The 226,032-nt window shown below is 66.6% G+C and carries 209 protein-coding genes, 2 tRNA genes and 2 pseudogenes (2 of these 213 running past the window's edge); 93 read left to right on the top strand and 120 right to left on the bottom strand.

Annotated features, from left to right (window positions below; genetic code table 11):
• Window positions 1-477: the 5' portion of a cysteine hydrolase family protein gene (locus IP92_RS03235; RefSeq protein WP_145873053.1), read on the bottom strand. It extends 390 nt beyond the left edge of the window; only the first 477 of its 867 coding nucleotides appear in the window; its start codon is at window positions 475-477; the stop codon falls past the left edge of the window.
• Window positions 478-561: 84 nt separating this feature from the next.
• The gene (locus IP92_RS03230; protein ID WP_145873052.1) at window positions 562-1,176 is read right to left on the bottom strand and encodes an FMN-dependent NADH-azoreductase; all 615 of its coding nucleotides are present in this window, start codon (window positions 1,174-1,176) and stop codon (window positions 562-564) included.
• Window positions 1,177-1,276: 100 nt separating this feature from the next.
• Here IP92_RS03230 and IP92_RS03225 point away from each other — a divergent pair, with 100 nt between their 5' ends.
• Together IP92_RS03225 and IP92_RS03220 are read left to right on the top strand one after the other, a co-directional pair.
• Entirely contained in the window at window positions 1,277-2,194 is a 918-nt protein-coding gene (locus IP92_RS03225; RefSeq protein ID WP_145873051.1) for a LysR family transcriptional regulator, read from the top strand.
• 148 nt (window positions 2,195-2,342) lie between these two features.
• A complete protein-coding gene (locus IP92_RS03220) occupies window positions 2,343-3,614 on the top strand; it encodes a hypothetical protein (RefSeq protein WP_145873050.1) in 1,272 nt (423 codons plus the stop codon).
• 178 nt (window positions 3,615-3,792) lie between these two features.
• Here IP92_RS03220 and IP92_RS03215 read toward each other — a convergent pair whose 3' ends face one another.
• From IP92_RS03215 to IP92_RS03205, 3 genes are read right to left on the bottom strand one after another with little or no spacing between them, the layout of a single operon-like run.
• The gene (locus IP92_RS03215) at window positions 3,793-4,101 is read right to left on the bottom strand and encodes a chaperone modulator CbpM (RefSeq protein WP_145873049.1); all 309 of its coding nucleotides are present in this window, start codon (window positions 4,099-4,101) and stop codon (window positions 3,793-3,795) included.
• A 13-nt stretch (window positions 4,102-4,114) separates the two neighbouring features.
• On the bottom strand, window positions 4,115-5,041 hold the full coding sequence (locus IP92_RS03210; protein WP_145873048.1) for a DnaJ C-terminal domain-containing protein: 927 nt from the start codon (window positions 5,039-5,041) through the stop codon (window positions 4,115-4,117).
• 57 nt (window positions 5,042-5,098) lie between these two features.
• A complete protein-coding gene (locus IP92_RS03205) occupies window positions 5,099-5,779 on the bottom strand; it encodes a beta/gamma crystallin family protein (protein ID WP_229418596.1) in 681 nt (226 codons plus the stop codon).
• 160 nt (window positions 5,780-5,939) lie between these two features.
• Here IP92_RS03205 and IP92_RS03200 point away from each other — a divergent pair, with 160 nt between their 5' ends.
• Both IP92_RS03200 and IP92_RS03195 read left to right on the top strand, forming a co-directional pair.
• Entirely contained in the window at window positions 5,940-7,322 is a 1,383-nt protein-coding gene (locus IP92_RS03200) for an MATE family efflux transporter (protein WP_145873046.1), read from the top strand.
• Window positions 7,323-7,461: 139 nt separating this feature from the next.
• Window positions 7,462-9,675: a S9 family peptidase gene (locus tag IP92_RS03195; protein WP_145873045.1), complete on the top strand. Its 2,214-nt coding sequence runs from the start codon at window positions 7,462-7,464 to the stop codon at window positions 9,673-9,675.
• A gap of 290 nt (window positions 9,676-9,965) precedes the next feature.
• Here IP92_RS03195 and IP92_RS03190 read toward each other — a convergent pair whose 3' ends face one another.
• Together IP92_RS03190 and IP92_RS03185 are read right to left on the bottom strand one after the other, a co-directional pair.
• Window positions 9,966-10,184: a CsbD family protein gene (locus IP92_RS03190; RefSeq protein WP_145873044.1), complete on the bottom strand. Its 219-nt coding sequence runs from the start codon at window positions 10,182-10,184 to the stop codon at window positions 9,966-9,968.
• 161 nt (window positions 10,185-10,345) lie between these two features.
• On the bottom strand, window positions 10,346-12,397 hold the full coding sequence (locus tag IP92_RS03185; RefSeq protein WP_145873043.1) for a M13 family metallopeptidase: 2,052 nt from the start codon (window positions 12,395-12,397) through the stop codon (window positions 10,346-10,348).
• A 240-nt stretch (window positions 12,398-12,637) separates the two neighbouring features.
• On the opposite strand from IP92_RS03185, the gene IP92_RS03180 reads away from it, so the two are divergent.
• On the top strand, window positions 12,638-13,465 hold the full coding sequence (locus IP92_RS03180; protein WP_145873042.1) for an HDOD domain-containing protein: 828 nt from the start codon (window positions 12,638-12,640) through the stop codon (window positions 13,463-13,465).
• 174 nt (window positions 13,466-13,639) lie between these two features.
• On the top strand, window positions 13,640-13,906 hold the full coding sequence (locus tag IP92_RS03175) for a flagellar protein FliT (RefSeq protein WP_145873041.1): 267 nt from the start codon (window positions 13,640-13,642) through the stop codon (window positions 13,904-13,906).
• Between the two features lie 101 nt (window positions 13,907-14,007).
• Here IP92_RS03175 and IP92_RS03170 read toward each other — a convergent pair whose 3' ends face one another.
• Entirely contained in the window at window positions 14,008-15,669 is a 1,662-nt protein-coding gene (locus IP92_RS03170; protein ID WP_145873040.1) for a FimV/HubP-related protein, read from the bottom strand.
• Between the two features lie 132 nt (window positions 15,670-15,801).
• Between IP92_RS03170 and fumC the strand changes: the two genes are divergently transcribed.
• From fumC to IP92_RS03155, 3 genes are all read left to right on the top strand, one after another.
• Window positions 15,802-17,199 carry a class II fumarate hydratase gene (fumC, locus tag IP92_RS03165; protein WP_145873039.1) on the top strand — a complete coding sequence of 466 codons (1,398 nt, stop codon included), beginning with the start codon at window positions 15,802-15,804 and terminating at the stop codon, window positions 17,197-17,199.
• Window positions 17,200-17,294: 95 nt separating this feature from the next.
• Window positions 17,295-17,531, top strand: a complete 237-nt coding sequence (locus IP92_RS03160; RefSeq protein ID WP_145873038.1) for an RNA-binding S4 domain-containing protein — start codon at window positions 17,295-17,297, stop codon at window positions 17,529-17,531.
• Window positions 17,532-17,597: 66 nt separating this feature from the next.
• The gene (locus IP92_RS03155) at window positions 17,598-17,927 is read left to right on the top strand and encodes a DUF883 domain-containing protein (RefSeq protein WP_229418595.1); all 330 of its coding nucleotides are present in this window, start codon (window positions 17,598-17,600) and stop codon (window positions 17,925-17,927) included.
• Window positions 17,928-17,943: 16 nt separating this feature from the next.
• Here IP92_RS03155 and bufB read toward each other — a convergent pair whose 3' ends face one another.
• The 4 genes from bufB to mobB all read right to left on the bottom strand — a co-directional run bounded on the left by bufB (window position 17,944) and on the right by mobB (window position 21,006).
• Entirely contained in the window at window positions 17,944-19,575 is a 1,632-nt protein-coding gene (gene bufB / locus IP92_RS03150; RefSeq protein ID WP_229418594.1) for an MNIO family bufferin maturase, read from the bottom strand.
• A 33-nt stretch (window positions 19,576-19,608) separates the two neighbouring features.
• Window positions 19,609-19,869 carry a BufA1 family periplasmic bufferin-type metallophore gene (locus tag IP92_RS03145; RefSeq protein ID WP_145873037.1) on the bottom strand — a complete coding sequence of 87 codons (261 nt, stop codon included), beginning with the start codon at window positions 19,867-19,869 and terminating at the stop codon, window positions 19,609-19,611.
• A 337-nt stretch (window positions 19,870-20,206) separates the two neighbouring features.
• Window positions 20,207-20,404, bottom strand: coding sequence for a YjfB family protein (locus IP92_RS03140; protein WP_145873036.1), 198 nt, complete (start codon window positions 20,402-20,404; stop codon window positions 20,207-20,209).
• A gap of 41 nt (window positions 20,405-20,445) precedes the next feature.
• Window positions 20,446-21,006 (bottom strand): molybdopterin-guanine dinucleotide biosynthesis protein B, encoded by a 561-nt coding sequence (mobB, locus tag IP92_RS03135; RefSeq protein ID WP_145873035.1) that lies wholly within the window; start codon window positions 21,004-21,006, stop codon window positions 20,446-20,448.
• Between the two features lie 129 nt (window positions 21,007-21,135).
• Here mobB and curA point away from each other — a divergent pair, with 129 nt between their 5' ends.
• Window positions 21,136-22,170 carry an NADPH-dependent curcumin/dihydrocurcumin reductase gene (curA, locus tag IP92_RS03130; protein WP_145873034.1) on the top strand — a complete coding sequence of 345 codons (1,035 nt, stop codon included), beginning with the start codon at window positions 21,136-21,138 and terminating at the stop codon, window positions 22,168-22,170.
• A gap of 3 nt (window positions 22,171-22,173) precedes the next feature.
• Here the strand turns inward: curA and IP92_RS03125 are convergent, their stop codons facing one another.
• The 5 genes from IP92_RS03125 to IP92_RS03105 all read right to left on the bottom strand — a co-directional run bounded on the left by IP92_RS03125 (window position 22,174) and on the right by IP92_RS03105 (window position 25,396).
• Complete coding sequence (locus tag IP92_RS03125; RefSeq protein WP_145873033.1) at window positions 22,174-22,359, bottom strand: hypothetical protein; 186 nt, start codon at window positions 22,357-22,359, stop codon at window positions 22,174-22,176.
• An 83-nt stretch (window positions 22,360-22,442) separates the two neighbouring features.
• The gene (locus IP92_RS03120; protein ID WP_145873032.1) at window positions 22,443-23,141 is read right to left on the bottom strand and encodes a general secretion pathway protein GspB; all 699 of its coding nucleotides are present in this window, start codon (window positions 23,139-23,141) and stop codon (window positions 22,443-22,445) included.
• A gap of 1 nt (window position 23,142) precedes the next feature.
• Window positions 23,143-24,696, bottom strand: coding sequence for an ExeA family protein (locus IP92_RS03115; RefSeq protein WP_145873031.1), 1,554 nt, complete (start codon window positions 24,694-24,696; stop codon window positions 23,143-23,145).
• Between the two features lie 17 nt (window positions 24,697-24,713).
• Window positions 24,714-25,229, bottom strand: a complete 516-nt coding sequence (locus IP92_RS03110) for a hypothetical protein (RefSeq protein WP_145873030.1) — start codon at window positions 25,227-25,229, stop codon at window positions 24,714-24,716.
• A complete protein-coding gene (locus IP92_RS03105) occupies window positions 25,211-25,396 on the bottom strand; it encodes a hypothetical protein (RefSeq protein WP_145873029.1) in 186 nt (61 codons plus the stop codon). Before IP92_RS03105 ends, IP92_RS03110 begins: the two co-directional genes overlap by 19 nt.
• A 235-nt stretch (window positions 25,397-25,631) precedes the next feature.
• Here IP92_RS03105 and IP92_RS03100 point away from each other — a divergent pair, with 235 nt between their 5' ends.
• From IP92_RS03100 to IP92_RS03045, 12 genes are all read left to right on the top strand, one after another.
• Window positions 25,632-26,735, top strand: coding sequence for a head GIN domain-containing protein (locus tag IP92_RS03100; protein WP_145873028.1), 1,104 nt, complete (start codon window positions 25,632-25,634; stop codon window positions 26,733-26,735).
• A gap of 345 nt (window positions 26,736-27,080) precedes the next feature.
• The gene (locus tag IP92_RS03095; protein ID WP_145873027.1) at window positions 27,081-27,968 is read left to right on the top strand and encodes a glucosamine kinase nucleotide-binding domain-containing protein; all 888 of its coding nucleotides are present in this window, start codon (window positions 27,081-27,083) and stop codon (window positions 27,966-27,968) included.
• Between the two features lie 68 nt (window positions 27,969-28,036).
• Entirely contained in the window at window positions 28,037-28,714 is a 678-nt protein-coding gene (locus tag IP92_RS03090) for a GntR family transcriptional regulator (RefSeq protein WP_145873304.1), read from the top strand.
• The gene (gene nagA, locus IP92_RS03085) at window positions 28,711-29,838 is read left to right on the top strand and encodes an N-acetylglucosamine-6-phosphate deacetylase (RefSeq protein ID WP_145873026.1); all 1,128 of its coding nucleotides are present in this window, start codon (window positions 28,711-28,713) and stop codon (window positions 29,836-29,838) included. The genes IP92_RS03090 and nagA overlap by 4 nt, the downstream gene beginning before the upstream one ends.
• On the top strand, window positions 29,828-30,841 hold the full coding sequence (locus tag IP92_RS03080; protein ID WP_145873025.1) for an SIS domain-containing protein: 1,014 nt from the start codon (window positions 29,828-29,830) through the stop codon (window positions 30,839-30,841). The genes nagA and IP92_RS03080 overlap by 11 nt, the downstream gene beginning before the upstream one ends.
• A gap of 6 nt (window positions 30,842-30,847) precedes the next feature.
• Window positions 30,848-32,221, top strand: coding sequence for an ABC transporter substrate-binding protein (locus tag IP92_RS03075; protein WP_145873024.1), 1,374 nt, complete (start codon window positions 30,848-30,850; stop codon window positions 32,219-32,221).
• A complete protein-coding gene (locus IP92_RS03070; protein ID WP_145873023.1) occupies window positions 32,218-33,075 on the top strand; it encodes a carbohydrate ABC transporter permease in 858 nt (285 codons plus the stop codon). Before IP92_RS03075 ends, IP92_RS03070 begins: the two co-directional genes overlap by 4 nt.
• 11 nt (window positions 33,076-33,086) lie before the next feature.
• Window positions 33,087-33,890 (top strand): carbohydrate ABC transporter permease, encoded by an 804-nt coding sequence (locus IP92_RS03065; protein WP_145873022.1) that lies wholly within the window; start codon window positions 33,087-33,089, stop codon window positions 33,888-33,890.
• A gap of 19 nt (window positions 33,891-33,909) precedes the next feature.
• Window positions 33,910-35,223 carry an MFS transporter gene (locus IP92_RS03060; RefSeq protein WP_145873021.1) on the top strand — a complete coding sequence of 438 codons (1,314 nt, stop codon included), beginning with the start codon at window positions 33,910-33,912 and terminating at the stop codon, window positions 35,221-35,223.
• Window positions 35,223-36,242 (top strand): ABC transporter ATP-binding protein, encoded by a 1,020-nt coding sequence (locus tag IP92_RS03055; RefSeq protein WP_145873020.1) that lies wholly within the window; start codon window positions 35,223-35,225, stop codon window positions 36,240-36,242. Before IP92_RS03060 ends, IP92_RS03055 begins: the two co-directional genes overlap by 1 nt.
• 113 nt (window positions 36,243-36,355) lie before the next feature.
• Complete coding sequence (locus IP92_RS03050) at window positions 36,356-37,660, top strand: tetratricopeptide repeat protein (RefSeq protein WP_145873019.1); 1,305 nt, start codon at window positions 36,356-36,358, stop codon at window positions 37,658-37,660.
• Between the two features lie 76 nt (window positions 37,661-37,736).
• Window positions 37,737-38,912 carry a DUF5009 domain-containing protein gene (locus IP92_RS03045; protein ID WP_145873018.1) on the top strand — a complete coding sequence of 392 codons (1,176 nt, stop codon included), beginning with the start codon at window positions 37,737-37,739 and terminating at the stop codon, window positions 38,910-38,912.
• Here the strand turns inward: IP92_RS03045 and IP92_RS03040 are convergent.
• The 4 genes from IP92_RS03040 to IP92_RS03025 all read right to left on the bottom strand — a co-directional run bounded on the left by IP92_RS03040 (window position 38,909) and on the right by IP92_RS03025 (window position 44,070).
• The gene (locus IP92_RS03040; RefSeq protein ID WP_145873017.1) at window positions 38,909-39,121 is read right to left on the bottom strand and encodes a hypothetical protein; all 213 of its coding nucleotides are present in this window, start codon (window positions 39,119-39,121) and stop codon (window positions 38,909-38,911) included. The two genes, IP92_RS03045 and IP92_RS03040, sit on opposite strands and share 4 nt — an antisense overlap.
• 89 nt (window positions 39,122-39,210) lie before the next feature.
• Window positions 39,211-40,404 (bottom strand): acyltransferase family protein, encoded by a 1,194-nt coding sequence (locus IP92_RS03035; protein WP_145873016.1) that lies wholly within the window; start codon window positions 40,402-40,404, stop codon window positions 39,211-39,213.
• The gene (locus IP92_RS03030; RefSeq protein WP_145873015.1) at window positions 40,335-41,336 is read right to left on the bottom strand and encodes a glycoside hydrolase family 18 protein; all 1,002 of its coding nucleotides are present in this window, start codon (window positions 41,334-41,336) and stop codon (window positions 40,335-40,337) included. The genes IP92_RS03035 and IP92_RS03030 overlap by 70 nt, the downstream gene beginning before the upstream one ends.
• Before the next feature lie 76 nt (window positions 41,337-41,412).
• On the bottom strand, window positions 41,413-44,070 hold the full coding sequence (locus IP92_RS03025; protein WP_145873014.1) for a TonB-dependent receptor: 2,658 nt from the start codon (window positions 44,068-44,070) through the stop codon (window positions 41,413-41,415).
• Between the two features lie 368 nt (window positions 44,071-44,438).
• Between IP92_RS03025 and IP92_RS03020 the strand changes: the two genes are divergently transcribed.
• Window positions 44,439-45,155, top strand: a complete 717-nt coding sequence (locus IP92_RS03020; protein WP_371860881.1) for a GntR family transcriptional regulator — start codon at window positions 44,439-44,441, stop codon at window positions 45,153-45,155.
• 110 nt (window positions 45,156-45,265) lie between these two features.
• Here the strand turns inward: IP92_RS03020 and IP92_RS03015 are convergent, their stop codons facing one another.
• The 8 genes from IP92_RS03015 to rpsP all read right to left on the bottom strand — a co-directional run bounded on the left by IP92_RS03015 (window position 45,266) and on the right by rpsP (window position 52,460).
• Window positions 45,266-47,986, bottom strand: coding sequence for a M16 family metallopeptidase (locus IP92_RS03015; RefSeq protein ID WP_145873012.1), 2,721 nt, complete (start codon window positions 47,984-47,986; stop codon window positions 45,266-45,268).
• Between the two features lie 96 nt (window positions 47,987-48,082).
• Window positions 48,083-48,394, bottom strand: coding sequence for a DUF3579 domain-containing protein (locus tag IP92_RS03010; protein WP_145873011.1), 312 nt, complete (start codon window positions 48,392-48,394; stop codon window positions 48,083-48,085).
• 232 nt (window positions 48,395-48,626) lie between these two features.
• A complete protein-coding gene (locus IP92_RS03005; protein ID WP_145873010.1) occupies window positions 48,627-49,586 on the bottom strand; it encodes a CobD/CbiB family protein in 960 nt (319 codons plus the stop codon).
• Between the two features lie 35 nt (window positions 49,587-49,621).
• A complete protein-coding gene (locus IP92_RS03000; protein ID WP_145873009.1) occupies window positions 49,622-50,281 on the bottom strand; it encodes a CoA pyrophosphatase in 660 nt (219 codons plus the stop codon).
• A 112-nt stretch (window positions 50,282-50,393) separates the two neighbouring features.
• On the bottom strand, window positions 50,394-50,777 hold the full coding sequence (gene rplS, locus IP92_RS02995) for a 50S ribosomal protein L19 (RefSeq protein ID WP_145873008.1): 384 nt from the start codon (window positions 50,775-50,777) through the stop codon (window positions 50,394-50,396).
• A gap of 102 nt (window positions 50,778-50,879) precedes the next feature.
• On the bottom strand, window positions 50,880-51,641 hold the full coding sequence (gene trmD / locus IP92_RS02990) for a tRNA (guanosine(37)-N1)-methyltransferase TrmD (protein ID WP_145873007.1): 762 nt from the start codon (window positions 51,639-51,641) through the stop codon (window positions 50,880-50,882).
• A 7-nt stretch (window positions 51,642-51,648) separates the two neighbouring features.
• On the bottom strand, window positions 51,649-52,170 hold the full coding sequence (rimM, locus tag IP92_RS02985; RefSeq protein ID WP_199272008.1) for a ribosome maturation factor RimM: 522 nt from the start codon (window positions 52,168-52,170) through the stop codon (window positions 51,649-51,651).
• A 44-nt stretch (window positions 52,171-52,214) separates the two neighbouring features.
• Window positions 52,215-52,460: a 30S ribosomal protein S16 gene (gene rpsP, locus IP92_RS02980; RefSeq protein ID WP_145873005.1), complete on the bottom strand. Its 246-nt coding sequence runs from the start codon at window positions 52,458-52,460 to the stop codon at window positions 52,215-52,217.
• 216 nt (window positions 52,461-52,676) lie between these two features.
• On the opposite strand from rpsP, the gene IP92_RS02975 reads away from it, so the two are divergent.
• Window positions 52,677-53,096, top strand: coding sequence for a TM2 domain-containing protein (locus tag IP92_RS02975; RefSeq protein WP_145873004.1), 420 nt, complete (start codon window positions 52,677-52,679; stop codon window positions 53,094-53,096).
• A gap of 215 nt (window positions 53,097-53,311) precedes the next feature.
• Entirely contained in the window at window positions 53,312-53,731 is a 420-nt protein-coding gene (locus IP92_RS02970; protein ID WP_145873003.1) for a glycine zipper 2TM domain-containing protein, read from the top strand.
• A gap of 3 nt (window positions 53,732-53,734) precedes the next feature.
• Here IP92_RS02970 and IP92_RS02965 read toward each other — a convergent pair whose 3' ends face one another.
• From IP92_RS02965 to soxR, 5 genes and pseudogenes are all read right to left on the bottom strand, one after another.
• Window positions 53,735-55,105, bottom strand: a complete 1,371-nt coding sequence (locus IP92_RS02965) for a methyl-accepting chemotaxis protein (RefSeq protein ID WP_145873002.1) — start codon at window positions 55,103-55,105, stop codon at window positions 53,735-53,737.
• 14 nt (window positions 55,106-55,119) lie between these two features.
• Complete coding sequence (locus IP92_RS02960; RefSeq protein WP_145873001.1) at window positions 55,120-55,344, bottom strand: MCP four helix bundle domain-containing protein; 225 nt, start codon at window positions 55,342-55,344, stop codon at window positions 55,120-55,122.
• 239 nt (window positions 55,345-55,583) lie between these two features.
• Window positions 55,584-56,207: pseudogene (locus tag IP92_RS02955) on the bottom strand (LysE family translocator).
• 109 nt (window positions 56,208-56,316) lie between these two features.
• Entirely contained in the window at window positions 56,317-59,760 is a 3,444-nt protein-coding gene (locus IP92_RS02950; RefSeq protein WP_145873000.1) for a PKD domain-containing protein, read from the bottom strand.
• Window positions 59,761-59,941: 181 nt separating this feature from the next.
• Window positions 59,942-60,394 carry a redox-sensitive transcriptional activator SoxR gene (gene soxR / locus IP92_RS02945; RefSeq protein ID WP_145873303.1) on the bottom strand — a complete coding sequence of 151 codons (453 nt, stop codon included), beginning with the start codon at window positions 60,392-60,394 and terminating at the stop codon, window positions 59,942-59,944.
• Window positions 60,395-60,467: 73 nt separating this feature from the next.
• Here soxR and IP92_RS02940 point away from each other — a divergent pair, with 73 nt between their 5' ends.
• Complete coding sequence (locus IP92_RS02940; RefSeq protein ID WP_145872999.1) at window positions 60,468-60,902, top strand: ester cyclase; 435 nt, start codon at window positions 60,468-60,470, stop codon at window positions 60,900-60,902.
• A 138-nt stretch (window positions 60,903-61,040) separates the two neighbouring features.
• On the opposite strand, the gene IP92_RS02935 is transcribed toward IP92_RS02940, so the two are convergent.
• From IP92_RS02935 to ugpQ, 6 genes are all read right to left on the bottom strand, one after another.
• Window positions 61,041-62,831 carry an acyl-CoA dehydrogenase gene (locus IP92_RS02935; RefSeq protein ID WP_145872998.1) on the bottom strand — a complete coding sequence of 597 codons (1,791 nt, stop codon included), beginning with the start codon at window positions 62,829-62,831 and terminating at the stop codon, window positions 61,041-61,043.
• 82 nt (window positions 62,832-62,913) lie between these two features.
• Window positions 62,914-63,846 carry an electron transfer flavoprotein subunit alpha/FixB family protein gene (locus tag IP92_RS02930; protein ID WP_145872997.1) on the bottom strand — a complete coding sequence of 311 codons (933 nt, stop codon included), beginning with the start codon at window positions 63,844-63,846 and terminating at the stop codon, window positions 62,914-62,916.
• Window positions 63,847-63,962: 116 nt separating this feature from the next.
• The gene (locus tag IP92_RS02925) at window positions 63,963-64,712 is read right to left on the bottom strand and encodes an electron transfer flavoprotein subunit beta/FixA family protein (protein ID WP_145872996.1); all 750 of its coding nucleotides are present in this window, start codon (window positions 64,710-64,712) and stop codon (window positions 63,963-63,965) included.
• 252 nt (window positions 64,713-64,964) lie between these two features.
• Window positions 64,965-65,192 (bottom strand): sulfurtransferase TusA family protein, encoded by a 228-nt coding sequence (locus tag IP92_RS02920; RefSeq protein WP_130190229.1) that lies wholly within the window; start codon window positions 65,190-65,192, stop codon window positions 64,965-64,967.
• 388 nt (window positions 65,193-65,580) lie between these two features.
• Complete coding sequence (gene alaS / locus IP92_RS02915; RefSeq protein ID WP_145872995.1) at window positions 65,581-68,190, bottom strand: alanine--tRNA ligase; 2,610 nt, start codon at window positions 68,188-68,190, stop codon at window positions 65,581-65,583.
• Between the two features lie 89 nt (window positions 68,191-68,279).
• Window positions 68,280-69,023: a glycerophosphodiester phosphodiesterase gene (gene ugpQ / locus IP92_RS02910; RefSeq protein WP_145872994.1), complete on the bottom strand. Its 744-nt coding sequence runs from the start codon at window positions 69,021-69,023 to the stop codon at window positions 68,280-68,282.
• 75 nt (window positions 69,024-69,098) lie between these two features.
• On the opposite strand from ugpQ, the gene IP92_RS02905 reads away from it, so the two are divergent.
• The gene (locus IP92_RS02905; RefSeq protein WP_145872993.1) at window positions 69,099-70,328 is read left to right on the top strand and encodes a CaiB/BaiF CoA transferase family protein; all 1,230 of its coding nucleotides are present in this window, start codon (window positions 69,099-69,101) and stop codon (window positions 70,326-70,328) included.
• A gap of 125 nt (window positions 70,329-70,453) precedes the next feature.
• Here IP92_RS02905 and IP92_RS02900 read toward each other — a convergent pair whose 3' ends face one another.
• Window positions 70,454-70,777: a hypothetical protein gene (locus IP92_RS02900; protein WP_229418592.1), complete on the bottom strand. Its 324-nt coding sequence runs from the start codon at window positions 70,775-70,777 to the stop codon at window positions 70,454-70,456.
• A gap of 118 nt (window positions 70,778-70,895) precedes the next feature.
• The gene (locus IP92_RS02895) at window positions 70,896-72,107 is read right to left on the bottom strand and encodes an MFS transporter (RefSeq protein ID WP_145872992.1); all 1,212 of its coding nucleotides are present in this window, start codon (window positions 72,105-72,107) and stop codon (window positions 70,896-70,898) included.
• A 95-nt stretch (window positions 72,108-72,202) separates the two neighbouring features.
• Here IP92_RS02895 and IP92_RS02890 point away from each other — a divergent pair, with 95 nt between their 5' ends.
• The gene (locus IP92_RS02890) at window positions 72,203-73,099 is read left to right on the top strand and encodes a LysR substrate-binding domain-containing protein (RefSeq protein ID WP_145872991.1); all 897 of its coding nucleotides are present in this window, start codon (window positions 72,203-72,205) and stop codon (window positions 73,097-73,099) included.
• A 55-nt stretch (window positions 73,100-73,154) separates the two neighbouring features.
• Here IP92_RS02890 and IP92_RS02885 read toward each other — a convergent pair whose 3' ends face one another.
• The 5 genes from IP92_RS02885 to IP92_RS02865 form a co-directional block, all read right to left on the bottom strand.
• Window positions 73,155-74,135 (bottom strand): IS1595 family transposase, encoded by a 981-nt coding sequence (locus IP92_RS02885; RefSeq protein WP_145872990.1) that lies wholly within the window; start codon window positions 74,133-74,135, stop codon window positions 73,155-73,157.
• Between the two features lie 153 nt (window positions 74,136-74,288).
• Entirely contained in the window at window positions 74,289-75,161 is an 873-nt protein-coding gene (locus IP92_RS02880; RefSeq protein WP_145872989.1) for a hypothetical protein, read from the bottom strand.
• Window positions 75,161-75,949 (bottom strand): hypothetical protein, encoded by a 789-nt coding sequence (locus IP92_RS02875; protein WP_145872988.1) that lies wholly within the window; start codon window positions 75,947-75,949, stop codon window positions 75,161-75,163. Before IP92_RS02875 ends, IP92_RS02880 begins: the two co-directional genes overlap by 1 nt.
• A 2-nt stretch (window positions 75,950-75,951) precedes the next feature.
• On the bottom strand, window positions 75,952-76,458 hold the full coding sequence (locus IP92_RS02870) for a hypothetical protein (protein WP_145872987.1): 507 nt from the start codon (window positions 76,456-76,458) through the stop codon (window positions 75,952-75,954).
• A gap of 20 nt (window positions 76,459-76,478) precedes the next feature.
• The gene (locus IP92_RS02865) at window positions 76,479-76,772 is read right to left on the bottom strand and encodes a DnaJ domain-containing protein (protein WP_145872986.1); all 294 of its coding nucleotides are present in this window, start codon (window positions 76,770-76,772) and stop codon (window positions 76,479-76,481) included.
• A 124-nt stretch (window positions 76,773-76,896) separates the two neighbouring features.
• On the opposite strand from IP92_RS02865, the gene IP92_RS02860 reads away from it, so the two are divergent.
• The 4 genes from IP92_RS02860 to IP92_RS02845 all read left to right on the top strand — a co-directional run bounded on the left by IP92_RS02860 (window position 76,897) and on the right by IP92_RS02845 (window position 82,460).
• Window positions 76,897-78,663, top strand: a complete 1,767-nt coding sequence (locus IP92_RS02860; RefSeq protein ID WP_145872985.1) for a glutamine--tRNA ligase/YqeY domain fusion protein — start codon at window positions 76,897-76,899, stop codon at window positions 78,661-78,663.
• A 159-nt stretch (window positions 78,664-78,822) separates the two neighbouring features.
• On the top strand, window positions 78,823-80,634 hold the full coding sequence (locus IP92_RS02855) for a sensor histidine kinase (protein WP_229418591.1): 1,812 nt from the start codon (window positions 78,823-78,825) through the stop codon (window positions 80,632-80,634).
• Between the two features lie 106 nt (window positions 80,635-80,740).
• Window positions 80,741-81,451 (top strand): glycine-rich domain-containing protein, encoded by a 711-nt coding sequence (locus IP92_RS02850; RefSeq protein ID WP_145872984.1) that lies wholly within the window; start codon window positions 80,741-80,743, stop codon window positions 81,449-81,451.
• A gap of 199 nt (window positions 81,452-81,650) precedes the next feature.
• Window positions 81,651-82,460 (top strand): glycine-rich domain-containing protein, encoded by an 810-nt coding sequence (locus IP92_RS02845; RefSeq protein WP_145872983.1) that lies wholly within the window; start codon window positions 81,651-81,653, stop codon window positions 82,458-82,460.
• A gap of 77 nt (window positions 82,461-82,537) precedes the next feature.
• On the opposite strand, the gene IP92_RS02840 is transcribed toward IP92_RS02845, so the two are convergent.
• From IP92_RS02840 to IP92_RS02830, 3 genes are all read right to left on the bottom strand, one after another.
• Complete coding sequence (locus tag IP92_RS02840) at window positions 82,538-82,777, bottom strand: hypothetical protein (RefSeq protein WP_145872982.1); 240 nt, start codon at window positions 82,775-82,777, stop codon at window positions 82,538-82,540.
• Between the two features lie 188 nt (window positions 82,778-82,965).
• Window positions 82,966-83,226 carry a hypothetical protein gene (locus IP92_RS02835; RefSeq protein ID WP_145872981.1) on the bottom strand — a complete coding sequence of 87 codons (261 nt, stop codon included), beginning with the start codon at window positions 83,224-83,226 and terminating at the stop codon, window positions 82,966-82,968.
• A 62-nt stretch (window positions 83,227-83,288) separates the two neighbouring features.
• Window positions 83,289-84,197 carry an SDR family oxidoreductase gene (locus IP92_RS02830; RefSeq protein ID WP_229418590.1) on the bottom strand — a complete coding sequence of 303 codons (909 nt, stop codon included), beginning with the start codon at window positions 84,195-84,197 and terminating at the stop codon, window positions 83,289-83,291.
• Between the two features lie 12 nt (window positions 84,198-84,209).
• On the opposite strand from IP92_RS02830, the gene IP92_RS02825 reads away from it, so the two are divergent.
• The 3 genes from IP92_RS02825 to IP92_RS02815 all read left to right on the top strand — a co-directional run bounded on the left by IP92_RS02825 (window position 84,210) and on the right by IP92_RS02815 (window position 87,121).
• A complete protein-coding gene (locus IP92_RS02825) occupies window positions 84,210-85,235 on the top strand; it encodes a CDP-6-deoxy-delta-3,4-glucoseen reductase (RefSeq protein WP_229418589.1) in 1,026 nt (341 codons plus the stop codon).
• A gap of 69 nt (window positions 85,236-85,304) precedes the next feature.
• Entirely contained in the window at window positions 85,305-86,570 is a 1,266-nt protein-coding gene (locus IP92_RS02820; protein ID WP_145872978.1) for an MFS transporter, read from the top strand.
• Window positions 86,571-86,761: 191 nt separating this feature from the next.
• On the top strand, window positions 86,762-87,121 hold the full coding sequence (locus tag IP92_RS02815) for an HPF/RaiA family ribosome-associated protein (RefSeq protein WP_145872977.1): 360 nt from the start codon (window positions 86,762-86,764) through the stop codon (window positions 87,119-87,121).
• Here IP92_RS02815 and IP92_RS02810 read toward each other — a convergent pair whose 3' ends face one another.
• A complete protein-coding gene (locus IP92_RS02810; protein WP_145872976.1) occupies window positions 87,122-87,901 on the bottom strand; it encodes a helical backbone metal receptor in 780 nt (259 codons plus the stop codon).
• A 117-nt stretch (window positions 87,902-88,018) separates the two neighbouring features.
• Between IP92_RS02810 and IP92_RS02805 the strand changes: the two genes are divergently transcribed.
• Window positions 88,019-88,969 carry a GGDEF domain-containing protein gene (locus IP92_RS02805; RefSeq protein ID WP_145872975.1) on the top strand — a complete coding sequence of 317 codons (951 nt, stop codon included), beginning with the start codon at window positions 88,019-88,021 and terminating at the stop codon, window positions 88,967-88,969.
• Here the strand turns inward: IP92_RS02805 and IP92_RS02800 are convergent.
• A complete protein-coding gene (locus tag IP92_RS02800) occupies window positions 88,966-89,520 on the bottom strand; it encodes a DUF5610 domain-containing protein (protein WP_145872974.1) in 555 nt (184 codons plus the stop codon). The genes IP92_RS02805 and IP92_RS02800 overlap by 4 nt on opposite strands.
• 33 nt (window positions 89,521-89,553) lie before the next feature.
• On the opposite strand from IP92_RS02800, the gene sbcB reads away from it, so the two are divergent.
• Window positions 89,554-90,999, top strand: a complete 1,446-nt coding sequence (gene sbcB / locus IP92_RS02795) for an exodeoxyribonuclease I (protein ID WP_145872973.1) — start codon at window positions 89,554-89,556, stop codon at window positions 90,997-90,999.
• On the opposite strand, the gene pyrF is transcribed toward sbcB, so the two are convergent.
• A complete protein-coding gene (pyrF, locus tag IP92_RS02790; RefSeq protein WP_145872972.1) occupies window positions 91,000-91,818 on the bottom strand; it encodes an orotidine-5'-phosphate decarboxylase in 819 nt (272 codons plus the stop codon).
• Between the two features lie 161 nt (window positions 91,819-91,979).
• On the opposite strand from pyrF, the gene IP92_RS02785 reads away from it, so the two are divergent.
• The 5 genes from IP92_RS02785 (at window position 91,980) to IP92_RS02765 (ending at window position 95,843) form a co-directional block, all read left to right on the top strand.
• Entirely contained in the window at window positions 91,980-92,582 is a 603-nt protein-coding gene (locus tag IP92_RS02785) for a LemA family protein (protein ID WP_145872971.1), read from the top strand.
• A 42-nt stretch (window positions 92,583-92,624) separates the two neighbouring features.
• Complete coding sequence (locus IP92_RS02780; RefSeq protein WP_145872970.1) at window positions 92,625-93,641, top strand: TPM domain-containing protein; 1,017 nt, start codon at window positions 92,625-92,627, stop codon at window positions 93,639-93,641.
• Complete coding sequence (locus IP92_RS02775; RefSeq protein ID WP_145872969.1) at window positions 93,641-94,153, top strand: TPM domain-containing protein; 513 nt, start codon at window positions 93,641-93,643, stop codon at window positions 94,151-94,153. Before IP92_RS02780 ends, IP92_RS02775 begins: the two co-directional genes overlap by 1 nt.
• Before the next feature lie 38 nt (window positions 94,154-94,191).
• Entirely contained in the window at window positions 94,192-94,956 is a 765-nt protein-coding gene (locus IP92_RS02770) for an SDR family NAD(P)-dependent oxidoreductase (protein WP_145872968.1), read from the top strand.
• Between the two features lie 491 nt (window positions 94,957-95,447).
• Window positions 95,448-95,843: a VanZ family protein gene (locus IP92_RS02765; protein WP_229418588.1), complete on the top strand. Its 396-nt coding sequence runs from the start codon at window positions 95,448-95,450 to the stop codon at window positions 95,841-95,843.
• Here IP92_RS02765 and IP92_RS02760 read toward each other — a convergent pair.
• Window positions 95,840-96,193 carry a hypothetical protein gene (locus IP92_RS02760; protein WP_145872967.1) on the bottom strand — a complete coding sequence of 118 codons (354 nt, stop codon included), beginning with the start codon at window positions 96,191-96,193 and terminating at the stop codon, window positions 95,840-95,842. The two genes, IP92_RS02765 and IP92_RS02760, sit on opposite strands and share 4 nt — an antisense overlap.
• 236 nt (window positions 96,194-96,429) lie before the next feature.
• On the opposite strand from IP92_RS02760, the gene IP92_RS02755 reads away from it, so the two are divergent.
• Entirely contained in the window at window positions 96,430-96,918 is a 489-nt protein-coding gene (locus tag IP92_RS02755) for a hypothetical protein (RefSeq protein ID WP_145872966.1), read from the top strand.
• A 111-nt stretch (window positions 96,919-97,029) separates the two neighbouring features.
• Here IP92_RS02755 and IP92_RS02750 read toward each other — a convergent pair whose 3' ends face one another.
• Window positions 97,030-97,905, bottom strand: a complete 876-nt coding sequence (locus IP92_RS02750; RefSeq protein WP_229418587.1) for a TraB/GumN family protein — start codon at window positions 97,903-97,905, stop codon at window positions 97,030-97,032.
• Window positions 97,906-98,271: 366 nt separating this feature from the next.
• Window positions 98,272-99,768, bottom strand: coding sequence for a dipeptidase (locus tag IP92_RS02745; protein WP_145872964.1), 1,497 nt, complete (start codon window positions 99,766-99,768; stop codon window positions 98,272-98,274).
• Window positions 99,769-99,965: 197 nt separating this feature from the next.
• Between IP92_RS02745 and IP92_RS02740 the strand changes: the two genes are divergently transcribed.
• The 3 genes from IP92_RS02740 (at window position 99,966) to IP92_RS02730 (ending at window position 104,579) form a co-directional block, all read left to right on the top strand.
• Complete coding sequence (locus tag IP92_RS02740) at window positions 99,966-102,221, top strand: hybrid sensor histidine kinase/response regulator (protein WP_158206811.1); 2,256 nt, start codon at window positions 99,966-99,968, stop codon at window positions 102,219-102,221.
• Window positions 102,222-102,310: 89 nt separating this feature from the next.
• Window positions 102,311-103,297 (top strand): LLM class flavin-dependent oxidoreductase, encoded by a 987-nt coding sequence (locus IP92_RS02735; protein ID WP_145873299.1) that lies wholly within the window; start codon window positions 102,311-102,313, stop codon window positions 103,295-103,297.
• 130 nt (window positions 103,298-103,427) lie between these two features.
• Window positions 103,428-104,579, top strand: coding sequence for an MFS transporter (locus tag IP92_RS02730; protein WP_145873298.1), 1,152 nt, complete (start codon window positions 103,428-103,430; stop codon window positions 104,577-104,579).
• 18 nt (window positions 104,580-104,597) lie between these two features.
• On the opposite strand, the gene IP92_RS02725 is transcribed toward IP92_RS02730, so the two are convergent.
• The 4 genes from IP92_RS02725 to IP92_RS02710 form a co-directional block, all read right to left on the bottom strand.
• Complete coding sequence (locus IP92_RS02725; RefSeq protein ID WP_145872962.1) at window positions 104,598-105,059, bottom strand: hypothetical protein; 462 nt, start codon at window positions 105,057-105,059, stop codon at window positions 104,598-104,600.
• The gene (locus tag IP92_RS02720) at window positions 105,056-105,904 is read right to left on the bottom strand and encodes a hypothetical protein (RefSeq protein WP_229418586.1); all 849 of its coding nucleotides are present in this window, start codon (window positions 105,902-105,904) and stop codon (window positions 105,056-105,058) included. The genes IP92_RS02725 and IP92_RS02720 overlap by 4 nt, the downstream gene beginning before the upstream one ends.
• Window positions 105,905-105,915: 11 nt before the next feature.
• Complete coding sequence (locus tag IP92_RS02715) at window positions 105,916-106,725, bottom strand: hypothetical protein (RefSeq protein WP_145872960.1); 810 nt, start codon at window positions 106,723-106,725, stop codon at window positions 105,916-105,918.
• A 210-nt stretch (window positions 106,726-106,935) separates the two neighbouring features.
• Window positions 106,936-107,451: a DUF6160 family protein gene (locus IP92_RS02710; protein ID WP_145872959.1), complete on the bottom strand. Its 516-nt coding sequence runs from the start codon at window positions 107,449-107,451 to the stop codon at window positions 106,936-106,938.
• Between the two features lie 529 nt (window positions 107,452-107,980).
• Here IP92_RS02710 and IP92_RS02705 point away from each other — a divergent pair.
• Genes IP92_RS02705 through IP92_RS02675 form a run of 7 tightly spaced genes read left to right on the top strand, consistent with a single transcriptional unit; the run spans window position 107,981 to window position 114,232 of the window.
• Complete coding sequence (locus IP92_RS02705) at window positions 107,981-108,748, top strand: C39 family peptidase (RefSeq protein WP_145872958.1); 768 nt, start codon at window positions 107,981-107,983, stop codon at window positions 108,746-108,748.
• Window positions 108,749-108,777: 29 nt separating this feature from the next.
• On the top strand, window positions 108,778-109,770 hold the full coding sequence (locus IP92_RS02700; protein ID WP_145872957.1) for a transporter: 993 nt from the start codon (window positions 108,778-108,780) through the stop codon (window positions 109,768-109,770).
• A gap of 1 nt (window position 109,771) precedes the next feature.
• Complete coding sequence (locus tag IP92_RS02695; RefSeq protein ID WP_145872956.1) at window positions 109,772-111,367, top strand: OmpP1/FadL family transporter; 1,596 nt, start codon at window positions 109,772-109,774, stop codon at window positions 111,365-111,367.
• 8 nt (window positions 111,368-111,375) lie between these two features.
• A complete protein-coding gene (locus IP92_RS02690; RefSeq protein ID WP_229418585.1) occupies window positions 111,376-111,918 on the top strand; it encodes a DUF2059 domain-containing protein in 543 nt (180 codons plus the stop codon).
• 13 nt (window positions 111,919-111,931) lie between these two features.
• Window positions 111,932-112,888: an AraC family transcriptional regulator gene (locus IP92_RS02685; protein ID WP_145872955.1), complete on the top strand. Its 957-nt coding sequence runs from the start codon at window positions 111,932-111,934 to the stop codon at window positions 112,886-112,888.
• On the top strand, window positions 112,885-113,478 hold the full coding sequence (locus IP92_RS02680; RefSeq protein WP_145872954.1) for an SRPBCC family protein: 594 nt from the start codon (window positions 112,885-112,887) through the stop codon (window positions 113,476-113,478). The genes IP92_RS02685 and IP92_RS02680 overlap by 4 nt, the downstream gene beginning before the upstream one ends.
• Before the next feature lie 49 nt (window positions 113,479-113,527).
• Window positions 113,528-114,232: an FCD domain-containing protein gene (locus IP92_RS02675; protein WP_145872953.1), complete on the top strand. Its 705-nt coding sequence runs from the start codon at window positions 113,528-113,530 to the stop codon at window positions 114,230-114,232.
• A 5-nt stretch (window positions 114,233-114,237) separates the two neighbouring features.
• Here the strand turns inward: IP92_RS02675 and IP92_RS02670 are convergent.
• Window positions 114,238-115,793, bottom strand: a pseudogene (locus IP92_RS02670) (M28 family peptidase).
• Between the two features lie 127 nt (window positions 115,794-115,920).
• Between IP92_RS02670 and gluQRS the strand changes: the two are divergent.
• The 6 genes from gluQRS to IP92_RS02640 all read left to right on the top strand — a co-directional run bounded on the left by gluQRS (window position 115,921) and on the right by IP92_RS02640 (window position 120,783).
• Window positions 115,921-116,820 carry a tRNA glutamyl-Q(34) synthetase GluQRS gene (gene gluQRS, locus IP92_RS02665; protein WP_145872952.1) on the top strand — a complete coding sequence of 300 codons (900 nt, stop codon included), beginning with the start codon at window positions 115,921-115,923 and terminating at the stop codon, window positions 116,818-116,820.
• Between the two features lie 59 nt (window positions 116,821-116,879).
• Window positions 116,880-117,650: an OBAP family protein gene (locus tag IP92_RS02660; protein ID WP_145872951.1), complete on the top strand. Its 771-nt coding sequence runs from the start codon at window positions 116,880-116,882 to the stop codon at window positions 117,648-117,650.
• Between the two features lie 106 nt (window positions 117,651-117,756).
• The gene (locus IP92_RS02655) at window positions 117,757-118,164 is read left to right on the top strand and encodes a DUF4124 domain-containing protein (protein ID WP_145872950.1); all 408 of its coding nucleotides are present in this window, start codon (window positions 117,757-117,759) and stop codon (window positions 118,162-118,164) included.
• Window positions 118,165-118,460: 296 nt separating this feature from the next.
• Window positions 118,461-119,207 carry a PEP-CTERM sorting domain-containing protein gene (locus IP92_RS02650; RefSeq protein WP_145872949.1) on the top strand — a complete coding sequence of 249 codons (747 nt, stop codon included), beginning with the start codon at window positions 118,461-118,463 and terminating at the stop codon, window positions 119,205-119,207.
• Window positions 119,208-119,298: 91 nt separating this feature from the next.
• Entirely contained in the window at window positions 119,299-120,078 is a 780-nt protein-coding gene (locus IP92_RS02645) for an alpha/beta fold hydrolase (protein WP_145872948.1), read from the top strand.
• Window positions 120,079-120,102: 24 nt separating this feature from the next.
• Complete coding sequence (locus tag IP92_RS02640) at window positions 120,103-120,783, top strand: hypothetical protein (RefSeq protein ID WP_145872947.1); 681 nt, start codon at window positions 120,103-120,105, stop codon at window positions 120,781-120,783.
• Here the strand turns inward: IP92_RS02640 and IP92_RS02635 are convergent.
• Window positions 120,767-122,743 (bottom strand): methyl-accepting chemotaxis protein, encoded by a 1,977-nt coding sequence (locus IP92_RS02635; protein ID WP_145872946.1) that lies wholly within the window; start codon window positions 122,741-122,743, stop codon window positions 120,767-120,769. The genes IP92_RS02640 and IP92_RS02635 overlap by 17 nt on opposite strands.
• A gap of 182 nt (window positions 122,744-122,925) precedes the next feature.
• Between IP92_RS02635 and IP92_RS02630 the strand changes: the two genes are divergently transcribed.
• Window positions 122,926-123,405, top strand: coding sequence for a Rhs element Vgr protein (locus tag IP92_RS02630; RefSeq protein ID WP_229418584.1), 480 nt, complete (start codon window positions 122,926-122,928; stop codon window positions 123,403-123,405).
• Window positions 123,406-123,437: 32 nt separating this feature from the next.
• On the opposite strand, the gene IP92_RS02625 is transcribed toward IP92_RS02630, so the two are convergent.
• The 3 genes from IP92_RS02625 to IP92_RS02615 form a co-directional block, all read right to left on the bottom strand.
• A complete protein-coding gene (locus IP92_RS02625; protein ID WP_145872945.1) occupies window positions 123,438-123,647 on the bottom strand; it encodes a hypothetical protein in 210 nt (69 codons plus the stop codon).
• A gap of 104 nt (window positions 123,648-123,751) precedes the next feature.
• The gene (locus tag IP92_RS02620; RefSeq protein ID WP_229418583.1) at window positions 123,752-126,310 is read right to left on the bottom strand and encodes a sensor domain-containing protein; all 2,559 of its coding nucleotides are present in this window, start codon (window positions 126,308-126,310) and stop codon (window positions 123,752-123,754) included.
• Window positions 126,307-126,690 carry a phosphonate transporter gene (locus tag IP92_RS02615; protein ID WP_145872944.1) on the bottom strand — a complete coding sequence of 128 codons (384 nt, stop codon included), beginning with the start codon at window positions 126,688-126,690 and terminating at the stop codon, window positions 126,307-126,309. The genes IP92_RS02620 and IP92_RS02615 overlap by 4 nt, the downstream gene beginning before the upstream one ends.
• Window positions 126,691-126,895: 205 nt before the next feature.
• Here IP92_RS02615 and IP92_RS02610 point away from each other — a divergent pair, with 205 nt between their 5' ends.
• Window positions 126,896-127,180 carry a hypothetical protein gene (locus IP92_RS02610; protein WP_145872943.1) on the top strand — a complete coding sequence of 95 codons (285 nt, stop codon included), beginning with the start codon at window positions 126,896-126,898 and terminating at the stop codon, window positions 127,178-127,180.
• A gap of 340 nt (window positions 127,181-127,520) precedes the next feature.
• Complete coding sequence (locus IP92_RS02605) at window positions 127,521-130,418, top strand: TonB-dependent receptor domain-containing protein (protein WP_145872942.1); 2,898 nt, start codon at window positions 127,521-127,523, stop codon at window positions 130,416-130,418.
• A gap of 21 nt (window positions 130,419-130,439) precedes the next feature.
• Here IP92_RS02605 and IP92_RS02600 read toward each other — a convergent pair whose 3' ends face one another.
• From IP92_RS02600 to IP92_RS29830, 3 genes are all read right to left on the bottom strand, one after another.
• Entirely contained in the window at window positions 130,440-130,859 is a 420-nt protein-coding gene (locus IP92_RS02600; protein WP_145872941.1) for a hypothetical protein, read from the bottom strand.
• Window positions 130,860-130,977: 118 nt separating this feature from the next.
• Window positions 130,978-134,745 (bottom strand): DUF4214 domain-containing protein, encoded by a 3,768-nt coding sequence (locus IP92_RS02595; RefSeq protein ID WP_145872940.1) that lies wholly within the window; start codon window positions 134,743-134,745, stop codon window positions 130,978-130,980.
• Between the two features lie 65 nt (window positions 134,746-134,810).
• Window positions 134,811-135,272: a GNAT family N-acetyltransferase gene (locus IP92_RS29830; protein WP_158206810.1), complete on the bottom strand. Its 462-nt coding sequence runs from the start codon at window positions 135,270-135,272 to the stop codon at window positions 134,811-134,813.
• A 141-nt stretch (window positions 135,273-135,413) separates the two neighbouring features.
• Here IP92_RS29830 and IP92_RS02585 point away from each other — a divergent pair, with 141 nt between their 5' ends.
• Entirely contained in the window at window positions 135,414-136,268 is an 855-nt protein-coding gene (locus IP92_RS02585; protein WP_145872938.1) for a CAP domain-containing protein, read from the top strand.
• On the opposite strand, the gene IP92_RS02580 is transcribed toward IP92_RS02585, so the two are convergent.
• The 12 genes from IP92_RS02580 to IP92_RS02530 form a co-directional block, all read right to left on the bottom strand.
• Window positions 136,213-136,908 (bottom strand): glycoside hydrolase family 19 protein, encoded by a 696-nt coding sequence (locus IP92_RS02580; RefSeq protein WP_199271813.1) that lies wholly within the window; start codon window positions 136,906-136,908, stop codon window positions 136,213-136,215. The genes IP92_RS02585 and IP92_RS02580 overlap by 56 nt on opposite strands.
• On the bottom strand, window positions 136,905-137,333 hold the full coding sequence (locus IP92_RS02575) for a hypothetical protein (protein ID WP_145872937.1): 429 nt from the start codon (window positions 137,331-137,333) through the stop codon (window positions 136,905-136,907). Before IP92_RS02575 ends, IP92_RS02580 begins: the two co-directional genes overlap by 4 nt.
• 14 nt (window positions 137,334-137,347) lie before the next feature.
• Window positions 137,348-137,791, bottom strand: a complete 444-nt coding sequence (locus IP92_RS02570) for a hypothetical protein (protein ID WP_145872936.1) — start codon at window positions 137,789-137,791, stop codon at window positions 137,348-137,350.
• Window positions 137,788-138,060, bottom strand: a complete 273-nt coding sequence (locus IP92_RS02565) for a hypothetical protein (protein ID WP_145872935.1) — start codon at window positions 138,058-138,060, stop codon at window positions 137,788-137,790. The genes IP92_RS02570 and IP92_RS02565 overlap by 4 nt, the downstream gene beginning before the upstream one ends.
• A gap of 10 nt (window positions 138,061-138,070) precedes the next feature.
• Entirely contained in the window at window positions 138,071-140,395 is a 2,325-nt protein-coding gene (locus IP92_RS02560; RefSeq protein WP_145872934.1) for a hypothetical protein, read from the bottom strand.
• Window positions 140,395-141,327, bottom strand: coding sequence for a hypothetical protein (locus IP92_RS02555; RefSeq protein WP_145872933.1), 933 nt, complete (start codon window positions 141,325-141,327; stop codon window positions 140,395-140,397). Before IP92_RS02555 ends, IP92_RS02560 begins: the two co-directional genes overlap by 1 nt.
• Entirely contained in the window at window positions 141,324-146,546 is a 5,223-nt protein-coding gene (locus IP92_RS02550) for a tape measure protein (RefSeq protein ID WP_158206809.1), read from the bottom strand. The genes IP92_RS02555 and IP92_RS02550 overlap by 4 nt, the downstream gene beginning before the upstream one ends.
• 49 nt (window positions 146,547-146,595) lie before the next feature.
• Window positions 146,596-147,000: a hypothetical protein gene (locus IP92_RS29825; protein ID WP_158206808.1), complete on the bottom strand. Its 405-nt coding sequence runs from the start codon at window positions 146,998-147,000 to the stop codon at window positions 146,596-146,598.
• 8 nt (window positions 147,001-147,008) lie between these two features.
• Window positions 147,009-147,437, bottom strand: coding sequence for a hypothetical protein (locus IP92_RS02545; RefSeq protein WP_145872931.1), 429 nt, complete (start codon window positions 147,435-147,437; stop codon window positions 147,009-147,011).
• Between the two features lie 77 nt (window positions 147,438-147,514).
• Window positions 147,515-147,970 (bottom strand): hypothetical protein, encoded by a 456-nt coding sequence (locus IP92_RS02540; protein WP_145872930.1) that lies wholly within the window; start codon window positions 147,968-147,970, stop codon window positions 147,515-147,517.
• Window positions 147,971-148,512: 542 nt separating this feature from the next.
• Entirely contained in the window at window positions 148,513-148,992 is a 480-nt protein-coding gene (locus IP92_RS02535) for a hypothetical protein (protein ID WP_145872929.1), read from the bottom strand.
• A gap of 24 nt (window positions 148,993-149,016) precedes the next feature.
• On the bottom strand, window positions 149,017-149,439 hold the full coding sequence (locus tag IP92_RS02530) for a hypothetical protein (RefSeq protein ID WP_145872928.1): 423 nt from the start codon (window positions 149,437-149,439) through the stop codon (window positions 149,017-149,019).
• Between the two features lie 307 nt (window positions 149,440-149,746).
• Here IP92_RS02530 and IP92_RS02525 point away from each other — a divergent pair, with 307 nt between their 5' ends.
• Together IP92_RS02525 and IP92_RS02520 are read left to right on the top strand one after the other, a co-directional pair.
• Entirely contained in the window at window positions 149,747-150,460 is a 714-nt protein-coding gene (locus IP92_RS02525) for a S24 family peptidase (RefSeq protein ID WP_229418582.1), read from the top strand.
• Entirely contained in the window at window positions 150,460-150,864 is a 405-nt protein-coding gene (locus IP92_RS02520; RefSeq protein WP_145872927.1) for a hypothetical protein, read from the top strand. Before IP92_RS02525 ends, IP92_RS02520 begins: the two co-directional genes overlap by 1 nt.
• Window positions 150,865-150,868: 4 nt before the next feature.
• Here IP92_RS02520 and IP92_RS02515 read toward each other — a convergent pair whose 3' ends face one another.
• Both IP92_RS02515 and IP92_RS02510 read right to left on the bottom strand, forming a co-directional pair.
• Window positions 150,869-151,891, bottom strand: coding sequence for an acyltransferase family protein (locus tag IP92_RS02515; protein ID WP_158206807.1), 1,023 nt, complete (start codon window positions 151,889-151,891; stop codon window positions 150,869-150,871).
• Between the two features lie 8 nt (window positions 151,892-151,899).
• The gene (locus IP92_RS02510; RefSeq protein ID WP_145872925.1) at window positions 151,900-152,907 is read right to left on the bottom strand and encodes an acyltransferase family protein; all 1,008 of its coding nucleotides are present in this window, start codon (window positions 152,905-152,907) and stop codon (window positions 151,900-151,902) included.
• A gap of 122 nt (window positions 152,908-153,029) precedes the next feature.
• On the opposite strand from IP92_RS02510, the gene IP92_RS02505 reads away from it, so the two are divergent.
• Window positions 153,030-153,953: a polysaccharide deacetylase family protein gene (locus IP92_RS02505; protein WP_145872924.1), complete on the top strand. Its 924-nt coding sequence runs from the start codon at window positions 153,030-153,032 to the stop codon at window positions 153,951-153,953.
• 6 nt (window positions 153,954-153,959) lie between these two features.
• On the opposite strand, the gene IP92_RS02500 is transcribed toward IP92_RS02505, so the two are convergent.
• On the bottom strand, window positions 153,960-154,751 hold the full coding sequence (locus tag IP92_RS02500) for an alpha/beta fold hydrolase (RefSeq protein ID WP_145872923.1): 792 nt from the start codon (window positions 154,749-154,751) through the stop codon (window positions 153,960-153,962).
• Window positions 154,752-154,848: 97 nt separating this feature from the next.
• On the opposite strand from IP92_RS02500, the gene IP92_RS02495 reads away from it, so the two are divergent.
• Complete coding sequence (locus IP92_RS02495) at window positions 154,849-155,760, top strand: LysR family transcriptional regulator (protein WP_145872922.1); 912 nt, start codon at window positions 154,849-154,851, stop codon at window positions 155,758-155,760.
• Between the two features lie 78 nt (window positions 155,761-155,838).
• Window positions 155,839-159,093, top strand: a complete 3,255-nt coding sequence (locus tag IP92_RS02490) for a DUF4450 domain-containing protein (protein ID WP_145872921.1) — start codon at window positions 155,839-155,841, stop codon at window positions 159,091-159,093.
• Window positions 159,094-159,097: 4 nt separating this feature from the next.
• Here IP92_RS02490 and IP92_RS02485 read toward each other — a convergent pair whose 3' ends face one another.
• From IP92_RS02485 to IP92_RS02450, 8 genes are all read right to left on the bottom strand, one after another.
• Window positions 159,098-159,844, bottom strand: coding sequence for an ABC transporter ATP-binding protein (locus tag IP92_RS02485; protein ID WP_145872920.1), 747 nt, complete (start codon window positions 159,842-159,844; stop codon window positions 159,098-159,100).
• Entirely contained in the window at window positions 159,834-160,592 is a 759-nt protein-coding gene (locus IP92_RS02480) for an ABC transporter permease (protein WP_145872919.1), read from the bottom strand. Before IP92_RS02480 ends, IP92_RS02485 begins: the two co-directional genes overlap by 11 nt.
• A gap of 17 nt (window positions 160,593-160,609) precedes the next feature.
• Window positions 160,610-161,041 carry a cupredoxin domain-containing protein gene (locus tag IP92_RS02475; RefSeq protein WP_229418581.1) on the bottom strand — a complete coding sequence of 144 codons (432 nt, stop codon included), beginning with the start codon at window positions 161,039-161,041 and terminating at the stop codon, window positions 160,610-160,612.
• Window positions 161,042-161,044: 3 nt separating this feature from the next.
• A complete protein-coding gene (locus tag IP92_RS02470; protein WP_229418580.1) occupies window positions 161,045-161,527 on the bottom strand; it encodes an SCO family protein in 483 nt (160 codons plus the stop codon).
• Window positions 161,528-161,610: 83 nt separating this feature from the next.
• Complete coding sequence (locus IP92_RS02465) at window positions 161,611-162,633, bottom strand: ABC transporter substrate-binding protein (RefSeq protein WP_145872917.1); 1,023 nt, start codon at window positions 162,631-162,633, stop codon at window positions 161,611-161,613.
• A gap of 66 nt (window positions 162,634-162,699) precedes the next feature.
• A complete protein-coding gene (locus IP92_RS02460) occupies window positions 162,700-163,875 on the bottom strand; it encodes an MFS transporter (protein WP_145872916.1) in 1,176 nt (391 codons plus the stop codon).
• A 111-nt stretch (window positions 163,876-163,986) separates the two neighbouring features.
• On the bottom strand, window positions 163,987-164,517 hold the full coding sequence (locus IP92_RS02455) for a DNA-binding protein (RefSeq protein ID WP_145872915.1): 531 nt from the start codon (window positions 164,515-164,517) through the stop codon (window positions 163,987-163,989).
• Between the two features lie 9 nt (window positions 164,518-164,526).
• The gene (locus IP92_RS02450) at window positions 164,527-165,735 is read right to left on the bottom strand and encodes a cation:proton antiporter (protein ID WP_145872914.1); all 1,209 of its coding nucleotides are present in this window, start codon (window positions 165,733-165,735) and stop codon (window positions 164,527-164,529) included.
• A 215-nt stretch (window positions 165,736-165,950) separates the two neighbouring features.
• Between IP92_RS02450 and IP92_RS02445 the strand changes: the two genes are divergently transcribed.
• Both IP92_RS02445 and IP92_RS30365 read left to right on the top strand, forming a co-directional pair.
• Window positions 165,951-166,211, top strand: a complete 261-nt coding sequence (locus tag IP92_RS02445) for a PAAR domain-containing protein (protein ID WP_307724837.1) — start codon at window positions 165,951-165,953, stop codon at window positions 166,209-166,211.
• Window positions 166,212-166,273: 62 nt separating this feature from the next.
• A complete protein-coding gene (locus IP92_RS30365; protein ID WP_229418579.1) occupies window positions 166,274-167,173 on the top strand; it encodes a hypothetical protein in 900 nt (299 codons plus the stop codon).
• Between the two features lie 484 nt (window positions 167,174-167,657).
• Here the strand turns inward: IP92_RS30365 and IP92_RS02440 are convergent, their stop codons facing one another.
• The 9 genes from IP92_RS02440 to IP92_RS02400 form a co-directional block, all read right to left on the bottom strand.
• Window positions 167,658-168,734 carry a DUF5694 domain-containing protein gene (locus IP92_RS02440; RefSeq protein WP_145872913.1) on the bottom strand — a complete coding sequence of 359 codons (1,077 nt, stop codon included), beginning with the start codon at window positions 168,732-168,734 and terminating at the stop codon, window positions 167,658-167,660.
• A 208-nt stretch (window positions 168,735-168,942) separates the two neighbouring features.
• On the bottom strand, window positions 168,943-170,409 hold the full coding sequence (zwf, locus tag IP92_RS02435) for a glucose-6-phosphate dehydrogenase (protein ID WP_145872912.1): 1,467 nt from the start codon (window positions 170,407-170,409) through the stop codon (window positions 168,943-168,945).
• Between the two features lie 91 nt (window positions 170,410-170,500).
• Window positions 170,501-172,135: a glycoside hydrolase family 43 protein gene (locus IP92_RS02430; RefSeq protein ID WP_145872911.1), complete on the bottom strand. Its 1,635-nt coding sequence runs from the start codon at window positions 172,133-172,135 to the stop codon at window positions 170,501-170,503.
• A complete protein-coding gene (locus IP92_RS02425; RefSeq protein WP_307724836.1) occupies window positions 172,132-173,358 on the bottom strand; it encodes an MFS transporter in 1,227 nt (408 codons plus the stop codon). The genes IP92_RS02430 and IP92_RS02425 overlap by 4 nt, the downstream gene beginning before the upstream one ends.
• A 147-nt stretch (window positions 173,359-173,505) precedes the next feature.
• The gene (locus tag IP92_RS02420; protein ID WP_145872909.1) at window positions 173,506-173,985 is read right to left on the bottom strand and encodes a VOC family protein; all 480 of its coding nucleotides are present in this window, start codon (window positions 173,983-173,985) and stop codon (window positions 173,506-173,508) included.
• 24 nt (window positions 173,986-174,009) lie between these two features.
• Window positions 174,010-174,438 (bottom strand): VOC family protein, encoded by a 429-nt coding sequence (locus IP92_RS02415; RefSeq protein WP_229418578.1) that lies wholly within the window; start codon window positions 174,436-174,438, stop codon window positions 174,010-174,012.
• A 403-nt stretch (window positions 174,439-174,841) separates the two neighbouring features.
• On the bottom strand, window positions 174,842-175,921 hold the full coding sequence (locus tag IP92_RS02410) for a type VI immunity family protein (protein WP_145872907.1): 1,080 nt from the start codon (window positions 175,919-175,921) through the stop codon (window positions 174,842-174,844).
• Window positions 175,922-175,925: 4 nt separating this feature from the next.
• On the bottom strand, window positions 175,926-176,462 hold the full coding sequence (locus IP92_RS02405; RefSeq protein WP_229418577.1) for a VRR-NUC domain-containing protein: 537 nt from the start codon (window positions 176,460-176,462) through the stop codon (window positions 175,926-175,928).
• Between the two features lie 188 nt (window positions 176,463-176,650).
• Window positions 176,651-177,226, bottom strand: coding sequence for a PAAR domain-containing protein (locus IP92_RS02400; RefSeq protein WP_145872906.1), 576 nt, complete (start codon window positions 177,224-177,226; stop codon window positions 176,651-176,653).
• Between the two features lie 240 nt (window positions 177,227-177,466).
• Between IP92_RS02400 and IP92_RS02395 the strand changes: the two genes are divergently transcribed.
• Entirely contained in the window at window positions 177,467-178,876 is a 1,410-nt protein-coding gene (locus tag IP92_RS02395) for an HNH endonuclease (RefSeq protein ID WP_199271811.1), read from the top strand.
• 218 nt (window positions 178,877-179,094) lie between these two features.
• Here the strand turns inward: IP92_RS02395 and IP92_RS02390 are convergent.
• From IP92_RS02390 to IP92_RS02380, 3 genes are all read right to left on the bottom strand, one after another.
• Window positions 179,095-179,185: transfer RNA gene (locus tag IP92_RS02390), tRNA-Ser, on the bottom strand.
• Window positions 179,186-179,372: 187 nt separating this feature from the next.
• On the bottom strand, window positions 179,373-181,388 hold the full coding sequence (gene acs / locus IP92_RS02385; protein WP_145872905.1) for an acetate--CoA ligase: 2,016 nt from the start codon (window positions 181,386-181,388) through the stop codon (window positions 179,373-179,375).
• Window positions 181,389-181,546: 158 nt separating this feature from the next.
• Entirely contained in the window at window positions 181,547-183,106 is a 1,560-nt protein-coding gene (locus IP92_RS02380) for a methyl-accepting chemotaxis protein (RefSeq protein WP_145872904.1), read from the bottom strand.
• Between the two features lie 310 nt (window positions 183,107-183,416).
• On the opposite strand from IP92_RS02380, the gene IP92_RS02375 reads away from it, so the two are divergent.
• From IP92_RS02375 to IP92_RS29820, 8 genes are all read left to right on the top strand, one after another.
• Complete coding sequence (locus tag IP92_RS02375) at window positions 183,417-184,019, top strand: TIGR00645 family protein (RefSeq protein WP_145872903.1); 603 nt, start codon at window positions 183,417-183,419, stop codon at window positions 184,017-184,019.
• A gap of 24 nt (window positions 184,020-184,043) precedes the next feature.
• Complete coding sequence (locus tag IP92_RS02370; RefSeq protein ID WP_145872902.1) at window positions 184,044-185,573, top strand: fumarate hydratase; 1,530 nt, start codon at window positions 184,044-184,046, stop codon at window positions 185,571-185,573.
• 16 nt (window positions 185,574-185,589) lie between these two features.
• On the top strand, window positions 185,590-186,426 hold the full coding sequence (murI, locus tag IP92_RS02365; protein ID WP_145872901.1) for a glutamate racemase: 837 nt from the start codon (window positions 185,590-185,592) through the stop codon (window positions 186,424-186,426).
• Between the two features lie 116 nt (window positions 186,427-186,542).
• Window positions 186,543-186,618: transfer RNA gene (locus IP92_RS02360), tRNA-His, on the top strand.
• Window positions 186,619-186,688: 70 nt separating this feature from the next.
• Window positions 186,689-186,919, top strand: a complete 231-nt coding sequence (locus tag IP92_RS02355) for a hypothetical protein (protein ID WP_145872900.1) — start codon at window positions 186,689-186,691, stop codon at window positions 186,917-186,919.
• Window positions 186,920-187,044: 125 nt separating this feature from the next.
• A complete protein-coding gene (locus IP92_RS02350) occupies window positions 187,045-187,734 on the top strand; it encodes an NIPSNAP family protein (RefSeq protein WP_145872899.1) in 690 nt (229 codons plus the stop codon).
• A 100-nt stretch (window positions 187,735-187,834) separates the two neighbouring features.
• Entirely contained in the window at window positions 187,835-188,281 is a 447-nt protein-coding gene (locus IP92_RS02345) for a hypothetical protein (RefSeq protein ID WP_145872898.1), read from the top strand.
• Between the two features lie 118 nt (window positions 188,282-188,399).
• Window positions 188,400-188,546, top strand: coding sequence for a hypothetical protein (locus IP92_RS29820; protein ID WP_158206806.1), 147 nt, complete (start codon window positions 188,400-188,402; stop codon window positions 188,544-188,546).
• Here IP92_RS29820 and IP92_RS02340 read toward each other — a convergent pair whose 3' ends face one another.
• From IP92_RS02340 to dusA, 7 genes are all read right to left on the bottom strand, one after another.
• Complete coding sequence (locus IP92_RS02340; protein WP_145872897.1) at window positions 188,547-188,900, bottom strand: hypothetical protein; 354 nt, start codon at window positions 188,898-188,900, stop codon at window positions 188,547-188,549.
• A gap of 152 nt (window positions 188,901-189,052) precedes the next feature.
• Window positions 189,053-189,226 (bottom strand): hypothetical protein, encoded by a 174-nt coding sequence (locus IP92_RS30080; protein WP_199271810.1) that lies wholly within the window; start codon window positions 189,224-189,226, stop codon window positions 189,053-189,055.
• A 43-nt stretch (window positions 189,227-189,269) separates the two neighbouring features.
• Window positions 189,270-189,845: a hypothetical protein gene (locus IP92_RS02335; RefSeq protein ID WP_145872896.1), complete on the bottom strand. Its 576-nt coding sequence runs from the start codon at window positions 189,843-189,845 to the stop codon at window positions 189,270-189,272.
• 192 nt (window positions 189,846-190,037) lie between these two features.
• The gene (locus IP92_RS02330) at window positions 190,038-190,379 is read right to left on the bottom strand and encodes an energy transducer TonB (RefSeq protein WP_145872895.1); all 342 of its coding nucleotides are present in this window, start codon (window positions 190,377-190,379) and stop codon (window positions 190,038-190,040) included.
• Window positions 190,380-190,412: 33 nt separating this feature from the next.
• On the bottom strand, window positions 190,413-190,745 hold the full coding sequence (locus IP92_RS02325; RefSeq protein WP_145872894.1) for an energy transducer TonB: 333 nt from the start codon (window positions 190,743-190,745) through the stop codon (window positions 190,413-190,415).
• Window positions 190,746-190,780: 35 nt separating this feature from the next.
• Window positions 190,781-192,529, bottom strand: a complete 1,749-nt coding sequence (locus IP92_RS02320) for a methyl-accepting chemotaxis protein (protein WP_229418576.1) — start codon at window positions 192,527-192,529, stop codon at window positions 190,781-190,783.
• A 602-nt stretch (window positions 192,530-193,131) separates the two neighbouring features.
• Window positions 193,132-194,133, bottom strand: a complete 1,002-nt coding sequence (dusA, locus tag IP92_RS02315) for a tRNA dihydrouridine(20/20a) synthase DusA (RefSeq protein ID WP_145873290.1) — start codon at window positions 194,131-194,133, stop codon at window positions 193,132-193,134.
• Between the two features lie 192 nt (window positions 194,134-194,325).
• Between dusA and IP92_RS02310 the strand changes: the two genes are divergently transcribed.
• The 4 genes from IP92_RS02310 (at window position 194,326) to IP92_RS02295 (ending at window position 200,560) form a co-directional block, all read left to right on the top strand.
• Window positions 194,326-195,597 carry a rhamnogalacturonan acetylesterase gene (locus IP92_RS02310; RefSeq protein WP_229418575.1) on the top strand — a complete coding sequence of 424 codons (1,272 nt, stop codon included), beginning with the start codon at window positions 194,326-194,328 and terminating at the stop codon, window positions 195,595-195,597.
• Window positions 195,597-196,556 carry a glycoside hydrolase family 43 protein gene (locus IP92_RS02305; RefSeq protein ID WP_145872893.1) on the top strand — a complete coding sequence of 320 codons (960 nt, stop codon included), beginning with the start codon at window positions 195,597-195,599 and terminating at the stop codon, window positions 196,554-196,556. The genes IP92_RS02310 and IP92_RS02305 overlap by 1 nt, the downstream gene beginning before the upstream one ends.
• Window positions 196,557-196,684: 128 nt before the next feature.
• The gene (locus IP92_RS02300) at window positions 196,685-198,976 is read left to right on the top strand and encodes an outer membrane beta-barrel family protein (RefSeq protein WP_145872892.1); all 2,292 of its coding nucleotides are present in this window, start codon (window positions 196,685-196,687) and stop codon (window positions 198,974-198,976) included.
• Window positions 198,977-199,132: 156 nt separating this feature from the next.
• On the top strand, window positions 199,133-200,560 hold the full coding sequence (locus IP92_RS02295) for a glycoside hydrolase family 88/105 protein (protein WP_229418574.1): 1,428 nt from the start codon (window positions 199,133-199,135) through the stop codon (window positions 200,558-200,560).
• 305 nt (window positions 200,561-200,865) lie between these two features.
• Here IP92_RS02295 and IP92_RS02290 read toward each other — a convergent pair whose 3' ends face one another.
• Window positions 200,866-202,545: a rhamnogalacturonan acetylesterase gene (locus IP92_RS02290; RefSeq protein ID WP_145872891.1), complete on the bottom strand. Its 1,680-nt coding sequence runs from the start codon at window positions 202,543-202,545 to the stop codon at window positions 200,866-200,868.
• 122 nt (window positions 202,546-202,667) lie between these two features.
• On the opposite strand from IP92_RS02290, the gene IP92_RS02285 reads away from it, so the two are divergent.
• Window positions 202,668-204,011: a TolB-like translocation protein gene (locus IP92_RS02285; protein ID WP_229418573.1), complete on the top strand. Its 1,344-nt coding sequence runs from the start codon at window positions 202,668-202,670 to the stop codon at window positions 204,009-204,011.
• A gap of 59 nt (window positions 204,012-204,070) precedes the next feature.
• Here the strand turns inward: IP92_RS02285 and IP92_RS02280 are convergent, their stop codons facing one another.
• Window positions 204,071-204,694, bottom strand: coding sequence for a 3-keto-disaccharide hydrolase (locus IP92_RS02280; protein WP_158206805.1), 624 nt, complete (start codon window positions 204,692-204,694; stop codon window positions 204,071-204,073).
• Between the two features lie 18 nt (window positions 204,695-204,712).
• On the opposite strand from IP92_RS02280, the gene IP92_RS02275 reads away from it, so the two are divergent.
• The 3 genes from IP92_RS02275 to IP92_RS29815 all read left to right on the top strand — a co-directional run bounded on the left by IP92_RS02275 (window position 204,713) and on the right by IP92_RS29815 (window position 206,511).
• Window positions 204,713-205,636, top strand: coding sequence for an alpha/beta hydrolase (locus IP92_RS02275; RefSeq protein ID WP_145872889.1), 924 nt, complete (start codon window positions 204,713-204,715; stop codon window positions 205,634-205,636).
• Window positions 205,637-205,771: 135 nt separating this feature from the next.
• Window positions 205,772-206,377: a hypothetical protein gene (locus IP92_RS02270; protein ID WP_145872888.1), complete on the top strand. Its 606-nt coding sequence runs from the start codon at window positions 205,772-205,774 to the stop codon at window positions 206,375-206,377.
• Window positions 206,374-206,511 (top strand): hypothetical protein, encoded by a 138-nt coding sequence (locus tag IP92_RS29815; RefSeq protein WP_158206804.1) that lies wholly within the window; start codon window positions 206,374-206,376, stop codon window positions 206,509-206,511. Before IP92_RS02270 ends, IP92_RS29815 begins: the two co-directional genes overlap by 4 nt.
• A 46-nt stretch (window positions 206,512-206,557) precedes the next feature.
• On the opposite strand, the gene IP92_RS02265 is transcribed toward IP92_RS29815, so the two are convergent.
• From IP92_RS02265 to IP92_RS02240, 6 genes are read right to left on the bottom strand one after another with little or no spacing between them, the layout of a single operon-like run.
• Entirely contained in the window at window positions 206,558-206,896 is a 339-nt protein-coding gene (locus IP92_RS02265; RefSeq protein ID WP_199271809.1) for an L-rhamnose mutarotase, read from the bottom strand.
• Entirely contained in the window at window positions 206,893-208,080 is a 1,188-nt protein-coding gene (locus IP92_RS02260; RefSeq protein ID WP_145872887.1) for a glycoside hydrolase family 88/105 protein, read from the bottom strand. The genes IP92_RS02265 and IP92_RS02260 overlap by 4 nt, the downstream gene beginning before the upstream one ends.
• Window positions 208,077-209,501 (bottom strand): glycoside hydrolase family 28 protein, encoded by a 1,425-nt coding sequence (locus tag IP92_RS02255; protein ID WP_229418572.1) that lies wholly within the window; start codon window positions 209,499-209,501, stop codon window positions 208,077-208,079. The genes IP92_RS02260 and IP92_RS02255 overlap by 4 nt, the downstream gene beginning before the upstream one ends.
• A gap of 11 nt (window positions 209,502-209,512) precedes the next feature.
• Window positions 209,513-212,248 (bottom strand): glycosyl hydrolase, encoded by a 2,736-nt coding sequence (locus IP92_RS02250; RefSeq protein WP_145872885.1) that lies wholly within the window; start codon window positions 212,246-212,248, stop codon window positions 209,513-209,515.
• A 4-nt stretch (window positions 212,249-212,252) separates the two neighbouring features.
• The gene (gene rhaI / locus IP92_RS02245; protein ID WP_145872884.1) at window positions 212,253-213,569 is read right to left on the bottom strand and encodes an L-rhamnose catabolism isomerase; all 1,317 of its coding nucleotides are present in this window, start codon (window positions 213,567-213,569) and stop codon (window positions 212,253-212,255) included.
• 59 nt (window positions 213,570-213,628) lie between these two features.
• On the bottom strand, window positions 213,629-215,728 hold the full coding sequence (locus IP92_RS02240; RefSeq protein WP_145872883.1) for a bifunctional rhamnulose-1-phosphate aldolase/short-chain dehydrogenase: 2,100 nt from the start codon (window positions 215,726-215,728) through the stop codon (window positions 213,629-213,631).
• A 291-nt stretch (window positions 215,729-216,019) separates the two neighbouring features.
• On the opposite strand from IP92_RS02240, the gene IP92_RS02235 reads away from it, so the two are divergent.
• From IP92_RS02235 to IP92_RS02210, 6 genes are read left to right on the top strand one after another with little or no spacing between them, the layout of a single operon-like run.
• Window positions 216,020-216,886, top strand: coding sequence for a DeoR/GlpR family DNA-binding transcription regulator (locus tag IP92_RS02235; protein WP_145872882.1), 867 nt, complete (start codon window positions 216,020-216,022; stop codon window positions 216,884-216,886).
• A gap of 56 nt (window positions 216,887-216,942) precedes the next feature.
• Window positions 216,943-217,911, top strand: a complete 969-nt coding sequence (gene rhaS / locus IP92_RS02230) for a rhamnose ABC transporter substrate-binding protein (RefSeq protein ID WP_145873285.1) — start codon at window positions 216,943-216,945, stop codon at window positions 217,909-217,911.
• Window positions 217,912-217,916: 5 nt separating this feature from the next.
• A complete protein-coding gene (locus tag IP92_RS02225) occupies window positions 217,917-219,467 on the top strand; it encodes a sugar ABC transporter ATP-binding protein (protein WP_145872881.1) in 1,551 nt (516 codons plus the stop codon).
• Window positions 219,464-220,465, top strand: coding sequence for an ABC transporter permease (locus IP92_RS02220; protein WP_145872880.1), 1,002 nt, complete (start codon window positions 219,464-219,466; stop codon window positions 220,463-220,465). Before IP92_RS02225 ends, IP92_RS02220 begins: the two co-directional genes overlap by 4 nt.
• A gap of 5 nt (window positions 220,466-220,470) precedes the next feature.
• Window positions 220,471-221,502 (top strand): ABC transporter permease, encoded by a 1,032-nt coding sequence (locus IP92_RS02215; RefSeq protein ID WP_229418622.1) that lies wholly within the window; start codon window positions 220,471-220,473, stop codon window positions 221,500-221,502.
• A complete protein-coding gene (locus IP92_RS02210) occupies window positions 221,499-222,902 on the top strand; it encodes an FGGY-family carbohydrate kinase (protein ID WP_145872879.1) in 1,404 nt (467 codons plus the stop codon). Before IP92_RS02215 ends, IP92_RS02210 begins: the two co-directional genes overlap by 4 nt.
• Window positions 222,903-223,144: 242 nt before the next feature.
• On the opposite strand, the gene IP92_RS02205 is transcribed toward IP92_RS02210, so the two are convergent.
• Entirely contained in the window at window positions 223,145-224,164 is a 1,020-nt protein-coding gene (locus IP92_RS02205; RefSeq protein ID WP_145872878.1) for a glycoside hydrolase family 43 protein, read from the bottom strand.
• A gap of 1 nt (window position 224,165) precedes the next feature.
• On the bottom strand, window positions 224,166-226,032 hold the 3' portion of the coding sequence (locus IP92_RS02200; RefSeq protein WP_145872877.1) for a TonB-dependent receptor. Its footprint extends 1,322 nt past the window's final position; the window shows 1,867 of its 3,189 coding nt (coding positions 1,323-3,189); its start codon lies off the right edge, out of view; its stop codon occupies window positions 224,166-224,168.

Here is a 226,032-nt window from a genome sequence, read left to right as displayed (position 1 = left end):
CCAGCGGTTGTAGGCGGTGCGCACGTCGTCGTGCACGTTGTGGCCCCACGTGCCGATCTCGCAGTGCACGGGCCAGACCATCAGGCGGTAGCGCCCGGCCGTCTCCAGCGCGTCGAGATAGGCCAGCGCGCGGGTGCGGGCATCGGGGTCGCGCGGCAGGAAGCGCGCGGCGCGCACGTCGGCGGCGGTGATTTCGGTGAACGGTGCGACGGGGCCGCCGTCGGCGGCAACCCAGAACGTCGGGTGCGCGATGTGGTAGCGGTGGTGCGAGTCGAGCGTGACCGTGATCGCCGTCAGGCCATGCCGGCCCCGCTCGATCAGCTGCGCCAGGCGGCGCATGTCGTCATGGGCGCCGGCCACCGGCAGCGCGGGCGCGCGCGGTGCGTCGCCGGCGGGATCGATCGGCAGGTATTCGGACGGCAGGTCGCAGAAGTCGTTCTGCGGATCGATGACGAGCAGGTGCAGGCGGTCTTTCATTCGAGGCTTTCGGAACAGGGATGGCACGATGATACCGCAGCCATCCCGCCTCCGTTGCCCGGCGCCCTGCCCGGCTTCGATCGCTTACACGCCAGCCAGCGTATCGATCGACTGCCGGCTCTTCTCCAGCGTGGCGGCCAGCGCCGCGTCGCCCAGCGCCACGCCTTCGGCGCGGATGAAGCTGATGTCCGTGATGCCGAGGAAGCCCAGCACGGCCTTCAGGTACGTGGCCAGGAAGTCGTAGCCGGCCGCCGGGCCTTCGCTGTAGACGCCGCCGCTGGCGGTGAACACGTACACCTTCTTGCCTTCGATGAGGCCGACGGGGCCCTTGTCCGTGTACTTGAACGTGCGGCCGGCGCGGGCGATGTGGTCGATGTAGGCTTTCAGGCCGGACGGCACGGAGAAGTTGTACATCGGTGCGCCGATGACGATGACGTCGGCGGCCAGCACTTCGTCCACGAGGTCGTCGGACAGCTTGACCGTCTGCGCCTGCGCGGCCGTGCGCTGGTCCGGCGCCGTGAAGAACGCGCCCAGCATTTCCTCGGTCAGGTGCGGCACCGGGTTGGCTGCCAGGTCGCGTTCGACGATCGTGTCGGTTGGGTGATTCGCCTGCCACTTCCCGATGAACTCGGCCGACAGCTGGCGGGACAGCGAGCCGGAAGAACGCACACTGCTGTTGATGTACAGGACGTTTGCCATGATGAACTCCTCAAGTAAGTGGTGATTGCAGCCATCATAGATCGGCTTTACTATCGAGGAAATCCACTTAATTTCAATCGAAACTATCGATTTTCACGATATGCGCGACCCCGGCCTCCCCACCCTCGATCAGCTCCGCGTGTTTGCCGCCGTCATCGACCACGGCGGCTTCGCCCACGCGGCCCGTGCGCTGCACCGCACCCAGTCCGTCATCAGCTACACGATCGCCAACCTGGAGGAGCAGCTGAACATCGCCCTGCTCGACCGCAGCAAGCGCAAGGTGACGCTGACGGAGGCCGGCCGCGCGCTGCTGGCGGATGCGCGGGCCGTCGCGGCGCGGGTCGACAGCATGCGCGCGCGCGCCAAGGCGCTCGGTGCGGGGCTGGAGGCGGAGGTGTGCCTCGTCGTCGACATCATGTTCCCGATGTGCAGGCTGGTGGCGCTGCTGGAATCGTTCCAGCGCGAGCACCCGACCGTGTCGCTGCGGCTGCACACGGAAGCGCTGGGCGCGGTGGCGCAGATGGTCATCGACGGCCGCTGCCAGCTGGGCATCAGCGGCATGCCGGTGCTGTTGCCCGACAGTGTCGAGCGCCAGCTCGCCGGCCACGTGATGATGATGCCGGTGTGCGCGCCGACGCATCCGCTGGCGGCCATCGACGGCGTCGTGCCGACGGCCGTGCTGCGCGAACACCTGCAGCTCGTCGTCACGGACCGCAGCCCGCTGACGGTGGGCCAGGACTTTGGCGTGCTGGGCCTGCGCGACTGGCGCCTGGGCGACCTGCACTCGAAGCATGCGCTGCTGCGCGGGGGCCTGGGCTGGGGCAGCATGCCGGAAGCGATGATCGCGGAAGACCTCGCGAACGGGCGGCTGGTGCGGCTGCGCGTGCAGGACGGCGATGCGCTGCAATACCCGCTGTACACGATCCACCGCACCGACGACCAGCTGGGCCCCGCGGGCCGCTGGCTGAAGCAGCAGATCCTCGACCTCGACTATTCGACGCCGCACGGCGCGTATTGAACAGCCCTGGCCCGGCCGTGCACAGGGCTGCAGGCCGGGATACATAAGCGTTCCTACAGTGGCGCGGCGTGTGCGCTGACACCCTCTCCGGCCCCATCGTCCTACGATGAGCGCCTACCTTGCAAAACCATTGCAGAAGGAGAGCGACATGAGCAGAGAAAAGGACCAGCTCAGGAACACGCAGGACGCGGGCTACATGACGCAGAGCGGCAACCACGCCGCCGGCGGCCCGCTCAACGACACCACGCAAGTCAACAAGGCACCCAATATCGAAGCGAACCGGCAGAGCAGCGCGGCCGGCAGCGAAGGAGGCGACATGACGGATCAATCGATCGGCGGTTCGGGCACGCTGGACGGCATTCGCGGCACCCCGTCCGGCACGCAGGGCGGCCAGAGCGGCCAGGGCATCGACCAGGGCGGCCAGAGCCAGCAAAGTGCACAGGGCCACTCGGACCACATGGGCGGTGCGCCGTCCACCCACGGTGGCGCGGGCAACCAGCAGAAAGTGCAGCTCGACCCGCAGGAAGAGAACCGCGACCAGTACGGCCGCCAGCAGACCGGTGCCACGTCCGGTGAAGTCGGCGAGAGCGGCATGCGCGGCAACCAGCAATCGGATACGCGCGGCGCGGGCAGCGGGCGGACGGCCGATGCAGGTGTTCGGCCAGCGCACCAGGAAGACGGCTCGACCCCCGGCGCGGGCACGGCACAGCGCGGATCGGGCCGCAGCCAGCAGCTGGGCGGCCAGCAATCGAGTTCGCCCGGCGGATCTGGCGACATGGCCACGAACCTGCAGGGCGGCCCCGGCGGCAGCCAGCAATCCGGCGGCGCCAAGGGTGGCCCCGGCCAGAACGGCCTGGCGCAGATGAAGGAAGAGCGGAAACAGGGTGGCCCGGGCAATGAACAGTCGCAACCGCGCGCCGGCTCGGGCCACGGTCACGGCGGCCAGCACTCGGGCGGCATGGGCGGCGAACGGGGTGGCGCGCTGCACGACGTGGGCGCGCAAAGCGGCCAGACGGGCCGCGGCGGCCTGGGTGGCAACAACGTCGACATGCAGGGCTCCAGCAAGGGCAACCAGCAATCGGGCCCGAACCTGATCGGCCAGCAGACGCAGGGCAGCGGCGGCAGCACGTCCGCCGACCGCGACAGCCTGGACTCGCTGCCGATGGAAGCGATGGGCGGCGAGCGCGTGGGCATGGGCAGCCACGGCAACAGCCAGCAGTCCGACAAGGCCGGCAATGCGCAGGCCGACACGTGGAGCAACCAGTCCCGTCCCAACAACCGCACCGACAACGAGCAGGCCGACCGCCAGCTCGGCATGCAGGGCTCGCCGGGCGAGCGGGGGCATGATATCGACGACCTGGGCAGCAAGCAGTCTGGCGGGGGCGGCTCGCGGGGTGGCGGGTCGGAAGACCAGCGGTGAGTGATTCAAGCTAACGCGCCTGCGGCTCGAAACGAAAACCCAACGGCAGAATCCGGGGTCAGACCCGACGGGTCTGACCCCAGGGTTTGCATTGGGGTTTCGTTCCGCGCTGCGGGCACGCCAGCTTTGTCCCCGGCTTCTGCCGTTGGTTTCAAGACAAGCCGCGGGCCCGCAGGCGTCAATAAATTCCCACCGCACGCAGGCGTCTCTTCAGCCGCCTGATCTCCTCGGTCAAATCCACGACCAGCGCCGCCACTTCCTCGTTCGCATCGAAATCGCGCTCGATCCGCAGCAGGCTGCGGGCGCGCACCAGGTCCACGCTCGTGAAGCGCCATGCTTCCGGCGCGTCCGCGCTGCCGCCCAGCAGGATGCCGGTGCGTACGCGGTGCACCACCCAGTTGGGATCGACGGCGCAGGCACGTGCCAGCTCGTCCAGCGTCAGGGCCGCGTCGTCCACCGGCACGGCACGAATCGGTTGTTCGCTCATCGTTCGCCCTCCCTCATGCATCCAGCGTTGCGCGCGGATTGAAACGCAGCTCGCGCGCCATCTGTTCGTACAGCGCCTTGGCCTGCGGCGTGTCCGCCGGCGGCAGCGCGATATCCAGCAGCAGGTACAGGTCGCCGGCCGGCGCCGCACCGCTGGCCGGAATGCCGCGGCCCTTCAGGCGCAGCTTGCGGCCGCCCTGCGAACGGGCCGGCACCGTGACGGTGACGCGGCCGGACGGCGTCGGCACGTCGATCTCGGCGCCCAGCGCCGCTTCCCACGGCGCCACCGGCACCTTCTCGTACACGTCGCGCCCTTCCACCGAATAGCGCGGATCGGGCTCGAACTGGATTTCCAGGTACAGGTCGCCCGCCTCGGCGCCGCCGATGCCCGGCTGGCCCTGCCCGGCCAGGCGCAATTGCTGGCCTTCCGTGACACCCTTCGGGATCGTGACGTTCAGCGTGCGCTCGCGCGTGACGACGCGGCCTTGCGCGTCGACCTGCGGCACGCGCAGCGCGATGGTGCGGCTGGCGCCCTGGTACGCGTCCCGCAGCGCGATGCGGATGGCGGCGTGGCTGTCCTCGCCGCGCATCTGGAAACCGCCGCCGCGCCGGCGCCCGCCCACGTGGGCGAACAGGTCCTTGAAGAATTCGCTGTCGTCGCCACCGTACGATTCGTAGTCCGAACCCCAGTCCGGCGGCGGACGGAATTGCTCGCCCTGGCGGTAGGGGGCGCTGCCCAGTTCATCGTAGGCCGCCCGCTTTTCCGGGTCGCCCAGCACGCCGTAGGCTTCGTTCAACTCCTTCGTCTTCGCATCCGCATCGGCTTCCTTGCTGACGTCCGGATGGTACTTGCGTACGAGCTTGCGGTAGGCCTTCTTGATCTCGTCCCCGGTCGCCGTCTTCGGCACACCGAGCGTCGCGTAGTAGTCCTTGTATTCCACGATATGCTCTCCAGGTCGTAGTCCTGCAGAGCATTAGGTTACAACATTTCGTTTTTTTCAGCGCAGCCGGCGGGCCGACGATACCTCGTTGTTCAGGTCACCGAGGAACGGGTAGCTGCCCGGGCCGAACACGGCGCAGCGGCCGCGGTAGTCGGCATGTTCGCAGACTTCCCACTCGCCCTCGCGCACGATCAGGGAGCCGGCGCGGTCGTTGAAGCCCATCGAACGCAGGGTGCGCGTATCTCCCGTCAGGCCGACACTCTCGCCGCCGAAACGGGGGGCCGCGAACAGTTCGATGCCGGGGCCGCCGTGCCAGCCGCGGCGCTCCTCACGCCGCTCTTCCCGGCCCTCGCGCCACGCTTCCCGGCCGTCCCGGCCATCGCCGCGCCAGCCGCCGCGATCGTCGTCCCAGCGGCCGTCGCCGCGGTCGCGCCAGCGTTCCACTTCGCGGGCCGACGAGATCGCGTTGTTGAAGCGGCGCAGGTCCGCATACTCGCCCGGCCGCAGCACGGCGCAATAGCCGCCGAAGTTCTTGTGCTCGCACACTTCCCACGACCCCGAGTGCACGACGATCGACGATGCCCGGTCGTTGAAGCCGAAGTCGCGGAAGTTCGGCGCAGCGTCGCGCACCGTCACCTCGCTGCCGCGAAAGTCCGGCTGCGAGTACAGCGACATCTCGCCGGCGAAGACGGGTTGCAGGGATGCCAGCAGGGCTGCGGCGGCGAACAGGCGTTTCATGTTGTGCTCCATCGTTGCGCCGCGCGCGACGTGCGCGCGGCCTCCCAACCATAACGCGACAGCATCGCTCCGCGCGGACGGCGCCTTGTAACAAATTCCTACTGCGGGCGAGTCCGCTTCATGGGTAAAATCGCAAGTTCCTTCGCTTTCACCGCTGCCGATGCCCTACTCGTTCACACTGCCCAACATCCGCAAAGAAGCCGCCGCGCTGTGGCACCTCGCCTGGCCCGTGCTGATCGGCCAGCTGGCGACGGTGGGCATGGGCGTCGCGGACGTGGCGATGACGGGCCACACGAGCGCCGCCGAACTGGCCGCCGTGTCGCTGGGCGCATCGGTATGGTCGATCATCCTCGTCACCGTCAACGGCACGATGATGGCGATTAACACCGTCGTCGCGCACGAAGTCGGGGCCGGCGCGTTCGACCGCATTCCCCATTCGGTGCGGCAGGCGCTGTGGAAGAGCGTCGGCATCGGCATCCTGGCCGCGCTGGCGGCCAATCTCGCCACGCTGCTGTTCGACCACCTGCACCTCGAGCCAGCCGTGAACGAGCGCGCGTCGATGTTCGTTCACATCGTCAGCATCGGCCTGCTGCCGTTCGCCGCCTACCGCGCGCTGTACGGCTACAGCGCCAGCATCAACCAGACCAAGCCCGTGATGGTCATCGCCATCGTCGGCCTCGTCGTCAACATCCTCGTCAACTGGGTGCTCGTGTTCGGCAACCTGGGCTTCCCGCGCATGGGCGCGCTGGGCTGCGCCGTGGCGACGGGCACCGTCGTGTGGCTCGACCTGCTCCTGATCGTGCTGTGGATCCGCATCGCGCCGGCATACCGGGCGTCGTACCCGTTCGACCGCTGGGAGTGGCCGCACTGGCCGGAGATCTGGAACATGCTGAAGCTGGGCGTGCCGATCGGCGTCACGTACTTCGCCGAGGTCAGCGTGTTCGGCGCCGTCAGCCTGCTGGTGGCGCGCTTCGGCGTCGTCACGGTGTCGGCGCACCAGATCGCGCTGAACTTCTCGTCGCTGACGTTCATGGTGCCGCTGTCGTTCGGCATCGGCATGATCACCCGCGTGGGCCAGGCGCTGGGCGAAGGCAATCCGCAGCGGGCCCGCTTCGCCTCGCTGGTCGGCCTCGGCATGTCGACCGGGTTCGCGGTGCTGTCGGCGCTCGTCATCGCGATTTTCCGCCACCAGATCGCGGCCGCCTACACGTCCGATCCCGACGTGCAGGCGATGTGCGCACACCTGCTGCTGTTTGCCGCGCTGTTCCAGCTGTCCGATGCGACGCAGGTCGCGGCATCGTGCGCGATCCGCGGCTACAAGGTCACGCGCGGGCCGATGATCATCCAGCTGATCGCGTTCTGGGGTGTGGCGCTGCCGCTCGGTTGCCTGCTCGGGCTGGCGCCGCAATGGCTGCCGTTCGCACCAAGCGAGCCGATGTCCGCGACGGGCTTCTGGATCGGCCTCGTGCTCGGGTTGACGGTGGCTGCGGTGCTGCTGACCGGTTACCTGAACCGACTGTCGCGCCAGCGCGCGCTGGCTTGAGAGGCCAGGGTCGGCCCGAACCTCGGGCCGAACGAAAGTCGGCCCGGGCATCCGTATTCCGAACGATCGCGCCTCGCCAGTGGCGTGCCAGTCTGGTATCGTTCCGCGTTTCGTGCTCGACCATAACTTCGGGAGTTCCATGCGCTTCATCCTCAGCTTCCTGGCCCTGCTGGCCGCCGGGTCGGCCTCGGCCGACCGCCTGACCCTCGACCGCATCTATGACGATCCCGCCCTCGCCGGCCCCGGCGTGCGTGCGCTGAAGGTGGCGCCGGACGGCCAGCGCGTGACGTTCCTGCGCGGCCGCGCCGACAACGAGTTCCAGCTGGACCTGTGGGAGTTCAACATGAAGGACCGGTCGACCCGCCGCCTGGTCGACTCGAAGGTGCTGGTGGCCGACGAGCAGCTGTCCGATGCCGAGAAGGCGCGGCGCGAGCGCGAACGCACGGCGAGCCTGAAGGGCATCCTCAGCTACAGCTGGTCGCCGGACGGCAAGCGCCTGCTGGTGCCGATCGCCGGCAACCTGTACCTGATCGACGTGGCCAGGCCGGATGCGGCGCGCCTCGTCGCCTCGGGCAACGTGACCGATGCGAAGATTTCGCCGAAGGGCAAATACGTGTCGTTCGTGCGCGACCAGAACCTGTACGTGATCGACCTGGCCACCGGCCAGGAGAAGGCGCTGACGACGGACGGCAAGGGCACGCTGCACAACGGCGAGGCGGAGTTCGTCGCGCAGGAAGAAATGCACCAGTTTACCGGCTACTACTGGGCGCCCGACGATTCGGCGATCGCGTATCGCCGCTACGACGAAGCGCAGGTGCCGGTGGCGCGCCGCTTCGAGATCTACGCGGAGCGCACCGACGTCGTCGAGCAGCGCTACCCGGCGGCGGGCGACCCGAACGTCGTGATCGAACTGCGCATCGTGAACCCGGCGACGGGCGCGACGAAGAGCGTGGACCTGGGCCAGGACAAGGACATCTACCTGGTGCGCGCGGACTGGAACGCCGATGCGAGCAAGCTGCTGTTCCAGCGCCAGGCGCGCAACCAGAAGAAGCTCGAGCTGATCGCCGTCGACGTGGCGACCCTGGCGCAGAAGGTGCTCGTCACCGAGACGGCGAAGACGTGGGTCGAAGTCAACGACGACCTGCGCTTCCTGGCGAACGGCCGCGGCTTCATCTGGTCGTCCGAGCGCAGCGGCTGGAACCACCTGTACCTGTACGACATGGACGGCACGCTGAAGCACCCGCTGACGCAGGGCGAGTGGAACATCGACGGCCTGCTGGCCGTGGATGAAAAGGCGGGCAAGGTGTACTTCTCGTCGAACAAGGACGCGGTGATCGACAAGCAGACGTACGTTGTCGCGCTGGACGGCCGCGATGCGGCGAAGCCGCGCCGCGTGACGCAGGCCGACGGCTGGCACGACACGACGTTCTCGCGCAACGGCGAGCTGTTCGTCGACACGTTCTCCGATCCGGCCACGCCGCCACAAGTGGCGATCCGCAAGCCCGACGGCGCCGTCGTCGCCTGGCTGGAAAAGAACGAAGTCAACGCGAACCACCCGTACTTTCAGTACAAATCGGACCACCTGCCCGTCGAATACGGCACGCTGAAGGCGAAGGATGGCCAGACGCTGTACTGGTCGATGATCAAGCCGTGGCACTTCAACCCGGCGAAGAAGTATCCGGTGTACCTGTCCACGTACGGCGGCCCGACCGCGCAGCACGTGACGCGCAAGTGGGGCGACCTGTTCGAGCAGTACATGGCGCAGCAGGGCTACGTCGTGTTCCGCCTCGATAACCGCGGCTCGGGCCGGCGCGAGCGCGCGTTCTCCGACGCGATCTACCGCAACCTGGGCAAGGCCGAAGTGGAAGACCAGCTGGCCGGCATCGACTTCCTGGGCAAGCAGCCGTTCGTCGACGCCAAGCGCATCGGCGTGTATGGCTGGAGCTATGGCGGCTTCATGACGCTGCGGCTGCTGTCGCAAGGCTCGGACAAGATCGCGGCCGGCGTCTCCGGCGCACCGGTGACGGACTGGCGGCTGTACGACACGCACTACACGGAGCGCTTCATGGACAAGCCGTCCGAGAACCCGGAAGGCTACAAGGACAGCACCGTGTTCGCCCACGTGGACGGGCTGAAGTCGCACCTGTTGCTGATCCACGGCATGGCCGACGACAACGTGCTGTTCACGAACACGACGAAGATGATCGACGCCCTCGTCAACCGCGGCGTGCAGTTCGAACTGATGACGTACCCGGGCGCGAAGCACGGCGTCTCGAACCGCGTGCAACGCCGCCACGTGCAGACGTACATCGACGCGTTCTTCCGCAAGCATTTGAAACCGGAAAGCAACTGACGAAATAGTTGCCAAAATTCGGGGACTGTCCCTCGATTCTGGAAATATTTCCAAAATCGAGGGACAGTCCCCTGTTGTTTTGCGACCAGCTCAACAGCAAGGGCAAACGTTGTCAGCTTATAAGCGCCCGGTTGGCATACGCCAAGCATACGTAAACGCGTTTGGGGACTGTCCCTCGTTTCAGGAAATATTTCCAAAAACGAGGGACAGTCCCCTGTTGTTTAGCGACCAGCTCAGCAGACGAAAAAACAGCCGCCCGCAGGCGGCTGTCTTGTTTGGCGGGCTGGGAGTTACAGGCCCTGGCGGTTGCCGCGGTCGATCGTGGTGTCGTCGTCCAGCGCGTCTTCGACGGCTTCGCGGGCGTCACCCACTTTCTTTTGCACTTTGCCTTCGACCTGGTTCTTCAGGCCCTTGGCTTGCTGCTTCGAGCTGCCGACCAGTTCGCCAGCTTCTTCCTGGATCTTGCCGCCCACTTCCTTGGCGCGGCCCTTGATTTGATCGCTGTTCATGATGCACTCCTTTTTGCTTGGTGGACGGTGGGCCGGAATGGCCCGCAGCCTTGCGCACATGCGTCATCGCGTGTGGTCAGGAACATCATACGTCCGGCAATTTTTCCTCTCCGTACGTTCCCTAACATTGCGCCGCAATCGCCTGTCCCGCTCACCCAGCCTTACCAGACGCGCACGCGCTGCTCGGGCGGCAGGTACAGCTTCTGGCCCGGCTGGACGTCGAACGCCTTGTACCATTCGTCCACATTGCGCACCGTGTACACGCGCCACTGGTCAGGCGCGTGGCCATCCGTGGCGATACGGGTGCGCAGCGTCGCTTCGCGGAACTTGTTGCGCCACGACTGGGCGTAGCCAAGGAAGAACTGACGGTCCGCATCCAGCGTCGCCTTGCCGCCCAGCGTGACGTGGTAGGCATCCAGCGCCGCCGCGAGGCCGGCCAGATCGGCCAGGTTCTCGGACAACGTCAGCTGGCCGTTGAGCTTCAGGTCGGGGAACGCCTGATAGGCCGAGTACTGCGCCACCAGCGCGGCGGATGCCTGCTGGAAGTGCTCCAAGTCGGCCTTCGTCCACCAGTCGCGCAGCCGGCCCTTCGAGTCGAACTGGGCGCCCTGGTCGTCGAAGCTGTGGCTGATCTCATGGCCGATCACGGCGCCGATGCCGCCATAGTTGGCCGCGTCGGTCCCGTGCGGGTCGAAGAACGGCGGCTGCAGGATCGCGGCCGGGAAGTTCAGCGCGTTCTGCATCGGCATGTTGACGGCATTGACGAGCTGTGGCGGCATGCACCACTCTTTCGGGTCCACTTTCGTACCCAGCTTGGCCAGCTGGCGCTGGTAACGGAACTGGCTGGCCCGCCATGCATTGCCGAACGCATCATCCGGCCGGATCTCCAGGCCGTCATACGACGCCCATTTCTCCGGATAGCCCACGCCCACGTACAGCACCTTCAGCTTCGCATGGGCTTCCGCCTTCGTGGCCGGCGCCATCCAGTCGAGCCGGTCGATGCGGTGGTGGAATGCGTCGACGATGTTGGCCACCATCTTCTGCACCCGCGCCTTCGCTTCCGGCGGGAAGTAGCGCTCGACGTACATCTTGCCCACCGCCTCCGGCAGCGCCTCGTTCACCGAGGACAGCCCGCGTTTCCAGCGTGGCGACAGGGCCGGCGTGCCGGCCAGCGTGCGCCCGTAGAACTCGAAGCGCTGCTCGACGAATGCCTTCGGCAGCACGCCGCTGTACTGGTTCACCGCATGGAACGCCAGCCAGTCCTTCCACGCCTGCAGCGGCATCTCGGCCGCCAGCGCGGCCGCGCCCGCCACAGCGCCGGGGTGGTAGACGATGAACTTGCGCTGCTTCGACAGCCCGGCGGCCGCGAAGAACGCCGGCCAGTCGAGGCCCGGCGCCTTCGCGGCGAAGTCCTTGTCGGTCCAGGCGTTGTTGGCCTTCTGGATATCCGCCGAGTCTTCGCGCGTCGCATGGGCCTGCGCCAGCTTGCGCTCCAGCTCGAACACGCGGGCGGCGCGCGCTTCCGGCTCGGTACAGCCGGCCAGCTTCAGCATCGCCGCGACGTGGGCCTGGTAGGCCGTGCGCAGGCGGCTCATCCGCTCGTTCTCGTCCAGGTAGTACGCCCGGTCAGGCAAGCCCAGGCCCCCTTGCAGCAGGTACGGCGTGTAATGCGCGGGGTCCGTCAGCCCTTGCGCGATCCACACGCCGAACAGGTTCTCGGTCTGGAAGTCCGTGTTGTTCAGCGGATCGACGTCGGCCCGCACGCTGGCGCCCAGCGCCTGCGCCAGCGACTTCCTGTCGCGGATCGCCTCGATCTTCTTCAGCACGGGCGCCAGCGGCGCGGCGCCTTTGGCCTCGATGCCCGCCTCGTTCATGAAGGCTTGGTAATGGTCGGCCACCCGCTTCACGTCGGCGCCGCCCGGCTGCCGCGCCGCCGCCTCGATCAATTGGCGGATGCGCTCGCTGGTCTGCTCGGCCACGACATAGCCTGCGCCCCAGCTGCCGCGGTCGGCGGGAATCTCGGTGGCCGCGAGCCACTCGCCGTTCGCATAGGCATAGAAATCGTCGCCCGGCAGCACCGCTGCCGGCTGTTGCGGGGTGGGTACGGATGCCGGCTGTTGTGCCTGTACGGCAGGCAACGCCAGGGCGACACACAGCGCCGCGGCGACGGTAGCCGCCCGCGGCGGGCGCCGCAATACTCGGAATGCTTGCATAAAGTTCCTTGTTATCCTCAATGTATGAACGATGATGGCGTAATACGCCAGTTTGCACTGTGCCGCAAGCGCGCTCCGCCGGCGAGCGATGTGCGACAGACTGCAGGAATCCGCGACGGCCTGCACGCCGGGAACGAATTTTATGTGCCCCAATCGCCACGCGAACGCGCGAAAGCCCTTCTGTAGGCCCGCGAATCCCGCTATAGTTCACCTACGGCAACAAGATTTAAGGAGAGCACCATGACCCTGGAGGATTTATTCGATAACCCCACCGCGTTGCCTACCGCGCCGAAGGTCGTCCAGGAGCTGATCGCCAGCTTCGACAAGGCGTCCGTGTCGACCGAGGATATTGCGAAAAAGGTGTCGCTCGACCCGGTGCTCAGCGCGAAATTGCTGCGCCTGGCCAATTCCGCCTACTACAACGTGTCGCGCAGTATCGGTACCGTCGAGGACGCCGTGCTGATGCTGGGCTTTGTTGCCGTCCGCACGCTCGTCATCAGTTCGGGCCTCGTCAACGGCTTCAAGTCGGTGACCGGACTGGACCTGACGGACTTCTGGCGCTATAGCATGCGCACCGGCGTGGCCGCCAAATGGATCGCGAAGAAGACCCGCGACAACCAGGAACTGGCGTTCACGATCGGCATGATGCACGCGATCGGCGAACTGGTGATCCACTCGGCCATTCCGGCCAAGGCCGCGGAACTGGATGGCATCGTGCCGGCGCTGGACGAACGCCGCCTGGCCGTCGAGAAGGAAACGCTGGGCTTCTGCTACGCGGACGCGGGTGCCGAGCTGGCTCGCCGCTGGCAGTTCCCCGCCGCGTTCTCCGATGCGATCGCGGCCTTCCCTGCCCCGCTGGAACGGGGCGCCGTGGACCGGCTGGCCGCCATCGTGCACATCGCCGCCTGGCGTGCCCGCCCGCAGCAAGCGGATTTATCCTCGGAAGAGCTGGCCGCCCGCTTCCCCACGGCCGTCGCCGAGGTGCTGGGGCTGGATGCCGAGACCGTCATCGACGACATGCCGCCGCTGGACGAACTGGCCGCCGGCCTCGACGAGATGATGAAGTAAGCAACACAAGTAACACGATCCGCCAACTAAATCGCCGCCTCCGCGGCGATTTTGCTTTCCAGGCAATGCCGGGAACTATTTTCAAATTTTTTTTCAAAAAGGCCTAAAGTTTCCGCCGCCCGTGACGTAAATCCTGACAAGCAGTACTCCATTCACGATTTTACCGGGCGCGTCATGACCTCCACCGAAGTCCTCTCGATGTACGAAAACATTGCCGGCTTGACCAGCAAAATGGTGGTGGCCGCCCAGATGAGCGATTGGAACGGCCTGGACAACCTGGAAAACCAGTGCGCCGCACAGGCGGTGCCGGCCCTTGGCGGCGTGCCTGCGCTGCAAGGCAACGCCCGCCAGCGCAAGATCGACCTGCTCAAGCAGATCCTCGCCAACGACCGCGCGATCCGCGACGTGACGGAACCGTGGATGGGCCGCCTGAACGGCTGATCCTCCCTTCCGCGGAGAACAAAACAAAAGCGCCCTTGCCGGGCGCTTTGTGTTTTTGGGCTTCGTTTTCCTGCCCGTGGTTTCTGCGTCACTCCTCTGCTTCACTCCTGCTTCGCCTCCGGTTCCGCGGCCGTCGGCTCCTTGCGGGCCAGCGCGTCATCGTCGTCGTCACGCCGCCAGCTCTGCCGCACGACCGGGCTGCGTTTCATCTTTGCCTTCCGCACGAAGTGGACGACGGTGCCGAACACGAGCAGCAGCACGAGACTCCCGGCGAACAGGAACGTCAGGATCTTTGGCCGCGAGATCTTGATCTCCTTCTTTTCGGCCGGCGGCGGCTCGACGGGCGGCACCGGCTCCTTCGGCTTTGCTTCGTCGACGGTGGCCACGGCGGCCGCGCTGGTCGGCTGCGCGCTGGCGGCGACGTGCTTGCTCTCGGCAGCCGGAAGCTCATCCTGCGCGGCGACGTGCTTGTCGGATTCGGGTTCGGCGGAATGCGGTGCCGCCGCCAGCTGCGGGGCCGGCTCGGCCGGCGGTGCGACCGGCTTGGACGGTGCCGGGTCAGGCTTGGCGGGTGCCGGTGCCGGCTTGGCCGCTGCCGCGATGGCAGGGGCGGCGGCCGGGGCGACAGGCTGTGCGGGCGCGGGCGCGGCGTGCGCCGCCGCCGGCTGGGCGGCAACCGGCTGAGCGGCGGCCGGCCGGGCCACGGCGGGCGCGCTGCTTGCCACCTGCGCCTGCAACGACTTCAACTTGCTTTCCAGCTCGGCCAGCTTCTTCATCATCGCCGGGTCCGTCTGGGCGGGCGCCGCCTTGGCGGGCGCTTCAGGGACCGGGGCTTTCACGGGCGCCGGCTCGGCCTGCGCCACCTTGCTCGCCTTGGCCGGCGCGGCCGGCGTGGCGTGCGCAGGCGTCGCGTGCGCAGGCGTCGCATGCGACGCCTCCTCGATGCCGGCCCGCGTGGCCCGTGCCGCTTCCGCCAGGTCGGCCTTCGACGCCAGCGGCAGCCGCGGCGCGCTCTTGGCTTCCTTTTTTTCCTCCGGCGCCGGGGCCGACTTTGCGCCGCGCTTGAAGTCGTCCGCCGTGGACGCGTACTTCAGCGCCTCGCGCCGTACTTCGGCAGCGGACGGCGCCGGCTTGGCCGGTTGCGCAGGCGGCGGCGGGGCCTTCGGCGCCCGCGCGGCAAAGGCACGCTCGACGGCACCCAGCAGCTCGCGCTCACCCTTGGTTGCTTCCTTGCCGGCGGCCGCCATCGCCACCAGTTGCGGGCCGCCATCGGCGGGCCGGCGCGCCGTGGGCTTGTCGGCGCGCTCGGCAGCCGGAGCAGTAGCCGGGGCGACGACCGGAGCGGCCGGAGCAGTCGCGACGCGGGCCGGCGGCGCCGGATCCTGCGTCAGCCACAACGACACGCCGCGCACGCGGTCCCTGCCCCCGGCCGACAGCTGGAAGAACAGGTGCAGCACTTCCGCCTGCACGGGGCCGTTCGTCGTCACGTGCAGCACGCGGCGCTGGTCCTTGCGCACCACCGAGATATTGGCGCCGGCCAGGGCCGGGTGCATCGTCACGTTCGCGCCCTGGAACACGTCCGGCCGCGCCAGGCGGGCTTGCAATTCCGCCAGGTCCTGCGGGGACAGGTCCGTCAGCTCGATATCGGCCGACAGCGGCTGGCCGATGTACGAGCGGACGGTCGCCTCGCCCAGCTCGGCGGCTTCTACGCCGGCGGCGGCCAGGGCCAGCGCCAGCACGAAAGGTCGGGAAGTGAACGGCATGATTGCGGCGGTCGGTAAACAGGAATTTCCGGGACGTAAGTCTTTAACGGCGGAAATTCCGGGCGCTGAAGTGCCCAAACGGAATTTCGTCGCTGGGTTACACTAAAAACATCACATTCACAAAGGAAGCCCATGAACACCAGAACCGAGCGTGACAGTTTTGGCCCGATCGACGTGCCGGCGGACCAGCTGTGGGGCGCCCAGACGCAGCGCTCGCTGCACCACTTCCACATCTCCACCGAGAAGATGGCGCCGGAACTGATCGCCGCGCTGGCGAACGTGAAGCGCGCCGCCGCGCGGGTCAACGTCGACCTGGGCGTGCTCGATCCGACCAAGGCCGACGCGATCGTGCGCGCCGCGGACGAGGTGCTGGCAGGCCGCCATGCCGGAGAATTCCCGCTGTCCGTATGGCAGACCGGCTCCGGCACGCAATCGAACATGAACATGAACGAGGTGCTCGCGAACCGCGGCTCCGAACTGCTGGGCGGCGTGCGCGGCGAGGAGCGCAAGCTGCACCCGAACGACGACGTCAACAAGGGCCAGTCGTCGAACGACATCTTCCCGACGGCGATGCACGTGGCGGCCGGCGTTGCGCTGGCGACGGACGTGGTGCCGGCGCTGCGCCAGCTGCGCGCCACGCTGTCGGCGAAGGCACAGGCGTTTGCCGACATCGTCAAGATCGGCCGCACCCACCTGCAGGACGCCACGCCGCTGACCTTGGGCCAGGAATTCTCCGGCTATGTCGCGCAACTGGACCACGCACAGCGGGCGCTCGAACACGCGCTGCCCGCCGTGCTGGAACTGGCGGCCGGCGGCACGGCCGTCGGCACGGGCCTGAACTCCCACCCGGAATACGCCACGCGCATCGCGGCCGAACTGGCGCAGCGGCTGCAGCTGCCGTTCAGGAGCGCGGACAACAAGTTCGCCGCGCTGGCCGGCCACGAGGCGCTGGTAGCGGCGCATGGCGCGCTGAAGACGCTGGCGGCGGGCCTGTTCAAGATCGCCAACGACGTGCGCTGGATGGCGTCCGGCCCCCGCTCGGGCCTGGGCGAGATCACGATTCCCGAAAACGAACCGGGCAGCTCGATCATGCCGGGCAAGGTCAATCCTACCCAGTGCGAGGCGCTGACGATGCTGTGCTGCCAGGTGTTCGGCAACGACGTGGCGATCACGATGGGTGGCGCGTCCGGCAACTTCGAGCTGAACGTCTACAAGCCGCTGATCGCCCACAACTTCCTGCAAAGCGCGCGCCTGCTGGCGGACGGCATGCGCAGCTTCGACGAGCACTGCGCCCGCGGCATCGAGCCGAACCGGGAACGCATCGGCGAATTGATGGAGCGCTCGCTGATGCTGGTGACGGCGCTGGCACCCCACATCGGGTATGATCGCGCCGCGCAAATCGCGAAGAAGGCCCAGCACGAAGGCAGCACGCTGAAGGAAGCGGCGCTGGCGCTGGGCTACGTGACGGCCGAGCAGTTCGACCAGTGGATCGTGCCGCTGGCCATGACCCGCCCCGGCGCGAAAGGCTGATTCCCGAGCCCGCGGGGCCGCGTGACGCGAATTAGCAACCAGTCAATTGGTAACTCAACAATAAAGTGCGCGGCCCTGATCGGAACGAGGATAAAATGGAAAAAGTGGAATTTGAACTGACGTCGGAATTCATCGAGCTGAACCAGCTGCTGAAGCTTGTCGGCCTGTGCGACAGCGGCGGCGCCGGCAAGCAGATCGTCGCCAGCGGCGATGTGCGGGTGGACGGCAAGCAGGAGTTGCGCAAGACCGCCAAGATTCGCGCTGGCCAGCAGGTCACGGTGGGCGACGTGCGCATCGTCGTGCTGGGCCAGGGTGATGCCGACGGGGCTTAATCTGTCGCAAATCCTGCGTCACTTACGTGTCTATAGTGGGCAGGATCCCTTACCCGGAGCATGCGCATGGACCATCTTGATCCAACTCAACAACCGCCGCAACAACCCCGGCAACCCGGCGCGCAACCGGCGCTGCCGACGCAACAACGGCTGATCGGCGACCTGCGGCAAGTCATTGAAAACGCCGAAGACCTGCTGAACAGCACCGACCGCTTCCGTACGGGCTCGTACCAGTCCGCCCGCGACAAGCTGGCGCAGGCACTGGCGGTCGCCAACGAGGAACTGGAGCGCTTCGAAGAAGCGCAGCTGGCGCGGATGATCGCCGCCACCCACGAAGCGAACGTGCGCTGCAACGACAGCACCGGCGAAGCGAAGGTGCTGCGCGCCTTCCACTGACGCCTTCCAACTACCTTCATCCGGCCGGGGTGCGCAGCCCCGCGAAGGCGCCGCACGCCAGCCACTGCGCGAGGCTTGCTGCCACGTCGAACGCCGGCCCGGCATTCTCTCCTGCATACTGATCCACATCCAGGGCCGCATCCAGCGCCTGTCCCATCGTCCCGCCCTGCTCCAGCAGCGCCAGCGCGCGGTAATTCGCCGCATCCAGCGCCAGCACGTCCGGCCGCCAGCCGGCGCGGTGGACGAGGGCGGCGGACGCCTGCGCGATCTCGGCGGGGAACGGCACGCCCCGCTCCGGCTGGTGCGCCAGCCACAGCGGCACGACGGCCCAGCGCGACGCAAACACGACCGCGGCCGGGTTAAACGTCACGGCCGATGCCGCGAACGCTTCCGGGCTCAGATGCGCCAGGTCGCCCGGCGCCAGCGAGCGGGCATCGGCCGCGTAATAGGCCCGGTGCAGCAGCCATTCCAGCCGCGCCACGTCGGGCAGATACGGCAGCTCGGCCACGTGCGGGAAGCCGTCGAGGAACGCGGCGAAGCGAGCGCCGAATGCGTTCAGGTCCGGGTCGTCCGTCGGATGGCCGCGGCCATACTCCGCCGCCAGCGCGGCGAAGAAATCGTCGCCGACCAGTTCCGCGACGACGGGGAACGCGGCGCGCAGTGCCTTCGTCCAGCCGCCCGTCAGGTTGCCCCGGTAGATCGCCAGCCGCTGCGGCGGCAAGCCGGCGGGTGCGGCGCCGGACAGCAATGCGGCCGCGAACTCCGCCTGCCCGGCCGCCAGCGTCTCGGCCACCGGTGCGGGGCCGGCTTGCGGCGCCGGCAGGTCTGCCTTCATGGCGGGCGCGTGACGCTGCATCAGCGCGGCGGCGCGGTCCGCTTCGGCCAGCAGCACGTCCAACGGCGGCACGTCGGTATCCCATTCGATCAATGTCGGCACGGCGCCAAAGCGCGCCAGCGCCGCTTCGTACAGCGCCCATACGGGTGCCGCGATCGCCGCGCCATGGTGGTCGATGACGGCCGCCGGCGTGACGAGGTGCCCGCCGAGGTGGATCTCGCCGACGATGCCGGGCGGGAGGGCCGCCAGCGCGGCCAGCGCGTCCTCGCCATGGTTGCACTGGTTGACGTACAGGTTGTTCACGTCCAGCAGCACGCCGCAGCCGGTGCGGCGCGCCAGCGCGGCGAGGAACCCGGCTTCGCTCATCGCGTCGCCCGGCCAGCGCACATAGGTCGACACGTTCTCGATGAGGATGCGGCGCCCCAGCGCCTCCTGCACCTGCTGGACGCGGGATGCGACGAGATCGAGCGCGGCGTCGTCCAGCACGAGCGGCAGCAGGTCGTGCAGCTGGCGGCCGCGGATCGCGCCCCAGCACAGGTGTTCGGAAACGAGGAAAGGGTCGATGTCGGCCACCAACGCGCGCACGCGCTCCAGGTGCGCCGGGGCGAAGCCGTGCGCGGAGCCCAGGCCCAGCCCCACGCCATGCAGGCTGACGGGATAATCGCGGCGCAGGCGGCGCAGCAGGTGCGCGTCGCGCCCGCCCGGTGCGAGGTAGTTCTCGGTATGGACCTCGAGCCACCCGGCGCGGGGCCGGCCGTCGAGGAAATCGCGGTAGTGCGGGGCCCGCAGGCCGACGCCGACCGGCGCGCTCACCGCCTTCTCCACCGGATCAACCGCAGATGCGGCTTACTTGGCCGGGGGCGTCGTCTTGCCGCCCAGTTTTTCGCAGCTGCCTTTCGCGACCCACTTCCACTCGGCCGGCGCGTTGTCCGTCTTGGCCATTGCCGCGCAGCCGTGCGCGCCGTCCGCCGCCGCGCAATCGTTCTGGCCGGCCTTGGCGACGCCGTAGCATTTTTCCTTGTCGGCGGTGCCGCCCATGTCGGCGCTGGCGGTGCCGGCCGCGCAAACGGTCGCCAGTGCGGCGGCGATCATCGCGTGCTTGTTCATCGTGGTCTCCTGGTTATGGGGCGCGGCCCATTGCCGCGCAACAAGGAGATTCTAGCGAAATCCGCCGCGCCCTGACGAAAAAGGTGCTGTTCGCGCAAAGTGGGGGAACTTCTTCTGCTCAACTATTCCAGTTGGCAGCGTGTGCTCGACGACGGCAAGGCCACGGCGGCGGCAGATTGGCTCAAGCTGGCGGTAACGCCGGAGGAGCGCTGGAAGTGACCGCATCCTCAGCAAAAAGTTCCGTTCCAATCGTCAAGCCGACTTAATGCGAACAGCGCCACGAAAAAAAACCCGCGGTGCCTCGCGGCCCCACGGGTGTGCGCGCTCGGGGGCACGCTCAAGCGGTCGTGTTGACGTGGTTGCCCAGGTGCGGCGGCAGGTTCGTCGACTGTACCGGCGGCAAAGCGTCGATCAGCGCAGCGGCGGACGATGCCTGCGCATCCATCGCCTTCTTCAGGACAGCCATGCTGACTTCTTCCCGGGTACCCGTTTCGGCGATCGTTGTCGACAACCGGGCAATACTCATCGCGTCCATACATCCTCCGTTCCACAGCCTCGCACGGAGGCATAGCTTGTTTACGGCCGGGCTGGCGCCGAACTTGAGGCCGGAGCCAACATTTTCTGCGTCAGCCACGCCAGCACGGCGTCGCGGTCGTCCAGGTCCAGCCATGCCACGCCGGGCGCCACGTCGTCCGGCCGGGGCAATGTGGACGCCACGGCCACGATGTGCGGATCGAGCCGGTACAGCGGGCCCTTGTCGCCGACGCCCCGGTGGATTTCCAGCTTGTCGATCGGCCAGGCCTTGAAGCCTTCCACCAGCGTCAGGTCGGCGGGCGCCAGCCGGGCGATCTGCTCGTCCAGCCCCGGCTCCGGCGCGCCGCGCAGCTCGTGCACGATGGCAAAACGATACGGCGACGCCACCATCACCTCGGCGGCACCGGCACGGCGCAGGCGCGCGCTGTCCTTGCCGGGCGGCTCCAGTTCCAGGTCGTGGTGGCTGTGCTTGATCACATTGACCTTGTAGCCCTGCTCGGCCAGCCGGCCGACGAGATATTCCAGCAACGTCGTCTTGCCGCTGCCGGACCGTCCGACGATGCCGATCACCCGTCCAGGGTGCGTAAGTGTGCCTGTCTGCATATCTTCATTATACCCGCGCCTGCCGCGCTGCCGGGGCCAAAGGCATTACAAGACGACCGGTCTAATCGATGTTATATTGGCAGTTCGCCACCGGTCGCCCGACCGGTGCATTCATCGAAGGAGCCGACCATGCCGCAACAAAACGATGTGAACCGCCGCATTCTCCTTGCCGCCCACCCGCGCGGCCTGCCCACGCCAGCCGACTTCCGCCTCGAGGAGACTGCCGTGCCCGTGCCGGGCGACGGGCAGGTGCTGCTGCGCACGCTGTACCTGTCGCTGGACCCGTACATGCGCAACCTGATGGAAGAGATCGGCCCCGGCTATGCGCCGCCCGTGCCGCTGGGTGCCCCGATGGTCGGCGGCACCGTCAGCCGGGTCGTGCAATCTCACCGCGAGGGCTTGCGCACCGGCGACCTCGTGCTGGCCAACGCCGGCTGGCAGGACTACGCGCTGTCGGACGGCAGCGACCTGACGCCGCTGGGCGACATGCCGCAGCCGTCGCGCGCGCTGGGCGGCCTCGGGATGCCCGCGTTCACGGCGTACGTCGGCCTGCTCGACATCGGCCAGCCGCGCGCAGGCGAGACGGTGGTCGTCGCCGCGGCGACAGGTGCCGTAGGCTCCGTCGTGGGCCAGATCGCGCGGCTGAAGGGTGCACGTGTCGTCGGCATTGCCGGCGGCGCCGACAAGTGCCGCCACGCGGTCGAGGTGCTGGGCTTCGACGCCTGCATCGACCGCAACGATCCGGCCTTCGCGCAGCTCCTCGCCGATGCGTGCCGGGACGGCATCGACGTCTACTTCGAGAACGTGGGCGGCGCCGTGTTCGACGCCGTGCTGCCGCTGCTGAACGTGGGCGCGCGCGTGCCCGTGTGCGGCTTCATCGCCCACTACAACGATGCCGACGTGCCGGCCGGCCCGGACCGGCTGCCGCGCGTGACGGCCGCCATCCTGCAGAAGCGCATCTGCATGCAGGGGTTCATCATCCTCGATCATTACGCCACCCGCTACGACGCATTCCGGCGCGACATGGCAGCCTGGCTGGCCGCCGGCCAGGTCACGCTCAGGGAGGATGTCGTCGATGGACTCGAGAACGCCCCCGCAGCCTTCATCGGACTGCTGCAGGGGCGTAACTTCGGCAAGCTGGTCGTGCTCGTGGCCGACCGGTGATGCTTACGGCTCCGGGCGGAACGGACCGTCGTCGCCACCGCCGCCGGCCACGAGGCACAGCAGGCCGACGCAGGCCAGCACGATGACGAGTGCGCCCGGCTCGGCGGAGCCCGCGTCGGACATGTAGGCCGCGCGCACCGGCGCGGCAGCGGCCAGCAGGGGCAACGCGTGCAGAATGGAGAGCTTCATGGGGTCATCCTGTATGGTTGTCGATATGCTAAGCATGACGATTTTATATGACCAGACGATGACCGCGCAATCGTGCGCGCCGTTCAGTACGGAATGCGGTAGCGGTAGCCGCGGAACATGAACACGGCGCCCTTCGGCTCCAGCCGCACGAGGACGAGGCCGGGCGCCACTTCGTCGCCTTCGTGACGCAGTACCTTGTCGATCAGGATCAGCCGGTCCGCCGGATTCGACGAATACATGTAGCCGCTCATCGCGATCGGCGGGATGGCCCGCTGGATCGGCTCGGGCAGGTCGCGCAGGGCCTGCACCGGTTCTTCGCCGGCGGGTTCGGGGCGCTTGCGTTCCGGCGCTGGCGCGGGGGCTGGTGCGGAGACCGGTGCCGCGGCAACCGGCGGTGCGGCGACCGGTGCCACCGGCTCCGGTGCGGGTTTGGGCACAACCGGCGCTGGCGCCGGCACGACCGCGGTGCGCGGTGCGGCCACGGGTGTCGGGACGGTTGCGACGGGCGGTGCGGCAGCAGGCATGGTGGAAGTCGCGGCAGCAGGTGCGGGTGCTGGTGCGGGTGCTGGTGCGGCCGGACTTTGCGTCATCTGCCGCCACAGCAAACCGGCAAGGCCCACGCTGACGATGCCCAGCGCAACCAGCGCGGCAACGAACGGCTTCTTCAACGGCGTACCGCCCTGGGCCGCCTGGGTGTCGAGGGCCGGCGCATGGATCGTCGGCGTCTCGCCCAATTGCCGCTCGGCCTGCGCTTTCTTCAACGCTTCGAGGATGTAGGACATATCAGTTTTCCTTGCCGAGGCGGGGCTCGCGCACGCCGCCCAGGCGGCTCAGCCGGATGAACGTTTTCGGGCCGGCCACGCCGTCCGCCTTCAGTTGCTGGGCGGCCTGGAACTCGCGCAAGCGCGCCAGGGTGGCACCGGCCAGCGGCTCGTTGTCGGCCGGGCGCGCGGCGCCGCGCCATTGCGCGAGCCGGCCCGCCAGCCAATCCACTTCCGGTCCGCGGTCGCCCGCCGACACCTGCTCGCGCCAGTCCGGCGGGGCGCGCCAGAACGTCGTGAAGCTGCCGTCGTAGCGGTTGTGCAGCGCCGTCAGCGCGATTGTCTCGCGCTTGCCGCCCACGTCCAGCGTCGCGCCCTTGTCGTCGAGCGCCGTCAGCACGGCGTACGTGGGCACGGCCGGATCGTCGCGCAGCTTCAGCACGGCCGGGCGGTCCAGCAGCCGCAGCTCGTCTAGCGTGCCCCGCGCGGCCAGGCAGCGCAGGTTGTGGCGCGCCGCAGCGGCGCACGCGTCGCCCTGCTCCGGCGTCACGCCCCACTGCGCAGCCAGGCGGCGCACGGCCGCATCGGCATTCGTGTTGTCCCAGCCTTTCGCGGCGGCCTGCGGACGTGCCGGCACACTGGCTGCCGCGGGTGCCGCGGCGGGAGCGTGCGGTGCCAGCTGCCATGCGGCGGCGGCCGTCAGCACGGCGCCGGCCAGCACGCCGCCCGCGACGAGCGGCCAGCGCGCAGCCATCGCCGGGCGCGCAGTGCCGAACACCTCGGCGGCGGCGCGGCGCACGATGCGGCGCGTGACCTGGGCACGGTTCTCGACATAGGCGCCCAGCAGCGCGCGGTCGCACAACAGGTTGATCCGGCGCGGCACGCCGTGCGTCAGCGCGTGGATCGTGCCGACCACCGCGTCAGGGAACGGCGACGGCCCCGTCAACCCCGCCACCGCGAGGCGGTGGGCGATGTATTGCGCCGTTTCCGGTGCCGTCAGCGAGCCGAGGTGGTAACGGGCGATCACGCGCTGCGCCAGCTGCTCGAGTTCCGGCTGCGCCAGCATCCCGCGCAGCTCCGGCTGGCCGATCAGGATGATCTGCAGCAGCTTGCGCTCGCTCGTCTCCAGGTTCGTCAGCAAGCGCAGTTGCTCCAGCACGGCGGCGGACAGGTTCTGCGCCTCGTCGATGACGAGCACATTGTTCTCGCCGCGCGCATGGCTCTCCAGCAGGTGGCGATTGAGCGCATCGACATAGCCCTTCACGGACACGGCGCCCTCCGGCAGCGCGATGCGGAACTCGTCGCACACGGCCTGCAGCAGCTCTTCCACGGAGAGCTTCGGATTGAAGATGTAGGCCAGCCGGCAGCCGGCGGGAATCTGTTCGATGAAGCAGCGGCAGACGGTGGTCTTGCCGGCGCCGATCTCGCCCGTCAGCAGCACGAAGCCACCGCCGCCGCCCACGCCATACAGCAGGTGGGCCAACGCCTCGCGATGGCGTTCGCTCATGAACAGGTAGCGCGGGTCGGGCGCGATGGAGAACGGGCTGTGTGTGAGGTTGAAGAATCGCGTGTACATGAACACCTAAGGGCCGGTCAGCGCAACGCGGGCGGCAGCGGCTTGAATTTGCCGCAGTAGATCTTGCTGCGGCGATCCGCATACACGATCCGTGTGCCCGTCGGCGCTTCCCTAACTGGAAACGCCGAGCCCGTGATTTTCGCATAGCGCAGCCCATCGCGCTGCGTGATGGCCGCCGCCAGCTTTTCCGGCGTCGTGTTGGTGACGGCGCCGACGAAGCGGTGCGGGAACGTTTCGTCGCTGACGATCACCTCGACGACGTCGAAGCCCCACAGTTTCGCCTGCGGCGTGCGGAACCACCAGGCCCCGCCCTCGCGCTTGTAGGGCTGGCCGAACCAGCGCACCATGTAGTCGTAATAGTAGCGGTTCGTCGTCTGGTCGCGGCACAGCAGGCCGTTGCCCATCACGTCGCCGAAATGCGTGGGCACGGCCGCGGCGGCCGTCCCGCTCACCGCGCCGAGCGCGCTCAGTGCGGTAAGGCATGCTCCGAAGAGCAGTGCGACGATCGGTGTTCCTACAGCTTTTGCAGCCATTTGCGGTTCGCGAGGATGCGGGCCTTGGCCGACTCCGGCAACGCTTCGTAACAGCCGGGGTACTGCTTCAGCGCGCTCTCGCGCACCTGCTTCTCCTGCCCGTTGATGAGGAAAACATAGAGCATTCCGCCTTGGTCGGTTTTCCTGGTCCCTATGTATTTGATCATTTCCCACACTCCTCCGGCAGGCATTATGACAGCTCCCGCAAGATGCCGAAACCTTGGCGTCTGATTTGCGCAAATCGTTAGCAATCAATCAGTTATCACGCGATTACGGGCTGCGTGCAGTTCATCCGGCAAGGTTGCGGCCTGCACCCCGGATTCGACACTCCATCCCGCCGCGGTGGCGCACGGGAGAACGTTGCCCTATTGTCGAGACTTCAACCAACGAGACTATCCAACCATGCAACGAACCGCCCTGCCCTCCCTGTCCCTGCTGGCATTGCTGGCGCTGCCCGTCCACGCCGCCGCGCCCGAACGCGCCACCGAAACACGCAACGTCGCGGCCTTCACCGCACTCGAACTGGCCGGCCCGTTCGACGTGCAGGTCGATGCCGACGCGCCGCGCGCGCTGCGCCTGTCCGGGCCCGCCAGCGCGCTGGCCAATATCGAGACCTTCGTCGAACGCGACACGCTCGTCGTGCGCCAGAAGCAGCGCAACGGCTGGCACTTCAGCTTCGGCAAGCGCAGCGAGCCGGTCAAGGTGACGATCGGCGCGCCGCTGTTGAAAAGCGTGACGAGCAGCGGCCCCGGCGACGTCAGCGTCGAGCGGGTCCACGGCGACGCGCTGCAGCTGACGGTCAGCGGTCCGGGCGACGTGCGCGTGAACGGCAACGTGCGCGAGCTCGCGCTGCGCTCCAGCGGCCCGGGCGACGTTGACGTGCGCGGCGTGCACGCGGCCACGCTGCGCGTGCGCATGAGCGGCCCCGGCGACGTCGACGCGGCCGGCATCACCCAGGAGCTGACCGCCGAGGTATCGGGATCTGGCGACCTGGAGGTGAAGGACCTGCATGCCGAGAAGGTCAGCGCCACGCTGTCCGGCCCCGGCGGGGTCGAGCTGCAGGGACGCAGCCGCGAGCTGCGCGCCCAGGTGTCCGGCTCGGGCAACCTGGAGGCGTGCGAACTGAACGTCGAAAGCGCCAGCGCCACGCTGACCGGTCCCGGCAACGGCTGCATCGCCGGCACGATCCGGAAGTTCGAGGCGCAGGTGCGCGGCTCGGGCGACCTGGAAGCGCGCGGCCTGCAGACGAAGAGCGTCCGCGTGGAACTGTCCGGCCCCGGCGACATGCAGCTGAGCGGCACGACGGGCATGCTGGAGGCATCGATCAACGGTTCCGGCAGCATCGACGGCCGCGAGCTCGAGGCGGACAACGCGAACGTCTCGGTACGGGGACCGGGCACCGCCACCGTCAACGTGCGCGGCAAGGCCGGCGCGCAAGGCCGGGCCGACGCGACCCAGGCGCGGCTAGTCACGATCGACCGGCGCGGTACGCGGGAGGCCCAGTAAGGCCGCCAAGCAGGCGGCCTCCACATGGTTGAGCTTGTGTCTGCCGGGGCATGCCCCGGCTGCCAGGCACCGGTGACACAAGCTCAGCGGTAACGCGCACTTCCAAAAAACCGGCCCTCGGCCGGTTTTGTGCTTTCTGGTATTACCCGGACCGGTACGATCGCATACCAAACACCATACCATTCCAAAACCCATCTTTCCCGTTTTATTTCAATGATTTAAATGCACATAAGCCGTGATCCAATCAGCTGAAATGAAAACCTAGACAATACCAGTTAAATACCTGTTGACAAGCTGGTTTGCTCTCCCCTATAGTGGCCCACGGCTCCACACTGACCTCCTCATATGATCGAATATCACATCGGTGTCGACGGCGGCGGCACCGGCACCCGGGTGCGCTTCGCACGTTCCGACGGCACGCCGCTCGGCGAAGGCGGCGCCGGCCCTTCCGGCCTGATGCACGGCATCGCCAATGCGTGGGCCGCCGTCGACCAGGCGATCGCGCAAGCATGCGGCAATGCAGGGATCGGCGTCCCGCCACGTGACCGGTGCGCGATCGGCCTCGGGCTCGCCGGAGTGCACAACAAGGAGTGGGCCGCGCAATTCGTCGCCGCCAATCCCGGCTACGCGGCCGTGGCGCTGGAGACCGATGCGTCCACCACGCTGCTCGGCGCGCATGAAGGCCGGCCCGGCGCGATCATCGCGCTCGGCACCGGCAGCGTCGGCGAAATCATGTACGCAGACGGCACGCGCCGCGAAGTGGGCGGCTGGGGCTTCCCTGCCGGCGACGAAGCGGGCGGCGCATGGATCGGCCTTGCCGCCGTCAACCACGTGCAGCACGTGATCGACGGCCGCGCGCGCGGCAGCGCGTTCGCCGATGCCGTCATCAAGGCGTGCGGCGGCAGCGGTGTGACGGACCGCGACAGCGTGCAGTCCTGGCTGGCCGGCGCCACGCAGACCAAGTTCGCGCAGATCGCCCGCCAGGTGCTGGCCCATGCGGAAACCGACGACAAGGCGCGCGCGATCATGCTGGACGCGGGCCGTCACGTGGCATTGATCGCGGACGCGCTGGACCCGACCGGCATGCTGCCGATCGCGCTGTGCGGCGGGCTCGGCGAAGTGATGCCCCCGTATCTGCCGGCTGCGCTGCGCGAGCGCATCCTGGCGCCGCGCGGCGACTCCGCCAGCGGCGCGCTGCGGCTGATCCGGCAGCATCTGGCCCACCAACCGTGAAGGAGCAAGCCGTGCTCGCCCAACTGCGCGATTTTCATCCGGATGCATCGAGCGACACGCCGCTGTACATGCAGCTGGCGAACCGGCTGTCGGACGGGATCGCGAGCGGCGACTGGCGTGCCAACGAGGCGCTGCCGTCCGAGCGCGTGCTGTCGGACATGCTGCGCATCTCGCGCGTCACGGCGCGCAAGGCGATCGACCTCTTGTGCGACCGCGGCATGCTGACGCGCCGGCGCGGCTCCGGCACCTACATCACGCCGAAGCTGGAGCAGCCGCTGTCGCGCCTGACCAGCTTTTCGGAAGAGCTGCGCCAGCGCGGCTTCACGGCCGGCTCGCGCTGGCTGCAGCGCGAGATCGGCATCGCCGCGCCGCTGGAGCTGCTGTCGCTGGGCCTGTCGCCGAACGTGCCGGTCGCGCGCCTGAAACGCCTGCGCACGGCGGACGACGTGGTGATGGCGATCGAGACGTCGACGATCCCGGCCACCTTCATTCCCGACCCGCAGCGCGTCACCGATTCGCTGTACGGTTACCTGGAAGCGCACGGCACGGTGCCGATGCGCGCCCTGCAGCACATCCGGGCGATCAACGCCGATGCCGAACAGGCCAGGCTGGCCAATATCGCGCCCGGCACGGCCATGCTGCACATCACGCGCGTGAGCTATCTGGACAGCGGTGCCGCGGTGGAACTGACCCACTCGTGGTGCCGCAGTGATTATTACGAATTTGTAGCGGAGTCGCGTCGATGAACGATGCCAGCAAGGCCCATCAAATCCAGGGCAACATCCTGACACCCGCCGGCTGGATCGCCGGCACCATCGCGTTCGACGAACGCATCGCCGCCATCGACGGCGCCGCCGCCAGGCCCGAGGACAACGGCGAGGACTACATCCTGCCCGGCTTCATCGACCTGCACGTGCACGGCGGCGCGGGCCGCGACGTGATGGAAGGCGGCGATGCCGTGCACCGGATCGCCGCCGTCCATGCGCGCCATGGCACGACGAGCATCCTGGCCACGACGATGACGGCGCCGCCGGAAGACATCGACAAGGCGCTGGCCGCGATCGGCGGCGCCGTGCGCCACCGCGGCAAGAACGAAGCGCGCGTGCTGGGTGCGCACCTGGAAGGCCCGTACATCAATTCCGGCAAGCTGGGGGCGCAGCCGAACTACGCGCGCGCCGCCACGCTCGCCGAAGTCCAGCGGCTGGAAGCTCTCGCACCGCTGCGCGTCATCACGGTGGCGCCGGAAATCGCCGGCCACCTGAGCCTCGTGCGGGCGCTGGCCGACGAAGGCATGCGCGTACAGATCGGCCACACGCTGGGCTCCTACGAGGACGGCGTGACGGCACTCGAACACGGCGCGGCCGGCTTCACGCACCTGTTCAACGCGATGAGCGGCCTGCACCACCGCGAGCCCGGCATGGTCGGCGCCGCGCTGGCCCACGCCGAATTCGCGGAGCTGATCCCGGACCTGCTGCACGTGCATCCCGGCGCCATCAAGGCGGCGCTGCGCGCGATTCCGCGGCTGTACTGCGTGACCGATTCCACGTCCGCCACCGGCATGCCGGACGGCGAGTACATGCTGGGCCGGCACACGGTGCAGAAGTGCATGGGCGGCGTGCGGCTGCCGGACGGCACGCTGGCCGGCAGCACACTGACCCTGGACCAGGCGCTGCGCAACCTCGTCGGGCTGGGGCTGGACCTGGCCGATGCATCCGCCCGCGTGTCCACGCACGCCGCCGATTACCTGGGCCTGGACGACCGCGGCCGCCTGCGCACCGGTGCGTGGGCCGACCTCGTCGTGCTGGACCGCGACCTGAACCTGAAAGCCGTCTACATCGAAGGAGAACGCTGTGACCTCAATGATGCTTAACGAAGCCCTGTCCGCCCCGGACTGCGTGGCGCAGCAGCTGGCGCACGACGCCGACCGCTACGCGGAACTGGGCCGCAAGCTCGCGAGCACGCCGTTCTCCACCGCGCTGACCGTGGCACGCGGCAGCTCGGACCATGCGTCGAACTACATCGCCTACCTGATCATGGCCCGGCTGGGGCGCGTCGTCGCATCGCTGCCGATGTCGCTCGTTACGCTGCACAAGTCGCCATTGATCACGCGCGACACGCTGACGATCGCCGTATCGCAATCGGGCCAGAGCCCGGACGTGGTCGAGCCGATCCGCTACTTCCGCGACGGCGGCGCCACCACCGTGGCTCTCGTCAACGACATCGACTCGCCGCTCGCGCAGGCCGCCGAATGGGCGATGCCGCTGCGCGCCGGCAAGGAGCAGAGCGTGGCGGCGACGAAGAGCTTCATCACGTCGCTCGTCGCCGGCGCGCGGATGGTCGCGCACTGGCAGAACGACCCGGAACTGAAGGCCGGCCTGGAAGCGTTGCCCGATGCGCTGCGCACCGCCACGCAGGCCGACTGGTCGCAGGCGATCGACGTGCTGGCACCGGCCCGCAACATCATGGTCGTCGGCCGCGGCATCAGCTTCCCCGTCGCGCTGGAAGCGTCGCTGAAGTTCAAGGAAACGTCGGCACTGCAGGCCGAGGCCTTCTCCGGCGCCGAGATCAAGCACGGCCCGATGGCGCTGATCGACGAAGGCTATCCGCTGCTGATCTTCGCCACGCGCGGTCCCACGCAAGCGGGCCTCTTGGCACTGGCGGACGAGATGCGTGGCCGCGGCGCGCGCGTGCTGCTGGCCGCGCCCGACGACGTGGCGCAGCGCGACCTGACGCTGCCGGTGGCAAGCACGCCGGACCTGGACCCGATCGCCGCGATCCAGGCGTTCTACGTGATGGCCGCGCAGCTGTCGGCCGCGCGCGGGCTGGACCCGGACAAGCCGCGGCACCTGTCGAAGGTCACGAAGACCAACTGACGCCTGATGAAACTCGCGCGCCTGCTGCCCGCTCTCGCCTTTGTCATGGCCGGCTGTGCCGCGGCGGCGGCGCCAGTCAAGCTCGAGTTCTGGACCTTCAGCATGAAGCCGAAGTTCACGCCGTATTTCGACGGCGTGGTGCGGCGCTACGAAGCCGCCAACCCGGGCGTGCGGGTCGAGTGGATCGATTTCCCGTGGGACGTGATCCAGACGAAGCTCGTCACGCGCATCGTCGCCGGCACGCCGCCGGCGCTCGTCAACCTGAACGTGCCGTGGGCCGACGAATTCGCCCGTGACGGCCTGTTGCAACCGGTCGACGCGCTGCTGGGCGCCGACCGTCCCCGCTACCTGGACAGCGCGCTGGCCGACCTGACGTTCGGCGGCAAGACGTACGGCTTCCCCCTGTACAGCAACGTGGCCGTCATCGCCTACAACAAGGACATCTTCAAGGCCGCCGGCATCCCCCATGCGCCGCGCAGCCTGGACGAGCAGCTGGCGTTCGCGCGGCAGATCGCCCAGCGCACCGGCAAGGCGGGCCTGTGCCCCGCGCTGGCGAAGATCGACGGCCTGATGATGCAGCAGGGCCTGCCCGTGATCCGCAATGGCCGCGCCGTGTTCAACTCCCCTGCCCACGTGGCGCTGATCCGCAAGCTGGCCGATACGTACAAGGCGGGCGGCCTGCTGAAGGACAGCCTGTTCGCCGAGGATAACTTCCCCGCCGCGATCGACGCGTACAAGGGCGGGCGCCTGGGCATGCTGCTGGCACCGCCAACGGCCGTGAAGCGCATCGAGCTCGATGCCAAGGATGTGTATGCCGTCACCGACGTCGCGCCCGCGCCGCTGGGGCCGACGAAGATCGCCGACGGTGGCTGGCTGATCCACTTCGGCGTGCCGGCCGGCGTGCCGAAGGCGCTGCTGCCCGAGGTGGGCAAGTTCGCCCGCTTCCTGACGAACGACGCGAACCAGCTGGCGTTCGCGAAACAGGCCAGCGTCTACCCCGCCGCCGCCCAAGCGTCGCGCGACCCGTTCTTCCTCGCGGTACCGCCGGGCGCCGGCGCCGCCGAAAAAGCCGTCGCGGCGGGCGCCGTATCGATGCCGTACTCGCGCACGATGTACGTGGCCGGCGTGACCGACTACGACGAACTGCGCCGGTCGCTGGTGAAGGCCGTCGAGGCGGGTGTGACGGGGCGGCAGGACATCCAGCAAGCGCTGGACGCCGCTGTCGCGATCTGGAACCGCAAGCTGGCGAAGCAATTCCCTGCGGAGGCGCCGCAGACATCCGCAAAAACCAACGGCAAAGAGCCGGGGTCAGACCCGTCGGGTCTGACCCCAAGTTTTGGCCTTGGGTTGAAAAATGAGCTAACTGCCCTTCAACAATGAAGCTCCGCCCGCTCACCCCTTGGCTATTCCTCGCCCCCGCCCTCGTGCTGCTGGCCGTGTTCTCGTTCTGGCCCGTCGGCTATGGCTCGTACCTGGCGTTCACCGACTACAGCCTGATTCGCGAGACGCACTGGGTCGGGCTCGACAACTTCCGCTACATCCTCGACAACGAGATGTTCGTCACCGGCCTCGCCAACTCCGTGCTGTTCCTGCTGATGGTGCCGGCCGTGCAGGTCGGCGCGTTGACGCTTGCGGTGCTTGTCAACAATCGCCTGCCCGGCATCCGCCTGTTCCGCGCGGCCTACTATGTGCCGGTGGTGACGACCGTCTCCGTCGTCGGCATCATGTGGGGCTTCATGTTCCACGAACAGGGCACCCTCAATTACGCGTTGACGGTGCTGCGCCTCGTCGATGCGCCAGTCGGCTGGCTGTCGGACGAGCGCATCGCGCTGTTCGCGATCATGTTCGTCACGATGTGGCGGGGCCTTGGCTGGTACATGGTGATGTACCTGGCGGCGCTGCAGGCCGTACCGGCGGACATGCAGGAAGCGGCGATCCTCGACGGCGCCAACCGCTGGCAGCGCTTCTGGAAGATCACCGTGCCGGCGCTGCGACCGACGATCGCCGTCTGCTCGATCCTGTCCGTGCTGGCGGCGCTGAAGGCTTACCAGGAGGTCGACGTGCTGACGCAGGGCGGCCCGATGAATTCCACGTTCACGGCACTGTACTACGCGTACGACCAGGGCCTGAAGCACCTGAAGCTGCCGCGCGCGCTGGCCGCCAGCTTCATCGTGTCGCTGCTGTGCATCGGCATCGCGCTGGCCTGCCTGCGCTACCTGCGCCCCCGCCGTTGAGACCAGCACCGATGAAAAAGCTCGGCCACTACCTGCTGCTCGGCGCCATCGCCCTTCTCTGCGTGTTCCCGTTCTGGTGGACGCTCGTCACGGCGCTGTCCACGCAGGGCAATGTGTTCGCGTTCCCGCCCACGTTCTGGCCGAAGGAACCGTCGCTGGCGAACTTCGCGGAAGTGGTGCGCGTGATCCCGCTGTGGGACTTCTTCAGGAATTCCGTCGTCATCGCCGCCTGCACGGTGCTGTGGAAGCTCGTCCTCTGTTCGCTGGCCGCGTACCCGCTGGCACGCATGCATTTCAGGGGCCGCAAGCTGGTGTTCGGCATCATCCTCGCCACGCTCGTGCTGCCGTCCGAAGTGAACTTCCTCGTCAATTTCATCACCGTGACGAAGCTGTCGTTGGTCGATACGTACACGGGCGTGATCCTGCCGAACGTCGTCACGGCCGTCGCGATCCTGCTGCTCAAACAGGCGTTCGAGGAAGTGCCGCAGGACCTGATCGATGCCGCGCGCGTCGACGGGGCCTCCGACTGGACGATCTTCACGCGCATCATGCTGCCGCTGATCGCGCCTTGGCTTGCCACCGTCGGCATCCTCACGTTTGTCGAGGCATGGAACGAATACATCTGGCCGTCGATCGTGATGAGCAAACCGGACGAGTTTCCGCTGTCCGTCGGCGTGCTGTACCTGCGCGGCACGTTCGGCAGCAGCACCCGCGTGATCGCCGCCGGCACGATCATCACGATCGTGCCGACGTTGGCGGCCTTCCTCTTTGCCCAGCGCTACTTCATGCGCGGCATGGACGGCGCGGTGAAATAATCAAAAAACAGGAGAGACGATGGACAACGCCACGCAAGGAAAGAGCCCGCCGTTCTGGGTGCCCACGCTGTACCTGGCCCAGGGCCTGCCGTATTTCGCGGTGGCGCTGATCGCCGGGCTGATGTTCAAGAGCCTGGGCGTGGCGAACGAGGACATCGCCCACTGGACCGCCTACATCGGCGCGGCCTGGGTCTTCAAGCCGCTGTGGAGCCCCTTCCTGGAACTGGCGCCCAGCAAGAAGGCCGTCGTCGTCACGTTCCAGCTGCTGGGCGGCGCCTGCCTCGGCCTCGTCGCGCTGGCGCTGCACCTTCCCTCCTGGCTGGCCGCCAGCGTCGCGATGCTGGGGCTCGTGGCGATCAGCTCCGCAACCCACGACATCGCCTGCGACGGCCTGTACATCGCCAGCCTGTCGAAGAAGCAGCAGGCCCAGTATGCCGGCTGGACGGGCACGTTCTTCAACGCCGGCCGCTTCATCTCGCTGGGCGGCCTCGTGATCCTGGCCGGCCAGCTGGAAAAGAGCTACGGCGTCACCACCGCATGGACCGTCATCTTCGGCATCCTGGCCGCGACGATGATCTCGCTGGGCCTGTACCACGGCTGGACGCTGCCGCCCGCCCGCAACGCCGGCGGCGCGGACCACACGGCCGCCGGCATCGCCCGCACTCTGAAGGAAGTGATCATCGATTACGTCAACAAGCCGGGCATCTGGGTGTCGATCCTGTTCATCATCCTGTTCCGCGCCGGCGAGGCGCAGGTGCAGACGATCGGCCCGCTGTTCCTGCGCGACTCGCTCGAACAGGGCGGCCTGGGGCTGACGACGGACCAGGTGGGCATCGTCTACGGCACCTCCGGCACGGTTGCCTTCATCGTCGGCTCGATCGCCGGCGGCTACTTCACGTCCTGGCTGGGGCTGCGCCGGGCGATCCTGCCGCTGATCCTCGCGGTGAACCTGCCGAACCTCGTGTTCTGGTTCCTGTCCACGTGGCACCCGCACGACCTGTTGATCATCGGCGCGGCGCTGTCGACGGAGATGTTCGGCTACGGCTTCGGCTTCGTCGGCATCATCCTGTACATGATGCAGGTGGTGGCGCCGGGCCGCTACACGACGGCGCACTACGCCTTCTCGACCGGCATCATGCAACTGGGCTTCGTGCTGTTCAAATGGCTCAGCGGCGATATCCAGAAGGCGCTGGGCTACCAGCACTTCTTCCTGTGGGTGCTGCTGGCGGCAATCCCCGTCGCCGTGCTGTCGCAATTCATCCCGATGGATTCGCGCGTGGCCGAAGACAAGGAAGCGCCGGCGGCCGAACCGCAGCAGGCGGCGGCGCACTGATGGCGGCCGTCAGCCTGAAGAACGTCGTCAAGCGCTACGACACCCGCCACACCGTCATCCACGGCATCGACCTCGATATCCGCGACGGCGAATTCGTCGTCTTCGTCGGCCCTTCCGGCTGCGGCAAGTCGACGCTCCTGCGGATGATCGCCGGCCTGGAAGACATCAGCGCCGGCGAGCTGCACCTGGACGGCAAGCTGGCCAACGCCATCCCGCCGGCTCAGCGCCAGCTGGCGATGGTGTTCCAATCGTATGCGCTGTACCCGCACATGACGGTGTACGAGAACATGGCGTTCGCGTTGAAGCTGGCCGGGCACAAGGCGGCCGAGATCCGCGCCGCCGTCGAGCGCGCGGCGGACGTGCTGCAGATACGCCCCTTGCTGGAGCGCCGGCCGAAGGAGCTGTCCGGCGGCCAGCGCCAGCGCGTGGCGATCGGCCGCGCGATCGTGCGCAAGCCGAAGCTGTTCCTGTTCGACGAGCCGCTGTCGAACCTGGACGCGGGGCTGCGCGGCCAGATGCGCCTGGAAATCGCCCGCCTGCACCAGGAACTGAAGACGACGATGATCTACGTGACGCACGACCAGGTCGAGGCGATGACCCTGGGCGAACGGATTGTCGTATTCAACGGCGGGCGGATCGAGCAGGTCGGCACGCCGCGCCAGTTGTATGACGATCCGGCCAACCTGTTCGTCGCGGGCTTCCTCGGCGCGCCGAAAATGAACCTCCTGCCGGCCGAAGTGGCCGGCCTGCGCGACCGCGAACCGGGCGTCACGCTCGGCATCCGCCCCGAGTACGTGCGGCTTGCAACGGCAGGCGAAAGTGGCGGCGTGGCGGCCACCGTCAGCCACGTCGAATACCTGGGCGACCAGACGATCGTCCATGCCAGCGTGGCGGGGACCCAGGTGGCCTTCAAACAGGCGGCGGAAGCGCCGCCGCTGCAGGCCGGCGCCGCCGTCACGCTGCACCTGCCGCCGGAGCGCTGCCTGCTGTTTGCCCAGGACGGAATACGGTTGCAATAATATCTATGCCGTCGTACATGACTAGACGGTACAATTGCATAGGTTGAAACCCGCTCCCCATAAATTTTGTGGGACAATCATCGTTTGTCCCTTGATTGAAGGATTTTTTCATCATGTCCCAGTTCCGTCTCGCCCGCATCAGCCTCCTGCTGGCTGCCATCGGCCTGAACGCCGCTACCGCGCTGACCGGCGCGGCATACGCTCAAGACAAGCCCGCTGCCCAGGCCGAGGCACCCAAGGACGTCGTGCGTCCTGAGATCTTCAAGCTGGTCGATCCGGCCCAGATCAAGCCGCTGATGGACGCCAAGAACTACGCCGAAGTGAAGAGCCGCCTGGCCCAGGCGGATGCACTGCCGAACAAGACCCCGTACGAAGAGTTCGTGCTGAACCGCATGCGCATCGCCGTCGCTTCCGCGACGAACGACAACGCCACGATGACCACCGCGCTGGAAGCCGTGATCAATTCGGGCAAGCTGCAGCCGAACGAACAGCGCGACTTCATCCAGGCGCTGGCCAACCAGTACTACAACAACAAGGACTACGCCAAGGCGATCACCTGGTTCAACCGCTACCAGACGGAGACGGGCGACACCAAGGTACGCCAGTACATCATCCGCGCCTACTACTTCAGCAACGACTTCGCCACCGCGAAGACCGAGCTGCTGAAGGACCTGGAAGCGGCGCAGAAGGCCGGCACCACGCCGAAGCTGGAAGAGCTGCAACTGCTCGCCAACACGGGCGCGAAGACGAAGGACCAGGCCACCTACCTGATGGCGCTGGAAAACCTGGTGCGCTACTACCCGAACGACGACTACTGGCTGGACCTGCTCTCCCGCACCCAGGGCAAGTCCACGTACTCGAACCGCTTCGCACTGGACGTGCTGCGGCTGGAAAAGGTGGCCGTGTCGAAGATGTCGGCTGAAGAGTACACGGCACTGGCCGAACTGGCGCTGCTGGCCGGCCAGCCGATCGAAGCGAAGCAGGCGCTGGACGCCGGCTTCTCGAACGGCGTGCTGGGCACCGGCACGAAAGCGGGCGAGCACAAGAAGCTGCGCGCGCAGGCCGACAAGCAGGCCGCCGACGACATGAAGAACATCGGCAGCGGCGAAGCTTCGGCACGCAAGTCGAAGAACGGCACGGGCCTGATCAACCTGGGCTACGCGTACGTCACGCTGGGCCAGTACGACAAGGGCATCACCCTGATCCAGGAAGGCATCAGCAAGGGCGGCCTGCAGAACACGGAAGACGCGAAGCTGCGCCTGGGCTACTCGCTGGCGCTGGCCGGCCGCAAGGACGAAGCGGTCAAGACGCTGCAAACCGTGACCGGCAGCGACGGCCGCGGCGACCTGGCACGTTACTGGATCATGTGGATCAACCGTCCGGCCGGCGGCAGCGCCCCGGCGCAGGCCGCGCAGTAACACCGTCCGCAGTGATGCGCACGAAAGCGGGAACGGCCGGCGGCCTTCCCGCTTTTTTCATGTCTGAAAAATCCGCATGACCGAACGCCTGCTGAGCCTTGACGCTTTCCGCGGCCTTGTCATCGCCGCGATGATCTGGGTGAACTACATCGCCGGCATGCCGGCCATTCCGTACTGGCTCGAACACACCGGCCCGCACGCGGACGGCCTCACCTTCCCGGACATCGTCTTCCCCGCATTCCTCTTCATCGTCGGCGTGGCCATCCCTCTGTCGCTGCACCGCGCCGTCGGCAAGGTCGACTTGCCCCTCGTGCTGCGCATGCTGTGGCGCACGGCGGGCCTGCTGGTCGCCGGCGTCGTGCTGGCCAACGCCTACCGCTACGACGAAGCCGCGGCGCCGCTGCCGCGCGCCTGGTTCTTCCTGCTGTTCTACGTCGCCGTGATCCTGCTGTGGCGGCAGGCGGCGCGGCGCGGCTGGCCGTTCTACCTCGGCGCGGTACTGATGGTGGCCTTGCTGGCATCGTTCCGCGGCACCGTCAACGCGGAGTTCGACAGCGTGCTGCTGCAGCACACGTGGTGGGGCATCCTCGGCATGATCGGCTGGAGCTACCTGCTGTGCGCGGCGATCTACCTGGCCGTGCACGGCGAGCGGGCCGCACTGATGGCGGCGTTGGGCGGCCTCGTCGCACTGTACCTGGGCGGCAGCGCCGGTGCGCTGGACTGGTTGCCGGCCGCGCTGCGCGGGTTCGTCAACATCCCCCAGTTGCTGGGCTCCACGGCCGCGAACGTGATGGCCGGTGCCGTCGTCGGCACGCTGTTCGTGCCCGGCACCCCAGTGACGGCGCGCGGCCGGATCCGTTTCATGGCATGGTTTGCCGTGTTCCAGTTCGCCTGCGGCCTGCTGCTGCGGCCCTACCACGGCATCAACAAGATCCAGGCGACGGCGTCCTACACGCTCGTGTGCGCGGCGCTGGCGCTCGCGCTGTTCCTGCTGTGCTTTGTGATGGTGGACGTGCTGCGGGTGCGCCGCTGGACCGCGGCAGTGCTGCCGGCCGGCGCGAACGCCGTGTTCGCGTATATCGCACCGGACCTGTGGGAGAACCTGGCCGCCGTGCTGCACCTGCCCCGCTTCTGGTGGCCGTACTGGCAGGCGGGCGGCGCGGCCGGCCTGGTGAACGCCGTCGCGATGACGGCCGCGATGCTGGTTGTGACGGCGCTCGTCACGCGTGCCGGCTTGCGGCTGAGGTTCTAGTCGGAGCCGGGCGGCTTGCGCGCCATCCGCACGCTGGCGAAGATCAGCGCGCACGTCGCGACCAACAGCAGCAGCGACGTGGTCACCTGCACGTCGTCCGCCGACAGTACCGACGTCTCGCGCAGGAACGTGGCCCCCGCGTACAGCCCGGCCGCCACCGTGCCGATGCCAAGTATGAGTGCAGCGCACAGCAGACCGAACTTCTTCATGTTCTCTCCGGGGCCGTCGTCGGCGAAGCGGCGATTGTAGCAGCGCACCGGGGCCGCAAATCTCGCAGAAAATCACCGCGGCCCGGGAGTCACACGCGGATGTAGATGCGTTTGCGGTCGAGAATCCAGCCGGCCAGCCAGCACGCGAACATGAACACGAGGGCGAACAGCAGCGACGCCACGCGGGCCGGCGCCAGCGGCAGGAACACGGTGGCATACAGCCAGTCATAGGTCGTATGGCCGCCGACCCACGTCTTCACCAGCACGATCACGGCCAGCTCGGAAAGCAGGTAGATGAACAGCGTGTTCTTGCCGAACACTTCGAAGAAGTAAGTCCAGCCGCGCACGGCGCGCACCTCGATCACGTAAAGCAGCAGCGCCAGCACGAACAGGTCCAGGCCGATCGTCAGCAGCACGTAGGAGCCCGTCCACAGCTTCTTGTTGACCGGCAGGACCGTGCTCCAGCAAAGCGCGACGACGGTGCAAACGGCGCCCACCGCCACCAGCCGCGCCAGCGCACCGCGCGCGCCCAGCTTCAGCACGACCTGCCCCGCCAGGTAGCCGGCAATGACGTTGACGGTGGCGGGCAACGTGCCCAGCATCCCTTCCGGATCGAACGGCAGGCCCTCGCCCTGGTACAGGTGGCGCGGCCCCAGCAGCCACAGGTCCACCTTGCCGGCGGCATTGCCCTGCAATGTGTAGTCGCCATACAGCGCCAGCACAAGCCAGTGCCCGGCCAGCGCCAGCAGCGCGAACGCGAGCGCGCCGCGCGTGCCGGCGAAGTGCAACACGAGCGCGGCCAGCGCGAAGCACAGGCCGATCCGCTGCAGCACGCCGGGTATCCGCGTATCGGCGGGCGGCAGCAGGTGGAAGCCGCCGGCGCCATCGGGCGCGAAGAACGGGAACCAGTACAGCAGGTAACCGAGCAGGAAGATCAGTGCGCCGCGCCGCAGCACCTTCGCCACCACGGCGGCATCGCCCTGCGCCGCGTACTTCGGCAGCGCGAACGCCAGCGCGTTACCGACCGCGAACAGGAACGTGGGGAATACCCAGTCGGTCGGCGTGAAACCGTGCCACTGCGCGTGCAGCAGCGGCGCAAAGACGTGGTTCCAGTCGCCCGGCGTATTCACGACGATCATCAGCGCGACCGTCAGGCCGCGCAGCACGTCCAGCGACAGGTAGCGGGACAAATTCCGCGACAGGTCCGGCGCGCTCAACGTGCGGCCGCCTTGCCCATCGCCCGGCCGAACGCGCCCGCCGGCACGCCCGGCATCGTGTGGCATTGCGCATCGGCGCCCGTCACGGGCCGCGTGCACGGCGTGTCGCGGTCGACGGACCACCAGTGCAGGCCCGCCATGCCCTGCTCGCGGACGGCCCGCGCCAGCGCTTCCCCATCGGCCGGCGTGAACACATTCTCGACCACGTCGTTAATGCCGATCATCGGCGTCAGCTCGATCTGCGCGTACGGCACGCCGTACTTCTCGTGCACGTTGCGGGCGGCCTGCAGCGCGGACGCCGCCATGTCGCAATGCCCCTCCTTGACGACGCAGACGCCCGGCGCGGTAGGGCCGTAATCCATCACCATCAGGTTCAGCAGGTAGTCGCGCACGTTCGACGCGCGCAGCGCCTGCAGCACCGCCTCGCCGGTCGTGTTCAGGCTGCGCCGGCTGCCGTCGCTGGCCGCGTGCGTGGCGATCGTGAACGAGAAGCGCAGGCGCGGGTATTTCTTCTGCACGGCTGCCACGCGCCGGGCCAGCGATGCGATCTGCGCCGGGGTCTGGTTTTCCTCGATGTCGAAGTCGAAGCCCAGCAGCTGCGGCGACAGGTAGCGCTGCACGAAGCGCTCCATGCCGGCATCCGACGCACAGGTGAACACGCCGCCCTGCCCGCCCGTCGACACGATGTAGCCGGCGCCCGCTTTGGCGAAAGCGGCGACGTTCGCATCGGCCACGGCCTGGCCCGGCCGGCCATCCCACAGCTCGTCGCCGCACTCGCCGTTGGCGAACGCCCACGTCAGCGCCGCGGTGCGGCCGGGCAGCGCCAGCCACGGCATCGGCTTGCCCTCCGGGTTGACGGTGATGACGTTGCCGGCTTCGGGCCGGTGCTGGGTCAGGTGCTTGTACGGGCTGGCCACGAAGGGTGCAGCGGCGGGGGTGGCGGCGAATGCGGCAGTGGCCAACGAGGCCGCCAGCGTGGCGGCGATGAATCGGCGCATGGAGTCTCCCAATAAAAAAAGGCAGGGCCTTGCAGCCCCGCCATCATGGTACGGATTATCTTACGTCAAAGGGCAATCACATCTTGCCGCGGATGCCGAAGAAGATCTGCTTGCCGTTCTTGTAGAAGGCGCGCGGCTGGTCCTTCGACGTCGCGTACGACTTGAGCAGCGGATCGTTCAGGTCCTTGCCTTCCAGCGACAGGGTCAGGTTCTCCGTCAGGTTGTAGTTGACGGCGGCCGACACCGTGCCCACGTCGTCCTGGTAGATCGCGCTGTTGCGGTCCAGGCCATTCAGGAACGCGGAACGGAAGCTGTAGTTCAGGCGGGCGCTGAACTTGTCGTTCTCGTAGAACACGCTGGCGTTGTACGAGTTCTTCGACGTGCCGATCATGTGGCAGTCGCCCAGGTCCGCGCAGGCCGACTTCGGCGCCTTGCCCTTTTCCTCGCCGTCGGCGTACGTGTAGTTCACCGTGAGACCGAAGCCGTTCGACAGATCCTGCTGATACTGCAGCTCGACACCGCGCACGCGCGCCTTCGTGTTCAACGCGGAGCTCATGTTATACGTCGTCACGCGCTTGACGGACTGGTTGTAGAACTCCGCCGTCGTCGCCCCGAACGTCACGTACGAACCGATGTTCATGTTGTACACGTTCACGCCCAGCAGCGACTTCGGCATGAAGTACCACTCGGCGCCCACGTTGACGTTGTTCGAGTAGATCGGCTTCAGGTTCGGGTTGCCGCCGGTGGCCGAGAACGTCAGGTCGTTCAGGCTCAGCGAACCGAGCGAGCCGAAGTCCGGCCGCGCCATCGTGCGGCTGGCGGCCGCGCGCAGCACGACGTCCGCGCCCACATTCGTCTTCAGGTTCAGGCTGGGCAGGAAGTCGTTGTACGTGTGCGACGTGCGCACCGGGTTCCACACATCGTTCGGCGAGGCGTTGGCCACGTCGATCTCCGTGCGCACATAACGCACGCCCACGTTGCCGGAGACGGCGCCGAATTCCAGGTCGCCCATCGCATAGGCCGCCGTGGCTTTTTCGCGGATCTGGAACTCGTTCTGGTACGCGTGCGAATTGAATGCCACGTACTGGTCGCCCCATGCCTTCATCGAGTCGCCGGTGAACGTCCACGGTTTGTTCAGCACGTTTTCCAGCGGGCTGTCCGGATAGGTCGTCAGGCCGGTCGGGCGGTTCGCCAGCGCGCTGCCGGCCGCCGACACGGTGCCCTGCAACCACGTCAGGTCGCGGTCATGCTTGGCGGCGCGCACGCCGAAGTACACGTTCGGCACCACTTCCCACGGTGCCTTCCACGTGCCGTCCACCTGGCCGTAGGTTTCCTTGTCCTTCGCCTTCGTATCCGATGCCCAGCCGCCGAAGAAGTCGGCGCCGGTGCGCGGGTTGAAGCTGCCGGCATTGTCGACGACCACCGTGGCCGGCGCATCGAGGCCGTGCATCGTCAGGCTGTTGCCGGCATAGGCCAGCCATGCCTCGTAGCCGTAGTCACGCGCATAACCGGTGCCGCGCGTGGTACCGACCTGGCCCTTGAACGACATGTTCGGGCCGGCGCGCCATTGCCAGTCGAGGTTCAGGAACTTCGAATCGGAGTAGGAACCCGGGCGGGCGATGATGTCCTGCACCGACGGGCCCATCTTCGAGCAGTCAAGGCCTGCCGGGCAGGCGCTCGGGAACGTGATCGACGTGATCTGGTTGCCCGTGATCGTGTAGCTGGACGGGACCACGCCGCCGACGCCGGACCAGTTGTTCGACAGCGGCTGGTACGGTGCCAGCATGAAGTTGGCGTTGACGTTGTCCGCATCGAGGCGCGTGTAGAAGCCGTTGATGTCGAACGAGAAGTCGTTGTTGACCTTGAACTGCACGTCGATCATGCCGCCCTTGCGTTCGCGCTTCTGCTGGAACAGCGACGAACCGGTGAGCAGCGACAGCCACTTGCCTTCCACTTCCGGATGGGCGCGGATCCAGTCAGGCGCGGTGCCCGTCGTGACCTTGTCCCACCACAGGAATTCCTGGCCCATGCGGCGCAGCGTGCGCTTCTCGTCGAACACCTGCACCAGCACGCCCAGGTTGTTGGCGTCGTTCTTCCAGTTCGCCAGCGCGGAGAACTGTGGATCGGTCTTGCTGGCGCCCTCGCTGTACACGCCCTCGACGGAACCCATGATCGTGAACGGCTTCTTGAACGACAGGGGCTTGCGGGTCTCGATGTCGACGTTGCCGGCGGCGCCGCCCTCGATCAGGTTAGCCTGCGAGCTCTTGTGGACGGTCACGCGGCCGATCAGTTCGGACGGGAACATCGAGTAGCTGACGGAGCGGCCGCCGCTGGTGATGTTCGAGATGTACCAGTCGCCGGAGGAGACCGTGTGGCCGTTCAGCGTGGTCAGGGTCAGGTTCGAGGGAGTGCCTTTCAGGCTGACGCGGTCGTTCTCGCCGAAGCCGCCCTCGGCACCGCCGGCGGTGGCCACGGAGACGCCCGGCACGCGCTGCAGCGAGTCGGCCACGCTCTTGTCCGGCATCTTGCCCACGTCTTCGGCGGTGATCACTTCCACCGTCGAATCGGCGTTGCGCTTCTGGTTCAGTGACTGCGCCATCGCGGCGCGCACCCCGGTCACGGTCACGACGGCCGGCTCCGTGCTTGCCTCGGTCACGGTCTGAGCCCGCGCGATGCCGGTGCCGGTGATCAGGATGGCGACTGCGGTCGCGATCGGTGTCAAATTGCGCTTCATTTACTCCCCCTAGTCATGGGCCCGCGAGGCAGGACCCGGTCCGTTTCTAGCACTGCGTTACAAAACCATTACAAAACCAATTGAGCGCCAATATACCGCCAATCAATACCACAACACTACCAATTTCCGTATTTTTTTCGCATGTTGTATTGAAAATACATACCACTTCAGCGGGGCAGCCACTGCGATAGCGCTATCTACCTAGTAGGATTGAGGCAGGGCAATGCGGACCGCTTGCCGTATGGTCTTTTTTTGGTATTATCAACGCCGCGTATTTCCACCCCGTTCCACCGCATTTCCACACCAGCGAGCGCGCCATGGACACGTTCGCGCACCGGGAGAAGACCTTGAGTTCGCTTGTAGAGATCATGCGCGGCCTGGAGCAGACCAGTTTGCCGCTGTACCAGCAATTGCAGCGGGCGCTGCGCGAAGCGATCGACAAGCGGATCTTCGGCCCGGACGAGGCACTGCCCGCCGAGCGCCAGCTGGCGGCGGACCTGTCGATCTCCCGCATCACGGTGCGCAAGGCCATCGACGGCCTCGTCGACGAAGGCCTGCTGGTGCGCCGGCCCGGCTCGGGCAATTTCATCAATACCCGCATCGAAAAGAACTTCGCGAAACTAACCTCGTTCTCCGAGGACATCCGCGCGCGCGGCCGCACGCCGAAAAGCGTCTGGCTGAAGCGGTCGGAAGGCACGGTGACGCCGGAAGAAGCGCTGCGGCTGCGGCTGTCGCCGGGCGCACCCGTCTACCGCTTCAACCGCATCCGCTTTGCCGACGACATCCCGATGTGCATCGAATACGCGACGATCGTCGCCGGCGCGCTGCCGTCGCTGGAGGCGGTGGACGTGTCGATGTATGAAGCGCTGGAAAAGACAGGCCACCGCCCGGTGCGCGCCCTGCAGCGGCTGTCGGCGCTGCTGCTGAACGCCGAGCAGGCGCAGCTGCTGCAAACAAAGGAAGGCGACGCCGGCCTGGCCGTCGAACGCCTGGGCTTCGTGCGCGACGGCCGCGCAGTGGAATTCTGCCGCTCGATCTTCCGCGGCGATATGTACGACTTTGTGGCGGAGCTCAGCACGCCTTAAGAAAGCGGGCCGTTGGCTCGAGCAGCAACCCCAACCGCAACCCCTGGGGTCAGACCCGTCGGGTCTGACCCCGGCTTCCGCCGTTGGGTTCAATAGTCCTGGCGACGCGCTTACTTCGCCTTCGATTCATCCCCCGCCACGACTACCGCCAACTTGGCCGGATCGACGTACTTGCGGAACGCTGCGTTGACCTGCTCCACCGTCAGCGCCTTCAGCCTGTCCTCGTGCTGCTTGCTCCACATGAAGTCGCGGTCCAGGTACAGGAAGTTCGTCCACGCGCTGGCGACGACGCCGTCCTTCGAGCGGTTCTGCAGGCGCTGTTGCAGCAGGCCGGATTTGGCGCCCGCCACTTCGGCCGGTGTGAAGCCTTCCTTCACCGCGCGTGCCAGCTCGTCGCGGATTGCCGCTTCCAGTTTTTTGAGGTTCTGCGGCGCGGCAATCGCGCTGATCGTGAAGTGCGACGCGCGGTCGATGTCCGAGGCGTACACGCCCGAGCCGCCGCCGTACGACAGGCCGTCCTTCTGGCGGATGCGGTCCATCAGCCGGGACTTCAGGCCGCCGTCTCCGAAGATGTAGTTGGCCAGCTCCAGCGCCGGGTAGTCCGGGTCATCGCTCTTCAGGTCCAGGTTCACGCGCGCGCTGTAGAAGCCGTTCTCCTTGTCGGGCGTGTCGATCGCCTTGCGCATCGCCTTGCGTTCGCCGTTCGCATCGAGGATGCGGGCGTACGATGCCTTGCTGTCCCAGTTACCCAGCGTGGCCGCCACCGTCTTCGCGGCCGCTTCCTTGTCGAAGTCGCCGACGATCGACAGCTCGCCATGCGACGCGCCGTAGAACTCGCGGTGGTAAGCCTTCACGTCGTCCAGCTTCATCGCCTTCAGTTCGGCCAGCTGCTCGTCGAGCGTCATCTCGGCGCGCGGGTCGCCCTTCGGCCAGTTGTCGAAATACTGGTCGAGCGCCTGCCCCGCCAGCACCTGCGGCTCGTTGCGGCTCGACTCGATGCCGACGATCCATTGCTGGCGCAGCTGCTCGAATTCGGCCTCGGGGAAGCTCGGCTCCTTCAGCACGTGGGCCATCAGCTTCAGTGCCTCGTCGAGGTGCTCGCGCGTCGTGTCGAAGTGGTAGACGCTGTTGCCGCTCATCTTCAGCTTCGACATCGCGTCCGCCAGCTGCGCGCGCGTGTACTTGCTGGTGCCGCGCGTGAGCATCTCGTTCGTCACGGCCGACACCATCGCCTTGCCGAACTGGTTCTTCTCGTCGCCCCAGTGCAGGCGCAGGTCCACGGACACCGTCTCGCCGCGGTTCTTCTTCGGCAGCAGCGCCGCCTTCAGGCCGCCGATCGTGCGGACCTCCGTGCGCGCCATGATGTTTTCCTGGCTCGGGTCGAAGTTCTCGGACGTCAGCGCGCTTTCCTTCGCCTTGTACTCCTTCAGCACCTCGGCCGCCGTCGGCGCCGGGCCGATCGTCGCACGCTGCGGCGCATCTTCCGGCAGGAACAGGCCCACCGTGCGGTTGTCGCGCTTGAAGTAGCGGGCGGCCGCGTCGGCGACCTGCTTGGCGGTGATCGTCGGCAGGTTGTCGCGGCCCTGGAACAGCAGGCGCCAGTCGCCCAGCGCGATCTGCTCGGACAACGCCACGCCCACCTGCTGCGGATCGTTCAGCGCCTTCTCGATGCCGTTGCTGAAGTTGCGGCGGGTGCGCTCCATCTCTTCTTCCGTCGGCGGCGTCTTCGCGAAGCTTTCGACCGCCTCGACCAGCGCATCGCGCACCGGCTCGACCGGCTGGCCTGCCTTGACGACGGCACCGAACATCTGCAGGCTTGGCGCGTAGCCGTTCTGGCCGAAGCTGAACACCTGCGCCGCCTTGCCCGTCTCGACGAGCAGCTTGTGCAGGCGGCCGTTCGGCGTGTCGCCTTCGATCTGGCTCATGAACTGGAGCGGGTCCGCATCCGGGTGCAGGCCGGCAGGCACCTTGTACGCGACCAGCACGATCTGCACGTCGCCCTTGCGGCGCACGGTGAACTGGCGGTCGCCATCCTGCGTCGGCTCGACGGTCCAGAACGGCGGCAGCTTGCGCTTCGGCTTCGGGATCACGCCGAACGACTTGGTGATCCACGACAGCGTCTTGCTTGGTTCGAACTTGCCGGCGACGAGCAGCACCGCGTTGTCCGGCTGGTAGTAGGTGCGGTAGAACGCCTGCAGATTCTCGATCTTGACGTTCTCGATGTCGCTGCGGTTGCCGATCGTCGAGCGGCCGTAGCTGTGCCAGTCGTAGGCGACGCTCTCCATCCGCTTCATCAGCACGCCGAACGGGCTGTTCTCGCCGGACTCGTACTCGTTGCGCACGACGGTCATCTCGGAGTCCAGGTCCTTCCGCGCGATGAACGACTTCGTCATGCGGTCCGCTTCCATCTCCAGCGCCCACTTCAGGTTCGCATCGCTGGCGGCGAACACCTCGAAGTAGTTGGTGCGGTCCTGCGACGTGGTGCCGTTGAAGTCCATGCCCCGCTCGGCGAACTGCTGCGGGATGTTGCGGTTCTTCGGCGCGCCCTTGAACATCAGGTGCTCGAGCAGGTGCGCCATGCCCGTCTCGCCGTAGTTCTCATGGCGCGAACCGACCAGGTACGTGACGTTCACGGTGACGGTGGGCTTGGAAGCATCCGGGAACAGCAGCACCTTCAGGCCGTTGGGCAGGCGGTACTCGGTGATGCCTTCGACGGAAGGCCCTTTGACGACGCCGGGCGGCAGCGCCTGGCCATGGACGACGGGGGGAACGAAGCTGAGGGCAAAACAGGACAGCAGGGCTGTCTTCAGAACGGCATGGCGGAGGGTCATGTGGTCTCGCTACTCGCGTTGGCAAAACCCTATCCTACGCCGCCAACGGCCCTTCGTGAAGAGAGGAGACGACTGCTTCGCGCCGAAGAGCGGCGGCTACTTCTTCTCGCCGGGCAGCGGCACGAGGCAGGCATCGACGACCTGCAGCTTGTTGTCGAGCGCGAACTGCTTGACGAAGTGATAGGCCATCGGCTCGATGTCCTTCAGCGTCTCGTTGACGACGACGGCCTTGACGCCGTTGATCATCTCCGGCCGCACCAGCGGCGAGTACTGCAGGTGGGCATTGCGGCCGCCCGTGCCCGCGGGCCGGAAGCACGACATCACACCGCACAGGCGATCGGCCCAGTCGCTGGGACGAAATTGCTTGCCGTCGGTGGTAAGCCCAAGAATGAAGAACTCGCTGGCCATAGGCTGGAAACTGGATGTGGAGGAACCGCTAGGTATTATATCTTATAGAAGACCTGAACGCCCGAGTACCCGACCGGCGCGAGAAGGAATTGGCCGCGGCGCCCGTTGCACGCCACCGGTCGACTCCCGCCACGCAAGCCGCAGCCGGCATTGTAAGCCCGTTCACGGCACGGCGTTTTTCCGCAGGCCAGGCACAAGACGCAAGACGGGCCGCTCGCGGCGGCCCGTCTGATCAGCCCAACGCCATCGCGCCGGACATCAACAGCAGCAACAGCATCCACAGCAGCAGCGCACGCCACACGAGGCCCACGGTGCTCTGCAGTGCGCGCACGCTCGGCTCGTCGCCGGGCAGCGTCTCCACTTCGACGTCGCTGATGTCCACGGTGGCCGCATCGGACGGCACCACCTTCGCCGCGTTTTCCTGCGGCGTGCCGAGGCGCACGCCCATCGCACCGCCGCCGGCGGCGAGGATGATGCCGATCGCCTCGTCCTTCCAGCGGTAGGCGAAGTTGCGCCAGGCGTAGATCGCGTCCTCGAAATTGCCGACGACGGCAAATGCCACGGCCGTCAGCCGCGCCGGGATCCAGTCGATCCAGTAGAACGCCCGCGCGGCGAACTGGCCGAACGCTTCGTTCTTCATGTGCTCAGGCTCGTTCCACGCGCGCGCCAGGTATTCGGACACGCGGTACATCACGGCCGCCGCGGGCCCCAGCGGCAGCAGGAACCAGAAGAACACGCCGAACACGTTGCGGTGCGTGGTGATCAGCGCCTTCTCGACGGCGATGCGGGCGATCTCGTTCACTTCCATGCCCACCGTGTCCTGCTTCGTCCATTCGGCCAGCAGCGCCCGCGCGGCCGCCTCGTCGCCCGCGTTCAGCGCCAGCTGGATCGACGTGAAGTAATGGCTGTAGTGGCGAAAGCCCAGCGTGAGGTAGACGATCAGCACGTTCCACGCGAACGCGGCCAGGATCAGGTTATAGCGCAGCAGCACCCAGTAGACCAGCGCCGTGGGCACCATCAGCGCCGCCATCATCAGGAACCAGCCCATTTTCCCGTGGCTGGCCTGGCCGGCGTTGAACCAGGTCTCCATGCGCACGGCGAACAGCTTGATGTTGGCGTAGATCGGGTTATCCGCGCGCAGCGGCTTCATCTGCTCGAGCAGCAGCGCGCAGAGAATCGAAAGAAAAGTCATCTAAATCCTTTGACAAGCAATGGCGCTACGATAGCTTAAGCGCGCAAGAAATGAAACAGATTGCGCAGCATCCCGGCCGTGGCGCCCCAGATGAAATAGCCCTCGTACGGCATCGCGTAGAACGAGCGCCGCCCGCTCGGCAGCGCGGCGGACAGGCGCTGGTGGTTGGCCCCGTCCATCAGGAAGGCGAGCGGCACTTCGAAGATGTCGGCCACCTCGAACGGGTCCGCCTTCAGCTCGAACGGCGGGTGCACCAGGCCCACGACCGGCGTCACGCTGTAGCCGGTGCCCGTGTAGTACAGCGGCAGCGCGCCCAGCACCTCGATGTGGCGGCGGTGCAGGCCGATCTCCTCCTCCGTCTCGCGCAGCGCCGTGTCGGCGGTGTCGGCGTCGAAATGTTCGGCGCGCCCGCCCGGGAAGGCCACCTGGCCAGCATGGTCGTTCAGGTGCGCGGTGCGCTGCGTCAGCAGCACCGTCAAGCCCTGCTCGCGCCGCACCAGCGGCACCAGCACGGAGGCCGGCGTGGGCTCGGCCTTGCGCTGCAGCGATTCGTCCGCGGTCTCGGGCAACCAATCCGGCGGTTGCGCGAAGCGTGCGCGCAGCCAGTCGGCGGCAAGGCGCTCGCGCGGCACGGCAGGTTCGCCGGCGATCGCGTCGATGGGCAGCGAGGTGGGGTCGAACAGGGGCTTGGCCAAGATGGGTCTCCGGGGTGGCGATACCTGCACGTATGGTCAGGCGGGACAAAAAAAAGAGGCGCCACGAAGGCGCCCCTTTTCAAGTGAATAACCGAGCGGCAAACCGCGCAGATTACTCGCCTTGCGCCGCGGTTGCGCGACGGTTCGGCAGTTTTTCCTTGATACGTGCGGACTTGCCCGAACGCTCGCGCAGGTAGTACAGCTTGGCGCGACGGACGTCACCACGACGCTTCACTTCGATCGAAGCGATCAGCGGGGAATACAGCTGGAAGGTACGCTCGACGCCTTCGCCGGACGAGATCTTGCGAACGATGAAGTTCGAGTTCAGGCCACGGTTACGGCGGGCGATCACGACGCCTTCGTAAGCCTGGGCGCGCTTGCGCGTGCCTTCGACCACGTTCACGTTCACGACCACGGTGTCGCCAGGTGCGAACTCAGGGATGTTCTTGCCCAGGCGCGCGATTTCTTCCTGCTCGAGTTGCTGAATCAGATCCATTTTATGACTCCTATGACCATCGTGCCGGCGCTCGGAAAAGTATTCGCCCGGTAGAGGATGGGGTTAAACATGCGGACCGTTACCGGCCCGCGCTTTTACTGCTTACTGCACAGGTTTTGCTAAACCTGCCAAAAACTTTTCGTCCTGCTTCGTCAGCAGGCCAGCGGTACGGGCCTCCGCGAGCAGGTCGGGGCGCTTGTTCGCGGTCGCTTCCAGCATCCGCTCGCGGCGCCACTTCGCAATCTCCGCATGGTTCCCGCCCAACAGCACGGGGGGCACCGCGACACCTTCGTACACTTCCGGCCGCGTATAGTGCGGCGCATCGAGCAGGCCGTTGACGAAACTGTCCTCGACCGCCGACGCATCCGTGTTCAGCACACCGGGCAGCTGCCGCACCACGGCATCCATCAGCGCCATCGCCGGCAGCTCGCCGCCGGACAGCACGAAGTCGCCGAGGCTGATTTCCTCGTCGACGCAGCGGTCCAGCAGGCGCTGGTCCACGGCTTCGTAGCGGCCGCACAGGATCACGAGACCCGGCTCGCTTTTCAGCTGCATGACCTTCTCGTGCGTCAGCTGCCGGCCTTGCGGCGACATGTACACGACGCGCGGCGCCGGCAACCCGGCCACGACCTGGCGCTGTTTCGCGCACGCGATCGCCGCCTCGAGCGGCCTGGCCAGCATCACCATGCCCGGCCCGCCGCCATACGGCCGGTCGTCCACGGTGCGGTGGTTGTCGGTCGTGAAATCGCGTGGATTCCACATCGACAGGCCCCACCTGCCCTGCTCGTGCGCCCGCCGCGTGATGCCGGACTGCGTGAGCGCGGCAAACATCTCGGGGAACAGCGTAATGACGTCGAACTGCATGGAACCCTCAGTAATCGAGGCCCCAGTCCACGACGATCTTCCGCGCGTCCTTGTCCACCTTGATCACGTACTGGTCGACGAACGGGATCAGGCGCTCATCAAGCTCCGGCGTGGACGGATCGTTCACGCGCAGGATCGATTGCGGCCCGTTGCTCATCATGTCGTGCACCACGCCCAGGCGTTCGCCTTGCAGGTTCTCGACTTCCAGCCCGATCAGGTCGGCCCAGTAAAACTCGTCTTCATCGTCCAGTTGCGGGAACTGGCTGCGCGGGATGAATACCGCGGCGCCTTTCAGCGCTTCCGCCATATCGCGGTCGGTGACACCTTCCAGGCTTGCGGTCACGTCGCCGGAATGCATGCGGGCCCGCTTGACGGCGACGTCACGCAGGCCCGGCTTGTCCAGCCACCAGGTGGCCGCATGCAGCAAGGCGTCGGCATCGGCCGAGAAGGGGCGGACACGCACACCTCCCACCACGCCATAGGCACCGGCAATGAAGCCTACCTGTACCAGATCACCGGGGACGGGCAGTGCCTCGTCGGCCCCGGATTCACGCTTGCCGCTCAAGAGAAAACTTAGGCAGCTTTGTTCGAGTTGACCAGACGCTCGACAGCCGGGGACAGCTGTGCGCCAACGCCTTGCCAGTAAGCCAGACGGTCTTGCGCAACGCGGAAGCCGACTTCCTGGCCGGATGCCATCGGGTTGTAGAAGCCAATGCGCTCGACGAAGCGGCCGTCACGACGATTGCGGGAATCGGTTGCAACGATGTTGTAGAAAGGGCGCTTCTTGGCGCCACCACGAGCTAAACGAATAACGACCATAATATTTCCAAAAAGTGTGCTGAGTCGGAAAAAGCCGCCGATTATAGCGTGCCTTCCCTGCTGCCAGCAAGAATTAATGATAACGGTGAGAGTTGGGGCAATCCATGATTATCGCTTGTTTACGGCCACCCGGCAATCGCAAATTGCGCGGCAATACGCGACAAGCGGGCGATTATCCACGATACTGTGAGCTCTACGGCAACTTTGCAATCCTCCATGGCGCAACCGTCGCATAAAAACAAAACGCTGACCGCGCTGCTGGCCTTCGCGCTTGGCGGGCTCGGCATCCACCGCTTCTACCTGAAGGGCCTGTCCGACCGCTGGGGCTGGCTGCACGCCGCGTCATTGCCCGCCTGCGGCATCGCGATGTCGCTCGCGCCGCACGCCGACTGGTATTTCTGGTACCTGCCGCTGACCGTGTCGATGCTGGCCGGCTTCATCGAGGCGCTGGTGCTGGGCTTGACCCCGGACGAGCGCTGGGATGCGGCCTACAATGCCCACTCGGGCCGGCACACGGCATCGCGCTGGCCGCTGGCCGTGATCGTTGTCGCCACGCTGATGGTCGGTGCGGGCGTGCTGATCGCCACGCTGGCCCGCCTGTCGGACCTGCTGTACACGGGCGGCGCCTACGGTTGAATGCGCTGCTCCTACTGCCGCGCTCGTGTCCATTTCCAGGGTTGACCCCAAGGTGGACACGGGCTCGGCAGTAAACAGCGGGCGGGCCGCCGAAAACGCGCCGCCCGCCCGCCGGTTGACAACAAATTGCTCTTTTACAAGAGATTACAATTTGCTCATCCGCAGCATTCCCGGCCGCGCCTATACTGCGGCCATCGACTTTATCGGAGCACATCATGAAACCACGCACCACCCTGATCGCCCTTGCCCTGACCTCGATGATGGCGGGCGCCCACGCCGACCCGCACCACCGCCGCAACGTGTGCGACGACTGCGGCAGGGTCACCGGCGTGCGCATCACGGAGCAGGACGGCAAGGGCGGCGCCACCGGCGTGATCGTCGGCGGCCTGGCCGGCGGCCTGCTGGGTAACCAGGTCGGCAGCGGCACGGGCCGCCAGCTAGCCACCGTGGCCGGTGCCGTCGGCGGCGCCTACGCGGGCAAGCACATCGAAGGCAAGATGAACAAGGTGAAGACGTGGACCGTCACCGTGCGTTACGAGAACGGCCGCACGGGCACGTTCCACTTCCGCGACGACCCACATATGCGCAAGGGCGACCGCGTGCACCGCGAAGGCCCGAGCATCGTGCGCGGCTGATCGTCAGGCCGCCAGCAGTACCGGCGCACGCTGTGCGTGTGCCGTGCCTTCCCCTTCGCCGGGCAGCTTGAACACGCCGACCACGGCGGCCAGTTCCCCGGCCTGGCTTTGCAGCGAAGCCGCCGCCGCGGCGGCTTCCTCCACCAGCGCGGCATTCTGCTGCGTCACGCCATCCATCTCGATGACGGCCTGGTTGACCTGATGGATGCCCGCCTCCTGCTCGCCGGTCGCGCCGCTGATCTCGCCGATGATGCGCGTCACGCGCTGCACGCTGTCCACCACTTCCCGCATCGTGGCGCCGGCCTTGCCGACGAGTGTGGCGCCCTGCTCCACCTGGCCCACCGAATCCGTGATCAATGCCTTCACCTCGCGCGCCGCGCTGGCCGAGCGCTGCGCCAGGTTGCGCACCTCGGCCGCGACGACGGCGAAGCCGCGCCCTTGTTCACCGGCCCGCGCCGCCTCGACCGCCGCGTTCAGCGCCAGGATATTGGTCTGGAACGCGATGCCGTCGATGACGGCGATGATGTCGACGATCTTCTTGGCCGACGCATCGATCGCTTCCATCGTCCGCACCACTTCGCCGACGGCGGCACCGCCGCGCGCCGCGACATCGCATGCCGCGACGGCCATCTCGTTGGCCTGCCGGGCGCTGTCGGCATTGTGGGTGACGGCCGCCGCCAGCTCTTCCATCGACGACGCCGTCTCTTCCAGGGAACCCGCCTGCTGCTCGGTGCGCGACGACAGATCCAGGTTGCCGCTGGCGATCTCGCTGGATGCGGTGGCGATCGTGTCGGTGCCCTGCCGTACCCGCGTGACGATGCCCGCCAGACTGTCGCTCATCGTGCCGAGCGCCGCCAGCAGCTGACCCGTCTCGTCGGTGCTGCGCACATCGATGCGGGAGCGCAGGTCGCCCGCCGCCACCGTCTGCGCGATGCCGACGGCCTGCGCCAGCGGCCGCGTGATCGAGCGCGCCGTGAACCAGGCGATCGCGAAGCTGGCCGCGAAGGCGGCCAGCGCCAGCCCGATCACGAGCGCCACCGCCGACTCGTAGGACTGCTCGGCCTTCAGCCGCTTGTCCTCATTGAGCTTTTCCTCCATTGCCACGAGGCCGGTCAGTGCGTCCGCCCATTTGCGTTGCACGTGCCGCACCTCGCCCACCAGGGCAGCGGTGGCACCGGCAGTATCGTTGGCCAGGCCGAGCCGGATCGCCTTCTCCATCAGCGGTGCGATTTCCTGCGCGGCGGCGTGCGCCTCGTCGAACAGCGCGCGCTCCTCGGCGGATGCGCCGTAGCGCTTGAACAGCTCGGCCAACCGGCCAGCCGCCTCCGCGTAGCGGCTGGCATCGCCCTCGATCCGCTTCACTTCCGCGGCCATGGCTTCCGGCTCGGTCAGCAGGCCACGTTGCGCAGCGCGATCATGCGGTCGTCCACCATCGTGCGCATCGTGCTGGCCTCGCGGATCTCCGCGTTGTTGACGCCAGTGATCTCGCGCAGCCGCGACTGCAGGCCGCCCATGCTGCCGATGCCGAGCGCAGCGACCGCCACGAGCAACGCCAATACCGCGCCGAACCCTGCCAACATGCGCGTGCCGATTTTCCAATTTCCGAGCTTCATATCCATCCCCGTTGATTTGACCAGGCCATTCGACGGAAATCACTGGCAGCCAGCAATTTGACGAATTTGAGCCCCTCGGAATGGATACTGCCGTTTGAATTTCTCCAGGTCAACGATTATTGATCAAATTCATCAAATTGATGAGTCAAACCAACAGTTTTCGTGCAGATAACGTAGCTTTTAATCAAATTTGGGATGGCGGGATGGAACGCGGCCCCACTGCCGCCTGCCACGGCGCGCTACGACGCGCGCCGGGCCAGCAGCAGCCCGAGGCCCGCGCCGGACAGCAGCCCCGCGCACGTACGGTTGAAGATCCGCTTGCCGCGCGGCGCGGCGAACCAGCGCCGCAGCTTCGTGCCGATCGCCGCATACACGGCCCCGGCAACCATCTCGAACACGAGGAACAGCACGCCCAGCAACGCGAACTGCGGCGCCATCGGCCGCCCCGGATCGACGAATTGCGGCAGGAAGGCCGTGAAGATCAGGATCGCCTTCGGATTGCCGGCGGCGACGAAGAACTCCTACCGCGCCAGGCGCCAGAAGCCGCCCGCCGATGCCGTGCCCTCCTCCTCGGGCGCGGGCGCGGCGTGCCACAACTGCCACGCAAGCCAGAACAGGTAGCACGCGCCGGCGATCTTGATCGCGTAGAACAGCGTCTCCGACGCGTGCAGCACAACGGCCAGGCCGCTGGCGGCCAGCGCGATCATGCCGGCAAACGCCAGCAGGCGACCCAGCGCCGCGCTGCACGACGCGCGAAAACCGTAGCGCGTGGCATTGCTGACCGAGAGCAGGTTATTGGGCCCTGGCGCGAGATTGAGCGCGAAGCAGGCCGGGACGAACAGCAGCAGTGTCGAGAGTTCCATCGCATTCTCCTGGCGGTGATCGCGCCATTCTATCAACGAAAAAAAGCCCCGCCGGCTTGCGCAGGCGGGGCCAAGGCAATGAAGGAGCCCGGCACAGGAGTACCCAGGCTTACTTCAGGAACGCTCCCTTCACCGCATTCATCAGCGGATTCGTGCGGCCGTCGGCGCTGCCGTAGTTGATCGTCCAGATGATCGCGCCGCCGGCCCCCGTGGCGCGCACCCAGCTGCCCTTCGCGGCGATGCTGTTCTCGTCCTCGTAGGTCAGCATGCCGGAGATCTCGCGGTTGTACTGGGCCGTGCCCTGGTAGCCGCCCGGGTAGACGCGGTAGCCCATCTTCGCCGTGTCGTCCCAGTGATAGGTGCCGTGACTGAGGAAGCCGCCGTTGACGAGGTTCGCCCAGCTCCATGCCGTATCGCTCGACGACAGTGCCGTCACCGGCTGGTCCAGCCCCGTGACGGGCGGCGCATAGCTCATGCCGTAGAAGCCGATGCCGATGCCCAGCTTCCTGCGGTCGATGCCGGCGTTCTGGTAAGCCTGCAGGCTCGACGCCAGGTCCATCGGATGGCTTGCCGTATGGCCTTCGATGGGGCTGAAGGTCGTCGTGCTCCAGCCGTCCGCCGCGAAGCCCAGCGCATAGCTCATCAGGTTGAACTGGTCGACGAGCGACGCGATCGTCACCTTCCACGCCGGCACCGTCTCGTAGTTCATGTTCATCGCGTAGTTCGGGAACGTGATCAGGAACGAGCCGTCCTGCCAGCGCGTGCGCAGTTTTGCTCCGGCACGCAGGTCGGCGATCAGCGCCGTCAGCCGGAAGTGTGCCTGCTCCGTATCGAGCACGTCTTCCCAATCGACGTCGATGCCGTCGTAGTCGTGCGCCTCCAGGTAATCGAGCACGTTCTTCACGAACGCCGGGCGCACGCTGGGCGCCGTCGAACGCAGGAAGCCCTGGCCGTCGCCCATCCCGCCGATCATCAACAGCGCCTTCCTGCCGGCCACGTGGGCCTTCTCGACGAGGTAGTCCTCGACGCTCTTCGGGCTCACCGTGCCGAGCGTGCCGGCATCGTGCGCCGTGCCGCCGCCTTTGACGACGTCGCCCGGCTGTCCGCCCAGCGTGCCGCCGCCCGGCGCGACGCGGCCGAACACATAGTGCGTCAGCGCGCTCATGTCGACGTACTGCGGCGCGTAGTCCGGCCAGAACCAGCCGGCATAGTAGGCAGTGACCCACGGCAGCGCGCCGTTCGCGGCGGGCACGGGTTCCAGCGGCGGCAACGTGTCCGGCGGCGGCGGGAAGTCGGCGCGCACGGATGCCGCCGTGGATGCGCTGACGCCGGCCGCATCGGTCACCGTCAGCGTCACCAGGTAGTCGCCCGGCTGCGCATACGTGTGGCCAACGGTCGCCCCGGCGGCGCTGGCGCCGTCGCCGAAGTTCCATGCGTAGCCGGTTACCGGTTGGTCGTTGACGTCGCGCGACGCGCTGCCGTCGAAGTCGATGCGCAGCACGCTGGCGGACGGCATCGCCGACGTCATGCGGGCGAACGGTTGCACGCTGTCCGCTCCCAGCAGGAAGGACTGCTTCACCGCGTTCAGCAACGGGTTGTTCAAGCCGTCAGGGCTGCCGTAGTTGATGGTCCACAGCACGGTGCCGCCCAGCCCCTTGCCGCGCACCCACTTGCCCTTGGCGGCGATGCTGGCCGGGTCTTCGTAGCTGAGGAAGCCGGAGGTGCCCCAGTTGTACTGCGCATGGCCCGTGAAGCCGCCCGGATAGGAGCGGTAGCCCATCTGCGCGACGTCGTCCCACACGTACGTGCCGGCCGCCAGGAAGCCGCCGTTGACGAGGTTCGCGTAGCTCCACGTGGCGTCGTTCGATTCCTGCAGCGTGACGACCTGGTTCGGGCCCGTTGCCGGCGGCGTGTAGCTGAGGCCATAGAAGCCGATGCCGATGCCGATCTTCGCGGGCAGGATGCCGGCATCGACGTAGGCCTGCACGGTGCTCGAGATGTCGCTCGGGTGCGTGCCGGACTGTCCGCCGATGGGCGCGAAGTGCCACGTCGTCCAGCCGCCGTGGCCGAACGCCATCTCGTAGGTCATGATGTTGAACTGGTCCACCAGCTGGGCAACCTGCACCTTCCACGGCGGGACCACGTCGTAGTTCATGTTCAGGATGCTGGTCGGCCACGTGACGAGCAGCGGCCGGTCGCGGTAGCGCGCATGGAACGCGGCCGCCGCCTTCAGCTCCGTGATCAGCGCAATCAGCTGCTGCTGGTCGGCGGCCGTCTCGAGCCGGTCCTCCCAGTCGACGTCGACGCCGTCGTAGTCGTGCGCTGCCAGGTAGTTCAGCAGGTTCGCGATGAAGGTCTGGCGCATCGCGGCCGTCGTCGACGCGGCGAAGCCGGCACCATCGTCGTTCCCGCCCAACATCAGGAGCGCCTTGATGCCGGCCCCGTGGGCGCGCTGCACCAGGTAGTCCTCGACGCTCTTCGTGCTGACGTTCGCGGGCAGGTGGCCCGGCTCGTGGGCCGTGCCCGCGCCGCGCATGATCTCGCCGGGTTTGCCGCCCAACGTGCCGCCGCCCGGTGCGACGCGGCCGAACACGACGTGCGTCATCGCGCTCATGTCGATGTGCTGCGGCTGGTAGTCGTTCCAGAACCAGCCGGCGTAGTAACCCGTCACCCACGGCGTGTTGGCGATCGTGGCGCCGGTGACGTCGACGGGCAGCGCGAGGCTGGCCGTCTTGCCCAGGTTGTCCGTGACGGTCAGCGTGGCCGTGTAGTGGCCGGCCTGCGCATACGTGTGGGAGGCGTAGACGCCGGTGCCGCTGGTGCCGTCGCCGAAGTTCCATACGTAGCGGGCGATGCTGCCGTCGCTGTCGGTGGACGCGGCGGCGTCGAACTCGATCGCCAGCTTGCCCGACACGGGCCGCGTGGATGCCGCCGCGACGGGCGCCAGGTTGCCGACTACGGTGACGGGCACGTTCAGCTTCGCGATGCCGCCGCGGTCATCGGTAACGGTCAGCGTGGCCGCATACGTGCCGGCGGCCTTGTAAGCGTGGGCGAGCTTCGCGCCCTTCGCTTGCGTGCCGTCGCCGAAGGCCCACAGGTACGTGACGATGCGCCCGTCCGGGTCGCGCGATGCACTGGCGTCGAAGTTCGCCGTCAACGTGGCGGGAACGGCGCTGGCCGTGCCGGCCGCTTCGGGCAGCATGTTCGGTTTCGGCTGCACGGTGACGGCGAACGTCTTGCTGGCACTCGCGCCCTGGTCGTCCTGCACCGTCAGCGTGGCCTGGTAGCTGCCGGCCTTGGCATACATGTGCGCCGCGTCCGGGCCGCTGCCCGTCTGGCCGTCGCCGAACTTCCAGGTCCACGCGATCACGTGGCCGTCGGGGTCCGTGGAGTCGCCGCCACCGAACACGATGATGGGCTCCCCGGGGAACTGCTCCCAGCGCGGTACGGGCACGGGCGCCGCGTTCGTGGCGGCTGCGGCGCTGCCGGCGAGGCATCCGGCCAGCGCGGCCAGTGTCACCAGCAACGAGGTCTTCCTGACAGGCTGTTTCATGACTGATCTCGAGCATTTGGCGGCCGCGCCGGGCCGCGTGAGCGGGACGCCCCTTGCTGCGGGGCAACGTCAGAAAGCGTACAGGAAGCCCTGCCGTGGTTGAAGCGGCATGACAAAACACCTCAACTCGTTCGACAGTTTGATGACAGATCCGTTGCACGCGCGTCGCACGGCCGCGCGGCTACAACAGCTGGGCGCCGCTGCCCTGCTCCGACAGCTCGTCGAGCGGATTACGCAGCCGGCACGCCTCGATCGACAGGCAGCCGCAGCCGATGCAATCGTCCAGCTGGTCACGCAACTTCGTCAGCTGGGCGATACGCTCGTCGAGGTCCGCCCGCCAGGCGGTGGACAGGCGCGTCCAGTCCGCGACCGTCGGCGCATGGCCTTCCGGCAGCTCGGCAAGCGCGGCGCTGATCGTCGTCAGCGAAATGCCGATCCGCTGCGCGGCCTTGATGACGGCAACCCGGCGCAGCACGTCGCGCCCATAGCGGCGCTGCCCGCCGGCGCTGCGCACGCTGCGAATCAGGCCACGGCTCTCGTAAAAATGCAGCGCGGAGACGGCCACGCCGCTGCGCCGCGCGACCTCGCCGACGGAGAGCGGCTTGCCGACGTCTTCGGGATTTACCTTTCCCATCATTTTCTCCTTGACCTTAACTTAGCTTGAGGTTTTACACTCGTCGGCAATCTTGGTCAAATGGAGAAGACGGATGAACACGGTCGAGCAGAACAAGGAAGTGGTCCGCACGCTGTACGAGGATTGCATCAACGCGGGAAGGCTGGACATGCTGGAGCGGCTGATCGCGCCGGACTTCACGGGCCCGAAAGGCGAGCGCGGCCCGCACGAATACCGCGCCACGATCGACGCGGTACGCACCGGTTTTCCCGGCGTGCGTTTCCATCTGGAGGATTTGTTTGGCGAAGGCGACCGCGTCGCGGCCCGCTGGACGTTTCACGCATTGCACGGCGGCCCGTTCGTCGGCCTGCCACCGAGCGGCGCCCGGGTAACGCAGACCGGCAACGTGATCTTCCAGCTGCGCGACGGCCAGATCATCCGCACGTGGCTGCAGGCGGACCGGCTGGGCGTGCTGCAGCAGATCGGCGCAGTCCCCCGCGCGTTCGCCAGCCCGAGCAAGCCGTTGTAACTACGGCTGAGCCCGTGTCCACTTCTTCACTTCTGGGGTCTGACCCGGACAGGACACAGCCTCAGCCGTAATAGCAGCCCAGTCCGTGTCCTGTCCGGGTCTGACCCCAGCAGGACACGGGCTGGGCTGTAACGCTGCTTAGAACATCTCTTCCGGCAGCGCCAGCACGCCGGCGTGGCCGTCGACGATCGAGGCGCGCAGCGCCGTCGATTGGGCCAGGATGTGGTCGGCGAAGAAGCGCGCCGTGGCGATCTTCGCCTGGAAGAACGCCTGGTCGCCGTCGCCGCCAGCGAGCTTCTGCTGCGCGATCACGGCGGCGCGGCCCATCTGCCAGCCGCCCAGCACGACGCCGGCCAGCTTCAGGTAAGGCACGCTGCCCGCGAAAACGGCTTTGACGTCGCTCTTGGCGTTCGCCAGCACGAAGTCGACGACCGCTTCCAGGTCGGCCGCGCCCTGCTCGAGCCGTCCCTGGATGGCCGCGAAATCGGCGCCATCCAGTTCGCCCAGCTGCGTGGCCGTCGCGCGCACTTGCGCGATCAGGTGCTTGGCCACTTTACCGCCGTCGCGCAGCGTCTTGCGGCCCACGAGGTCGTTGGCCTGGATCGCCGTCGTGCCTTCGTAGATCGTCAGGATCTTCGCGTCGCGATAGTGTTGCGCGGCGCCCGTCTCTTCGATGAAGCCCATGCCGCCGTGCACCTGCACGCCGTCGCGGGCGACGTTCTCGCTCATCTCCGTCGACCAGCCCTTGATGACGGGTACCAGGTACTCGTAGATCGCCTGGTTCGCCGCGCGCGTCTCTTCATCCGCGTGGTGATGGGCGATGTCGTGGATGCCTGCGCCCACGTAGGCCAGCGCCCGCGCGGCTTCCGTCTGCGCGCGCATCGACATCAGCATCCGGCGCACGTCTGGGTGGTGGATGATCGTCACCGGGCCGGCGGATCCCGCCAGGTCGCGCGACTGCACGCGCTCCTTCGCGAACGCGACGGCCTTCTGGTACGCGTTCTCCGCCAGGCCGATGCCCTGCATGCCGACGCCGAAGCGGGCCGCGTTCATCATGATGAACATGTATTCGAGGCCGCGGTTCTCTTCGCCCACCAGCGTGCCGATCGCACCGCCATGGTCGCCGAACTGCAGCACCGCCGTCGGGCTGGCCTTGATGCCCAGCTTGTGCTCGATCGACACGCAATGCACGTCGTTGCGCGCACCCAGCGTGCCGTCCGCATTGACCATGAACTTCGGCACGATGAACAGCGAGATGCCTTTCACGCCCGGCGGCGCATCCGGCGTGCGGGCCAGCACGAGGTGGACGATGTTCTCGGCCATGTCGTGTTCGCCGTACGTGATGAAGATCTTCGTGCCGAAGATCTTGTACGTGCCGTCACCCTGCGGCTCGGCGCGGGTGCGCACGGCGGCCAGGTCGGAGCCGGCCTGCGGCTCCGTCAGGTTCATCGTGCCCGTCCACTTGCCCGTGACGAGCGGCTCGAGGAACGTGGCCTTCTGCTCATCGCTGCCGGCCGTCATCAGCGCTTCGATCGCGCCGTCCGACAGCAGCGCCACCAGCGCGAACGACAGGTTCGCACCGTGCAGCATCTCGACGCACGGCGTGCCGATCAGCTTCGGCAAGCCCTGGCCGCCGAAGTCCTGCGGGTGCTGCAAGCCTTGCCAGCCGGCGTCCGCGAACTGGCGGAACGCTTCCTTGAAGCCCTTCGTCGTCGTAACCTGGCCGTCGTGCCAGAAGCTCGGTTCCTTGTCGCCGGCGTGGTTCAGCGGCGCGATGACGCCGCTGACGAATTTCGCGTTTTCTTCCAGCACGGCTTCGGCCGTTTCACGCGTCGCGTCCTCGCAGCCGGGCAGCGCGCTGACGGCATCGATGTTCGCCAGTTCGTTCATCACGAACAGCATGTCCTTGATCGGGGCGTTGTAGCTCATTATGTCTCTCCAAGAAAAAAGCCACGGTGGCAAGGCTCAATGGGCCTGGCCAGCGTGGCTCGGTAGGTATCCTTTGTCGGGATCAGCCCAGTTCTTTGACCAGTGCCGGCACGACTTCGAACAGGTCGCCCACGATGCCGTAGTCGGCCACCGAGAAGATCGGCGCTTCCGGATCCTTGTTGATCGCGACGATCGTCTTCGAATCCTTCATGCCGGCCAAGTGCTGGATCGCGCCGGAGATACCGACGGCGATGTACAGCGAAGGCGCGACGATCTTGCCGGTCTGGCCCACCTGCCAGTCGTTCGGCACGAAGCCCGCATCGACGGCGGCGCGCGAGGCGCCCATTGCGGCGTTCAGCTTGTCCGCCAGCGGTTCCAGGACCTTGAAGTTCTCGGCCGAGCCGATGCCGCGGCCGCCGGACACGATGATCTTCGCGGCGGTCAGTTCCGGACGGTCGGACTTGGCCACTTCGCGGCCAACGAACGACGATTTACCCGAGTCGGCAACGGCCGTCACGTTTTCGACGGCGGCCGAGCCGCCCGTGGAGGCAGCGGAATCGAAGCCCGTGGTACGGACGGTGATGACCTTGACCTTGTCCGACGATTGCACGGTGGCGATCGCGTTACCGGCGTAGATCGGGCGCTCGAACGTGTCCGGCGAATCGACCTTGGTGATCTCGGAGATCTGGGCGACGTCCAGCTTGGCGGCGACGCGCGGCAGGATGTTCTTGCCGTACGCGGTGGCCGGGGCCAGGATGTGCGAATAGCTGCCGGCAACTGCCAGGATCTGTTCGGCGACGTTCTCGGCCAGGCCGTCGGCGAAGTGCGGCGCGTCGGCCAGCAGCACCTTCGTGACGCCGGCGATCTGCGCGGCTTGCTGTGCGGCGGCGGCAGCGTTCGAGCCGGCGACCAGCACGTGGACTTCGCCGCCCGCTTGCGCAGCGGCGGTGACGGTGTGGTGGGTGCTGCCTTTCAGGCTGGCGTTGTCGTGTTCTGCGATGACGAGTGCGACCATGATGTATTCCTTGTCTGTTTTTTTACCCCAGAGGCAGAAGCCGGGGTCAGACCCGTCGGGTCTGACCCCAGGTTTTGGGTCTGGGGTAGATGTAAGCGTTACGGGCTCGCCGTTGTTTAGATAACCTTGGCTTCGGTGCGCAGCTTCGACACCAGCGTGGCGACGTCCGGGACCTTGATGCCGGCCGAGCGCTTCGGCGGCTCGGTGACCTTGATCGTCTTCAGGCGCGGCGTCACGTCGACACCCAAGTCTTCCGGCTTCACGGTTTCCAGCGGCTTCTTCTTCGCCTTCATGATGTTCGGCAGCGTCACGTAGCGCGGCTCGTTCAGGCGCAGGTCGGTCGTCACAATCGCCGGCAGGGTCAGGGCCACGGTTTCCAGGCCGCCGTCCACTTCACGGGTCACGGTGACCTTGCCGTCTTCCAGCACCACTTTCGACGCGAACGTCGCTTGCGGCCAGCCCAGCAGCGCTGCCAGCATCTGGCCCGTCTGGTTCGAATCGTCGTCGATGGCCTGCTTGCCCAGGATGATCAGTTGCGGCTGTTCCTTGTCGGCCAGGGCTTTCAGCAGCTTGGCGACGGCCAGCGGCTCCAGCTCGGCGGAGGTTTCGATCAGCACGCCGCGGTCGGCACCGATGGCCATGCCGGTACGCAGCGTTTCCTGGCACTGCGCCACACCGGCGGACACCGCCACGATCTCGGTCACCTTGCCCGCTTCCTTCAGGCGCGTGGCTTCTTCCAGGGCGATCTCGTCGAACGGGTTCATCGACATTTTGACGTTGGCGATATCGACGCCAGTGCCGTCGGACTTCACGCGCACCTTGACGTTGTAGTCGACCACGCGTTTGACAGGTACCAGGACTTTCATGGGATGCCTTTGGGAAAAGTGATAGTGAAATGGGCTAGATTATAGAGAGTTTTCCACGCCGCGACAGAATTAAAGCACGATCGTGCGTTTTCCGGTTAGTGGGTGTCCTCTAAAAAGAATTTTGTTTGCTCGACAACGTCGCCAACCGGCAGAGATTAGGGATTGCGCCCAACAGCAACAAGGGGACAGTCCTGCTTCCAGGAAACTGTCCCCTGTCCGCCTGTGAGGGCGAGGTTTATGGATGTCGCAGGCTCACTTACGCTGCATCAGGAAAGTGAACTCAGCGCCCTGCTGGACATGCGACAACAAAGGATTGCCGGTCTGCTTGGCGAACGCCTGGAAGTCGCGCACGGAACCGGGGTCGGTTGCCACGATGCGCAACACCTGACCGCTCTCCAGTTCGGCCAGCGCCTTCTTCGCCTTCAGGATCGGCAGCGGGCAGTTCAAGCCCCGCGCGTCGATTTCCTTATGAAATTCCATGATTTCGGTGTCGAGTAAAGTATCGCTCATCAAAGATTCTCACCAATTATTGTGCTGAGTCGCGACAGTCTACTCCAAAAAGTGCCCCTTGACGCGGTGCACCAAAAGAGATCGTACCTCGTTGCACTTTTGCAACGTCAGATACAAGAAAGGAAAGACGTGCTGGAGCCAGCGACTGAAAACGCGAGTATATGCGAAAAAAAGAGTTTTCTGCACTGCGTCATGATGGGGCGCGACGTGCACCGTGACAGTGAGCGCCAGCGTGAGCGGAACTGATATAGCGCGACCTCGGGCACGCCGTGGCTGGCGGCTTGCTATCGTGAGGTTCGGCGCTGTCCACACGTAAAAAGGGCGGCACGCGGCCGCCCTTTCCCGTTCACACAGCCGCTCAGAGGCGCTGTTCGACCCAGCCCTTGACGCCTTCCAGCGCGGCCGGCAGGCCGGCCGGGTTCGTGCCGCCCGCCTGGGCCATGTCAGGACGGCCGCCGCCCTTGCCGCCCACCTGCTGGGCAACGAAGTTCACCAGTTCGCCGGCCTTGACCTTGCCGATGGAGTCCGCCGTGACGCCGGCGATCAGGCTGACCTTGTCGCCGGAGACCGATGCCAGCACGATCGCGGCCGTTTTCAGCTTGTCCTTCAGCTTGTCCATCGTTTCGCGCAGCGCGGCCACGTCGGCGCCGTCCAGCGTTGCCGCCAGCACCTTGATGCCCTTCACGTCGACGGCCTGCGTCGCCAGTTCGTCGCCCTGGCCGGATGCCAGCTTCGACTTCAGCGCGTTCAGTTCCTTCTCCAGCGTCTTGACCTGGTCCTGCACCTGAGCGATCCGGCCAGTCAGCTCTTCGGGCGTCGACTTCAATGCCGCCGCGGCTTCGTTCAGGCGGCGCGCCATCGACTGCACCAGCGCCAGCGCGCCCTCGCCCGTCACGGCTTCGACGCGGCGGATACCGGCCGCGACGCCGCCTTCGGAAACGATCTTGAAGAGGCCGATGTCACCCGTGCGCGTCACGTGCACGCCGCCGCACAGCTCTTTCGACGAGCCGATGTCCAGCACGCGCACTTCGTCGCCGTACTTCTCGCCGAACAGCGCCATCGCGCCATGCTTGACGGCGTCGTCGAACGACATGTGCTGCGCCTTGGTCGGGTGGTTTTCCAGGATCTCGGCGTTGACGAGCGCTTCCACTTTCGCGATTTGTTCAGGCGTCAGCGGCGCGTTGTGGCTGAAGTCGAAACGGGTCTTGTCCGGATCGACCAGCGAGCCTTTCTGCTGCACGTGGCCGCCCAGCACTTCGCGCAGCGCCTTGTGCATCAGGTGCGTTGCCGAGTGGTTGCGGATCGTGCGGGCGCGCTTGACGGTGTCCACTTGCGCGGACACCTTGTCGCCCACTTTCAGCGTGCCCGTCTCCAGCACCCCGTGCTGGCCGAACACGTCGGCCTGGATCTTCAGCGTGTCTTCCACGGTGAATTTCGCGGACGTGCTCTGGATGATGCCCTGGTCGCCCACCTGGCCGCCGGATTCGGCGTAGAACGGCGTCGTGTCCAGCACGACGATGCCCGGCTCGCCCGCCTTCAGTTCCTGCACCGGCGTGCCGTTCGCATACAGCGCGATCACGGTCGAATCGAATGCCAGCTGCTCGTAGCCGACGAACGTCGTCTTCGCGCCGCTGTACTCGACGTTGGCGGCCATCTTGAACTTGCCGGCCGCGCGTGCCGTCTTCTTCTGGTTTTCCATCGCCGCGTCGAAGCCCGCTTCGTCCAGGGTCACGCCGCGCTCGCGGCAGATGTCGGCCGTCAGGTCCAGCGGGAAGCCGTACGTGTCGTACAGCGTGAAGGCGGTGGCGCCGTCGAGGTTCTTCGGATCCTTCGCCAGCTGGGCTTCCAGGATCTTCATGCCGTTTTCCAGCGTTTCGCCGAAGCGCTCTTCTTCCGTCTTCAGCACCTGCTGCACGTAGGCCAGCTTCTCCGTCAGTTCCGGATACGCGGCGCCCATTTCCTTGTCCAGGTCCGCGGCCAGCTTGTAGAAGAACGGCTTGGTCTGGCCCAGCTTGTGGCCGTGGCGCAGCGCGCGGCGGATGATGCGGCGCAGGACGTAGCCGTGGCCTTCCGAGCTCGGGATGATGCCGTCGACGATCAGGAACGACGCGGCTCGGATGTGGTCGGCGATCACGCGCAGCGACTTGCTTTCCAGGTCTTCCGTATGCGTTTCACGCGCGGCAGCGCGGATCAGGTTCTGGAACAGGTCGATCTCGTAGTTGCTGTGCACGTGCTGCAGCACGGCGGCCAGGCGCTCCATGCCCATGCCCGTGTCCACGCACGGCTTCGGCAGCTTCGTCATGTTGCCCGCTTCGTCGCGGTTGAACTGCATGAACACGAGGTTCCAGATCTCAATGAAGCGGTCGCCGTCTTCCTCGGCCGAACCCGGGGGGCCGCCCCAGATTTCCGCGCCGTGGTCGTAGAAGATCTCGGTGCACGGGCCGCAAGGGCCGGTGTCGGCCATCTGCCAGAAGTTGTCCGACGCGTAGCGGGCGCCCTTGTTGTCGCCGATGCGGATGATGCGCTCTTTCGGCACGCCGATCTCATTGGCCCAGATGTCGTAGGCTTCGTCGTCTTCCTGGTAGACGGTGACGGTCAGCTTCTCGGCCGGCAGCATGTACACCTTGGTCAGCAGTTCCCACGCGTAGGCGATCGCATCGCGCTTGAAGTAGTCGCCGAAGCTGAAGTTACCCAGCATCTCGAAGAACGTGTGGTGGCGCGCCGTGTAACCCACGTTTTCCAGGTCGTTGTGCTTGCCGCCGGCGCGCACGCAGCGCTGCACCGTCGTCGCGCGCGAGTACGGCCGGGTGTCCAGGCCCAGGAACACGTCCTTGAACTGCACCATGCCGGAGTTCGTCAGCAACATGGTCGGGTCGTTGCCCGGCACCAGCGGGCTGGAACGGACGATCGTATGGCCCTTCGACTCAAAGAATTTGAGGAACTTCTCGCGGATTTCGGATGATTTCATGTTGGTTGGCTAGGTACTTGGACACCGCGCGCGCGTGCCCTGGCTGAATGTGCAAAACGCCGATTATACGTGACTGCCAACGAATTTCGTCAGTTGAAGTCCGCCGGCAGCAGGTCGATCCGGTCGGTGCAGATGGCGTCCACGCCCCATGACAGCAGAGCGCGGGCGCGCTCCGGATCGTTGACGGTGTAGCAAAACAGCCCGAACCCGGCCGCCTTGACGGCTTGCGCCAGCGCGGGCGTCAGGTGGGCGTGATCGACGTGCACGGACAGCACGCCCAGTTCGCGCGCCTGCCCTTCCCAGTCGTCCGGCAGCGCGCCAAAGGCCAGCGCGCGCGGCAGGTCCGGCGCGGCGGCGCGGGCGGCGGCCAGCGCCGTGGCGCTGAACGACGACAGCAGCGGCAGCTTCGTCGCATCGCTCTCGAGCGGGAACAGCTGCTTGACGGTCGCGGCCACGTAGCGGCCCGTCGCCTCGTCATGGCCCGGCGCGGGCTTGATCTCGATGTTCATCCAGATGCCGTGGCCCTTGCAGAACTCGGCGAACGGCACGAACAGCGGCACGCGCTCGCCCGCGTAATCGGGGCCGAACCAGCTGCCGGCGTCCAGTTGCGCGATGTCGGTTGCGTCGGTGGCGGCCACGCTGCCGGAGCCCGGAACGGTACGGCCGAAGTCCGGGTCGTGCATAACGACGCCGATGCCGTCGCGCGACAGCATCACGTCGAACTCCACGGCGTGATAGCCGTGCCGCAGGCCGGCGGCCAGCGCGGCCAGCGTGTTTTCCGGCGCGGTCGTGCCGCCGCCCCGGTGAGCGATCATCGTTGGATAGGGCCACATGCCGAAACACTACCACGGGCGGATGCGTTAAGCTACGCTCCTTTGAAATGATGAAATGACAACGACATGGAGACGATGAACCGAACCGGCGCGCTGGCTCACCTGCGCGTGCTGGACCTGTCCCGCGTGCTGGCGGGCCCGTGGTGCTCGCAGAACCTGGCGGACCTGGGCGCGGACGTGATCAAGATCGAGCGCCCCGGCGCCGGCGACGATACCCGCGCCTGGGGCCCGCCGTACGCGAAGGATGCCGACGGCCGCGACACGAAGGAAGCCGCCTACTACCTCTCGGCCAACCGCAACAAGCGCTCCGTCACGCTGGACATCTCGACGCCGGAAGGCCAGCAGATCGTGCGCGAGCTGGCAAGCCAGTCCGACGTGGTGCTGGAGAACTACAAGGTAGGCCAGCTGAAGCGCTATGGGCTCGACTACGAGTCGTTGCGCGAAGTGAAGCCGGACCTCGTCTACTGTTCCGTGACGGGCTTCGGCCAGGACGGGCCGTACGCCCACCGCGCCGGCTACGACTTCCTGATCCAGGGCATGGGCGGCTTGATGTCGGTGACGGGCGAGCGCGACGACCTGCCCGGCGGCGGGCCGCAAAAGGCCGGCGTGGCGCTCACGGACCTGATGACGGGCATGTACGCGACGATCGCGATCCTGGCCGCCCTCGCCCACCGCGACCGCACCGGCGAAGGCCAGTACATCGACATGGCGCTGCTGGACGTGCAGGTGGCGATGCTGGCGAACCAGGGCAGCAACTACCTCAACAGCGGCAAGCCGCCGAAGCGCTGGGGCAATGCGCATCCGAACATCGTGCCCTACCAGACGTTTGCCTGCGCGGACGGCCACATCATCGTCGCCACCGGCAACGACGGCCAGTACCAGAAATTCGTCGAGGCGGGCGGGCGCCCCGAACTGGCAGGCGATCCCCGCTTCGCCACCAATCCGCTGCGCGTGCAGAACCGCGACGTGCTCGTGCCGCTGCTGGCCGCGATGGTGCTGGAAAGGACGCGTGACGAGTGGATCGCGCTGCTGGAAGGCGTCGGCGTGCCGTGCGGCCCGATCAACGACCTGCACGACGTGTTCGCGAACCCGCAGGTGCAGGCACGCGAGATGGTCGTCGACGTGCCCCATCCGACCGCCGGCAGCACGAAGCTCGTGAGGAGCCCGATGCGCTTGTCCGGCACGCCGGCCGACGTGCGCACCGCGCCGCCGACGCTGGGGCAGCATACGGAGGACGTGCTGTGCGGCCTGCTGGGCCGCAGCCTTGAAGACGTGGCGGCATTGCGGGCACGCGGCGTGCTGTAAATCCGCGGCAAAAAAAACCGCCCCTCCGATAACGAGGGGCGGCCCGAAAAGGCGCCGCTGCCGGGACGGCACGGGGTAAGCCGTGCGGCAGGCCGCATCCTGCGGCCGCGGCGCCGCCCCCAAACTCAGTGCAGGTGCTGCTTGAATGCGACCAGTTCGTCGTGCATGCGGCTGACGGCCGACTTCATCTGGCCGGACAGCGGCAACCCGCTGCTGCAGACGCGGCATGCCCGCGCGCCCAGCAACTCCATGTCTTGAACCAGCTTCACGATGCGTGCCTGGTCGCGCAGCGCCAGGATCTCGGTAATACGATCGGACTGACGATCCAGCTTCTGGATGTAGTCGCGCAATTCGCCGGGCAGGTGGCGCTCGGCGGACAATGCCTGCGCGGCCTGGCCGACGGCAAACTGAATACTACTGAGGCGGCTGCGGATTTCCTGTTCTCCCATGATCCCCTCCTGAGATGATCCGTCAATAAGCGCGGCAGCAAGGTGCCACTGTATGCTTGGAGAGGGAGAACGGCGGAAGGTTGCCTGAGCCCGCCCAACCATTGAGCGGGCTCAACGTTCATGCGGTACGGGCGGACAGCGCCGCTTCGACGGGCGCCAGGTTGCGCAGGCGCAGCGCGACCAGCAGGCCGCCGCCCAGGCACACGGCCTGCAGCGTGACCACCGCGCCCCAGCCGCCGCGTGCCCACAGCACGCCGCACAGCCAGCCGACGGCGCTCGAGCCCAGGTAGTAGAAGAACAGGTACAGCGCCGAGGCCAGCGCCTGCGGCGCGCGGGCACGGCGGCCCACCCAGCTGCTCGTCATCGAGTGCGACGCGAAGAACGAGAACGTGAACAGCGCCATGCCGGCGACGATCGCGAGCAGGTTGTCCGCCAACGTCAGCAGCAGGCCGGCCAGCATCGCCGACATCGTGGCCCACAGCACTTTGCGCCGGCCCAGGCGGTCCGCCAGGCGCCCGGCCCACACGGAACTGAAGATCCCCAGCAGGTACAGGAACGAGATGCCGCCGACGAGGCCCTGGCGCAGCGAAAACGGCGCACCGAGCAGCCGGAAGCCGATGAAGTTGTAGGCGCTGACGAAGCAGCCCATCAGCAGGAAAGCCAGCAGGAACAGCCACGGCAGGCCGTCGTCGGCGAAGTGGCGGCGCAGGCCGGCCGCCATGTCGGCCCAGCCACCCTGCGTCGGCTTGAAGTGGCGCGACGGCGGCAGGCTGCGCCAGAACTCGAATGCGGCATAGATGCCCGCCACACCGATCGCGCCCAGCGCCACGCGCCACGAGAAGAAGTCGGACAACGTCGACGTCACGACCCTCCCCAGCATGCCGCCGAATGCGCTGCCGCTGATGTACAACCCCATCGACAGGCCCAGCGACTGCGGCTCGATTTCCTCGCTGAGGTAGGCCATCGCAATCGCCGGCATGCCGCCCAGCGCGATGCCCAACAGGGCGCGCGCCGCCAGCAGTTGCGGATAGTCGCGGGCGATCGCGCACAGCAGCGTCATCAGCGCCGCAACGAACAGCGCCGCCGTCATCAGGCCCTTGCGGCCGATGCGGTCCGACACGATCGATGAGCCCAGCAGCGACACGGCCAGCGCGCCCGTCGAGACGGACAGCGACAGGCTGCTTTGCGCCGGACTCAAGCCGAAGCGGTGCGCCAGCAGCGGCATCAGCGGCTGCACCGAGTACAGCAGCGCGAAGCAGGAAAAGCCGCCGAAAAACAGCGCCCGGTTGGTGCGGCGGAAGGCGGGGCTGGCTTGGGAGATGCGGTCCATGACGTGCTTTCAGAGTCGATGGGCGCATGGTAGGATCGGCCGTAATTACTGTCCAATATATATTTCAGGCGTCATTAATACTTCAAAACGATAAGATGGAACTGCGACACCTGCGCTATTTCGTAGCCGTCGCCGAGGAGCTGAGCTTCACGCGGGCGGCCGAGCGGCTGCACATCGGCCAGCCGCCGCTGTCCCAGCAGATCCAGGCGCTGGAGCTGGACATGGGCGCCCGGCTGTTCGAACGCACCAAGCGCAGCGTGCGGCTGACGGAAGCGGGCAAGCTGTTCCTGGTCGATGCGCGCCGCGTGCTGGCACTGGCGGAGCAGGCGAAGGAGACGGCGCGGCGCGCGCAGCTGGGCGAGGCGGGCGAACTGCGGGTGGGCTTCACGTTCTCGACGCCGTTCACGCCGCTGTTCGCGAAGGTCGTGCGGCGCTACCGCCAGCAATATCCGGGCGTGCTGCTGACCTTCCACGAACTGGCCACCCTGCCCCAGCTGGCGAAGCTGGAAGCGCGCGAGCTGGACCTGGGCTTCGTGCGCTCGGTCAGCGTGGCGATTCCCGACACCGTCACGTTGACGGAGCTGCGCCACGACCCGCTGCGCCTCGTGCTGCCGGCCGACTCGCCGCTGGCGAAAAAGAAGAAGGTGGCCGTGAAGGACCTGGAAGGCTTGCCGTTCGTCGTGTTCCCGCAAGGCGCCGGCACCGGCATCTACCCGCAGATCTTCCGCTTGTGCCGCGCCGCCGGCTTCACGCCGCAGATCGCGATGGAAGCGGGCGAAGCATCGACGATCATCGGCCTCGTCGCCGCCGGCTGCGGCATCTCGGTGCTGCCCAGTTCATTCGAGGGGATCCACATGGAAGGCGTCGTGTACCGGCCACTGGCCGATCCGGCAGCGACCACCTCCTTACTGCTGGCCCGGCGCAGCGACGACGGCGGGCCGCTGGTCGACGCGTTCGTCGCGCTGGCGGAAGCCGCCGCGGCGGAGGAATAAAAAGGCTCTGTCACCCGAACTTGTAGAACAGCCTGCTTCGACTGAAAAAAATTGTTCACGGCGGGACGGCCGGCACCGTCCTGATGCCCAGCGCCGCGGCCAGCAACGCGGCGGGCGTGGCGATGCGGCCGCCATCGAGCGCGTAGCGCCAGCCGAGGTAGTTGACCAGGTAGCGGCTGGCCACGCCCCGGAAGGTCCGTAGCCACTGGTGCAGCCGGCTGTGGTAGGCATTGACCCCCTGCACATGATAGATACCACGCACCCGGATGCCGGCCCGCACATTGACCGCCTCGTGGCGGATCCCAGTGACGGTGGCGAAGCTGTGATACGCCGCCGCACCATCGGAGACCAGTACAGCCGACGACGCCAGCACCGGCCACAACCAGCGCCGTAATGTCGTTGTCGTGATCTGGCCGCGCCCGGCCACCCAGTCGCAAGTGCCGCCGCCGCGCTGGCGCGCCACGAGTAGGCAGTCGTGTTCGTTCGTAATGCCGCGCGAGTGCGCCACGCCGCCCCGTCGGCGTGCCGGCCGGGTCAGATGGCGCGATCCTTTCTGCGATTCGAGCAGGTAAGTCTCGTCGGCCTCGACGATGTGTTTCAGCTCCTCGGGCCTGTCATTGCGCGCCTCGGTCAGGAACCGGTGGCGCCAGCGAAAACTCGTGTTGCGGTGGATGCCCGTGCCGGTGGCGGCAGCGCGCACCGTGCGCGAGTCGAGCATGCTTTGCAGATATGGCAGCCACGCGTCGCGCCGGCGCAGGTACGTCAGCGACGTGTTGGTCAGCGCGTTGAAGCTGCGCTGGCACTCGCGGCAGCGGTAACGTTGCAGCCCGCCGACGATGCCGTGCCGGTACAACCGCGCATCCCCGCAGTGCGGGCAACACGTGACAGGCCGCAGCTGTGCGATCAGTTGCAGGCATTGCGCCAGCGCCGCGCTGTTGTCGAGCAATGCCCGCAAGCCCGCGCGTTGCGCATTGGTTAGTTCGGCCAGCCAGCCGCGTACCTGTGCGCAGGCCTTTGCATAGCGTTTGGTCTCCATCGCTCCTCCCGTTGTCTGTTGGTATGACAACGGATGAGCCGGATGGTTCCATCAGCTCGGGTGACAGCGCCATAAAAAAACCGGTGACTGGCACCGGTTTCGAGGAAAGATTGCCCGAAAAATGGTGACAGACCCCATTTTCCCGGCAACTTTTCAGTCGTAGTCCGCGTCCAGCTCCGAGCCGGCGTAGTTTTCCAGCTCGGCAAACAGCGTCTTCATCGCCGTGCGGCCGGGGATGTGCTGCAGCACCGTGCAGTTGGTGCGGTAGACGTCGATCCGGTTCAGCAGCACCGGGTGGTGCTGCGCCGGCACGGCGGCCACCAGGTCGGCCCAGCCGGCTTCATAGTCGGGCTTGTTCTTGCGCACCGCCTTCACGAAGCGCTCGAACTCCTTCTGGCCCGTGCGTGCGACGATCCGCCCGCCCCCTTCGACGGCAAAGATGATCGCCAGCGCGATCACGCCTTCCGCGTTCAGGTCCACGTCCTTGACGGGGCCTTCCGTGTTGTGGCGCCGTAGCCAGTTCGCCAGCCGCACGACGGCCTGCGCTTCCAGGCGCTGCTTGAGCTGCTCCTGGTAACGCGCCGGGCCGTCCCAGTTCGCGTTCGGGTCCGTCAGGCAGATGTCGAAGAAGATGTCGCGCAGGCGCCGCTGGGCGTACACCGGGTCCTGGTCGTATTCGCCCACCAGCGTGTCCTCGGGCATTGCCGCCAGGTCCTTCAGCTGCCGGAAACCCGCCTGGAACGCCGCTTCGGCGCCGTTATCGACGAGGAAGTCCAGCGCGGCCGCATCGCTGTCCACCGACAGCAGCTGCTCGAGGCCCAGCGACACGCCGCCCACCGTCAGGTTGACGGCCTTCTGGATGCCCTCCGACGTGCGGTTGTTGGTGAACTTCTCGGCGACCATCGCCGTGATGCCGGACAGCTCGTCGGCCAGGATCACCGCCGCGTCCGGGCGGGTATCGCCCGGCAGCAGCTTGATCGCGCGCGTCAGTCTCGGCAGGTTTTCGCGTACGAGTGCCGGCAGCATCAGCTGAAGATCCCCGTGCCGATGCTGCGGCGGGGGCCGCGTGCCGTCGTGCTGCGGGTGCTCGGCACCTGCTTGCGCAGGCGGTACAGCAGTTCCTTCGTGGAGCGCTGCAGTACGGCCGGTTCCTCTTCGTCCGGATCGTCGGAATACTCGGCGTCGGCCAGGTCCGCGCTGTGGCGGAACTCGGGGAACAGCTCGAACAGCGCGCGGTCCCAGCCATCCTCGCTGGCCTGCGCCAATGCCACCGCCAGCGGCACGATGTCGCTGTCGGACGACGACTGGGCCGTGATGTACGAACCCTTCGAGATCACTTCGCCAGCCACTTCCAGCATCTCCTTCGGTGCCAGCGAGAACACGATCGCGAATGCCGTCGCGCCATGATCCGTGGCCGAAGCTTCCTGCAGCAGCTCGCGGCGGCGCTCCTCGTCCTCGGTGCCGAACACCACGCCGTGGATGTGCGTGAACAGCGATTCGGCGATGCGCTCGGGATCGTCCTCGATCATGTCCTCGTTCCACGTGGCGGCGATGTAGGCCAGGCTCTCGGCCCAGGCCTTCGGCGGCACCAGCAATGTCGCCAGCGACAGCTTGCCGCCGTCGAAGCCGGCCATGTGCAGCGCGGTGACGTGCGGCGGAATGTTCTGCAGGACCTCGGCCACGGCCAGGTCGCCATGCTGCTCGGCCGCCTCGGCGAACGCCTGCTCGGCGTGGGAAATCGACCCTGCCAGCACCAGCTCCGTCACCTGCTTGCTGATCGCCGGCAGGTTCTTGTCGGACGCATTGTCAGCCATCGTTACTGCTCTCCTTCCTGATCGAATATCCGCGTGAATTCCTCCGTCGCGGTGTTTTCCTCGTCGTCCACGTCGTCGCCTTCGTCGCCCTGCGCCAGCTGGTCGAGCGACGTATCGTCGTCGTCCCACATGCGCGGGTGCTTGTGCAGGAACGCCGTGATGATGGCCTGGCGGCCCAGGTCCGGATGGTTTTCCTCGATCGCCTCGAGCATCTTCTTCGCCTCGGCGCCGGCGCACGATGCCGCGCCGAACACGCGGGCCGGGTCGCCGAACTCGAAGTCCTCGGCGTCCGCCAGCAGCGCCTTCGGATCGTGGAACTCGATCACGTCGACCAGCGCGAATGCCATCATGTTCAGGTCCTCGATGCCGCCGCCCTTGGCGTATTCGGACACCAGCGCCTGCGTCATCGCGGCGTAGTTCTTGCGATCGGGCGGATCGCCCAGCACGCCCTCGATCTGTTCGGCCAGTTCGCGCGCCTGGTAGGCGAACTCCGGATGTACTCTTCTCATATTCACTCTCGATTGATTGCTTATTCGGCCGGCAGCGTCACGCCGTGCAGGCCGAAGACGGAGCGCCACAGCTGGTACGCTTCGGCTTCCGGATCGATGATGATCCGGTGGTTCAGGCTCTGGTTGTACTCTTCCCGCTTGGCGGGATCGGACAGCACCTCGTAGGCCTTGACGATCGCCTTGAAGCGCGCGTCGGCGCCCGGTTCCGGGTTGCGGTCGGGGTGGAAACGCATCGCCAGCGAACGGTAGACCTTCTTGATCTCGTCGTCCGTCGCATTGGGCGCCACGCCGAGTACGTTGTACAAATTGTCCATAAAGAAACTCAGTTCGCAAAGACGTAAGGGCGAATTATCCTACAGAAAACGGGGCGCCGTCCCGCCGGGACTAGCGGCGTACGGTAAAATGGCCGCCATACGACTCTAATTCTTGCCCTTTTACATGAGCAACGACAAAAACTCCGCCACTGCGGCACCTGCACCGAATTTTCTGCGTAACATCGTCGAACACGATCTGGCCACCGGCGCGCACCAGCGCGAGGGGCTGCCTCCCGTCATCACGCGCTTCCCGCCCGAGCCGAACGGCTACCTGCACATCGGCCATGCGAAGTCGATCTGCCTGAACTTCGGCCTGGCGCGCGACTACGGCGGCCGCTGCCACCTGCGCTTCGACGACACCAATCCGGCCAAGGAAGAACAGGAATACGTCGACTCGATCATCGACAGCGTCAAATGGCTGGGCTTCGACTGGGAGCACAAGGGCCCGGTCGGTGCCGGCCACCACCTGTACTACGCCAGCGATTACTTCGACAAGCTGTACGAGATGGCCGAGTACCTGATCAAGGCCGGCTACGCCTATGTGGACAGCCAGAGCGCCGACGAAATGGCGGCCAACCGGGGTAATTTCAATACGCCGGGCGTCAACTCGCCGTTCCGCAACCGCCCCGCGGAGGAATCGCTGCAGCTGTTCCGCGACATGAAGGAAGGCAAATACCCGGACGGCGCCCACATCCTGCGCGCGAAGATCTCGGAAGACGCGATGAGCTCGCCGAACATGAACATGCGCGACCCGGCGCTGTACCGCATCCGCCATGCCCACCACCACCGCACCGGCGACAAGTGGAACATCTACCCGATGTACGACTACACGCACCCGATCTCGGATGCGCTGGAGAACATCACGCACTCGATCTGCACGCTGGAGTTCCAGGATCACCGCCCGTTCTACGACTGGCTGCTGGAAACGCTGGCAAAAGGCGGCTTCTTCAAGGAACCGCTGCCGAAACAGTATGAATTCGCCCGCCTGAACCTGACCTACATCGTCACCAGCAAGCGCAAGCTGCGCCAGATGGTCGAGGAAGGCATCGTCGACGGCTGGGACGACCCGCGCCTGCCCACGCTGGTCGGCATGCGCCGCCGCGGCTTCACGCCGGAAGGCATACAGCTGATGGCCGAGCGCACCGGCGTGACGAAGTCGGACGGCTGGATCGACTACGGCGTGCTGGAAGGCGCCGTGCGCGAAGACCTCGATCCGAAAGCGCCCCGCGCGATCGCGGTGCTGAAGCCCCTGAAACTCATCGTCGACAACTTCGACGCGAACGACAGCGTCGAGTGCAGCTCGCCCGTCCACCCGCACCACCCGGAATGGGGCAACCGCACGTTCCCGTTCACGCGCGAGCTGTGGATCGAGGAAGAAGACTTCATGGAAGTGCCGACCAAGGGCTACTTCCGCTTCTACCCGCCGATCGGCGACCAGCCGGGCGCGCGCGTGCGCCTGAAGTACGGCTTCGTGGTGGAATGCACGGGCTACGACAAGGACGAGAACGGCAAAGTGACGGCGGTGCACGTCAACTACTTCCCGGACAGTAAATCGGGCACGGACGGCGCCAACAACTACAAGGTGAAAGGCACGATCCACTGGGTCAGCGCGGCTGCCGCGCTGGAAGCGGAGGTGCGCCTGTACGACCGCCTGTTCACGGACGCGATGCCGGACTCCGGCGGCAAGGACTTCAAGGAATTCCTGAATCCGAAAGCCAAGGAAGTCGTCACGGCCTACCTGGAGCCTGGCCTGAAGGAAGCAGTAGCGGAGCAGCGCTTCCAGTTCGAGCGGCACGGCTACTTCGTTGCCGACCGCGTCGACTCGGCGCCGGGCAAACCCGTGTTCAACCGCATTGTCACGCTGAAAGACAGCTGGGGCAGCGCGAAGTAAGCGCCAGAAGGAAGCCGCCGCGAGGCGGCTTTTTTTTTGTCCACGGCAAAATTTGCTGAGGCCGCCGCAACGCTTGCAGTTCGGTAGTTAGTTTGAACCTTGACGCACCTCATACTAGGTGCCTATATTTTCATCACGACCAGCCGCGCAGACGCTCCCATGACCCATACTCTTTCGGGCAAGCCCGATGCCAAGCCCTCCTGGTGGAGCGGCGTCCTGCTGTCGATGCTGGTCGGGGCCGGGTTCTATGCCTGGATGGCCAATTCGCTCGAAAGCGAGGCGCTGGAGCGGTTCCGCAACCAGGCGCGCAGCATCCAGTACAACATCGCGGGCGGCATCAAGGCTTGCACGGACGTGCTGCGCGGTACCGCCAGCCACTTCCAGGCCAGCGACACCATCTCGCCCGAGAGCTTCCACCGCTACGTGCAGGGGCTCGACATCCCGCACAACTTCCCGGCCATCGCGACGATCAACTTTGCCCAATACGTGCCGGACGAGCGCCGCGCCGCCTTCGAAGAGCAGATGCGCGGCGCCAACGTGCGCCAGCTGGGCTACCCCGAGTTCCGCATCACGCCGCCAGGCCGGCGCCCCTATTACACGGTGATCACCTTGCTCGAGCCGCGCTATGGCGCGAAGGTGAAGTTCGGGTTCGACCTGTCGGCCCGCGCCGCCGGCGCGCAGGCGCTGGCCGATGCGCGCGACACGGGTGCGCTGACGAGTTCCGGCGTTCCCGTCCAGCTGCCGGAAGCGCCGACGCAATTCGGCATGCCGCTGCGCCTGCCCGTGTACCGCGCCGACATGCCATTGACCACCGTGGCCGACCGCCGCGCCGCCTATGTCGGCTCGGTCGGCATCGGCTTTTCCGTACCGCGCCTCGTCGAGGCGGCGATGGTCGACACGCCGGTGCGTGAAATCCGCGTGCGCCTGTACAGCGTGCCGGGCGACGCGCCGGCGCCGCTGGACCAGCCCGGCGGCCACCTGCTGTTCGACAGCATCGAATCGGCCGCCGGCCGCGCCCCGCCGGCGGGCCACGTCCAGCTGAACCTGCCGCTGAACTTCAACGGCCGCCTGTGGCAGGCGTATTTCGACGCGCCCCGCTCCGCGCTGTTCTCCAGCTTCGACGCCTACCTGCCGTGGCTGGCCGCGCTGGTCGGCTTCGTCAGCACGCTGCTGATGTATGCGCTGTTCCATGCCCAGGTCAGTTCGCGGCGGCGCGCGTTGCAGATGGCGCGCGACATGACGCGCGAGCTGCGCGACAGCCAGGCCAAGCTGCAGCTGTCGCACCAGCGCCTGCGCCGGCTGGCCGCTCATGCCGAGCAGATCAAGGAAGAGGAGCGCAAGCGCATCGCCCGCGAGATCCACGACGACCTGGGCCAGAACCTGCTGGCGCTGCGCATCGAGGCCGACCTGCTGGCCAACCGCACGTCGCAGCGCCACCCGCGCTTGTACGCCCGCGCCAGCGCCACGCTGAAGCAGATCGACGACACGATCCGCAGCGTGCGCAACATCATCAACGACCTGCGGCCGAACGTGCTGGACCTGGGCCTGTCCGCCGCCGTCGAGTGGCAGGTCACGCAGTTCCGCAAGCGCTCCGGCATCGAATGCGAGGTCAGCGACCCGGATGGCGGCGCCGACGTCGACGACCGCTGCGCCGTCGCGCTGTTCCGCGTGCTGCAGGAGTCGCTCAGCAATATCGTCCAGCATGCCCGTGCCACGCACGTGCGCGTGGAGCTGCGCCGGCTCGGCGGCACGCTGCGGATGACGATCTCTGACAACGGCATCGGCCTGCACGACGGCAGCCGCAACAAGACGGGCTCGTTCGGCCTCGTCGGCATCGAGGAAAGGGTCAGCCTGCTGGGCGGCGATTGCTCGATCGTCAGCCGGCCACACGGCGGCACCACCGTGACGGTGACGATTCCGGTAGCCTGGCGTACCAGTTCAACTCATCTAGGAGAATTCGTCAACCAATAGGAATTTCCTTAAAGCTTGAGATAGGTCAATAGGAAGCTGCAAGCAGGGACAACAATACTGCCTGTAGTTCGTCTTTTTTTACCTACTCGCATGAAAGGGAATCACAATGGATCAGCACGAATTCAACGCTATCGAAGAACTGGACCTCGAACCGATCAAAGTCAAGCTGATGCACGAGGAATCGGGCGAAGGCTGGAGCCTGGAGCGGGCCAACGCGGTGGAGAAGGAATACCGCCGCTTCCTGTACCTGATGAAAAAATATCCCGACGAGCAAGCCGCTCCGCTGCAGGACGTCGACACTTTCTGGCACTACCACATTCTGGACACGATGAAATACGGGGTCGATTGCGAGCGCGTGTTCGGTTACTTCCTGCATCACTTCCCGTATGTCGGCCTGCGCGGCGAGGCCGACCTGGAAGCGCACCACCGGATGGGCGAGCGCATGAAGGAACTGTATGAGGAAACCTTCGGCGACGACTATCTGCATGCCGCCACGGCATGGTCCGCCTCCCCCCGCAAGAGCGCGACGGCATGGTCCGCCTCCCCACGCAAGAGCGCTCCAACGGCCTGGTCCGCTTCGCCCCGCAAACTGACCGAGGCGCTCACCGCCTGGTCCGCCTCGCCGCGCAAGGCCGGCTTGACGGCATGGTCGGCGTCGCCCCGCAAAGCCGCGCCCACCGCGTGGTCCGCGTCGCCGCGCAAGGCTGAGGTCACGGCATGGTCCGCGTCGCCCCGCAAGGCTGCCGATGCCGGCGCCGGCGACTCGGTCGACAGCTTCTACAGCGAACGGCCGCGGCTGTCGCAACCTGCAGCCTGAGCAGCATGTCGCGGAACCGCAACACGGTTCCGCTCCGCTTCCCCTCTGGGGCTGAGCACGATTGAACTTCCAACCTTGTAATTCACAAGGTGCGTCCTATACTAGGGCCCGTTGTTCTTGATTTAGATCAACAATCGTTCCCAGCTCCGAACGCCACCGGTGCCACGCACCGTTGCTCAACCTTCATAGAGGGATACACATGATTTCTTCCGAACATTTCAAACCGATCGCTGAACTCGACCTGGAACCGATCAAGGTCAAGCTGATGCATCAGGAATCCGGCGAAGGCTGGTCGCTGGAAAAGGTCAACGCAGTCGAATTCGAATACCGGCGCTTCCTGTACCTGATGAAGATGTTCCCGAATGAGCAGACGGCGCCGCTGATGGACGTCGACATCTTCTGGCACTACCACATCCTCGACACGATGAAATACGCGGTCGACTGCGACAAGGTGTTCGGCTACTTCCTGCACCACTTCCCGTACATCGGGTTGCGCGGCGAGGATGACGAGCAGGCGCACCGCCGCGTCGGCGACCGGATGAAGGAACTGTACGAGGAAACGTTCGGCGAAGCGTATCTGCGCAACGCCGAGCCGGCCTATTCCGGCCGTGTCGGCAAGGATGCCGCGTATTCCGGCGCCATCAGTGCCGAGCCGGCGTACTCGGGCCGCATCGCCTATTCCGGCCGCATCAGCGCGGAAACGGCCTACTCGGGCCGCGCCAGCGCCGACACGGCGTACTCGGGCCGCATCGCCTACTCCGGCCGCGTGAGCACGCCGACGATCGCGGCGCAGACGGCCTATTCGGGCCGCGTCAGCGAGCCGAACGTCAGCGCGAAGACGGCGTACTCGGGCCGCATCGGCACCGAAACCGCTTACTCAGGCCGGGTCAGCTCCGAGACCGCTTACTCGGGCCGCATCGGCACCGAGACGGCCTACTCGGGACGCATCGAAGCGGCACCGCAGCAGAACGAGTTCTATACCTCGCGTCCGCGCCTCGCCACCGCCTGAGCATCGCAACGCAATGAAAAAGGCCGGCTCCTGCTTGCAGGGCCGGCCTTTTTTTCTTCATCCGCACGAGCAGGAGCTTAGTGGGACATCAGGTCGCGCAGTTCGCGGATCGAGAAATCGCTGATTTCATGCATGCGCAACAGGATCGTTGCGCCGATCGGCAGCGTGTTGTGCCGGATCTTGCTGATGACGGGCGGCGCCACTTCCAGCGCGCGGGACAGCGCGGCGTCGTTCTTCAGTTGCAGTTTCTCGATGATGGCGTCAAGGACGCGGTTCGGGTTGTATGTCGGCGATGCCGTCAGCTCTTTCAGGGACATGATCACATTCTTCAGCAGGTGCTTTTTTTGTAAAAAAGCCACAGTGTTAACCAAATTTTGCGCGGCAACCGGCCCGATTCACGGTACAACCAGGTAATTACCGCCATTTGGTTGCTCTAATATTAACTATTGGCAACCTTTGTGAGAATGTGTGAGATTCTAACGCGTTTTAATGTGCTAGGAAATTACTAACGTTGGCGTCCCGCCGGATACAGGGTGAGCGCACACCAGATCACGGCCGTCAATGCCGCCATCTCGGCCAGCAGCAGCGGCACCTGGGGTGGCGGCGGCGGGACCGGCGGCAGGGCCGGTACATCGGGCGCGGGCAGCAGATGCCAGCCCAGTTCGCGCCGGATCTCGTCCGGCGCCGGCGGCGGTAAATGGGCGCGGCAGCGCCGCACCATCCACGCACGCACTTCTTCCTTGCTGGGATGCGGACCCGGTTCCATACGCCCTCCTGACCATGTGTGCCTACGTTAGTCGCAAGCCGCCGCCGCACGTTTGCGTCCGCTCAAGCGCTTTCCGGCCGAAGCGCCTGCTGTAGCCCGTCGGCAACAGTTGGGTAGCGCAGGCACACGCCCAGCTCGCGCTTGAGCCTGTCATTGGCCAGCCGGCGCGATTCGGACATGAACGACAGCAGCGTCGGCGATACCGCTTGCGCCAGCTCCGCGCGCGGCAACCGTGGCGGCCGCGGCAGGCCGAAGGCGTCGGCCACCGCATCGAAGTAGTCCGCCATCTTCATGTCGCTGTCGTCGACGGCGTGATAGACCCGCTGCGGCCGGCCGCGGCGCAGCGCGCGCAGCACGATGGCGGCCAGGTCGTCCGCGTGGATGTGGTTGGTGTAGACGTCGTCGCCGGCCGCCAGTGCCGGCGTGCCCTGGCGCAGTCGCGCCAGCGGCAGGCGGTCGCCCGCGTAGATGCCGGGCACGCGGACGATGGCCAGATGGCCATGGGCGCGGCGGGCCCAGGCGCGCAGCACGTGTTCCGCGTCGACGCGGCGCCGTGCCCTGGCGTTGCGGGGTGCGACCGGTTGCGTCTCGTCGGCGTGGCGGCCCTGCAGGTCGCCGTAGACGCCCGTCGTGCTGACATAAACGACCCGTGCCGCCTCGGGTAAAATGGCGGTCACATTGCGGGTACGGCGGTCCAGTTCGCCCTCGCCGGGCGGCGGTGCCAGGTGGATCACCGTGTGCGCCAGGCCGGCCAGGCGGCGCAGGCTCGCGGGCTGGTCAAGGTCCGCCAGCACGGGAAGCGCGCCGGCCGCGCGCAGCGCCGGCATGCGTGCCGCGTCGCGCGTCACGGCGATCACGCGGTAGTGCCCGCGCAGCAGCGGCAACAGGCGCATCCCGACGTCGCCGCAACCCAGGATCAGCAGGCGTGGCAGACGCGCCGCCGCCGTTCGTTGTTTGCTAAAGCTATTCATCTCAAGGATTGTATGACGTTTCAGATTACTGTTCAGCCCAGCGGCCATCAGTTCACGTGCGACGAAGACGAAACCGTGCTGGCGGCCGCGATGCGCGCCGGTGTCGGCCTGCCTTACGGCTGCAAGAACGGCGCGTGCAGCTCCTGCAAGGGCAAGGTCGTCACCGGTTCGATCACGCATAAACCGCACCAGCGCCGCGCGCTGACGGAGGACGAGGAAGCCCAGGGCATGTCGCTGTTCTGCTGCGCGATCCCCCATTCGGACCTGGTGATCGCGGCGCGCGAAGTGGCCGGCAGCGGCGACTTCCCCGTCAAGAAAATGCCGTCGCGCGTGACGACGCTGGAAAAGGTGGCGCCGGACGTCATCGTGCTGACCTTGCAGCTGCCCGCCAACGAAGTGCTCGACTACCGCGCCGGCCAGTACATCGAATTCCTGCTGCCGGGCGGGAAGCGCCGCAGCTACAGCATGGCGACGGCACCGGGCCAGGGGCCCGTCACGCTGCACATCCGCCACATGCCGGGCGGCCTGTTCACCGACCAGGTGTTCGGCACGATGAAGGAGCGCGACATCCTGCGTTTCGAAGGCCCGCTCGGCACTTTCTTCGTGCGCGAGGATTCCGACAAGCCGATGGTGCTGCTGGCCTCCGGCACCGGCTTCGCACCGATCAAGGCGATCGTCGAGCAGATGAAGGCGTCCAATTCCACGCGCAAGATGGCGCTGTACTGGGGCGGCCGCCGGCCGCGCGACCTGTACATGCACGCGCTGTGCGAAGAGTGGGCACGCGAGCTGCCGAACTTCACCTACGTGCCGGTGGTATCGGACGCGCTGCCGGAAGACGGCTGGACGGGCCGCACCGGCTACGTGCACCAGGCCGCGATGGCGGACCTGCCGGACATGAGCGGTTACCAGGTCTATGCGTGCGGCGCGCCGATCGTCGTCGACTCGGCCAAGCGCGATTTCACGGGCCATTGCAAGCTGCCGGAAGACGAGTTCTACGCCGATTCGTTCACGACCGAGGCGGACCTCGCCCAGCCCTGATTCCCCGCGGCCTCCGACGCGGGCGCGGCCCGCGGGGGCCGCGCCATTTTTCCACGCGTCCGCCGAACAATGTCTTCATCCTCCAACGGCTTTGCCGTCCTGCGTCACCGTAATTTCTCGTTCTACCTGACCGCCCGCATCCTCGGCACGCTCGCCGTGCAGATGCAGAACGTCGCCATCGGCTGGCAGGTGTATGCGAAGACGCATAACCTGTTCTACCTCGGCATGATCGGCCTGGCGCAATTCGCGCCGTTCCTGCTCCTGATCCTGCTGGCCGGCCACGCGGCCGACCGCTACAACCGCCGCAACATCATCGCGCTGTGCGTGGCCACGCAACTGATCGTGGGCCTGCTGCTGCTCGCGTTCACGCTGGCCGGCATGGAGGTCGTGTGGCCCGTGTTCGCGGTGCTCGTGCTGTTCGGCAGCGCCCGGGCGTTTTCCGGCCCCGCCACGCAGGCGATGATGGCCAACCTGGTGCCGCAGGAAGACTTCAGCAAGGCCGTCGCGCTGTCGTCATCGAGCTTCCACGTCGCCGTGATCCTGGGCCCCACGCTGGGCGGCCTGCTGTACATCTACGGCCCGGCCACGGTGTACACGGTGGCCTCGGTGCTGCTGCTGGCCGCCACCGTGCTGATGACGCAGGTGAAGGCGCCGCCGCAGGTGAGCAACCGCGAGCCGGCCACGTGGCACAGCGTGCTGGAAGGCTTGCGCTTCGTGTTCTCGCGGCCGATCGTGCTGGGCGCGATCTCGCTGGATTTGTTCGCCGTGCTGTTCGGCGGCGCCACGGCGCTGCTGCCGGCGCTGGCGCACGACGTGCTGCACGTGGGCCCGACGGGCCTGGGCCTGCTGCGCACGGCGCCCGGCGCCGGCGCCGCGCTGTGCTCGATCGCGCTGGCGTTCTTGCCGATCACGCGCAAGGTGGGCCGCTGGATGTTTGCCGGCGTCGCCGTGTTCGGGCTGGGCACCGTGGTGCTGGGCGCGACGACCAGCTTCGTCGTGGCGCTCGTTTGCCTGCTGCTGATGGGCGCCGGCGACATGGTCAGCGTCTACGTGCGGCACCTGCTGGTGCAGTTCGAGACGCCGGATGCGATCCGCGGCCGCGTCAGCGCCGTCAACTCCGTGTTCATCGGCGCCTCCAACGAACTGGGCGAATTCGAGTCCGGCGTGACGGCCGGCTGGATGGGCTTGACGCGCGCCGTGATCTTCGGCGGCGCCGCCACGCTGGCCGTGACGGCCGCGTGGATCAAGCTGTTCCCCGTGCTGGCGAAGATGGACCGGTTCCCGCACCATGAAAAGGAACTGCGCGACAAGGAACTGGCGGGACAGCCGCAGTAGGCCGCCGGCGCGGCGCTGCCCGGCAGGACAACGTTGCTGCCGGCCAGCCCCGGGATGTGGGAGCGGCAATCCTACCTTTCCATCCCCCGGAAGGCCTAGGCACGAAGATACCCGGCAATGTGCTGCATTTAACCTCCCGCGCGGGAAGGACGGCGTATGATGGGGACACAGCAACAGAAGAGGAGCACACCATGCAAATCCAAGTGAACAGCGACAAGTCGATCACCCATGACGCCAAGCTGGAAGACCACGTGAAAGGCGTCGTCGCGGACACGGTGGGACGTTTCGGCGAACAGATCAGCCGCGTCGAAGTCCACCTCGGCGACAACAACGGCAGCCACAAAGGCGGCAACAACGACAAGCGCTGCATGATGGAAGCGCGCGTGGCCGGCCTGCCGCCGGTCGCCGTGACCCACCTTGCCGACTCCGTGCCGGTAGCCATTTCCGGTGCCGCCGACAAGCTGCTGCACGCGCTGGACAAGGCGCTGGGCAAGCGCAACGACGTCAAGCACAACACGCCCGTCGCCGACCTGATCCCGCCGGACGCCTGATCAGCGCGCGGCCAGCTCGCGCAGGTACCGCAGCCCCGCCAGCGCGCGGCTGCCGTACCACGACATCATCTCCCCATCGACCAGCTGCACGGGCTTGCCGATCTGCGTTTCCAGCGCATCCGCATGCGCCTCGGTGAAGCGGTACGGCTCCGTCGACAGCAGCACCTGGTCGATGCCGGCCACCAGCGCGTCGTTCCACTCGAAGCGCGGATAGCGATCGCTGCCCAGTACCGGCACGCTCCAGCCGATTTCCGCCAGCATCGCGGCGATATACGTGTCCGCCGACACCGTCATCCACGGGTCTTGCCAGATGCAGTACAGCACCCGCTGTGGCGATGCCTTCAGTGCCGCGCGCAGTGCCGCCAGTTCGGCCTCAAACGCGGCGCACCAGTCGCTTGCCGCATCGTCGACGCAGAACACGCCGCCCAGCAGCCGCGCCAGCGCCAGGTTGTCCTCCGGCTTGACCGGATGCGTGACGATCACGTGCGGCACGAATTCGGCCAGCCGCTCGACGGTGGGCTTTTCGTTCTCGTCGATGTTGACGACGAGGTGCGTGGGGGCCAGCTTGCGGATCTTGTCGATGTTGACATCCTTCGTGCCGCCGACCTTCGGAATCGCCTGCACGACGTCCTTCGGGTGGATGCAAAAGCCCGTACGCCCGACCAGGCGGGGCGCGAGCCCGAAGTCGCACAGCATCTCCGTGATCGACGGCACCAGCGAGACGATGCGCGCATCGGGGGCCGGCGCGTGCTCGCGCATCAGTGCATCGATGAGTTTCATCTGTAAAGGAAGTAAAAAGCGGTGTAAACCGTGTAAAAGTAAGACGCGTATTGAACCACAGCCGCAGCCGGCCGCGCGCGATACGCTATGATGGCGTCACATTTCAAGAAGCCAGCCGTGAAACCTCTGAGTACCTTCGCCGCCTCCCCGTACGACATCGCCGACCTGCACCTGTTCCGCGACGCGGACATGACCAGCGCCAGCGCCCTGCTGGCCGACTGCCCCGTGATGGTGGCGGCGGCCGGCGAGCTCGTCTCCGATCCCGCCCAGCCGCGCCTCGTGATCGTGCTGCGCGGCGCGCTGGCCGATGCGACGGGCGACGGCGCGACGACGAAGATCCTGCCCGGCGAAAGCTGCGGCGAGCAATCGGTGCTCGATGGCGAATCCGACCTGTCCGGCCTGAAGGCGCTGGAGGAGTCCGAGCTGCTGCTGATCGAGGCGGACCTCGTGTGGCGGCTGATCGACGAATCGGACGGCGTCGCCCGCAACCTGCTGCGGCTGCTGTCGTTCCGCATCCGCGCCGCCAACATGCAGCTGCGCCGGCGCCAGAAGCTGGGCGAATTCTATCGCCAGCTGTCGATGAACGATGGCCTGACGGGCCTGTACAACCGGGCCTGGCTGAACGACGTGCTGCCCCGCCTCGTGGCGACGGCGCACGGCACGCGCGTCCCCCTGTCGCTGATCATGCTCGACATCGACCACTTCAAGCGCTTCAACGACCAGCATGGCCACCTGCTCGGCGACGAAGCGCTGCGCACCGCGGCGCAGGTGCTGGCGCACGCGCTGCGCCCGTCCGACTTCGCGGTGCGCTATGGCGGCGAGGAGCTGATGGTGATCCTGCCCGCCACGAGCGGCCCGGTGGCAGCCGGCGTGGCCGAGCGGCTGTGCGAGCGGATGCGCGAGGCGGTGGTGTTCGACGACATGCGCCTGCCGCTGCCGCACGTGACGGCGTCGTTCGGCGTGGCCAGCCTGGCCGAAGGGCAGGACGAGCAGTCGCTGATCGCGGCGGCCGACGCGGCCCTGTATCGTGCCAAGGAGGCCGGGCGCAATCGCGTCGAAGTAGCTTAAGCGGTCTGCTCCGCCTCTTCTTTCGGCTTCGCCGCCTGCGTGGCGAAATCGTCCAGCCCCTTCATCACGAAACCGTAGGTCTTCTCGATGTTGGCGGCCACGTCGCTGCCCAGCGCGTTCAAGCCTTGCAGGATGTCGCGCGCTTCCTTGAAGCCCTGCTCGACGCCGCCCTTGATCGTGTCCATGAACTTTTGCAGCGCCGCGTCGTCTTCCATATCGGGGTTCTGCCGCTTGAACGCGCCGAAGAAGCCCGTAGCCAACGACACGATGCGGTTGGCCGTCGCCTCGGGCGAGTTGTCCTGCTTGGCCGCGTTCTGCACGGCGTTCTCGCCCAGTTCGGCCTTCAGCGCCTCGTTGATGCCGGTGATCGCCGAGCGGTACAGCAGCGCCTGCGGGTTGCCCTGCGCGCCGATCGAGATCGTCGCGGAAGCTTCCATGATCGATACGTTCAGCTGCAGCTTCGCCCGCGCCGCGGACGGCACCTCCCCCTGGTTCGCCACGCGCGAATCGGTGGAAATGGTCTTTGAATTGAGAGAAACGGAATTTGCCACGATAATCTCCGGTCAGGTAACCACGACACAAATATGAGCAACCACACCTTCCTCTGGCACGATTACGAAACGTTCGGCGCCGTACCGCGCCGCGACCGCCCCGCCCAGTTCGCCGCGATCCGCACGGATGCGGACCTGAACGAGATCGGCGAGCCCGTCATGCTGTACTGCAAGCCGGCCAACGACTACCTGCCCGATCCGCAGTCCTGCCTGATCACGGGCATCACGCCGCAGCAGGCCCTGCGCGAAGGCGTGCCCGAGCACCAGTTCGCCGCTGCGATCCACGAACAGTTCGCCCAGCCCGGTACGATCGGCGTCGGCTACAACACGATCCGCTTTGACGACGAAGTCACGCGTTTCCTGTTCTGGCGCAACCTGATCGACCCGTATGCCCGCGAATGGCAGAACCAGTGCGGCCGCTGGGACCTGCTGGACGTGGTGCGGATGTGCTACGCCCTGCGGCCCGACGGCATCGAGTGGCCTGTAGGGGATAACGGCAAGACCAGCTTCAAACTTGAATTATTGACATCAGTCAACGGTCTTGTTCACGAAGCAGCACACGACGCGCTGTCGGATGTGCGCGCGACGATCGGGCTGGCGCGCCTGATACGCCAGAAGCAACCGCGGCTGTGGGAGTTCTGCCTGTCCTTGCGCGACAAGGGCCGCGTGGCCGACGAGATCGGCCTGCACCTGGCGCGCGAGCTGCGCCAGCCGTTCCTGCACGTGTCCGGCATGTTCCCCGTCGAGCGGGGCTGCCTGGCCCTCGTCTGGCCGCTGGGCCCGCACCCGACCAACAAGAACGAGGTGCTGGTGTGGGATTGCAGCCATGACCCGCGCGAACTGTTCACCTTGGACCCGGAAACCGTGCGCACGCGGATGTTCACGCGCAGCGACGCGCTGCCGGAAGGCATGACGCGGCTGCCGATCAAGAGCGTGCACCTGAACAAGTCGCCGATGCTCGTCAATAACCTGAAGACGCTGTCAAGCCAAATGGCGAGCCGCTGGGGCATCGACCTGGAACTGGCGCTGACGCATGCGCGCTATGCGGCCGACGGCCCGGACCTGTCGGTGCTGTGGGAGCAGGTGTTCCACCGCCCGCCCGCCGAGCCGGCGGACGTGGACGAGGACCTGTACGGCGGCTTCGTCAGCAAGGAAGACCGGCGCCTGCTCGATACGCTGCGGCGCGAACCGCCACAAAAGCTGGCGACGACGTCGCCGCACTTCCAGGACGACCGCCTGGGCGAGCTGCTGTTCCGCTACCGCGCCCGCAACTTCCCCGACACGCTGTCGGAGCAGGAATTCGAGCACTGGGAACAGCACCGCGCGGCGCGGCTGCTGGAAGGTGCCGGCGGCGCGCGCAGCGTCGACCAGCTGTTCGGCGAGATCGACGTGCTGGCGCAGACGGCGGACGAGCGCGCCGAGGCGATCCTCGGCGAGCTGTACGACTACGTGGAGATGATCGTCCCGCAGGACTGCTGATCAGCGATGCACGTTGATCGCGCCGCGCGTCTCGTGGGCGACGCGGCGCGCGGCCTGGGCGAAGTCTTCGCTCCCCTGGCTTGCCGCGTACAGGATCGCGCGCGACGAGTTGATCATCATGCCCGTGCCCGCATCCGTGCGGCCGGCGCGCACCGTCGCTTCGATGTCGCCACCCTGCGCACCAATGCCCGGGATCAGGAGCGGCATCTCGCCGACCAGCGCCCGCACCTGCGCGATCTCTTGCGGGAACGTGGCGCCGACCACCAGGGCGCACTGGCCGTTCGTGTTCCACTTGTCCGCGACGAGGCGGGCCACGTGCTGGTACAGCGGCTTGCCGTCCACTTCGAGGAATTGCAGGTCGGAGCCGCCCGGGTTCGACGTGCGGCACAGCACGATCACGCCGCGGTCCTGCCATTCCATGTACGGTTCCACCGAGTCGAAGCCCATGTACGGGTTGACCGTCACGGCATCCGCGCCGTAGCGGTCGAACGCCTCGCGCGCATACTGCTTCGCGGTGGCGCCGATGTCGCCCCGCTTCGCATCCAGGATCAGCGGGATGTGCGCATGCTTGCCGCGCAGGTAGGCGCAGATCTTTTCCAGCTGCTGTTCGGCGCCCAGCGCGGCGAAGTACGCGATCTGGGGCTTGAACGCGCAGGCCAGGTCGGCCGTCGCGTCGATGATTTCCTTGCAGAACAGGTAGATGCCGTCCGGGCTGCCGCGGAACTGCGCCGGCAGGCGTTCCACGTCCGGGTCCAGGCCCACGCACAGCAGGCTGTCGTTGGCGGCCCAGGCGGCGTTCAGTTTGTTGATGAAATTCACGGCTGCCCCTTTATCGAAATGCTTGCAAACCCTACATTATAGACGCCACGCGGCCGCCTCCAAAGGCGGCTCTGCTGTGTGCTGCATCGAACAAAGGAGCGGATTTCATCCGTGTATAGTGCCCTCATGACCGGCACGATTCATTAGAAGGAGAAAAAAATATGCGCAACAACTTCGTACGCTGGATCGTCCTGGGCCTGCTGACGGCCGTACTCTCGGGCTGCGGCTACAACGAATTCCAGGCCAAGGACGAGGCCACCAAGGCCGCGTGGGGCGAGGTGGTCAACCAGTACCAGCGCCGCGCCGACCTGATTCCGAACCTTGTCAACACCGTCAAGGGCTATGCGTCGCACGAGCGGGAAACGCTGGAAGCGGTGACGGCCGCCCGGGCCCGCGCCACCAGCATCCAGGTGACGCCGGAAGTGCTGAACAACCCGGCCGCGTTCCAGAAATTCCAGCAGGCGCAAGGCGAGCTGAGCTCCGCGCTGTCGCGGCTGATGGCCGTGTCGGAAAAATATCCGGACCTGAAGGCCGATACCAGTTTCCGCGACCTGCAGTCGCAACTCGAGGGTACGGAGAACCGGATCACCGTGGCAAGGAAGCGCTATATCGATACGGTGCAGGACTACAATGTGCTGGCGCGACGCTTCCCCACGAACCTCACGGCGATGATGTTCGGCTACCAGGTCAAGCCGAGCTTCACCGTCGAGAACGAGAAGGCCATCTCGACCGCGCCGACTGTCGATTTCGGCAGCAAGAAATAACGCTTCAGATACGAAGGCATAGGTAGAAAGTAAAGGAACGTCATGCCGCTGGGTCCGTCGGACAATGCCGCACCGCCAGCCGCCCCACGGCGGCGCACGCGCGAACACCCCGCCGAGGGCAAGTGGCTCGGCACTGCCGAAGTCACGCACGAGCGCGACGTGCGCGGCCGGGGCCGGCGCCGCGGCCTGCGCGGCCTGGTGCCAAGGCCTTCGAAGCACTGGCTGGACCACTGGCTCGTGCGCTACACGTTGCTGGTGGTGCTGCTGTGCTTTGCACTGCTGTTTGTCGAGGCGGCGCGCGCGGACAGCTTCGTGCCCGTGCCGGAATTGAAGGCAAGGGTGACGGACCAGGCGGGCATGCTGACGGCGCAGCAGCGCGAGTCGCTGGAATCCGTGCTGGCCGACTACGAGACGCGCACCGGCAGCCAGATCGCCATCCTGACCGTGAAAAGCACGGCGCCGGAAGCGATCGAACAGTACAGCATCCGCGTGACGGATGCCTGGAAGCTGGGCCGCAAGGGTGTCGACGACGGCGTGCTGCTGGTGGTCGCGAAGGACAATCCGGCCGCACTGCGCCGCCTGCGGATCGAAGCGGGCCGCGGCGTGCAGGGTGTGCTGACGGACGCGCAGAGCAAGCGCGTGCTGCAGGACGTGATCGCGCCACACTTCCGTAACAACGACTATTACGGCGGGCTGTCGGCCGGCGTGTCGGCGATCGCCACCCTCCTCGACAAGGAACACTTCCCCGCGCCGCAAGCGCAGCAGCGCCAGGCAGCGCCCCAGCAGGACTCGGGCGGCGGCTGGTGGTGGCCGGCGATCCTGTTCGGCGTGTTCGTGCTGCTGCCGATGTTCCGCGGACGGGGCCGGCGCGGCCTGCGCAGCTCCGGCTGGGGCTCCGACGCGGCTGGAGTGCTGATCGGCAGCGCCATCGGCAGTGCGCTCGGCAACGCCCACCGCCATGGCGGCGGCTTCGGCGGCGGTGGCTTCGGCGGCGGCGGTGGCGGCTTCGGTGGTGGCGGCGGTACCTTCGATGGCGGCGGCGCCTCGGGAGACTGGTGATGGACAGCTTTTTCGCACGCATGCGGCGCGCGCTGCGCCACCTGGGAACCGGTTCGGGCACGGGCCGGCGCTGCTTCCCGCACGCCACGCTGGAAGCCATCGCGGCGGCGATCGCGGAGGGCGAGCAGCGCCACCGCGCCGAGGTCCGCCTCGTCGTCGAACCGGCACTGCCGTTCAGCGCCGCGTATGCCGGCGTGACGAACCGCGACCGCGCCCGCGCGCTGTTCGCGCAATACGGCATCTGGGATACCGAGGAAAACTGCGGTGTGCTGATCTACGTGAACCTGGCGGAACACGCCGTCGACATCATCGCCGACCGCAATGTCGGCCGGCTGATCGCGGATGGCGAATGGCAGGCCGTGTGCCGCACGATGACACAGGCCTACAAGCGCGGCGACTTCCGCGATGGCACCGTGGCCGCGCTGAACCAGCTGGCCGACCTGCTGCAGCGCCACTTTCCTTCCGATGGCGCGCGGCCGAACCAGTTGCCGAACGAGGCAGTGATCCTGTGAGCTACAATCCGCGTCTTTGACAACGCGGGGGTAGCGCCATGAGATTGACCAACAAGACAGCCATCGTGACCGGTGCCACGCAGGGCATCGGCCTTGCCTGCGCCCAGCGGCTCGTGGCCGAGGGCGCGCGGGTGATGCTGACCGATATCCGCCCGGAAGGCGCGCAGGCCGCCGAGGCGTTGGGCGACCAGGCCCGCTTCCACCAGGCCGACGTCAGCGTCAAGGCCGACGTTGAAGCGCTCGTCGCCGCCGCGCTGGAGAGCTTTGGCCACATCGACATCCTCGTCAACAATGCCGGCGTCACGCATGCCGCCGGCTTCCTGGACCTGGAAGAAGAAGACTTCGACCGCGTGCTGCGCGTGAACCTGAAGTCGATGTTCCTGTGCGGCCAGGCGGTCGCGCGCGAGATGGTGAAGCGCGAGGCCGGCTGCATCATCAATATGTCCAGCGTGAACGCGGAGCTGGCGATTCCGAACCAGGTGCCGTACGTCGTATCGAAAGGCGGCGTGAACCAGCTGACGCGCGTGATGGCGCTGAACCTGGCGCCGCACGGCATTCGCGTCAACGGCATCGGCCCGGGCACGATCATGACGGAGCTGGCGAAACAGGCGGTGCTGGGCAGCCCTGAAGCACGCCACACGATCCTGTCGCGCACGCCGCTGGGCCGTTGCGGCGAGCCGGAGGAAGTGGCATCGATCGCCGCGTTCCTGGCCAGCGACGACGCCAGCTACATGACGGGACAGACGCTGTACGTGGATGGCGGCCGCATGGCGCTGAATTACACGGTGCCCGTACGGGATTGAGAGTTATATAACCGCTGTATATCGACTATCGAAAACCGAAATTGGACGTATATGTGGCGACGCAGCATAATTACACCTGTCTCCACTATTCTCCTCCAAGATAATAGTTTGAAGCCCGCTCCGAGCGGGCTTTTTTTTTATTCCACGCGCGGTTTGACGGCTGTCATGACCGCGTCATATACGCTCCCTATACTGAATCCCACTGACACACACGCAACCGATATGCGTGGTGGCAGTCAAGGTGTGCCACGGCACACCGCTCCGAATTCTGGTTTGATCATCGTCTCTTGGCCCGGACAGGGTTTGGGCCCGCCGACCGCGGGCCCTCTTTTTTCCTGCCTGCCGAATGTGGGCCCTGTTTTTTGCCCGCCGACTGTGGGCCCTGTCTGCTGCCCGCTGAGCGCCGAGATCCCGCCGCAAACGTCATTCGCGATCTCCGCTTTATCTTCCAACGTGCTATCGTTTCACTTTTGACATCGACACGACCCGCCGTGCAGAAATTCCTCACCACCCTGCTGCTGACCTCCGACCACGCCCGCCTGCGCTATTGGAGCGCGATGGCGCTGTTTGCACTGATCGTGGTGGTCGGCTCGATTCCCGGCGCCCGGGCCGACGCTGCCGAAGTCGCGTCCGGCATCGTGCTGCATTCGACGGCGTACGCGGTGCTGGCCTTCCTCGTCTTCACGGGCAGCCGCGGCACGCCGACGCAGCGGGTGCCGAAGGCCGTGCTGACGATCGCAGCGATGGGCGCCATCGACGAGTTCGTGCAGAGCTTCCTGCCCTACCGCCACGGCGCGCTGAGCGACTGGCTGGTGGACTGCAGCGCCGCACTGCTGACGGCGACGTTGCTGTGGGTGCTGTGGTCCAGCCGTAAAGTCGCCGCCTAACGCTCGCCGCAATCGTTTTCAAAGCCTGCGCCGCGCGTGTCGTCGGCCAGGTCCGCCGCGCTCCAGTCCGCTTCGAGGCGGTGCCGCCCTGCCTGCACATCCATGCCGATCTTGCGCAGCAACGCCTTCGTGTGGCGGCGCTGGTTGGCCGGCGTCATGCCGCCGGCCGCGCGCTCCGCGTCGAGACGCATCGCCATCAGCTGTTCGACCTTCGCCAACCTGACCAAGCCCCGCAGCGCTTCGCGCAGCGCGTGGCGGGCGCGCGTGCCGCCGCGCACGCCGCAAGCGGCGTCGACGAGCTCTGCAATGATGGCATCCGAAGTCACGGTGCTCGTCCGATGGGTAGGCATAGTCTTATCCTTATAGGTTTCTGACGATCAATTATTAGGCCGGATCGAACTGGACAGTTTGATCTGCGTCAATCCCGCTCCGGCCAGTTTGAACCCCTGGCTGGCTGGCGGGTCATACCTGAGCGGGCACTTACCCTCAGGAGATGATCATGAAATCAAGAACCATCGAGACAAGCACCATCGAGTCAAGGACCATGGAACCAAGGACCATGGAGTCTGGAACCATGCAGTCCGCCATGCACAGGACAAAAACGGGCGTGGCGCTGGCCTTGGCGGCATGCGTGGCCCTGGCCGGCTGTTCCGGCATGCAGCGCGACAGCTCGGACAGCTCGGGGACGTCCGGCACGTCCGGCACGTCGGGGAGTTCGTCGAGCGGCTATGAGGGCGCGGATCACCGCGGCGGTACGCCCGGCGGCATGGCGGGGCCCACGTCCGGCACGAGCGGCACCGGCAGCATGGGTGGCAGCGCCGGCATGGAGGGCATGCGCGGCGTCGTGCAATCGATCGAGAGGATGACGCGCCAGCAAGCCAGCATCAGCGTCAGCGGTGCGCCGGGGGCCGCGGCAGTGGGTGGATCGTTGTCGGGATCGGGTTCGGACCAGGTCTACCGCGTCACGCTGCGCGCCGACGACGGCAGCACGCAAAGCTACGTCGTGGAAGCAACGCCGGACTACAACGTGGGGGACCGCGTCAGCTACAGCAACGGCAGCATCCAGCGGCAATGACAGCGGCGCCGAACAACGGGCAATGAATAGCTGGCGATGAGCAACTGGCGATGCGCATCTGGCGATGAACAGCTGGCGATGAGCAGCGGGGCAATGCCCCGCGGGGCCGGGTCAGTACATCTGCTCGACGTCGTAGCCGCGCCGGCGCAGCAATTCGGGAATGCTGTCGCTACCGACGAGGTGCAGCAGGCCGATGCCGACAAATGCGACCTTGTCGGTGCGCATGATGGCTTCGATGTGCGCCGTCATCGCAGGGTTGCGCTTGCGCAGCAGCGTGCGGTCCATGAAGGTGGCGGACACGGTGTCGCCGCTGGTGAGTTCCCTTGCGAGCGCCGCGATCTGGCCGGCATCCGCATTGCTCCAGGCGTCGATCAGGCCGGCCGACTTGCGCACGGCCTTGCCGTTCTCTAGCTCGTCCAGGTTCTCCAGCAGGTATTGCTCCTGCTGGCGGTCGTCCAGCGACGCGAACAGGCTCAGCTGGAAGTCGGCCGTCTCCAGTTCGCGTACCGGCTTTTTCTGCTGCATCGCGGCCGTCAGCAGGTAGCCTTCCACGCCGTTGCTGCGGTGGTAGCCGTGCTTCTCGATCTCGGTGCCAACAAGGATGTTCGCCACCAGCCACGGCCGGTAATTCTCGACGCTGCGCAGCGAAATATTCGCCTTCGCCAGCGCACGCTCCAGCTTGGCCAGCGCGGCCGGGGTCAGGTGGCGGGTGATCGATTCGCCGGCGGGATAGGTGCCGTACTTCGTCAATGCCTGCTGGAACGGCTCGTACGCACGCGTGTCGAGTTCCAGCACGAGGGAGCTGGAGTCCGCCAGGGCGCGCGTCACTTCCGGCTCCAGCGGGAAGAACCCCTGCTTGCCGACGTGGATCGTGCCGAACAGATAGCTGGTGCGGCCTTCATGCCGCACGCGGTACAGTGCGCCGCGCCGGGGTACGGGCTGCGCCTGCGTAGGCTCCGCGGCCGTCACCGCGGTTGGGACGCTCATTTCCATACTGTTGGCCGACCAGGAAATTAATAAGGCAAAAATGACAGGCAAATAACGCAGCATGCAAATCCCCGACCGCCTTTATTCAAAGCGGTACGAATCCAGATATGGAACATGAATGCCCGCAGAGCAGCCGGGCATGGGCTGGAGGCCGCATGACACCGCGACCTTATTGCCGATGGTAAAGGAATTTGCCCGCTGAGGAAATAAATTTCTGGCGTGCGCAGAGAATTAACGGGGCTTTGACCAGTTTAAACAACAATGTGTTTGCAAACTGGCCAGAGCAATGCCGAGATATTAATCTTCCCGTTTTGACATCGGTGCTGGCATTAATATCAACGGCCGGCGATATTTAATTGTCTTTATTCATTTCGCCAATTCGACCAGTACCGCCGTGTACATTTCCAGGTTGAGCAGCAGCTGTTTGCGGCTGATGTACTCGTGCTCCGAGTGGCCCGTGTAGACGGCGCCCGGCATGCCGGGGCCGAAGCTGACGGCGTTCGCGAACAGCCGCGAATTGGTGCCGCCGCCGATCGCCACAGGCTTGGCGTGCTTGACGCCGGTGTAGTGCGAGAACACGTCCAGCAGCACCGGCACCTGCGGCGCATCCTCGCGCAGCCATGGTTCGCCGATCTCGGCCGCCAACGTCGCGCCGGGCGCATGCCCGGCCTTCCAGCCGTCGAACGCCGTGCGGAATTCGCGCTCCAGCTGGGCGCCCGTCTTGCCGCGCGGGCGGCGCAGATTGATCGCCAGCGCCAGGCCCTTGTCGCCCGGCTTCAGCACGACAGGGGCGACCGTCATCGGGCCCATGAACGCATCGCGGTAGGCGGCGCCGCCGAACTTCTCGCCGTACAGCCCCGTACCCAGCAGGTCGTTGACGAAGCTGACCATCGCCGCGGCGCTGGTGCCCTGCCAGGGCTGCACGCTCAGCGCGTCGGCCAGCATGGCTATCGCGTTGACGCCATCTTCCGGTTTCGACGAGTGCGCCGACACGCCCTTCGCCTTGATCGTCAACCGTTCGCCCGTGCGCGCGAATGCGTAGCGCATGCCTTTCTGGCCGGCGGCGCGGGCGCGGATGCGCTCTTCCAGCGCCGGCGGCGCGCGGTCGATCACCGCTTGCGCATCCTCGGGAATCTGGCTGTTGAAGAAGCCGCCCGTGAACGACGCGAGCACGGGGCCGCCCTGCCCGGCCGCCGGTTGCGCGGGCATCGTCACCGTGACGAGGCCCCAGCCCTTCTCCGCCGTCACCACCGGGTATTCCGCGTCCAGCGTGATCGACAGCTGCGGCGGCGTATGCGTCTTCAGGAACGCTTCCAGCGGCGCCCAGTCCGACTCCTCGGCCATGTAGACGTACAGCTCGATGCGTTTGTTCAGCGCCACCTTGCGGTCGCTGATCGCCTTCATCGCATACAGCGCCGTGGCGATCGGCCCCTTGTCGTCCTCGGTGCCGCGGCCCAGCAGCAGCCCCGGCTCGCTGGTGCTGTCCAATGTGAACGGCGAGCGCCGCCACTTGGACGGATCGACCGGCTGCACGTCGCCATGGGTGACGACGCCGACGCGCTCCGTGCCTTTGCCGTAGCCGATCACGACGACGCAGCCCGCATCGTCGAAGTCGAAGCCGAGGCGCTGCGCCTCGTCGCGCAGCAGCTGCTTGAACGCGATGTGCTGCGCATTGCGTTCGCACGGCACGGCCGGATCGGCAACGGTGTTGATGGCCACCATGCGCGCCAGCGTGTCGACGACCTGGTCCTGGTAGGCGCCGCGGGCATGGCGGGCGGCCGCAAGGGCGGCATCGCTCGGGGTGGCATGGGCGGCCGCGAACAGCAGCGGCGTGACGGTCAGCAGGGCGAGTTTTTTCAGCATGAGGATCCTGTCGGTGGCGGCGCGATGGCCGGCGCGGAGGGGCATTGCGCGAAGCACGCAACAGGTGCGCGCCGGCGCCGGGATTTCCCACCGCTTCCTGCTGCCATCGCACGCAAGCTATGGTAACGTGCACAACAATTAACCAGTTTACATCGAATCCCACCCCGAATCCCAACCGAGCGTTACAGCGACCCGTCGTGCAGACCAGCTCCAGCCAGCCGCCCGTCCACGTCCATCCGCGGCTGCCCACCATCCGCTTCCGCCTGGCGCTGCTCGTGCTCAGTTGCGTGCTGCCGGCGGCGATCGTGTCCGCCTTCCTGATCTACGACCACTACCGCGTCGAACGCGCCAGCCTGCTGGGCGAGGCGATGGCGACGGCACGCTCGATGGTGTCCGTCGTGGACCGCGATTTCGAGACGATCGTGACGGCGCTGCGCACGCTGGCCACGTCCGACGATATCGGCGACGCCGACCTCGCCGAATTCCGCCGCCAGGCCGCCGACCTGCATGCGATCCTGCCGATCACTGAAGTAATCCTGTACGACGCCGCCACCCGGCGCCAGCTGATGAACACCGTGCGCGATCCGCTGCCGGCCGAACCGGGCGACGAGAAGCTGCTGCACGACGTGACGTTGCGCACGCAGCCCGCCGTCACCGGCATGACGCGCGGCGTGGGCGGCAACGCCACGATCACCGTCGCCATTCCCGTGGTGCGCGACGGCGTCGTGCGCTACGTGCTGGCGGCACAGGTGCTGCCGGCCGCGCTGGGCGGCATCCTGACGGAGCAGAAGATCCCGAACAGCTGGCGCGCCGCGATCCTCGACGGCGACCTGCGCATCGTGGCCCGCAATGTCGACATCGACCGCCATCTGGGCACGCGGCCGGCGGCGGAGGTCGTGCAACGGATGCACCGGCAGCCCGAGGACACGTTCGACGGTACGACGGTGGACGGCAGGAGCGTGGTGGTGCTGTACAGCCGCTCGGCGCGTTCCGGCTGGAGCGTGACGCTGGGTGTGCCGCACCAGGACCTGACGGCCGGGCTGCTGCGCACGCTCGAGTCGCTGATCATCGCCACCGTTGTCATCCTCGCGCTGGGCCTTGGTATGGCGTGGCTGGTGGGCGGCCGCATCGCCCACTCGGTGCAGGCGCTGATCTCGCCGGCCAACGCGCTCGGCATGGGGCAGCCGGTGAAGCCCGCGATCGTCGACTTTCGCGAAGCGCAGCAGGTGGCCGACTCGCTGGTGCGTGCGGCCGCCGCACTCGACGAAGCGCGCGGCCGCGCCGACAAGGAATTGCTGGAACGCCGCGCGGCCCAGGAAGCGCTGCAGGAAGCGGACCTGCGCAAGGACGAATTCCTGGCCACGCTGGCGCACGAACTACGCAACCCGATGGCGCCGCTGGTCAACGCGCTGGAGATCATGCGCCTGGGCGGGCCCGGCGCCGCACCGCCGCCGAACGTATTGGACATCATCGAGCGCCAGCTGAAGCAGATGGTGCGCCTCGTCGACGACCTGCTCGACGTGTCGCGCATCACCACCGGCAAGCTGGGCATCCGCGACGACCGCATCGTGCTGCAGGACGTCGTCACGCATTCGCTGGAGACGGCCGGGCCGCTGATCGCGCAGCGCCGCCATGCGCTGGCGGTGCACGTGCCTGACGAACCGACCGCGCTGCGCGGCGACGCCACCCGGCTGGCGCAGGTGTTCTCGAACCTGCTCAACAACGCGGCGAAGTACACGCCGAACGGCGGGCGCATCGCGCTGCATGCGGTGCGGCTGCACGACAAGGTGCGCATCGAAATCAGCGACAACGGCATCGGCATCGCGGCCGACGTGCTGCCGCACGTATTCGACATCTTCTTCCAGGCCGACCGCTCGCTGGGCCGCACGCAGGCAGGGCTGGGCATCGGCCTGTCGCTGGCGCGCCGCCTCGTCGAACTGCATGGCGGCACGCTGACGGCGACGAGCCCCGGCAAAGGGCTCGGCAGCACGTTCGCGCTCGAGCTGCCGGTGGCAACGGACGAAGTCAGCGCGCCGCCGGCGGACGACGAAGGCGGCGTACCGCTGCCGGCGCTGCGCGTGCTCGTCGCCGACGACAACATCGATCACGCGAACACGCTGCGCACCTTGCTGATCGCGGCGGGCCAGACGGTGAACGTGTGCTACGACGGCCTCTCGGCACTGCGCAGCGCCGAGACGTTCGAGCCGCACATCGCCTTCCTCGACATCGGCATGCCGCGGATGGACGGCTACGAACTGGCGCGGCGGCTGCGCGCCGAGCCGCGCCACCGCGGCTGCATGCTGGTGGCCGTCACCGGCTGGGGCCAGGACAAGGACCAGCAACGCTCACTGGCGGCGGGCTTCGACCGCCACGTCGTGAAGCCGCTGCAACCGGCCCAGTTGCGCGGTCTCCTGCAGGAACGCGCGGGCCGTGCCACAATGCACTTGGCTTAGCGGCACCCCTAGAGCGTGCCGGAGCGTATATCCCTACGAAAGGCAGGGCCATGCTTGCGAACGCGACGCATCGGCCCGACATGCACACGATGATTCCATTTTCGATACTTGACCTCTCCCCGATCGCCGAAGGCAGCGATGCCGGCCAGTCGCTGCGTAACACGCTGGACCTGGCGCAGCACGCGGAACGCTGGGGCTACCAGCGCTACTGGCTCGCCGAGCACCACGGCATGCCCGGCATCGCCAGCGCGGCGACCTCCGTCGTCATCGCCCACGTGGCCGGCGGCACGAAGACGATCCGCGTCGGCGCCGGCGGCATCATGCTGCCGAACCATTCGCCGCTGGTGATCGCCGAACAATTCGGCACGCTCGAAGCGCTGTTCCCTGGCCGGATCGACCTGGGCCTGGGCCGCGCGCCCGGCTCGGACCAGACGACGGCGCGCGCGCTGCGCCGCAACCTGGGTTCGGACGCCGACGAATTCCCGCAGGACGTGCTGGAACTGCAGGACTACATGAGCGATACGCCGCGCCAGCGCGTGCTGGCCGTGCCCGGCCAGGGCGCCAAAGTGCCGCTGTGGATCCTCGGTTCAAGCCTGTTCGGCGCGCAGCTGGCCGCGCACCTCGGCCTGCCGTTCGCGTTCGCTTCGCACTTCGCGCCGCAGATGATGATGCAGGCGGTGACGCTGTACCGGAACAACTTCAAGCCGTCCGCGCAGCTGGACAAGCCATACGTCATGCTGGGCTATAACGTGTTCGCGGCCGACACGGACGACGAGGCGCAGTGGCGCGCAACGTCGATGCAGCAGGCATTCGTCAACCTGCGCACGGGCCGTCCGTCGAAGCTGCCGCCGCCGCTGAAGGATTACCGTGCGACGCTGGGGCCGCAGGAAAATGCGATGCTGGACTCGGTGCTGTCGTGCTCCGCGATCGGCGCGCCGGACAGCGTGGCTGCGCAGATGAAGAGCTTCATCGCCAGCACGCAGCCGGACGAGTTGATGATCACGTCGCAGATCCACGAGCACAGCGCCCGCCTGCGCTCCTACGAAATCCTGGCGGACGTGCACGCGCGCCTGTAGCGGACAAATCGAAAAAATCGCTGCCCAGCACGCCGTGGCGATATTGCCTACAATATCGGCCCCGCAGTAACAGGAGCACGGCGTGCAACAACAGCAGCAACAGCAGCATCAACAAGACATCTCCGCCGCGATGGTGTGGCTGATGGCAACCGCCACCGGCCTGATCGTCGCCAATCTCTACTACGCGCAACCGCTGGTCGGGCCGATCAGCCGTGCCACCGGGCTCGATGCCGGCGCGGCGGGCCTGATCGTCACGTTGACGCAGATGGGCTACTGCCTCGGCATGCTGTTCATCGTGCCGCTGGGCGACCTGGTGGAAAATCGCCGGCTGATCGTCACCGCGCTGGCGGGCACCGCGTGCGCGCTGGCCGTGGCTGCGTTCAGCACGAGCGCCCCGCTGTTCCTCGCCGCGATGTTCTGTATCGGCCTCGGTTCCGTGGCGGCACAGATCATCGTGCCGTTCGCCGCCCACCTGGCGAAGCCGGAGACGCGCGGCCAAACGGTGGGCACCGTCGTCAGCGGCCTGCTGCTGGGGATCATGCTGGCGCGCCCCGTATCGAGCATCGTCACGGACGCGCTGAACTGGCATGCGATCTTCGTGCTGTCCGCGCTCGCGACTGCCGCGCTGGCCCTGGTGCTGCGCCGCCTGCTGCCGCTGCGCGAACCGGACCACACCAGCACGTATGCCGCGTTGCTCGGTTCGATGTGGCACCTGTTGAAGACGACGCCGATCCTGCGCCGCCGCGCCGCCTACCAGTTCTGCATGTTCGGGTCCTTCAGCCTGTTCTGGACGACGGTGCCGCTGATTCTCACGAACGCGTACGGCCTGACGCAGACGGGCATCGCGCTGTTCGCGCTGGCCGGCGTGGCAGGCGCGATCGCATCGCCGATCGCCGGCCGCCGCGCCGACCAGGGCAAGTCACGCTCGACGACCCTGATCGCCTTGCTGGGCGCCGTCGCATCGTTGGCCGCTCCGCTGCTGCTGCACGGCAGCCGCACGTTCGAGGTGGGCTTGCTGGTGGCGGTGGCGATCGGGCTGGACGCCGCCGTCTCCGCCAACCTCGTCACGGGCCAGCGCGCGATCTACGCGCTGGGCGCGGACGTCCGCTCGCGCCTGAACGGCTTGTACATGTCGATCTTCTTCCTCGGCGGCGCGCTGGGTTCGTCGCTGGGCGGCTGGACTTACGCGCACCACGGCTGGCAGGGCGTGCTCGTCGCGGGGCTGTCGTTCCCGGCTGCCGGGCTCCTGGTGTTTGTGACGGAGAGCCGCCGGTCGCAGTGAGCTGCCAATGGTTGAGCATCAATGCGCCCACAACCGCAGCTGTCCCGTCAGATTGACGGTGCCGTCGATGTCCAGGCCGCCCATGCTGCGCGTGACGGGGGCCAGTGGGTCGTTTTGCACGCTCATCGATTCGAAGCCGAAGTGCGTGAACTTCACCGTGCCCGGCAGCGTCAGCGCCACGTAGTCGCCGCCGTCCGCGCGGGCGTGTACGTCGATGGCGATCGTCGACATGTCGATCACGCCGCGCACGTTGCGCAGCACGAGGTAGCGCGACTGGCCGTTCGTGTCGGCGAAGCCGAGCGACAGGCGGCTGTCGCTGACGGCGCCGACCAGCGCGGGATCGTTGATGACGACGTGGGCCGCGAAGCTGATGCCGTCGCGGCCGCCCACCTGCGCGAGCTGCGCGTCGTCCAACGGTTGCGGCGGTGCCGCGTGCAGCGGCGCGGCGCAGAATGCCAGCACCCAGAAGGCTCCCTTCATGGCCGGAACCTGATATCGAGATACTGGATCTGGACCGATCCGATACGCGACGAACCCAGGTCCGTCGTGCCGCCGCCGGGATTCGTGAACGAGATATGGTCGACCTGCAAGCCGCCGGCCGGCGCGGTGCCGCTGCCGTACTGCCGGTCGGGCCAGCCGATGCCGATGTGAAGATGCGGGCCGTTCTCGTCGGCCAGCGCGTTGATGACGGCCGGCTGCGTCGCCACGTCCGCGATCGCCCACGGCGCACCGGTGAACGCGCCGGTCTCGTCGACCGCGCCGATGCGTACGCCCTGCCATGCCATCTGTCCATCCCTGCTGGTGCGCCCGTTGGGCCGCAGCGCCAGCTCGCCGATCCGCAGGTTCAACCCGAGCCCGAACGCGACGCCGTCTTCGAGGCGCGGCGTCGAGAACTGCCAGCCGCCGCCCTGGAACACAAGGTCGCGCAGCACGATACTGCCGCCGTCGCGGGCGATGCCGTCCGCGTCGACGCCCCAGTCGTACGCGAACTGCCAGCGCTGCGCACTGTCCGCATTGGCGGGAAACGCGAAGCCGACGATGTCCGCCAGGCCGGCCGGGCCGGAGGTGATGTCGAGCCGGTACGGATCGGCGAACGGCACGGCACCATCGCTGCGCGCGGCGGACAGGTTGCCGATCCAGAACGCCCGATCGCTTTGCGGCCGGTACGTGATGCGCGCATCGCCGTTCATCGAGAAGCCGGACAAGTCGAAGCTGACGCCATCGCCGCCCCGCACGGCCGCTAGCGCTTCATCGCCGAGCGGCTGACCGGGCGCCGCGTGCACCGCGCAAGCGACTGCCAGCAGCGCGGAGGAGACTGCCCACATTCGCGCCCCCATCACCGCCCCGCCACCGGTGCCACGGCAGGCGCCACGTTCGGCGGCGTCACGCCATTGGTGGACAGCGCCGTGAGCCTGTCGCGCCAGTTCAGCCAGATGCCGGCCTGCGCCACGTCGGGCAATTGCGACGTGCCGGCGGGCGCCTGGAACTGCACGCCCGTCTTCAGCACGGAGATCCAGAAATCGCGGCTCGCGCCGGCCGCATCGCCGGCCCGCACGCCGCCCAGCTGCGCCAGCGACAGGCAGGGCGCGGCGCACGCGCCATCCCAGCGCTTGCCGCCCAGCGCATCGGTGCGCGTATCGAGCGTCACGGCGCTGCCGTCGGCCGCGGTGCCCGATACCAGCATCGAGCCGGACAGGCTGTTGATCTTCAACCCGACGTCGCCGCGGATGCTGTCGAAGCCGAAGCGCATGCCGATCACCTCGCGCGGCACGGCCGCATCGCCGGTGGCGCGGTAGACGAATTCAAAATAAGGGTTCGCGATCTGCACGGTGCGCTGCGCCTGCGTGCCATCGCTGCGCCCGAACTGCAGCAGCGCCATGTCGATGTCTGCCCCCAGCCCCTCGCGCGGCGCATAGCGATAATCGCCCAGCCGCAGGTGGCGCAGATTGGCCGACAACGTCACATCCGCATCGAGCGCCACGCGCGTGAAATCGAAGTCCCCGAGCCGGCTGTTACTGACCGCAATCAGCCCCTGCCCGCGCGAGCGCGACATCTCGTCATCCGTCAACGGCCGCATCTGCGCCACCGCCGACGCCGCAAAAAACACGGCCGGCAAAGCGGCCGCAAAACGGAGCACGTGTCTCATGAGTTGAAGTGCAGCCTCAAGTTGTGTTGGCGGAAAAGCCCCGCTTCTCAACGCACGTCTCGACGTCCCGATAGACCGTAATGAGGGACGTCAGGAGTGGTTGAGGCGCGCAGTCGTACTTCACGTACGACGAGCACCGTAGACCACCTCCTGGCGTTCCGTAATAGGTCTATCGGGACGTCATCAGCGAGGGCTAGCGGGACGCCATCATCAATGCGCCCAGATCCATACTTGGGTACCGCGGAGGTCCAACTGATTCATCGCCATCGACCCATACGAAGCATTGCTGTGCCCCATCTTGATCGCGTCGACGGACACGTTCAGCAGCTTGCCGGCCGCTACCTGCACGTCGGCGGGAATGGCGATCTGCACGACGTCGCCGCCGTTGGCCGCGTCGTAGAACGTGCCCGGGTTCGTCACGCCCGCCGCGCCGGCCGCCTGCAGGAACGAGTTCTTCGACAGGATGTCGATGCTGGCGGCGATCAGGCCGTTGACCTTAATGCCGTTGAAGCTGACGGAGCCGCCACCCAGGCCCGTCGCGGCATCGACAGCGTCCGTGTCGGTGTAGACGAACGAGTCGACCTTGACGTTCAGGTTGGCGGCGATGGACACGCCGTCCTGGCCTGTCACGGTGGACAGGTCGGCGTCCTTGATCGGGGTCATCGCCGAGGCGGACATCGCCAGCGTGGACAGGGCTGCTGCGACTGCGAAGCTGATGCGTTTCATGGTATCTCCACTTTCGTTATGGTTGATGGGCTTCCCTCCAAACGGCCGGCGCATGCGCCAACCCGGTCCACCCCGCCTCTCCGCTTCCTGGGCGGCCCGGCGCGGCGGTGTTCTTAATATTTTTTCAATATTAATTAAATTTATGATAGGAGCGCCTGTTGCCGCGGGTCCAGCCTTTCGGACTGACCGGTGAAGCCAAACACGTGTCCTGGCGAGCCACCAGAGGGAGACACGAAACGTGCAGATGACGCAAAAAGCACACTCTTGCGCGCGTTATCACAAACTGCGCACAAAGCTTCCGCGAAAACCTAGAGCTTCACATCTAATTTTTCCCGTTGCTGGGCGCCAAAAAAGCATGCGTTAATAAATTACAAAATAACAAGGACGCCGAGACTTCAAATAAAGCACGGTCGTTCGAATAATCAACAGGAGACGTCATGGGAACCCTCGATTCGGGGCGCGCGCAGCCCCTGGGCGAAGCTTTGCCCGCAGTTTTCTCACGCCCGCGTTGCACGCCCACGGAGCGCCCATGCTGGCCCTGCTGATCGGCGTGCTCGCGATCGCGATCGGCGGCGCCGGCATGCTGTCGCGGCATGACGTGCAGGAGCGCCCGAAGGGCACGTTCGAGATTCCACAAACCCTGGTGGGCGGCGGCAGCTACAGCCAGGACGTGACGCTGGAACCTTTCTCGGAACTGAAGTACCGCCACATCGTGCGCCAGGCGTACGACTACAGCTGCGGCTCGGCCGCGCTGGTGACGATCCTGAACTACCACCTCGGCATCCCCGTCACGGAACAGCAGGCGATGGAAGGCATGCTGGAAAAGGGCGAGAAGGACAAGATCATCGAACGCCGCGGCTTCTCGCTGCTCGACATGAAGCGCTACGTGGCATCGCTGGGCGTTGTCGGCGCCGGCTACCGCGCGGAAGTGAAGGACTTGCTCGAGCTGGCCGAGCCGGCGATCGTGCCGATCGACTACGCGGGTGCCAAGCACTTCGTCGTGCTGCGCGGGATCCGCGACGGCATCGTCTACATCGCCGATCCCTCCGCAGGCAACATCGTGTTCTCCGTCACGGAGTTCGCCCGCCTGTGGGACAAGAACACCCTGTTCATCGTCTCGCCGCCGCAGGGCGGCAAGGCCGTCGCGCAGCTCGCGCTGGCGGACCAGGAACTGGGTGTCGTCGACATGGACCGGGTCACCAACCGGGGCCGGCTCGATGCCCTCAACAACGCCACGCAGCTGCTGGACCGGGCGATCAATTCCGGCGCCGCCGGCACGTGGCTGCACTCCCGCTGAAGACTCCACCCCGCTACAAGGAAACCGCGATGACGAGAACCACCTTGCCCCTGCTGCTGGCCTGCGCGCTGCTGGCCGCCCACGGCGCCTCGGCGCAGACCGCCACCGACCAGGCCCGCGACGCGCTCGCGAAGAAGGACGGCGAAGGCGACCAGAGCGAACTGCTGAAGGAAACGCTGACGGCAGTCGACAAGCAGTATTCGCTGATCCGCCAGGGCACGTCGCAGTTCACCTACGACCTGACCTACACCTACATCGGCCAGGAGCGCATCGTCACCGACTACACGGCGGACGGTCTGACGCTGTTCGACATCGAGAACACCAATTCGCACACGGTCACGAACACGCTGTCGGCCGACTACGGCGTGCGCAACAACCTCACCGCGAACGTGACGCTGCCGCTGATCTCGAAGTACACCGACACCACGCGCCACAGCGGCATGTCCAACTCGATCGGCGACATCGGCATCGGTGCCCGCTGGCAGCCGATCGAAGCGCGCCGTGACCGGCCCAACTTCACCGTCACGAGCAACCTCCGGCTGCCGAGCGGGCGCAGTCCGTTCAAGGTGATCGCCGGCAGTGGCGAGGCGACGGGCAGCGGCGTGGCCGCGCTGTCGGCGGGCCTGAACGTGAACCGCATCGTCGACCCGGTAGCGCTGTTCGGCTCCGTCAACCTCACGGCCAGCGCCGCCGCGAACGGCCTGCATCAGGTGAACGGCACGCGCGTGCTGACGCGCGTAAAACCCGGCACCACGTTCGGGTTCGGGGTGGGCTTCGCGTACGCGCTGTCGTACGGGATCTCGACGACGCTGTCGTTCCAGGAAGCGATCTCCGGCGGCGCGAAGCTGCGCTTCGAGGACGGGCTGGAAGTGAAGACGAGCACGCAGACGTCCGGCATCGTCAGCCTGGGCCTCGGTTACCGGGTGTCGCCGAAGACCACCGTCAACCTGTCGGTCGGCATCGGCCTGACGACCGACTCGCCGAACCTGTCGGTCGGCATGAACGTGCCGCTGGCGTTCTGACATGCGCCAGGCCCGCCTGCTGGCGGCAGCCGCCGCCCTTGCCTCCACCTGCGCGCACGGCGCGCTCGTCGAGAACCTGACGACGAGCGTGACGGCGATGGCGCTGGGGAATGCCGTGACGGCCGACCCGCCCGGCATCGACTCGATCCACTTCAACCCGGCCGGCCTGGCGCGGCTGGTGGGCGACAGCGAAATCTACTCCGCATTCGGCGCATCGATCCGCACCGGCGCCGCGTTCACGAAAGGCCCGAACTTCGACGTGGGCGGCTGGACCGACGATCCGATCGCCGGCATGCGCACGGGCCCCGTGCGGCAGGCGATGGTCATCCCCATCTACGGCATGCCGGGCTGGCGGCTGCCGGGCGTGATCATTCCGGGCCTCGGCATGGCCTTCAACAAGCCAGGCTCGCCGTTCACGTTCGCGACGAACAGCTACATGGCGCAGGCGATCTCGATCGACCGCACGACGGACCCGAACGACCCGGGCCGCTTCGACGGCCGGCAGATCCAGCTGCAGCGGCTCGTCTACGCGTCGCCGTCGATCGGCTGGAAGTACTCGGACACGCTGCGCTTCGGCGTCTCCGTGCCGATCGCGCACGCGGCGTTCGTCGTCGACACGCACATGCGTTTTCCCAACGAGCTGCTTGGCGTGTTCGGCAAGCTGCAACAGGGCTGGTGCCCGGAAAGCGGCGGCAACATCATCGATACGTTCGGCTTCGGCGTGTGCGGCGGCGGCAAGGAAGGCATGGTCAACCCGTTCAAGAAGGCCGCTGCGATGCGCCTCGAGATGACGGCGCCGTTCGACCCGACGGTGAACGTGGGCGTGCTGTGGGAACCGCGCCCGTGGTTCGCGCTGGGCGCCGTCTACCAGGGCGGTGCGAAGACCCGCTACACGGGCACCTACCGCTTCGACACGGAACCGATGCTGCGCAACTTCGTCGCCGGCATGAACGCCAGCCTGATGGGCCCCGTCGCCGGCGCCGTGCTCGGGCTGCCGCAATCGATCCCGGAAGTCCAGAAAGGCAATCTGGCCGCCACGATTCCGTTCCCCGCCCACCTGCAGCTGGGCATGAAGCTCAAGCCGCTGCGCTGGGTGCAGCTGAACGTGGATGCCAGCATCGCCAGGTGGAGCGACTGGAACATGCTGGTGTTCGAGTTCGACCAGAGCGTCAAGCTGCTCGAAGTGGCGCGGCTGTACGGCATTGCCGATTCGACGAAGCTGAAGATCCCGCGCGGCTACCGGAGCGTCGTCAACTACGGCTTCGGCGTGCAGCTGTTCCCGACCGAGAAACTGGCGCTGCGCTTCGGCTACGAGCCGCGCAAGAGCAGCATCCCGGCCGACCGCATCGACCTCATCGCGCCGCTGCCGGACACGAAGCTGTACAGCGTGGGCCTGAACTACAAGGTCGGCAAGGACAGCGACATCAGTCTCACCGCGTCGTACATGGCCGGCAAGTTCGACACCCCGGCCAATACCGACTGCAACCTGAACTGCAACAAGTTCCTCAACGTGATCTACAACCCGTATGCGGGGCACGACGTGGCGGGCGACCTGAAGGTGCGCTACGTGGGCCTCAGCTACACCAAGCGCTACTAGGAGAGACGATGAAGACATTGTGCATGCTGGCCGCCGCGCTGGCGTTCAATTCCGTGCAGGCAGCCGTGCAGGCAGCTGATATCCCGCCGGCGAAGAAGGCGCTCGTCGACCGCGTGCTGCAACTGTGGCAGGTCGATACGATCGGCCAGTCGATGTTGCAGGCGCCCGTCGGCGACGCGGTGCAGCAGGCCCGCGCCGTGCTGCAGGGCCGCGCCACGCCGGAAAAGCGCGATGCCGCGCTGACGGACATCGTGGCCGAGGCGCGCCGCTTCATGGACGAGAACACGCCGATCGCCCGCGCGTCGGCCGACAAGCTGATCCCGACGACGGTCGCGCCGCTGCTGGCCGAGCGCTTCACCGAAGAGGAATTGAAGCAGATCGTGATCATCCTTGAATCCCCGGTGAAGAAGAAGTTCGAGGCGATGGTGCCGGAACTGCAGAAGAAGCTCGGCGAAAGCGTCGCGGCCGACACGCGTGCCGTGATCGACCCGAAGCTGAAGGACCTGCAGGAGCGCATCGGCCTGCGGCTGCGCGCGGCGGTGACGCCCTGAGGTTGCGGTGGCGATGCCGTATTCCTCCGCGCTGCACTTGGTGCGGGGCGTGAAGTCCCGCCTCGCCCAGTCGGGCCTCGATGCCGAAGCGCTGTTCGCGCAGGCCGGCCTGACGGAAGACGACGGGCTGGCATGCGACGCGCTGACCCTGTCCGACCGTCTCAGCCACCTGTGGGAACTGCTGGTGCGGCAGACGGGCGACCCGCTGATCGGCCTGAAGGTCTCCACGCCGCACCGCCTCGGCTGGCTGGGCGTGATGGGCCACGTGATGCTCGTCTCGCCCACCGTGCAGAGCACGATCGAGCGCTGCCACGGCCACACCCGCGTCGGCCTCGTGCTGCCCGGCGCCGCGCGGCCCGTGCCGGTGCAGCGCTACGACTTCGTCTGGTGCGTGCTGCTGCGCACGCTGCGCTGCGCCGCCGGCCGCGACGATGCGACGCCCGTGCAGGTCGAATACGCGTTCCCGGAACCCGCCAACGCGCGCTACTACGAAGAGACGTTCGGCTGCCCCGTGCACTTCGGCCGGCAGCACAACGTGATGGAATTCGCCGACGCGGACCTGGTTGCCGCGCTGCCCGAGGCGAACGTGCCGCACAAGGGCGACGCGGGGCGCGTGCTGGCCAGCCTGGCGCACGCGCAGCCTCCGTCGTTCCAGGCGCGGGTGCAGGAGATCGTCGCGGCGCTGCTGCCGAAAGGGCCGCCGCACCGCGATACGGTGGCGGCCCAGCTGATGATGAGCGAACGCACCTTGCAGCGGCGTCTGGCCGAGGAAGGCACGAGCTTTTCGCAGCTGGTGGACGACACGCGCCGCGAGCTGGCGCGGCAGATGCTGGCCGCGGGCGACCGTTCGCTGAAGGCAGCCAGCTTCCAGCTCGGCTTCTCGGAACCGAGCGCGTTCCACAGAGCCTGCAAGCGCTGGTTCGGCACCACGCCCGCCGGCATCGCTCATCCGCGCGAGGACGAGTCATGAACTGCCAGCACGCGCGGAGCTGGCTGTGTGGCCTGTGGTTGTACGGCGCGGCCGCACACGGCGCCACGGACGATGCGATCACGGTGGTCGCCGTGGCCGATGCAAGCCAGCCCGGCAAGGCCTACACGGCGACCGCCACCGCCGCCGCATCGGTGGCCGCGCTGTGCCGCGTCGTGCAGGACTATGCCGGCTACGCCGCGTTCATGCCGAACGTGCGCAGCGCGGTGCCGGTCGGTGCGGGCGACGGCCACGTGCTGGTGGACATGACGCTCGACCTGCCGCTCGGCCAGGTCAAGCGCTACCGGCTGCGCCTGGAGCCGCACAGCGAGGCGGGCCAGTGCCGCCTCGCGTGGCAGCTGGTGCCGCGCGCGGACCTGGCGACCGCCGACACGATCGCCGACACGAGCGGCTACTGGCTGTTCACGCCGCTGCCCGGCGATGCGGACCGTTCGCGGGTGCTGTACCACGTGCATGCCGATCCGGGCCCGGTGCCGTTCGGCTTCGGCTGGATCGTCGACGCGCTGAGCCGGCGCAGCCTGCCGCGCACGATCGAGGCAGTACGCACGCGGGCCGCCGCGCAGGCCCCTTGATGGCGCGGGCAGCATGCTACGATAGTGGTCTTACCACTGGACGAACACGATGAAGGCAAGGCTGTCCGACGCCGTTACTGCCGAACTGGAACGGCGCATCCTGGAAGGGATGTTGAAGGCGGGCGACCGCTTGCCGGCCGAGCGCGAACTCGCACTGGAACTGGGCGTCTCGCGGCCGTCGCTGCGCGTGGGCCTGCAGGCGCTGGCCGCGAAGGGCATGCTCGTCACGCGCCATGGCGGCGGCACGTTCGTTACCGAATTCATGCAGGCGCCGTTCGTCGATCCATGGCAGCAGATGCTGGCCGAGCATCCGGAATACCATGGCGACGTGCTGGAGTTCCGGCACATGCTCGAAGCGCAGGCGGCCGCGCTGGCGGCGCAGCGCGCGACGGACGATGAGCTGGCGCGCATCGGCGCGTGCTTCACCGTGCTGCAGGCCGCGTTCGACGGCGACGACCTGGCAGCGTGCATCGCCGCCGACGTGGCGTTCCACCAGGCGATCGCGGATGCGTCACACAACGTGATGATCGGCCACCTGTCCGCCACGCTGCACAAGGTGCTGCAAGGGCACGTGCAGTCCAACCTCGAAACCCTGCACGCCCGGCCGGAACTTTGGCAGCAGCTGCGCGAACAGCACGCGGCCGTGTGGCAGGCGGTACGCACGCGCCGGCACGAGGCGGCCGGGGAAGCGGCGCGGCAGCACATCGGGTTCATTCGGGAGACGCTGGCGCGCAGCGCCAGCCGCCAGGGCTGACCGGATTACCGCTTGCGCGCCGCGCCGAACGGATCGTCGGCGCGCCACTGCGGCATCTTCGGCGCATCGGCCACCATCCGCCCCAGGTTCAGCGTAAACTGCGCCTGCTGCGTCATGCCGGACAGGTCCCACGCCGGGTCATATTCGTCGCTGACCTGGTGGTACTTCGCCGCATAGGTCTTCTGCAGCGCGGCCGCCTTCTCCAGCTGCTCCTTGCTGCCCACGTAGTCGCGGCCCGCGGTGATCGAGAACGCCGGCACGCCCGCCTTCGCAAAGCTGAAGTGGTCGCTGCGGAAGTAGCCGCCGCCCAGGTCCGGCTTCGCCGCGGCCGGGCGCATCCGCATCGCCTGCGCGGTGGCCTCGGCCATCTTGCCCAGATCCGTGCGCTCGCTGCCCTGCGTGCCGACGTCGCGCGCCGTGCCGATCCAGTTCAGGCTGTCCAGGTTCAGGTTGGCCGCCGTCTTCTCCAGCGGCCAGAGCGGATCGCTGGCATAGGCCGCGCTGCCCAGCAGGCCCTGCTCCTCGGCCGCGACCCACAGGAACATCTGGCTGCGCTTCGCGGGCGACTTCATGGCCGCCTGCGCCATGGCCAGCAGCGCTGCGGTGCCGGAAGCGTTGTCGACGGCGCCGTTGAAGATCGTGTCCTTGCCTTCGCCCTGCTTGCCCAGGTGGTCCCAGTGCGCGCTGTAGATCACCACTTCATCCTTCAGCTTCGGGTCCGTGCCGGGCACGATGCCGGCCACGTTGTACTGCTCGACGGGACGCACGGCGGCCTTCATCGCGCCGGCCAGCTTCGCGTTCAGCGCCACCGGCGTGAAGTCCTTGCGCTCGGCCGCGGTGCGCAGCGCATCGAGGTCCTGGCCCGCCGCCTTGAACAGCGCCAGCGCCGCATCGTTCGTGATCCAGCCCTGCATCGGCGTACCCGGCGTGCCCTGCGCCAGCTGGAAGCGTTCGACGCCGCTCCAGCTGTTCTGGATGACGCTCCAGCCATACGATGCCGACGCATCCGTGTGGATCAGCAGCGCACCGGCCGCGCCGCGGCGCTGCGCCTCTTCGAACTTGTAGGTCCAGCGGCCGTAGTAGGTCAGCGCCTTGCCGCCGAACCGCTCGGAGCTGTCCGTCGTCGGCTGCGGGTCGTTCACCATCATCACGACGATCTTGCCCTTCACGTCCTGGCCCTTGAAGTCGTCCCAGCCCTCTTCCGGCGCGGCGATGCCGTAGCCGACGAAGACCAGCGGCGCATCGAGCGCATGCTCGGCCTGCGCGTCGCCGGCACCCCATACCCAGTCCTTGCCGAATGCCAGCGGCAGCGCTGCGCCGTTCGCCTCCACGTGCAGCGAGCTCGCTTCCGGCAGCGCCTTCACGCCGGCGATCTTCACGAGCTGGCGGTAGCTGGTGCCGTTGGCGGGCTTCAGCCCCAGCGCCAATGCCTGGTTCTCCAGGTAGGCAACCGTCAGGTCTCCGCCGCGCTGGCCGGTGCCGCGCCTTCCAGCAGGTCGCTGGACAGGAACGCGAGGTGGGCGCGCAGCGGTGCCTCGGCAACTTGCGGCAGGTTCTTCATGCCGGCCGCGTGGGCCGGCAGCGCCAGCGCCAGGCTGATGGCCAGGGCGCACAGGGGTTTCTTCTGCAAAGTGGTCTCCTTGTTCGATGGGCGGCGGTGGCCGCGCGGGGATTGTATACTTCCCCGTATGACTTCGTACATCGGCCGTTTCGCCCCCTCCCCCACCGGTCCCCTGCACCTCGGCTCGCTCGTCGCCGCGATGGCGAGCTACCTGGACGCGAAGGTGCATGGCGGCCAGTGGCTGGTACGCATCGAAGACCTGGACCGCGACCGCAACGTGGCCGGCGCGGATGAACACATCCTCGCTTCGCTGCGGCGCTGCGGCATGCTCTGGGATGGCGAGGTGACGTGGCAGACGCGCCGCGAGCACCTGTACGAAGCGGCGCTGGCGCAGCTGGCCCAGCACATCTACCCGTGCGGCTGCTCGCGCCGGGAGATCGCCGATTCGCAGACGCGCCTCGGGCTCGTACTGAATGCCACGCTGGTCTATCCGGGCACGTGCCGCGCCGGCCTCGCGCCGGGCAAGGCACCGCGCGCGCTGCGGCTGCGCACACCGCAGGAACCGCACCGCGTGATCGGTTTCCACGACCGCTGGCACGGCGATGTGGAGCAGGACATCACCGCCGCGGTGGGCGACTTCGTGATCCGCCGCGCCGACGGCTTCTGGGCTTACCAGCTGGCCGTCGTCGTCGACGATGCCGCGCAGGGCATCACGGACATCGTGCGCGGCGCCGACCTGCTCGACTCCACGCCGCGCCAGCTGTACCTGCAGGAGCTGCTTGGCCTGCCGCACCCGCGCTACCTGCACGTGCCCGTCGTCGTCAATGCCGACGGGGAGAAGCTGTCCAAGCAGACCGGGGGCGCCGCGTTCGACAACGGCGCGCCGCCCGCCGCGCTGCTGACGGCGAGCCTGCTTCCGGCCGCTCGCTTCCTCGGCCTCGACGTGCATGCCGATACCATCGACGCGTTCTGGCGTGACGCCGTGCCGGCATGGGCGAACCTGCTGCGCGCGCGGGACGCCATGTAGCGCTAGTGGGCGCCGCGCCATCCCACGCGGGCGTAGCATGGCGGCCGAAAGGAGGTCCCATGAAACACATCATCGCAACGTTGGGCGCGCTCGCGGGCGCGCTGTCCGTGCCCGCCGTGGCCCAGCATTCTTCGCCCCCGTCGGTGGGCCCGGCCGGCGCGCCGAAAAGCGCGCAGACGCAAGTACTCGAAGCGGGCGCGAAAGTGCTGCAGAGCGCCGCGCCGATGCGCGGCTTCGACGTCTACCTGGTCGGCTTTCATCCGATGAAGGATGCGCCGGAGCTTCAAATGGAAGCACATCACTACTGCCACCAGCGCAACGAAGATTTCGCGCAGTGCATCCTGTTCGACGGGAATACGGCCGATGCGAACATGAACGGCATCGAGTACATCATTTCGGAAAAGGCGTTCCAGCTGCTGCCGCCTGATGAGCGCAAGTACTGGCACCCGCACAACGGCGAGATCCTCAGCGGCCAGCTGGTCGCACCGGGCATTCCCGAAGTGGCGGAGAAGGCGCTGATGAAGACCAAGATGAACAGCTACGGCAAGACGTGGCACACGTGGAACACGGGCCACGAAGGCCACACGGGCGAGGCCTTACCGCTGGGCGAAGCGAAGCTGGCGTGGTCGTTCAACCGCGACGGCGAGGCCATGCCTGGGCTGGTCCAGAAAAGGGACCGCCAGCTGGGCATCGACACGGCAGCCAAGCGGCGCGACCGGGCGGACCTGCGCGCGCTGGCCAAACCGCAGTCCGGCGTCGATGCGCTGAACGGCAAATTCGCCCGCCCGACGACGCCGATTCCGGGCGTGACGGACTCGGCGGCGAAGTAGCTGACGGCGTTGTAGGACTGGTCCTCCGGACTATCGTGAGGTGGCGAACAGACCTTCGAACGGTCGGCGCGCACACTGCCTCCATCGTTTGAACAGGAGGTGAACCATGCGACGCTCAGTCCTACCCGTCACTCTCAGCCTGGCCCTGTTGGCCGGATCGGGCGCGCTCGCCAACGATCAGATCTACAAGTGCGTGGATCCAAACGGCAACACGATGCTCTCCGATAAGCCTTGCGCTGTTGTCGAGTCCGTGCCTGCCGATACGGCGCCCGCCGCCAACGTGGCCGCCGTGCCGGAGTACGTGGCGACCCTGCCCGCCGTCGAGGCGCCGCGCCGCGTTGTCGTCAAGGAACACTACACGCTGCCGCCGCAGGAAATCGACCATGGCCAGTGGGCGAAGAAACCGCCCGTCAGCACGCCGCCGAAGGTGGACGTGGCCACGTTGAAGGCCGCCAAGCTGAAGCTGGAACTGGAAGACAAGACCGCTTCCGTACGCCAGGCCAGCCTCGACTGACGTCGCTTGCAACTTGTGGCGCGCAAGTGACGGCGCCGCAAGCAAACAAAGTCCATACCGCCCTGAGGCCAGCAGGCCACCTGCCGCACGGTGCGCCGCGCGCCGGCCGCGAGCGGGCACACACTTTGTTCGCACCACCTGCTTCCCTGCCGGACACATCGATAGGCGGGGAGCACTTTGTTACAAAAAATACATGTGCGCTCTTTGACACTTGGTAGCACGGCTGCCGAGAATGAATGGCCGCGTTAATGAAAATTTAACGGTACGGCATTCGTCAACCACACAAAGGAACGCACATGAACATGAAGCACGCTAGTCTGGTGTTGGCACTCTCGTTCGCGGCAGGGTCGGCCGCTGCGGCAACGACGGACTTCTCTTCCGGCGCGCAAGGCTGGACCGGCATGCAGCCGGCCAACGGTGTCGGCGGCTCGGGCATCGATACCTCCCTCGGCAACGGCGCGCCGGCGTACCGGACGGTGCTCGAGAACTTCGGCATCAGCTTCACGAACAAGACGAACACCGACTTCGTGCGCGACTACACGGCGACGTCTGCCGTGACGTTCGGCATCGACGTGCTGGCGCAGGAAATCACGTACTTCGGCCAGAACGTCACGCGCGACCTCGTGCTGGAATTGCGCGACTACGACAACGCCAGCAATGGCCTGCCTTACACGAGCGTCTGGTACACGCTGGGCACCCTCGATGCATCGGCCAGCGGCTGGCAACACTTCTCCGTCACGATCGGCAATACGGCCGGCAGCGCGCTGCCCGCCGGCTGGGGCGGTTACGGCGCCGAGGACGCGACCGGCATGCCACTGCTGCCCGCCGACCGCACGTTCGCCAGCGTGCTGGCCGGCGTCGACGAGATCGCGTTCACGACGCTCAAGCCGGGCTGGGCGTACGGCTTCACGCAGTTCGACGTGGCCATCGACAACATCACCGTCAGCGCCGTTCCCGAACCGGGCGAAACGGCGATGCTGATGGCCGGTCTCGGCGTGCTGGGTGCCGTGGCACGGCGCCGCCGCAGCCGCCGCAGTAACTGAACCATTCGCTGATCATCCACTGTCACGGCCGGCACTCCGGTGCCGGCTTCAGCCATGGCTATAATGCCCGCTTTCCCCTCGCGAGAAAGCCATGACCGAATCCGACTACGATGTGCGTCCCGCCTGCGTGCTGCTGCATAGTTCGATGAGTTCACGCAGCCAGTGGGCCACCTTGATGGCCGAGCACGACGCCGCCTTCCGTTTCATCGCGCTGGACCTGCTGGGCTACGGCAAGGCGCCGTTCCCCACGCCGGCGCAGCAGGCCGGCTTCTCGCTGGAGCACGAAGTGGCCGCCGTGCAGGCAGCGCTGGCGGAGCAGCTGCGCGACGGCGAAACGTTCCACCTCGTCGGCCACTCGTATGGCGGCGCGACGGCGCTGCGGCTGGCCCGCACGATTCCCGAACGCATCCGCTCCGTCACCGTGTTCGAACCCGTGGCATTCCACCTGCTCGACCCGGAGGACCCGGGCCGCATCGAGGTGTGCGACGTGGTCGCGCGCATCGAGGCCGCCTCCTCGGACGAGGAAGCGACGCGCCTCTTCATCGATTACTGGAACGGCCCCGGCGCGTTCGACGCGCTGCCGATGCAGCTGCGCGAGCGCTTCACGGCGCAGGTCGCGAAGGTGAAGCTGGACTTCGTGGCGCTGCTCGGCGAGCCGGCCACGTTGCGCGACATGACGGCGATCGATGTGCCCGCGCTGGTGCTGTCCGGCCGCGCGGGACCGGCGTCCACCCATGCCGTCGCGAGCCGCCTCGCGCACGCGCTGCCGCGCGCCGCCGCCGCGCAGACGCCGGGTGGCCACATGGCGCCCGTCACGCACGCGGACGAAGTGAACCGGGAAATCGTCGCGTTCCTTGCCCAGCAGTCCTGACCCATTTTCGACTAGGAGATGCCGTTGAAAGCTTGCATGATCGCCACCGCCGTGATGACCCTGGCCTGCGCCGCACCCGCGTGGGCACAGCAGCCGTCGTATGCCCGCATGGTCGTCATCGTGCCGAAGCCCGGCCAGGGCGAGCAGTTCGAGAAGGGTTATGAACGCCACCTGCAATGGCACCGCGACGCGCGCGATCCGTGGACGTGGTACGGCTGGACCTTCGTGCTGGGCGACCGGATCGGCCAGTTCATGGACGGCACCTTCGGCCATGCCGCCGCGGATTTCGACAACGCGGTGCAGCCGGCCGCCGACACGGCGGACAACAACGTCAACGTGGTGCCGTACGCGGACTTCGTCAGCCATGGCATGTACCAGCGGATGGAGGCACTGAGCGCGGGCGCGCCGCTGCCCGACACATCGCCGTTCATGGCGCTGACGACGTACCAGATCCGGCCCGGTCAGGAGCAGGCGTTCGAGCAGGCGGTTTCCCAGGCCACTGTACGGCAGCGCGATCCCGCCGCGCGCCAGACGTGGTACCGCCTGCAGGCCGGCGGCCAGGCGCCGCAATACGTGCTGCTGCGCGCCGTGCCGACTTTCGGTGCCGCCGCCACGCTGGGCACGCCGTACACGGTGGCCGGCGTCGTCGACAGCGTCAGGAACGAATTGCTGCGCTACCGGGCGAATCTCAGCTACCGGCCATAACGACGGCGCGCGTCGTCGCACGTGCCGACGCGGGCTCATCGCCCAGCTTGAACACCCCCACCGTGCGCACCAGCGCCCGCGCCTGTTCTTCCAGGCTGGCCGATGCGGCCGCCGTTTCCTCCACCAGCGCGGCATTGTGCTGCGTGACGTCGTCGATCTGCGTGATCGCGATGTTCACCTGCTCGATGCCGGAGCTCTGTTCGTTCGATGCCTGCGCGATCTCTTGCATCAGGCCCGCCACGCTGCGCACGCTGTCGAGGATGCGCGTCATCGCCGCGCCCGCGCTGCCCGCCAGCGCGTTGCCGACGCCGACCTTGTCGACGCTCGTGCCGATCAGGTCCTTGATTTCCTTGGCCGCCGCGGCCGAGCGCTGCGCCAGCGTGCGCACCTCGCTGGCGACGACGGCGAAGCCGCGGCCCTGCTCGCCGGCGCGCGCCGCTTCCACTGCCGCATTCAGCGCCAGGATATTGGTCTGGAACGCGATGCCGTCGATGACGGCGATGATGTCGACGATGCGCCGCGCGCTGGCGTCGATCTCGCCCATCGTGTCGACGACGCGCAGCACGACGTCGCTGCCCTGCTGCGCAGCGTCGCGCGCCTGCTGCACCAGCGTGTTCGCATGGTGGGCGTTGTCGACGTTCTGGCGCACCGTCGCCGTCAATTCCTCCATCGACGACGCCGTCTCTTCCAGGTTCGATGCCTGCGCCTCGATGCGGGCCGACAGGTCGGCATTGCCGCTGGCGATGTCGGCCGTCGCGGAGCTGATCGCGTCGACGCTGTGGCGCACGTTGCCGACGATGCCGCGCAGGCTCTCGTTCATGTCGCGCAGCGCGCGCAGCATCTGGCCTACTTCATTTTCCGGGCCCACGTCGAACGTGTTATCGAGGTTGCCCGCGGCGACGCGCTGTGCCACTTCCACGGCGCGGTTCATCGGCACCGTCACCGAGCGGGCGATCAGCATGCCGATGCCGCTGGCGACGGCGACCAGCGCCAGCAAGGCCAGCACCATCAGCAGGCGGGCGCGCTCGAAGCTGGCGGTGCGCTGCTCCAGCGCCGCGTCGAGCTGCGTGCGCGCCGCTTCGTTCAGTGCGAACAGCGCATCGATCGTCTGCGTCGCGGCGGCGAAGAATGCATCGGACGATGCGGTCAACGCGGCCGGCACCACCACCTCGTCGTTGGCGCGCTTCGTCAGCGCGCGCACCGTGTCCGCCGTTTCCTTCATGCGCGGCCCCAGTTCGGTGGCGAAGCGCGGGTTGGCGCGGGCCGACTTGTCGAACGCATTGAGCGTCTGGCCCAAACGGTCCTCGGCACGCGCCAGCAGCGCGGAGACGGCAAGGCGTTCCTGCGGTGATGCTTCGGCGCGCGTCAGCAACACGGACGTACGGGCGCGCAGCCGGCCCAGTTCTTCCGTCAGCACGGGCATCTGGTACACGGTGGCCTGCAGCAGGTAGTACGTATCGGGCTCGGTGTCGAGCGACAGGCCATAATGGTCGCCCACCAGTTCCTGCAGGCGCATCAGGTTGCCGATCAGCGCCGAGTGGCGGCTGAAACTGTCGGCTGGCGCGAGGCTGCGCTGCGCGACGGCGGCGGCGACCGATTGCCACTCGCGCCGGGCATCGGCCCACAGGGCCGCCAGCTCCTTGTCGCCCGTGGCCTCGACGACGCCGTCGACGTCGCGGTACGCCGTGTCGGCCTCCTGCTGCTTGGCGGCGCGGCGCGGTTCGGATGCGGCGCCGCCGGCCAGCACGACGGCGGACAGGCCGCGATGCTGCTGTGTCAGCTGCACGGCCTTCAGCACGCGCGTGACGGCGGGTATGCCCTGCTGCTCGGCCTGGTAGCCGGCCAGCGCGTCGCTGGCTGTGCGGAGGTACAGGAGGCTGGGAATCGCCGCCATGACCATCGAAATGATCGCGAGGATCAGGAATTTTTGCAGCAATTTCAAGCTGGCCAGGAACTGCATGGGGTACTCTCCGAAACTAGAAATTCATTCGTGAAGCATACATCTTCCAATTAGTGATGCAGGGCAACAATAGGCCACCTGAACTAGTAAGTCCCGATTTCCCCTACCCGGCACGGTGCCTGACCGATGGCGAAATCGCCTGGTGCCACACTCTGTTCGGGGATGCGATCGATTATGCCCGCGTGCGCGTGCACGCACGCGGCTGGCTGCCGTTTGCGTTGCAGTGGCGGCACACGGCAATGTCGCCGGATGGCCACATCTGGTACCACCCGCAGGACTACCGCGCCGATTTCGCGCGCGAGCCGGCATGGCGGCTGTTGTGGTTCATGCACGAGATGGTGCACGTGTGGCAGTGGCAGCTGGGCTACCCGGTGATGGCGCGGGGCGCCGTGCGCATCGGCCTGTCGTACCGCTACGAACTGGCGCCCGGCAAGCGGCTGGCCGATTTCAACATGGAAGCGCAGGGCGACCTGCTGGCGGACTGGTTCGCGCTGCAGACGCTCGGCCTGCCCGGCGCGATGCGCCAGCCGCATTATGCGACAGCGGCCCCGCTGTTCGAGGAAGTGCTGGCCGGCTTCCTGGCCGACCCGTGCAGCTGCGCCCACCTGCCGCGCTGCCCGGCCCCGCTGTTGAACTGGCTCAGGCGGCGCCGCTCCGCGTGACCCACCGGCGGCGCCGGCAGGCACGCTTACGGTCAGCGCCCATGCAGGTCGCCGGTGCCGGGAACGGATTGCCCCGACAGCAAATGGCGGTGCTCGTCGGAGTGCAGGACCCGGTAGATCAGGTGGCCCGGGATCCCGACCGACTGCAGGTACGCCTCCGCATCCTTGACACCCAGCATCGTCTTGTAGATCAGCCCAACCTGTAAGTATTGCGCTGTCAGTTCGTCATATCTGGGGTTCATGGTGGTGCCCGCATGCTGATAACCAGGCACAAGATTAATGGAATATCACGATGCCGGACGCGCGGTTGCCGGCAATCAAGCCAGCAGGCTAGCCGGCAACCGGTTCAGGCGTCGCCGCTCTGCGTAAGCCACGCCACCAGCGCATCGGCCTCCAACGGGCGGCTGTACAGATAGCCCTGGCCCTTGTCGCATTGCAGCGTGCGCACGACATTCGCCTGCTCGCGCGTTTCGATGCCCTCGGCCACCGTGTTCATGCCCAGGCTTTGCGCCACCTTCACGGTGGCTTCGATCAGCACCCGGTGGTGCTGGCTCGTTTCGCTCTGGCTGACGAACGATCGGTCGATCTTCACCGTGTCCACCGGCAGCAGGTGGAGGCTGGCGAGCGACGAATAGCCAGTGCCGAAATCGTCCAGCGCCAGCGTCACGCCGAGCGCCTTCAGCTCGTGCAGGCGCTGCTGCACGTCGGTATCCTGCGCCGCCAGGCTTTCCGTCACCTCCAGCTGCAGGTTGCGCGCATCCATGCCCGCCTCGCCGAGGATGCGGGCGACGGTGCCCGCCCAGTCCTGCTGGCCCAGCTGGGCGCGCGACAGGTTCACCGCCATCAGCCGCGGCGCCAGTTCGCCCAGCGCGGCGCGCCAGCCCATGAAGTCGCGGCATGCGCGCTCCAGCACGAAGTCGCCCAGCGCGCCGATCAGGCCGCACTCCTCGGCCACGCCGATGAATTCGACGGGCGGCACGATGCCGCGCACGGGATGGCGCCAACGCACCAGCGCCTCGACGCCGGCCGCGCGGTCCGTGCCGCCGTCCGGCCGCAACGCCACCACGGGCTGGTAGACGACGAACAGCTGGTCGCCTTGCAGCGCCTGGCGCAGTTCCGTTTCGATGTCGCTGCGGCGCGCCGCGCGCTCGCGCATCGCCGGCTCGAAGCGAACGGCGCGGGCACCGCCGGCACGCTTGGCTTCGACCATCGCGATGCCGGCGTCGCGCAGCAGTTCGTCCGGCTCGTGCTGGTCGCCCCAGACGATGCCGACGCTGACGTTGCACACTACGTCGTGGCCCTGCAGGTGGTAGCCGCGGCCGATCGCGGCGATCAGGCGCGCCGCCACGCTCTCGGCATCCTCGACGCGGCGCAGGCCGTCCAGCACGACGACGAATTCGTCGCCGCCCACGCGCGCCGCCACCTGGCCGCCGCGCGCATCCGTCACGATGCGGTCCGTCGGCGGGCGCAGCACGTTGCGGATGCGCTCCGCCATCAGCACCAGCAGCTGGTCGCCGAGCGTCTGGCCCAGCGTGTCGTTGACCTGGCGGAAGCGGTCGCAATTGATGAACAGCAGCGCGAAGCCGCCTTCCCCTTCCTTGCGAGGCTCGCGTGCCAGGATGGCGCGCAGCGCTTCCTGCACGGCGGCGCGGTTCGGCATGCGCGTCAACGCATCCATCCGCGCGGCCGACGAGAGCCGGCTGGCCAGGCGCTCCTGCTCGCGGCGCTCGTCCAGCGTGATGTCGCTGACGGCCGCCATCACGCGCTGCGGGTCGAGCTTCATCACCGACAGCGACAGCACCTGCGGCCCGTTGCGGCCGTCCGGCAGCTCGATGCGCAAGCCCTCGACGACGACGCCGGACGGCGCCGCGCAGCGCGCCACGGCCGCGCGCAGGTCCGGCGCCACAATGCCGAACACGGCGTACAGGTCGTCCATCGCGCCGTCCGGCGCCAGCGGCATCAGCAGCTGCGCGGCCATCGGGTTCATCATCTCGATCGCGCCATCCCGGTCCGCCTGCAGCAGGCCGATCGGCGTGCGGTACAGGAACTGGATCAGCGCCTCGTAGGCCAGCTTGTCGTCGTGCTCCGTGTCGCGCTCGGGCACCGCGGCGGGCGGCGGGCTTGCCGCCGCGCGCTCCGTGCAATCGCGCAGCACGAGGCAGTAAGCCGCTTCCGTGTCCGGCGCATCGGGGTCGCGTTCCGGCAGCGGCGAGATCATCGCACTGGCCAGGAAGCGCGTGCCGTCGGCGCGCACGCGCATGCCCTCGTCGACGATCCAGCCGTGCGCATCCGCCTCGCGCAGGCGTTCGGTGGCACGCTGCGGCGCCGCCGCAGTCTCCGGGTCGAACAGCGCATACGACTTGCCGACGACGTCCGGCCGGTGGCCGGTGACGCGGCCGATGCTGTCGTTCCACCGCTCGATGCGACCGAGGCGATCCAGGCTGACGAGAGCATAGTCGGTGACGCTGGCAAGCAGCGCGCCCAGCCACGCATCGCTGCGGCGCAGCTGGCGCTCGCGCAACACCTGGGCCGTCACATCCTGCAGCACGGCCATCAGGCGCGCCGCGTCGAGCTTGACGAGCGACAGCGCAAGAATCTGCGGGCCGCCCGGATGGCCGCCGTGTACGCGCAGGTGCACGCCGTCGCAGATGACGCCACGCGGCGCGGCGAAGCGCTCGCACTGCGCGCGCAGGTCGGGCGCCAGGCCGTGCAGCGCGGTGAACAGGTTGTCCAGGTTGCCGTCGCGCGACAGCGGCATCAACAGCTGCGCCGAGATCGGGTTGATCAGCACGATCTCGCCATCCGCGCGCGCCTGCACGAGGCCGACGGGTGCGAGATACAGGAACTGGATCAGCGCCTCGTGTTCGGCCGCCGCATCCTGCCCGCCGTGCAGCGCGCCGCTCACGACTGCCGCTGGACCAGCACGTAGCGCAGCGCCGTTCCCGGCAGCGCCAGCAGGCGCAGCTTTACTTTGGTGGGGCGCATCCGCAATGTCAGCACGTAGGGGATCGTATCGTCGAGGCCGCTACCGTCGGCCAGCGCATCCTCGAACCGCTGGGCCACCATGAAGTTGTTCATGCATGGCGCCACGCTGGTGAAGAAAGGCTGGCCCAGGACGCTCACCGGCGACAGCCCGGCGGCCTGCGCTTCGAAGCGGTTGTAGCGGCGCACGGCGGTCGTTTCATCGAAGCCGATGATGCCGAACGGCGCATCGTCGATCTGTTCGTCGCTGAGCGCGGCGAGGCGTTGGCCCAGATCGGGCTGGTCGAAAGCTAATGCGTCCATGCGGGGACTCCAGATAATCAAAGCATTGCGGAATGGAAATAGATGCTGACATGCGAATAACGCCCTGTCAATCCATGCACGATTGAATCGATATTCACCGGCGGAAAATGCGTTTTACAAAGGGCAATCGAGCGCGGCCCGCATTGATCCGATGCTAGCATCAAAGCTCGAGTCAAATGATTAACTCACTGAAAAGGAACACATCATGACCATGACCAAAGCTCTCTTCGCTGCAGCCCTGTGCTTCGGCCTGGCCGCATGCAGCACCACCGACACGAACTCCAGCGGCATGAGCGGCGACACCTCGGCAACCGGCTCGAGCACCAGCTCGGGCAGCAGCACGTCGAGCGGCGCCACCGGCTCCAGCACCTCCGGCTCCTCGACGAATTCGGGCCAGTGGAACCAGAGCGGCAACACGTCGACGACGTCCCAACCGGGCACGTCGCCGAGCACCCCGAGCAACGCGGACGACAATTCCGTCAAGCGTTGATATTCCCGGCATGATGGTAAAAATGGCCCGCGTTGCGGGCCATTTTTTTTATGACCGATTTCGGCAAGCGCATCACGGCCGCCAAATAGAACGGCGACAGAATATTCCCGCGCCAGGCTGATTCAACCCAGTCATCAATCCGCAACTTTCATTCCGGATTTTCCAGGCTGTACGGGACATGCACAACCCAATTTGACTGGCCCAGTGCCTCCCCACGAGCTCGCCCGGCCGTTGTACAAATGTCGCATCCCGCCCCCACACCGTTGACCCGCCCGATCGCGGCTCCTAGATTGAAAAGAGCGCCGCCACATCGGCCGGTGCGCACGCAACGGAGGCAGGCATGAACAAGCAAGGGCATCTGATACTGAAGGCGGGCGTGGCGGCGATGGCGCTGGCGTTCGGCCCGCCGCGGGCCGCGCTGGCGCAGCAGGACGCCGCCACCAACCAGGGCTTGCAGCGGGTCGTCATCACCGGTTCGAACCTGAAGCGCATCGAGGCCGAGACGGCCACGCCGGTGCAGGTGATCCGCAAGGAAGACATCACGCGCCTCGGCGTGAACACCGTGAAGGAGCTGATGGACACGCTGACGTCGACGGACCGCCAGGCGCTGTCCGACGTGGGCGGCAGCGCTTCGTTTGCCGGCGGTGCGTCGTCCGTGTCGCTGCGCGGGCTCGGCAAGCAGTCCACACTCGTACTGCTGAACTCGCGCCGCGTCGCGCCGTATGCGCTGGCCGACTACAACGAGGTGTTCACGAACCTGGACACGCTGCCGCTGGATGCCGTCGAAAGAGTCGAGGTGCTGCGCAACGGCGGCTCGGCCATCTACGGTTCCGATGCCGTGGCCGGCGTCATCAACATCATTACCCGCTCCGACTTCAGCGGCGTGCAGGCGCGCGCCGCGTACAACAACTCGCTGAAGAACTCGGTATTCCACGAATCCACCGCGGCGCTGACGGGCGGTATCGGCAATCTCGACACGGACCGCTACAACATCCTTGCCAACATCGAGGTCTACCGCCGCAACGACGTCAACTGGCGCCAGGTCGTCGACGACATCCACCCCGAGTACGGCGAGCTGTTTTCCCCCGTCGCGCCCGGCAGCGGCCAGATGTTCGGCTGGCGGGGCGCACCGTCGACGTTCAGCTGGCCCGGCAACATCATCGGGCAAGGCGCACTGCCCGGCTGCACGGCGCGCAACGCCGCCGGGCTGTGCGTGTACGACCGCTTCGCGCACTTCCAGGCGGTGCCGGCGTCCCAGCGCGTCAATGCCCTCCTGTCCGGCAAGTATGCGATCAACGCCAGCACGCAGGCCTATGCCGAGGTGCTGTATTCGCACACGAAGACGGACTACTTGAGCGCGCAGGCCACCTACGGTTCGACGACGTCGGACGCCGTGTGGGGCGATCCCGCCACAGGCCAGCGCCGCACGTTCAGCTATCGCTACCTGCCGCTCGAACATCCGCTGAACCAGCTGGGCGAGGAAGCCGAGTTCCGCTACCGCTTCGCGGACGACCCGGCCTACCGCCACACGAGCAGCGACCAGTACCGCGCGCTGGCCGGCCTGCGCGGCAGCCTGGGCAGCTACGACTGGGACACGGCGCTCGGCATCATGGGGAGCAAGACGAAGGACCGCAGCCGCGGCAGCTTCTTCAGCCTGTCCGGCTTTCAGCAGGTGATCGGCGCGACGACGCCGTACAACCCCGACGATCCGGACAATTCCGGCCCGTACGACCCGCAGCTGTTCAACCGCGCCTACCGCGTGGGCCAGATCAACACGCCGGAAGTGGTGGCCACGCTGTTCCCGGAAAACGGCTACGACGGCAAGATCACGCAGACCTTCATCGACGGCAAGATCACGGGCGAGGTGGCGAAGTTCGGCGGCCGCAGCGTCAACGTCGCCGTCGGCGGCGAAGTGCGCCACGAGAAGTTCGAGATCAACCCTACCGCCAACCTGCTGATGGGCGACATCGTCAGCAACGGCGCGGCCACGGCCAATGCGAGCCGTACCAACAGCTCCGTGTTCACCGAGGCGAACCTGCCGCTGGCGGACAAGCTCGAGCTGATCGGCGCCGTGCGCGTCGACAAGTTCAAGAACGTGAAGGCGCATGCGTCGCCGAAGCTGGCCGCACGGTGGGAGCCGTCGCCGCGGCTGATGCTGCGCGGGACGTTCGAGAAAGGCTTCCGGGCGCCGAACCTGACGGAGAGCGCGCAATCGAGCAAGTTCGCGTTCGATAACGGCGTCGTCGATCCGAAGCGCTGCGACCAGGCACAGGCACTGGCGAACGATCTGCGCGCGCAATCCGATGCGCTGCCCGCCGCCGATCCGAACAAGGCCTTGCTGTCCGCTCGCGCCGATACCGTCGAGGGCAACGAATGCGCGGCCGGCGTGTCCAACACCGTGCGCAACAACCCGGGCCTGAAGCCGGAAGTATCGACCAGCGCGACGGTGGGCTTTGTTGCGGAACCCGTGCGCGGCACCAGCGTCACCGTGGACGTGTGGCGCATCAAGCGCAAGGATGAAATCGGCGTGAAGACCACGGCCGAACTGCTGGCCGCTGAAAACTCGCTGCCGGCCGGCGTGATCGAGCGGCTGCCCGTCAGCCAGGACGGCACGTTCACGGCGGAGGAACGGACGCGCTATGGCGTAACCGTCGGGCCGCTGGCGGCCACCTCCGGCATGTTCGAGAACACGGCGCAGACGGAAACCAGCGGCGTGGACGTGAGCCTGGGCTCGCGCTTCACGACGCCGCTGGGCCGGCTCGACGTGATCGGCAACGCGACATACCTGTTCCGCTACCGCGTGTGGGCACCGACGCGGGACGGCGGCAGCTGGGGCGACAACCTGGCCGGACGTTGGAACTACTCGAAGACGGTGGCAAACGTCACCACCACGCTGTCGCAAGGGGACTTCGCGCACACGCTGCGGGCGAACTTCCGCAGCGCCACGTCGCTGCAGCAGGACTTCTATGACGAGCAGTACACGCCGCAAGCCTGCGAGGAGCGCGGCTGGACGCCGGACCAGTGCCGCGTGGGCTCGTTCGTGCGCTGGGACTACAACCTGAGCTGGCGCGGCATCCGCAACCTGACGCTGTCGCTGTTCGTACGTAATGTGTTCAATCACCGCCCGCCGTTCGATGCCTATGCGTTCCAGGCATTCGGCGGCGGCGTGATCCCACAGGACATCGACGACGTGCAGGGCCGCTCGCTGCGCGTGACGGCGGAGTACCGGTTCCGCTGACGGCAGCCCCGCGGACGTCTGTCAGGCCAGGGCGGCCGGCGTGCGCGTGGCCAGCGGCGACTGTGCAAGGCCGCGCCATTCAAGCGCCGCGAACGCGAGCACGCCCAGTGCCTGCGCCAGCACGTAGGCCGTACCGAGGCCGGTAGCGGCGACCGTACCGCTCATCAGCAGCGCCACACTGGCGGCGGCCCAGCCGACATGGCCGGCGACGACGAACAGCGCCAGCGCATGCCACACGGCGCGGCTGTTCGCCAGCGCCACCAGCAGCAGCACGTACAGCGCGAGGAAGATGCCGGTGCCCGCCAGCAGCGCACGCGGCAATCCGAGCGCCTCGTGCAGCGCGGCGGGCAGCAGCAGGTGGGCGGTGGCGATCGCGCCGCTGGCGGCGGCATCGCACAGGAAGACGGACTTCAGCAGGCGGGACGGCTGGACGGTTTTCATGGCAGGCTCCTTGAGGTGGGGTGACATCACTTGGGTGACAGTGCCGCCAGTGTCGCGCCGGCACGCACTTGCGCCAATTACCTGCCAGGTAATCGTCCGCCGCCGATCGCCCCCCTCCTTACACCGCGTGCACCGACGTATCGATGGCGCCGACCAGCGTGACATGTTCGGCCGACTCGGACAGCGCCAGCAGCACGCCTGCCCGGTCCAGCGTGCCGCCGGCCAGCATGCCCGTCCAGCGCGCCAGCTCGGCCGTGCTGGCGGCACGGTCCAGGCCTGTTTCGTACAGCCGCGCGACGAATGCCGCGTCGTCCGTGCCGCCGTACAGCGCCGCCGCTTCCGGGCTGGCGGCAAATGCCCGCGCGATCGACGTTGCCGTCATGCCGTTCTCGCTGGCGGCGATCCAGCCGTTCAGCCCCGCTTCGTCGGCACTGCGGCCGAACGCCATGTCGTACAGGCGAGCGATCACCGCAACGTCGCTGTGATTGAAGTCGAGCGTCGCCGGTTGCGCGAGCTTCTCGGCCGACTCCGTGATCGCCAGCAGCACGCCCGCCCGATCGAGCTGGCCACTGCCCAGCCGGTCCGCCCAGTACGCGATCTCGGCACCGCCGGCAGTGCGGCCCAGGGCGCTCTTGTACAGTCCCTCGACATACGCCTGGGCCGACAGCGTGCCTTGTGCCGCCATGCCCTCCTCAGCGCCGAGCAGTGCGGCGGCCACGTCGTGCAGCGAGTGGCCCGCGCCGTGCGCGCCCAACCAGAACTCCTTGCCTGCAGTATCGGCGGCACGGCCGAACACCGCCTCGTACAGCCGGTCCACCGTGCCGGCCGCCGACGTATCGCCGCTACCGAAACGCAGCGCCTCGACGCCGCTGACGGTGTCCGATCCATCGGTACCGCCACGCTGCGTGACAACGAGCGCGCCGTCGACCACGCGCAGCGTGTAATCGGCGCGGCCTGCACCGGCCAGCTGCAGCACGTCGTGGCCGCTGCCGCCGTCAATCGTGTCGTTGCCCGCGCCGCCGAACACGGTGTCGTCGCCGGCGTCGCCAAAGATCCTGTCGTTGCCGGCTGCGCTGCCGACGACGTCGTTGCCGCCACCGCCGTGCAGCTCGTCGTCGCCTTCGCCCAGCACGATCGTCTGGCTGGCACCATCGCCCCACACGTGCTGGTTGCCGGCGCCACCGCCCAAGGTGACCGCGCCGATGACGGCGGCAAATTCCACGTTATCGAGCTGCAGCGTCGTGCCAGCCGGCAGGGCGCGGCCGTCGATGACGAGGGCGACGTCACTGGCGTCGGCCGCCCCGGACAGCGCGATCTGGCCGGACGGCGTGCCCGCGACCGTCGGCACGACGGCGCGCACCAGCAGCGGTGCACCGCCGGTGCCGATGGAACCGCCGACGGCAGCCGCAAGCTCGGCGCCGCCGTGCTGGGTCAGCAACTCGGTCAGCGCGCTCGACGCGGCGGCCCCGGACAGCGTCGCGGCCGGCCCCGATGCGACCAGCCCGAAGCCGGCCGACACGTGCGCCAGCAAGTCCAGCGCGCCAGCGCCGATCGGCAGGTTGAGGCCGATGGTGCCTGCGGCCACCACCGGCACGGTCACCATGTCCGTGACGCTGCCATCGGCGTTGGTCGTGGTCTGGTGCTGCACCGCCACGTCGCCGATGATTTCCGTGCGGGTCTCCGTATGCGTTTCCGGCGCGGGCCGCGGCGGGTTCGCGACCGTGACCTTCAGCGCCTTGTCGAACGTATTGCCGGCAGCATCCGTGACGCGCACGTACACCGACTTCGTGCCGGTGCTCCAGGCGGGCGCGCCAATGGCCTTAAGTTCCGTGCCGGCGATCGTGAAGCCGGCGTTGTCGGCGCTGCGGGCGTCGCCGCTGTCGACCAGCTCATAGGTGAACTTGTCGCCGCTGCGTGGATCGATGGCGCTCAGGCGGCCGGCCGTCACGCCGGCGGCGCTGCCCACGTAGATCGTACCGCCGGACAGGCGGATGTCGGTCGGTGCCGCGGTGTCGAGCACGTAGTTCCACGCGCCGCTCGCGCCGGCATTCCCCGCCTCGTCGCGCACGCGCACGTGGATCGCCCCGCTCGTCAACGTCACGCCATCCCACGTCAACGTGGTGCCGGCCACCTTCTCCGTCAGGTCGGTCCAGTGCACGCCATCGAGCGAGCCCTCGACGATGTCGCCGTCGGCCAGCGGCGCGCCGAGCGCCAGCGCGATCGTCTGCGCCGCGACGTTGGTGACGCGATCGGCGGCCGAGGCGCCGCTGTCGCTCGACAGCATGGGCACGCCCAGCGTGGCGGCCGGCTTCACGGTATCGACCGTCAGCGCCAGCGCGGCACTCGCGATCGACTTCAGGCCGTCGCCGTCGGTCTGCGTCACCGTCAGCTGGTGCGTGCCGTCCACCAGCGCCATGCTGGTGACGTGCCACACGCCGTTGGCATCGGCGTGCGCCGTGCCGACCGACTGCGCGCCATCCCACAACGTGACGGTGGCGCCGGGCCGCGCGCCGGTTCCGGACAAGGTCGGCGTGCTGTCGGCCGTATAGCCGCTGCCGTTGCCGCCCTCCAGCACGGGCAAGGCCAGCGCGGGCGGCCGCGCGAATTCGATGGCGTCGCCGGAAAAGCCGAGGCGCGCACCGTCGACGTTGACCTGCACGGTAAGCTCCGCGCCGGCCGTGCCGTCCAGGTCCACGTACAGCTTCGTCAGGCCGCCCGGGCCGGCCACGTATTCGACCGAGTACGCGGCCACGTCGGCGCCGTCGCCCGCCGCGATTGTGCCGGTCAGCGCGTGCGCCGTGCGGATCCTGTCGCCCACCGAGAAGTCGGTGATGCAGTCGTTGCCCGCGACATCGCAGACGAACGTGTCATCGCCGGCGCCGCCCGTCAGCGTATCGTCACCGCGTCCGCCGTCCAGCTGGTTGGCGGCCTGGTTGCCGACGATGGTGTCGTTGCCAAGGCCGCCGACGGCGTTCTCGATCAGCGAACGGGTGTCGCCTTCGTACAGGTAGGCATTGGCGATGTTCGCCGGCGCATACACATCGTCGTCCAGCTGCGCCTTCTGCGTGCCGAAGTCCATCCACTTTCCCGGGCGGAGGTCGATCTTCAGGTCGGTCGTGTAATTGGACAGGTTGTACGTATCGGTGCCACCGCCGTCCCAGATCGTCGCGAAGATCACGGCGGCGGAAGGGTCGAACGTGTAGTAGGTATCGCCGTCGTTGGTCGTAAAGTTCGCACCATACAGATGCTGCAGGGCCGCGATATCGTCCATCATCGGGCCGATCGGGTAGCTGCCGTCGAACACCGTGTAGGGACCAAACGCGCTGCCGGGGTAGCTGTGGTAGGACATGATCGTGTATTCGATCGCATCGTGTGCCGGGTCCGTCGCGGGTGGCCCGCCACCGTCCACCGGTGCCTGGTCGTGCGGGTGTTTCAGGCCCAGCGCGTGGCCCAGCTCGTGCACCAGCGTGAACGCCGAGTAGCTGCCGGGGTCGCCGAGCCCTGCGCTGATGGCGGAACCCAGTTCCACGTCGCCGTCCGCGTCACCATTCGTCTGGCCGGGGAACGACACGACGCGCGCCGTGGGATTGTCCTGCGACTGGAGCCAGTACACGCTGATGTCGCCCGCACCCGCCGCAGCCTGTGCGAAATGGACGTTGGCGACATCACTGTACTGCCGCAATGCCTGGCTCACCGCGTTCCGCTCGGCTGTCGTCAACTCCTTGAATTCGGTATTGGTTCCGGCGCCGTAGCTCGTGTCGGCGAGCGTTTGCGGGAAGCTGTAGGTGATCGTCGCCGAATTCCACGCGCCGCCAGCGAGCAGTGCATCGATGTCCGGATTGCCCGTCAGCGTGACGGGCCTGAAGATGGGGTTGGCAGCGGCCATGATTTTCCTGTTTGAATTATTTCCTTGCAGAATAATAATTCAAATTTAACCACAGGAAAATGCATTTACCAGCCGTCCAGCTCCAGCCGGTAGCGCAGCTTGGTGCGCTCGCCCTGCGCGTACGTGACGTAATAGGAAGGAATATCCACCGCTTCCACCAGCACGCAGCCGATCCGCTCGAGCGCGCGGCGGCATGCCGTGTTGTCCGGCGTGGTCGTGATCCACACGATGTCCACCAGACGGCGCGCTTCCGGCAGCAGCGCCAGCACGGCCTGGCCCGCATAGCCGTGGCCCCGGTGCTCGGCGTCGATGGCGAAGCCGATGTGCCCGACCAGGTGGGTGAACACGCGGGTATGGCCGTCGCGCAGGCTGATCGTGCCGACCCGCGTGCCGCCGGCCAGCACGTGGTAGCGCCAGGCGCGCACGCCCCATGGCGAATTGGCCGGTGTGTAGGCGGCGCACAGCGCGAGCGATAGACCACTGCCGTGGCGGACCGAAACTGTCGATGAGGTAAGCGCGGTTTGCAAAGTTGTCTTGAAGGCACGGTAAGGCTGCAAGCTTACCACTTGCGGCGGGACTTGGAAGCTTGCGCACTGGCCCCATCTGGAGCACCATCGAGCCCTTGCCCGGCAAGGCTGCTCCTTGCCCTTCCGACCACGCCCATACCGATGTTCCGCTTTCCTCGCTTCCGTATCGCCGCCGCGGCGATGCTTGGCGCCGGCGCGCTGCCCGCGTCCGCGCAGCCGGCATCCACCGATCTCGTCGCGCTGATCAACGCCTACCGCGCGGCGCCGGGCAGTTGCGCGGGCCAGCCCGCCGCCCCCGTCGCGCCGCTCGATGCGGCATCCGCGCTATCGCAACTGCGCATCGGCACGGGCACGTTCCTCGAACCGGCGCTGGAGCGGGCCGGCTACCCGGTGGAACACGCGGAAGCGCTGTTCGTCTCGGGCGCCGCCGAGCCGGAAGAAGCGATGCGCACGCTGCGCGAAAAATACTGCATGCGGCTGCTGAGCACCGACATTACCGCCGCCGGCGCGATCCGCGTGGCCGACGGCTGGCACGTCGTGCTGGCGCGGCCCGAGCCGCCCCGGCATCTGCCCGATGCCGCCACGCTGGGTGCCGAAACGCTGGCCGCCGTCAACGCGGCGCGCGCCGTGCCACGCCGTTGCGGCGACCAGCAATTCGCCGCCGCACCGCCGCTACAGCGTAACCCCGCGCTGGATACGGCCGCGCTGGCGCACAGCGAGGACATGGCGCGCCTGCGCTACTTCAGCCACGTGGAGAAGAACGGCAGCGTCGTCGGCGATCGCGCCCGCAAGGCCGGCTACGCGTGGCGCGTGATCGGCGAGAACATCGCGTCCGGCCAGCGCACCGCGCAGGAGGCCGTGGACGGCTGGCTCGACAGCCCGGGCCACTGCGCCAACATCATGAACGCGGCGTTCGCCGAGATGGGCATCGGCTATGCCGTCAATCCGCAGCGGGGAACGCTGTACTGGACGCAGGTGCTGGGGCGGGCGCGCTGACCACCCGCGCCTCGCCCAACACGGCGAGCGCCCGCAGGTATAGCCCACGCCGCTCGGGCCACCCGGCGGCGTCCCCCACGGCCGGCGTCTTGCGGCCCAGGTTGACGACGTCGCAGACGCCGTCGAAATCGCCTGCATCCGCCAGCGCATTCAAGCCGCGCATCGCCCAATACCAGCCGGCCGAGCGGCATGCCCCTTCCGGCGTGCGCAGCCACGCACCGACGGCATCGAGGCCGATGCCCACATGCCGCGCGCACGCGGCGTGGTTGTTGGCGAACGTGAGCTGGATCGCACCGGCGCCGCGGTAGCGCCAGCCGTCGCCGCTCGCTTCGTCGCCATTCCCTTCGCGCAGCGCGTACGCCCGGTTGGCGATGCGCTCCGGCTGCCGCGCATACGTGCGGGCCACGGCGGGCGGAAACCGCCGCGGCCACGTGCGCGTCAACGCCGCCGCACCGTAGTTCAGGTTTTCGTCGAAGCGCGACAACTGCGACGATTCATGCGCGACGGTGGCGAGGAATGCCGCGCGCCGCAGCACCGTATCGATGCCGTAGCGCGCCATCGCGCTTGCCAGCAGCGGCGCGAACAGCCGCGCCTGCGCACCGGCGGCGGGCATCACGGCCATCAGCTGCGCGGGCGTCACAGCGTGCCCCGCATGTCCTTCACCATCTCGGCCGCGTCGTGCGCGATCTCGGCGAGATCCTTGTCCTTGCGCTTGTCCAGCCAGCGCACCAGGCCGCCGAGCAGCCACCAGGCGGGCAAGCCCGCCAGCACCATCAGCGGCGCCGCGACATACAGGATGCCCATCGACGGGTCGACGCCGAACATGGCGACGACATAGCCGGCCGACGCGAACAGCGCCGGCCACCAGCTGTGCAGCATGACGACGAGGAAGGGACCGAGTATCCCGGACATGGCGATCGCGCAGGTCAGCCGCACGTAGGCTTCGCGGCGCGACCTGGGCCACATGAAGAGGAAGGTCAGCGCGCTGGCGGCGGCCCCGGCCAGCAGGGGCGCGCCGATGATTTTAATGAGTACGCCGCTGGCGACGCCCGTTCCGATAGCCATATCTGCCTTCATCGTCAAGCTGCCGCGGGAAGTGGGTTCCTCGGCAGGCTGCGCAACGTCGATGCGAGCACGCCGGGATCGTAACGCCAGGGTTCGCGGAACCCCAGCGCGGCCGCCACCGCTTCGCTGCAGAACCAGGCGTCCTTGCGGTCGGAAAGCGGCTCCACCATGAAGTGCAGGTTGCCGCGCAGGTCGTAGTCGGCGCCCGCATGGGCGGCGAACCACCCCCGCGCATCCGCCTCCAGGTGCAACGGCAACTCGATGAAGTCCCACGATTGCGGCTCGAAGTCGATGACCTTGAAGCGCACGCCCCCATCGGCATACGACGACGATGCCGCGATGCCGTCGCTGAACACGAGTTCCACGTGCGAGTAGGGGCTGGTGGTCCACCAGCGCACCAGGCGGTTGTACAGGCCCGCCTTGCCGGGGCGGGTGCCGGTGTAGAAGGCGGCTTTCATTGCGCGGCCTCCGGTGGTGTGGCCTCGGCGGGCGGCTCGTCCGGCAGCGCCCGCAGCGCGCCGTCCTGCCACAGGTAGCGGCCGAAGGCGAAGTCCGCTGGCATATCGGCCACATCGACGATGCTCCAGCCGTGCGGCAGGACGTGTTTCGGGTGGATGCCGTTGGCCGATGCGATCGTGTCGTCCTTCATCGTGAACGGGCCCTGGTCGAGGATGCGGCCGTCGTGCATCACGAGCAGCGCGGTTGCGGTGTTGGGTTGGTTTGTCATGTTGGTCCTTTCACTTCAGGTCGCAGAGTTCGATCGTGAGCATGCGCAGGCGGGCACCGGACATGGAGGTCATGCCGCGGGTGCCTACACCGAACGTCACGATGCGATTGGCGGAAACGGCACGCGGCCGCTGCCGGCTACCTACGCCAGACGCCGCAAGGTTGTCCAGCTCGGGGACGGGGATGGACCCTCGGTAGCGCGGGACCGCCGCCGCATCGGTCGAATAGACGGAGACGGCGGTCAGCCCGAGCAGATTCGGACGGGCAGCCGCATAATTGGCACTCCCCGAGCCATGGATCACGTACAGGCCCTTACTCGTCCTCGTTGCATGCAGATCGTCGCCCTCGACGCCCTGGGCGCCGTGCAGGGGCGCAGCACCAGCCGCGATGACGGCGTTAGTCGCGGAATCTACTTTGTAACCATACACTGCTCCAGTTCCCGGCTGCGGCCGGGCCATAATGGTGCAGAAGTCCAGTCCACCGCCCGGGACGACGAAACCTGTGCCGCCCAAGACACCATCGGCGAAAAGGCGATGACTTTGCGGACCGATGCTGACGGCCCCGTCGGCGTAAGCCACAACCGCCGAAATGGAAACGGGAACGCTGACGTCGCCGAGCGGTTCCGTCCCGACGAGCGACAGCAGGGCCTGGGTAGGGCTGAGCCGGTACAGCCTTGGGGTGTACCGGCCGTCCCCGGGAGAGCCGATCTGGCTGCTTCCAGAAACGAAGTTGACGGGGAATTGCGCGAGTGCCACAGCGGTACCCGCCGTGATCGTGGTGCCCGATATATTCAGCGCGATGACGAAGGTGGACGCGTATGAACCTGCGTCCGACATCAGCAGGATACGTTCCGGCGTCAGCATGCAGACGCTATACGAAGGCGTATACGAAGACCCGTTCGACACCGATTTTTTTACGTTGCACGATGGTCCGATGGTACACGCCGGCTCGGCCGGCCCGTTGACGGTGACAACCCGTGCAAGCAGTCCATTTGCGCTGCTGTACGCCTGGTAGAGGACGAGTACGCTACTCGCACTTAACGCATAACTGGTCGGACTGGCTCCTCCTCCGGCTTCCGCCACCCCTGCCGAAGTAACGGCCGCAGTCGCGCCAACGACGATCTTATCGTCGACAACAGACATCGCGAAGCACGAAACCAACCCGCTGACGGTGGAAGAAGCGTACGCGTAGAAATACAGTGTCGGGCTGAGTTGTTCGATGCGCTGGGCGTTGGTGCCGTCGTCGCCGTCCCATGCCGAATAATAACCGGCGACTGGAACGATGGCGGATGTACCGATCGCCAGCGAGAGGCTTGGCGACGCGCCTTTCACGGTCAATAGAACAGCCCTCCCCTCGCGTGAAGGCGTCGCATAGAAAAGCAAAGCCTGCGTGGCGCTCACCTTGAACAGCCTGCTCGGCTTGGCGTATAGCGTCGCGTCGATCGTCACCGGAAGCGATACCGTGCGGCCGCGGTAATCGACGATCACGGCCCCGAATCCACCGGCGATCAGAGGCACCATGTGTATCGATGTGAAGTCATCCAGCGCGACAAACTCCGGATAGTACGGCGCACTGGTCGACACGCCGACGGTCGCGCCAAAGGTATGCTCCGCTGCCAACAGCCCCGGTTCGAGGCAGGTGCCCGTGACACCCCAGCGCCCGGCCTCGGACGATTTGTCTTCAAGCGTCAGCATTGCGGTACCTGTGGGTGCCACCGCAGCGATCAGCAAGCCCGTACTGTCACGGATACCGAACGCGTATCCGCCGTCGTTGCGTATGACGAACACTGGCCCGCCCATACCTTGCATCGCGTTCGCCTTCGGCAGCCACACAGCGCGTCCCCGCTCAGTCATCGAGATCACCTGGTTGCCTGCCGAACCGGCGACAAGCACGATATCGCTGCCGCTGTTGACAGTGGCCGACGCCACTGGAGTAACGTTCGGCGTCACGAGCACCCAGTTGTCGCGGTCATTGGCGGGGTCCAGCGCCGCCCCACCGCCCGCACGGCGTCGGTACGTCAGATAAGTGATGTTACTGATCGCACAGTCGCCCCGCACATACGCACGATCCGGCACGAAAAAGCTGGCATTGGTGGTCGCAGCCGCCGTCTCCGCCGCCGCCTTCGCCTCGGCCGCCGAATCCTTCGACCGCACCGCCGCGGCAAACGCCTCGGTCGCATTGTTGAACACATTTGCCGCCAGCGCCGTGTACTGGCTCACGGCGCCGACGAACCACAGGATGAAAGAGTCGACGCGCGAAAAGAACGTGGCGCGGTCGCCGCGTTGGGGTGCCGGGGAGTCCAGCGGCGTAATGGGTGGTGGGGTCTCGATAGCCATCAGATCAGTCCTAAAACGTTAAGGTTGAGAATGCATTCGGTCGCGTCGTATTCGATCTCGCCGCTGCCCAAGCCAAACACGCGCAAGCCCGAGTAGCCCGGTTCATCGGAACCGATCCACACGGACGGCACGTCCAGTTGCTCCTGCAGGATCGCCTGCACCGTGGCGGCGTCGACGACGTCCAGGATCGCGGTCGCGCTCATGTCCGTCGTCGCCTTGCGCCGCTGGATGCGGGTCTTGCCGAACTCGTTGGTGTCGATGTAGCTGTAGCTCTTCGGCTTGACCCGCGCGCCGCGCTGCGTCTGGCCCAGCGTGCGGCGGTCGCCGATCGCCAGCATCCCGCAGCGCACTTCGCCCGATGCCCGCGACAGTGTGATCGTGATTTCGGTATTGACGTTCTGCGGGATGTCGCTGGCGATGAAGTCCGTCATCGGCTTGTAGCGCCCGTAGAAGTACTCGTCGTAGTCGCCCGGCGCGGAGGCTTCCAACGGCCCGACGTAGTGCGCGACGACCACGCCATCCGGCGCGTCCTTCACCGTGTACTCGATCTGTTCCGCATCGAGTCCGGCGAGGAAGAACGCATTGAACGGGCCGGGCCGCAGCACGAGCGTCAACGGCGATGCCACCACCGTCTGCGTGTTGGCTTCGTCGTCGAACATTGCCCAGCGGTTCGTCGCCCCCGTGTCGAGCCAGGGCGGCGTGGTGCCGCCCGTACCCGCCACCGCGGTCGGGTCCTTGCCGGTACTGGCCACGAGTGCCTCGTAGACCCGGTGCGTGGCCGTGCTGATGCAGCGGTCACCCACCGCATAGGCCTTCTTCGGATCGTAGGCGGCGTACTCGTTCTCGAGGGCCGTGCTGCTGACGAGGATCTTGCCCGTCACCGCGGTGCCCTGGATGACGCTGAGCGACCTGACTTCGAACGTGCCGCTCATAGCACCACCTGCACCAGTGCCGGGCCGCCGCCGGCCGTGTTGGTTTCATACATGTCCGCATGCCTTCCCGTGTTTTGTGCGATCTTGTTGAGTGCCGCTCCCTGCTTCGCGACCGCGTCGCCGAGCGCCTGCATCCCGGCCGCCAGTTCGCTGTTGTCCGGCGCCAGCGAGCGCGCGGCCGCGCGCGATGCCTGGGTGGACTCGGCCGCTTCCGTGGCGCTGCCGCCCCCGGGTGCCCAGCTCACTGTCGGGTGCTTGGCCTTGTATTCCGGGCTGTTCATGAAGCCGGCTTGGATCTGCTCCAGCGTCATGCCGGACTGCGCCTGCTTCATCCAGAAGTCCAGCCCGGCCGCTTCCGCTTCCCGGTCGAGTAGCTTTTGATACAGGCCGCGAATCTTCGCTTCCGGGGAGTTCGCGATGTTGTCGACGATCGTCTGGATCGGCGTACCGTTGGCGGCCTGGTTCTGCCAGAACGCCAATCCCGCCGCTTCCGGCGCGCGGTTCAGTGACGTCTGATAGGCCTGCGTGATCGCCGCCGTCGACGCGATGATTGGGTTGGCCTGCGCCGCCGCGATCGCGCCGGACAGCGACAACAACGCCTCCGCCACCGACTTCACCGAGTTGTCGATGCCTTTCAGCGCGTCGATCTGCTCCTGGGCCTTTTGCAGCTCCTTGTCGAGCCGGAGCATCTCGTCCTTGTACGCCCTGTCGGCGGCCTTCTTCTGGTCCTGCAGCACCTTCAACATGCGTTCTTCAACGCTCATCCGGCTGTCCGTCAGGTCGGCCAGCGCGGCGATGTCGTTCGCCGTGCGGTAGTAGTCGCGCAGGTAATCGACGTACGACGAAAACTGGTTGCCCGCATCCTGCCCGACGACGCCCAGTGCGTTCTGCAGCTTTTCCGCCTCCGGCAGCGGGCCGCCGGCGCGGGCGATCGCGAGCGCGGACCGGATCTGCGCCTGCGCGCTCTGCCGGTCGAACAGTTCCTGGCCTGGCGCGTGCATCTGGTTAAGCGTGCCATGCAGCGCGTCGGACAGCGCCTTCAGTTTCGCCACGGCCGACGAGGTGTCGTCGATCCTCGCCTGCATCGCCTCCGAAGCCGCATCGTGGGCGGTGGTCAGCGCGTTCTTTTCGTCCTGCACGGCGCGCTGCAAGCCGGCAAACGCCTTGTCGACGCCACCCAGCAATTCGGTTGCCGCATCGCGCACCCGCTCGATCGCCGCCTGCTCGTCCTGCAGTGCGTAGATGCGCTGCTGCAGCGGGCGCAGCGACGCATCCATCGCCGCCAGCTCCTTCGCCCGGTCGCGCGCCGTCACTTCGGCGCTGGAGTGCGTCATCTCGTAGATCTTCGCTTCCAGCTCCAGGCGGTCGGCCGCGACTTGCGCGGCGCTGGCCGTTTCGTTCATCGCCGGGTAGACCTTCGCGAACGCCGACTCCAGCGCCATCAGCGCCGTGTACTGCTGCGCATCCTTGCTTGGGTCGAGCGCCAGCACGGCGGCCTTGAACTTGTCGCGGCTGTCGATACCGGCCAGGTTCAATGCGGCCATCTGCTCCGTCACGTACTTCCGCACCGGCGCCAGGCGCTCGTCCTCGGTCAGGTAGTTGTCGGCGAAGCTGGCCGTCTGTTCCGCCAGCTTGTCGATGCCGCCCGCCAGTTCGATCAGGTGCTCGCGCGCCGCAACGCTTTGCAGGCCCACTGCGCCGAAGGTCTTGCCGATCGAGGCGAAGATGGAATCGATGTTGGCATAGTCGACCGCGATGCGCGTGAGCGTCTCGAACTGGCCCTCGCCGATCTTCTGGAAATCGCGTAGGCCATCCACCGCAAACGCCGCCATGTCGTCGCCGAGCTTGGAGAAGATCGCTTCGAGCTGCTCCTGCAACTCCTTGCCTTTCAGGTCCTTCAGCGACACTTTGCCGATGTCGACAACGAAACTGTTCAGGTGCTGCGTGAACGCATCGCCGCCCAGGCCCAGCAACTTGCCCGCTTCCTGCACGCTGTCCGCGAGCCCCTTGACGACCTTCGTGATCTGGTCGTTCGCCTCGTTGCCCAGCGCCGTCAGCGACGTACGGTATTTGTCGCCGCGCAGCAGGCCGCCGGACTTCTTCGTATCGGTGTACTGGTAGGCGTCGATCCCTTCGGTCAGCACCGTGCCCAGCGTGGCGCGTGAGGCCGTAAAACCTGTATCGAGCACCGTCACTTTGCCGCCGAAGAGGGACGAGAACACCTTGCCGGTGATCTTGCCGACCAGGCCCCCCGTCATCTTGTCGAGCGTCAGGCCGATCAAGCCACCTGTTGCGGCGACCGCCGCTGTCGAGTTACCCAAATCATAGGCCGAGCCCTTCTGCCCGTCCGCCAGCTTGCCCGTCAGGCCGGCATTGCGCACCAGTAGATTCCCCAGGCCCGCTACCGAGCTTTCGATGCTGCGCAGCGCGGCCAGCATGCCGGCCGTGTGCGACAGTTCCATGTCCGAGTTCTGCTCGATCAGTTCCAGCGAGCGGGCAATCGAATCGGACTTCGCGCTCGCGTCGCCCAGCACACTGCCGGTGCCCGCCTTTTCCTGGCGCTCCTTGGCGATGTCCACGCCGCCGCCGCCCATGCCGCCGGTCAGCTTCGCACCCAGCGCCACCACGGCAGCCAGCGTGGCGGCACCCGCGGCCAGGTTCAGCGGGAAAGGCAGCGAAGCGATCGCCTTGACCACCGCCGTCAAGCCCCAGGCGCTCGCCTCCGTACCGGCCAGCGTCGTCGACGCCGCCGACGTCGCTGCCTCGCCGGAAAGCTTGGTGGCATTGAGCGTCGTGGTTGCGGTGACTTCGCCTTCCTTGAAGAACAGCTTCTTCGCCATGTTCTCCAGCGCCATCGCCAGTTCCGCCGCCCGATAGGCCTTCTCGATTCCTTCCATCGCCTTGTAGCCGGCGGAGTTCTCCTTGAAGAAGCCTTTCGCGGCGGACGCCATGTCGCCGTAGTGCTTGACCTGCTGCGTGGCGCGCTCCTCGGCGGCTTTTGCATTCGCGGCGTCGATCTTGCTCTGGTCGCCGCCGGCCCCCTCCTTGGCCCTGTCCAGGCGCTCGTTGATGCCCTCATGGACATTGGCGTTATCGAGCAGCGCCGAGCCCACCGCCCCCAGCGCCTTGCCGGTGCGGCCGAATACCGCTTCCAGCTTCTGCGCAATGGCTTCGAAGCTCTTCGTCAATTCGTTGCGGCGTGCGGCGGCCGCTTCCTGCTCGATGGTGCGCTGGCGGTTCACGTACCATATACCGAATTCGGCTTCCAGCTGCTTGCGCAGAGACGAACCTTCCTGCGCCATCTGGATACGTTCGCGGTACACGGCCGCCTCGTCCTCCAGCTTGGCGCGGGCCAGTTCGCCGGGGTCGTCGATGCGCCCCAGCCGGGTCGCCTTGTTCGCGGCGGCCAGCTGGTCTGCCGCTTCGCGCGCTTTCCGGTCCCGCATCTCGTCCTGCTCCGCGCGGGTCTGCGCCGCCGCCTGGGCCTGCATCCGCGCGACCATGTCGTCGGTCACGGGTCTGCCTGCGCCGCGCATCGTGTCCACGGCTTCCTGCACCGAGCGCCGATTCTTGAATTCCACTTCGGCGATGTCGTGCGCATCCTTGCTCTTGCCTTGCATGGCGTTCTCGAACTCGCGCACCGCGATGGCGTCCTGGCGGGCCTTGGTGGAGCGCTTGATCCATTCGGCCACGTCCTTCTCGGACTCGTTCAGACGGAAGGCCTTCTCCGCCACCTCCTGCCCCTTCAGCGCCACTTCGATGCGCTGCTGCTCAGCGGCTGTCAGGTTGAGCGTGCCGGCCTTCAGTTCAGCGTTCAGGCGGATCCGCTGCTTTTCCGTTTCGAGCATGCCCGCCGTGAACTGCGCCTCGACATCGTAGTCGACGGTCTTCGACTTGATTCCGGACTCGAGCGAGTCCGCCTTGCTCGGGCTCGTGCTCTTGCTGGGCGGATCGAAGCGGTCCAGCACGCGCTGCCGCCGGTCCGCCGTAAAGTTGGTGCCGAGCTTCTTCTCCCACTTCTCCACTTCCTGCTTGGCCTTCTCGGCCGCCGTACCGTATTCCCTCTCGAACGCCGCCAGGTCGCTTGCCCCGGGCTTTGGCAGGCCCTCCGCCGCGGCACGCGCCTTGGCCTGGCGGTCCAGCTGACGCACGATCTCGTCGGTGCTCTTGCCGGCCGCGCTGGCCGCTTGTTCCGATTTCTCTTTCGCCGAGTCACCGAACGCGGCCCACGCGGTCGCCGCCAGACCAAGCACGCCAGCGACGATGCCGACGGGGCCGCTCAGCAGGCCCGCAGCGATCCCCAGGCCACGCATGGCGACCGCGGCTACCCCGGCAGCGCTGGCCGTACTGGCCGCCTGCAGCGCCCACGCGGCCAGCGTTCCCACCGTGCGCAATGCCAGCAACGTTTCGACAGCGCCAACGACGATTGCCGCGTTGTCGCCAAGCGCCTGCAGGCCGTGCATCAGCAGCTCGGCGCCACCGGATGCCTCGGCCTGCTGGCCGACGTATTCGGTCATGCCGTTCTTCAGCTCCGTGACGGCGCCGCCGACGGTCTGCATCTGCGTGGCTTCGCCCCGCAAGGCGATCATCGCCTGCGGCAGCCCGCCCGCCAGGACGGACGCCGTGAGCTCGCCCTCCTCGGCCAGCTTCTGCAGGTCCGCGACCGGCATATGCAGCGAATCGGCCAGCGCCATCACAAGGCGCGGCGCGGCGCTGTACACGCTGTTCAGGTCCTCCCCGCTCAGCTTCCCCATGGCGAACGCCTGTACCAGCTGCTGCTGTGCGGTCGCGGCTTCGCCCGCTGCCGTGCCCGAAGCCTTCAGGCCCAGCGCGATCGCTTCCGTCACGTCGCTGACGTCCTCCTGCGACAGGTGCAGCTCCCGCGTGCTGTCCGCGATGCGGGCATACAGCGTGCCCGTTTGCGCCAGGTCTCCCTGGCTGGCCTTGGCGATGCGCACGACGTCCGCATACGCCTCGGCATACTCCTGTTGCGACTTGGTGGCCAGTTTCAGCTGGCCGGTAAAGGTGGCGTACGCGTCGCTCATGCGTACCAGACCGGCGGCGCTGGCATCGATGCCCAGCCCAGCCAGCGCCTTCTGCGCCTGCTCGACCGCCGCGGTCAATCCGGCCACCCTGCTGTTGGCGAGGTCCGCGGCATTGGCAAGGTCGCGCAGCTGCGCGGCATCCAGGCCCACCCCTTTCTGCAAATTGACGACCATATGGTTCCTCTGGTTGTGCGGCCGGGCCGCGTGCGACGCCGTGTGGCGTTCAGTCCAGCGCCGCGTCGATCTTGTCTTCCACCCGCGGGCTGCGATACAGCTCGCCGAACGGCGGCTTGCAGGCGGGGTCCTGCGCTTGATGGCTTTGCACGACGTAGTCGCGCGACAGGCGCCGCAGCGTCTGCACTTCCCATGCATGCAGTTCGACGCCCAGGTTGGCCTGCCATGCGGCCAGCTGGGCATGCGAGACGGGCGCCTCGCCCATGCCCGCCGGCTCCGTCGGCCCCACGTCCCACAGGTACTCGACCAGGTAGGCGGCGGGGCCGGGATCGGGCAGGCTCGGCTCGACGCCATCCTTGCGGTAGCGCGCCAGCCGCGATTGCGCCCGTGGCGCCTCGCCCTTGCCGGCATGCTTCTCGTCGGGGACCGCGTTGAGCCAGGCGTGCTGGCGCACGTACAGGCTTACTTGGTCGCCGACTGCTGCGAGAAATTTGCCCAGTCGTTGATATGCTTGTTGATCTGCTCGGCGATGAAGCCCAGTTCCGGCATCGTGTACACAGCCAGCGCCAGTGCCTCGTCACGCAGGCCGTCCAGTTCGACGTTCTGCAGCTCGACCGTGCACGCGGCAAGGAACTCGGCGTTCTCGCGCGCCTGCTCGTCGGCGGTCAGGTCCGACTTGCCCTTCTTCTTCAGGCGGTCGATCGTGCGGTTCGACGCGGCCGCCTGCGCCTTCTTGAAGGCCTTCGAGCCCGGGCCGTACAGCACGGCGACCAGCGGACGGGCCGCATCCGGCTGGCCGTCCGTGCCGTCGGCGAACATCGGTTCGTCGTTGGCGTCGCGCAGGTGCAGCTGGGTGGTCGGGGTCACGGCGAATTTGCGGATGTCGGTCATGTGTTGCTCCTCATTGGTGGAAATAAAAAAAGCGGGCCGGATGGCCCGCGTGTGCAGCGTTGCGATGCGTCGTTGAATCAGGCTGCGGAACGGATCGTGTCGGTCTGGCGCAGCAGCGACATGGCGCCGACGACGTTGCTGTCAACAGTGCCCTGGTCCTCGGTGAACTTGGAGACCTGCGCCGTGAAATAGCGCTTGCTGCCGTTCTGCTTGACGACCTTGAACGACAGCACGTCGTAGTCCAGGCTCGCGGCGAAGCAGATCTTCTGGCCTTCGTCGTTCTCGTCCCAGCCCATCTTCCAATCGGCCGAGCCGAGCTTGTAGCTGCCCTTCTTCTCGATCTGCTGCGCCTTGTCGACCGGCGCGTGGGTCGACGTGTTGTAGGTGCGGCCCAGCACGGACGGCACGTCCGTCACTTCGCCCACCTTCTTCCACGCCAGCGCTTCATAGCCGGCTTCCGTGTAGGTCGCAGGCAGCGCGGTGGCCACCCACAGTTCGGTACCGGCGACGGTCGTTACGTTTTCACCACTCATGGGACTTCCTTTCAAAGAAAAAAAAAGCCCGCTCATCGGCGGGCCTGTTGCAGGATCGCCGGCAGCGCAGTTGCGTACCGGCGAAAAAAAACCCGCTTGCGCGGGTCGTTGGGTGCGAAGTTCATCGGTCGACATCGGCTTTTACTTCCAGGCGATCGTGCGCCTCCCACAGGGAAGCGCCGGATCGGCTGAAGGCTCGGGACACCCCGGCAAAACACGTTGTCGATGAATGCATCGTATCGATGCCGGCAACGGGTATCAAGGGGGATCGCGAAAATTTCTTCGTCCTCTGGGCCGCCTGGTTTCGCCGCGGCCGCTGCCGACGACCGTGCGCCTCCCGGCGGGAAGCGAAGTCGTTGGCAGAGCCACAGGCACGGGGCAGACCCGGCGATCACGTTGTCGATGGAGTCATCGTAACGGGGGCGAAAAACGGTATCAAGGGGCATGTCGATATTTTTTTCCTGTTGCCGCAACCTGCGACCTCCTTGGTACGAGCGAAAAAAAACCCGCTCGCGCGGGTCTCGATCTCGCATTGCGGCCCTTCAGCTCGCGGCGCGCTCCACCGCCGCCAGCACCGCCAGCAGATTGCGTTCGGCGCGCGCCACCACCAGTTTCACGTGCGAGCCGCGCACGCCCTTCAGCTTCAAGCGGATCCGTTCATCCGGCATCTGATAGATGTACTTCGCCTTCAGCGCCATGCGGTCGTTGTAGTCGCCCAGCGTGCGCCATGCGGCTTCGATCATCCAGCCGTCCAGCTGGTCGGCGGAAACCAGCGGGCGCACCGGCTGCGCCTTCAGCTCCGCCAGGTCTTCGGCCGGCATCGTCTCGCCGACCCGCGACGACACGTACCAGCGCGCCCACAGCGCGCAGCAGCTCGCCGCCCGCGTCAGCGGTCCACTGACGACGCGGCGCCAGTTGTCGAGACGCCCGGCCAGCTCGCGCTGGCGCTCGAGCGCTGGGGAAATCGGGGGCATCGCGTACCGGTTCGGTTTCATCATCGTGTCGTTCATTACTGCATTCATGTTCTGCTCCTGCTGTTACTGTCGTTACCGCGGTGCGGCGGCGTCGCTGCGGTATGGCACGCGCTGCCCGCCCATCAGGGAAGGCGTGTCGCGATAATCGAAGGCCCCGGCCCGGATGATCGACGGGCCCCGGTTGCCGCGCCGTAGTGGCCGGAACGACGGCGCCACGCGCGGCTGGGCAAGCTCGCCGCAGGACACGGGGACTGCCAGCGGCGGCAATCCCAGCATCGCGCGGCCGATGTCCGTCACGCCGTAGCCGCCGTCGCGCCGCGCCATCCGGTGCCGCACCAGCACTTCGATCACGCCCTGGTGGAACTGGTGCGCCGTCAGCCCGCCGTCGAACGCTTCGCGCCACTCTTCGGGCGTGGCGCCGTCGCCCAGTTCGAGCAGCACGCCGAGCGCGCGGTGGATGCCGCTGTCGCGGCGCGGGAGGCGATGTTCAGACATGACGGCCCTCCCCGCCTGCCCGCCGCAGCGTGGGCAGGCCGCGCTGCGGCAACGCCCGGTTCCGCTGCCGGGTACGCCGCTGTGCCGGCCCCGGCGCCGGCCTGTGTTGATCGGATACCGTCGATACCCCGTTCTGACCTTGCATGTTCACTCCTCCCTGTTGTTTCGCGCGACAAAAGTTCCAACCGTTTGTTTGAGCCAACGCAAAAATCTATTTCGTCGCTTGCAGTGAACTTTATCAATTGCTATAGTTCGAGTCAAGCGTTTGATAATTTATCAAATGGTAAATTTACGGTCTAATGATGGGATGAACATGTACCAACACCGAAGAGAACGCCTGACGTCGCTGATCCGCGACCAGTACGGCGGGCTGCGCAAGGCGCTGGCGGATGCCAGCGGCTGGAGCGAGGCGCGCATATCGCAAATCCTGTCGTCCACCTACCGCGAGGGCCGTGCCTTCAGCGAGAAGATCGCCCGCAAGCTGGAAAGCGATCTGTCGCTGCCGGCGATGTTTTTCGACCACGGCGCGATCGTCGAGGCAGCCGAACGCGCGGCGGCGCAGGAGTTCCTGCGCATCCGGCCGATCAATGGGGACAGCCCGGGCGTCGTGCAGATCCGGCGTGTGAAGCTGCGCCTGTCCGCCGGGATCGTCGGCTTTTCCGTCGATCCGGATGACGAAGTGGGCCAGGCATTCAACCTGGAAGAGGACTGGATCGCCCGCAACCGCTACAACCCGGACGACCTGATCGCCATCGAAGTCACCGGCGAGAGCATGGAACCGCGGCTGTACCGGGGCGATCTCGTCGTCGTCAACACGGCCGACAAGACGCCGGCCGACGGCCAGGTCTTCGCCGTCAACTACGAAGGCGAGGCCGTGATCAAGCGCCTGACGCGCGATGCCGGCCATTGGTGGCTCACGTCCGACAACCCGGACCAGCGCCGCTTCCCGCGCAAGCTGTGCGACGGCGCCGGTTGCCTGATCGTCGGCCGCGTCGTGCTGAAAAAGAGCGAGAACATCTGATGCCGCCGCGCCTCGTGTGCGCGTTCGTGGACGATGTCGAGAATGCCGATGCGGAATCGATCCGGTTCATCGGCGCGGCACGCGACCGCATCCTGCTTGACGCGCCCGGCTCATTGACGGGTTTGTGCATCTGGGTGTGCGTGGAGGCCGATGCAGACGCGCCGCTGTCTCGGCTCGCGCTGTCGCTGCGCGCGCACGGCCAGGAGATCGACTGGATCACATACGAGGATGCTGCCGTGGCGCCGCCACCGGGCCGGCCCGATGCGGCCTATACGATCGATCACATCTTCGCGCTGCCTGCGTGGCTGACGTGCCGCGAGTGCGTGTTCGAGGTGCATGCGGCCAGCGAGGCCGGGCCGATCGGCGCGGCCTCGCTGTCGCTGGAACGCCCGCTGCCGTTTTGAAGCGTCAGGCCGGCACGCCGGCAGCGCGCCGCGCGGACCGTGCAGCCACGGCATCCGCCACCCTGCCGCCGACCCGCCGGCCCAGCGCCATCATCGGCCGCTCGACGAGGTGAAACGCCAGGTATGGCCACAGCGTGGCCATGGCGGCGAACGCCAGCACCTGCCCCGCGAACGGCACATCGCCCATCTGCCGGAACGCCACCATCAATGCCGCATAGTGGGTCAGGTAGATGCCGTAGCTGTATTGCGCGAGCGTGTGGCTTGCGGCGTTGAGCCAGCGCCACGGCATCTCGCGAAACCAGGGAATCGCAAGGCCCAGCAGCAGGCACGTGAGCCAGCGCGGCTCCATCTGGTTACCGGCCGACGCGAGCCAGGGCAGCGCCGCTAGCAGCATGCCGAGAGGCCAGAGCCAGCCGGGCAGCGTGGCACGGCGGCCCAGCTTCCAAGCGATCAGGCCGGGCAGGAAGCACGGTGCGTAGCTCAGCACGACGAGCCGGCCGGATACGTATGACTGCACCGTGCCCACGACCAGTGCCAGCAGCCACACGCCCAGCAGCCAGTACCACGCACGCGTACGAAAGGCGATGAACAGGAACGGCAGCGCGACATACATCTGCACCTCGATCGGCAACGTCCACAGCCCGCCCACCATCGATTCCTCGTACAACAGGTTCTGCGTCAGCGTCAGGTTCGCGGCAAGCTGCCGCGCGGTCCACTGCGCATCCGGCAGCAGTGCCGCGATCAGCACGCACACGACGGCCAGCGGATAGATGCGGAATGCCCGGTGCACGAAGAATTCCGCCACCAGCGCCCAGCCCCAGCGCCGGCTGCGCTGCAGGGATCCCATCAGCACGAGGCTCGTGTGCACGAAGAACATGATCACGCCGAGCTGGCCGATGTGGTGCGTCAGCTCGGTGGGGCGGCGCGTCAGCACCGCGTACACGTGCGAGCCAAACACGCACAGCACGGCCACGGCACGCAGGAAGTCAAGGTTGACGCTGTCCGCCGCCGTCGGCCGGCCGCTCATGTTCCCACTCATGCGGCCGCCCGTTGCGGCAGCGGCGCCGGCGCGGCATCCCACTTGCGGTTCAGGTAGCGCCGCGCCGGCTGCTCCACCAGATAGAACGACAGCACGCCGGCCGCGATGGACAGCGCCAGGCCGGCGAGGCGCTGCGTCCACGAGCCGTCGCCATACAGGTAGGCGGGCTGCTGCCACAGGTACAGCGAATACGACCACATGCCGAGCATTCGCAACGGCCGCCACGACAGCACCCGCTGCACCAGCGGCGTGGCCGACGGCAGCAGGTTCAGCGCCAGCGCGAACAGCACGCCGCCCACGTACAGCTGCACCAGCACCGGCACCGACCACCACTGCGTGACGAATGCCGCGCAAAGGATCGCAGCCCACGCGACGGTGGGCACGGCGATGCGCCGCTCGCCGAGCGCCAGGTACAGGAACACGGATGCAAACAGCGTGAAGCCCGCGACTTCCGTATGCAGCAGCATGCCCGTCAGCGGCCGGCCCGTGTAGTGCGCCACGTACCAGGAGCCCGCCGCAATGCTGACGCCCAGGCACAGCGCCACGAGCAGCAGCATCGTGCCGCGCGCCCGCCCGGCCAGCACTGCGAGGACGGCCAGCAGCAGGTAGCTGTGCTCCTCGACGCACAGCGACCAGAAGTGCCCGAACGGCATGACCGCGTGTCCCAGCTCGCCGGGGAAGTAGTTGTTCAGGTACGTCGCCGCGGCCAGCGTTTCCGGCCACGACACGGGCATCCCCGCGACGGCGCAAGCGATCACGGTCATGGCCAGGAACACATAGGCGGCGGGGAAGATGCGGGCGATGCGACGGCGAAGAAACCGTGCGATCGGCACGCGCTGCGTGATCAGCAGGCGTGCCATCAGGAAGCCCGACAAGGCGAAGAACAGCCGCACGCCGACGGCGCCCAGGTTCACGCCCGGCACGGGCAGGAAGTGGCCGACCAGCAGCAACAGGATCGCAAGGCCGCGCCAGCCGTCGAGGTAAGTGAGCTGTTCCGAGCGCATCCGGCCTCCGCGCGTGAAAAATCCATTGTCATTTCCATTTCTATTTTTGGCAAGCTTTTAGCTTTTCCGCTGTTGCGCGGCCGTCGGTTACACTGCACGGCCCGCACTTCAGGAGACATCCGATGACCATTCGCCTGCCTGCCGCAGTCCTTGCCTTGCTGGTTGCGCTGCTGTCCGCCCTGCCCGCGTCCGCCCAATCGGTCGCGTTCACGTTCGACGATGGACCGAGCCTGGACGCGACGCCGCGCCTGTCGCCGGCCGAACGCAATGCCGCGATCCTCGCCGCGCTGGCCCGCCACAACGTGCGCGCCGCACTGCTGCTCACCGCAGGCAATGGCGCCAACCGCCCGGAAGGCTTGGCGCTGGCGCGGGCCTGGGGCGAAGCCGGTCACGCGATCGGCAATCACACGATGACGCACCCGGACCTGGACAAGGTGCCGCTGCCGGCCTACCAGCAGGAGCTGCTCGACTGCGACCGCATCATCGCGCCGCTGCCCGGCTACGTGAAATGGTTCCGCTTCACCTACCTGCGCGAAGGCGGCACGCCCGAGAAGCGCGACGGCATGCGCGCCTTCCTGCGCACGCACGGCTACCGCAATGCCTACGTGACGCTGGACACGAGCGACTGGCGCCTGGACGGCAAGCTGGCCGAGGTGCTTGGCAAGAACCCGCAGGCGGATGTGGCGCCGATCCGCGCCGCCTACCTCGCGCACGTGCGGCAGCGCGCGCTGGCGTACCGCGCCCTCGCGCACACCGTGCAGGGGCGCGACATCCCCCAGGTGATCCTGCTGCACCATAACCTGATCAACGCGCTGTGGCTGGACGACGTGATCGCGCAGTTCAAGGAAATGGGCTGGACGATCACGACGCCGCAGGCAGCCTACGCCGATCCCGTCTACCAGCTGATGCCGGAGCGTCCAGTTGCCGGCCAGAGCCTGCTGCTGTCGATGGCCCGCTCGCTGGGTGTCGGCAAGTTCGACGGGTGGGAGCGCCTCGTCGACGATGCCGACTACGAGATCGAGGCGCTGCGGCGCCAGGGCTTGTAGCCGACATCAGGAACCCGAGCCGCCCAGGAACGCCAGCACCCGCTCCTCGTAGGCCCGCGCCATCTCCACGTTCGGCAGGTGCACCGCCGGCAGGATGGCCAGCTGCGCACCGGGTATCGCCGCCGCGATCTGCTCGCTGTGTTCGGGCAGCGTCACGGTATCGTGCGCGCCGCCGATGACGAGTGTGGGCCGGTCGATCAGGCGCAGCACGGACCGCAGGTCGGCATCGCGCACCGCCGCGAACGCGCCGGCCAGCCCCTGCGGCGGCGTCTTCATGATCATCGCGTGGAAGCGCGCCATGGTCGCGGCGTCGGTCTCGCGCATCCGCGCCGGGAACCAGTTCGCCAGGAACATCTGGGCGAACTCCGTCATCGGCTTACCGTCGTACAGCGCGGCGATCATCTCCTCGAACGGGCCATCCAGCCAGGGTGCGGTATTGCTGAGGATGAGGCGGTCGACGCGCTCCGGCGCGCGCACGCCCAGCCACTGGCCGATGAAGCCGCCCAGCGACAGGCCAAGGAAATGCGCGTGGCGGATCTCCAGCCGGTCCATCAGCTCCAGCACGTCGCGCCCCAGGCGGTCCAGCGAGTAGGCGCCGGGCGGCGCGCCCGAACGGCCATGGCCGCGCGTGTCGTAACGCAGCACGCGGAAATGGCGCGCCAGTACCGGCACGTTGTCGTCCCACATCGTCATGTCCGTCGCGATCGAATTGGACAGGATCAGCACGGGCTTGTCCGCCGCGCCGTCCAGACGATACGCCAGCGACGTGCCGTCGCCCAGCCGGATGGTGTCGTTCATGCTGTCCTCCATTGATTGATGTACCGGCGCCATCGTAGAACCGGGCGGATGCGAAAGAAATTACAATGTTCCGTCAGTCTTTGTAGAGGAAGTGAACATGCACGAGTTCACGCTGCAGGAGTTGCAGTGCTTCGACGCGGTGGTGGCGCACGGCGGGTTCCAGGCCGCGGCGCAGGCGCTGCACCGCACGCACCCCGCCGTGTTCGCGGCGGTGGCGAAGCTGGAGCGGCAGCTCGGCATCGCGCTGCTGGACCGCGGCGGCTACCGCGTCAGGTTGACGGAAGCGGGACGCGCATTCCACCAGAAGGCACGCGCCGTGCTGCACGAGATGCAGGGCCTGCGGCGCTACGCGGCGCAGCTGGCGATGGGCGAGGAAAGCGAGTTGCGCGTGGTGATCGGCGACTTCTGCCCGCCCGCCCCGGCGCTGGCCTCGCTGAGCCGCTTCTTCGCCGCACATTCCGGCACCCGGCTGCATCTGGCGGTGGAAGCCGTGGGCGGCCCCATCGAACGGCTGCGCGACGGCGAGGCCGACCTGATCGTGCACAGCGTGGACCGGCACGATCCGCGGCTGGAGTGGACCGCGCTGGGCAAGGTGGCTTTCTTGCCCGTAGCAGCGCCGGGCTTCCTGCCATCCTGGCCGGCGAAAAAAGCGTTGCGGCCGGAAGACCTGCGCGGCTTGACGCAGGCGGTGCTGCGCGACACGGCACGCAGCAAACCCGGCCCCGACCACTTCATGATAGCCGGCGCGCCGCAATGCACGGTGCCGGACCTGGCGATCAAGAAGGAGGTGGTCCTGCGCGGCCTCGCGTGGGGCCACCTGCCCCGCCACCTGGTCGACAAGGAGCTGCGCGCTGGCCGGCTCGTGTCGCTCGCCGGCAGGCACCTGCCGGGAAGCGTCGAGGAGCTGGTGATCGCGCGCCGGGCCGACGTACCCCATGGCCCGGTGGCCGAAGCGTTGTGGCGGCATCTCGCGACCGATAGCAGCCTGCGCATCCGCTCAAGCCGCTGAGTTTTCGCGCGCGAGACGCGACGGCGGGACGCAAATGCGCTACCTTCTGCCTTTCGTCTACCGTCTCCACGAGGCAGCATGATCGCGCGTTACACGCTACTCCTGGCCTGTCTGCTGCCGGCCTGCGTGCCGGCGGCCGAGCCCTACAAGCCGCAAGCACCGGCACTGATGCCGAACCTGCAGGGCCACATCGACCGGCCGTTGCGCTATCGCCCGATGGGTGCCGATTTCGTGATCGCGAACGGCACCGAATTCTTCAACCGGCCCCTCTACGGCGGCAACACGGCGTTTCGCGTGGACGGCGGCGACCGGCCCGAGTTCTCGCTGTACCTGCCCGGCCGCGGCGGCAACCTGCGCTTCGGCGTACGCACCGCGCTCGGCACCTTCTGGCTGCACACGGCGCGCCGCATCGTCAGCCGCTACCGCCCGGGCGAACTGCGCTACGAGATCGCCGACGCTGCGCTGGGCCCGCGCGCCCGCATCGAGCTTGCCGCCGTCGCCTATGCGGCAACGGAAGGCCTGGGCGTGCAAGTGCGTGGCACGCAGCTGCCGGCGGGGACGGAACTGGTGATCGCGTTCGGCCCCGGCAACGGGCAGCGCGGCCGGCGCGACGGCGACATCGGCACCGAGAACGTGCCGATCGGCGAGTACTTCCAGTTCCAGCCGGCGTTCGCCGCCGGCGCCCGCGTCGACACCACACCGCATGGCTTCCGCGTGACGAACGCCCGCACGACGATCGCGGCCACGGTGGACGCGCCGGTGCAGGTCCGGCGCGCCTCCGCCGCCGCGTGGAACGACCTGCCGGCGCTGCTGGCCGGCCGCGAGCCCGATGACGCTGCGGTGGCCGTCGCCCGTGTGCCGCTCGGCCGCCGCCCTGTGCACCTCGCCGTGCAGGTGGCAGCCCGCGAAGAAGCGCGCGAGCAGGCGGTGTATCGCGAGGCCGGCGCGGGCGCCGAACAAGGCAAACAGCAGGCGCCATTGCCGCCGTTCGCGCCGGCCGAACTGGCACAGCGCTTCGAGGCCGCCGTGCGCCACTTCCGCGCCGTGCGCGCGCAGGTGCGCATCGCGACGCCCGATCCGTGGCTGGACGCGGCGATGGGGGCGCTGAACGTGGCGGCAGACGCCGTATGGGATGCGCCGCAGCAGGCGATCATGCATGGCGCCGTGGCGTGGCGCACGAAGCTGCTGGGATGGCGCGGCACATACGCGCTGGATGCGCTTGGCTGGCACGACCGCGCGCGCCGCAACTTCGAAGCGTGGACGGTGCGGCAGGATACGTCGCCGCTTCCCGCAACACCTGCCGCAACGCCGCCCGGCCCGGACCACGCGTCGAACCTCGCCCGCAACGAGGCGGGGCTGCATTCGAACGGCGACATCAGCAAGTCGCACTACGACATGAACCTGGTGTTCATCGACGCGCTGCTGCGCCACCTGCTGTGGACGGGCGACGCCGGCTACGCGGCAGCGGTGTGGCCCGTGCTGGAGCGCCACCTGGCGTGGGAGCGCCGGCTGTTCCGCCGCGAGTTCGGCCCGGACAAGCTGCCGCTGTACGACGCCTATGCGGCGATCTGGGCCAGCGACGACCTGTACTACAACGGCGGCGGCGTCACCCACACATCCGCCTACAACGCGTGGCACAACGAGATGGCGGCTCGCATCGCGCGCCTGATCGGCAAGGACCCGGCGCCATACCAGGCCGAGGCGGATGCGATCCGCCGGGCGATGCGGCAACAGCTGTGGATGCCCGAGCGCGGTGCGTTTGCCGAGTACCGCGACCACCTGGGCGGCCAGCTGCTGCACCCAAGCTATGCGCTGTGGACGTTCTATCACACGCTCGATTCGCAGGTGCCTACGCCAGACGAGGCGGCGCGCATGGCGGCGGACCTGGACCGCCACCTGAGGCCGATTCCCGTGCGCGGCCCGGGCGTGCCGGCCGACCGGCCGTACGCCGTGCTGCCGACGACGGACTGGATGCCGTACTCGTGGTCCATCAACAACGTGGTGATGAGCGAGAACCTGCACACGGCCCTCGCCTACTGGCAGGCCGACCGCCCGGAGACGGCGTACACGCTGGCCAAGGGCGCGCTGCTGGCCAGCCTGTACATGGGCATCAGCCCGGGCAATATCGGCAGCATGAACTACCTCGACGTGTACCGGCGCGAATCGCAGCGCGACTTCGCCGACGGCTCGGGCGTGATGGCGCGCGCCGTCGTCGAGGGGCTGTTCGGCGTGCGGCCCGATGCGCTGGCCGGCGTGCTGACGGTGCATCCCGGCCTGCCCGGCGACTGGGCGCATGCACTGCTCGATCATCCAGACGTACGCGTTGCCTATCGCCGCGACGGCGCGCGCGAAACCTGGACGATCGGCCAGCCCGGCACACGCTTTGCCCGGCTGGTGCTCGAGGTGCCGATGCGCGGTGCCGACGTGGCCTCCGTCGCCATCGGCGGCAAGCCGGTACCCTGGACACAGGCCGCCGGCCGGGTGCGCATCGAATCGCCGTTCGCGGCCGAAGCACGCGTAGCGATCGCATGGCGCGGTGTCGCCCCTGCCGAGCCATTGTCCGCACCGCCCTTAGAGCAATGCACGACGGTGGGCCCGCGCTGGACCGGCGGCGCCCCGATCCAGTCGCGCCACGTGGACCTCAGCGGCCAGTTCAACGACAACGTGACGGAACTCTTCAAGCCGTTCAAATACCTGTCGCCCCGCTCGCCGTTCGTCACGCTGGCCTTGACCGCGCAAGGCGCCGGCGCGTGGGCCGGGCACGTCAACGAACTGCCCGGCATCGACGATGCGGGCTTGCGCATGCTGGGCGGCACGCTGGCACTGCCCAATGGCCTGACTTTCGCGACGCCACCCGCCGGCGCGAACATCGCCTTCACCTCGCAATGGGACAACTACCCGCGCGCCGTGACGATTCCGCTGACGGGCCAGGCCGCGCGCGCCTTCCTGCTGATGGCCGGCACGACGAACCACATGCAAAGCCGCATCGACAACGGCGAAATCGTCGTTGCGTACACGGACGGCTCGACCAGCCGCACGCCGCTCGCCAATCCGGACAACTGGTGGCCGATCGAACGCGATTACTTCGTCGACGATTACCAGTTCCCGTTGTGCGGCACGTTGCCCGTGCGGGTGGACCTGAAGACGGCGCAGGTGCACGTGCCCGATCCCGCCGCCTTCAAGGGCGCCGGCCGCGAACGGATCGACGGCGGCGCAGCCACCGTGCTCGAAGTGCCGCTGGATGCGGCGAAGACGCTGCGGAGCGTCACCGTGCGCAGCCTCGCGAACGACGTCGTGATCGGCGTGATGGCGGTGACGCTGGCGCCGGACTAGTCGATCACGCCATCACGCCCAGCTCGGCCAGGATCGCATCCTTCATCGCCTGCAGCGCCGGGTCGGACAGCTTGCGCGGGTGCGGCTGCGCGACCGTGAAGCTGGCCTTGATCGTGGCGGGCCGCGGCGTCAGCACGACGATGCGGTCGGCCAGCGACAGCGCCTCCTCGACGTCGTGCGTGATCAGGATGACGGTATGCCGCTCCTCCTGCAGGATGCGCAGCAGCTCCTGGCGGATGCGCAGGTTCATCAGCGCGTCCAGCGCGGAGAACGGCTCGTCCATGTACAGGATCTCGGGCTTGACCATCAGCGCGCGGGCGATCTCCACGCGCTTGAGCATGCCGCCGGAGAGTTCGCGCGGGTAGGCGTTCTCGAAGCCCTTCAGCCCCACCATCTCGGCATAGTGGTCCGCCAGGCGCGCCTTGTGCGCCCGCTCTCCGTCGTTCAGCCCGAACATCAGGTTTTCCTGCACCGTCAGCCATGGGAACACGGAGCCGTGCTGCGAGATCACGATGCCCTGCGGACCGGGGCGCGTGAGTACCTGCCCGTCGATCCGCACCGCACCGGTGTCCGGCTGCTCGAAGCCCGAGATCATCCGCATCAACGTCGACTTGCCGCAGCCGGACGGGCCGACGATGGCGATGAACTCGCCGTCCTGCACCGCCAGGCTCAAGCCGCCGACGACGGGGAGCGGCATGCCATCCTTGCGGAAGCTCTTCGCGATGGCGTCGATGACGATCTTAGCGGCCATAGCGCCACCTCACCGAATCGAGTCCCTCCAGCCGGCGCATCGCCGCGTCCAGCAGCAGGCCGATGATGCCGATGATGACCATCCCGGCCAGCACCAGGTCGTAGCGATTGCCGGCGTTGCGGGCATCGATGATGAGGTAGCCGAGCCCGGAGTTCCGCACGATCATCTCGGCCGCGACGACGACAAGCCACGCGACACCGAGACCGATGCGCATGCCGACGACGATGTCCGGCAGCGCGGCCGGCACGATCACCTGGTGGAACAGCTTGCGGCGCGACACGCCGAAGTTCATTGCCGCGTGCAGGTAGCGCTGCTCGATCGTGTGCACGCCGTTCGCCGTCTGCACGATCATCGGGAACACGGCGGCCAGGAAGATCAGGAACACGGGCGCCACGTCGCCCACGCCGAACCACAGGATGGCCAGCGGGATCCAGGCGATCGGCGAGATCGGCCGCAGGATCTGGAACAGCGGGTTCAGCGTGCGGTACACCCCTTCCACCCTGCCCATCCACAGGCCGGTCGGCACGGCGACAAGCACCGCCAGCAGGAAGCCCACCGTCACGCGCATCAGCGATGCGCCGATGTGCTGCCACAGCGTGCCGTTCTGCGCCAGCTCCCTGGTCCCGGCCAGCACCTGCGCCGGGCTGGGAAAGATCAGGCTTGCGCTCTGCACGACAGCCACGTGCCAGGTGCCGATCAACAGCGCGATCAGCAGTGCCGGGGGCCAGATGCGATGGAGTTTGTCCACGGGTCTCCTCAAGATGGTTAAGCGGAATGCAGTGCAGCGCTAATCCGCCAGCGCAGCCGCGCAAGGCCGGCCGGGGGCGCGGGCTCGACGATCACCTTCATCGTGCCGCTGCTGTGCGCGGTGCAGTTGAAGTCGTTCTCCGATACCGTTTCGAACGGCAGCCGGAAATCCTGGCCGGGCATGATCAACACGGGCCCGAAGATCTGCGGCACCTTGTCGCTGTTGCGCAGCAGGAGCACGTCGCGCACGCCGAGCGTCAGGCGGATCGTCTGCGGCAGGATGTCGCGCTTTTCGCCGGCCATGCGGCGGGCCCACGTGCCCGGCGGGATTTCAAACAGCGCGTCGCGACTGCCGCCGTCGAGCGGCGCGAACATCGCCCATGCCAGCGCGCCCGCCGCGGCAATTCCAACGATGCCGGCGATGCCGGCGACGAGACGGATGGTGCGCATGCGTCAGCGCTTCAGCAGGATGTCGAGGTCGTGCGCGATGTCCGCGGCCGGCCGGCCGAACGGCATCAGCGCACGCAGCATGCCGCGGCGGTCGATGAAGTACAGGTAGGACGAATGGTCCATGAAGTACTCGCTGTTGCTGCCGGCCACAGGCCGCTTGGTGGCGCTGATGCCGTAAGCGCGCAGCAGGCCGTCGATCTGCGCGCGCGAGCCGCCGATGCCGACGAAACTGCGATCGAACTGCGCCAGGTAGTCGCGCAGGTGCGGCACCGTGTCGCGCTCCGGGTCCACGGTGACGAACACCACCTGCACGTCGTTCGCGGCGGGACCCAGCAGTGCACGGGCCTGCGTAAGCGACGCCAGCGACACGGGGCAGACGCTGGGGCATTGCGTATAGCCGAATTCCAGCACGACGACCTTGCCGCGCAATGCGGACAGCGCGAACGGCTTGCCGGTGGTGGCGGGCAACGTGATCTCGGGCGCCACGCGCGCCGGCGAGAACTCGCCTGATTTCAGCGTCTGCGCCTGCGCCAGCGCGCCGCACTACAGGAGGGAGAGCAGCAGCTTTTTCACAATGGGATCGGCACGGGTTGGATGTTCCTGTAAAAGCTCTCGTCGACGTAGCGCTCGTAGGCGATGGGCCGCTTCAACGTGCCTGCCTCGATCGACAGCTGCATCAGTTCGTCGAACTCGGCGCGGATCATGCGCAGATCCCCATAAGTCACGCGGTCCGCCGGGTTATCCATGACGAACTTGATGATCTTCGGGTCCTGCCCGAAATACGTGCGGCTGGCGGCGATGTGCGCCGCCTTGTCGCGGTTCGTGGGCCCGCTGTCGAGCCAGTGCCCGGCCGACTGGATGTGGTCGACCAGCTCCTGCACCAGCGGGCGGTCGGCGCGGATCAGGTCTTCGCGCACCGTCAGCACGCAGCAGATGTAGTTGCGCCATTCGTCGCGCGTCATCGCCAACGGGCGCGCATAGCCGGCGCGCTGCGCGGCCGCGCCGAACGGCTCGCCGGTGCAGTAGGCATCCACCGCCTTCGCGTACAGCGCGGCGGGCATGTCCGGCGGCGCCATCTCGATCAGCGTGATGTCCTTCGGGCTCATGCCGGCGCGCGCCAGCATCTTGCGCAGGAACAGGAAGTCGACGGCGAAGCGGCTGGGGATCGCGATGCTCTTGCCGCGCAGGTCGCGAAAGCTGCGGTATGGCGCATCGGTGCGCACCATGATCACGGCACCGGAGCGGTGGCCCAGCGACACGATCTTCAACGGGATACGGCTGTCCACCAGGTCCATCACGAGCGGCGCGAGCATGTAGGCCGCCTGGATGCGGCCCGTCATCAGCGACTCCTTCACTTCCGGCCAACCGCTGAATTTCGCATAGCCGAACGGCGATGGGCCGCGGCCAAGGCGCGCCTGGCAGGCGATCGGCAGCGTGAGGTTGCAGGTGACGGGCAGGCCGCCGACGATCAGTTTTTCGTTCGCGGCGCGAGCACGCGGCATGGCCAGCGCCGCCGGCGACGCCAATGCCGCGGCCAGCAGCTGGCGGCGGCGTACGTCGACCTCGGGGTGGGTGAAATCACTGGGCGGCATGACGGTGTCGGGACAGGGAAAACGTTTCCAATTGTACACGGCCGCTGCGGCTTGCCAACCCTGTAGCTAGGCCTTGTGCCCGAATGCGAACACGCCGCGCGCGCTCGCAGCGATGGCCAGCACGCCGACCAGGCTGAGGGCCAGCGCCGTGCGCAGGTCGAAGTGGTTGGCGATGAAGCCGACGATCACCGGGCCGACCAGCAAGCCCACGTACGCGAGGCGCGTCGTGACGGCCAGGCCTGTAGACGGCGACACGCCGTTCGCCAGCGCGATGCGCCCCGCCGACGAGAACATCACGGGGATGATGTTGGCGACACCCAGCCCGCAGACCAGGAAGCCCGCCAGCGCGGTGGGCACGGCGGGCAGCGCCAGCGCCAGCCCCAGGCCCGCGAGGCATAGCGCGCAGCTGCCGAGCACCAGCGCCCCTTCCGAGAAGCGCGCCCGTACCGGATCGCCGGTGAAGCGCCCCGTCGCCATGCCGATCGAGAAGGCCGCGTAGCCCGCGCTGACGAAGCCGCCCGTGGCCAGCGCCACGTCGCGCATGTAAACGGCGGTCCAGTCGTACATCGCGCCCTCGACGATCAGCGCTGCGAAGGCCAGCACGCCCAGCACGACGAGCTTGCGGCGCACCGCCGGCATCAGCGGCTGCTGGCCACGCGGCGTGCCGTCCTCGTTGCGGTGTGCCGCCGGTTCCGGCAGTAGCCAGCGCGCGGTCGACAACGACAGCGTCGCGCACAGCGTGCACACGGCGGCGAGATGCCAGTGGTTTGGCCATTGCATCGCCTGCCAGCCGCTGGCGACCAGCGCGCCGAACATGCCGCCCAGGCTGAAGCTGCCGTGCAGCGAGCCGATCACGGGCCGGTCGAACGTGGCCTCGATGACGGCCGCCTGCGAGTTGGCCGCCACGTCGTTGACGGCCGACGTGGCACCATACAGCGCCAGCCAGGACAGCAGCAGCGCATATTGCGGCACAAGCAGGATGCCGAACGCGGCCAGCGCCATCAGCACGCCGCTGACGACGGACGCGCGGGCGCTGCCGACGCGGGCGATCCAGCGCCCGGCCCACGCCATGATCAGGATGCCGCCCAGCGCCACCGCCAGCATCGACAGCGACAGCTTCGCATCCGACAGGTCGAACTTGTCCTTGATCGTCGGGACGTGCGTGCCCCACGAGGCGTAGATGACGCCATTGCAGAACAGGACCGACATGGCGGCGAGGCGGGCTTTGGCGAGGCCCGTCATGCGGGCCTCCGGGCGGTGGAGCGGTGTCGAAGCACGGGCGCTGCTCGGGAAGATGATCGGCTGCGCAGTGTAATCGATCGCGGCCGAACCGTGCGCTCCCCTTCCCCATCTTCATGCGAGCCCCGCCAGCAGGTCCGAACGGGCGCCGGCAAGGACGATCGTGAAGGCCGACGTATCGCGCCGTCCGCAGCGCGAGTCGGACAGCAGGCCGCCGAAGTCGCCGAAGCCTTTGACACCGCGCTCGCCGCGGCGCGGCGGCCTGTCCGGCTGCGTGCCGGCATGCGGCGCCTGGCCTTCCAGCTCGGCGACGCGGGCCCGCAGCGCGGCCAGCTCCGCGTCCCTGGCGTGCAACACGCGTGCGTGCTCTTCCTGCAGCGCACGCACGCGCCGTTCGGCGTCCGCATGCAGCTGGTCCGCGAGCCGCTCGACGATCGCGTGCAGCTGGCGCACGGTGTCGTCGCGCTGCACGGCGATGGCCGGGTCCTCGGCGGCCAGCTCCTTCAGGTACTTGTGGATCGTCGACATCGAACCCGTGTCGCCCAGCGCGCGGCGCACCGCGTCCGCGGACGGGTGCCGCCCCGCGGCAAGCAGTTGCGCGCGGATCTCCCGCACCTGCGTCTTCGTCAGCCCGGTACGTGCCATGGCGACTCCTTACGAACTGGCCTGGCCGACGAGTGCGCGGTGCTGCGCGCGATTGAGCTTCGGGTGCACGATGGGGATCGTCAGCATCGTGCTGCCCACGGCCATCAGCAGCAGCGCCGTGAAGGTCTCGTTGGTGATGATGCCCTTGTCGAGCAGGATGTTGGCGAAGATGATTTCGATCAGGCCTTTCGATTGGAGCAGCCAGCCGATGATCGTCGCTTCGCCAGGCTTCCAGCCCAGCACCTTGCCGGCGATGTGGGCACCGGCCAGCTTGCCGCCGACGGAGGCGAACAGCAGCAGGCCGCCGACGAAGAACACGGAGTAGCCGCCCAGGTCCCACTTGGTGCGCAGGCCGGTGCTGAGGAAGAACACGGGCATCAGCACCAGCAGCACGTTCTTGAACAGGCCATCGAGCTGCTCCTGCCCGAACCACTCGGCATCCATCACGACGCCGGCCAGGAACGCGCCGACCATGAAGTGCAGCCCGGCCCAGTCGGCCGCGAACGCGCACGCGATCAGCCAGATCATCGCGACGAACCACCGGTCGCCGCGCGGCAGGCGTGCCATCAGGCGGCGGAACGCGAACGTCAAGACGGCAAAGCCCAGCAGGAAGCCGAGCTGGCGGCCGACGCGTTCCCAGTCCAGCATGATCAAGGCCAGCACGCCCCAGATCGCGACGTCGTCGAGGCTCGCGTAACGCAGGATGCGCTGGCCCATCGGCTGGCGCAGGATGTCCAGTTTTTCCAGCAGCAGCACGAGTACCGGCAGCGCCGTCACGGCGCAGGCCATGCCGGTACCGAGCAGGAACTGCCATGTCTGCGCCTTCGGTCCCATCCAGCCTGGATAGGCGACGAGCACCAGTGCGGCGCCGCAGCCGAACAGCAGCGGCATGCCGAGCGACAGGCCGGCCGTCGTCGCGCTCTCGCGGCGGTACTGCCACACCTTCTTCTGATCGAGCTCGATCCCCGCCAGCATCACGAACAGCATCACGCCCCATTGGGCGATGCCGTTCAACGTCTTTACCACGTCGGGATTGAACACGAACTTGTGGTACTCGGGCAGCGCCGCACCCAGCACGCCGGGCCCGAGCACGATGCCCATGATGATCTGCACGATGACGAGCGGCGCGACGTAGTCCGTGTTGAAGCAGCGCCAGACGAGATAGGGAGCGACGAAGATCAGCAGCATCGCCAGCAGGAAGATTTCAGTGGTGCTCATGGGTCTCCTCGGTTTTGTTTTTTATGTAATTACGTAAGGATCGTAACCGGGAGTGGCGTTGGATGAAAGCGTTTTCAGCGGCGGGTGTGGTACCGTTTCCACACCCATCGCGTCACACCGCTGCATGCGGCGCTCCTCGAATGAGATGACGCGTTCATTGCCGCACATCAAGTACCAGATTGCGAGCCCCCGCCATAGTCGCCTCTGGTCCAATCATGGGAGGCAACTTGCGACGTCATCACATTACTCTTGGCGCCATGACGACTGTTGGCGGGAAGGTCGTTTCGGCATCGAGCTCGATGAGCATTGGTGGGCGGAGCATGGCCCTGGAGGGCGACCAGGTCCTTTGCCCTGCTTGCCGCTCGACAGGGCGGATCGTTTGTACGGAGCCGCGTGTGCCAGAGATCTGGAACGGAAGAAAGTGGCGCTGGAGGACGATCTGTGCGTCTGCGCTTGTCCCAAGCCACCGAAATTAAGGCCAAACCAGCACGAGCGGTATCAGGACTTTGGCGCGGGAGGGCCTTCATCGAAAGGCACTTTGGACAGCGCTGCGGTGGCGCCGGACAACGCCGAGCTCTCATCTTTCGATGAACAGGTCGCGTTCGTCCTGGAGCAGCATACTCCTATCGCACACACGCTATACCGCCTCACGCTCGCGGATGGCACCACGACCGAGGGCACGACGGACGCATATGGCAGCACGGTGCGAATCGTGACGAAGAAACCGTTACGCATCGTGAGGGCCGACTTGATCGTACCCGCGTCTCACAACGCTTGCTGTGGAAGTGCGGCAGGCAGTGAGCAGTACGTCGCGATGAGCTTCCAGTTGACGGTGACGGCGACGAACAGCCACAACGTCGGCGGTCCGGTGGCAAAAGTCAGCGTCGGCCCGACCGCCAGGCCACTGACCGCGGGCGAAATACACATGGCGCGGCAGCTGTTCAGGGAGTCGATCGATTATGCGAAGGTGCGCGTGCACAACCGGGGATTCTTCTGGTTGAACCTGCAGAGCAGAAATACGGCGGTGACGCCAAACGGAGAGATCTATTTCAATGAAGAGGATTTTAGCGAGGACTTCTCAAAAGGGCTGCCGGAGAAAATGCACTGGTTCATGCATGAGATGGTCCACGTCTGGCAACACCAGCTGGGATATCCCGTCATGCTGCGCGGAGCGTTCAGGGCAGGCCTGAACTATGAATACACACTGCGGCCAGGCACTTCGCTCAGCGATTACGACATGGAAGCGCAGGGAAATATCCTTGCCGATTACTTTGTGCTTCGGATACTGAACAAGCCCGACGCGATGGTCAGGAGACAGTACCGCTACAGTTTGAAGTTATATGACGAGGTGCTCCGTGATTTCTTTCTCGATCGTTCTGACATCAAGAATCTTCCTGGCGGCACTCCAGGCCCTCGTCGCGGCGACCATGACAACTGACGCCCATGCCACGTCTCGGATGGGGCGAATCGAAACCCGGTTCGCCGGGAATACAGTGTGTTTCGCCATCACAGCGGACGAGGAGCGGGCAAACGGCGCCCCAGCAGTACACAGCCTGCACGTGTACAAGTTCGCGCCCGACCAGGCACCGCAGGAGATATGGGGATTTAGCTTTCCCGACGACAGAACGATCCGCGTCGACTCCCGGAGTTGCCTTGCGTACGGCGCCGCCCCGGCCGGCGCGACCACTGCCCCGGCACCGCAACTTCAACCCGGCCAGATCTACGGGGTGGGCATGGGAGGGAGCACTGGCCGCCCCGACGACTCGACGCAGGGATACCTAGGCCAATTTTGCCTCGCTCCCACCTCCGCTGGCGGCGTCGAGGTGAAGAAGGTCTTGCGCCAGCATGGCGAGACACGCTGCGCTCCGTGAGCCGCATATTGACCGTATGCCTGGCGCGGTCGCCGCACAGATCGACATACCCTAGCGCAGCACCTGGTCCGTCGGCACGATGCGCACGTCGTGCATCTGGTTCAGGTAGGCCTCGAGATACCACTTGTGGCTCGCGCCGACGATGACGAGCGTGCGCAAGCCGGGCTGCATGCCGATCGCTTCGCGGATGTTCGCGGCCATGCGCAGGTTACGGGTTTCCCAGTACGTGACGTAGCCGCGGCCGAACTGTTGCGGCGACGGTTCCTCCAGCGCGGCGCCGAAGTCGCTGTCGTAGAGGAGCCGTGCGCGCGCCGGATCGTTCAGGCTCCGGTACATCGCCATCACGCCTGCCGCATCGCCGAGCCGCGCGTGAAGCTGTTCATCCATCGCCCGGAGCTTCGCCGTGGCTGGATTGTTCCAGGCCTTGCCGATCGCGGCGCCGGCAGCCTGCGGGTCCGCATCCGGCGCGTCGGCCGTGTGGTCGTCCATCGCGTACACGCGCTCGAGCCCCAGTGCGGCGGCCAGCGGCGCGGCGATCAGCGCATCCTCGCCCTTTCCCCCGGCGCGCTTTTCAAGTGCGGCGACGAGCCCGGCATCGAGGCCGTCCCCCTCCTTGCGCTCCGCGGGTTCCAGGCGCAGCCACTGCACGAGGGCCGAGTCGGGCTCGCCGCCGGCAAGGAAGACGGCGGCAAGGTGGCGCCGCTGCGCCGCTGTCGGCTGCTCCGGCCAGTGCGCCAGCAGGCGGTCGATTTCGGCCGTCGCCGCCGGCACGTCGAGGCCCGTCGTTGCGCGTGCCGGCGCCGGGTCCCATTTGCAGTACGCCCGTACCGTGTCCTCGTAGCGCTGGGGGTATTGCCGCAAGGTGGCGCACTGCTGGCCCGACAGGTGCTCGATCGCGATGATGCGGGGGTTCCACGCGCGCAGACGTTCGTGCAGCACGCGCAAGCTGTCTGGCTGAAAAGCCGGCGGCAGGTGCGCGAGGTGCGCCGTACCGAGCACCATCACCTCGTTCGGCGTACGCCCGGCCGGGCCCTTCAGCGTGCCGGGGTCGAAAGCCGGCGCGGCTTGCGCGGCGCCGGCGCCGGAGAACAGCGTGGCAAGGAAAAGAGCGAAGACTCGTGGCGGCATTCCTGGATCCTTTCGTGATCGTTGAGGGCGTGACGGTTTCCGTCGACGCTACTCTAGATGGATCGCTGCCGGGGAACCGGCATGCTGCGACAGAATGCGTTTTCGACGGAGCAGAATGCACGGCTGCCGGCAAGCCCGGCCCTCGCTCCCGCACGAGCAATGCAATGACGTCGCCCGGAGCCGATGCGCCGGCCCCGGGCCGCTCCGCCTACTCGAACCAGCTGTAGCCGTCGCGCGCCAGCAGCGCAAACGACTCCGGCGGCCCCCAGGTACCGGCGGCATAGGGCCGGGGCGGCTCGCCCAGCGCGCCCCAGCCGTCGATGATCGGCTCGACCCATTCCCAGGCCGCTTCCAGTTCGTCCCGCCGCATGAAGTGCGTCAGGCGGCCCCGCACGACGTCGATCAGCAGGCGCTCGTAGGCTTCGGCGCGGCGCTGCGAGAACGCCGACTGCAGGTCCAGGTTCAGCGCCACCTGTTGCATGTGCATGCCGCTGCCGGGCTCCTTGGCCATCACCTGCAGCTTGATCGCCTCCTCCGGCTGCAGCTCGATCACCAGCCGGTTCGCGACGCCGCCGGGCGATTGTTCGGGGAACAGCGAGAACGGCGGGTTCGCGAACTCCACGACGATCTTCGACGAGCGCCGCCCCATCCGCTTGCCGGTGCGCAGGTAGAACGGCACCTTGGACCAGCGCCACGTGTCGACATAGGTGCGCAGCGCCACGAACGTCTCGGTGCCGCTGCCCGCCGGTACATTCGGCTCTTCCGGATAGCCCGGCACCTCCTGGTTGCCGGCCACACCCCGGCGATACTGGCCGCGCACGGTGTCGCGTGCGATCGTGCCAAGGTTGAAGCGGCGCAGCGCGCGCAACACCTTCAGTTTCTCGTCCCGCACCGCATCCGGCGCGAGCGACGAGGGCGGCTCCATCGCGACGATGCACAGCAGCTGCAGCAGGTGGTTCTGCACCATGTCGCGCATCGCGCCCGTGCTGTCGTAGAAGCCGGCGCGGCTGCCGACGCCCACCTCCTCCGCCACCGTGATCTGGACGCTGGAAATGTTCGGCGCGCGCCACAGCGGTTCGAGGATCGAGTTACCGAAGCGGAGCACCATCAGGTTCTGCACGGTTTCCTTGCCCAGGTAGTGGTCGATGCGGTAGATCTGCGATTCGGCGAAGTGCCGGCCGACGGCCTCGTTGATCTCCACCGCCGACGCGAGGTCGCGCCCCAGCGGCTTTTCCAGCACCACGCGGGCTTGGCGATCGACGAGGCCGGCCGCGGCGAGCTTGTCGCAGATCGTCGTGAACAACGCCGGCGCCGTCGCGAGATAGAACACGCGCTCGGCGCCGCCGCGGGACGCCTGCGCCAGCGCCGCCAGGTCATCCTGCTGCACGTCGAGGCGGACGTAGTCGATCAGCCGCAGGAAGCTCTGCCACGCATCGTCGGCGAAGTTCTCCGCGCTGATGAATGCGCGCGACTTCTCTTCGACGAACGCCAGGTAGCCCTCGCGGCCGAGCTCCTGGCGGCCGGTGGAGATGATGCGGGTACCGTGCGGCAGGTTGCCATGCAGGTGAGCCATGTACAGCGCGGGCAGCAGCTTGCGTGCCGCCAGGTCGCCCATGCCGCCGAAGATGATCATGTCGAGCGGCAGGCCGGGGTCGGGTTGTGCGGATGAAGTCATAGCGTTGAGCGTGAGTGGATGTACCGGGGAGCATACAATGCTATCGCATCCCTTGCTCGGCCGCGCTGTTCAGCGGCGGGAGACGATCCCGTTACGCGGTGGGATCGGCGCAATACGCCCGCTCGCGGTACTCGAAATAATCGAAGTCCGCATGCAGGGCGCTGCCCGACATGTCCTGGCACGCCACCCCGACGAAGGCGCCCGTGAAGTTCGGCTGCCCCGGCGCATTGGCCTCGTCGGACAGGATGCTGGCATCGAACTGCTGCGGCAACCACTGCCACTGCCCGCCTTCCAGCCGGTAGCCGAAGTACAACCGCTCCTCGTCCACTTCGACGCGCAGCTCTACCCTTCCATTTGCGGGCAGCGGGACCGGCGCCGTGAACGCATCCGTCTGCACGTGGTTCGGCAGGCTGCTCATCACGCGCAGGTGCCGGCCGATCGCTTCGTCGTGCGTGATGTACAGGTAGTGGAACTTGGCGCCGTTGTAGTAGCACACCAGGCCCGCCTGCTGCTGGTAATGCTCGGGTTCGAAATCGACGACGGTGGCCGCGCTGTACCAGTGCGACTGCTGGCGGCGCGCGACCAGCGCCTGGCGAAACTGGCTGCCGATGCTCTCGCGGCCGTACAGGCGCAGGTGGCCGGGCCGCGCCGTGAGGCTGAACAGCTCTTCGGGCATCGGCGTGCGCAGCCACTGGAAGGCGATCGGCAGCTGCGGCGTATCGAAATCCTCGCGCGCCGGCTCGGCCTCGAAGCGGTGCTCCGGCAGGCCGGGCGCCACGGCCTGCAGCTCCGGCGTGCGTTTGCCGTCACGGGTGCGCAGCCAGCCGTCAGCACCCCACTCCATCGGCTGGATCGCCGTCTCGCGACCCAGCGTGCAGGTGCCGCGGTTGCGCAGCGGCCGGCCGCACAGGTACACCATATACGTTCCGCCGTCCTGCGTTTCCACCAGGTCGGCATGGCCGGCGCGCTGCAACTGCGCATCGGGACGATTGCGCGCCGTTAGGATCGTCTGGTCCGGGTGCAGTTCATATGGCCCGTGCAGGTTCTGCGAGCGCGCCATCGTGACGCCATGGTTCCAGCCGGTGCCGCCCTCCGCCGTCAGCAGGTAGTACCAGCCATTACGCTTGTACAGGTGCGGTGCTTCGGTGAGCGCATGCGGCGTGCCCTGGAAGATGTTCTCGCGCCGGCCGACGAGCCGCCGCTCCGCCACCGAATACTCCTGCAGCACGATGCCGGCGAAGCGGTTGCCGCCCGGCCGGTGGTCCCACAACTGGTTCAGCAGGTACTTGCGGCCGTCGTCGTCATGGAACAGCGACGGGTCGAAGCCGCTGCTGTTCAGGTAGACGGGATCGGACCACGGCCCTTCGATCGTGGGGCTGGTGACGAGGTAGTTGTGGAAGTCGCGCAGAGAAGCGCTGCCGGTGGCGCCGCCCGTGGAAGTGCGGCCGTAGCGCTTCACGTCCGTGTAGATCAGCCAGAACAGGCCGTCCGCATAGGTCAGGCACGGCGCCCACACGCCGCAAGAATCGGGCGCGCCCAGCATGTTCAACTGGCTGGCGCGCGTCAACGGGCGGGCCAGCAGGCGCCAGTTCACGAGATCGCGCGAATGGTGAATCTGCACGCCCGGGTACCACTCGAAGGTGGAGGTGGCGATGTAATAGTCGTCGCCAACGCGGACGATGGACGGATCGGGATTGAAGCCGCGCAGGATGGGGTTCTGGATCATGCTTGCTTGTCGGGTTGAGGTTCGCGAACGAGGGACCACAGCAGCGCGGCGGCGACGAGGTCGAGCACCGCCAGGCTGACGAAGAACGGTGTGTAGCCGACGCTGGCCATCAGCCCGCCGATCAGCAGCGAGAAGAGCAGCAGGCCGAAGTTCCCGAACGTGCCGCACATGCCGGCGACGGTGGCCACTTCGTTACGCTTGAACAGGTCGGACGACATCGTGATGACGGTGACGGACAGCGTCTGGTGCGCGAAGCCGCAAAGGCTCAGCAACGCGATGGCGGCGTACGGGCTGTCGACATAACCGACGAACGCCACGCCCATCATCATCGTTGCGCCCAGCGTGAAGGCACCGCGGCGCGCATTGATCAGGCGAACGCCTCGCTTCTGCAGCCACAGGACCACCATCGGGCCGAACAGGCAACCCAGGTCCGCCGCCAGGAACGGCAGCCACGCGAACATCGCGATCTGCTTCAGGTCGAAGTGGCGGACCGTCGTCAGGTACAGGGGCACCCAGAACGACAGCGTGCCCCAGGCGGGATCGGCGAGAAAGCGCGGCAGCGCGATGCCCCAGAAGTTGCGCATCCTGAGGATGCTCATGATCGACGGCCGCGTGCCGTCCCCTTGTAGGTGCTGCTCCTGGCCTGCCGCGATGTGCTGCGCTTCCTCGGGCGTGAGGCTGCGGTGCTTCTTCGGCGCGTCGTACAGCAGGAGCCAGGCACACACCCACACGAGGCCCAGCGCGCCGGTAATGACGAACGCCGATTGCCAGTTGTAGTGCAGGATGGCCCACACGACGAGCGGCGGCGCCAGCATCGACCCGAACGACGCGCCGATGTTGTAGATGCCGCCCGCCATGCCGCGCTCCTTCGCGGGGAACCACTCGGAGACAGCCTTCATGCCGGCGGGGTTGGCCGAGCCTTCCGCAAGGCCCAGCATACCGCGCAGCACGGCCAGCATCTGCCAGTTCGTCGCAAAGCCATGCAGCATGCAGATGACGGACCAGGCGCTCGCGAACAGCGCGAAGCCGAGCTTCAGTCCGATCACGTCGAGCACGTAGCCGCACAGCGGCTGCAGCATGATCGCGCCCTGGAAGGCGGCCGTGATGTACGAGTATTCCTGGGTGGTGATGTGCAGGTCCTGCAGGATCGTGGGCGCCGCGACGGCCAGCGTGCTGCGGGTCAGGTAGTTGATGACCGCGCCGAGCATGACCAGGGCGATCATATACCAGCGGAGATGCTTGATCTGCTTCAGGGCCATGGTTGCGCAATCAAATAAAATGGTTGCGCAACGATATCACACTATCAAAGAGATATGGTTGCGCAATCTTTTGATTGTGACCAGCCGGCCCTGCTGCTGGCCAAGGGCGCGTCAGCCGCGCCAGGCCTTCTCGATCGTCGCGATGTCGATCTTCTTCATGTCCATCATCGCATCGAACGCGCGCTTGGCCGCGACGCGGTCCGGATCGGTGAACGCGTCGATCAGGATGCGCGGCGTGATCTGCCACGACAGGCCCCACTTGTCCTTGCACCAGCCGCACGCGCTTTCCTGCCCGCCGTTGTCGACGATCGCGTTCCACAGGCGATCGGTTTCTTCCTGGTTGTCGGTGGCGACCTGGAACGAGAAGGCTTCGGTGTGCGAGAACGCCGGCCCGCCATTCAGGCCGATGCAGGGAATGCCCATCACGGTGAACTCGACGGTGAGCACGTCGCCCAGCTTGCCGTCGGGGTAGTCGCCGGGGGCGCGGTGGACCGCGGTGACTGCGCTGTCCGGGAAGGTCTTTGCGTAGAAGTTGGCTGCTTCTTCGGCGGTGCCGTTGTACCACAAACAAACGGTGTTCTTGCTTTGCATGTTCGTTCTCCGGTGGTGGTTACGTCAGGGGGTTGCGCGTTTGGGCTCCCACAGCTCGACTTTGTTCCCCTCGGGGTCGAGGATCCAGGCGAACTTGCCGTTAGGGTCGTCGTCGCTGCGCTTCAAGGGCATCACGCCACGCGTGGCGAGACGTGCGAGCAGTGCCTCCATGTCGTCGACGGCGAAGTTGATCATGAAGGTGTTGGTGGACGGTGCGAAGTACGTCGTGCTGGCCGGGAAGGCTTGCCACGTCAGCTTCGGCGGATGATCCGGCGCGTCATAGCGCAGCAGCGCGCCGCTCCATGGCTGAAGCGGCAGGCCGAGCGTGTCGCGGTACCACTTTGCCAGTGCCTTGGGGTCTTGTGCCTTGAAGAAGATGCCGCCGATGCCGGTGACGTGGCCGGTGGGTTCAGCGGCGGCGGCCGTTATGCTGGCGGACAGCAGGATGGTCAAGCATATCGGTATCGCACATCTCGCACGCAGGTTCATCTGGGCTCCGTGGTAGCGGTGGCGTCGGCGCTAGGGGCGTCGACGGGTGGATGACAGGATGAACCCGGACGCGGTGGGGGTCAAGCAGCTTGATGCTCAGCTGTTCCGGTTATCGGGCGGGCGAAGCAGAGCCGCGGGGAAGGCGGGTTGGCGTGAGCGGTGCCGTTGAGTAGTGTCGCACCGGAGAGTGGCGTAGAGACGTCGAGGTGGTGCCACAACGCGCGCCTTCGACGCATAGCGCCATTGGGCGACGTGCACGCCGAGCGTCCTGGCCATCCGATGGCGATCACGTGGCCTAGCGAGGCATGAGCTGCCGCCACGCCGGCACTCTCGTGCTTCAGCACTCGTGCGGCAAGCCGCTGCTGGCTCAAAGCCGCGCCGGTAACGTCGAGGTTTCAGATAGCTTCGGCTCATCCAGCAGCTTCCGCTTATATGCAATTATCTCGCCCTCCTCCACGTCGAAACGCTTCAGCCACTGGTCCGCAGTCAAGCCGACAATCCTTGGTTCACCATACTTTGATCCAGTGTGCAGGGCCACCTTAGGCGCACGAAAAGGTCTGAGCAACGCGTTTGGCAGTACCAGACGTGCAGGACGGGGATCGACATCGACGGGCGCGGCTTCCGGCTTCGGTCCTGACTGGATCACAATTCCGCTTTTATAGTCGTACAGCGCGAACCAGTCCAGCGGCAGCTCCGAACGAATCGCCGGGAGCCCACCGATTTCTTCGACGATCTCCTGGCTTATCGCGGTGAGCCAAGATACCGTCTTGATGCCTTCATGCGCGTGCTTACACGCGAGCGACGTGTCGCCGACGTCGAGGCCGTTCAGCTTAGCGCTCATGAAGGCTTCGAAAGGCTGATTCTCATCCACGCGCACGGCCGACAGCACCAGGCCGTGTCCACCATGGCCATGTATCGCCCGCAAGCGGGTGGCGAAGGAAACGAACAGGGACTGAAAAACGGTCGGGTTGTCTTCGACCTGAAGCAGCGGCATGGCGAACCGCAACGCGCTGAGGCCCCAGTCACCCATGTCGGCCTGCCAGCCACGCAAACCAAAAACACTGAACTCCCACTCGCCGGCATCGTGAGGCTGAGTCCCGCTAACGTAGGTGAACCCGGTGAAGTCATTTTCACGCAGTTGCTTCATCATTTCGCGTAGCGACGGAGCCTGTGTGTACGCGTATTTATCTGGGCCCACGGGTGGCTCATCGCGCCACAGCCATGTCAGGCGGTCTCCGGCTAGTGCAGCGTACAAGTCGAAGCAGTTGCAGATGGCCTCACGCACCTCCGGCAAATGGGCGCCCTTAAAGAACAGCGTTCCAGTGATCGCAGGAACGCAGCCGACGTAATCCTGCGGCCCTTTCTTCGACATCAGGGCGCCGGGAACACGCATTTGCTCGGGATGCTCGCGCATCAACTGGACAGGGTCATAGGGGAGTTCGCTCATGGCCTCAGAATCCCATTACCGGCCGCGGTGGCGGCCGTCTTGTTAGCAGAAAATAGAGCAGCGCTCCCGCAGCAGCGGCTGCCGGCCCGAGCTGCTCTGCCGGCACTTTATTGGATTCCGATTCCGGCTGCGAGCAGTTGCAATCGTCAGGCCCCATGACCTCGACTTTACTTTCGTCGTCAGCGATCCGGGCATAAGCGAACGTCTGCTCGCGATTCGGTTTATCCGGCGGGAATTTTATCTCGACAATTTTCTTGATGTTGTCCTGCGTTGGCGGCTGTGCAGGGTCTTTGACGATCACAACGTCAGGCCGACGGATGAAGCCTTCGCCGGGCTGAAAGGGCGGCCTGCGGCGGCCACCTTCGGGCGGCGTCTCCCAGTACTTCCTGATCCAGCCCGGCAGCCAATCGTGTCCCTTCGTGCCGACGCTGCTATCCATGATCGGCGCCGGTGGCCGCTGCGTCATGTCGTAGTTGACTTCCGGTTTGTAGATGCTTCGGTGCGCCAAGGCCTCGTCAAGCGCCTTAAGTCTGCCGGACACGCACGACTGCTTGAGAGAGCGCCCATCCTTTCCGATACCGGGTGTGTCCTTGCACTTGCAAATGGCAGAACACAGTACTTTCTGGTCCTCCGGTTCCAGGCCGGGCCGATGGATCCTGACCGTTGTCGTCGTTCCCTCTGGAGACATTCCTCCACTTCCCAAGGGAGGAAGGGATGAACCGGGGCCGGTCATTTATCCTCCTCGTCGTTGAGATCAAAAGCCAAAGTCTCCCGTGCTTCGCGCTCGACCCACTGCGTAAAACCGTCAGAATCGGTAGTGGTGCTGATGACCTGCCCGCTTGTGGTACGTAAGCGCGCTGCCTGTCCTGAAATGGGCTCGCCAGTGCTAGCGTCAAGCAGCTGAAACCGACCTCGGAAGCGCTGCCCGGCACTGTCCAATGGCTCGTCCTCGTACGCGCCTGCGATTCCCGCGCCAATGAAACCGAACTTCTCGCTCAGGCGACTATCTGCGTCGCTGCCTGAGGCTGAGCCAGCGCTTTTCGCCTGATTCGTGAACGTAGAGAGCTGGCCAGAAATCAGGGAAGCGCCACACGCGACCTTACAGCCGTGGTACGCCACGGGCAGGCCATCATCCGTCAAGGTTGAGTCTCCTTCGGCAATGGGAAAGATGCCTTTGCACCGCGGGCACGCGACCTTGTCGCCTACTCGAGCCCAGCCTTTTCCATGAGTGTCGGACATGGATGAGCATGTGATGACGGTGCCTCCATGACTGGTCTTGTCTCCCATAACGATCACTGGTTGCATCGCACGGACTCCTTTAGCGGGCGGTATCGACGAAGCAAAGTGACCATTCTAACAAGAATTTAAGAGCAACTGGACCTCTTCCGGGACCAAAAGGTCTCGCTCAACTGGCTTTGGGCTCGGATTGTTCCAGTTGCCTTAATCGGTCGAGTTTGGGTGGACCATACTCACAGTCACATCTTGTGACACAGAGTAGATGACTTCGAGTAATATTTTCTAATCGTTGAAACCAACTTTTAGAAAATGAAGATACAAGATGCGGTAAGTGCGCTGCTGGGCTGGTACAACGCGCGTGCAGTTGAAGGAAAGGGACGCATACAACCTTTCCAGTATCGTGATGCTGGGGCAGCGATAGGAATATCAAATTGGGAAACTCATGCTCAGTTCTTCGGGCAGGTGCAGTCAGGAGTCGATTATGCGTGTTACCGCTGCGACCTTCCTCCCTTGTCCCTCACTGCCGCCGTCCCATTTCGGAACGCTTGGACGCTCGATGCCAGCTTCGATTGGGCGTTCCCTGTGGAGACAATGACATCCGCCGCAAGAAATCATACTTGGACCAGCGAAGAATTCGCTGAGCTGATCGCCGCCACAAGCACGGTAGGCGGGTCCCCAAGAATCAAGTGGAAGACTGAGCTAGAACTAAATGCTCCACAGGTGAGAAGATGGGCTGAGCAGCTCGGGAGCCTTTCAATTGTGCCCGCGACATCAGTCCCCCGTGCGTATTGGTGGGTGAACCAAAATCAGACGTACAGGGACGAGACCCTAGGCGGTTTTCTGTGGTCGCCTAAGACACGTGCAGACGGCGCCGCAAACAAATTCTATGAAAATATGGTCGACGTTCGGCCGGGCGATGTCATCTTCTCGTTCTGCGACACGAAGATAAAAGCGATAGGTGTGGCCACGGGCACTGCGCATGCGGCACCGAAGCCATTCGATACCTCCGGAGCGTACTGGGCTGACGAAGGCTGGCAAGTACCAGTGGAATTTAGAGAGCTGCCCCACCCTATCCGACCGAAGGACCATATCGAGCTACTTCGCGAACATCTACCACCTAAGTACTCGCCCTTGCAACGGACCGGCGACGGTCTTCAAAGTGTCTATCTCGCGGAGGTGCCTCTGGCGCTTGCTGACGTTCTCATTAGCTTGCTGGGGACTCAATACACGACCGCTTACGCCAGGCTAACAGCGGTAACAGGCGACCTCACCAGGAATGACGAGCAGATTGAAAAGGCGATAGAAGGCAGAACTGATATCGGGCCGACCGAAAAGGCTAGTCTTGTGATGGCGCGGCGTGGGCAAGGGATTTTTAAGTTGAACGTCGCTAAAAACGAGCGCGGATGCCGTGTGACTGGCATAACGGATCACGGCCATTTACGTGCAAGCCATATCAAGCCGTGGGGGGCATCGAGTGATGTTGAGAAGCTAAACGGCTGCAACGGCCTTTTGCTCGCGCCTCACGTCGACCATCTGTTTGATAGAGGACTGATCTCGTTTGCTGATGACGGAACGATGCTGGTTTCGGGGTTGCTTGATCCCGCTGTGCTGAATGCCTGGGGTATCTCGGCGCAAAGAAACGTCGGGATGTTCAAGCCTGAGCAGGCCGTGTTTTTGGCTTTCCATCGTGAAGAGATCTTCAAGAAGGCACAGAACTGATTTATGGTGACGACGCGCGCCCTCGGCGCGCGGCGCCGTTGAAGGACTTGCCCGCTGGGCGGGCAAGTCCTTCAGCGGCAAATGGGCGATTCGGAGAGCCCCGCGCTGGTAAGCGCGTGTCTTCGAATCCCCCACGGAGGGCGCGCAGGCGCCCTCCTTCTCTCCGCCATGAAACAAAAAAAATGGCCACCCGAAGGTGGCCATCTTTTTTGTATTCCTGGCGGAGAGAGGGGGATTCGAACCCCCGATAGGCTATGAACCTATACACGCTTTCCAGGCGTGCGACTTAAACCACTCATCCATCTCTCCTGCATCTCCCGCATCGCGAGAGCCGCAGATTATAGCAGGTGTCTTGAAGAGTGCAAAGTTTTTTGCGGGCAAGCCGCACAGTGTGGTGTGCGGCAGCCGCAGACTTGGAACCGGGGACAGACCCCAAGCGCGAAAACCGGGGTCAGTCCCCTCGCGCCGCCGGCCTGCTCGCCGCATACAACTCCCCTCAGGCACTCTCCTTGAGCTGCTCCAGAATCGCCGGATTCTCCAGCGTGGAGACGTCTTGAGTGATGGCCTCTCCCTTCGCCAGCACCCGAAGCAAGCGCCGCATGATCTTGCCCGACCGCGTCTTCGGCAGGTTGTCGCCAAACCGAATCTCCTTCGGCTTCGCGATCGGCCCGATCTCCTTGCCGACCCAGTTACGCAGCTCCGTGGCCAGCTTCTTAGCCTCCTCACCAGTAGGCCGTGCCTGCTTGAGTACGACGAATGCGCAGATCGATTCGCCCGTCGTGTCGTCCGGCTTGCCGACCACCGCAGCTTCCGCCACCAGCGGGTTGGCGACCAGTGCGGACTCGATTTCCATCGTGCCCATGCGGTGGCCCGAGACGTTCAGCACGTCGTCGATGCGGCCCGTGATCGTGAAGTAGCTCGTGTCCTTGTTGCGGATCGCGCCGTCGCCGGCCAGGTAGTAGCGGCCGCCGAATTCCTCGGGGAAGTAGCCGGCCTTGAAGCGCTCCGGGTTGTTCCAGATCGTGCGGATCATCGATGGCCATGGGCGCTTCACGACGAGGATGCCGCCCTGGCCGTTCGGCACGTCGTGGCCTGCTTCGTCGACGATCGCGGCCATGATGCCCGGCAGCGGCAACGTGCAGGAACCCGGCACCATCGGCGTGGCGCCCGGCAGCGGCGTGATCATGTGGCCGCCCGTTTCCGTTTGCCAGAACGTGTCGACGATCGGGCACTGCTCGCGGCCCACGTTACGGTAGTACCACATCCATGCTTCCGGATTGATCGGCTCACCCACGGTGCCGAGCAGGCGCAGCGAGGAGATGTCGAAGTTCTTCGGGTGGACCTTTTCGTCGCCGTCCGATGCCTTGATCAGCGAACGGATCGCGGTCGGTGCCGTGTAGAAGATCGTCACCTTGTGCTTCGCGACGTTTTCCCAGAAGCGGCCCGCGTGCGGGTAGGTCGGGATGCCTTCGAAGATCAACTGCGTTGCGCCGACGGCCGTCGGGCCGTACGTGATGTACGTGTGGCCAGTGACCCAGCCGATGTCGGCGGTGCACCAGTACACGTCGTCCGGCTTGATGTCGAAGGTCCACTTCATCGTCAGCGCGGCCCACAGCAGGTAGCCGCCGGTCGAGTGCTGCACGCCCTTCGGCGTGCCGGTCGAGCCGGACGTGTACAGGATGAACAGCGGGTGCTCCGCTTCCACCCACTCCGGCTCGCACTCGGCGCTCTGCTGGTCGACGAGGTCGGACAGCCAGATGTCGCGGCCTTCCTTGAAGTTGATGGCGCCGCCCGTGCGCTTGTACACGACGACGTTCCTGATCGTGTCGCAGCCGCCCATCGCCAGCGCTTCGTCGACGATCGCCTTCAGCGGCAGCTGCTTGCCGCCGCGGACCTGCTCGTCGTTCGTGATCACGGCCACGGCGCCCGCGTCGATGATGCGTTCCTGCAGGCTCTTCGCGGAGAAGCCGCCGAATACCACGGAGTGCGTCGCGCCGATGCGGGCGCAGGCCTGCATCGCCGCCACGCCTTCGACGGACATGCTCATGTAGATCACCACGCGGTCGCCCTTCTTGATGCCCAGCGACTTCAGGCCGTTGGCGAACTTGCAGACCTTCTCGTGCAGCGCTTTGTAGGTGACGTTGGTGACGGTGCCGTCGTCCGCTTCGAAGATGATCGCGGTCTTGTCCGCATTGCCGTTCTTCAGATTGCGGTCGAGGCAGTTGTAGGAGGCGTTCAGCTTGCCGTCCTCGAACCACTTGTAGAACGGCGCGTTGTCTTCGTTGAGCGTGCGGGTGAACGGCATCTGCCATTCGATGTTCTCGCGCGCCAGGCGGGCCCAGAAGCCTTCGTAGTCGCGCTCGGCTTCGGCGCACAGCGCCTGGTACGCTTCCATCCCCGAGACGGCGGCCTGCGCGGCGAACGGCGCCGGCGGTGCGAAGATGCGGTTCTCGACGAGGCCCTGGTGTTCGGTATCCTGGCCGGTCCCTTGCGCGGTACTTGGTGCGTTCATGCTTGTCTCCATCGTGGTAGTAGTTTGCTAAAAACAGTAAGGGGGCCCCCTTACAGCCCCCTTACAGCGCAGCAAAGCGCTTAAGCAAACGGCATTACTGCCATTCTAACCACATTCACGAAGACGCGAGGACGCCCTCTCCGCCACTCTCCGTTCGGTCAGCGCAGCGGCACGAGCGCGCGCCCTGCCCCGGTATCGAGGCGGAACACGGACACTGCCTGCGCCAGCGCGTCCGCCTGCTCCTGCAGCGACGCGGCCGCGGCCGATGCCTGCTCCACCAGCGCCGCGTTCTGCTGCGTGATGTCGTCCATTTGCGTGATCGAGACGTTCACCTGCTCGATGCCGGCGCTCTGCTCCACGCTGGCCGCCGTGATGTCGGCCATGATGTCGGTCACGCGCTTCACGCCTGCCACCACATCGTCCATCGTGGTGCCGGCCTGCGAGACGAGGCGGCTGCCCGCGTCGACCTTTTCGACGGAGTCGCCGATCAGTTCCTTGATCTCCTTGGCCGCGCTGGCCGAACGCTGCGCCAGGTTGCGCACTTCCGATGCGACCACGGCGAAGCCGCGGCCCTGCTCACCCGCACGCGCCGCTTCCACCGCCGCGTTCAGCGCCAGGATATTGGTCTGGAACGCGATGCCGTCGATGACGCCGATGATGTCGACGATCTTGCGGGCCGACTCGTTGATCGCGTCCATCGTCGAGACGACCTGGCCGATCACTTCGCCCCCCTTCACCGCCACGCCCGATGCGGCTTGCGCCAGCTGGTTCGCCTGGCGCGCGTTGTCAGCGTTCTGCCGCACGGTCGTCGTCAGCTCGCCCATCGATGCGGCGCTGTGCTGCAGCGAGCCGGCCTGCTCCTCGGTGCGCTGCGACAGGTTCAGGTTGCCCGCGGCGATCTCGCCCGATGCCGTCGCGATGGTATCGGTACCGCTGCGCACCTCCGAGACGATTTTCACGAGGCTGTCGTTCATGTGCTGCAGCGCGCGCATCAGCTGGCCGATCTCGTCGTCGCCACGCACCGTCACGCGGCTCGTCAGGTCGCCCTGCGCCACCGTCTCCGCCAGTTTCAGTGCTTCGCCCAGCGGTGCCGTCACGGACTTCACGAGGCGATAGCCGACGAGGGCCGAGAACGCCAGCGCGATCAGCACCGCGCCAATCAGTACGTTGCGCGACGTGGCGTTCGCGGCCAGCAGCTCTTCCACGTCGGCGTCGGTGCGCTTGTTCTGCAGTTCGATCAGCTGCTTGAACGCCTTCACGGTGGCGGCGCCGTGCAGGTTGGTGTTCTTCGCGCGCCACTCGGCCGCTTCCTCCGTCTTGCCGGCCGAGTACAGCTCGAACCAGCGCGGACGCGAGTCGAAGTACTTCGCATACGATTCCTTCAGCTGCGCCAGCGCGGCCTTTTCCTCGTCCGAATGGGGCAGCGTTTCGTACGATGCCAGGCTGTCCTTGATGATGCCGGCCCACTTCTGCTCGTCGCCAAGGATCTTCGCGCGCGCCTGCTCATTGCCGGTCATGAAGTTGGCCACGCCGAAGCGCAGCTCCCACATGGCGTTCTGCGCCGTCACGAGGCCGGCGCTGCTGGACTTCAGGTTGCCGATGCTGGCGTTGTTGTGCGCGAGGGTGCGCAGCGACATCCCGCTGACGACGAGCAGCAGGGCGAACAGCACAGCAAGCATCAAGCTGATGCGCGTGCCGATTTTCAGGCGAGTGAACATGTTGTATCGATCCGTTGGTGTTATTTGGGGGGCGCGAGCGGCGCGGACGGCGGGGGCGTGGCCATCAGGAGTGACAATCCGGCATGGATGCTGCGGTGGGGGGCAGCGGCCGAAGCTGGCTATTGTAGAGCTTTATGTTGCCCTGGTAAAACAATTTAGCAATGAGTGTTTCAATAGCGTAACAATAGGATCGGCGAGCGTCCGTTGTACGGCGGGCTCGCGGGCTGATTCTTGAACTGCGGCAAGGGGCCGACGGGTGTAGAATGTCGGGTGTTTTTGTTCGCATCGCCCAACCGGAGCCTTCCCCACGATGACCGATCCGCAACACCGCAACGGACCCAAGCTCAGCCCCATCCCCGCCTTCATCTTCATGTCCCGCTGGTTGCAGCTGCCGCTGTACCTGGGCCTGATCCTGGCGCAGTGCGTCTATGTGTTCCACTTCTGGGTCGAGCTGAAGGATCTGATCGGCGCCGCGCTCGGCAACGAGGCCTCGCTGCAGCACATCTTCCAGGCGGTGGCCGTGCCGAACGCGCCGGTGCCGACGAAGCTGAACGAGACCACGATCATGCTCGTCGTCCTGGGACTGATCGACGTGGTGATGATCTCGAACCTCCTGATCATGGTGATCGTCGGCGGCTACGAAACGTTCGTGTCGCGCATGCACCTGGAAGGCCATCCGCACCAGCCGGAATGGCTGTCGCACGTGAACGCCTCCGTGCTGAAGACGAAGCTCGCCACGGCGATCATCGGCATCTCGTCGATCCATCTGCTGAAGACGTTCATCAACGCCCAGGTCTACGACGCCAAGACGCTGATCGCGCAAACGCTGATCCACATCGCCTTCCTGTTGTCCGCGATGGCCATCGCGTACACGGATCGCATCATGACGGGCACCCATTCGAAGCACCACTAATCCAGCCAATCGCAAGAGAAAATCATGACCATCATCAAGCAAGACGACCTGATCGAATCCGTGGCGGCAGCACTGCAGTACATCAGCTACTACCACCCGGCCGACTATATCCAGCACCTGGCCCGCGCGTATGAAGCGGAACAGAGCCCGGCGGCCAAGGATGCGATCGCGCAGATCCTGACCAACTCGCGCATGTGCGCCGAGGGCAAGCGGCCGATCTGCCAGGACACGGGCATGGTCAACGTCTTCCTGAAGATCGGCATGGGCGTGCGCTTCGAAGGCTTCAAGGGCACGGTGACGGACGCCGTCAACGAAGGCGTGCGACGCGCCTACAACTTCGCGGACAACAAGCTGCGCGCATCGATCGTGGCGGACCCGCACTTCGAGCGCAAGAATACGAAGGACAACACGCCAGCCGTCGTGCACATGGAACTCGTCGAAGGCAACACCGTTGAAGTGGCGGTCGCGGCGAAAGGCGGCGGCTCCGAGAACAAGACGAAGTTCGTGATGCTGAACCCGTCCGATTCGCTGGTGGACTGGGTGCTGAAGACCGTGCCGCTGATGGGCGCCGGCTGGTGCCCGCCGGGCATGCTGGGCATCGGCATCGGCGGCTCGGCCGAGAAGGCGATGCTGCTGGCAAAAGAGTCGCTGATGGAAGACATCGACATGTACGAGCTCAAACAGCGCGGCCCGCAGAACAAGCTCGAAGAGCTGCGCATCGAACTGTGCGACAAGATCAACGCGCTGGGCATCGGCGCGCAGGGCCTGGGCGGTCTGACGACCGTGCTGGACGTGAAGATCAATATGTACCCGACCCACGCGGCGTCGAAGCCCGTGGCGATGATTCCGAACTGCGCCGCGACGCGCCACGCGCACTTCGTGCTCGATGGTTCCGGCCCCGCCTATATCGAGCCGCCGAAGCTGTCCGACTGGCCGAGCGTATCGTGGGCGCCGGACACCGAGAAGTCCAAGCGCGTCGACCTGAACACGCTGACGAAGGAAGAAGTGGCATCGTGGAAGCCGGGCCAGACCCTGCTCCTGAACGGCAAGATGCTGACGGGCCGCGATGCCGCGCACAAGCGCATCCAGGACATGCTGGCCAAGGGCGAACAGCTGCCGGTGGACTTCACGAACCGCGTGATCTACTACGTGGGCCCGGTCGACCCGGTGGGCGACGAAGTGGTCGGCCCGGCCGGCCCGACGACGGCCACGCGGATGGACAAGTTCACCGACATGATGCTCGAGAAGACGGGCCTCATTTCGATGGTGGGCAAGGCCGAACGGGGGCCGGTGGCGATCGAATCGATCCAGAAGCACCAGTCGGCTTACCTGATGGCCGTGGGCGGCGCCGCCTACCTGGTGTCGAAGGCGATCAAGCACGCCAAGGTCGTCGGCTTCGCGGACCTCGGCATGGAAGCGATCTACGAGTTCGATGTCGTCGACATGCCGGTCACGGTGGCTGTCGATTCCACCGGCACGTCGGTGCACAACACGGGTCCGAAGGAATGGGCCGTGAAGATCGAGAAGCTGAAGGCCGAAGGCGCCCTCGCCTGATCCCGGGAGAAAGCGCATGAACCAGCCGGTCCACCATGTGAATGCCGAGTCGCCGATCGGCGTGTTCGATTCCGGCGTGGGCGGGTTGTCGGTGCTGCGCCATATCCACGCGCAGCTGCCGCACGAGCACCTGATCTACTTTGCCGACTCCGGTCATGCGCCATATGGCGACCGCAGCGAGGAATGGGTGATCGAGCGCTCGCTGGCCGTCGCCGGCTTCCTGTTCGGGCAAGGGATCAAGGCGCTGGTCGTCGCGTGCAACACGGCCACGACGGCCGCCATCAAGGCGATCCGCGCTCAATGGCCGGGCATGTCGATCGTCGGCGTCGAACCGGGCCTGAAGCCCGGTGCGGCCGCCACGCAGACCGGCAAGGTGGGCGTGCTGGCCACGGACCGCACGCTGCACAGCGAAAAATTCCTGCAGCTGCGGGACCAGATCGCTGCGAGCACGCACGCCGAGTTCCTGCTGCAGCCTTGCATCGGCCTGGTCGACCAGATCGAGCTGGGCGAGCTGGGATCGAGCGCCACGACGGCGCTGCTGGAGCAGTACGTGATGCCGTTGCTGGACGCGGGTGCCGATACCCTGGTGCTGGGCTGCACGCATTACCCGTTCGTCGAACAGGCGATCCGCAACGTCGTCGCCCAGCACGCGGTGCGGACGGTGACGTTGGTCGACACCGGCGACGCCGTCGCCCGCCAGCTGGCTCGCCTGCTGGAAGGCGCCGGCCTGCAGCGCCCGGCCGGCGTGCCGCACCTGCGTGGCTACACGACGGCCAGCGCGGCCGTGCTGGCCGAAGCATTCCGCGGCCTGCTGGGGCTGACGCCGCAGGTGGATGCCGTGGAAGTTGCTTGAATTCGGGGTCAGACCCCGTTTTTGGGAAATTTTCAAGATGGGGTTTGCCAGATGCCAATCGGCCTTGTATAATGCGGCCTCTGTTGCGCTACTGGCGTAACAAAAGCAGTTCAGTGGTGGCTGTAGCTCAGTTGGTAGAGTCCAGGATTGTGATTCCTGTTGTCGTGGGTTCGAGCCCCATCAGCCACCCCAAGAATTCCGGAAGGCCGCGCAAGCGGCCTTTTCCGTTTTACGCCCTACCTCTTCCGCAGCTCCCCTCCCTATGACGATCCAGACTTCCAACATCGCCACTGCGCGCCCAACCGCATCACGCCGCCTGGCCGCCATGTGCGGATATGCCTTCTGTGTCGTGGTCGGCACCGTGTCCGTGCTGACGGCGCTCGGCATGGTTACCACGCACCGGACCTGCGCAGAGCAGTTGCGGCGCGCGGATGCGGGGCCGGAACTCTTCCGGCAGCCATACCGCAGCCAGCTGGAGTGCGCGAAGGAGTAAGCGCGCCCAAACGCCACACGGTCGCGGCGTGTGGCTTTTTGGTTTCCCGGCGCTCGCCGCAATACAGGGCCAATTCTGTCCGCAATCTGCGCCACTCTCGCCGCTTTATACCGAAAGAGGACGCCATGACCGCCACCTTCCCCGTCATCGAACTGCGCCGCTACGCGATCAGCCCCGGCCAACGCGAGCGCTTCGGCCGCTGCTTCGAGACTTACTTCCCCGAAGCCTTCCAGCAATTGGGGGCGCTGGCGCTGGGCCAGTTCGACGCCCACGACGATCCGAACGGCTTTTTCTGGCTGCGCGGTTTTTCCAGCTGGGAGCAGCGCGCCGTGGCGAATGCCGCGTTCTACTACGGCCCCGTGTGGCGCGAACACAAGGGCCTGATGAACGACATGATGACGGACAGCGACAACGTGCTACTGCTGCGTCCGCTGACGCCGGCCCATGCCGTGCCGGTGCTGCCGGCCATCGATCCGCTGGGCGAGCGCGCTCAAGGCGTGCTGGTCGCGCAGATCTTCACGTGCCGGCGCGACGTGGCAGAACTGGCGGCGCTTGCCGAGCCGCTGTTCCAGCGCTATCGGGAGACCGGTGCGCGCGATGCCGGCCTGCTGGTCACGCTCGACTTGCCGAACAATTTTCCGCAGCTGCCCGTGCGCACGGACGGACCACACCTCGTCTGGCTCGGCCTGGCGCCTGACGAAGGCGTGGTAGACGCGCTGCTGCCCGTCGCCCGCCAGGCCGCCGATCAGCTACAGCAAGCGGCGGAACTCGTAGTCTTGCGCCCCACCCGGCGCTCGCGCTTGCGCTGGCTGTAGCGCCGTACCGACATGCCCCAGAAAGCAGAGCGAAAGTTGCCAAGTGGAATTTGTTTAGAGCTACAATAATGGCATTAAAGAATTCCGACTCGAAACGATCATGGCAGAACCCATCCTGAAGGAACTCTCCACCTACAGCAAGGACACCCCCACCGAGCGCCCCGGGCGCGACGGCCGGGCCGGCGTGTTCGTGCCCACCGAAGCATTCGACCTCGGCGGCTCCACGACGATCCGCAAAGGTGCCGGCATCGTCGGCTTCGGCAATCCGGACGGCTCGCTGACCGTCTACTTCGAAGCCAACCGCTTCGACGAGACCAGCCTGCACAAATGGGAAAACAAGGTGCGCAAGGCGTACGACCGCTGCGTGATGGTTGCGCCGACCGTGTCGAAGGCAAAGATGGATGCGAAGACGCTGGAGCTGATCGGCTACATCGACGGCGCCGGCATCAACGTCAAGCTGCCGGAACGGCTGACGGAATGGCTGACCATCTCGGATGCGCTCGATACGGCGCCCGAAAGCAACATCATCCCGTTCGGCCGCCGCTGAGCCGGTGCGGGCAAACAAAAAAGCGCAAGGCAAACCGCCTTGCGCTTTTTTTCACGAGCTTTATTCCTACAACCGGTCGCACTTTTTGCCGATGACCCCGCAGGAGCGCTCTTCTAAGATGACCTTACGTCATAAGGAGCGCATCATGCACCGGCACATTCCCCTCACCTTCAGCACCGTCCTGCTTGGTCTCGTCGGCACGTCGACCTACCTGCTGTGCTCCACCGACCTGCTCCACAACGCGACGTTCTTCTTGCTGCACTGATCAGCGACGGCCGCGCCAGCCGCCCCAGCCACGGCCGGAGCGGTGGCTGAACACGAAGTCCAGCCCGATCGAGATCGGCGGATAGTAGTAAGCGGGCGCCGGTGCATAGACCGGGGCCGGCACGTAGACGGGCTGCGGCACATACGTGACCGTCGGCGCCGGCGGCAGCGGTTCAGTGGTGTACGTGACGGCCGAGCCGGAACGGACGGCCGTACCGGGAGCCACGGGCGTGACGGACACGGTATGCCATTGATACGGATCGACGGGCTGCGCGGTGTAATACGGCCCCGGGGCGGCACAGCCGGCCAATATGGCGATCGACGCGACCGCGGGCACCGTCATCAGACGTTTCATTGCAGGTTTCATTGCGGGTTTCATTGCGGATCTCCTTCCCAATAGAGAACTATAGGGAATTTCGCGCGCGTCTGCCGCAGTTTTACACACGGTTACAGCGCCGGACAACACCGAAACAGTCGGCAGTGCCCGGCCCCGTTGCTGCCGGCATCTCAATGCTTGCGCGCACGCTTCTTGCCGCCGCCGGCGCCTTCGTTGCTGCCGGCCTTCGTGTGGCTGGCGGCTTCCTTGCCCTGCTTTTTCTTGTTGTCCGATGCGGACGATTCCACCTCCGCCTGCGTGGCGGCTTGCTTGTTCTGGCTACCCGAAGATTTAGACTGCGCCATCAGTTCCTCCGTACATGATCGTGGCAGGCCCACGCCTGTTCAATCAAATATACGGGATGTCGCAGGTATCGAGCGCACGCCCGTTCTGGTCCAGGCGCTGGGCGCAGATCTCGAAGCGGATGCCGTAGTCGAAGTCGACCCGGTACACCTTCCCATAGGGCAGCGCCACGCCCTGCTGCAGCGCCTTGCGGTACGTGAGCGCCGGCACGTCGGACGGGATCGCCATCGACGTGTGGAAGTTGCGGCGGCGGTCCTGCTGGCGGCGGTGCACGTCGACGGACAGTCCCAGGTCCAGCGCTACGCCGCCCGGCACGTAGTCGTACCGGGTGACCGTGCGCGCCGCGCTCAGCACGCCCCAGGCACACGGCACCGCCGCATCGGGGCAGTGCTTGACCTGGGCCAGCGGGAAGATCTCCTCATGGTTCGCCAGCCGCACCAGCGGCCACGCGGTGCGCACGCCATCGGGCTTGCCGGACATCGGGTTCGTCCACGTGATCGCGTTCACGACCGACACGGTCTGCTTGTCCCGGGCGGGATCGTTCGGATTACGCAACAGCGACAGCGAGCAGCCGGACAGCAGCGTCAACGACATCAGGGACAGGCAAAGCGGACGATTCATGGCGATAGAGGGACTGACGATACCTCCAGATTAACAGATGTGAGCCGGCGCCAACAGCCCAGGACGGATTGATATGGTTGTGGCCGTGTCAGCGGTGCCTGGCAGCCGGACCACCGGCGGACACAAGCTCGGCCATCAAGCGCGCAAAAAAAAGCCGGCTCACGCGAGCCGGCTTTTCCAGGGGTGGAACGATCAGTCCAGTTTCCAGGCGTAGTCGACCTTGGTCCAGGTCTCGGCCGGTGCGCCGTCTTTCGTGCCCGGCTTGAACTTGCAGGCGGACAGCGATTTGATCGCGGCCTTGTCCAGGTTCTTGAAGCCGCTCGACTTCTCGATCTTCGAATCCTTCACGTCGCCCGCGGCGGACACCAGGAAGGACATCGACACGGTGCCCTGCTCCTCGTTCATCAGCGACGCCTTCGGGTATTCGGCCTTGCAGTTCTTTGCATCGAAAGAAGCCGGCACTTCCGCGGCGGCCGCGCCACCGGCGAAGAGTACCGCGGCGATCACACCCAACCAACGCTTGTTCGTAAACATCTGATTTCCCCTGTTAGTAAAGACGGTTATTGGTTACAGCGACCAGACGTAATCGACCTTGGTCCAGGTCTGCGCCACGGCGCCATCCTTGGTGCCCGGTTTGAACTTGCATGCCGTGAGCGCTTTCAGCGCGGCCTTGTCCAGGTTCTTGAAGCCGCTCGATTTTTCGAGCTTCGATTCCAGCACTTCGCCGCTCGGCGACACCAGGAACGACATCGACACGGCGCCCTGCTCTTCGTTCATCAGCGAGGCCTTCGGGTACTCGGCCTTGCAGTTTTTCGCATCGAACGATGCCGGAACTTCGGCCGCGAAGGCGGCGGTGGAAACCAGGGAGGCTGCGATAAAACCGATCAAACGCTTGTTCATTTTTCTTCCAGACGATTTATTAAAAACAGTGCTGCTTAAAACTCTTCCCACTCGTCGGCGCCCGACGATGCGGCGACGACTTTCTTCGGCTTGGCGGGTGCCGGTGCAACCGGTGCCACTGCGGTCGACGGCTTGCGGACCGGCAGCGGCTTCACGTTCGACGTGCTCGGCACCGACTTCGCGGCGACTGCCACGGCGTCGATCACGGCGCGCTCTTCGCCCGCCTCCAGCTTGAAGATCGAGACCACGCGGGCCAGTTCGGCCGCCTGGTCCTGCAGGCTTTGCGCGGCCGCGGCGGCTTCTTCCACCAGCGCGGCGTTCTGCTGCGTCATGCTGTCCATCTCGATGATCGACTGGTTCACCTGCTCGATGCCGGCGCTCTGCTCCTGGCTGGCGTTGGCGATCTCGCTCATGATGTCCGTTACGCGGCGCACCGAGGCCACCACTTCGTCCATCGTCACGCCGGCCTGGCCGACCAGCTTCGAACCGCGCTCCACTTTCTCGACGGAGTCGCCGATCAGGCCCTTGATTTCTTTTGCCGCATTGGCCGAACGCTGCGCCAGATTGCGCACTTCCGATGCCACGACGGCGAAGCCGCGGCCCTGTTCACCGGCACGCGCCGCTTCCACCGCGGCGTTCAGCGCCAGGATGTTGGTCTGGAACGCGATGCCGTCGATGACGCCGATGATGTCGACGATCTTGTTCGCGGACTCGTTGATGGAGCTCATCGTGTCGACCACCTGCGACACCACGGCGCCACCCTTGCGGGCCACGTCCGATGCGCTGGCGGCCAGCTGGTTCGCTTCGCGGGCGTTGTCGGCGTTCTGCTTCACGGTCGACGTCAGTTCTTCCATCGCCGACGCGGTCTTCTCCAGCGACGATGCCTGCATCTCGGTACGCGACGACAGGTCGATATTGCCGGCGGCGATTTCACGCGACGCGGTGCCGATCGTTTCGGTACCCACGCGCACCTGGCTGACGATGTTCACCAGGCTGTCGCGCATGTCCTTCATTTCATACAGCAGGCTGTCCTGCGTGGCGGTCGCGGTGTCGATCGACACGGACAGGTCGCCGTTGGCGATGCTGCCGGCGATCGACGCGGTGTATTCCGGCTCGCCGCCCAGCTGCTTCAGCAGGCCGCGGGTGATCATGTAGGCGGCGGCGACCGAGATCAGCACGGCCAGCACGCCCATGCCGATCATGAAGTTGCGCGCGCTGTCGAAGCCTTCGCGGGCATCGACCTTGACCTGGTTGTTCAGCTTGTCCTCGAAGGCACCCAGCTGGTCCAGCGCTTCCATCCACTTCTTCTGTGCCGGGCGGATTTCCTTGATCAGGATCTTCGTCGCGCCCATCGCATCGTTGGCGAGCCACAGCGCGGAGGCGCGCTCGATGGCCGGCATCGCGACGCCTTCGTGTTCCTTGATCTGCCCCAGCAGCTTCTTTTCTTCCGGCAGCGCTTCGATCGCGAACTGGGCTTCCAGTTTCTTCAGCGCGGCGTCGTATTTGCTGGCCTGATCCTTGATGCGGGCGAATTCAGGCTCCATGTCGGCAGGGTCGGACATCAACGTCAGCGTACGCAGCGAGCCGATACGGTCGGCCACGTTGTTGCGCATGTCGATCACCAGGCGGGTGACGACGTTGTTCACGCTGACGACGTGATCGAGGCGGTCCTGGATCTGCGCCATGCGGAAGATACCGACCACTGTCACGGCAACCAGGAATAGCAGTACCAGTGCGAAACCGAGGCCCAGACGAGTCCCCACCTTCATTTTGCTTAAATTCATTTCGGCTCTTCGTTAAACGATTGTTGTTGATTGCTCAGCGAGAACGTTTCTGTACCCTACTGACCCTTGCTGTTGCGCAAGTATCCACAGTAACAAACATTGACTGCGAATGCAAAACAAGGGGAGGAAAACGTTGAACAGCTGTCGTTTTTCATCCCTAATCCACACATGGAAGAACGACGAAATGTGTGTCTATAAAGAAATTATAGTTGGGTACGTTGCCACGCAGCAAGCAAAATATGCCCAAAAAACACGCAAACCAACTTTCTATGGGGAAATTGCGACAAACCTGCCAAAATGCTTGGCAAAAAGGCCGTTCGGCAGCGTTTACGGGGTCGGAGTGACGCGTGGTTGCAACGCACGAAGTACCGTGGCGCCGCAATGACCGGAATCAAATGGGAAGTTCGCGGCGTTTTGCAGCCGCATGCAAACGCAGTGCGTGGATATCGCTATCAATAGCGCAGTGTTGCGGCGCGCTGACGCCATTGGGCGGGCAGAAGGGTCAGGACAATATTTCCCGAAAACGGGGTCTGCCCCCCCTTTTGAGCAATGTTGCCTGAAAACCGGTGACAGACACCGGTTTTCGGGAAATATTGCAGAACTCAGCGGCCGCGCAGCGCGTCCAGCAGCAGTTCGGGGTTGCCGGCGGCGAGCTTCTTCGAGTCGGACAGCGTCTGGCGGAACTGCCGCGCGCCCGGCAAGCCTTGCATCAGGCCGAGCATGTGACGGGTGATCGTGTTCAGCTTCAGGCCCCGGCCGCCCTCCTTCGCCAGCTGGGCGGCGATGTACGGCATCATCGCGCGCAGTACTTCCTCGCGGCTCTTCACGGGCGCCGCGTCATCGTAATAGCGGCTGTCGAACGTCGCCATCAAGTAGGGGTTGTGGTAAGCCTCGCGTCCCAGCATCACGCCGTCGACGTGCCGCAGGTGCTCGTCGATCTCGCTTTCCGTCTTGATGCCGCCGTTGATCAGGATCTCGAACTGGGGGAAATCGCGCTTGAGCTGGTAGGCATACTCGTACTTCAGTGGCGGGATCTCGCGGTTCTCCTTCGGCGACAGGCCCTTCAGGATCGCGTTGCGGGCGTGGACGATGAACGTCGTGCAGCCGCCCTGCGCCACCGTGCCGACGAAGTCGCGCACGAAGTCGTAGCTTTCGCTGGCATCGATGCCGATGCGGTGCTTGACGGTGACGTCGATCGACACCGCGTCACGCATCGCCTTCACGCAATCGCGCACCAGCTCCGGCTCGGCCATCAGGCAGGCGCCGAACGCGCCTTTCTGCACGCGCTCCGACGGGCAGCCGCAGTTCAGGTTGATCTCGTCGTAGCCCCATTTCTCGCCCAGCTTCGCCGAGACGGCCAGGTCATGCGGATCGCTGCCGCCCAGCTGCAGTGCGACGGGGTGCTCTTCCTCGTTGAAGCGCAGGTGCCGCTCCACGTCGCCGTAGACAAGCGCGCCGGTCGTCACCATCTCCGTGTACAGCCACGTGTGCTTCGTGATGTGGCGGTGGAAGACGCGGCAATGGCGGTCGGTCCAGTCCATCATCGGGGCGACGGACAGGCGGCGGCCGCGGTACGGGGCGGTGGAGGTCGGGGCGGTGGTCATCACGGCAGGCTTGCAAACAGGGCCGGACATTATACAGCGCGGGCGGGCCGCCGACATGCGCGGACCGCGCATGGACAGCTCCCCAGACGCGCCCTAATGCCACGCTCAAGTTCCTGATTCTTTCCCGCCGTGGCGCAATCGCCCGACAGCGCAGGCATAGAATGGCGCGCGACAACGACATATGGAGACATCATGACAACGTTCACGCTCCTGCTGCGCCGTACCGCCGCCTGCGCCCTGCTTCTGGCAAGTTGTGCGGCCGATGCGGCGATGCCGCCGGCCGGCTGGCGCTTCGACTTCGCCGGCGCCACGCCGGGCTACACCGCTATCCGCCCCGGGATCGAATACGACGACGCCCGCGGCTACGGCGTCGAGCCGGGCAGCGTACCGGGCGCCCAGCCCTTCTACTTCTCGGCCGACGTCCCCGAGGGGAACGTGGCGGTCACCGTCACGCTGGGGCCGGGCACGCACACGATCAAGGCGGAGCTGCGCCGGCTGATGCTGGACCGGGTCGAGGTGCCGGCCGGGCAAACGGTCACGCGCACGTTCGTCGTCAACACGCGCACGCCGGCCATCCCCGCCGCCAACGGCGTCAGCGCCGGCGCCGTGAACCTGAAAGCGCCGCGCGAAACGGTGCAGGAAGCATGGAACTGGGACAAGCGCCTGACGCTCGAGATCCACGGCGGCGTCGACAAGGTGGAGATTCGGCCGGTGCAGGTGCCGACCATCTATCTGCTGGGCGATTCGACCGTATGCGACCAGCCCGGGGAGCCGTACGCCAGCTGGGGCCAGATGCTGACGGCCTTCTTCAAGCCGGGCGTGGCCATCGCCAACCACGGAGAGTCCGGCGAGACCTACCGCGATTCGCTGCAGCGCCGCCGGCTCGACAAGATCGTCTCGCTGCTGCGGCCCGGCGACACGGTGCTGCTGCAGTTCGGCCACAACGACCAGAAGCAGATCAAGCAAGGCACCGGCAGCATCGCCACGTATCGCGACGAATTGCGCCGGCACGTGGACGCCGTGCGGGCACGCGGCGCGTTGCCGGTCGTGCTGTCGTCGATGGAGCGGCGCGCATTCGATTCCAACGGCAAGGTGGTGCCGTCGCTGATCGACTATGCGAGCACGGCGCGCCAGTCCGCCCAGGAGCTGGGTGTGCCGTTCATCGACCTGAACGCCACCAGCAAGGTGCTGTACGAGGCGCTCGGCGTGGAAGGCTCGAAAGCGGCGTTCGCGCTGCCCGCGCCGGACCGCCTCGACAACACCCACCACAACAATTACGGCGCGTGGCTGCTGGCGCAGGCGGTGGCGGCCGGCATGCGCGATGCGAAGGTCCCTGCCGCGGCGGAACTCGTCGACGGCTTCGCGTTCGATGCCGCCCATCCGCTGCCGGCCGCGCGGTTCACGGTGCCGGCCAGCCCGCACTTCACGAACCAGCGCCCGCTGGGCGACGAGGCGAACCGGTGATGCGCCGCCTTCTGCCTGTTTCGTTATTGGCAGCGCTGCTGTGCTGCGCCCTGCCCTGCCGCGCGGACGCGTGGCTGTTCGCGTACTTCACGCAGAATGGCGAAGACGGCCTGCACTTCGCCGCCAGCACCGACGCCTACACGTGGGAGAAAATCGGCGGCAGCTGGCTCACGCCGAAAGTCGGCAAGGCCCGGCTGATGCGCGACCCGTGCATCGTGCGCGGGCCGGACGGCACGTTCCACATGGTGTGGACGTCCGGCTGGAACGAGAACAATATCGGCTATGCGTCGTCGCGCGACCTGATTCACTGGTCCGAGCAGGAGGAACTGCCCGTGATGGCGCACGAGCCGGGCGTGCTGAATGCATGGGCACCCGAGATCGTGTACGACGACGCACGCGGCGAGTTCCTGATCTTCTGGGCTTCCACGGTGCCCGGCAAGTTCAAGGAGACGTCCGGCTCCTCCGAAGAGAAGTACAACCACCGGATGTACGCCACGACGACGAAGGACTTCGCCACGTTCACGCCCACGCGCCTGTTCTACGACCCCGGCTTCTCCGTCATCGACGCGACGTTCCTGCAGGCGCACGGCAAGCGCTACCTGATCGTCAAGGACGAGACGCGCAACCCACCCCGCAAGCACCTGCGCATCGCAGAAGCGCCGGACCTGCGCGGGCCGTTCGGGTCGCTGTCGGCGCCCATCACACCGCCCGGCCTGTGGGTCGAAGGGCCGACGGCGATCCAGGCGGGCGACGATGTGATCGTGTATTACGACGCCTACACGACGAAGCACTATGGCGCGCTGCGCTCGCGCGACCTGAAGCACTGGGAAGACGTGACCGCCAGGATGCGCTTCCCGGACGAAGGCACGCCGCAGCGGATGCGGCACGGTACCGTGTTCGCCGTGCCGGATCATGTGCTGGCGGCGCTGCGCGCCAGCGCCGCGCGGCAAACGCCTTGAGGCAAACCATGCGCGGCTTAACGCAAACCGGTAAATGTAAACAATATGTTACTTAACGTATTGGGCGGGAAATAATGGCGCGCGTTGTGCACGGTACAATCGCGCACCACTCCAATAACATCCCGATCATGCGAACCCGAAATCGTCGCCACGCAGCCCTCACCTTGCTGGCGCCCGCCCTGCTGTGGCAAGGCGCCGTTCATGCGCAGCAGACCACCGCGCCGGCAACTCCGGCCACACCGGCGGCGCCGGCAAAGCGGCAGCCCGCCGCTCCCGTCACCAGCACCCAGCCGGACAGCGGCATCGCCGCCAGCGTCACCGTCTCGGCCGAGCGGCCGACGAACCGGATCGACCGCCAGGTGTACGACGTGAAATCGGATGCGTCGAGCAGCAACGGCTCCGCGGCCGATGCGCTGAACAACGTGCCATCGGTGAACGTGGACCCGGATGGCAGCGTGACGCTGCGCGGCAGCAGCAATGTGCAGATCCTCGTGGACGGCAAGCCGTCGGCGATGCTGCAGGGCGAGGCGCGCGGCGCGGCGCTGCAGGCGATTCCCGCGGACGACATCGAATCCGTCGAAGTGATCAACAACCCCGGCGCGCAGTTCGGCAACGAAGGCGGCGGCGGGCCGATCCTGAACCTGGTGATGCGCCGCTCGCGCAAGCCGGGCGGCTTCGGCTTCGCCAACGCGAACGTGGGCACGGCGGGCCGCTACAACAGCTCCGTCTCCGGCACCTACAACGAAGGCCGCTGGGGCTTCCAGGGCGGCATGAACGTGCGGCACGACGGCCGCGACTCCGTCAGCGACACGGTGCGCGACCGCGCAGACGGCACGCACTACACGCAGCATTCCACGTCGAAGGGCCTGAACGACATGGGCGGCTTGAACGGCACCGTGTCGTACAACCTCACCGATCGTGACACGCTGGCCGCCAGCGTCAGCTACCACCGCCGCACCAACGACCAGAACGGCCGGGACCAGTACCTGACCGTCGACGATGCCGGCCTGCCGCTGGAGGACTACGTGCGCACGACGAGCCGCAGCGGCACCAGCGAGAACTACGGCTGGGGCGCGCGCTGGGACCACAAGGGCACGCTGCCGGGCGAATCGCTGAAGACGGACCTGCGCGTCTCCGGGTCCACCAACGACGCCACCAACGACTTCGCCAATGCCTATACGGTGGGCCGGGGGCGCAGCCCGCTGAGCCGGCAGGACATCGACACGGGCAACCGCATCGTCGACCTGACGGGCGACTACGAGCGGCCCACCGACAGCGGCGTGCTGAAGCTGGGGTACAAGGCGGTACGCACGAGCAGCACGTCCGACACGATGTATGTCGACATCGATCCGGCCACGCAGGGCGAGACGATCGACCCGACGCGCACCAACAGCTTCAAGTACGAGGAGACGGTGCTGGCGGCGTATGCGTCATACCAGCTGCGGCTGAACGAACGGTGGGGCATCCTGGGCGGCATGCGCGTCGAGCATACCGACATGGACATCTCGCAGCTGACCAGCCAGGTCCATGCGGACAACAGCTACCTGAACTGGATTCCCAGCGCATTCGCGCAGTACAAGGTATCCGACGACAGCACGCTGCGCTTCTCGTACGCGCACCGGATCCGCCGGCCGAACGCGGGGGACCTGAATCCCTACGTGATCTACCGCGACGAGTTCAACGTCTCGTCGGGCAATCCGAAACTGAAGCCGACGAAGACCAACTCGTTCGAAGTGGGCTACGAAACGCACTTCGGCAAGATCGAAGCGAACCTGCGCGGTTACTTGCGCAAGGAAGACGACGCGATCCTGGAACGCAAGTACTTCATCAGCGACACGGTACTGCTGACGACGCGCGACAACCTCGGCACGAACCGCTCCGGCGGCCTGGAATTCACGCTGACGGGCAAGCTGCTGCCGACGCTGTCGCTGAACACGAGCGGCAACCTGGCGCGCACCGAGCAGACGCAGGTCGAGCTGGATGGCACGCAAACGAAGCGCACGGCATCGTCGCTGAGCGGGCGGTTGCGCCTGAACTGGCAGGCCACGCCGGTGGACATGATCCAGACGGCGATTCAGGCGCAGGGCAAGCAGCTGACGGGCCAGGGCTACCGCGAGCCGAATACCACGGTGAACCTGACGTACCGCCGCAGCCTGACAAGCAAGCTGGCGTTGTCGGTGAACGTGACGGACCTCTTCGACCGCAACAAGTTCGAGACCATCACGGACACGGCGCTGGTACAGGAGCACACGGTCCGGCGCTTCGATGGGCGCGTGGTATATGTCGGGCTGTCCTACCGCTTCGGCGGCGTGGGCTCCGGCGATCGCCAGGGCGAGGATGGGCCGCGCTTCCGTCCTGGTGGCCCAGGCGGTCCTGGCCCCGGCGGCTTCGGCCCCGGGCCCGGCGGCTTCGGCGGATGACACATGCAGCAGCCCACGGGCTGCTGTTTTTTTGCCCGCTTCGATCAACAATGCGAGCGTTCCGGCTTCCTACCGCGCAGCGCATTGCGGCGGCACTGCGAATCGGCTACTGTCACTTGAAAAGCGCCATCAACCACCGTGGAGACGACAGTTCAAGTGAAGAAGACCCAGTTCAACATCAACGCCGGCCGCACCCTGCTCGGCACCCTGGTCGCGTGCGCGCTGGCGCATGCCGCATACGCGCAGGACGCCCCGCCACCACAGGAGAAGGGCCCGGCGGCGAAGGACGCGATGCTGCATGCACTGCAGGTGAATTACCCGAACCCGTATCGCGCGATGGAAGCGGCGGAGGTGAAGGCCGTGATGGACCGCGTGTTCGCCTACCTGGACGCGACGACGCCGGCCGAACTGGTCGACCAGCGCAGCGGCAAGCCGATCGCGCGGCTCGACAAGGCCGAGCCGGATGCCGTGCTGAAGCCGGGCGACTTCCGCCTGACCAGCTATGAGTGGGGCGTCACCTATGCCGGCATGCTGGCCGCCGGCGCGGCCACGGGCGATGCCCGCTACACCGACTACACCGTCAAGCGCCATCGCCTGCTGGCGGACCTGACGCGCCTGTACTACCCCGGCGTGCAGGCCGATCCCGCCGGTGCGCACGCGCCGATCAAGAGCTTCCTGAACCCGCATGCGCTGGACGACGCGGGCGCACTGTGCATGAGCTTCCTGAAGGCGAAGAACATGGGCGCCAAGGTCGACTACGGCCAGATGATCGGCATCTGCGGCACGTTCGTGACGGAGAAGGAATACCGGCTGAAGGACGGCACGCTGGCGCGCGGCGGCCCGGATGGCAAGGGCGGACGGAAGATGCGTCCCCTGCCGGACACGCTGTGGCTCGACGACATGTTCATGGGCGTGCCGACGATCGCGCTGATGGGCAAGCACACGGGCAATGCGAAGTACTACGACGACGCGGTGAAGCAGGTGCTGCAGTTCTCGCGCCGCATGTTCAACCGCGACCTGGGCATCTACATGCACGGCTTCGTCGAAGGCATGCGTGACCACCCCGAGCTGCACTGGGCGCGCGCGAACGGCTGGGCGATCATGGCGATGGTCGAGGTGCTCGAGGTACTGCCGAAGAATCACAAGGGCTACGAGGCCGTCGTCGACCAGCTGCGCGCACATGCGCGGGGCCTGGCGAAGTACCAGGACAAGGACGGCATGTGGCACCAGCTGATCGACCGCAGCGACTCGTACCTGGAGACGTCTGCAACCGCGATCTACACCTACGCCATCGCCCGCGCCGTCAACCGCGGCTATCTGGACAAGGAGATGTACGGCCCGATGGCGAACCTCGCGTGGAACGCGGTGGCCGGCAAGGTCAACGCGAAAGGCGAAATCGAAGGCATCTGCGTCGGTACGGGCATGGCATTCGACCCGGCGTTCTACTACTACCGCCCGACGAGCACCCGCGCCGCCCACGGCTACGGCCCCCTGCTGCTGGCCGGCGCCGAGATCATCGAGATGAACCGCAAGTTCAAGTTCGGCGCCAACGACAGCGGCTTCATGTACCAGGGCGACCGCTGATCCCCACCGCAACTAATTTCCAAAATTCGGGGACTGTCCCCGATTTTTGGAAACACTTTGAATAACCATCGGCGATAGCTCGGCAATGCCGCTGGAAAGCATGTGCCGCTGCACATCCGCCTCACATTCCACGGATTGTTTCCAAAATTGAGGGACTGTCCCCGAATTTTGGCAACACTTTGAATGAAACGTGGCGATTGCTCGGCAGTGGCGAATGAACACGTGCGACTTCGGCGGCTTGCCGCGCATTCCACGGTTCGTTGCCAAAAATCGGGGACAGTCCCCCGTAGTGGAAAAGCTACACTTTACGGTTGGGCCGGGGCGACGTCGCGGCCCTGCGGCGACAGCCAGGCGCCGATCGGGTTTGTCGGCAGGCCCTTCAGGGTGGCGACGACGCGTTCGGCGTTGAAGCGGGCGCCGACGTCGTTCGTGTGCGTGCGCGCGTCGGCGAATTGCGCGTCCACCGCCGCCGCCCCGATGCGGCGATAGGCGTCGGCGATCGCCAGCGTCAGGTCGGCGAACAGCGCGCCGTGGCGCTGCGCGACTTCGCGGTCCCAGCTTGCGAAGGTGGCGAAGTCGCGCCCTTGCTGCCACGCGTCGCGGTGCGGCACGGGCGACAGCAGCACGACGGTCGCGCCCTTCGCCCGCGCTTCCTGGACGTAGCGCGCCATGTACCAGCCGAACGTGTGGACTTGTTCGACGGTGCCGTCGGGCTTCTTGTCTTCCACGGTTTCAGGGCCCGTGCCGGCGCCGGATGCGCGGCCCTTCATCGCGGGGTCGCCGATGCGGCCGCCGTCGTTGTGGCCGAACTGGATCAGCACCACGTCGCCCGCCTTCAATTGCTCGAGCACCTTCGCCCAGCGGCCCTCGGTCAGGAACGTGCGGCTGCTGCGGCCGCCGATCGCGTGGTTGACGACGTTCACGCGGCTCGCATCGAAGTAAGGCGCAATGCGCTCGCCCCAGCCGATCGGGCCGCTCATGTCGCCACTCCTGCCGCCGCTCTTGACGGTCGAATCGCCGACCAGGTGCAGCGTGGGCAGCGCGGCGTTCGCGGCTTGCTCCACCTTCACGGCCGTCGCGTCGACGACCGGCCGTTCGTCTTCCGCCGCCGGCACCGCCTTGCCCCGCTCGTTCAGCGCGCCCACCAGCACCGGGATGCCCAGCGCCTTGATGCCGCCGACGACGAGCCGCGCATTGATCTCGGCGCCCGCCCAGTTGGTGTGCACCGTCTCATCGGGCGTCGCGACGGGGAACAGCTTCATCACCGCGTCGCGGCCGATCTCGTCGTAGCGCCTAGCTGCCAGTTCGTTCAGGTCGATGAAGCCCACGTGCTCGCCCCGAGCCACTTCCTTGGCCCAGCCGGCATAGTCGGCCGCGTTGCGCAGCGCCTTGCCCCGCTCGTCCCAGCGCTTGCGCGGGATTGGCGAACAGATGACGGGCGTGGCGCCCTTCGCGCGGATGTCGGCGACGAACTTGCGCAGGTACCAGCCGTAGCTGTGCACCGTTTCGCGCTGCTTCGTCAGCAGGTTGTCGATCTCCTCGGTCTCGTCGCCGGTGCCGCGGATCGTGCCGCGTGCGCGGCTCGTGTCGTTGATCGCGCTGGCGTCGTTGTGCCCGAACTGCATGACGACGACGTCGCCCGCCTTCACCAGCGCCAGCGTGCGCTGCCAGTGCCCGCTCGTGATGTAGGTGCGGCTCGACAGCCCGCCGACGGCGCGGTTGACGACGTTGAGTTTCGCCGGGTCGAAGTAGGCGGCGATCGGATTGCCCCAACCCCACTGCCCTTCCGGTCCTTTTCCCTGGCCGTCGTCTTGGCCGTTGCGGACGGTGGAGTCGCCGATCAGGATCAGCGACGGCAGCGATGGGTTGGCAGGGTCCGGCAGCGTGACCTGCGCGCGGGCGGGATCGGTGCTGGCGGTGAATGGCTGCGCCAGCGCGGCCAGATGGAACAGGAGGAGGATGAGCGTCTGCAGGATCTGTTTCATGGGCTTATTCTATGACCGCGACATCGCACCGCCGCCGCCGGCCTGCAAAGAATCAGGAAGATGAGCGGACGCGCCAGGGCATCGCGCGCACAATCGGCATTTTCAACCCCTCGTGCACACCGATGATCATGCCATCCCTGCTGCGCGCCGCCGTGTGCGCGGCGCTATGCTTCACGACTGCCGCCCACGCCGGGATCGGCCAGCGCTTCCCTTCCGAAAGGAAGCTCGTCAAGGACCCCGTGACGGGCACCATGCTGACCTTCCTCACCAGTGAGCCGAAGGGCGACTCGAAGATCTATCCCACGCACCCGCAATGGACGGCCGATGGCCAGTGGCTCGTGTTCCGGTCGAACCGCGTGGCCGGCGAAGCGATGGCCGTCAACGAAGCCAGCGGCGACATCGTGCAAGTCACCGAGGGCGGCTACACGGGCATGCTGAATTTGGCGCGCAAGTCGATGAAGCTGTACTTCATGCGCAAGGGTGCGGCGGATGGCACGCTGCAGATCGTCGAGGTGGACCTGGCCGCCGTGCTGCGCGACAGCGCGGCTGGCAGGATGCAGGCGCCGGCCCGGTATCAGCGCATCGCCGGCACGACGCCGGCGGACCTCGAGGCAGGTGGCGACATGGCGCTGGACGCGGACGAGGAATGGGTCTACTTCCGCATCGGCCGCGCCGCGGCGGCGAAGCACCTGCCGGCGGGAGCGAAGGTCGAAGCGAACTTCGGGCCGCGCAATATGGGCGCAGGGCCGAACGGCATCGCCAGGATGAACGTCAGGACGGGCGAGATCCGGCACGTCGTCTCGGTCGGCTTCCAGATCGGCCACATCCAGGCGAACCTGTGGAATCCGGGCGAGATCGTGTTCTGCTGGGAGACGGGCGGCAAGTCGCCGCAGCGCACGTGGACGGTGCGGGCGGACGGCAGCGGCCTGCGTCCACTGTACCCGGAAGCGCCGTACGAATGGGTCACGCACGAAGCCGTGATCACGAAGGACGAGGTGGCGATGGCGCTGATGGGCCACCGCCCCATTCCCGGCGGCGCCGGTGGCGTGGATGCGCCGGCGACGGGCGTCAACGGCGCCAATCCCGGCCAGGACGCGGCATGGGGTGACGCGGGCACGCGCGAAAAGCCGACGGGCCTGGCCATCGTCAACCTGCGCACGCGGGAGATGACGATCGCGGGCCAGACGCCGTCCGGCAGCGGCCTGTGGCACGTGCACGGCTCGCCCGACGGTCGCTTCGCCGTCGGCGACGACTTCTCGCGCAGCCTGTGGCTGATCGACCGCAAGACGCGCGAGATGCGCATGCTGACGACGGGCCACAAGACCACGGCCGCAGATCACCCTCACCCGACGTTCAACGCGGACGGCACGAAGATCGAGATCCAGTCGGCGATGTTGTCGGCGGACGGGCGGTCGATGAATATCGTTGTGGTGCCGGTGCCGGAGGAGTGGCTGCGGCGGAAGTGACGTACTGCTCAGCTTGTGTCACCGGTGCCTGGCACCAGTGACACGGGCTCAGCAAGAGCTCACAGCTGTTCCAGCGTCACATTGCGCAGCTGGTACGCTGCCCCCTCGAGCTGGAACCCGATCCGCCCCTCGGCCGGCTTCGCCTGCGTCACGCGGTTCTGCGGCACGCCGTTGATCGTCACGTCGATCGTGCCGTCGCGGCAGACGATGTCCGCGCTGTTCCATTCGCCGGCCGGGCGTTCGCTGGCCGGTGCCGTGTGCGCCTTGATCACCGGTTGCGCGCCCGGGGCGCTGGTCGGCGGTTCGGCGAATGTGGCGGCGGCCATCGGCAGCAGGTCGCCGGCCGCACCGTGCTTCGTCTGTACCTGGATGCTGGTCGGCCAGACGCGGTCCATCGGGCCGTCGGCGATGTGCAGCAGCACGCCGCCGTTGCCCGGCTTGTCCGTCCAGCGCCATTCCACGTGCAGGCGGTAGTTGCGGTAGCTGGCCGTCGTCGCCAGGAAGCCGGATGGCTTGCCGGTCGACGTCACCACGCCGTCCGCGCCCAGCGTGAACGCGTCCGTCACCACCGCCGCGGGATCGGTGCGCAGCGTCCAGCCGGTGAAATCATGGCCGATCAGCGCATCCGCGTGAGCGGACGCACACAACGCCAACAGTCCCGTGCACAATATCCTTTTCATCATTCGCCTCGTTCCCATTCAATGAAAAAACCTGTCCTGTCCATGCTGCTCGCCACCACCGTCTCCTGCGCGCTCGCCGCGCCCACCGTCCTGCCGCTGTGGCCCGAAGGTGTTCCAGGCCAGAAGAACATCGGCCCCGAACAGAACTACAACGGCTACATCCAGAACGTCTCCGAACCCACGCTGACGCTCGTCGGGCCGGCCGTCGACCGCCCGAACGGCACCGCCGTCATCGTCGCGCCGGGCGGCGGCTACGTGCGGCTGTCGAACGACCGCGAAGGCACGCAGTATGCCACCTGGCTCAGTACCCTGGGCGTGACGACGTTCGTGCTGAAGTACCGGATGCAGGAATTCGGCCACCCGGCGCCGCTGCAGGACGTGCTGCGCGCCGTGCGGCTGCTGCGCTCGCGCGCGGCCGAATTCCACATCGATCCGAACCGCATCGGCGTGATGGGCAGCTCCGCCGGCGGCCACCTTGCCGCCAGCGCGGGCACGCTGTTCGACCACCCGGCCGGCCGCACCCGCAATGACCTCGACAAGGTCAGCGCCCGGCCCGACTTCCTGATGCTGATGTACCCCGTGATAGCGATGGAGGGGCCGGCCGCGCACATGGGCTCGCGCAAGGCGCTGCTGGGCGAGAAGCCGTCGCCCGAGCTCGTGCAGCTGATGTCGGTCGACAAGCAGGTCACGTCGCGCACCCCGCCCACGCTGTTGATCCACACGCAGGCCGATGCCGCGGTGCCCGTCGAGAACAGTATCCTGTTCTACCAGGCGCTCACCAAGGCCAAGGTGCCCGCCGAGCTGTATGCATTCGAGCAGGGCGGCCACGGCATGGGCATGCGCGACGGCCTGGCCAACGCGTCGATGTGGCCGCGCCGCGCCGAGGAATGGCTGCGCGCGCGGGGCCTGTTGACGCCGTCGGCCAGCGCTCAGCCGCCGAAGTAAGCGGCGCCGCGGCGGACGGGATCGCCGCGGCTTGCGGTAATCGACATCGGGACAGCACATGGTGCGGCACAATGCAAAGCCGGCCGCACCTGCTCTGCCAGCAACGCCAAACCACTCCCGATCTCCAACCGTCCCGTGGCCTCGCTCGATTCGATCTCCCCGTATCTCGATTGGTGGGCACTTGCCGCGTGGCTCGGCATTAACATCCTCGTCCCCGTGCTGCTGCCGCTGCTCGTGCTGTGGCTGTTCAGTATTCCCAACGTGACCGCCACGCTGGCGGCACGCAGCATTATCAAGTCGATCGGCAAGGGCGAACTGTTCTGGGCAGCAATGGGGATGGCGGCATCCACGTGCTACGAGCTGTTCGCGCTGCAAAAGCTCGTCACCAATCCAAACCGCTATGGCATCACCTGGCTGGTTTTCTGGCTCCACCTGGGAGTCATTCTCGGCTCGGCCATCATGGTCGGCGCGGGCTCGCTGAACAATCGCCGTCCCGCCGCGGGCAACCCGCACATACCCGACCGCAAAGTGTTCGTGTCGTCCATCGGCGTGCTGATCTTCACCGTGCTCAGCTATAGCACGACACACGCGGTGCTGAGTGCGCTGGAGGAAGCCATCAAGGTGGAGGCAAAATCCGCTGCGGTGCAGGAAAAAGAGGATAAAATGAAGAGGCTTGCAGATTGCCTTGGCGGCAACGGCAACAGCGTCGACGGCATGAAGTGCCTGGAGGTAATCAAATGACAAATATCGCGACCAAGCTGGAAAACGATCCTGAACTGCGTGACCGCACGGTGACCGTCGTGATGTGGCTGATGGGCATCGGTGCCACGATGTCGATGGTGGGGCTGGCGATCCTCGCCCACCAGATTCTGTGACTGCCGGCGGCACCGTTCGCCCTCCAAGCTTTATCCTCCGCAGTTTTTACCCTTTGAAATAAAACACCTGCCGCAGCGGCCACTCGCGCGGGCGGTTGCGCGGGTCGCCGTCCGGCTCCACCTCCATCAAGTCCGCCATGTAGTCCCACCAGTGCGCCATCACGCTCTGCTTCGGCAGCTCGGCGATCGGCGCGCCGTCGGCGATCTTCAGCACTGCGAACAGCGCGAGCGTTTCCTCGTCCAGGAAGATCGAATAGTCGAAGATGCCCGCGTCGCGCAATGCCTGCGCCAAGTCCGGCCACAGCTCGTCGTGCCGGCGCTTGTATTCGTCCACCGTGCCGGGCTTCAGCTGCATGCGGAACGCCTTCGTCGTATGCGCCATCATCGCACCGCCATCTTCTTCAATTCGGCCGCGGCCAGCATGAAGCCGCCCACGCCATAGTTGTAGCTGGACGAAGGCTGGTAATACGCCGGCTCCGCGCCCGTCTGCTGGATGCCACCCAGGCGCCCGTCCGCGTAGATGTGCTTCAGCAGCCCCGCCCACGCCTTCTCGATCACGGGCCGGTAGGTCTTCTCGTCCAGGTAGCCATTGTTGACGCCATACGCCATGCCGTACACGAACAGCGCCGCGCCGGACGTCTCGGCCAGCGGCCACGCCTGCGGGTCGAGCAGGCCGGCGTGCCACTCGCCGTTCGCATCCTGCAGCGACGCCAGCTTCGCCGACATCTCGCGCAGCTGCTGCACATAGAACGGCCGCTGCGGATCGTCCTTCGGCAGGATCTCCAGCGTGCGTGCCAGGCCCCCCATCACCCAGCCCTCGCCGCGCGACCAGAACACCTTCTTGCCGTTGCCTTCGCGCTTGTCCTTGTAGCCGGCATCGCGTGCGTACAGGTGCTCTTCCTGGTCGTACAGCAGGTCGTAGGTCTTCTTCCACTGCTCGTGCACGTAGTCGAGGTACTTGCGCTCGCCGGTAGCCTGCCACATCTTCAGCCACACCGGAGGAGCCATGAACAGCGCGTCGCACCACCACCACGGCAGGCGCGCGTCGCCCGGGCGCAGCGTATCCAGGTCGACCAGCGTATCCAGGTGCTGGCGCAGCGTGGCGATCTTCTCCGGGCGCGGCTCCTTCAGGTACAGCTCCAGGTACATCTGGCCGATGCTGATGTCATCCGCGTTGGGATACGCCGCACCGCGCAGCGACCAGTTGAAGCCCTTTCCCAGCTTGGCCATCGCGTTGCGGTACTTCGGATCGCCCGTCGCCTCCGACGCAGCCATGAAGCCGGCATAGGCGACGCTGGCCGTCCAGATCTGGTCCGTGTAGGCCATCGTGCGCGCCAGCTGCCAGTCGGCCACCTTGCGCAGCACCTTGTCGATGTCCTTCTTCGTCAGCGCGGCCGACAGGTCCGTCGCCACCGGCCCCGGGTCGGCCGGCGCATCGCCGAACTTGCGCTTGACGTCCTTGTCGACGATCGCCTGCATCGCCGGCGTCGGCTGCGGGTACTGTTCCTGCGCATGCACCGTGCCGCTTGCAACCAGCAGCAGCACGGCCGCTTTCAATAATGGTTTCATGACTTGTCCTGTTCTTCAAAGCTCTTCTTCGACGGGTCTTCCTTCACGGCGCGCGGACGCACCTGCACGGCGGCCGGCGGCAAGCCCCGCACGCCCCTGTCGTCTTCCAGCTGCACGGGTGTGCCCAGCGCCAGCTTCGCATCGGTGAACGTCCAGCCGGCCACGTCGTAGATGTGGCCACCCTGCTTCGCCTCGATGTCGAGGTTGCGCAACGTGAATCGCTGCGCCGGTTTTTCCTTGTAGCTGTCCACCTCGAACGCGGTGCGCGCCCCGCTTGCCTTGATGTTCCAGATGCTCACGTCCGACAGCTGGGCCATCCCCCGCTCGCGCGGCACCGGCGTGGCCAGCACCTTCCAGTGCGGCGGCACGTCCTTCACGTCGTCCGGGATCCTTGCGTAGCTGTAGCTGGGGTTCCAGTTCATCGTGATACGCAGCACCACGGGTGTGCCCTGCATCGTGAAGTCGTGCAGGCGGATGTTCTCGCCGAAGCCGCCGCGCGTGTGCGCCGACTTGAACAGGATGCCGACGGGGACCTTGTCCAGCACCGTGATGTTGTAGGCCTCGATGTTACGGAAGCCGCCGGACGTCTCGCTGCCGAACGTGAAGCCGGCCGCGCCGGAGCGTACGATCGAGTCGCGCACGACGACGTCCTCGGTACTGCGCGCCACCCGCAAGCCATCCGAGTCGCGGCCGGCCTTCATGCACAGCGCATCGTCGTTGACGTCGATGTCGGCGTGCGCCACCAGCACCTTCCTCGACGAGTCGATGTCGATGCCGTCCGTCGACGGGCCCAGGCCATCCTGGTTGTTGCGGATGACGACGCCGTCGATCGTCACGTCTTCCGAGTAGCAGATGTGCACCGTCCAGAAGCCGGCGCGCTTCAACAGCAGGCCGCCACCCAGCTTCACATCCTTCGACTCGAACACCTGGATCAGGCGGGGCCGCTGCGCGTCGTAGTCGGACGCCCAGCGCAAGCCGCGCGGTTCGTACTGCTTGCGCAAGGTCCAGTAGCTGTCCCAGAAGACCTTGCCGTCGCCGTCGATCGTGCCCTCGCCCTCGATCTTCGCGTTCGATTGCCGGTACACGTTCACCAGCGCCGCCGGCCACTTCATCTCGATGCCGGCGATGCGGGTCGGCAGCACGGGGTAGTCCTTGATGTCCTGCGAACCGAGCAGGGTCACGCCCTTGTCGACCCGCAGCGTGACGCCGCTCTTGACGAAGATCGAGCCGGTCAGGTACGTCCCGGCCGGGAACACGACGGTACCGCCCTGCCGCGCGGCCGCATCGATCGCGGCCTGGATCGCCTTCGTGTTCAGCGTCTTGCCATCGGCCTTCGCACCATATCGCGCCACGCTGAAGTCGGCCGCCTGCGCGGCGACCGACAGCAGCATGGCGCCCAGCGCCAGCAGCCATTGCTTCATGGTTTTCCTCCTCATTGCTTGTCTCCCGCCGGTTCGGCCAACAGCTGCACGGGCCCCAGCAAGCCAGACGGCTGCGGTGCGATCAGCTGCGTATCCTGCGGCACGAAGCGCTGGCCGTAGCGGGCCCACAGCAGCCGGTAATCCGGCCGTTCCTGCCCCGCCAGCATGTTCAGCGCCAGGTTCGCCACTTTCACTTCGATGCGGTTGCGGCCCGGCTGCAAGAGCTTAGTCACGTCGACACGGTACGGCGGCGACCACAGGCTGCCGGCGCGCTGGCCGTTGACAAACACGATCGCCGCCTCGCGCACCGGCGGCTCCAGCATCGCGCGCATCCCCGCCGGCACCTTCGGCGCGGACGCCATCGGTTTGCCTGCGCCGAAGTCAAGCAGCACACGGCTGTCCGCCAGTGCGGAGACCTCGACATCCTTCGTGTACGTGACTTCGGCGGACACGAAGCGCGTTGCCGGATCGTCCGTCCACGAACGCAACTCGGCAAAGCGCCGCGGTGCCTGGCCAGGGAACGCTACCTGCCAGTCGCGCGACAGGTCGGCCAGCACCGTGGCTGGGCCGCATGACACGGCCGGGGCGGCGCTCTGCGGCGCATCCGACAACACGAGTACGCGCGACTCGTACGGCGCCAGCCGCAGCGGAAGTGCCGGCGTGACGCTGGCCGCAACGGCGCTGCCGTCCATCGGGCTCCACCACGCCGCATGCTTGCGTGGCGCGCGCAGCACTGCTGTCGTATCGACGGGACGGTTCGACGTATTGGCGATGAAGTAGATGTCGGCATCCGGCAGTTTGCGGCGAATGAAGCCCACGTCGCCCGCCTGCCCTTGCACCTGGAAGTCGGCCGGCACGGCACGCGCCAGCGCGGCGCCCACATCAGCATCGTTCGCAACGAACTGCACGCCCGGCAGCGCGAACAGCGCCTGCGCGGCACGGGTCACTCGCTGCGTCACCTTCTCCGCATCAGCATGACCGGGCGCGAGCGACGGCTTGCTGCCCACGGTGACGATCTTGCCGCCGCCCCGCGCATACGCCTGCAGCTTCTCCAGGACCTCGGGCGCGAGCCGCGTGACATGCGGCAGTACCAGCACCGGATGCTTGACGCCCAGCGCCAGCACGGATTCCGGATCGACGTAATCGAGATTGTGGCCTGCGTCGAGGATCTGCGTCGTCAGCGCTTCGGTCACATAGTGGTCCATCTTCTCGGACACCGACATCTTGCCAGGCCCCATCGACGCATACGCATCGTCGACGGGCAGCAGCACGGCCACGTCGTTGGCCGGCTCGCCCTGGCGCAGCAGCCAGCTGGCGCGGGTCAGGTACGCGTTCACGTCCGGCAACACGTTCCACCACGGCTGGTGGTCGTTGAACACGGCCGCCGCGTAGAACGAATAACCGGGTTCGCGCGCGCCGGGCGGCGTGTACGGCCAGCCGTGGCCGACGAACTGGTTCACGCCCTGCAGCAGCATGCGGTCGGCTTCCACCTTCATGTCCAGCGGGCTGGCGGCGAATGCGGGGGAGTTCAACCACGTCCACGTCTCGGCCGAGATCACGTTCTTGCCGTACAGGTGGCCGGCGGACGTGGCCCAGCGGGTGAACGAGAAGGCGCGGAACTGTGGGCCTTCCCCCTCCGGCAGGTCGACCAGCCGGTTGCTCGACATCGTGACGACGGGCTGGCCATACGTCTGCGAGCGGAAGCGCGTGCCGTGCTTCCTGGCCCAGTCGTTCAGCGGTGTGAGATAGCGCTCGTTGACGAGTTCCGTTTGCGTCAGCGCCCAGTCGTGACGCAGCGCCGCGGCATCCTTGCCCTGCCCAGTGAACGCCGCCGGCAGGTGCGGCAGCAGGTCGTAGCCGCGCCGGCGCTTGAACTCGGCCAGCAGGTCGTCGGTCCAGTCGGTGTTGTACACCTCCAGGCTGTCCGAGAACACGGCGTGCGGCGGCCTGTCGCCAAAGGCTTGCAGCAGCGGCTCGGCGACGGCTTGCAGATGATCGTCGAGCGCCTTGCGGCTCAGGTGGTCCAGCACGAAGCCCTCGGCGCCCAGCGCGGCGCGCTTGACCTGCTGGCCGGTGCGGCTCGCCACGTAGAACACGGCGACCCTGTCCTCGTTCGCCGGCGCGACCGCCATCCGGCCGGCCAGTTCCGTCACGGCCGCCTGGCGCAGCCGGCTTGCATCGAAACTCTTGACGTCCCCGGCACCGACAAAGGTGCCGAGCAGCTTTTCGCCGCTCATGATCGATGGCAGCGCAACGGACGTGGCGCCGGCCGGCAGCGCCGCCACGTGCTGGCGCACACGCCCGGCCGCTTCCTGCGCCGACACGTGCGGCCCGCCGTACGGCCAGCCGCTGGCCAGCGTCATGTCCACGAGCAGGCCGTGTTGATGGGCCTTGTCGTTGACGAAGCGTACCGCGTCGAGGAAATCGGCGGACAGGTAAGGCACGTTGCGGATGCCGCGCGCCGGATCGTCCAGTTCCATCGGGTACACGGGCTGGATCTCGAAGCCGCCGAAGCCGCCCGCCTTCATCGCCAGCATCTCGCGCTCGAGCTGGGGCTTCACCACGGCCGGGCCGAACCACCACCAGCGCACCATCGGCCTGGCGTCGTCCGGCGGTGCGGCAAAACGCGCCGCCACATCGGCCAGGCGCGCCGGGTCCGCGTGGACGGGCAACCCAGCCGTGGCGAGCAGACAGGCGAGTGGAAGCAAGCGGGCCGCGGCCCGCTTGCGCGACGTACGCGCCGTCATGCGCTCAGACGATGCCGCTGCCGCTGACACCCGCCTTGGCCGGGCGGCGTTCGGCCACGCCGTCGCGGTAGCCCGCGGCACGGTAGCAGCCCACCGGATCGGCGGCGCCGCCGTTGCGCACGCGTGCCATCGCCAGGATCGCCGAGACGTCCGTGCGGTACGCGGCCTTCAGCGTTTGCGCAGCCTGCAGCACGTCGTTCGCTTCCTGGTGCGCGCGCAGCGCGTTGCGGTCCACCAGCGCGGCCTGCACGAAGGCGCGCTGCACTTCGACGGCGGACGTCATCAGGCTTTCGATCGGGTCCGTCACGTTGTGCGACTGGTCCAGCATGTAGGCCGGCGCGAAGTCCGAGTCTCCGCCTTTTGCACGCTGTGCCGCGTCGGCCAGCTCGTTAAAGACGAGGAACAGCTGGAACGGGTTGATGCTGCCCGAATCCAGGTCGTCGTCGCCATACTTGCTGTCGTTGAAGTGGAAGCCGCCCAGCTTGCCGAACTGCGCGAGTCGCGCAACGATCATCTCGATGTTGGTGTTCGGCGCGTGGTGGCCCAGGTCGACCAAGCATTTCGCCTTCGGCCCCAGCTCGGTGGCGCAGGCGAAGCTCGTGCCCCAGTCGGCGATCGTCGTCGCGTAGAACGCCGGCTCGAACAGCTTGTGCTCGATGAACATCAGCCAGTCCGCCGGCAGTGCGCCGTAGATGTCGCGCATGCTGTCCAGGTAGCGTTCCAGCGCGCCGCGCAAGTTGTGCTGGCCGGGGAAGTTGGCGCCGTCGCCCACCCATACCGTCAGCGCCTTCGAGCCGAGCGCCTTGCCCAGTTCGATGCAATCGATATTGTGCGCCACGGCCTGTGCGCGCACGGCGCCCGCCGTCGCCGTCAGGCTGCCGTATTTGTAAGAATGGCCCTGGCCCTGCTGGTCCTGGAACGTGTTCGAGTTCACCGCGTCGAAGCCGAGACCATAGCCTTCGGCCAGCTCGCGCAGCGCTTGCGGATCATCCGTGCGGTCCCATGGGAAGTGCAGCGACACGGCCGGGGTGGCGCGGGTCAGCTGGTGGATCACGGCGCAGTCTTCCATCTTCTCGAACACATTGCGCGGTTCGCCGCGGCCCGGGAAGCGGGCGAAGCGGGTGCCGCCCGTGCCAACGCCCCAGCTGGGCACGGCGACGGCAAACGTGCCGGCCAGTGCCGTGAGTTTCTCGATATCGACGCCACGGCGCGCCAGCATGCCGCCCAGCGCCTCGTAGTCCGCTGCCAGCGCCGCCTGCTGCTGCGCGTTGTGCTCGGCCACGCGGCCGGCGTCGATCACCGTGTTCTGTGCTGCAGTCATCTCGTCTCCTTCTTGTGCGGCCGCCCGCCGGGTGGCCGCTTGCCTGAACTTTTTTTATCTTACCGCGTGAAGGCCGCCGCGTTGCCGGCGTCCACGTTCAGCACGTTGCCGGTGCTCTTCGCCGCCTTGTCGCTGGACAGGAAGTACACGGCTTCCGCAATGTCCTCCGGCAGCACCGAGCGCTTCAGCATGCTGCGCTCGCGGTAGAACTCCTCGACATCGTCCGCATCGATCTTGTTCGACTGGGCGCGCTCCTGCTTCCACTTGCCGTCCCAGATGCGCGAGCCGCGGATCACGGCATCCGGATTGACGACGTTGACGCGGATGCCCAGCGGCGCGCCTTCCAGCGCCACGCAGCGCGCCAGGTGGATCTCGGCCGCCTTCGCGGTGCAGTAGGCGGAAGCGCCGGCCGATGCGACCAGGCCGTTCTTCGATGCGACGAACACCATGCTGCCGCCCAGCTGCTGCGTCTTCATCATGCGGAACGCGGCGCGGCTGGCCAGGAAGTAGCCTTTGACGAGGATGTCCTGGTTGCGTTCCCAGATCTCCAGCGTCGTCGCTTCCAGCGGTGCGGACGAGGCGATGCCCGCGTTCGAGATCAGCAGGTCCACGCCGCCGAAGCGCAGCGCGCTTTCGGTGAACACGGCTTCCACCTGCTCTTCGCTGGTGATGTTGCCGGCGATGCTGGCGACATTGTCCTTGCCGGCCACCTTCGCCAGGACGCTTTTCGCTTCGTCGAGCGCTTCCGCATCGATATCGGTCAGCAGCACGCAGGCGCCTTCGGCCAGCAGCTGGCGCGCCACCGCCTGGCCGATGCCGCCGGCGCCGCCGGTGACGACGGCGATGCGGCCGGCCAGGCTTTTCGGCTTCGGCATGCGCTGCAGCTTCGCTTCTTCCAGCAGCCAGTATTCAATGTCGAACGCTTCCTGCTCGGGCAGACCGACGTAGCTGTCGACGCCGTTCGCGCCGCGCATCACGTTGATGGCATTGACGTAGAACTCGCCGGCGATGCGCGCCGTGGCCTTGTCCTTCGCGAACGACAGCATGCCGACGCCGGGGATCAGGTAGATGATCGGATTCGCGTCGCGCACGGCCGGGCTGTTGGCGCGCTTGCAGCGCTCGTAGTAGGCCACGTAGTCGTTGCGGTACTGTTCCAGGCCGGCGTCCAGGCTGGCGGCCAGCGCGTCGAAGTCGGGTTTCGTCGGATCGAAATCAATCACGTACGGGCGAATCTTCGTGCGCAGGAAGTGATCGGGGCAGGATGTGCCCAGCGCGGCCAGGGGTTTCAGATCTTGCGAGCAGACGAATTCCAGCACCGCCTCGCTGTCGTCGAAGTGGCCCAGCTTGAATTCGCTCTTGCTGATCTTCCCGCGCAGCAGCGGCATCAGCTTCGCGGCCAGCGCGGCGCGGTCGGGCGCCGGCAGCGGCGTGACGGCGGCGCCGCCGAACACGGGCTGCTTCACGTTCGCGGCCAGCCATTCCTCGGCGCGCTGAATCATCGCCAACGTCGTCTCGTAGCACGACTTGGCCGTGTCGCCCCACGTGAACAGGCCGTGGCCTTCCAGGATGATGCCCTTCAATTGCGGCTGGCTGGACGACAGCTCTTCCAGCTTCAGGCCCAGGTCGTAGCCGGGGCGCTGCCACGGCAGCCAGCCCAGTTCACCTTCGAAGATCTTCTGCGTCAGCGCCTTCGAATTGGCGCAGGCGGCGATCGCGATCACCGAGTCCGGGTGCATGTGGTCGACATGCTTGCGGGCGATGTAGGCGTGCAGCGGCGTATCGATCGACGCGGCGCGGGGGTTCAGATTGAACGTGCAGTGCGGCAGGTAGGCAACCATCTCGTCTTCGTGTTCCAGGCCGCGGTAGCGCTGCTTCAATGCGCGCAGCTTGTCCATGTACAGCGTCGAGAAGCCATCCAGCTTGATGCTGCCCAGGTCACCGCCCGAGCCTTTCACCCACAGCACCTCGACCTGCTCACCCGACAGCGGGTCTTCCATCATCACCTTCGCCGAGGTATTGCCGCCGCCGAAGTTCGTGATGCGCAGGTCCGAGCCCAGCAGGTTGGAGCGGTAGAGCAGCAGCTCCGGTTCGCTCATCGATGCCGCCTTCGCGTCATCCCACAGCGACGTGATGGGCTGTTTCTGCTTCGATTGGTTCATGTGGTCTCCGTCGTTGATATGCATTGGTTTTGCCATCGTGGCAAGCGGGGATCAGTAGAAATCAGGTGCGGGAGGGGTGTCAATGCACAAGCGATCAACATGATGACCAAGAATGAATTAATCATTTCGATGATCGGAATGCGCAGTAAGCACGACCGTTCGTTGGAAATAATCACAGTTTTGAGCACGAGGTGATTGACCGGTGAATTGCAAACGGGTTAGCCTTCTCGTTAATAAATCGACCACGCCCGGCATCCGCTGCGGAGTAGGATCACATAAGGAGACGACAACATGGTGAATCACAAGCGCCGTAAACGTTTGCTCAAGCTGCTCGCCGAGCACCAGACCGCCAGCGTTCCGCAGCTGGTTGAATGGCTGAGCGCCTCCCCCGCCACCGTGCGCCGCGACATCTCGTGGCTCGCGGCGCGCAACCTGCTGACCCGCACCCGCGGCGGCGCAGCCAACCTGGCCCAGAAGAAGCGCAACATGACGCTGACGAGCGAAACGTTCGAGCACAACATCCAGTGCTTCGCCGACCGCAAGCGCGCCATTGCCCGCTATGCGGCCGGCATGTGCGAGGAAGGCGAGACGATCGTCATCAACGGCGGCACCACGACGTTCATGATGGCCGACTTCCTGGTCGACAAGCACCTGAAGATCCTCACCAATTCGTTCCTGATGGCCGAGCGGCTGCTGCTGTCGTCCGAGAACGAAGTGATCCTCCCCGGCGGCAAGGTGTATCGCGAGCAGAACGTGATCCTGTCGCCGTTCGATAACGACATCACGCAGCACCACTATGCAGCGAAGATGTTCATGAGCGTGTACGGCCTTTCGCTGCTGGGATTGATGGAAGCCGATCCGCTGCTGATCCAGGCCGAGAAACGGCTGATCGGCCAGGCCGAGGAATTGATCGTGCTGGCCGACAGCTCGAAGTTCGCGAAGAAGGCGGGCCTGATCCTGTGCGGCCTCGATCGCGTGTCGTGCGTGATCACCGATACCCATGCATCCGACGCCGCCGTGCAGTTGCTCGAGCAATCCGGCGTGAAGGTCGTGACCGTGGCGCCCGAGCCGGTGCCGACGCCGGTAGCCGCGATGCCGTACACGCACGGCTTCGAGTTCTCGGGTTCCTCGCTGTTCCAGACGGAGGGCGCACATTGAACCGCAAGACCTTTATCGCCGCCACCCTCCTCGCCGCCTTCGGCGCATCGTCACTGATGGCGGGCTGCGGCCAGAAAGCCTCCACCCCGGCCGAAGGCGAAAAGATCCGCATCGCGATGGTCGTGAAAAGCCTCGGCAACGGCTTCTTCGATGCCGCGCATTCGGGTGCCAACGAGGCGGCCGCGCAGCTGAAGAACGTGGAGATCATCTACACGGGGCCGACAACACCATCGGCCGAAGGCCAGATTGAAATCGTCAACTCGCTGATCAGCCAGAAGGTCAATGCGATCGTCATCAGCGCGAACGATCCGAATGCCCTCGTGCCGATCGCGAAGAAGGCGATGCAGCGCGGGATCAAGGTGGTGTCGTTCGACAGCGGCCTGGCGCAGGAAGGCCGGCTGATGCACCTGAACCCGTCGAACGCGGAACTGATCGGCAAGAAGCAGCTGCAGATGGCGGCGGACTCGATCGGCGGCGCCGGCGAGATCGCGATCCTGTCCGCATCGGCCCAGGCGACGAACCAGAACATCTGGATCGACGTGATGAAGGATGCGCTGCAAAAACCTGAATTCGCGAAGCTGAAGCTGGTGGCCACCGTGTACGGCGACGACCAGTCCGACAAGAGCTACCGCGAAGCGATCGGCCTGTTGCGCAGCTACCCGAACCTGAAAGCGATCATCGCACCGACGACGGTGGGCATCGTGGCGGCAGCGAAGGCCGTCGTCGACGAGAACCTGGTGGGCAAGGTGTACGTGACGGGCCTCGGCCTGCCGTCCGAGATGGCCGGCCACGTGAAGAGCGGCGCCGTGAAGGAGTTCGCGATCTGGAACCCGATCGACCTGGGCTACGCTGCCACGTTCGCGGCCTACGACTTCGTCAAGGGCGTGCCCGACGCGAAGGCGGGCGGCAAGTTCAACGCAGGCCGGATGGGCGCGATCGCGATCGACGGCAACGGCGAGGCCGCGATGGCCGAACCGTTCCTGTACAACGCCGGCAACGTCGACAAATTCGCCAAGATCTTCTGACAGCCATGCAAGCGAAACCAGACACACTCGCCGGGCACGCCAGCCCGGCGGGCGAGAGCGTGCTGCGCCTGGAAGGCATCTGCAAGCGCTTCGCCGGCATCACGGCATTGAACAACGTGGCGCTGACGGTGCGGGCCGGCGAAGTGATGGCCCTGCTGGGCGAGAACGGCGCCGGCAAGTCCACGCTCGTGAAGACGCTGACCGGCATCTACCAGCCGGACGAAGGCGCGATCTTCCTGGATGGCCAGCGCGTGACGTTCACCGATGCACAGGATGCGATGCGTGCGGGCGTGACGGCCGTGCACCAGGAAAGCGTGATGTTCGACGAGCTGACGGTGGCCGAGAACATCTACGTGGGCCGCCAGCCCGCCAGGGGCGGCCGCATCGACTGGCGCCGCATCGAGCGCGAAGCCGAGCAGCTGTTCGCCCGCCTCGAAGTGCCGCTGCCGGTGCGCACCAAGGTGAAGGATTTATCGGTGGCGCAGCGCCACTTCGTCGAGATCGCGCGCGCGCTGTCGCAGGACGCGCGCGTGGTGATCCTGGACGAGCCGACGGCCGCGCTGTCGCAGCGCGAGATCGCCGAGCTGTATCGCATCATCCGCCAGCTGAAGGAAGCCGGCACCGCCGTCATCTTCATTTCCCATAAATTCGACGAGATCTATGCCGTGGCGGACCGCTACACGGTGCTGCGCGACGGCCAGTACATCGCCGACGGCCGGCTGGCCGACATCAGCGAAGGCGAGCTGGTGTCGCTGATGGTGGGCCGCGCCGTGCACGAGGCGTATCCGAAGGCGCACGTCGTGCCCGGCCCCGTGCTGCTGGAGGTGGACAACTTCTGCCACCCGACCGAGTTCGACGGCGTATCGTTCAAGCTGAGGAAGGGCGAGATCCTGGGCTTCTACGGCCTGGTGGGGGCTGGCCGCTCGGAAGTGATGCAGGCACTGTTCGGCCTGACAAAGCAGAGCGCCGGCAACGTGAAGATCGACGGCCGCGCAGTCGCCATCGGCTGTGCCGCCGACGCGATCGCGCACGGCATCGCCTACGTGCCGGAAGACCGCCAGCACCAGGGCGCGCACCTGTCGCTGCCGATCCTGCACAATGCCACGCTGGCCATCCTGGACCACCTGGGCTTCTTCCTGCGCGGCAGGCGTGCCCGCAAGGAAGCGCTGGCGGTGGCCCGGCTGTACAGCGAACAGCTGGAGCTGAAGGCGCACCACCTGTGCCAGAACGTGTCCGAACTCTCGGGCGGCAACCAGCAGAAGGTCGTGCTGGGGAAATGGCTGGCAACGAATCCCAAAGTGATCATCCTGGACGAGCCCACGAAGGGCATCGACATCGGTTCGAAGGCGGCCGTGCACCGCTTCATCGGCGAGCTGGTGAAGCAGGGGCTGTCGGTGATACTCGTGTCGTCCGAACTGCCGGAGGTGCTGGGGCTGTCGGACCGCATCGTCGTGATGCACCAGGGCCGCGTCGAACGCGAATTCGCGCGCTGCGAGGCGACCCCGGAGAACGTCTGCGCGGCAGCATCCGGGGCCGTGCTGGAGGAGGCGGCATGAAGCTGCGAATTAATCTCGTGCGTCGCGAAAGCCTGCTTGCGCTGTCCATCGTGGCCCTCGTGCTGCTGGTCGGCCTGCGCGCACCGGTATTCGTCACGGGTGCCAGTCTCGCCAACCTGCTGACGGACAGCACGCTCCTGATCATGCTGGCGCTGGCGCAGATGCTGGTGATCGTCACGCGCGGCGTGGACCTGTCGGTCGCGTCGAACCTGGCGTTGTCGGGCATGGCGGCGGCGATGCTCGCATCGCATAACCCTGACCTGCCGTTGGCCGTCGTCGTGCTGGTCGCGGCCGGCCTGGGCCTCGTGCTGGGGCTCGTCAACGGCTACCTGATCGGCTACCTGGAACTGCCGGCGATCGTCGTCACACTGGGCACGATGAGCGTGTACCGCGGCATGGTGTTCGTGCTGTCCGGCGGCGCGTGGGTGTCGTCGCACCAGATGCCGAAGGACTTCATCGCGTTTCCTTTGCTACGCCTGGCCGGCGTCACGCACCTCGTGTGGATCGCGGCGCTGGCCGTGCTGGCCGCGTGGTACCTGGCGAGTCACAGCCGCTTCGGCCGCGACCTGTACGCGATCGGCAATGCGCCGTCGTCGGCCCGCTACGTCGGCATCCCGATGGCACGGCGGTTGCTGTGGACTTACGGGCTGTCCGGCCTGATGGCGGGCCTGTGCGGCTACCTGTGGGTGGCGCGCTACGCGGTGGCGTACACGGAGATCGCGTATGGCTTCGAATTCACCGTGATCGCCGCCTGCGTCATCGGCGGCATCAGCATCGCCGGCGGCACCGGCACCGTCGCGGGCGCCGTGCTGGGCGGCCTGTTCCTCGCCGTGATCGGCAATGCGCTGCCGGTGGTGAAGGTATCGCCGTTCTGGCAAAGCGCGCTGACGGGCCTCGTGATCCTGGCCGCAGTGTTGATCAACGCCCGCGACCGCAAGCACGGTGGCCGGCAGATCCTGCCGTTGCACCTGACTGATACTCCCCGGAGCGCCGCTTGAACATCATGACGATGACCGCCACCAATCCCACGACCGGCCGTACTTCCGCCACGACCTCGCGTTACACGATCCTCGACCGCCCGCGCCTGCAGGTGCGTACGGTGCTGGGCAAGTGGGAAACCCTGCTTGCGCTGCTGTTCGTCGTCGCGTTTCTCACCAACGGCCTGCTGCTGCCGACGTTCCTCGATCCGTACAACCTGGCGGACGGCACGTTCAACTTCAGCGAGAAGGCGCTGATCGCGCTGCCGATGGCGCTGCTGATCATCTGCCGCGAGATCGACATCTCGGTGGCCGGCACCCTCGCGCTGTCGTCGGTCGCGATGGGCCTTGCGAAAGGAGCGGGCTTCCCGCCTGCTTCGCTGCTGTTCGTCGCGCTGGCGACAGGCACCTTGTGCGGCACGCTGAACGGCGTGCTGGTGACGCGCTTCGGCCTGCCGGCGATCGTCGTCACGATCGGCACCGTGTCGCTGTTCCGCGGGCTGGCGTCCGTCGTCCTCGGCGACAAGGCGTTCACCGGCTACCCGCAGCTGATGTCGGACTGGGGGCAAGGTTATTTCTTCGACGTGATCCCCCGTGAATTCGTCGTGCTGCTCGTGTTCGCGGCGCTGTTCGCGTTCGTGCTGCATGCCACCCGCTGGGGCCGGCGAATCTACGCGATCGGCAACAACCCGGTCGCGGCACGCTTCTCCGGCATCGAGGTGGACCGCTACCGCCTCGTGCTGTTCATGCTGACGGGTGCGATGGCCGGCCTGGCCGCGTTCCTGCTGACGGGCCGCATCGGCAGCACGCGGCCGAACATCGCGATGGGCTGGGAGCTGGAAGTGATCACGATGGTGATCCTGGGCGGCGTATCGATCGCCGGCGGCGCGGGCACGATCGGCGGCGTGATGCTGGCGGTGCTGACGCTCGGCACGGTGACGTACGGGCTGTCGCTGGCGAACATCCCCGGCATCTACATGACGATCGTGATCGGCCTGCTGCTGCTCGTGACAATCGCCCTGCCTCGGCTGCTGCGCGGGAAGAAGGTGGCCAAGTGACGGCCGGCGAAGGCACGCACGATGCGGTCATCGTCCTCGACATCGGCAAGACCAACGTCAAGCTGGTGCTGATCGACGCGCAAGGCCAGCAGCTGGCCGAGCGCCGCAAGGCCAACACGGTGCTGCGCTCGGGACCCTATCCGCATCACGACACGGACGCCATCTGGGAATGGATGCTGGAGACGATCGCTCGCTTCGCAACGATCGCCACGGTCGGCGCGATCGTCCCCGTGACGCACGGCGCGACGGCCGCGCTGGTGGACGAGCATGGCCTCGTGCTGCCGGTGCTCGACTACGAATACGAGCCGCCGGCGCAGCAGCGCGCGCAATACCTGACGCAGCGCGCGCCGTATGCGTCGACATACTCGCCTGCCCTGCCCGCTGGACTGAACCTGGGGCGGCAGCTGGCGTGGCTGGCTGCGGTCTTCCCCGCCGACTTCGCGCGCACGCGGCACATCCTGATGTATCCGCAGTACTGGGCGTGGCGCCTCTCCGGCGTGGCGGCGGGCGAAGTGACGTCGCTGGGCTGTCACACGGACCTGTGGCAGCCGGCGCGCCAGCAGTATTCGGCGCTCGTCGAGCGGATGGGCTGGCATACCTTGATGCCGCCGCTGTTCAACGCGTGGGACACGCTGGGGCCCGTGCTGCCGGCGCTTGCGCAGCGTACCGGCCTGCCGGCGCACTGCCGCATCGTGTGCGGTATCCATGACAGCAATGCCTCGCTGCTGCGGCACCTGAATGTGACGGGCGATGCAGCGGGCGATGCAGCGGCAGGCCCTGCGACCGCCGTGCTGTCGACCGGCACGTGGGTCATCGCCGCGTTGCCCGGCGGCGCGCTGGACGGCTTGCGCGAAGAGGCGGACATGCTGGCCAATTGCAGCGCGCTGGGCCAGCCGGTGCCGTGCATCCGCTTCATGGGCGGGCGCGAATTCGCCGCGCTGGCCGGCGCCGAGCCGGCTGCCTGCGGCGTGGCCGACCTGCAGCAGCTGATCGACCAGGGCACGTTCGCGCTGCCCGCGTTCGCCGACGCCGGCGGCCCGTTCTCAGGCCGCACCGGCTCCGTCATCGGCCCGCCGCTGCCCGGCGACACCGAGCGCACCGCGCTGGCCACGCTGTACTGCGCGCTGATGAGCGACTACTGCCTGACGCAGCTGGGCGCGCAGGGCGACGTCGTCGTCGAAGGCAGCTTCACGAACAACCCGCACTTCGCCCCGCTGCTGGCCGCGCTGCGCCCCGGCGCCACGGTCTCCACGACGGACGACGCGAGCGGCACCACCTGCGGCGGCTGGATGCTGGCCCACTGGGGCGAGCCCCCCACCGCCACGGCCCGCCCCGCCACCCCGCTGCCCCTGCGCGGCTGGCCCGCCTACCGCGACCGCTGGCTCGATCTGTTGCGTTAACCGCACAGGGGACTGTCCCTCATTTCAGGAAATATTTCCTGTTTCGAGGGACAGTCCCTCCCCCTTTCCGCACATCACGGGCTTGCGCCTCTGCCTCTGAGAGAAATCGCGCCGCGTTGCGCCAGCACGACAACACTGCCGGTTTTGTGGCGCCCCAACCACGGGGGACTGTCCCTCGTTTTTGGAAATATTTCCTGTTTTGAGGGACAGTCCCCGAATTTCGGAAATGTTATGGTGGGGAATCAGGGCTTGTCGGCCACCGGGATGCCGAAGTCCGGGGTGCCGTCGGGGCGCCACGTGATCGGTTGGGCGCGGGTGTGGCGGTTCGGGTCGCGCAGCGGATCGCCGACGATGTCGCGGTAGTTGCGGGCGTGGTAGACGAGGATGTCGGTCTTGCCGTCCGGCGTCGTCGTGAAGGAGTTGTGGCCGGGGCCGTACTGGCCGTTCGCGGCGCTCGTCGCGAACACCGGTTGTGCGGACTTCGTCCATGCGGCGCGGTCGAGCAGGTTCGCGTCGGCGCGCGCCGTCAGCATGCCCAGCGCGTAGTTCGCGTCCGTCGCGGATGCCGAGTACGTGAGGAACACGCGGCCGTTCTTCACCAGCACGGCCGGCGCTTCGTTGACGGCGTACTTGACGCGCTCCCACCCGTACTCCGGTTCCGTCAGCAAGGTGGCAGGGCCGGCCAGCGACAGCGGCGTCGCCATCTTCGCGATGTAGATGTTGGTCTGGTGCTGGTCGCCCTCGGGCGGGCGCTGCGTCCACACCAGGTAGCGCTGGCCGTTCAGCGCGAACGTCGTCGCGTCCAGCGAGAACGATTCCCAGCCCGTCTTCAGCTGGCCGCGCTCCAGCCAAGGGCCGCGCAGCGGGTCGTCGGAGCCACATTCGAGCACGTACAGCCGGATGTCCCAGATCGCATCGGCGCGGCCGGCCGTGAAGTACAGGTACCACTTGCCGTCGATGCGGTGCAGCTCGGGCGCCCAGATGTGCGCGCCCATCTCGCCTTGCGCGTGCTTGCGCCAGACGACGTTCGCATCGGCCTTGCCCAGGTCGTCCAGCGAGCGCGCGCGGCGCACTTCGATGCGGTCATACTCCGGCACGGTGGCCGTGAAGTAGTACCAGCCGTCCGGCTGCAAGGTCACGTGCGGGTCGGCCCGTTGCGTGACGAGGGGGTTGTGGAATGCCGGCTGCGCGCACGCGACGCCGCAAACGAAAAAAAACGCGGGCACGACGCCCGCGGCACAGGAGAACAGGTTGAGGCGCATGTCAGTTCTTCAGTGAGATGCTCAGATAGTAACGCCGGCCAGGATACGCCAATTCGTTCACGCGGAACAGGTCGCCCGCATCCGTCGTCTCCGCCTGGTCCGTCAGGTTCTTGCCTTCCAGGGAGATCGTGACGTGATCGTTCCAGCGATACTGCAGCTTCGCATCGAGGTAGCCGGTCTTCTCGGTGAAGTTCGGATTGCCCGATACGTCGTTGCCGCCCGTGTAGTAGCGGTCGCGGTAGTTGTACGCGATGCGGCCGTTGATCGGCCCGCGGTCGTACCACAGCGCCACGTTGTAGCTGTTCTTCGACAGGCCCGGATACGGCAGCACCGAATTGTCCAGCGGGTTCAGGCGCTCCGTGCCCGGCGCGTACTTGTACGTCATGCGGGTGTAGTTGGCATCGCCGCCAAAGCCGCCCAGCCAGCCGGGCAGGAAGGTGAATGCGGTACGCGCGGTGATCTCCACGCCCTTCGTCGTGGCGCCCTTGCCGTTCGTCGGCCCCGTCACGTCCCACTTGCCGCCGTCGTGGAAGATGTCGACGTTCTTCGTGACGACCTTCTCCAGGATATAGCTGGAGATATCCTTGCGGAACAGGCCCACCGACACCTGCGTATCCTTGCCGGGATAGTATTCGAACGACAGGTCCTTGTTGGTGGCGCGGAACGGCTTCAGGTCCGGGTTGCCGGCCGTGCAGTCGTCGGTATTGTCGCCGCCGAACAGCTGGTTGCCGCTGTTGAGGGTACAGGTGGCGTTCGGCGCCAGCAGGTCGATCTTCGGCCGCGCCATCACCTTGCCCCAGCCCACGCGCACGAGGAACGTGTCCGGCACAAGCCACATCAGCGCGTTCGCGCTCGGCAGCACGTCGTGGTACGAGCTTTCCACCGACGTGACGCCGTTGGACACCGTGTAATCGTTATAGCTCGAGCTGCCCAGCGACGATGAGACGCGGACCTTGTTCGCGTACAGGCCGCTCGCCCGGCTGCGGGTATGCGTGTAGCGCACGCCGATATTGCCGTCGATGGTGTAGTCGCCGATGTCCGTATTCCAGTCCAGGCGCACGTACGCGGCGCGCACACGCTCCTCGGCCGCGTAGGCGGGAATCTGCGGATACGTCTTGCCGTCGCTGCCCGGTGCGTTGGTCACGTAATCGTGGTTGAAGTGCGACGTGTCGAACGAAGGCGCGGCGGCCGCATAGTTCGGCGAGATCCAGCTGCTCGGCAGGTTGCTCACATCGCCATAGCCGCTGAAGAACGAGCCGGGCGAGCGCGACGTGATCGCGTTGACGAGCGCCTGCATGCCGGCGGCCGTCGTATAGGTCGTGGCATAACTGCTGTTGACGAAGCCGAATGTCTCCGGTGCGCGCGGCGCGCCATTCCACAGCGGGTCGTAGACGATCGTCTGGTTGACGTTCGCGCTCTTCACGTTGACGTCGTCGGCAGTGCTGGCGAGGTTGCTGCCGTTGCTCGCCAGGTAGCCGCCGCCGTTGTATTGCTTCGCGGTCGCCTTGGTGGCCTGGCCGCCGAACCACAGCTTCGAGAAGAAGGGCGTGTCGAGGCGGTACCTCAAGTCCAGCTTGCCCTGGTCTTCCGTGTTCTTCGTTTCGCTCGGACGGTATTGCAACTGCACCTGCACGTAGGAGCGCGGATCGTCCGGCGAATACGCCGCCGGGAACGCGAAGTGCGGCAGGCCCTGGCTATCCAGCGACACCTTCAGGCCCGGCGCATTCTGCGTCATGACGATGTTGTTGCTCTCGCTGCTGTAGTCCGACGAGGATTTGCCCAGCAGGCCTTCCACTTCCAGGCGGTCGCGCTTGAAGTTGAAGCCGGCCGTCTTGTACTTCGACCGGATTTCCAGGGCGAAGTCGCGC

It is taken from the genome of Pseudoduganella flava (assembly GCF_007830495.1).
Taxonomy (GTDB): Bacteria; Pseudomonadota; Gammaproteobacteria; order Burkholderiales; family Burkholderiaceae_D; genus Rugamonas; species Rugamonas flava.
The sequence above is the reverse complement of the archived record's forward strand: the minus strand, read 5'-3'. Positions and strand labels throughout refer to the sequence as shown.

What these genes read in the sequence shown, in the direction of transcription:
- IP92_RS02305 (WP_145872893.1), top strand. Translation starts at nt 195,597, where the DNA reads ATGCGCCGCCTTCTGCCTGTTTCGTTATTGGCAGCGCTGCTGTGCTGC.
- IP92_RS03070 (WP_145873023.1), top strand. Translation starts at nt 32,218, where the DNA reads ATGAAGCTCCGCCCGCTCACCCCTTGGCTATTCCTCGCCCCCGCCCTC.
- IP92_RS03025 (WP_145873014.1), bottom strand. Translation starts at nt 44,070, where the DNA reads ATGAAGCGCAATTTGACACCGATCGCGACCGCAGTCGCCATCCTGATC.
- IP92_RS02825 (WP_229418589.1), top strand. Translation starts at nt 84,210, where the DNA reads ATGACGTTTCAGATTACTGTTCAGCCCAGCGGCCATCAGTTCACGTGC.
- IP92_RS02605 (WP_145872942.1), top strand. Translation starts at nt 127,521, where the DNA reads ATGAACAAGCAAGGGCATCTGATACTGAAGGCGGGCGTGGCGGCGATG.
- IP92_RS03050 (WP_145873019.1), top strand. Translation starts at nt 36,356, where the DNA reads ATGTCCCAGTTCCGTCTCGCCCGCATCAGCCTCCTGCTGGCTGCCATC.
- IP92_RS02865 (WP_145872986.1), bottom strand. Translation starts at nt 76,772, where the DNA reads ATGGACAATTTGTACAACGTACTCGGCGTGGCGCCCAATGCGACGGAC.
- IP92_RS02930 (WP_145872997.1), bottom strand. Translation starts at nt 63,846, where the DNA reads ATGGTCGCACTCGTCATCGCAGAACACGACAACGCCAGCCTGAAAGGC.
- IP92_RS02255 (WP_229418572.1), bottom strand. Translation starts at nt 209,501, where the DNA reads ATGAAGCAATGGCTGCTGGCGCTGGGCGCCATGCTGCTGTCGGTCGCC.
- IP92_RS02820 (WP_145872978.1), top strand. Translation starts at nt 85,305, where the DNA reads ATGTCTTCATCCTCCAACGGCTTTGCCGTCCTGCGTCACCGTAATTTC.
- IP92_RS02285 (WP_229418573.1), top strand. Translation starts at nt 202,668, where the DNA reads ATGATCATGCCATCCCTGCTGCGCGCCGCCGTGTGCGCGGCGCTATGC.
- IP92_RS02400 (WP_145872906.1), bottom strand. Translation starts at nt 177,226, where the DNA reads ATGCAACCAGTGATCGTTATGGGAGACAAGACCAGTCATGGAGGCACC.
- IP92_RS02655 (WP_145872950.1), top strand. Translation starts at nt 117,757, where the DNA reads ATGCGACGCTCAGTCCTACCCGTCACTCTCAGCCTGGCCCTGTTGGCC.
- IP92_RS03065 (WP_145873022.1), top strand. Translation starts at nt 33,087, where the DNA reads ATGAAAAAGCTCGGCCACTACCTGCTGCTCGGCGCCATCGCCCTTCTC.
- IP92_RS02445 (WP_307724837.1), top strand. Translation starts at nt 165,951, where the DNA reads ATGGGAGGCAACTTGCGACGTCATCACATTACTCTTGGCGCCATGACG.
- IP92_RS02885 (WP_145872990.1), bottom strand. Translation starts at nt 74,135, where the DNA reads ATGGAGACCAAACGCTATGCAAAGGCCTGCGCACAGGTACGCGGCTGG.
- IP92_RS03095 (WP_145873027.1), top strand. Translation starts at nt 27,081, where the DNA reads ATGATCGAATATCACATCGGTGTCGACGGCGGCGGCACCGGCACCCGG.
- IP92_RS02355 (WP_145872900.1), top strand. Translation starts at nt 186,689, where the DNA reads ATGACGATCCAGACTTCCAACATCGCCACTGCGCGCCCAACCGCATCA.
- IP92_RS02835 (WP_145872981.1), bottom strand. Translation starts at nt 83,226, where the DNA reads ATGGAACCGGGTCCGCATCCCAGCAAGGAAGAAGTGCGTGCGTGGATG.
- IP92_RS02650 (WP_145872949.1), top strand. Translation starts at nt 118,461, where the DNA reads ATGAACATGAAGCACGCTAGTCTGGTGTTGGCACTCTCGTTCGCGGCA.
- IP92_RS02775 (WP_145872969.1), top strand. Translation starts at nt 93,641, where the DNA reads ATGGACAGCTTTTTCGCACGCATGCGGCGCGCGCTGCGCCACCTGGGA.
- IP92_RS02815 (WP_145872977.1), top strand. Translation starts at nt 86,762, where the DNA reads ATGCAAATCCAAGTGAACAGCGACAAGTCGATCACCCATGACGCCAAG.
- IP92_RS02310 (WP_229418575.1), top strand. Translation starts at nt 194,326, where the DNA reads ATGACAACGTTCACGCTCCTGCTGCGCCGTACCGCCGCCTGCGCCCTG.
- IP92_RS03200 (WP_145873046.1), top strand. Translation starts at nt 5,940, where the DNA reads ATGCCCTACTCGTTCACACTGCCCAACATCCGCAAAGAAGCCGCCGCG.
- IP92_RS02855 (WP_229418591.1), top strand. Translation starts at nt 78,823, where the DNA reads ATGACCCATACTCTTTCGGGCAAGCCCGATGCCAAGCCCTCCTGGTGG.
- IP92_RS02845 (WP_145872983.1), top strand. Translation starts at nt 81,651, where the DNA reads ATGATTTCTTCCGAACATTTCAAACCGATCGCTGAACTCGACCTGGAA.
- IP92_RS02890 (WP_145872991.1), top strand. Translation starts at nt 72,203, where the DNA reads ATGGAACTGCGACACCTGCGCTATTTCGTAGCCGTCGCCGAGGAGCTG.
- IP92_RS02225 (WP_145872881.1), top strand. Translation starts at nt 217,917, where the DNA reads ATGCAAGCGAAACCAGACACACTCGCCGGGCACGCCAGCCCGGCGGGC.
- IP92_RS02755 (WP_145872966.1), top strand. Translation starts at nt 96,430, where the DNA reads ATGCACAGGACAAAAACGGGCGTGGCGCTGGCCTTGGCGGCATGCGTG.
- sbcB (WP_145872973.1), top strand. Translation starts at nt 89,554, where the DNA reads ATGAGCAACCACACCTTCCTCTGGCACGATTACGAAACGTTCGGCGCC.
- IP92_RS02660 (WP_145872951.1), top strand. Translation starts at nt 116,880, where the DNA reads ATGAAACACATCATCGCAACGTTGGGCGCGCTCGCGGGCGCGCTGTCC.
- IP92_RS03220 (WP_145873050.1), top strand. Translation starts at nt 2,343, where the DNA reads ATGAGCAGAGAAAAGGACCAGCTCAGGAACACGCAGGACGCGGGCTAC.
- IP92_RS03230 (WP_145873052.1), bottom strand. Translation starts at nt 1,176, where the DNA reads ATGGCAAACGTCCTGTACATCAACAGCAGTGTGCGTTCTTCCGGCTCG.
- IP92_RS02520 (WP_145872927.1), top strand. Translation starts at nt 150,460, where the DNA reads ATGCCGCCGCGCCTCGTGTGCGCGTTCGTGGACGATGTCGAGAATGCC.
- IP92_RS02625 (WP_145872945.1), bottom strand. Translation starts at nt 123,647, where the DNA reads ATGAACCCCAGATATGACGAACTGACAGCGCAATACTTACAGGTTGGG.
- IP92_RS02410 (WP_145872907.1), bottom strand. Translation starts at nt 175,921, where the DNA reads ATGAGCGAACTCCCCTATGACCCTGTCCAGTTGATGCGCGAGCATCCC.
- IP92_RS02235 (WP_145872882.1), top strand. Translation starts at nt 216,020, where the DNA reads ATGGTGAATCACAAGCGCCGTAAACGTTTGCTCAAGCTGCTCGCCGAG.
- IP92_RS02455 (WP_145872915.1), bottom strand. Translation starts at nt 164,517, where the DNA reads ATGGCACGTACCGGGCTGACGAAGACGCAGGTGCGGGAGATCCGCGCG.
- IP92_RS02965 (WP_145873002.1), bottom strand. Translation starts at nt 55,105, where the DNA reads ATGGCCGCGGAAGTGAAGCGGATCGAGGGCGATGCCAGCCGCTACGCG.
- trmD (WP_145873007.1), bottom strand. Translation starts at nt 51,641, where the DNA reads ATGCAGTTCGACGTCATTACGCTGTTCCCCGAGATGTTTGCCGCGCTC.
- nagA (WP_145873026.1), top strand. Translation starts at nt 28,711, where the DNA reads ATGAACGATGCCAGCAAGGCCCATCAAATCCAGGGCAACATCCTGACA.
- IP92_RS02595 (WP_145872940.1), bottom strand. Translation starts at nt 134,745, where the DNA reads ATGGCCGCTGCCAACCCCATCTTCAGGCCCGTCACGCTGACGGGCAAT.
- IP92_RS03060 (WP_145873021.1), top strand. Translation starts at nt 33,910, where the DNA reads ATGGACAACGCCACGCAAGGAAAGAGCCCGCCGTTCTGGGTGCCCACG.
- IP92_RS02960 (WP_145873001.1), bottom strand. Translation starts at nt 55,344, where the DNA reads ATGAAGCTCGGAAATTGGAAAATCGGCACGCGCATGTTGGCAGGGTTC.
- IP92_RS02810 (WP_145872976.1), bottom strand. Translation starts at nt 87,901, where the DNA reads ATGAAACTCATCGATGCACTGATGCGCGAGCACGCGCCGGCCCCCGAT.
- IP92_RS02240 (WP_145872883.1), bottom strand. Translation starts at nt 215,728, where the DNA reads ATGAACCAATCGAAGCAGAAACAGCCCATCACGTCGCTGTGGGATGAC.
- IP92_RS03155 (WP_229418595.1), top strand. Translation starts at nt 17,598, where the DNA reads ATGGACCATCTTGATCCAACTCAACAACCGCCGCAACAACCCCGGCAA.
- zwf (WP_145872912.1), bottom strand. Translation starts at nt 170,409, where the DNA reads ATGACTTCATCCGCACAACCCGACCCCGGCCTGCCGCTCGACATGATC.
- rhaS (WP_145873285.1), top strand. Translation starts at nt 216,943, where the DNA reads ATGGCGGGCTGCGGCCAGAAAGCCTCCACCCCGGCCGAAGGCGAAAAG.
- IP92_RS02730 (WP_145873298.1), top strand. Translation starts at nt 103,428, where the DNA reads ATGGTGTGGCTGATGGCAACCGCCACCGGCCTGATCGTCGCCAATCTC.
- IP92_RS02685 (WP_145872955.1), top strand. Translation starts at nt 111,932, where the DNA reads ATGCCGTATTCCTCCGCGCTGCACTTGGTGCGGGGCGTGAAGTCCCGC.
- IP92_RS02880 (WP_145872989.1), bottom strand. Translation starts at nt 75,161, where the DNA reads ATGCTGCCGGCACTCGTACGCGAAAACCTGCCGAGACTGACGCGCGCG.
- IP92_RS02585 (WP_145872938.1), top strand. Translation starts at nt 135,414, where the DNA reads ATGTTCCGCTTTCCTCGCTTCCGTATCGCCGCCGCGGCGATGCTTGGC.
- IP92_RS02290 (WP_145872891.1), bottom strand. Translation starts at nt 202,545, where the DNA reads ATGAAACAGATCCTGCAGACGCTCATCCTCCTCCTGTTCCATCTGGCC.
- IP92_RS03140 (WP_145873036.1), bottom strand. Translation starts at nt 20,404, where the DNA reads ATGGACGCGATGAGTATTGCCCGGTTGTCGACAACGATCGCCGAAACG.
- mobB (WP_145873035.1), bottom strand. Translation starts at nt 21,006, where the DNA reads ATGCAGACAGGCACACTTACGCACCCTGGACGGGTGATCGGCATCGTC.
- dusA (WP_145873290.1), bottom strand. Translation starts at nt 194,133, where the DNA reads ATGACCACCGCCCCGACCTCCACCGCCCCGTACCGCGGCCGCCGCCTG.
- rplS (WP_145873008.1), bottom strand. Translation starts at nt 50,777, where the DNA reads ATGGATCTGATTCAGCAACTCGAGCAGGAAGAAATCGCGCGCCTGGGC.
- IP92_RS02925 (WP_145872996.1), bottom strand. Translation starts at nt 64,712, where the DNA reads ATGAAAGTCCTGGTACCTGTCAAACGCGTGGTCGACTACAACGTCAAG.
- IP92_RS02895 (WP_145872992.1), bottom strand. Translation starts at nt 72,107, where the DNA reads ATGGACCGCATCTCCCAAGCCAGCCCCGCCTTCCGCCGCACCAACCGG.
- IP92_RS02575 (WP_145872937.1), bottom strand. Translation starts at nt 137,333, where the DNA reads ATGGCTATCGGAACGGGCGTCGCCAGCGGCGTACTCATTAAAATCATC.
- IP92_RS02720 (WP_229418586.1), bottom strand. Translation starts at nt 105,904, where the DNA reads ATGTGGGCAGTCTCCTCCGCGCTGCTGGCAGTCGCTTGCGCGGTGCAC.
- IP92_RS02485 (WP_145872920.1), bottom strand. Translation starts at nt 159,844, where the DNA reads ATGGCCGCTAAGATCGTCATCGACGCCATCGCGAAGAGCTTCCGCAAG.
- IP92_RS02555 (WP_145872933.1), bottom strand. Translation starts at nt 141,327, where the DNA reads ATGAGCGGCACGTTCGAAGTCAGGTCGCTCAGCGTCATCCAGGGCACC.
- IP92_RS02905 (WP_145872993.1), top strand. Translation starts at nt 69,099, where the DNA reads ATGAACCGAACCGGCGCGCTGGCTCACCTGCGCGTGCTGGACCTGTCC.
- IP92_RS02635 (WP_145872946.1), bottom strand. Translation starts at nt 122,743, where the DNA reads ATGCAGTTCCTGGCCAGCTTGAAATTGCTGCAAAAATTCCTGATCCTC.
- IP92_RS02690 (WP_229418585.1), top strand. Translation starts at nt 111,376, where the DNA reads ATGAAGACATTGTGCATGCTGGCCGCCGCGCTGGCGTTCAATTCCGTG.
- IP92_RS02610 (WP_145872943.1), top strand. Translation starts at nt 126,896, where the DNA reads ATGACCATGACCAAAGCTCTCTTCGCTGCAGCCCTGTGCTTCGGCCTG.
- IP92_RS03215 (WP_145873049.1), bottom strand. Translation starts at nt 4,101, where the DNA reads ATGAGCGAACAACCGATTCGTGCCGTGCCGGTGGACGACGCGGCCCTG.
- IP92_RS29820 (WP_158206806.1), top strand. Translation starts at nt 188,400, where the DNA reads ATGACCTTACGTCATAAGGAGCGCATCATGCACCGGCACATTCCCCTC.
- soxR (WP_145873303.1), bottom strand. Translation starts at nt 60,394, where the DNA reads ATGGGAAAGGTAAATCCCGAAGACGTCGGCAAGCCGCTCTCCGTCGGC.
- IP92_RS03045 (WP_145873018.1), top strand. Translation starts at nt 37,737, where the DNA reads ATGACCGAACGCCTGCTGAGCCTTGACGCTTTCCGCGGCCTTGTCATC.
- IP92_RS03185 (WP_145873043.1), bottom strand. Translation starts at nt 12,397, where the DNA reads ATGCAAGCATTCCGAGTATTGCGGCGCCCGCCGCGGGCGGCTACCGTC.
- IP92_RS02250 (WP_145872885.1), bottom strand. Translation starts at nt 212,248, where the DNA reads ATGACGGCGCGTACGTCGCGCAAGCGGGCCGCGGCCCGCTTGCTTCCA.
- IP92_RS29815 (WP_158206804.1), top strand. Translation starts at nt 206,374, where the DNA reads ATGACAAATATCGCGACCAAGCTGGAAAACGATCCTGAACTGCGTGAC.
- murI (WP_145872901.1), top strand. Translation starts at nt 185,590, where the DNA reads ATGAACCAGCCGGTCCACCATGTGAATGCCGAGTCGCCGATCGGCGTG.
- ugpQ (WP_145872994.1), bottom strand. Translation starts at nt 69,023, where the DNA reads ATGTGGCCCTATCCAACGATGATCGCTCACCGGGGCGGCGGCACGACC.
- IP92_RS03120 (WP_145873032.1), bottom strand. Translation starts at nt 23,141, where the DNA reads ATGTCCTACATCCTCGAAGCGTTGAAGAAAGCGCAGGCCGAGCGGCAA.
- IP92_RS03020 (WP_371860881.1), top strand. Translation starts at nt 44,439, where the DNA reads ATGCGCGGCCTGGAGCAGACCAGTTTGCCGCTGTACCAGCAATTGCAG.
- IP92_RS02450 (WP_145872914.1), bottom strand. Translation starts at nt 165,735, where the DNA reads ATGAGCACCACTGAAATCTTCCTGCTGGCGATGCTGCTGATCTTCGTC.
- IP92_RS30080 (WP_199271810.1), bottom strand. Translation starts at nt 189,226, where the DNA reads ATGGCGCAGTCTAAATCTTCGGGTAGCCAGAACAAGCAAGCCGCCACG.
- rhaI (WP_145872884.1), bottom strand. Translation starts at nt 213,569, where the DNA reads ATGACTGCAGCACAGAACACGGTGATCGACGCCGGCCGCGTGGCCGAG.
- IP92_RS02570 (WP_145872936.1), bottom strand. Translation starts at nt 137,791, where the DNA reads ATGAAAGCCGCCTTCTACACCGGCACCCGCCCCGGCAAGGCGGGCCTG.
- IP92_RS03125 (WP_145873033.1), bottom strand. Translation starts at nt 22,359, where the DNA reads ATGAAGCTCTCCATTCTGCACGCGTTGCCCCTGCTGGCCGCTGCCGCG.
- IP92_RS03225 (WP_145873051.1), top strand. Translation starts at nt 1,277, where the DNA reads ATGCGCGACCCCGGCCTCCCCACCCTCGATCAGCTCCGCGTGTTTGCC.
- IP92_RS02370 (WP_145872902.1), top strand. Translation starts at nt 184,044, where the DNA reads ATGACCATCATCAAGCAAGACGACCTGATCGAATCCGTGGCGGCAGCA.
- IP92_RS02700 (WP_145872957.1), top strand. Translation starts at nt 108,778, where the DNA reads ATGACGAGAACCACCTTGCCCCTGCTGCTGGCCTGCGCGCTGCTGGCC.
- IP92_RS02950 (WP_145873000.1), bottom strand. Translation starts at nt 59,760, where the DNA reads ATGAAACAGCCTGTCAGGAAGACCTCGTTGCTGGTGACACTGGCCGCG.
- fumC (WP_145873039.1), top strand. Translation starts at nt 15,802, where the DNA reads ATGAACACCAGAACCGAGCGTGACAGTTTTGGCCCGATCGACGTGCCG.
- IP92_RS02515 (WP_158206807.1), bottom strand. Translation starts at nt 151,891, where the DNA reads ATGAGCGGCCGGCCGACGGCGGCGGACAGCGTCAACCTTGACTTCCTG.
- IP92_RS02260 (WP_145872887.1), bottom strand. Translation starts at nt 208,080, where the DNA reads ATGAAACCATTATTGAAAGCGGCCGTGCTGCTGCTGGTTGCAAGCGGC.
- IP92_RS02770 (WP_145872968.1), top strand. Translation starts at nt 94,192, where the DNA reads ATGAGATTGACCAACAAGACAGCCATCGTGACCGGTGCCACGCAGGGC.
- IP92_RS03175 (WP_145873041.1), top strand. Translation starts at nt 13,640, where the DNA reads ATGACCTCCACCGAAGTCCTCTCGATGTACGAAAACATTGCCGGCTTG.
- IP92_RS03105 (WP_145873029.1), bottom strand. Translation starts at nt 25,396, where the DNA reads ATGATCAAATACATAGGGACCAGGAAAACCGACCAAGGCGGAATGCTC.
- curA (WP_145873034.1), top strand. Translation starts at nt 21,136, where the DNA reads ATGCCGCAACAAAACGATGTGAACCGCCGCATTCTCCTTGCCGCCCAC.
- IP92_RS02780 (WP_145872970.1), top strand. Translation starts at nt 92,625, where the DNA reads ATGCCGCTGGGTCCGTCGGACAATGCCGCACCGCCAGCCGCCCCACGG.
- IP92_RS02530 (WP_145872928.1), bottom strand. Translation starts at nt 149,439, where the DNA reads ATGTCTGAACATCGCCTCCCGCGCCGCGACAGCGGCATCCACCGCGCG.
- IP92_RS02320 (WP_229418576.1), bottom strand. Translation starts at nt 192,529, where the DNA reads ATGAATTTAAGCAAAATGAAGGTGGGGACTCGTCTGGGCCTCGGTTTC.
- IP92_RS02420 (WP_145872909.1), bottom strand. Translation starts at nt 173,985, where the DNA reads ATGCAAAGCAAGAACACCGTTTGTTTGTGGTACAACGGCACCGCCGAA.
- IP92_RS02500 (WP_145872923.1), bottom strand. Translation starts at nt 154,751, where the DNA reads ATGAACGACACCATCCGGCTGGGCGACGGCACGTCGCTGGCGTATCGT.
- IP92_RS02490 (WP_145872921.1), top strand. Translation starts at nt 155,839, where the DNA reads ATGATCGCGCGTTACACGCTACTCCTGGCCTGTCTGCTGCCGGCCTGC.
- IP92_RS02205 (WP_145872878.1), bottom strand. Translation starts at nt 224,164, where the DNA reads ATGCGCCTCAACCTGTTCTCCTGTGCCGCGGGCGTCGTGCCCGCGTTT.
- IP92_RS02550 (WP_158206809.1), bottom strand. Translation starts at nt 146,546, where the DNA reads ATGGTCGTCAATTTGCAGAAAGGGGTGGGCCTGGATGCCGCGCAGCTG.
- IP92_RS02465 (WP_145872917.1), bottom strand. Translation starts at nt 162,633, where the DNA reads ATGCCGCCCAGTGATTTCACCCACCCCGAGGTCGACGTACGCCGCCGC.
- IP92_RS02350 (WP_145872899.1), top strand. Translation starts at nt 187,045, where the DNA reads ATGACCGCCACCTTCCCCGTCATCGAACTGCGCCGCTACGCGATCAGC.
- IP92_RS02600 (WP_145872941.1), bottom strand. Translation starts at nt 130,859, where the DNA reads ATGAAAACCGTCCAGCCGTCCCGCCTGCTGAAGTCCGTCTTCCTGTGC.
- IP92_RS02715 (WP_145872960.1), bottom strand. Translation starts at nt 106,725, where the DNA reads ATGAGACACGTGCTCCGTTTTGCGGCCGCTTTGCCGGCCGTGTTTTTT.
- IP92_RS02565 (WP_145872935.1), bottom strand. Translation starts at nt 138,060, where the DNA reads ATGACAAACCAACCCAACACCGCAACCGCGCTGCTCGTGATGCACGAC.
- IP92_RS03010 (WP_145873011.1), bottom strand. Translation starts at nt 48,394, where the DNA reads ATGGCCAGCGAGTTCTTCATTCTTGGGCTTACCACCGACGGCAAGCAA.
- IP92_RS02940 (WP_145872999.1), top strand. Translation starts at nt 60,468, where the DNA reads ATGAACACGGTCGAGCAGAACAAGGAAGTGGTCCGCACGCTGTACGAG.
- IP92_RS02345 (WP_145872898.1), top strand. Translation starts at nt 187,835, where the DNA reads ATGGCAGAACCCATCCTGAAGGAACTCTCCACCTACAGCAAGGACACC.
- IP92_RS02675 (WP_145872953.1), top strand. Translation starts at nt 113,528, where the DNA reads ATGAAGGCAAGGCTGTCCGACGCCGTTACTGCCGAACTGGAACGGCGC.
- IP92_RS02505 (WP_145872924.1), top strand. Translation starts at nt 153,030, where the DNA reads ATGACCATTCGCCTGCCTGCCGCAGTCCTTGCCTTGCTGGTTGCGCTG.
- IP92_RS02300 (WP_145872892.1), top strand. Translation starts at nt 196,685, where the DNA reads ATGCGAACCCGAAATCGTCGCCACGCAGCCCTCACCTTGCTGGCGCCC.
- IP92_RS03115 (WP_145873031.1), bottom strand. Translation starts at nt 24,696, where the DNA reads ATGTACACGCGATTCTTCAACCTCACACACAGCCCGTTCTCCATCGCG.
- IP92_RS03190 (WP_145873044.1), bottom strand. Translation starts at nt 10,184, where the DNA reads ATGAACAGCGATCAAATCAAGGGCCGCGCCAAGGAAGTGGGCGGCAAG.
- IP92_RS02560 (WP_145872934.1), bottom strand. Translation starts at nt 140,395, where the DNA reads ATGGCTATCGAGACCCCACCACCCATTACGCCGCTGGACTCCCCGGCA.
- IP92_RS02545 (WP_145872931.1), bottom strand. Translation starts at nt 147,437, where the DNA reads ATGACCGACATCCGCAAATTCGCCGTGACCCCGACCACCCAGCTGCAC.
- IP92_RS02920 (WP_130190229.1), bottom strand. Translation starts at nt 65,192, where the DNA reads ATGGAATTTCATAAGGAAATCGACGCGCGGGGCTTGAACTGCCCGCTG.
- IP92_RS02325 (WP_145872894.1), bottom strand. Translation starts at nt 190,745, where the DNA reads ATGAACAAGCGTTTGATCGGTTTTATCGCAGCCTCCCTGGTTTCCACC.
- IP92_RS02870 (WP_145872987.1), bottom strand. Translation starts at nt 76,458, where the DNA reads ATGAGAAGAGTACATCCGGAGTTCGCCTACCAGGCGCGCGAACTGGCC.
- IP92_RS02380 (WP_145872904.1), bottom strand. Translation starts at nt 183,106, where the DNA reads ATGTTCACTCGCCTGAAAATCGGCACGCGCATCAGCTTGATGCTTGCT.
- IP92_RS03040 (WP_145873017.1), bottom strand. Translation starts at nt 39,121, where the DNA reads ATGAAGAAGTTCGGTCTGCTGTGCGCTGCACTCATACTTGGCATCGGC.
- IP92_RS02335 (WP_145872896.1), bottom strand. Translation starts at nt 189,845, where the DNA reads ATGAATCGTCCGCTTTGCCTGTCCCTGATGTCGTTGACGCTGCTGTCC.
- acs (WP_145872905.1), bottom strand. Translation starts at nt 181,388, where the DNA reads ATGAACGCACCAAGTACCGCGCAAGGGACCGGCCAGGATACCGAACAC.
- IP92_RS02680 (WP_145872954.1), top strand. Translation starts at nt 112,885, where the DNA reads ATGAACTGCCAGCACGCGCGGAGCTGGCTGTGTGGCCTGTGGTTGTAC.
- IP92_RS02860 (WP_145872985.1), top strand. Translation starts at nt 76,897, where the DNA reads ATGAGCAACGACAAAAACTCCGCCACTGCGGCACCTGCACCGAATTTT.
- IP92_RS02265 (WP_199271809.1), bottom strand. Translation starts at nt 206,896, where the DNA reads ATGATGGCGCATACGACGAAGGCGTTCCGCATGCAGCTGAAGCCCGGC.
- IP92_RS02695 (WP_145872956.1), top strand. Translation starts at nt 109,772, where the DNA reads ATGCGCCAGGCCCGCCTGCTGGCGGCAGCCGCCGCCCTTGCCTCCACC.
- IP92_RS03055 (WP_145873020.1), top strand. Translation starts at nt 35,223, where the DNA reads ATGGCGGCCGTCAGCCTGAAGAACGTCGTCAAGCGCTACGACACCCGC.
- IP92_RS02785 (WP_145872971.1), top strand. Translation starts at nt 91,980, where the DNA reads ATGCGCAACAACTTCGTACGCTGGATCGTCCTGGGCCTGCTGACGGCC.
- IP92_RS02900 (WP_229418592.1), bottom strand. Translation starts at nt 70,777, where the DNA reads ATGGGAGAACAGGAAATCCGCAGCCGCCTCAGTAGTATTCAGTTTGCC.
- IP92_RS03145 (WP_145873037.1), bottom strand. Translation starts at nt 19,869, where the DNA reads ATGAACAAGCACGCGATGATCGCCGCCGCACTGGCGACCGTTTGCGCG.
- IP92_RS03110 (WP_145873030.1), bottom strand. Translation starts at nt 25,229, where the DNA reads ATGGCTGCAAAAGCTGTAGGAACACCGATCGTCGCACTGCTCTTCGGA.
- IP92_RS03100 (WP_145873028.1), top strand. Translation starts at nt 25,632, where the DNA reads ATGCAACGAACCGCCCTGCCCTCCCTGTCCCTGCTGGCATTGCTGGCG.
- IP92_RS02330 (WP_145872895.1), bottom strand. Translation starts at nt 190,379, where the DNA reads ATGTTTACGAACAAGCGTTGGTTGGGTGTGATCGCCGCGGTACTCTTC.
- IP92_RS03170 (WP_145873040.1), bottom strand. Translation starts at nt 15,669, where the DNA reads ATGCCGTTCACTTCCCGACCTTTCGTGCTGGCGCTGGCCCTGGCCGCC.
- IP92_RS02425 (WP_307724836.1), bottom strand. Translation starts at nt 173,358, where the DNA reads ATGATCGCCCTGGTCATGCTCGGCGCGGTCATCAACTACCTGACCCGC.
- IP92_RS02935 (WP_145872998.1), bottom strand. Translation starts at nt 62,831, where the DNA reads ATGAGCTACAACGCCCCGATCAAGGACATGCTGTTCGTGATGAACGAA.
- IP92_RS02375 (WP_145872903.1), top strand. Translation starts at nt 183,417, where the DNA reads ATGACCGATCCGCAACACCGCAACGGACCCAAGCTCAGCCCCATCCCC.
- IP92_RS03035 (WP_145873016.1), bottom strand. Translation starts at nt 40,404, where the DNA reads ATGCCACACGATGCCGGGCGTGCCGGCGGGCGCGTTCGGCCGGGCGAT.
- IP92_RS02750 (WP_229418587.1), bottom strand. Translation starts at nt 97,905, where the DNA reads ATGAGCGTCCCAACCGCGGTGACGGCCGCGGAGCCTACGCAGGCGCAG.
- IP92_RS02975 (WP_145873004.1), top strand. Translation starts at nt 52,677, where the DNA reads ATGGCGCAACCGTCGCATAAAAACAAAACGCTGACCGCGCTGCTGGCC.
- gluQRS (WP_145872952.1), top strand. Translation starts at nt 115,921, where the DNA reads ATGACTTCGTACATCGGCCGTTTCGCCCCCTCCCCCACCGGTCCCCTG.
- IP92_RS03195 (WP_145873045.1), top strand. Translation starts at nt 7,462, where the DNA reads ATGCGCTTCATCCTCAGCTTCCTGGCCCTGCTGGCCGCCGGGTCGGCC.
- IP92_RS03090 (WP_145873304.1), top strand. Translation starts at nt 28,037, where the DNA reads ATGCAGCTGGCGAACCGGCTGTCGGACGGGATCGCGAGCGGCGACTGG.
- IP92_RS03160 (WP_145873038.1), top strand. Translation starts at nt 17,295, where the DNA reads ATGGAAAAAGTGGAATTTGAACTGACGTCGGAATTCATCGAGCTGAAC.
- IP92_RS03080 (WP_145873025.1), top strand. Translation starts at nt 29,828, where the DNA reads ATGATGCTTAACGAAGCCCTGTCCGCCCCGGACTGCGTGGCGCAGCAG.
- IP92_RS02760 (WP_145872967.1), bottom strand. Translation starts at nt 96,193, where the DNA reads ATGCCTACCCATCGGACGAGCACCGTGACTTCGGATGCCATCATTGCA.
- IP92_RS02830 (WP_229418590.1), bottom strand. Translation starts at nt 84,197, where the DNA reads ATGAATAGCTTTAGCAAACAACGAACGGCGGCGGCGCGTCTGCCACGC.
- IP92_RS02535 (WP_145872929.1), bottom strand. Translation starts at nt 148,992, where the DNA reads ATGAATGCAGTAATGAACGACACGATGATGAAACCGAACCGGTACGCG.
- IP92_RS03015 (WP_145873012.1), bottom strand. Translation starts at nt 47,986, where the DNA reads ATGACCCTCCGCCATGCCGTTCTGAAGACAGCCCTGCTGTCCTGTTTT.
- IP92_RS02725 (WP_145872962.1), bottom strand. Translation starts at nt 105,059, where the DNA reads ATGAAGGGAGCCTTCTGGGTGCTGGCATTCTGCGCCGCGCCGCTGCAC.
- IP92_RS03075 (WP_145873024.1), top strand. Translation starts at nt 30,848, where the DNA reads ATGAAACTCGCGCGCCTGCTGCCCGCTCTCGCCTTTGTCATGGCCGGC.
- rpsP (WP_145873005.1), bottom strand. Translation starts at nt 52,460, where the DNA reads ATGGTCGTTATTCGTTTAGCTCGTGGTGGCGCCAAGAAGCGCCCTTTC.
- IP92_RS02220 (WP_145872880.1), top strand. Translation starts at nt 219,464, where the DNA reads ATGAAGCTGCGAATTAATCTCGTGCGTCGCGAAAGCCTGCTTGCGCTG.
- IP92_RS02460 (WP_145872916.1), bottom strand. Translation starts at nt 163,875, where the DNA reads ATGACGGGCCTCGCCAAAGCCCGCCTCGCCGCCATGTCGGTCCTGTTC.
- IP92_RS02645 (WP_145872948.1), top strand. Translation starts at nt 119,299, where the DNA reads ATGACCGAATCCGACTACGATGTGCGTCCCGCCTGCGTGCTGCTGCAT.
- IP92_RS02510 (WP_145872925.1), bottom strand. Translation starts at nt 152,907, where the DNA reads ATGCGCTCGGAACAGCTCACTTACCTCGACGGCTGGCGCGGCCTTGCG.
- IP92_RS02495 (WP_145872922.1), top strand. Translation starts at nt 154,849, where the DNA reads ATGCACGAGTTCACGCTGCAGGAGTTGCAGTGCTTCGACGCGGTGGTG.
- IP92_RS02970 (WP_145873003.1), top strand. Translation starts at nt 53,312, where the DNA reads ATGAAACCACGCACCACCCTGATCGCCCTTGCCCTGACCTCGATGATG.
- IP92_RS02540 (WP_145872930.1), bottom strand. Translation starts at nt 147,970, where the DNA reads ATGAGTGGTGAAAACGTAACGACCGTCGCCGGTACCGAACTGTGGGTG.
- IP92_RS02705 (WP_145872958.1), top strand. Translation starts at nt 107,981, where the DNA reads ATGCTGGCCCTGCTGATCGGCGTGCTCGCGATCGCGATCGGCGGCGCC.
- IP92_RS03180 (WP_145873042.1), top strand. Translation starts at nt 12,638, where the DNA reads ATGACCCTGGAGGATTTATTCGATAACCCCACCGCGTTGCCTACCGCG.
- IP92_RS02395 (WP_199271811.1), top strand. Translation starts at nt 177,467, where the DNA reads ATGAAGATACAAGATGCGGTAAGTGCGCTGCTGGGCTGGTACAACGCG.
- IP92_RS03205 (WP_229418596.1), bottom strand. Translation starts at nt 5,779, where the DNA reads ATGAAACGCCTGTTCGCCGCCGCAGCCCTGCTGGCATCCCTGCAACCC.
- alaS (WP_145872995.1), bottom strand. Translation starts at nt 68,190, where the DNA reads ATGAAATCATCCGAAATCCGCGAGAAGTTCCTCAAATTCTTTGAGTCG.
- IP92_RS02710 (WP_145872959.1), bottom strand. Translation starts at nt 107,451, where the DNA reads ATGAAACGCATCAGCTTCGCAGTCGCAGCAGCCCTGTCCACGCTGGCG.
- IP92_RS02525 (WP_229418582.1), top strand. Translation starts at nt 149,747, where the DNA reads ATGAACATGTACCAACACCGAAGAGAACGCCTGACGTCGCTGATCCGC.
- IP92_RS02850 (WP_145872984.1), top strand. Translation starts at nt 80,741, where the DNA reads ATGGATCAGCACGAATTCAACGCTATCGAAGAACTGGACCTCGAACCG.
- IP92_RS02280 (WP_158206805.1), bottom strand. Translation starts at nt 204,694, where the DNA reads ATGATGAAAAGGATATTGTGCACGGGACTGTTGGCGTTGTGTGCGTCC.
- IP92_RS02840 (WP_145872982.1), bottom strand. Translation starts at nt 82,777, where the DNA reads ATGTCCCTGAAAGAGCTGACGGCATCGCCGACATACAACCCGAACCGC.
- IP92_RS02340 (WP_145872897.1), bottom strand. Translation starts at nt 188,900, where the DNA reads ATGAAACGTCTGATGACGGTGCCCGCGGTCGCGTCGATCGCCATATTG.
- IP92_RS02430 (WP_145872911.1), bottom strand. Translation starts at nt 172,135, where the DNA reads ATGATCCAGAACCCCATCCTGCGCGGCTTCAATCCCGATCCGTCCATC.
- IP92_RS02875 (WP_145872988.1), bottom strand. Translation starts at nt 75,949, where the DNA reads ATGGCTGACAATGCGTCCGACAAGAACCTGCCGGCGATCAGCAAGCAG.
- IP92_RS02215 (WP_229418622.1), top strand. Translation starts at nt 220,471, where the DNA reads ATGACGATGACCGCCACCAATCCCACGACCGGCCGTACTTCCGCCACG.
- IP92_RS02615 (WP_145872944.1), bottom strand. Translation starts at nt 126,690, where the DNA reads ATGGACGCATTAGCTTTCGACCAGCCCGATCTGGGCCAACGCCTCGCC.
- IP92_RS02440 (WP_145872913.1), bottom strand. Translation starts at nt 168,734, where the DNA reads ATGCCGCCACGAGTCTTCGCTCTTTTCCTTGCCACGCTGTTCTCCGGC.
- IP92_RS02475 (WP_229418581.1), bottom strand. Translation starts at nt 161,041, where the DNA reads ATGCGCACCATCCGTCTCGTCGCCGGCATCGCCGGCATCGTTGGAATT.
- IP92_RS02275 (WP_145872889.1), top strand. Translation starts at nt 204,713, where the DNA reads ATGAAAAAACCTGTCCTGTCCATGCTGCTCGCCACCACCGTCTCCTGC.
- IP92_RS02735 (WP_145873299.1), top strand. Translation starts at nt 102,311, where the DNA reads ATGATTCCATTTTCGATACTTGACCTCTCCCCGATCGCCGAAGGCAGC.
- IP92_RS02745 (WP_145872964.1), bottom strand. Translation starts at nt 99,768, where the DNA reads ATGCTGAAAAAACTCGCCCTGCTGACCGTCACGCCGCTGCTGTTCGCG.
- IP92_RS03030 (WP_145873015.1), bottom strand. Translation starts at nt 41,336, where the DNA reads ATGCGCCGATTCATCGCCGCCACGCTGGCGGCCTCGTTGGCCACTGCC.
- IP92_RS03005 (WP_145873010.1), bottom strand. Translation starts at nt 49,586, where the DNA reads ATGACTTTTCTTTCGATTCTCTGCGCGCTGCTGCTCGAGCAGATGAAG.